Genomic DNA, 230686 nt, shown 5'->3' with positions numbered 1-230686 from the left:
CATTTAAAAACTAAAAATGAATTATACACAACTAATCCACTTAAAAATTTAGCTAAAGTGCCTTTTGAAACCGATATAAATGAACTTTATCTAAAAATTCAAAAACGCAGCCAAGCAATTAAAAATATTTTATTAGACCAAAGATTAATTTTAGGAATAGGAAATATTTATGCCAATGAGGCTTTATGATTAAGTCAAATCCATCCTTCTACTCCCGCAAATAAATTAGATAAACAGGAATTAAAAAATTTAATTATTAACGCAGGTGAAATTATGGAAATTGCAACCAAAATGGGTGGATCATCAATTCAATCATATTCTGCTCTTAACGGTGAAAAAGGAAGATATCAAAACGAATTAAAAGTTCATGGACGTGATAAATTACCTTGTTATCGTTGCCAAAATATTATTAAAAAATATTTTGTTTCGGGACGAGGGTCATATTATTGCTCGTTTTGTCAAGGAGAAAAATAAATGTTTTGTATAGATTTACATGGCTATGATGTCAATCAGGCAATTTCAAAATTAGAAATTGCGCTTTTTGAAGCTCAAGAACAAGGATATGATATGCTAGAAATTATCACAGGTAATGGAATGGGTGTTTTAAAGGTTGTTGTTGAAGAATATTTGCGTGAAGGCAATTACGAATGAGAAATTGAGCGTCAAGGGGTGTATTTAGTTTATCTTCAAAATTAATATATTGACACAATTAAATTTAGATAAAAAAATATAAAACTATAATATATGAATATGTATTTAATTTATGGTAGTGAAAAATATTTCATTGATGAATATTTAGCTTCAATTATCAAATCGAATCCCCAACACGAAATAATTAATTTTTATTTTAATGATAATAATGAAATAAATCACTTAATAGATATTATTTCGGCCAATAATTTATTCGCTAATAAGCGAATTATCGTAATTCATGATTGCGAGTATTTAGAACAAAAAATTAAAAAAGAAACTCTAAATTCAGTTCATAATTTAATTGATGCTCTTAATTCAAATACGCAAGATCTAATTGTTTTTGTAAATAACAATATTGAACAAAAAGATAAAATTGCTGACAATGAATTTAGTGTTTTTTTAAGCCAAAAAAATATCACACTTTTATATGCTAAATCAATTCAAGGTAGTGAATTAAACCAACAAATTTTGCGTCTTGTTAAACAACACGGCGGCAAAATTAATAATTTAGCTGTTGAAGCGTTATTGAAAAAAATACCTAACGATTTATATTTAATAAATTTAGAGCTTATTAAATTAATTAATTTAAATCCAAATATAAGTGTTGAAAATATTAATCAAAATGTTAGCGATATATATATTGAAGATACATTTGGATTTAGCAATAGTTTTCAAAGAGATAACTTTAATATAATTTGACGCAAATATAAAGAAAAAATAAATGAAGGTGTTCAAATTAACATCTTAATTTCGCAATTAAGTCAATTGTTAATTCTAGCCGACCAAATTTATTGTTATATTCAAGCAAATAAAAAACTTTTAGATGTTGCTAACGAATTAAAATTAAATGAGTATCGTGTTAAAAAAGTGTATGCCCTTTTAAACACGATGGGTATTAAAAAAATTCATAAAATGATTAAAGAATTGGCTAAATTAGATCGCGACATTAAAAACGGTAAGGTTGATGATTTTATCGGTTTTGAAAATTTTTTGTTAAAAAATTTTAACTAAAACACACTTTAATTTATTAAAAAAACTCAAATCAAATTGATTTGAGTAATTTTTAAATTTTAGTATTTATTAAGTGTTAGATTTGTCTTTATCAAATAATTCACCGGCTAATGATACAGTATTGGCTAAAGTAGTTAAGTTGTTAGGTAAAAAGATTTTAGTAGCTTGACCATTCGCAACTTCTTTTAGTTGTTCAATTGCTTTTAAAGTTAAAATCTGATTATTTAAATCAGTATTATTAAGTGTATCTATGGCTTGTTTTTTACCTTCTGCTTCTAAAATTTCACTTTCTTTTTTCGCTTGGGCTAATAAAATTTGAGCTTCTTTATTAGCTTGTGCTTGTAAAATTTTAGCTTCTTTTTCACCTTCGGCTACTAAAATAGCTGCTTGTTTTTTACCTTCTGCTTCTAAAATGCTTGCTCTTTTTTCTCTTTCGGCACGCATTTGTTTTTCCATTGATTTTTGAATTTCGCTAGGTGGAATAATATTTTTAATTTCAACACGATGAACTTTAATACCTCACGCGTCTGAAGCTTCATCTAAAATAATTGTTAATTTAGAATTAATTGCATCTCTTGAGGTTAATGTTTGATCTAAATCTAATTCTCCTAATAAATTTCTTAATGTAGTTGCTGAAAGATTTTCAATAGCTAGCATTGAATTTTCAGCCCCATATGTGAATAATTTTGGATCAGTTATTTTTAAATAAATAACTGTGTCTACTTTAATTGTTGCATTATCTTTAGTAATAATATCTTGTTCGGGAAAATCCAACACTTTTTCTTTATAATTTTCATTTTTAGCAATTCGATCTATAAAAGGAATAATAAAATTAATTCCATTATTTAGAGTACGGTGGTATTTGCCAAAACGAGTTACTATAGCAAACTCTGCTTGCTTTACAACTTTAATTGACAATATTAAGGTTATAATAATAAAAATTAAAATAACAAGTGAGATAATTATGCCTAAAATAGTTGCTATCATTATTATTTATCCTTTCTTTTAACATATAAAATATTCGATTCAATTTTGGCAATAATTACTTTTTCTTCGCGAGCAATATCACCTTCACCTTTCAAACTTAAAGTACGATAAAACACATCACCTACTTTTGCTTGACCAAATATTCCGTTTTTTGTTTCTTCGCTTATATCACTAAGTAGAGTTATAGATTTATTCTCTAAAACATATTCGTGATTATTTTTAATTTTAGAAAGTAATTTTTTCTTAATAAATTTATATGAACCAAAATATAAAATAATCCAAAATCCAATAAATATAACTATACTTATAGATATATTAACTACTAATTGTTTAATAAAATAAGAAGTAAATATCGATGGAATAACAGCAACGCTTGTTAAACCAGATCAAATAGATGTAGTGAATAACTCTACCAAAATAAAAGTTATGAATATGGCACAAAATAAACCAAGCATTACATAACGTATAATATTATCACTCATTTTACCTCCTTAAAAATTATACTCTTAAAGAAAATTTAAAAATTATTCATAACAGTAATTTTATTAACTAAATTAAGACAATCTAAAATTTAATATATAATTACAGCGCATTAGCCAACAGCTGCTATTATAGTAGAGGAAAGTCCACGCTGACACTTCCTGCGATGGAAGTAGTGTTCATGCTAAGCCTAATAAGCTTAGGCCTAGACGACTAGTGCCACAGAGACGAGAATTGTGAAACGCGGTAAACTCCATGAGTCAGAAACCCAAATTTTGGTAGGGGAATTTTCTAAAGAGAAATGAATCAATAGAAAAAACCAGTTGTACTGGTTAGATAAATTGTTGGCACCATTTTCGGTACAAAACGTGGCTTACAATGCAACACACATGCTATGTGTGTTTTTTAATTCATTAATTAAGTAAAATCATTTTTTAGGATCTTATGGTTTTTAAGAAGAACATAAAATTTTAACTAAAATTGAGACAAAATAATTGCTTTTTTTTATGTTTAATTTATAATTAAAAAGAATTTTTAATTCAATTTGATATCAAATAAAACAGTACTGTGGATTCATTTGGGTGTGCCTTGAGAAAAGGTGCTAGATGTTAGAAGCAGTATGAAGATTTAACAAACTAAAGGAAATATTTATGACAGAAAAAAAAGAACTTTCAACAAAAAAAGTTGAAGAAAACAAAAATCCGATTGTTTCTAAAGATAAATTATTAGAAGCAGGTGCTTACTTTGGTCACAGAGCAAGTCTATGAAACCCAAAAATGAAGGATTATTTATACCCTCAGTTAAAAAGAGGTGTTCACATTATTAATACTTCACTTACAGTTCAAAGATTAGAATTTGCATATAATACATTACAAAAATTTGTTGCTAAAAACCCACGTGCGCAATTCATTTTTGTAGGTACAAAAAAACAAGCAAAAGATACCATTAAAGAAAACGCATTAAGAACTAATAGTTTTTATGTAACTGATAGATGATTAGGTGGAACGTTAACTAACTCTTCAACAATTTTTAGTAGAGTTAAGACAATGGAAGCACTTGAACAAAAAGCTGAAAATAATTTTGAAGGATACGTTAAAAAAGAAAAATTATTATTACAAAAACAATTAGACAAACTTCACAAAAACCTAAATGGTATTAGAAAAATGCGTGGCTTGCCAACTTTCATGATTGTTGCTGATCCAAACGAAGATGAAATTGCTGTTAAAGAAGCTCGTAAAAAAGGAGTAAAAGTTATTGCTATTTTAGACTCTAATTCAAATCCTGATGCTGTTGATTTTGGAATTCCAGCTAATGATGATTCAGCAAAAAGTATTAATTTAATTATAACCATTTTGGCTGACGCAATCGCTACAGCTCGTGGTGGCCAAGCTAAATATGCTTATAAACCAGATTCTGAAATTGAATTACCAGTATACGAATCTGAAACAAAAGCAAACAAAAGATGAGAACGCAAACCTTTCGTTAAAAACGAAAACGTTGAAACTTCTAAAAAAACAGAAGACAAAGGAGAATAATTATGGCTAGTCAATTAGAACTAATCAAACAATTACGTGAACGTACCGGTGGTGGTATGATGGACGTTAAAAAAGCTCTTGAAGCTTCAGAATGAGATTTAGATAAAGCGATTGTATGACTAAAAAGCAACGGAAAAATTAAAGCTGCTAAAAAAGCTGGTCGTGTTTCAGCTGAAGGTATTGTCGCAGTTGCTCAAAACGCAAAACAAGCAGTCATGTTAGAAGTAAATTCTGAAACTGATTTTGTTGCTCAAAATGATGAATTTAAAAACCTAGTAGCCAAATTTACAACAATTTTATTAAATTCAACAGCAAGCACTCTAGAAGAGTTTTTACAAGTTAAAGATGGTGTTGAAACTGTTCAAACTATTTTAGAAGAAGCAACCGCAACTATTGGCGAAAAATTATCAATACGTCGTTTTGAAAGATTTAGTGTTAATGAAGGTGAATCAATTGGAGCGTTCGCTCACGTAAATGGCCAAATAGCAGCATTAGTAAAAGTTAAAGGTTTAGGCGAAGAAGTTCCTAGAAATGTCGCTATGCATCTAGCGGCTATGAAACCAGAATTTATTTTTGAATCAGAAGTTCCAGCTCAAAGATTACAAACATTTAAAGACGAATTTGTTAAACCAGATAATTTTGAAAAAAAACCTGAAAACATTCAAAAAATGATTATGGAAGGTTCATTAAACAAAAAATTAGCTGAAGTTGTGTTAGTTAAACAAGGTTTTATGATGGAAGAAAGTGTTTCGATCGAAAAATATTTAGCTAACAATAAATTAGAATTATTACAAGCTGTTCGTTATACCGTTGGTGAAGGAATCGAAAAACAAGAAGGCGATTTTGCGGCTGAAGTTGCTGCTCAAATGGCTTGCGCTAAATAAGAAAATATTCCTAATTTTTAGGATTATTTTTTTTCTTACATTTATCAACATTTTATACTTGTCATATTTAACTTAAATAAAGTACTAAAAGAAAATATCAACAATATTTAACAAGTAAATTTCTATTAAAAAAAGCGATTTTAAAATAATAACATTTAAGCATGGAAAAATTGATAGAAATAAAAACCGAAAATAGATCATTGCCGGTGTTAAAACCTATAGCATTTTTACCAGACTTTATTGAAAAATTAAAAGGAGAAAGTTTAAAGTCAAATGTAATTATGTTAGTCGCTGAAGATGAGGATGATATGTTTTTTGTTGCCTGTGAAAAAGAGTGAAAACCTGACTTTGATAATAATGATGATTATATAAAAATCAAAACTAGTGATGGTGTTTGTGAGGATGGCAAAATTAAAGAAATCACATTGGCTAAAGGTATTAATATTAATACTATTTACAAAATGAATTATTATGAATTAATGAAAAATTTAGTCACAGAACCTGATTTTGACCTTGAACCTTATTTAGGTATAAATAATCAACTCGAAATAGTAGATCGCATAAGCAAAAAACTTAACGAAGTTAGCTCATTACCTAAACTTGTTGTTATTAGAAAAACTAAAAAAACAACTCAAAATAGCAAAAATAGCAATAAAATTCAACATCTCGAATAGAAAAATTAGCATATGTGCTAATTTTTTGCTTTTTAAAGAATTAAATTTCAAATTTATCTAAATTAGGCATTAAAGTAAATGCTTGTGCTTCAGGGCCGGTATGAACTGCTATAACAGAGGAATTAAATTTTTTATTTACAAATTCAATTCCTTTTTTTTTGAATAAATCCAATGCAAATAAGTTAAATTCATCATCAATTCCAGTTACGCTAAAAATTTTATATTCTTGAACAAGTGCGTTCGTGCTTAAACCTGTGAATTCTTCAAATTTAGCAATAATTTGTTTAATAACGCCTTTAGGGCCACGACCAATGCCTCCCATCGCTGTTCCTTGCAAGTCAAATTTAACATACGGCGATAATTTAACTATACTCATAGCACCTAGCATAAACTTTTTAAACGAACTGACTCGACCACCTTTTACTAAATAATCAATATTTTTTGGAAAAATGAAAGTAAGTGTTTTTTGTTTGATTTCATTTATTTTTTCAATCAATTTATTGATGTCCTGGTGTTTTTGAAAATGTTTAACACCATATTGAGCAACTTCTAAATATTGATCAGCTACAAAAGCGTTTTCTATAATGTGTAAATTTTTAAATTCATTTACAAAATTAGCGGCCGCACTACTTGTTGAAGATAATTTACTTGAAATTGGTAAATAAATTACTTCATCAAATTTTGAACACATTTGTTTAAACACCTGCTCAAACCAAGCTAAATACGGAAGTGAGGTTTTAATATTCTTGCTTTTGGCTATTTTTTCCAGCAACTCACGACGATTTACTTCAACGCCGTCTAAATAAGAATGATTATCAATTTCGGTAATTAAAGGGATGTAACCATAACCCATTTTTTCCGCTTCATCTTTGGTCATACACACAAATGAATCAAAAATAAATCCAATTTTTTTCATTTTGTTCCTCCCGAGTATTATATTTATTATATATTTAGTTAAATTTATTCGTATATCTATATTTAATGCATAAATGTTGTTTGTAATATTCTTCGATATTGTCAGGCAAATTTTCTCAATAAATTTTTACATCATTTAATTGATTCACGTTTTGCACAAAATCAACTAGTTTTAAAAATATTTCTGTGTCGTGAACTATTTTTTTTGTTAATTTAGCCGAAACTACATAATTTTTAATTTTATTCAATCGCAAATATTCATTCAATTTTATGTTTATATTTTCAATATATAAACCTATTTTGATATCATTATTAATCTTTGTGTGCTCAATTATTTTATCAATTAAATCAAAATTAAACTCATCGCCGTGTTGTTGTAAAATATACAAAGTATTAGGACGAATTAAGGAGCTTAAATTATTGTATAAAACGAATTCATTAGCAAAAATCATTAAAGGTTCGCCGTTAATCGCTGTGTCTAATTGATATTTAAGCAGTGCTGTATCATATTTAATTTTATTAAAATTAATTTGGTTTAAAAAATTAACATCATCTAGGTTTATACCAGCAATTTTAACCAAAGAAATATTGTAATTATCGTTATTTTTGTCATTATTAACATCAATAATAAATGTATATTCTTTAACAAAACTACCAATATCGATTTTTTGTTCATAATCGGCATTTTTTACAATAAATTCATTGATTTTTTCTTCATTTAAACTACTTTTATCGCCAGCAAAATATGTTTTAAATGTTGGGTTTAAGCCAGTTGATGTCAACAATATATATTTTGATTGAACTATTAAATCAATCAATGTTTTTGGATCACTAGGTCATAAATCGCTAAATAAAGTTATATTTTTCACAAGTGTTTTAAATTTTAAATTTGCATTTAATTTAATTATTTTTTTGCTTATTTGCTTTTCTACTTTTTTTAATTTTGCAAGAGTGTTTATTTTATTAAAAAAAATGAAAATTAAACCTTGTCAATAAAAAAAATTAATTTGGTGTTGTTTAAGATTTAAGAATTGAGTTAATTTTTTTCAAATATAATGATTATTAGGATTAATAATTTGTTGAGGGTTAAAAGCTAAAAAACAAATGAATTTTGATTGTCTATATTCGAATAATTCGTTATGCGTTTGGATAAAATTAGTATATTGAATTGAGGGGATATTTATTTTTTCAGTTAAATAAAGTGAAATTATAAACTCATCGCTGTTTTCATATCGTTTAATATGAATATCAAAATTTATATTTTTTTTAGCGAAAAAATTTTGTTTTGAAACTATATTTTTAAACGGTGAATTTAAAACAACATTTACATTTGGCACTTGATTATTGATAATTTGGGTTATTGTGGCAGCGATGTTTTTATCTAAAAAATTAAGTAATGTGTCTATTTTATAAAATTTATTTTTTAATATAAGATTATTAGCATTATCAAAAATAAAATTAGAATTTTTTTGAACTGCAGTTATTCTAATTAAAGCATGCTTTTTTATGTTATATTTAAAAATAGCAAAGCCATAATTATTATGTTTTTTTATTTTTGCTAGCTGAAAATAAAAAAACATAGATATTAGCAATACCACCAGTATAAATAAAGACAAAAAAATAAATAAAATCCTGTTATTTATCATTATTTCCCGTGTGGCGTAATAACCTAATTCCTAAAAAATATCTATCTATAGTTTTCTCTTGACCACTAGGTTTAAATTTAATAGTTAATGTTGAAGCATTAGCATTTAAAACTGTACCTTCTCCAAATGATGGATGAGAAACAATATCGCCAACTATTATATGTGAATTAATTCGCTTAATTTCTTTTTCATCCGTTATTTCCTCTGCTACATAATCTTTTGCTAGAATATGGGCATCAGAATTAATTCCTAGTTCTTTAATAAATTGTGAAGGTTTTTTTTGAATGGTTTTATCTTTAGCAATTTGAAAATTACCCGAAGAATCCGAAATAAATAGACGTTTTTTGGCTCTAGTTAAAGCAACATATGCTAAACGCCTTTCTTCTTCAAGAGCTTCTTTATTTTCACTTTTTAACACGTTAAAATGAGGAAAGACATTTTGTGACATACCGACAATGAAAATGTTTTCGAATTCTAAACCCTTAGCTGAGTGTACAGACATAATTGAGACATAATTATTACCACTATCAAATTCATCGCCATTAGACATTAATGAAACCGATTCTAAATAATCGCCTATTTTTTTATCTGGGTTATTTTGTTCTCATGATTTAATTAAATGAATTAATTCATAAATACTTTCTTTGCCTTCGCCTTTTAAATTAACATCACTAGCTATATATTCAAAATAACCAATTTTTTCTAACATTTTTTGTAAAACAACATGAATTTTATTTGTTTGTAAAGCCTTATGATATAAATTAATAGTATTAACAAAAAGAACAATACGACGTTTAATATCTTTTGAAGTTGGCAAATCCATATAGTATTTATTTAATGTGTCTCAAAGAGACATGTTTTTTTCGCTCGCAAATTTTTGTAAATTAGCAAGGGTGTGAGTATTAATTTTACGACTAGGGGTGTTTATAACTCGCAGTAAGGATAATTCTAAATAGTCATATGCTAATCTTAAATATGCCAGAGCATCTTTAATTTCACGGCGTTGATAAAATTTTTGACCATTTAATATTTTGTGGTTAATATTTTCATCGTTCAAAGCTTGCTCTAAATAAGCAGTATAATTATTTGTTCGTGAAAAAATAGCAATATTTTTTAGTTGAATTTTTTGTTTTTTTAACGAATTAATTTCACGTACCACTCATTGTGCTTCGGCTTCAGAACTATGTGCGTGCATATAAGTGATGTCTATTCCTTCTTGATCACTAGTGCTTATCAAATCCTTGCTGAATCTTTTTTTATTATGTTTAATTAATTTATTCGCGGCATCTAAAATTTTTTGAGTTGAACGATAATTTTGGTTTAAAACAATTGTTTTTGAATTTGGAAAATCATTTTCAAAATCAAAAATAGTTTGTGAGTCGGCACCTTTTCAAGTATAAATTGTTTGGTCAGGATCTCCAACGATAGTTAGCATTGTATTTGGTCCAGTAATTTTTTTAACAATTTCGTATTGAATACGAGAAATATCTTGAAATTCATCTACCATCACATATGAAAATTTATTAGCTCATTTTTGAGCTACTTCTGGAAATTTTTCAAAAAGCAGATTTGTTTTAACAATTAAATCATCATAATCTAAACTCGCATAATCTTGAAGGTATTTGTTGTAATCGGCATAGATTTTTGCTATTTTTTTATTATAAATATCATTAGAATCTCTATCAGAAGATTTTAAATGATAAAACAATTCATCTTCGGTTAAATTATTGAATTTAGCAAAAGAGATATTATCTCAAATCACACTTTCACTTTCGGGTGTAACTTCGTTTAGTTGTTCGCCTAAATTTTCTCTAATCCTTTTTAAAATAGCCTTTTGATCAATTAAATCAAGAATTTGAAAATCATTTTTTATTCCTAAATAATGAGAGTCTTCACGCAATATTTGTGAACAAAGCAAATGAAAAGTTAAGGCTTGAAATTTTTCGCTATTAGGGTTTATGTAATATTTTATTCTTTGTGTCATTTCATTTGCTGCTTTATTTGTGAAAGTAAGAGCAACTATTTTAGATGGTGAAACATCCATTTCTGTAATTAAATAAGCAATTTTACGAGTTAAAACACGAGTTTTACCTGAACCAGCACCAGCAATAATGCGCAAAGGTGATGTAAAATGAAACAGGGCTTGTTCTTGTTCTTTATTTAATTGGGATAAAATCATTTCTCTTCTAGTCATTATCTACCTCTCTAAAAATTATTTCAACTTTTTTTGTTTTAAATGGCACAAGTTTTATTTGATTAAATTTATCGTTTTGATTAAAATGTTTTATATAAACAACACGATAAGAAAAAATTTTTTCAAATAGCCCACTATGTTTTTTTGTGGCTAAAATCAAAGCATAATTTAACAAAATCAACAATGTTCAAACACCGGTTAAAACAGATATGATTCGAGCAATAAATACTAAATTTAAATCTAAATTATTTAATGCCGAAATATTTTGAACATATAAATTTTGAATTTGTGATGTTTGAATACCAACTAACATAATTAAAATTATTAACGAATAAAAACCAAAATTGAAACCATAAATTATCAAGCATTTCACTAATTTGTTTTTTTTAGTTTTTATCAAAATTTGAAGCCTTGTTAAGATTAAACCTAAACTACGATAATTTCAAAAAAACGGGATTACAACGAACAAATTTAAACTAATTAACCAAGAAAATATTAAAAATGTGTACCAAGAAGCAATCTTAATTTCATTATTAGTTGAATTGAAATTCAATATTTTTCACAATCCTATAATTAAAGAAACAAAAATAAAAAAATCAATTAAATTTGAGGCAAAACGCCGCCAAAATGAAACATTTTTATGTAAGAATTTCATTAAAGGTTTTTATAAATTTGCACAGCAGTTTCTAAATTTAATAATTTTTTTAAATATCCTGCTTCTTTATTGATTTTATTAAAATAGCGATTAACTAAAAATACTTGCGAATTTTCATCATGATATTTTTTCAATAATGTATAAAGATCTTTTAAAAATTTTTGTGCTCGTTTTTCATTAAATTTTTTACGTGAATCAAAAATGTAGTGTAAAACTTTAAATACTGAAAATTGTCTTGAATTCAAAAAACCTAATAAAACAATCTGTAAAAAATACAATTTAGCATATGTAATTTCCGAAAGCAAATCTAAATTATTGGTATTAATAAAATTTTCAATTATTTTGAATTGGGCAACAAAATTATTTGGAGCAAGTCAAGTTGAAGATGAAATATGTTCTTTAACAAGGGAAATATTTCAATATAAATATGATTCAGCATTAACTAACAAAATATATAATAATTCGGTCGCGAATTTAGTATCATTCATTTCTTTCACACGATAATTCATAAATTGTTCAATATAACTTTTTTTAAAAACTTTATTAAAAATAAATGGAAATGCGTAAGCAATAAAATCTGGATTATCTTTTTTATTAATTATTGAGTTTGTATTTATTCTTGAATAAGGATGTCATTTAATTGAACCAGTCAAATTTGGTCTAAATTCCAAAATATGAGGTTGATTATCAGTTAATTTGTCAGTTAAAATTCTTACAAAATTTTTCTTGATAACCGAATCGGGACTTAACACATACACATATTGATTTTTTACCAAATGAAATGCAGCTAAAATATCACTTTGAATGCTTTTATGTTTTTGGTTAAAAACAACTTTAACTCTGGAACCAAAAAATTGGATATTGTTTTCAACTATTGAATATATTTTTTTGTTGGGTTTAGAAATAACAAAAATAACTTCAAAATCTTGATTGTTTTGGTTGCGTAAAACGCCAGAAATATATTCAAGTTCTTTTCAGTGCGTGATTGAAGGCGTAATAATTGATAATTTCATCTAACTCCTTATAGTTTACATTTTAATATTGCCCGATGTACGAGGATAAGGGATTACATCGCGGATGTTATCAACGCCGGTTACAAACATCACTAAACGTTCAAACCCAACTCCAAAACCACTTGAACCAGAATCGCCAAAACGTCTTAAATCAAGATATCATTGTAATTCTTCTTGGCTAATTCCAACTTCATTAGCTCGGTGTAATAATTTATCATAATTAACTTCACGCTGGCTACCACCTATTAATTCTCCAATTCCAGGAACTAATAAATCAAATGAGGCGACTGTGTCATTATCTTCATTTTGGTGCATATAAAATGCTTTAAATTCTTTTGGAAAATTAATAATTGCCACTGGACCTTTTGCAACATTAGAAGCTAAGTATTTTTCGTGTTCAGTTGCAAAATCTAAACCAAATTCTATATTTTGATCTTCAAAAATTTCCTTTACTTTTTGCAATTCTTTTAATGCATCACGATAGTCAAGAATGGCAAGTTTAGTGTTAATGAATTTGTTTAAATTATTTAATAATTCACTATCAATATTGTCAACTAAAAATTTAAATTCCTTGGGGTGAATTTCAATAGTGTTTTTAATTACTGTTTTAAGAAAATCGTCAGCTAAATTAATAATGTCATTTAAATCATAAAAAGCAACTTCGGGTTCAATCATTCAAAATTCAGCGGCATGTTTTTTTGTGTTTGAGTGCTCAGCTCTAAAGGTAGGAGCAAACGTATAAACTTTTTTAAATCCGATCGCATAACTTTCTGCGTGTAATTGGCCCGTAACTCCTAATGTAGCTTTTTTATCAGCGCCAAAAAACGGGTTTTTTGAATTTGAATCTCTAACCTCAAATGTTTCACCAGCCCCTTCACCATCGTTTGAGGTAATAATAGGAGCATTGAAATATAAAAAATTGTTTTTAGCGAAATATTGATGAACTTGTAATGCTAATGTTGAGCGAATTAACATTACGCACCTTAATAAATTCGTGCGGTGTCTTACATGAGGAATTTCTCTTAAAGTTTCGAGATTAATGACTTGTTTTTGAATCGGATAATCTAAATCTGTATCTCTTAATAATTCGAATTCATTTGCCACCAATTCTAAAGGTTGTGGGGCATTTGGCGTTAAAGTTATATTTCCTTGAACTCTAATTGCTGCTCCTAAATGAACTTGAGATAAAATTTCAAAATCAAAATTATCGCCTTTTAAGGCTACTTGTAGATTTTGCACACTAGAACCATCATTAATTTCAATAAATCTAATTTTTTTATTACCTCTATTAGCAACTACTCACGCTTTAAATTCTAATTTAGCATTTGCATAATCTAATTTATTTAAAAATAAATGTTTAATTGTAATTTCAGTTTGCGACATATTTCTCCTTAATTTACTAATAATGACATTGTTATTTACACAAATTTACTTTGTTTTTATTCAAACACTAGTTAGTCAAATTTAATTTAGATATAAATAAATATAATAAATTATACTAAATTTATTGATTTAAATTATTTACTTGGTATCTAATAAAAATTAAAAAATCATTTTTGTCAATAAAAATACTGAAAAAATGATTGAAATTAGTCTTTATAAAATAAAATTATTTAGTACCACAAAACTAAGAATAAATACAATAATTATTGAAACAAGTTCAGCTATAGAATTTAATAAAACTAATGATAAATTAGATGGGTCTTTTTTTAGACAAACATAAATAATAGGAATTAGAGCTGAAATTAATTGAACTAAAGTCATTGCAATAATTAAAGCAATTGAAATTGTAATTATAATTGCTCATGATTTAAGCATAAATTTAGTTAAATCACCAGTAGCGGCTAAGAATATACTCATTCTCGCAACATTAACAAAAGCTAAAAATAAGCCAAAACTAAAACCAATAAGTGTTTCTTTAAAAATTACTTTTTTGTAATCGCCTTTTTCGAGTAAATCCATTGTTAGAGCTCTTTTAATTGTTATGTTAGTTTGAGCTCCGCCGTTTCGAATAACAGCATTTATAGTCGGAATAAATACAACAAAACTAATAAATAGACTTAACATTGATATATTTAATTGTTGAATAAATGTTGAAAAAACATTTTTAAATAAAAAATATGCAACTATTTCTAAAAGTGAAGAGAACAATAAAATAATTAAGCCTCACAAAATTCTATGTTTTAAAAGAGCGTATCAAGGTGTTTTTAAATATTCTTCAGCCTGTCATGCTTTTGAATTAATACCAGCCATTTTATATAAATCTTCGGTTGCTGCTTCGTGAATCACATCAATAACATCATCACTAGTTATCATACCGATTAAACGTTTGTCTTGATTTATTACTGGTAGCACAGACATATCATGCTCACTAAAAATTTTAGCTGCTTGTTCTTGTTTATCATTAGCTGAGATTGATGTAACTGGCGAATAAATGTCATCAATTTTAGCATTAGCATTGGCAAAAATTATTTCTTCTAAAGTTAAAACACCTAATAATTTTTGAGTAGCATCGACTACATAATAATAATGAACTAATTCAGCTTTATTTTTTGAATAATCACGCTTGATTTTAAACAATGCTTGTTCACAAGTATATGTATTTTGAATTGAGGAAATGTCAATACTCATGATACTACCCACTTCATCGTCAGCATAACTTAAAATTTTATTAATTTCATTACGTTTTTCTTGTGGAGTATAGGCAATAATTTTACTTGTTACATTAGCCGGTAATTCTTCTAAAACATCAGCTAATTCATCACTTTGTAATTCTTGGAGCATTTTCATGCTTCATTCCTCGCTAAAACCTAGTGCTAATTCTCTTTGGTGTTCGGTTTCTAAATAAGAAAAAACTTCGGCGGCATCTGGCGTTTTAAGCATTCTTAAAAAAGTAATTTGTTGATCATTTTCTAATTCTGCAAGAGCTGCAGCAATATCAGCATTAGGAATTTCATCGATTAAATCTCTTGCTCGCTTTATATCTTTTGTTTCAACAACGAGCTTAATATCATTCTGAATTTGTTTTTCATCGTTTGGTGTCATTTTAATCCTTTAAATATTTGATTAATTGTTCTTGAAATTGTTCAAGTCTAATTTTAAAAAATGTTCCGTTTTTTACAAATCTTACATCGCCGCTCTCTTCACTTACAATGATTGTAAGTGCATCACAAACTTCACTGATGCCAATAGCAGCACGATGTCTAGCCCCATAGTGATTATCTATTGATTTTTTAGATATTTTATAAAAAGTTGCTGCGTAGTGAATTTTATTATCTCTAATTATTACGGCTCCGTCATGAAGTGGAGATTCTTTATTAAAAATAGCAATCAATAACGACGAACTTATATCCGCGTCTAAAATTAATCCATCAGTTCTTAGGCTATCTAAATTATCAGTATTTTCAATTGTAATTAAAGCTCCCGTTTTAGTTTTTGAAAAATGTTCGACTGCTTCACGCAATTGATTAATTAACCTAATTTGCGAACTGCTGCCTAGTTTTTCAAAACGTTTTTTAGCAAATTTAGCTCTTGATAAATCAATAATTTTAGGTAAAATTATTGCTAAAATAACAACAATTAATAAAGCAAAAGTTAAATATAAAATTATGCTATTTGTTTTTAAAACATTGTTCTGTTCTGTGTTAAAATTCTGGTTCATTTAGTTCTCGATTCGACCTATAAATATTGCCACAATTAGCAAAATAATTATAATGGCGATTGAAGAAACTATGCCTATATATTTTTGAATTTTATGTTTTTTTAATTCTTTTGCGTCAAGTTTGTCTTGATTTAATAAACATTCAACATTATCGCATTCTTGTTCTTGCATTGTATCAGGTTGAACTAAAGAAGGATTTTGTAATAACAATTTATTTTCTTCATGAAGTTTAAGCAATTCTTCTCGTCTTTTTTGAATTTTTAATTGCGAAATAATTGGATCTTTTTCTGTGTTTGCCATTTTGCCTCCCGTTAATATTTAATATATATTATATAATAAGTGAATGAAAAATGAATCGTTGTATTGAGATGGCTATTTTATGGCTTTGGCTAAAATATCTGCCATGCGCTCAAAAGACCCAAACACAAAAGTGGGGGCATGTATTATTGATGGAGATAAAAAAGTAATTGGATTAGGCTATAACGGAATGCCCGGAGGTATTGATGATGCATTTCCTTGAACAAGAAACAGCATTGACAACAATATATCTAAAACCAAATATCCTTATGTAGTTCACGCAGAAATTAACGCAATTATCAATGCTTTTGGTAAAACTAAAAACGCAATTTTATACACCTCGCTTTATCCGTGCTCAAATTGTGCTAAAACCATTGTTCAAGCAGGTATTAAAACAATTATTTACGAAAATGACAAATATCACAACACTGAAGACGCTAAAATCGCCAGATATATTTTGCAAAGTTGTGGTATAGAATCTAGACATCTAGCACTACAAACTAGTATTGAAGTAAAAGTAGGTGACAAAAATTTTGTTCTTTAAAAAAACTAATTCAACATATGGTAACCATTCCGTATTTTGAATATTTAAATATTTAAAAATGTTAAAAAAATTAATATTGTGCTATACTAACCCCGTAACGATACTATAATGGTAATGTTACAAAACAAAAAACCGGAAACACAAATTAAAATATTTTCATTTTTTATCCAACAATCGTTATTCCCCTTAAATTAACGATTGAATCAAATTTTTATAATTTTAATAAACGGAGAACCCCAACTCCGTTTTTTCTTTTTGCTAACTACAAATAAGATAATTTTGACAGCAATCTTTAAATTTTAAATTTATATAATCGCTATTTTGACTCTTAATAATATAAATAATATTAAGGTATAATTAAACAATTAATTATGAGGAAAATATGAATTCAAAAGTAAAAAAAAGTATAGTAGTTATAGCAGCTACATTAACTGCAACTATAAGCGTTGGAACAATTTTAAGTTTTATACCAACGCAGGAAAAAAAGTTAAAAAAGAGTAGTGAAATAAAGAATTTACAAACAAAAAACATTGATGATAATATCCCGACACTACCAAACAAAAACGAGCAAAAAAAACAAATTCAAAAACCCAAAAATTTTGTTAAATTAAGCAATCGTAAAAACGCAACTAATTTAATTTTAAAAGAGCAAAAAATTAATTATGTTGCTTTGGGTGATTCAATCACAGCTGGTTTTGTTGCGACATTAGATAAAGATTATCCAGGTAGATTTGAGAATGGAAAAGTAAGTGGAATTAGTTTTCCTGCTTATTTAGCACAATCTTTTAATAAAATCAATCGACTAGGAGAATTTTCAAATTTTGGAGTTTCTAGTTCTGAATTTTCTGAATGAAATTTGATCCTTAAATCTAACGGAGACGTTACAGCTTTAAACCCAGTTGAAATCAAAATAATCGAAGCAAGATTTGGCAAAAATTGACCGCAAATGTATGCTGAATTGAGTAAAAAATTACAAAGAGCAAATTTAGTTACTATCTCATTAGGTGCCAACGATTTCATTCATACAATTGCTAAAAGTATCGGTGAATTTCCTTTAGCAGAAATTGTAAAATTAATTAATTCAAATGATGCCAATTACGAATTAATAGCTAATACTATTTCTAAATTATTCAATGATTTATTCACAAATATCCAACAAAGACAGCTTTATTTTATAAATAAAATAAAAGAAATGGCACCTAAAGCAAATATAAATTTTATTGCTTTTCCAACTCCACTAAACACTATTTTAAATATGGTGGATCGTTATATTAATAATTATAACGACAACGCAAAATTTAGTATTAGCACATTACTTTTAAATTTAATTAATAAAAAAATCAAATTTGTTGCTAATAGTCAAAAAACTTTTTTTATAAATCCTTTCGACCATAGTTATTGAGTTCAAAATCAAAAAATGCTAACTCCTTCTCTTTTTGACATTCACCCAGGAGCAAAAGGTTATAAAAAAATGGCTCAAGATATTTTTATTAAATTAATATCAAACAATAGAGACCAAGAAATATTTGAACAAAACGGCATTTTATGAGATAGCGAATATTTTCAAAGCGATCAAGATTCATATTTAACTCAAATTCAAGTTGATGGCGAGTTTGAAACAATAAAAAAAGTTTTTGGCAATAATCAACATGATTATATTATTGATAATGATGAACAGACCGCACAATTAGCAGCTCATTTTAATAATCAAAATTATTTCAATCGTGTGCTGGATAACATTGGTTTAGAAGAAATTATTTTTGATCGTTTAATTGTCAACTCATTTGAAACAGACATATACAATTATCTAGACCCCCAAAACTTATTAAAAAACTTTTTTTTACGAAATAACAAAGAAAATTTAAATAGTTTAAAAACATGATTTAAAAACACTAAATTAGTACCAAATTTATTAAAAAACGTTGAACAAACATTTTGAACAAAAGATTGAGATGGCGATAATTTACCTGGTGCTAAAATAAACAAAATAACATATTTACTTGAAGCGTTTAAATCTGAATTAAGCGACGAAAGCAAAATTATAAATTTAATTTTTTCGTTAACACAAACAAAAGTTTTTAATCAAAATCTCGAAGAATTTAAAACCATTGTTGCTCAAGTATTAGGTAATATTTCCAAATTAGATATCACTAAAAATAAAATTTCGAGTGTTGTAAATTTATTCTATAATGAGCAAATTGCAAAATTTATTTCAAAAAATGATTTTGAAAGATTAATATCATTAACCTTAAATTCACAAACTTTTAAAGAAAACATTGCTCAAATAATAATAAACATTATTGAAAATAACCAAGATTTTGCTAAAAATAAAACATTTAGCGAATTATGACAAACCTTAATAAGCAATAATAAAAACCAACAGGCTTTAAAAAACATTATTGACAATTTATTTAGCGATTTACTGAAAAGTGATGAATTTAAACAAATTTTGGCTCGCAGCGTAAATAGAATTGTTATTTCATTTCCAAAATATTTTGAAGGCGTTCAACCAGGCAAATTAGGAAATTTAGCTGTTGATATATTAAATATTTGAAATGATTTAAATGATGAACTACAAATAAGTAGCAAAATTTCACAAAATTTAATCAATGAATTGAGTAAAAACACGCCAAATAATTTTTATTTTTTAACTTTTACACAAAACTTAGTCAATGAATTTAGTGAATTATTTAATAACGAAAACATTGAAAAAACCATTGTAAAAATAATCAAAAATGTGTCTAAAATTAACTTTGTAGAGTATCGCGAAACAATACAAATAATTTTAAGCAATATCATCAAAAATATAGATACAGATTCCGATCAGTTTAATGATATTCTTAATAAAATTTATGAAATTTTTAATTTAGAATCGCAAAATTATTTAAGCAAAAATGATTTTAAATCTTTAACCCAAAAATTAATTAAAGATGAATCTTTTCATAATTTATTAAACGCTCTTATCTTTGATTTAACAACACTAGATACAGCTTTATTGGAACGAAGTGAAACCTTTTTGGACTTAATTAAGTTATTGTTTAAAGATTTACGAAATTTACAAAGTCTTTCTCCAGCATTAAATTTAATAAAAAAAACACTAAATTATCCAGAATTTAACGCTTTATTTGAATCTTTAAAACAAACCTATTTAACTAATTCGAATGCAGATATAAACTTAGTTAAAAACTTGATTGTTGAATTTATTGATGATGAAAATTTACGTAATTTAGGAGTTAATTTTGTCCAAAATTCTCTATTAAAAAATAGTAGCAGTGTGAATAAAATTAAAGATTCTAATTATTTAATAAAATTATGATTACAAAACAATGAAAACAAAGAATTTGTTTTCAACAATGCAAAACAATTAATAAAAAAATTATTCAAAAGCGAAAGTTTTATTGAATTAGTATCTGTTTTAAGCCAAAATGAGCTAAATAAAGATGTACAACTAAGTGAAAAATTAACGTTAAATGAAATTAAAACTTTATTAAACGATTTATCAAATTTAACCGAAAATAATGAAGTTTGAAATTTAATATTGCAGCACATTGTTGATGAATTAGCAACTAATGGCACAAACATAAATATTTTAAATTTAAGTAAAAATGTTTTTTCAGTTCTTTTTGAAAATGAAAATATTTTAAATTTAATAAAGTTAGCTGACTCAATTAATTTTTTAACAAAAAATAAAGAAGTTATTAAAAAAATAGTATTTAATTTAACAAAAAAAACTACATTAGTCAATTATCTAAACGAAAAAATTTATAATTCTTTACCACAAGAATTTAAAGATTTAATAAATGAAACAGATTTTAAACAAGTGCTAAATAAAATTTTAACCAACAAAAAAACAGTCCAAATTATTGACACTTTTGTTGAAAGTTTACATAAAATTCCTAGCAAAAACATTCAATCATCAACTAACATATTTGACTTAATTAAGGAATTTATTATTCAAGTCAAACAAACAAATCTATTTGAAAATTCAACACAATTATTGGGCGAAATTATTGAGTATCCTGAATTAAATCGGTTATTAGATTATGTTAAAACATTATTACCAAATTCAATGAATAAAATTGAATTAAACTCGCTAGTTTCACTAATTAAAAATGTTATTTTATATCCAGAATTAAAAAATTTAATTTTCACTTTTTTAACTCAAGGATTACTAACAAATGATTTAAATTCAAATTTTGACATTATTGAGCTTACAAAAAATTGATTGTTAAATTCACAAACAAAAAATGAAACAAGACAAAATTTACAAGCTAGTGTCACCAAATTAATTAAAGATCAAAATTTTATTGATATTATTAGTCATTTAGCTTACGAATACCTTGAAAATAATAATTTAACAAACAATTTATCACTAGAACAAACTAAAATTTTTGTTCAGCATTTATTCAGTGATATAAACACTCTTGAAACTCAAATACCTATTATAGAAACAGCAACGCAAAAATTGATAGAAGAATTCACTGAATATGGTTCATCATTTGATTACCAACGATGAATAAATAACACTTGAAATTCAATTTTTAATAACGAGCAAAAAAACAACTTAATTGTTAAATTAAGCAAAGTAATTTTAGGTTCAAATACATTAAAACAAAGTAAAGATTATTTATCAACTTTAATTACAAATTTACTAATTTCAAGCAACACCAACAAAACAATCGCTCAAGCTATATATCAATCTATACCCAATACAGAATTTATTTCAAACAATAGAGAGCAATTCATTAATTTAACAATTAAAAGCTTGCAAAATGAAGAATTGAATCAATTAATTAAAGTTATTTTAATGAATGTTGATGAAATTGGTTCAAACGAAATTGCCAACTTAAATTCATTTTTAGATGTTGTGAAATTATTAATAAATAAATTTGTTGCTAATAACACAATTTCTAATTGAATTTCATTAATTTCTACAATATCAACTGACCAACAAATAATCGAATTTTTAGAACAAAACAAAAATAATTTTCCACCCATTTTACAAAATTTAAATTTTAACGAACTTGCATATGTGTTAAATAAAACATTAAACAACAACTCATTTAGCGACATAATTAAAAATTTACGAGATAGTATTTTAACTAACGCTGATAATTTAAATAAAATAACCGATATCAACGAATTTGTTAAAACTTGACTGAATAATCAAAATAACGAAAATCTAAAAAATAACATTGAAGTTTTAATTAAAAATTTATTAGATGATGAACAAACTTTAAATGTTATTTCAAGTTTAATTTACGCACAATTACAATTAAATCCACAATTAAGCAATAATATCAATTTTGATGAATTCAAACTATTGGTTCAATCGTTAATTACCAATTTAAATTCATACGATGATGAAAATCATTTATTTTCTCAAATTATTGATGTTTTATTAAACAACTTAGCAAATAACGGAGTTGAAATTAACATTATAGAAATTTTAACAAGCTCATTTACTTCGTTTTTTGAAAATGGTGATAAATTACAAAATTACTTTAATTTTATAAAAAATATTCTAAAAAACAATGTTGCTGGTAAAAACAAAAACATTATTAAACAAATACTAAAAAATCTTCTTTTAACCAACGCTAATAATAACTTTTTTATCGATTTAATATACCAACCAATTTCAGTTGAATATTCAAATTTAATCAATAAACAAGAACTAATAACCATATCTAATTTAATTGCTAATGATTCAAATTTTGAAGAATTTATAAATGAATTTGTAGATAATATCAGCCAGTTAAATGAGAACGAATTAAACAACAGTGTTTCAATATTTGATTTAATGAATAAAATAGTTAATAAATCAAACAACGATTCGTTATTAAATAGTTTAATAAGTTTAATTAAATCAATTATTAAATCTAGTGAAATAGACCCAATTATAAATAATATTAAATCAAATTGAGCCCGAAATTTTAATACTCTTGAAAATACTACTATTAAAAATCTATTAATAAATACACTCGATAATGAAAATTTCAAATTCATTTTCTTTGATTTTATTAAACATTCTCTTTTAAATTCAACTAATTCTCTAGATACGTTTACTCAACCAAAATTATTAATTCAAAATTGATTAGATAGCGAACAAAAAATAACACAAATAAGTTCAAAATTCAATAATTTTATTGAGCAATTACTAAAAAATAATGATTTTAAACAACTTGCTTCTAAATTATTGACAAGTTGACTAAATCATTATCAAAACAATGTTACTTTAGAACAAAGTTTAAATTTTATAGAAACTATTTTGGCAAGTTTTAACCTAATTAATGATAATTCGCATATATCTCAAGCTTTAACTGAACATTTTTTAACACATTTAACTAAAAATAAAATCAAAGTTCAACCTCTAGAATTAATAAAAGAATTAGCATCTATTTTTGAAAATGACAACACTAACACTTTAAATCGTGTTGTAGTTAAGATATTTAAAAATAATCAAATCAGTGCTCATCGCGAAATTGTAAAGGCGATAATAAAATCAAGTTTTAAAACAATTTCAAACAATGACATTGCCAAAAATATTTACACTGCATTTTCACCATTAATTGGCGAATATATCAGTGAAAATAATTTTGCTAACTTGTTAGTTAATATAAGCAACAACGATAAATTAGATGCTTTTGTGAATGCATTAGTTAATGATTTAGCTAATGTGGATGTATCCAATTTAGAAGAAAATGCTACTTTATTTGATATTGCTAAATCTATTTTTAAAAATATAGAAAATTATTCTTCATTTACTCCATTATTAGCGTATATTAGCGAAATAATCGCAAGCAATGAATTAGATAAAACTTATGAAGTATTACTCGCAAAATTACCAACAGAATTTACTGGAATTGCAGTTAGCGATTTTAAATCATTTTTGCAATTTATACTCAAAAACGATGAAATTCAAGATTTAATTAAAAGTTTAATTAAAAACGGATTATTTGCTGATAGTATTGATAAAAATTCAATTAAAAATATAAATGAAGTAATTAAACAATGACTGAGTGAACAAAGCAACAAAACAAATATCCAACAAAATCTTAAATCATTAATTCTTAAAATTACAAAAGAAGATTCATTTATTAATATGATTTCGCGAGTTTTATTTAACACTATGCTAAATAATTCTCCTTTAGCCCAAAACATTGATTTTGAACAAATAAAAAATTTAACTACTGCTTTATTAACTAATCTTGAGTTATGAGATAATAACACAGATTTTATCAATAAAATACTGACAATTTTAATTGAGAATATCGCTCAAAATGGCTTAAAATTAAATTACCAAAATGTTTTAAATCAAATTACTAATTCAATTTTTGATCTTCAAAATATTGAAAATTCATTAATAAATTTAGTTAAAACAACTTCGCAATTAAATATCATAACCGAACATAAAGAAGTTTTAAAAACTTTGATAAGTAACATAATTAAATATTTACCTAATAAATTAAATGTTGCTAAATCAATTTATGATTCATTACCACAAAGAATTCTTGATAGTATTCAAGGTCAAATTTCAGCACAAAATTTTGAAAATGTCATAAATGATACATTGAAAAATTCAGCTAACGAAATCAATGAATTATTGGCAACATTTCTTGATTTAAGTGAAAATAATCAACAAATTGCTAATATTAATTCCTTTGCTCAATTAATAAATATATTGTTAAATAATAAAGATAATAGATTAAAAATAAGCAACTATATAGAAGCAATTTTTACAAATTTATTAGCGCATCAAGATATGTTTGAGTTTTTAAATACACTTTGAAAACAAAATCTTATTAAATATGATGTTGATGTTGAAAACCCGGCTAATATTAAATTTGTGCAAGATTTATTTAAAGAATTGCCAACTTTAATTAAACAATTAAAATTAGTACCAAAAATCATCGATGGAATTTACAATAGTTCGCAAAATGATGTTTCAACTGAACAAATGCTTCAAAAAATGTTGAGTGAGATTTTGAAATCTCTTAATTTAAGTGATTACTCAATTTTAAAAATTATTTTACAATCCAATACATTAATAAACAACAAAGAGATATTAAAAATTGATATTTTAAAAATTGTTGAAAAAATAACTAGTGATGATAATTTAATAGAAAATTTTGTTAATGATTTTAATTTATTACAACCATTAATAAATCTTGGAATCGAGCATCAAGAAGCACTGAGTACTTTTAAAGAAACACTTAAATCAAGTGAATTAAAAAGTGTTTTAGATACATTTTTAAATGAAATTTTTGATAACAATACACAATATGCACAATTAGATAATTGAAGCAGTGCAATAGCAAAATTTTTTAACTCAACAAATGCCCAAAATCTAAAAACACCTTTAAAAAATTGAATTAAAAATTTATTTACAAATCATGAAAAAATTGGTTTAGCACTAGGTAAATTTCTAGCCAAAACTATGCAAGAAAACGGTATTACAATTCCGCAGGATGAAGTTATAAAAGTTGCTAAATTTATTCAAGAATTTACACGTGAATCTGCTAAAACTCAAATTGTCGATGATGTTGTAGAAGAGGTGTTTAATACTCTTAAATCTATTGCTAATAAACAACCAAGCGAAATTCCTCAATTATTACAAAAAGCATTTACAAAAGGTGCTTTGAAATTTATTTCTAGTGATGACGGAACGATAATGCTTGGTAAAATCTTTGAAAAAAAAGATATTTTCAAGCAAATATTAAATGGTATTAATTCTAAATCATATGTTGATTTTATCAATTTAATTTTCAAATATTCGCCTCGTAGTTTTAGCGAAGGAATATACGGAATTATGTTTGCTCCTAAAAACCAAAGTTCAAGTGTTAAATTTAATGCTTCTAGTGGTATAGGCGGTATTATTCGTGGTGAATTAAGTAGTTTTATCAAAATATTTATTCAACCTTTTGTTAAACAATATTATGAGGATTTAAGTAAAACTAATGCTTATACGAGTATAAATGATATGAAGCAAAATTCCCAAGCATTCCAAGCAATGTGAAGATTTTATGCTTTTATTTCAAGAATTTTATACGAAAATACTCCTTCTGGTTTATTCTGAAACGCAACTAATTTAACAACCGAAGCATATATAATGAATGCTTACACCGCGGCAATAAACGAGGAAGCACCAAAATATTGAAATAATAATTTAAAAACAAAATATATCTCACATCCTGATTGAATAGGTTTAGATCGAAACGGCAAAGCAATAAATTATTTTGTTTCAGGTTTACAAGAATTAACATATGGTTTTAGCAAATATCATTCTCGTGACAATGGTTTAAGAGATTATTTTTACGGACGAGACTATACTTTAGCCTACATTTATTGAGGAAATAATAACGATCAAAAATATAATAATGGTAAGAAAAAACGTGAAACATTATTAAATGATATGATTATTGGTTATCAGCCCGTTGATACTAAATAAATTATGGTACAATATAAAAATTAGGAGGTATTATGAGTTTAACTGGATGAGTGTTAACTATAATTTTTGTGTCTTTAATTGTTGGAGTTGTAGGTGGTTTTATCGGTTTTCTAATCGCACGTAAAAAAATCCAAAAACACTTAAAAGAAAACCCACCTATTAACGAAAAAATGATTAGAGCTATGTTTTTACAAATGGGACGTAAAGCTTCCGAACAACAAATAAAAAACGTAATGCGTTCAATTTATAATCAAAAATAATAATTCATCAACTAACACCATATAGACTATGGTGTTTTTATTTAGCTAAATTAATAAAGATAATATTAATCTTCTAATTTAGTCGATTTACTATATAATAATTACGATTAACATATATAAGTATGTTTGAACATTTACACAATAAATAATCAAAATTAATATAAAAGAGGATATAAATATGAACAAAAAACTTTATTTATCTCTTCTTTCTTTAGCAACAACTACTCCACTATTTGTTGCTGTTGCGTGCAACAGAGCTGAAAAAACACGCAAAAACGAAGAGATTAAAGAGATATCGCAACCAAATTTAAAACAAAACAAAAATTCAAGCGAAGATATCACAATAGCAACTGAGTTTAAATTAAACAATTTAGGTAAAATGATGAATTCAATTGAAATTCAAAATCGTTTTAACAAAATGTTACAAAATAAAAATACTAATGCACAAATAATCGAATATATTAATTTGTTTTTAGAAAATAAATTGCCACATACTTTAAACTCAATAAACATTGAAACAGTTAATAATGATTTAATTATTAATTACAGCGAAAATAATACATCTAAATCAATCAAATTGAGTGGTTTTGAAACATATAACGCTAAAAGTTCTGAAGAAGGCAAAAAAGAATTTGGAAAAATTAATATTGGCGATATTTCAATTTCAACAAGAGTTGGAAATGGAGGTGAAAAAATTGGGGCAATTGAATTCCAAGAATTATGAAGCAATCAATTTGATAAAACCAATGGCGATGGTATTAAAATGCTAGATTGAGCCGTTGAGAATAAATATTTAGATGTTGATGGAGATTATAAAAATTCACAATGAATATATACATTACACCGTAATTCTCATCACCATGGTGATTCCAATTTTCACACTTATATTTCAGCTGAAGATAAATTAACTGGTAGAATATATCGTGATTTTGATTTTAATGGACAACCAGGTTTTACACTTTTGGGCTGAAATTCAATCGCAAAATTAGCAAATATTCATATACATAAATTAATTTATGTAAATCAAAGCGGAAATAAAGCAACCACACAACAAATCGCTACTGAATTAAATGCTGCTCAGGATATAAATCAAAAATTAAATGTTATTTCTAAATACACTAATGAAGAATTTATTGAATTTAAAAATGGGAATAATGAAAATGTTGATTATAAAATCGAAATAGTGTCTAATCCCGAAGAAGATTTAAACCAATTAAGATTAAAAATATCTTTTAAAGGTAAAGCAGCAAGCGAATACCAAGATGAAAATTCAGCTTTAATAGTTTTAAATCGTATACATACCAATATAAAAATTGGCGATTATACATTTTACACTTCCGGGTATAACGGAAAATATCACGCAAGTGATTTATTATCTTGGTTAAAACCGGGAAATGAAAATGGCGAACATTTTCAACCATTAAATTCGTTTAAATCTGCTTTTGGATTTGAAAACATTACTAACGAGGAACAATTCAACACAAAACTGGAATTAATGAATAGTGATGAACTTGATAATGAACAATATCCGTACGGCAAAGATGCTTTAATTGTTTTAATTGAAGGTTTTGATAAAGATTACGGCATTATCAATGATAATCACGATGAACAAACAAAAGAATTTGTACAATCACTAACAAATAAATATGTTGGTAATAATGTTGTAGAAGGCAAACTAGATCAAATTTATAACGAAGCAGCAAAAGCTTCTAATGGAAGTTTAGTTCAAAAACAACAAGCGTTAATGACTTTACACAATAAATTGACTGAATACGCTGATAAAATCGGTAAAGTAGTAATCAATGATCGGATTAATTCTTTAGAACAAAGAATTAAAAAATACGATGAGCAACATATTGCTCATACTGTTTTAGATGCTTTATTAAATCAAGCTAAACAAATGTTAAATCAAAATACAGTATTAAGTGATCGTTTAGAATTAGCTGATCGCATTGATAGTGAATTAGAATATTTCCAATTCGGCGATACAACTCAAATGAATTTTGAAAATTTAGTTATGACTTTAAAAAACGTATTAGGTTTTAACATTGAATTTAATCAAAGCCAAAATTCATATAGTTATGAATTAGATCAAAATTTTGTTTTAAAAGATCACTTTTATTTAAGAAATGGGGAAAAAATAGAAGATTATTCAACATTAACATTAACAATTAATGTTACACAAGCTAATAATAAAATTCCTGTTAGTTTTAACTTATTATTTAAACATACAAATAGTTAAAGGCTTTTATGAAAATAAATCAATTAATTTTGTCATTTAGTATTGTTCCGGCCACATCTATAATCGTTGTTTCGTGTCAAAATAATCCTGAACAAAACACTCATTCAAAATTAAATAATTCGCCAACTACACAAATTAAAAAATACTTTGCTGAATTTAAACAAACATATAAAAATTTAGAAGCTTTTTTAATTTTTGACACACAAAAACAAATCAAAATTAACAATGAATTTAATTTGTTTTTTGACGAATTTAGAAATATTAAAAAACTAGCTAAAAAATTAAAATTTGTTTCTAATCCAGTTGAAAATGGACAGTATTTTTTAAACCAAAGTGAATTAAACGCACATTTTGACAATTCTCAACAAAATATTTATAAAAAATGATTAAGCAGCCAAAATGGCGTAAAAATAGTCAATAATGCTTTAGGAATTAGTGATGATGCCCAAATTCAAATTAAATCTAATTCTACATATTTAAGTGCTAAAAATAATTCAAATCAAATTTATGCGTTTGAACAATACTTAAATTCACTTGATAATAAAAATTTTAAAGATGATGAATTAATAAATAATATTGCCAAAATGAAGCAATTTGTATCTGATCATATTTATAATGAACAAAAATGACAAAGCGATTTAGAAGATTCATTGTTAAATGAACAAAATCATAGTCATGATAACCATTCACACACCCATTCGCATGCTACCATAAATATCGCTTTAAATGCCTTAAGACAAAATAATGAATTTGTTGACGAATTAGAAAAACTTTATTCATTAGAGTCAAATTTTAATGCTTTAGATGACAATGGTAAAAAAGAGTTAATTCTTAATAATATTTTTAAACTTAATAAAATTGATATCAATAAATATCGTCAAATAATAAAGAATGCTCAATTATCGCTAACAAAATTACGAGAACAAGCAATCAAACTATTCATAGCAATAAAATCAATTGAAAATCATATTAAATTATAGGAGGTAAAATGAAACCTAAATTCTTAAAATTAACTTTGGTATCTGCGTTATTTTCAACACCGTTTATAGCTGTCGGCTGTATGAATACTAACAATCCCAAAGCAAATGAAGCTCAACAAATAAATTTAGAATTTACAACTTTAAAAGGTGTAGTCAAAACCTTTGCAAACCAAATCAAACAAAGCAAAGAACAATTTTATGAATCTCATCCAAACACAAATGTTGTGATTCATAAATTGTTAAGTTTTAATCATAAAACTAAACAAAATTTAAGTAATGTTCTTAATGAAGTAATAAAACAAGAAAATAGCCAAATGTTTTTAAGCGATAAGGAAATATCATCTTGAAGCGATGAAGAAAAAGAACTGTATAATGAATGATTTAAAACCAATCAAGGTTTAAATCATGTTAATAATGTAGCGAGAGTTGCTCATGATTTTGATACACAATTAGGTGAAAAAATCCAAATTTTAAAAGAAAACAATGCTCAAAATGAAGTTGTTAAGTTTGAAATTTATTTAAATAGTTTGTTTAATAAAAACTTTGTAGATTCAGAAATGAATGAAAACTTTCAAAAATTAGAATTATTTATCAAAACAAATCTATATGATAAAAGCGAGCAAAAAGATAATGATGATCACCAACATAATCATTCGCAAAATTTGCAAGATCACACTCATTCACACGCATTAATTAATATAGCTCAAAGTGCTATTGAAGAAGCAGAGGAATTTAGTGAAGAATTTAATAAAGTTTTAAGTTTAAAAGCTAAATTTGAAACCCTTACGAACGAAACTAAAAAAGATTTCTATTTAAATAAATTTTATAAATTAATTGATGTGAGCAATGATTTTAGAAATATAGTAAAAAAATCTGAAAATGAAATTGATGTTCTAAAAAATACTATAAAAAATGTTTTTACTCCACTTGATAAAATTAAAACAATTTTAAATATCAACAATTAAAATCGGTTTACCGATTTTTTATTTTCACTGATTACCATATCTTGATAAACCACAAATATTAAATCGTGTGTTTCATTTTTAAATGTCTTGACATATTCGCCCTTTCAATTTATTGTTTTTAGATTTTTGTGGAACACCCCCAACACCTATAGTTTGTATACAAAAAATTAACACTTACAATGTTAATTTTTCTTGTCAATCTTCAACCTCAAGTTTAGTTAAACTCTTAACTTTTCAATATTTTACTCAATCATTTGCTATTAAGCCATACATCCGTACCATTGCTGTTCTAGCAAGTTTAAAGTCTTTATCAATGCATTTATTGTCTATGTGCTTAAACGAAAATAAGGTGTTTTCATTTCTCAACACCTTTTTGGTGTTTTTAGATTTGATATCTGTCCTAATAATAAAATTATCAATTTAAAATATTGATTATTTTGTTTATAGGATTTTTTAAATTTAGATAAATCTATCTCGCAGAAACAAAAAGTAATCTATTTGTTTCTTAAAAGAGATTAATTAAATGTTATATAATTTAATAACAATTTAAAAACATAAATAGCGTATTAAACTTTTAAATTATGTTTTCTATAACGGAAATAGTTTCATTACCAGATAATTTATAAATAATTTTTAAGGGATTTATATTATATGAAGTTAGTCAAAACTAAAAAAAGTGAAATATATTTAATAGTAGTTATTTGGCTAATATCAACTGCGTTTTCATTTTATTCCATAAGTGAAAATAAGTTTATTTGAGACCTAGATTTGAATTTGTATACCAAAATTATAGGAATAGTTGTTGCTCTTTCAACAATATCCGGGGTTATTGCAACTTGGTTATTTTACACGAGGTCGCATTGAGCATTTTTATTGGCTATACTGAATTCAGTTTTATTTGCGATATATGCAATTTCAATTAATTTAATTGGCGACTTTATCATTTATATGTTCATTTACACACCAGCATATATATTTTTTTGAATAAAAATTAAATACAAAAATAAAATTAAGAAATTTAATTTAAACAAAAACCTTTGAATATTATTTATTTTATTGTGAATTTTTTGTTTTGTGACTCTATACTTCTTAATACCTTATCTAACTTATCTATACAGCAAAATAATTTAGCAAAATTTAAGTTTTGGCAATTATTTTAAAATATTTCACTTGGCTAAATTTTTAGCGATAAGCATCAATGCATTTTTGATCATTTCTTTTATTATGATGATTTTAGGTTTTGAAGAATCATGACTAATGTGACAATTCAAAAATTTGTGTTCTATTATATTTTTTGCTGGTGTTGGTACCACTAATATTAGTGTTATTGTTATGAATATTTGTTTTTCGATATTATCTTTATACATCTATGTTAAAGTAAGAAAAAATAAAAAAATTCTTATCGCAATTACAGGACCTGGATGTGTAGGCAAAAGCGTTGTGCTAAATTCCCAAGAAGTTCAAGATTTATTGAATAGATATGAGTTTAAATTAATGGATGAAAGAGAATATTTAAACGAAAATGATGAACTAAACAAAAATAACGATTATTTAAATGCATTGAAAAATAAAAATAATTTCTTTAAGTCACAAAAATTATTTTTTACAAATCAAGCTAAATTCATTGAGGAAGCTCAACTGATTGAATCTAATGTATTTTTCGATAGATATATGAGTGATAGTTTTCTATATGGTGATGTTTTATATAGGGAAAATATATTCAATCAAGATGAGAAAAATAAGTGATATAAATTAAGAAAAAGGTATAAATATTTTTTATCAGTTAAACCCAAACTAGATTTATTAATTATATTTACGGCTCCACTTGAAAAAATAAATGAATGAAGGTTGAAAAGTTCTGTAAAAGATATTAGAAGAAAACTTGAACAAGATAATTTTGACCTATATCAAAAATATTACCAAGAATATTTTACAGATAGTGATTGAAAAAATATTGCAAAAAAATCAGCCAAAAAAATTGTCTGAATAAACAATAATTCCGATATAGATACAGTTAAAACAAAATTGATAAAAGAAATCAAGTCAGTTTTAGAGGTTAAAAAATAGCGGTATATATCTCTTAATGCGTATAATTCTTCCGAATATGTCAAATAATTTCAGATTCATATGTTAAAACTAAAACAAAAAAACTCAAATAATTTTTTGTTGTTAAAAATAACTAGTAAAATAATCACAAACAAAAAACATTAGCATTTGTTAGAGGACGCCATAGCAATTTGCTTGCTATTTTCAGTATAAATTTAATTGTATTTTTTCATTTAACTCATCAAAGCTAATTTAATAAATTTACTTTTTTAGATCTTTAGCTTTCTTTTTTTCTTCTTTGGTTTTTCGTTAGTTATTTCATAGTATCTTTTCGCGATTTCAATCAAATCGTTTCTATCAAAAATATCTCAATCAAAATTTGGTTCTTTTCTAGGTCTTCCACTATCTGGTTTTCTGTCTTTGTCTTTTTTGGTTAATAATTTATCTTTCACACCTAAATTATAATATTTATTTTTTAGTAATTCTGAATACAAATGTTTTTTTAACTAATCTTGAAATGTTAAACAAAATTAACATGTTTCAGTTTGATAGTAATATCTTAACAAATTACTTAATATTTATGGTTTAAATTAGAGAAAATTTTAGTTTTAAGCCTCCCAATGTCTGGGGGGTAGGGGGGTTAGAAGCCCCTATGATAGGGGTTTGGGGTTAGATTAGAAACTTTTTCATTAAATTTTATTTTTTGTTTTTTAACAAAAAAACAAAAATACAAATCTATTTTTTAATAGATTTAGATAAATATTTGCAACTTAACCTAAATATTATGTGTATTTTGAATTTAAAATTCTATCGTTTGGCGAATATTCAGGCGAATATATTCCAATTCTTTTAATATTGATTTCAATAATTTTTTGTCTTGTTCATCCCAATTTAGCTTATTTTTGAATAAATTTTCTATTTTTGCGTCCAACATTTGATTGAATGTGTAACCTGCTGCTACTGTTTTCATCAATGTTTTAACTTGATAAACTTCTAATGGAAGTTTTTTATTTATTGAAAATTTTTCGTACAGTTCCATATCATTTGGTTGCAATTTTTTTGCTTCATATCTCGAGTTTTTAATTCTAAAATAAAGTTTGTTATCACTTCCAATTACAAATTTGGCATCAAATTTAGATTCAACACGAATTCTTTGATCATTTTGATAAGGTGCGTAATGAATTCCGTTATAAAAAACAGTTCCGTTATCGATTTTTCTTGCAATTTCTAAATCAAAAAAATGTTCTAATCTTTTTTTATTTAACTCTCTAAAAAGATTGACTTTGGGTTCAATTACTGATTTTCGTATTTGATTTAGATATTTTAGTATCGATTCTTCAGCTTCGTTTGCTTGTTGAATTGTGTTAATTTTATTGTCTAAAAACCACAAAGGTAGGCGCATTTGAATAAAATTTTGAGCATTTTCAATGTGTGGTTTACCGTTAGAATTAGATGTAGTAATCAATTCAATACCTAGATTTTTTATTGCTTTAAATGTTACTGCGTTTGAATCTTCATTATTATAGAAATTCTTTCTTTTATCAGTAATTATTGTTGAAGGAATTCCGTATCTATTCAACATTTTTTCTAAATTACTTTGGTGACCATTCAGTGTTTCAACATTTTTTTCAAAATGAATTGATAAAAGTTTACCAGTTGCGACATCAATAGAACTTATTGCTGTTCAAAGTTCATTTTTAACAAAATAATGAGTACAACCATCAATTTCAACAACATCACCAAAGGAATATTTTAATCTTGTCTTTTGCGCTCAACTTCTTTTTTCTTCGGTATTTTTAATTCTAAATCTAATGAATATTTGATACCAATTCCTCTCTTTTTCAATTTTATTCTTGCCTTACGTGCTTCTTTTCTGCCCGCTTTGTACGCAAAAGCGCTACAAAAACCATTTTGTTTTAATCTTTTTACCATTTGGGAGTATGATATATATGTCTTAAGTTTTTCATGGTATGAAACTAAAGACATATACGAATTACATGAACTATTAGCGTTATTACCACTGGCTAATAGTTTTTTATTTTCGTATTCTTGTGCTAAATTTAAAACCATTTCATCGTTATATCTTTGAGCATTTTTATTATTTGTGTTTTTGTGTTCAATGTTTTCAATATAGCCGTTGCCACGTTTTAACTCATTTTTGTACAGTCTTACTGTAGAAACAGATTTATTTATTCTATTTGCCAATTGTTTATATGTTTCGTGCTTAAAAGTAATGATGGTGTCTAAACATCATTTTTTTTGGATTACATAGTTAGTTAATTTGTTCATCTCTTTTACCTACTTTTTAATTTTAAGGGAAAACAGATGTTAATTTTGTTTGAGTTTTCACGTTTTTTAGTAATTCTGAATACAAGATGTTTTTTTAACTAATTTTGTTTTTGAAGAATTACTTCAAAGTGTTCTTATAGCTTCTGATTTTCAATGTTTTGGTAAACCTCAAATATTTAGTCAAACTCATCGATTTTTAAATATCTTGACATATTTAAAGTCCTTTTTAATTTTTTGTTTTTTTTAATTTTTGGTGGGTTGGTGGGGTACCCCACCACCTATGGTTTGTGTACAAAAAAATTAACACTTTCCAATGTTAATTTTTCTTGACCACATTCATTTTAAAAAATATTGAAACACTTAATGACCACTAAAGTAATTTAGAAAAAATGTTAAATAGATATAAGATTGCTCTAACAAAAATTACTACCTTGAGAAATTTAAACCCTATATTCTCAACAAACGCACAATCCTAACACAAATAGAAGTTGCTCGTCTAGCGATAATATATGCAAACTTATTCAAATTCATATTTATAAATGCTACTTTGAATATATTTTTTAAAAAAAGCTAAAAAAATAAAATATAATTAAAATGTTAAAAAGATATTTTAACAAAAAAAAGATAAGGAAAAAAATGAAAAAAATGCTATTAAATTTAGGGATAGGTTTAACATCCGCGGTAGTTGCAGCTGGCATAATTTCTGCCGTTGTTATTAACCGAAATAATAAAAATTTAGATGCAATATATTATGGAAATTCTAAAACATCAGGTTTTTATTTAACAAATGATAAAAATATTGCTGTTCATGTAGGCCAACCCGTTCGCGAAGAAGGTTTGCCCACATTTACCGAGCAACATTATTTAGAAAATAAAGCAAAAAATAATAACAATGTTATTAATATCGAAAATTTAGAAAATGTTAAAAATGAGGCAACTTTAATCAACAACGAGCAAGATTGAAATAAAATTTTAAATTCTAATTCTGAATTTAATGGAGCAATGAAATATGATAAAAATAATGAGTTTGATTTTAAATTATTTAGAGCAAAATTAGATATTGATTTTAAAGTAGATTTTTCTAAACAAAATGTAATTTTCATTAATCAGCTAATAGATTTTTATCCCAATCTACTCCAAACTGAATCAATAGTAAACGGTGTTGTAATTAAAAGTTATGAAATTGACAAAAATAATTTAATTTTGAATATAACAAACAACTTAAGAGATGAAAAACCCTTAGCTTCCAAAGCGATTTTACGATATAACAAAAACTTTATTTTAAAAGTACCTAAATCAATACAAAATTTATCTGATTTAAACATTAAATTTAAGTATGTTTATTAAAAGATAATACAGAAATTACAACAATAAACCCGAAGTGTAGCAATTCGGGTTTATTTTTATTCTAGTTTAAAAATTTAGTGTAAATATTAATTTTGTTGTTTATATTACGCAATTGTAAGTCAAGATCATTATTTTTTTGGTCATTTATCTTAAGCAATTCAACGATTTTGTCGCGCTCTTGTTTTAATTCATCAACATTAATATTTTCTCTAAAAACTATATCATCAGTAATAATTTTTATAGTATTGTCGATTACATAAACTAGCCCACCACTTATTGCGCATATTTTTGGATTTTGCTCATTAATTTGGTTTATTTTTAATTGACCAAGTGCGATATTGGCGATAAAAGGTGAATGATTTGGCTGAAAAACTATTGAGCCACCTCAAACAGTCGGGAGTGAAACTGAATTGATTTCATTTTCAAAAAAAATACCATCTAAAGTTGAAATTTGTAAATACAATGTATTAGTTTTATTGTTGTGCATTGTTTTGTTTTAAATATTCTTGGTGTCTTTGGATAACTTCGCTAATATCGGCTGCGTATAAAAATAAATCTTCAGGAATTTCATCGTGCTCACCTTCAAGTATAGCTTTAAAACTTTTGATAGTGTCTGCTAGTTTAACATAAGCGCCCTTTTTACCAGAGAATTTTTCAGCAACGCTAAATGGTTGAGATAAAAAGTTTCTAATTCTGCGAGCACGAGCAACTATTAATTTATCTTCTTCACTTAATTCACCTATACCTAAAATAGCAATAATATCTTGTAATTCTTTAAATCTTTGTAATATTGATACAACTCCGTAAGCAACATCATAATGTTGTTGGCCAACAATTAAAGGATCTAATAATTTGGATGAAGATTCTAAAGGATCAACTGCTGGATAAATACCTAGTGCTGCAATATTGCGATCTAAAACAGTTTTAGCATCTAAATGGTTAAAAGTAGTGGCAGGAGCTGGGTCCGTTAAATCATCAGCTGGCACATAAACAGCCTGCACAGAAGTAATTGAACCATTACGTGTTGAAGTAATTCTTTCTTGCAATTGACCCATTTCAGTGGCAAGAGTTGGTTGATAACCAACGGCACTAGGCATTCGACCTAAAAGTGCTGAAACTTCTGAACCAGCTTGTGTAAAACGAAAAATATTATCTATAAACAATAATACGTCTTGATTTTGTTGATCACGGAAATATTCGGCCATAGTTAAACCGGTTAAAGCAACACGCATACGAGCACCCGGAGGTTCATTCATTTGCCCAAAAACCAAAGCGGTTTTATCTAAAACTCCCGATGCTTTCATTTCGTAATAAAGGTCATTACCTTCACGAGTTCTTTCGCCAACACCAGCAAACACAGATAAACCACCGTGTTGAGTTGCGATGTTGTTAATTAATTCTTGAACAAGAACTGTTTTACCAACACCAGCACCGCCAAAAAGACCAATTTTGCCACCTTTAGCGTAAGGAATTAATAAATCAACTACTTTAATACCGGTTTCTAAAATTTCACTTGCTGTTTTTTGTTCTTCGTAAGTAGGCGCTTGAGCATGAATTGGCATTTTAATGGTTTGAATATTTTCTTTATTATCAATTACTTCTCCCAATACATTAAACATTCTTCCTAGCACTTTTTCGCCAACTGGCACTGAAATAGGAGCACCCGTATCAATAACATCTAAACCACGAGCTAAACCATTTGTTGAAACCATCGAAATAGTTCTTACAGTATCATCGCCAATATGTTGAGCAACTTCCAAAGTATATTTATTATTTTCAAATTCAATAATTAAAGCATTTAATAAAGCAGGCAAATTACCTTTTGCAAATTTAACATCTACTACTGGCCCTAATATTTGAACTATTTTTCCCACATTTTTATACATTGTTCTCCTTAAACGGCATCTGTTCCACCAACTATTTCATTTAATTCTTGTGTAATGTTACTTTGACGTTTTTTGTTGTATTCTAAACTTAAATTACTAATTAATTCATTTGCATTATCAGTTGCTGTTTCCATTGCGCTACGGCGAGCGGCATATTCACTAATAAGTGCTGAAGCAATTGCTAAATTAATTTTAGCATTAATAAATAAAGGTAAAGTATTATTTAAAATTTCTTTAACGTTAGGCTCAAATTCAATTAATTGTGTTGAGCTTGGTTGTTTTTTTACCTTATGTTGTGGAAGATAAGGCATAATAGTTAAATCTTTTTCTTGTTGAATTAAATTATTAACAAATTCATTGTAAATAATATGTATTTGACTAATTTCATTTTTGCGATATTTTTCAACAGCTAAGTCACTTAAAACTTTAGCTAAATCACTATATTTAAAATTAGTTCAATTAGAACTAAAAATGATTTGATTTTTATATTTATGTTCAAGCACTCTAATTGCTTTAGTACCTAAAATTATAATTTCGTCATTATTTGTCAATACTGATTTAGCTAATTTAATAACATTTGAATTATATGCACCTGCTAGACCTAAATCTGAGCTTAAAATAATATATAATCTTTTTTGACTTGTTTTTCGAATAAAATATTCCCGTAATTGTGCTGGAGTAATTTGAGTAAAAAAACTATCTACTATTTGACTAACTTGATTTTCATAATTACTTACTGAATTAAAATATTCTCTAGCTTTGCGAATTTTAGAGGTTGAAACTAATTCCATTGCGTGCGTAATTTTACGTATTGATTCTACTGTTTTAATACGAGATTTTACTTTTTGTAAACTAGCCATTAATTAGCCTCGAATTGAGCACGATATTTATGAGGCATAGCAGCATAGTCAGTTGAATTATAATTAGGAATTGATTTAACAATATTTTTAACAATCTCTACTAATTTAATGCTTAATTTCTCTCTAATTTGATCTGTTAAATCATTATTAGCGGCTTTAAATAAAGAAATAATATTTTTTCCTTCGCTTGAATCAATATATTTAATTACTTCATCACGATATTGAATAATATACTGTTTTGGTAAAGGATTAATAATTTTTTCAATATTACCCAGCAATATCATTACTTGAGCGTAAATATTAATTGGCTGATATTGTCCTTGTTTTAAAAATTCAAATACTTTTGCTCCGTGTTCTAAAATCGCTTTAGTGGATTGATCTAAATCTGAACCAAATTGGGCAAATGCTAACATTTCATTGTATTGAGCTAATTCCAATTTTAATGAAGCTGAAACTTTTTTCATTGCTTTAATTTGAGCGGCTGAACCAACACGTGAAACACTAAAACCAACATCAACAGCAGGACGCTGCCCTGAATGAAATAAATTTTCTCGGGTAAAAATTTGGCCATCAGTAATTGAAATTACATTAGTTGGAATATAAGCGGATATATCACCTTGTTGAGTTTCAACAATAGGTAAAGCACTAATTGAGCCACCACCATTTTGTTCATTAACACGAGCTGCACGTTCTAATAGTTGTGAGTGTAAATAGAATACATCGCCAGGGTATGCTTCACGTCCTGGTGGGCGTCTTAATAACAATGAAAGTGTGCGGTATGCAACAGCATGTTTAGTTAAATCATCATAAACAATTAAAACATCTTCGCCTTTTGCCATTCATTCTTCAGCAATCGTTACGCCAGTATATGGGGCTATATACTGTTGGGGTGCTAATTCACTTGCTCCAGAAACAACTACAGTTGTATATTTCATAGCACCAGTTTGCTCTAATTTATGAACTATTTGAGCCACAGACGAGTTTTTTTGACCAATAGCCACATAAACACACTTAACATTTTTTCCTTTTTGATTAATAATTGTGTCAATGGCAATTGCACTTTTACCAGTTTGACGATCTCCAATAATTAATTCTCGCTGCCCTTTGCCAATTGGTATCATTGAATCTATAGCAATAATTCCTGTTTCTAATGTTTCATTAACTTCTTTACGTGTCATCACACCAGGCGCTACTTTAAATATTTCGCGTTTAATATCAGTATTAATTTCGCCTTTGCCATCAATAGCTTGACCTAAAACATTAATTACACGGCCAATTAATTGATCACCTACACCAACTGAAATTACTTCGCCTGTGCGACGACATTCGTCACCTTCACCTAATTCGTTAGCATTACCAAAAATTGCAATTCCGACAACTTCTTCTTCTAAATTTAGAACCATACCGTAAATATCATTTTTAAAAGCGATAATTTCACCATTTTTAGCATTATCTAAACCACTAGCAATCGCAATACCATCACCAATAGTGACAATTTGACCTACTTGTGAAAAATCAACTTTAGAATTAAAGTTTTTGATACGCTCTTTAATTATTTTATAAATATCTTGTGTATGATTATTCATTTATGCTCCTTGTTTTAAGAATAGATTTTGCCAATTTATCAATATCTGTGGCAAGATTATGTTCAATAACATCACTATCTATTTCAATTCTAAATCCTGAAATTAAATCAGGCAAAATGATATGCTTTAAATTTATTTGACAATGATATTTTTTCGCTAAATAATTTTTAAAACTATCTAGACGTTGTTGGTTTAATTCATAGGCAGTATATATAGTTGCATCCTTGATACCTAGCGAATTGTTTGCATATTTTAAAAATGTTTTAATAATTGGCTTAATTAAATAAAATACACGACGAATAACTAAAATTTTTAAAAAATTGATAATTGTTTCTAAAGCGATTAAATCGCTAAAAGTATGCTCAATAAGCAAAAATTTTTGATTTTGACTAATGCTGGGATTTGATAAAAAATTAATAAAATTTTGATTTTGTTCACAGGCATCTAGTATTGATTGTAGTGTTTGAATAGTTATTGCTAAATTATTTTGTTCACTTGCTAATTCAAAAATGGCTTTAGCATAAGCATCTATATTAGATTTAACAAACATTATTGCTCGCTTTGTAGAAATTCATCAATAATTTCATTTTCAACATCAACATTTACTTGTTTATTCAAAATTTTGCGACTTAATAAAGTAGCAGCGTTAGCAATATGTTTTTTATTTTCCTGCAATAATTTCTGTTGTTGTATTAGCATGTTAGTTTTAGCATTTTGCACTATACGTATTTCTTCATTTTTTGCTCGTTTTATGTATGATTCATACACTTGTTCACCGCGTTGTTTTGCTTGAATAATTATTTGTCCAGCCTCATCATTAGCATTTAACATTTTTTCGTTTACTTTAGCCAAAATTTCTTGTGAGCTTAATTTTGCTTGTTCAGCTTGAGCAATGTTGTCTTCTATATATTTTTGTCTTTTAGCGATTGATTTTTTAATTGGTTTATACATTAGAAAATACAAAATTATCATAACTACTATTAGCGAAACTAAAGTAGCGACCATCATCGGTCAAGAAGGGTATAATTTATTAAATTTATCTGTTAAATCTTCGCTGATGGTTTTGGGAGCAAAAGGTTGTGTTTTTTCACTCAAATACGAAAAATTATTCAACATATCTTATTTACCAAACACGAATAAAAGTAGAATAGCGATTAAAAAACAATAAATTGCGGCTGTTTCAGATAGCGACATCCCGATAATCATTATTGTTCTAACTTTTGAAGCAGCTTCGGGATTACGACCAACCGCTTCGGCTGCTCGACCACTAGCTAGACCTTGGCCTAAACCGGTACCAAAGCAACCAATCATACATATTCCAGCACCTATAGCTATTAATCCTTGTTTATCCATAATTACCTCCTAATAAATATTTTTTGAATAATTAATAATATGATTTTTATTTGTGTTTTTAATAGTTTTATTTTTTTGTTTAATCGAGACTTCGTTTGACCAATAAATTGTGGTTAAAACTGTAAAAATTAATGCTTGAATGATGGCCCCAAATATATCAAAAAACATATGTAATCACGGAGTGATAATTGTTGCAAAAAAGTAAAGTTGGGGGCCTGGAAAAATTAATGATCAAATTCAGCCAGCAGCATAATATACTGACGCTAAAATTACCGAACCACCAATTATATTGCCAAACATCCGCGCACTTAATGAAATTAAAGGCGAAAATTGACCAATTAAATCTACTGGGTTAATATAGCGTTTAAAAAATCTAAAACGCTGGTATCAAAAACCAACTAAATATATACCTACAAATGTTATTGCTGCTAAAGTAAAAGTAACAGAATATGAACTAGCTATTGGTTCAAGTCCTATTAAACCTAGCATATTTCCTACTAATAAAAATGTAGCTAACGAAAATATATAAAAACGGGCAATTGGTAATTTATTTGAAGATGTTTCATCATATGTATTATCAATACCAGTGACATATGCTTCGGCAATTATTTGTGTTGCACTCGGTGCTTTATTGATTTTTGTGTGTTTTTTGATTTTAATAAAAACAACCAGGCTAATTATAAAAATAATTAAAACAGTGAAAATTAAAGATAGCAATTGTGCTTGATTTCACACTCCAAGATTAGCAATGATAATTTGCATAGACCTCCTTTCTGCTTTTGGTTTTTACAAAATGAGCAAATATGATTGCTATTTGAACATTAGTGATCCCAAAACAAAATGTAAAAACATTGATCGGATACAACATTATGTTTTTATAACCACTTTTGGAATGATTAATAAATAACATAAGGCCTAGTATCAAACCTATCAAAGTCAGTGTCATAAATAAATATAAAATTGCTACAAAGACATTTTTAATTCGTAACAGCGAATTAATATATACATAACGAAGTTCAAAACTTAAATATGAAACACACGCTCCGATTACGTACCCAAATACTAAAGAAGTATCTATAAAAAATCAAAATAAAGAAAAAAATACCGATAACACTAGCAACATAATAAAATGAATTTTGCGTATAGTGTTAATATATTTTATCTCCATTTAGCCTCGCTCTAATATGTAAATACTAATGCTATTTTAATACTTTAAGCAATTTAATAAATAAAAAAAGTGCTTTTTTTCTTCCAAAAGTTTAATTAAATAAAAATCAATATTTATTTCCGGAATTTTTTAATATAAACATTAATTACATTTAACAATTTTGGTTTAAAAATAAAAAAATTGATAAAGTCAATACAATTTAATTCTTAAATTAATTTTTAATATAAAAAATAAAACACTATATATAAATTTAAATATGTAATTAAACTATAAAATTACAAACCTTAATTTTCCAATGATTATAAAATTGTTTATTCATTAATAAAATAAACAAAAAATTAACACTTTACAATGTTAATTTTTGATATCCATCTTTATGCGTGGTTAATTATTGTTTGAAATTAAAAAATTTTTAAAATTAAGCTTCATCAAAAGGGTCAACAAAATATTCAGGCATTAAATAACTATCAGTTTTAACTTTTCAATAAAAACTTTGTTGATTTTTTTTATCATCTTTTGAGCCAAAAATAGTTCTTACTTGACCATCAAATAAATGAATACCGTTTAAACCGTGACCATCTATGGTATTTTGTCCTTCTGATAAAACACCAACTACATCACCTTTGTAATCATAAACAAAAGTCCCTGAAGAACCTCCCGATAAATCAGCAGCTCGGCGATCAAAAGAAACTTGTGTTGAAGCAAATTGGTTACTGTAATTTTTGGCATTTGTAAAAGCTGATGAATACATCAATAAATACTCACGATATCTTGAACCTAATATAAAATCTTTATTATTTGTTTTATCAGCAGGAAACGAAGCTATATATCAATTAAGAGCTGAATTATCAGCAAAAAATTTTGAATCATTACTTAGTTTGATAAATGGTACTTTAATTCAATTTAAGAAAAATTGAATGACCGCTTTTTTAGTTTCATCTAAATTAAAACTCTCTAATTTGCCATTACCGTATTTTTGAAATAAGTTTTTTAAATCAACAGTCCCAATACTTAAATCAAAATTTTTATTATTAGATGTTATTTTTTCACCCTCGGTAGATAAAATAACATCATTAGGATTGAAGTTTTTATATTCTCTGTATCTCATTTCAAAATCAGCATTAGCTCATTTGTAAAAATCTGATTCTGCACGGTGTGGTGATTTTTGAGCTTGACCTTTTGGACCTTTATTAATTAATTTTGGCACCATTATTTCATGTAAAGGGCCCGTTCTTGTTAAATCTAAATTATTGCTGCCAGTCGCAACGTGATCGTTTGTAGCAATTCAAAATTCAAAATCGTTATCATCGTTTGGTTTAACTTTGCCTAATAAATTTCAGGTTCCAAAACCAGCTCTAAACGATCTTTGACGAGCTGTATTAATACCAATAGAATTATCTTCTTTAAATAATCTTTTGGCCGATTTAGTTTCAATTTGATCTTTGAAAATAAATGGTGTTTCTCTAAAATCATTATATTTTTTAGCATAAATATAGTTGTCAATGTTATAAACAGAGAATTCAGGTACAATTTCACTTAAATTATCTAATTTTTGTTCATTATATTCTAAATTTAATTCTTTTTGTAAATATATAAAGCCAAAAATAGCTGGACTTACAAAAATAGTTTTAGTGCTTGATGTGTTGTGTTCGCTAATTAAATTTGTAAATTTATATTCATTTTTAGCTTTTATTTCTAAACTAACTTTTTGAGTTACAGCATCATAATTTAGTGCAAAATCAAAGTTATTACGAATTTTATTGTAATTATGTTCTTGAACAAATTGATCACTAAATAACTCATAGTAATGAAAATTTAAATTTTCGTGTCGCGAGTTTTGTTTAAGCATTTTTAAACTTACGGGAACTACTATTTCGCTAGCAACGCTCCTAAAATCAAATAAATCAAAATTAACACGATCGTGAATACTTAATTCGAATTTAAAAAATAATATTGAGGAATCTTCATTTAACTGATTAAGATTTTTAAAAGCATTTAATTTTTTTGTTAAAGTAATTTTATCTTTATTTTTATTAAATTCAAATTGTTTGTTTTTAATTAATTCACGAGGTGCATAAATACGTAAGTTTTCATATTCTTCGCTATTTAGTCGCTTAATACGGTGTTCATATAAATTAGCATCATTATCTTTATATTCAATAATATTTTTTTCATAATCTAAAAGATGTTGGCTTATGGCTCATAAATTATTTAGCGAAAAATCAATATTTTTATTGCTTGAATATTGATTTCTATTTATTCATTGTTCACGAATTTTGTATCGATTTGTGTTTTGATCAGTTTGTAAATTATTGTTGTTTAAGCCGTTTGCTAAAAAATTAATTTGATCATATTGATCGTAATTAAAATGATAAGAAATTTTTTTATTAGCGTAATTTGCTAAATTTACTTTTGAAATTGGAATTGAACTTTGTTTGGTTGCCACATCAATTTTAGTTAAAGAATACTCACTAAATTCCGCTAAATTGTTTAAATTAAACTTTCATAAATTTTCGAAAGGGACACTAATTTTACGATTTTGTCTTACTGATTTGACATAGTCTGGGTTTAAATTTTCAACTTTGCGCTCAAAACTAAAATCAAAAACCATATTTTTATAGTATTCAATATCATTTGAATTAAAATCAAATAGTGCTGAACCATAAACATTTTTGTTTTCATTATCTAAATAAAATTGTAAAAAACTCAAGTTTAAAGATTTATTTAAATTTAAAGTTTCAAAAATCCGGCTTTGATCACTTTGTTTGTACGAATAAACATTGTTATCAATAAAAATATTACTAATTAAAAACTTATTATAATTTTTTGGTAAATGTTCAATGTTAAAGTTAGCACCATTAGTTGTTAAATTAGTCGAATTTAAAATAGTAATATAAGGATTTGTAACATCCAAAGACTTAACCATTATTTTAATATTGTTATTAGTGTTTTGAGTATTTTGTCAATTAATGTTTAGAATATTATTTTGGACATTTGTTGAATTAATGTTTATTTCATTTTGAGCACGAGTGTATATGTCTACTTTTTGATTATCTTCATTAAATAGTTCAAAATTTCCTTGAATCGATTCAAAAACATAGTGATTATATTTTTTAGATTTAGCGAAGAATTTTTGTCCGTCTTTAAGTACATAAAAATCTTTATCTTGTGAATTTGCAATAAAAAGTTCTAGATTTTGATTGGTATTTAAAATTGTTGCGTATGTATTTTGTTTCAAAACATCAACATTATTATTTACTAAATTATCAAAATAAATGTTGTTTGGTTGAATTTGTTTAATTTTTTCAATATTAAAATCTGTATTTAAAACCTCATCAACTTGAATTTGACTAACCAAAGGGATCGGATTGTGAACAGAATTTACAGCAGCATATTTAGTTTGAATTTGAGTATTTGATTCTGAATTATTAGCTTGTTTTTTAATATCAAAAATATTTTTTTGATTATAAGTCAAACTCTTAGTATATTTATTTAAACCTTTATCATCGGTATAAATATCAATATTACTTATTACGTAAGATTTAGAAGAATTTAATGAGTTAAAATCTAAAATTTGAGTCTTTAAATTAACAATATTAGACTCAAAAGTTAAATTATTATTCTCGACATCTTTTAATAACACTTTTAAATATAAATCTTCACTTAAAGATGTACTGAATTTAAGTTGAAAAACATCTTGTTCAGATTCAATTAAGGAATTTTGGAAATTCAACTCATATTGAGGTAATGCGTCAAAATCGGTTGAATCTGGCGATGAAGATTGTTTATCAGTTTTATTTTGAACTTGGTTGTCATTTTTGTTTTGATTTGTTTGATTTGGGGTGAATTTTTGTTTATTTTGGGTAGAATTATTCGTATTTGATGATTGTTCGTTTGGTTGTTTTTTAGTGCTATTTTCAGTTGTAATTTCGTTTGTTTTATTCGGAGTTAATTTTTGATCATTTGGAATAGATTTGTCTTGATCTGGATTTATTGGTTTATTTTGTGTATCGCTTTCACTAGGTTCGATTTTAGAAATAGAATTATTATCTTCTTTTTTCTTTTTAATGGTTTCAATTTGTGTTGATTCATGTTTATTTTGTTGGTTTGACTGCTTTGGATCAGAATTTTCAATTTCTTTATCTTGCATTTTTTTATTTTTTGTAGGTGAACAAGCACTCAAAATAATAGAGTTTGCCACTAACAAACTAAAACCTAATAATTTTTTCTTTATTTTTTTCATTTTTATTCCTTTTTACAAAATCTAAATTTATGTTTAAAAATTTATTTTTAAGATATAAATAATTTTAATGAAAAACAAAAAATAAATTATAAATTTAACACAAAAAAACTATATTAAATTTATTAACGATATACAATTTATCTATAAAATATTATTTAGATAATTCAAGGTGGAAAAATGAAAAAAAAATTAAAACTTAAAATATTTTTGCCTTTGGCATTTGAAACGACCACCACATTAGCTATTTCAGTAAGCTGTAACACTAATAAACAAGAACAAAATGAAAAAAATGGTAACCAAAACCCAACCAATAAAACAGCAGAAAAGAATAATAAACAAAACTTAAAACCAAAGAACAATAAACAAACAAATCAATCTCAAAACAATCCAAATATCAAAACCGATAAAAAAGAATCACAAGATCCTTTAACACAACAAAAACAAAACGATAGCTCTAATAGTCAAAATCAAAATAACTCGGCTAAAACTGAACAAGATAACACAGATCAACCTCAAACGCAAAAAAATATCACTGATAAACAGAATAAAAACGAATCCGCTAAAACTGAGAAAAATAATATAACTCAATCTCAAGATAATATCACAGATGACCAAGTTCAAAATAACACCCAAACTAGTCAAGATGATATGTCTCAATCTCAAAGTCAACAATCTCAAAATGATATCAACCAAGACCAAAATGAACAAGATAACAATAATCAAATCAATAATTCACAAAATTTACCTGAAAATAATCATTCTAAACAAAATGGTATAGATATATCTCAATTAGCAAAAGAAAAACCTGAAGAATTAAGCACTAATAAAGCTCATTTAGCCAATGATAACGCTACCAATTCAATAGATTATCAATTTAGTGATTTAAATGTTAATGTATATAACCAAACAGAATTGTTTCCTTCGCGTGTTTCACAAATATATGCTGATTTTTTGACCAAAAAAAATAATTCTAAACTACCAAATGAACAATTTAAAAAATATGTTCAAACTCAAAGCAATGCTCAATTTTTAAATTCCAGAGCTAATGGTAATAATGTAGAAGTATTTTTTAAAATCAATTCAAATGACAATAACTTTGAATTAAGTTATACTGAAGATAATAGTAATGTAGTCAAAAGCATAAATTTAGAAAAACTACAAATTGGATTATATAAAGGGTTAATTAATTTAAGTGACAACGTTAATAAAATAACATTAAAATCTTTAAAAAATATGATTAATAATACTGTGTTAATTTCTAGTTTTGAGACAAATGGGCAAATCGATACTGAAAAAAATGAAGTAAATCAATCAGCACTAAATTATTATTCATATTCAAAATGAACTAAAACTAGCAAAAAAGAAAAAAATGTTGATATGTTAAAATTTGCGTTTGATATCTCGCAGGTCTCAAATTCCACCACAACAAGCGCAACATTTCAAATTAAATATTTTAATAATAGCGGACAAGAAATTACTAAAAAATTTGATAAATTCGATCTAAGAGGTACAGATCGTAGATTTAGAGTTTCCTTGCCAAAAAATGATATTAAGTGAATTAAAGGTATTTATTTACAAAACAATTTAACTGGTTCAAAATATGTTAAATTAAATTTATCAACTAATGAAATTCTTAATCCTAGTTTAGAAATTGAAAATTTAACCAACTTAACGATTACATCTTTAAATAAAGAAAACACAAACAATAAAATAATTTTAAATTATCTAAAACAAAATAATTTCACTTTAACAGCAGCAAAAGCGCTTGTGAAAAGTTCAAATCCTTTTGAACCTTGATCAAAAATTATTGATTTAGAAATAAATCAAAATCAATTGAGTTTTGACAAAAGTGTTTTACCGTCTCATTTAAATTCATTCGTAATTACAGATGTTCAATTAAATAACGAAGAAATTATAAATTTAGGTTTAAAAAACAACAATTATATTTTTGAAATAGCTAAAAACATACCAGATAATAGTGTTTCTTTAAGTGCTTTTGATGTGTTTAAAGACGAACAAAACAAAAGAATCTATGGTAGTTTAAAATTAAATTTTAATCAATCTAATATTGAAAAATTCCGCGATAAATGAATTCTATTAGAATTTAACTTAGATCAAATTAGTGATTCAAGTCCTGCCTCATTTCAATTTGAAACAAAATACAAAACAGTAGTTAAATTTGAAGACTATGCTAAATTTGGACTAAATGGTTTTGATGAAGGTGTTAATTTTAGCTTAATTAAAGCCTCTTTTGTTTCACCTTACAATTTGAATTCTTATTCAAAAATTAATTTAGATCAATTAAGTCAAAAAACATTTAGATATTATTTTAATTATGATGATGTCGGAATTAAACAAAAATTAAATTTAAATAATCAGAGCAATTTAGACAACCAAACTTATTCAAAATTATTATCTACAAGTTTAAATTTAACTAAAAATGATCTATTTGAATTAGTTAATAAAGATACAACTAATGACACTATTTTATATAGTGAGCAAAATTTTTACGCGTGATTAAGATATTCAAGATATGTAACTAGAGAAAAATCAAATAATCTTAAAAAAATTAAAATGATTGACCCTAGCAATGGTCAAGAAATTAAATACCAAGTAGTATTAGGTAAAGAAATTTTAGCCAATACTTTGTGAAATTTTAATGATAATCACACACAAGCTACAATTGAAAAAGATTTAGATGTGTATCAAAATTGAGATAATTTTAGTGATCAAACAATTTTTAGTTTAAAATTTGGTTTTGATTTAAATAAAATTAAATTACAGGATTATTACAATCTTGACTTAAAGAAATTAAACAAAAGTAACTTAACGATTTCATTTAGTTATGCTGATTTTAAAAAATTAAACCAAAATGAGTCTTTAATTCCAGCTGTCGATTTTGATGCTAAAATCGACACACTTTCGACTAATGAGTGACGTTTAAAAGCAATATTATATAATTATGGATTTAGAGTAATTAAATTAGATAATAAAAAAGTTAAATTTATAGTTTTTGCTAAAAAAGAGCAAACACACCTAAGTGATAATCCAAGTGTACAATATTTTGCTAACCATAAAAGTGCTTTATTAAATGATGCACGTTTATTAATTGAATATCCTGAATTTCAAAATCAAACCTACAATGTAAGTTTTAATTCTAAAGCCTTAAAAAACGGGGCTGTTTCAATTAGCACAAATAAAACATTGTTAGATAAAAATAATATCGCACAGGGTTTAAATACCACAAGTTTTCATGATTATAAATTAACTGGTTCTAAAGCGGATGAAATTCCTGCTCGTCGCTTATTCAAAGAAGATGCTACAGCTGGAGGTTTAAAATCAGTAAGAGAAAGAGTATTTTCATTAAACAATGGTTCAAGTTCTTCTAATTCTATTTTAGGACGTGTTAATCCTAAAAACGACAATGATTTTAGATTTTATTTCATTACAAACACTCATGTTTTAAAACAATTTAAAAATTTAGATATAAATCCATCATTAGATCATGATTACACAAGAAAAATCACAGTTAATTTTAGAATTCCAATTGAATTTGCTAAACCAGCTGATTATGAAACAAATGGTAGTAAAAATCCATTTACAAGTGAATTATTTTGATCACAAGGTTTTGATGCTAATTTAGAAGTTGTTTCTGATTATCGTGACCGTAATAGTTTTTGAAACTTTAATAAGTTTAAAGATGGTTATGGCAATGATTTAAGTGAAAATGAAGGTGCTAGACGAATTGATATGAGTATTGCAATTATAGATTTAAGTTCATTTTTCATTAAATACGACAACAATTCAACAGCCTTTAACAATTTAAATGAAAAAGATAAAAAAATAGCAAAATATATTTTAAATTGAAAAAATTTACCAATGATAAAAGCTTCAAAAGAGTCATACCATGTAAATGATTACACTAATTTAAATTGATTTTTTGGTGGTTTTCCTGTGGATGGAAATTTCACAACAAATAAAGATAACGCTAGAGGACAAAGATATCGCGAATATCTTTTTGCCCACACCCAATCTATTCAACGTAAAGTGCACGGAAATACAAGTGTCCGGAATAATGCTATTGCTTTTCCAAAAAGTATAACTGATACAAATGGTGGAGCATCGGGAAGCAGTGTTTATGATAGTCAAGGTAATTTAGCAGCTTTATATTCTGCAGCAGATCCGGGCGCGAATGGTTATGGATACTCATACATTATTAACGGTAATAAATATGATTTTTATAGTGATGGAACCAGACCTTTTAACCAAGCAAGTTTTTATGAAAAAATAAGATTATTAGCTTATTTATATCCAAATAGATACAATCAAAAAGATTTTAATGAAAAAGGATTTTGATTTATTTAACAAAATAAAAAAATAGAAATTAATTATAAATTTCTATTTTTTTTAAAAAATTAATTAATTTATTGTGTGTTGGCTGCGGTGTGCGTTTTTTGGGTTATTCTTTGTAAAACGGTTTGTAATTCACCTCCGAATTCAAATATAGTATTAGTTTTAAAGTCAGTGTCTATCATGTTTTTAGCTTGCGTTTCATCTTTAGGCAGTGTTTTTTCATATAATTGTAAATCACGTGCTATGTAGAAAAGGTTATAAAATTGTGCAACATAGTTAGGGATGTATTGAGCTAAAGATTTTTGTTGATCTGCATCTAGAGTGGCTTGGTTTGCGTAATTTTGATCAAAAATCATTCTATAAACGTTTAATTCATTATATAAAGAATCAAATTTAGCTTGTAAATATTTATTACTAAATATTGCCTTTAGTTGATTAAGATCCAATTCTTGCATTAAATCTTTAAATTCTTCTAAATAAACATCATTTGCTTGTGTTGAATTATCTGTGGTTGATGTTGTCTCACTTGACTTTGGCATTTCACTTGGTGTTTCAGGTTTAGCAGTTTGATCACTTGGACTTGTTGTTTCATTTGATTTTGGCATTTCGCTTGGTGTTTGTGGTTGAGGTGTTGAAGGTTTTTGATCTTTTTCGTTTACGCAAGCAGCTGCTACAAATGAAAATGTTGGCACAAGAGCAAGAGTTGGTAAAAACAATTTTAAATTAAATTTTTTCATAAATACCTTTCATATTTTAAGTTTATGACAAAATTTTACTTTTTTTTTTTTTTTTTGCAAACAAAATGCAAGTTTTTCTTTTTGATTAAACAAAAAAAGATAAATTTTTTAATAAAAAACACAATTACTTTGTGGTTTAAAAAAGCAATTGTGTTTATTTAGAAGTGTATATATCAGCATATAAATCTGGATACAAATATGCTAATTTTTTTGTTTCGGCAACAAAAGAATTAGGATTATTTAAATTTCTAACATCACCAAAAAATGAAATTTTTTGGGTATCAAACATTAAAAAAGTTATAAATCTGTCGTTATTATTAATATCAGGACCTATTCCTGAACCAGAATTGATAACTCCTATTAAATCTCCGCTACCATCAAATACACCTGTACCAGAGGAACCACCCTCTAAATCCACGGCATTTTGTTTAATGTTAAAAACTCGCGCAAAATAATTATCAAAAGCTATAGGTGAGCGATATTGTGTTATTTGAGGAATATTAGTTATTAAATATTCGCGATAACGACGAACCGATTGAGGTGTAGAAGCAGAATTTGCTGATGCATTCACTGGAAATGAACCTAGATATCAATTTAAAGATGAATAATCATTATAATGATAAACTTCATTACTTATTTTTAATGGTTTTAAATTATCTAAATTTAAAACAAAATCTACAACTGCTTTTTCGTTATTTTTTAATGTATAACCTTCAAAAGTGTAAGTGGGATTGCCTTTTTGATTAGCAAAATATTTAAAAAAGAAACTAAAATCAATTTCAGCAATACTAAAATCCATATTTTTATTTTCATCTTTTTCAGCTAAAATATTTCCGCTGTCATCATATTGAATACCATGTAAATAATGTAAATTTGAATTAATATTTTTGCCATTACGATCTTTTTCGTCTTTAATATGAAAATCTTTAATCATTTTAAAACTTATTTGATCATCAATAGGGATTTTAATGCGGCCTAAAACACTGTCAACTTGACGAGCCTGTTCTTTATTTTTTTCAAATTGGTATAAATTTTCTATACCTTGAGCGTTGATGTAATCATCGCTATTAAAGGTTTGGTTGAAAAATCACAAACGATTAATTTTATCTTTTTCGTCTTTACCATAATGGTACACATTATCATCGATATAATATGGATGTTGAGGATTATTTTTAATTTCGTTTTTTGAAAAAACACTTGGAACTAATAATGAATCTACTCTGCGATTACCAAAATAAGAAAATTCAAACAAATTATTAATAAAATTATTTAATTCATCCACAATAATAAAAGCAGTAATATGCGAATTTGTCATTACATAGTAGCGATGATCTTTATTATTACTTCGACCAATAACGCTTCAACTTCCGCCGCCAGCACCTAACGAAAAAGCACGTGAACGAATGTTTTGGCTACCTTTGGTTACATCTTCTTTGCTTAATCTAGTAGCAAATTTTTCAGGGTTAGTTTCTTTAAGATTAAAATCTATATTTGGGTAGTAGCTATTATCCTTATTCGCTTTAGTAATTGAGTTATTAGACAAAGCATCAGGATGTTTAGGGATAAATTTTATATAGTCGGCAACATCTTCATTTTGTGCTTGCAAGTGATGAATGAATAAATAATTATTGCCAATAAACGCAGATTCTCCAGCTTCATCGTTATGTTGAGCAGCAATTTCAAAAAGTTTAGCATTAGCTTTAGGTGTTATTTGTAATTTGACATTTATATTATTAGTAGTGTTAGTTGTGTTAGCTTTTTTTCTTATATCTAAACTAAAAGCAAAATTTTTGTGAATATAATTTAATACATTTTTAGCAACATCAGCATTAGCCCCAATATAGGTTAAATCTAGATGAGGATTGATTATTTTAGTGTGCGACATCAATTTAGATAAAGGGTATGAAATTTTTATAATTGAGCGTGCTTTTTGTACTTCTGAAAAATGTCGTAGATTGGTTTGATAAGGATCAAATTCAAACGCAAAAGTAATTATGGTTTTATCTGGTTCTAAATTTTTGAACTCATATAAAGATAAATCTTTTTCTAAACTAGCTTGTGAATTATTTTTATCAATTTTAAAATAGGTGTTTTGTACATAGTCTTTAGCCAAAAACGGAGCTAATTTATAAGTGTTATTGTTTTTAATAATATTTAAATTAAGCTTTTCGTAGTTTAAATCATACTTTTCAAAACTATTTTCAAAAGTAAAATTAAAATATGTATCAAGTTGAGAATCAACTAATTGGGCTAATTCAGCATCATTTTGATATTGATAATTTGTTTGATTATTAAGTAATTTAGTTCTTTGAATAAAATAATTATCATTATGGTTTTGTAATTTTAAATTATCTGCAAAAACATTATTTTTAACATCATCTATATTAATTTTAACAAAACTTTCAACCTTAGAATCACCTTCTAAAACACTAATTTTGTCTAATTTATATTCCACGTTTTTAAACAATTTATTAATCTGGAATTTAGCTAAATCATAATTTTTAACATAAATAATTCTAGGCGGAAATAAAGTGTTTCTTTTATAAACATCATTTGCATTTTTTAAAACTGGTGAAAACGTTAATGCAAATGTTTTTTGGTTTAAATACTCTTTATTTTCTTGTGTTAAATTTAATTTTAAAGCACCATACAAATTATTTTGATCTCTAAATATTTTAAGATCACCGGCACGTAAATCATTGAGAGTATTATTATTTTTAAATTCGTATTTAGGATAATAATTTAATGAATAAGCATATTTACCAGCTGAATATGAAGTAATAATAAAATTATTTATATGTTTTGGTAATGAAGTTAAATCAAATTCAAAAACTTTTTTAGAATTAGATTGTTTTGATTGAAAAATTTGAGCATATGGCATTAAAAAATTACCAGATTTAACCATTATTCTAATTTGATTTACTGCTAAATCACTTGAAAAATTCAATGTTAAAAGTTTTGAATCGTTATCAAAATTTAGTGAAAATTCACCTATATTTCGGTCTGTTTTTTGGGATTGATAATATTGACCTTTTAATTGATATTCGTGTGAAAGAGTGTTTGAAAATTCACTATCTTGAACTGCTGCATATGTTTTAAAATAATCTAAATAATTATTTGTGATTGAATCATATAAATTGGGGTTTTGTGTTGCAATATTTAAATCATTGCTAGTAGTATTAAATTTAATTAAATCTGAATCTAAATTTTGCAAATTCACATCAGTAATATTAGAGTTAGTGATAGTGTTTTCGTCTAACTCATTTGAAGGTTGTGCAATAAATTCTTCTTTTTCTTGTTCTTGATTTTCTGTTTGTGTATTATCCTTTTGAGTATTTTCATCATCAGATTCAGTGTTTTGTTGAATATTTTCAGTTTTTATTGAATCTTTTTCACTTCGCTTTACTATAGATTGATTTTGTGATTGTTGTTTATTTGTATCTTGGTTTTGTGTATGTAAATTATTGTTTTCAGTTTTTATTGGGTCGTTATTATTTGTATTTGATATATGTTTAGGTTGCGATTCTTGTTTTTGCTCGCTTTGTTGGCTTTTATTATCTGGTTCAATGGGTTTAATAACATTTGGATTATCTTGTCTATCATTATTTATTTTAGTTTTGTCATCAGTGTCATTTTTTTCACTCGGTTTAGAAGGTTTAGCACAAGCTGCTAAACTAGGTAATAAACCAGTAGATAAAGTCAAGCCAGTAAAAATTAATCATTTTTTACTTTTTTTCATTTTGCTACTTCCCTTTATTTAACTATTAATTAATGTCTGTTAATCAACAAAAATATATTGTATATTTAGCTAACAAAAAAATATTTATATTTTAATTATTTTTAAATATAATTTTGGAAAACTTATAGATTTTAATTGTATTTTATAATTGAATTTTCAATATTAATTTGTTGATTTAGTGTTGTTTTGAATAATGTGGGTTATATATTTTAATTATTGAATAATAATATCATAAATTACAAGTAAAATCAAAATATATTGGAGAAAATATGAAAAAAAAATTAAGATATATTTTAACTTTTACTTCGCAAACTTTAACTACATTGCTAGTAGCTACTAGTTGTTCAACAAATAATAAAATCAAAAAAGAGCCTAAAGAAAAAAACGAGTCGAATATAAAACAAAATAATTCTCATGATAAAACTGATAACATTTTAATAAAACCAAACATAAATAAAGAAATTGAAAAAAAAGATGAGCAAAACAAAGCAAATCAATCCCAAAATATTGAAAAACAAACAACAATACCTAAAAATAATCAGTCAATTACCGAACCCAAAAAAAACACTCAACCAATTACCGAACCCAAAAAAAACACTCAAACTAAACCTATTCCTAATGTCTCATTATTACATGGTGATGATGCTAAAAACCAAATAAAATATGATAATAGCGACTTAAATATCAAAACTTTCGATCAAAATCTTTTAACACCTTCAAGTGTATCACAAGTGTATGCGGATTTTTTAACCAACAAAAACAATGATATATCTAATGAACAATTTTTAAATAATGAAATTAATGCTAAACTTTTAAATTCAAGATCATATGACAAAAATATAGAAGTATTTTTCAATATAAATTCAAACAACGATTATTTAGATCTAGTTTATACTGAAAATGACAATAATAAAAATAAAACCACAAAGTTAACTAAACTTCACGATAAAATATATAAAGCAATAATTAATTTCAATGAAAAAAATATTGAAAAAATCTCTTTTAAAAAAATCTTAAGCAATGCTAACGAAACAATCAATATTGTTAATTTTGCTAACAAAAATGAAGTAAGTGTTAAAAAAGTTAATGTAGATGATTCAATTTTTAATCAATATAATTTCAGTAATTGAAATGTTAAAAATTATGAAGAAATAATTCAAATATCTTTTGATATTTCTCAAATTTCTTCACAAACCTCAACTGATGATGCTCAATTTCAACTAAAATATTTAGATATCAGTAATCAACAAAAACAAGTTGATTTTAAAAAATTTGATAATTCTAGACGAGGTCAAAATCCCACAAGTCGCAAATTTCGCCTTGACTTAGCAAAAAATGAATTAAAATGGATTGAAGGTATTTATTTTAAAAATCAATCAAATAATTTAGGGTATGTAAAATTAAATTTAGCTACAAGTACTGTTTTAGATCCAATTTCACAAACATTAACTTCGACTAACATAATTTTTCCTTCTGTTAATTTAATAAATGATATTGTAACTTTAAACTTTGTAAAAGATGCAAATTTTGATTTAGCCTCAGCACGTGCACTAGTTAAAAGTGCCAATCCATTTGAACCGTGATCAAAAATAATAGATTTAAACATTGATTCAAAATTGAACCAATTAAGTTTTAATAAAAATGTTTTGCCAAATCATTTAAAAAATTTTATTATTACGGATATTCAAATCAACAATAATCAAATATTTAATCTTGGTTTAAGAGGTAATATTTTTGCTTTTGAAACACCAAATAATATTGCTGACAATACAATTTCACTGCTATCTTTCGATGTTTTTAAAGATGAAGATAATAAACGAATTTATGGTAGTTTAAAGTTAGATTTTGACAACGAAAATATTGAAAAATTTCGTAATAAATGAATTTTATTAGAGTTTAGCATCAATGATTTAAGTGAAGAAGCTTCGTTTATTTTTGAATCAAAATATAAAACGGTTATTAAGTTTGAAGACTATGCAAAATTTGGGTTAAATGGTTTTGATGAAGGAGTTAGTTTTAATCTTGATAAAGCTTATTTTGTTTCTCCTTATACTTTAAGTCAATATTCACAAATAAATTTAAATCAACTTACTCAAACAACTTTTAGATATAACTTTGATTATTCCAATGTTAAAATCGAACAAAATTTAAGTTCAAATATCATTAATCATCAAAACTTTAAAAATTATGATAATTTAATATCAACGAGATTAAATTTAACTAAAAATGATCTTTTTTATTTAGTTAATACCACAGTTGGCGATACTATATTGTACAGCGAACAAAATTTTTATGCGTGATTAAGATATTCGTATTACGCAACAAGAAATTACAATAACAAAAATATAAGAAGATTAAAAATGATAAACCCCGTTGATGGCAGCGAGATTAAATATCAAGTAGTTTTAGGTAAAGAAATTTTGGCTAATACTTTGTGAAATATAAATCAAGACCACACCATAGCATCTATAGAAAAAGATTTAAATGTTTATCAGAATTGAGAGCATTTAGGTGATCAAACAATTTTTAGTTTAAAATTCGGTTTTGAATTAAACAAGCTAAAACTAGAAGGATTTTATAATTTAGATATAAAATCATTAAGTAAAAGTAATTTATCAGCATCATTTAGTTATAAAGATTTAAAACAATTAAATATTGGGCAAAGTTTTGCGCCAGCATTAGATTTTGATACTAAAATTGATTCATTAGAAAAAAATGAACAAAGACTAAAAGCGATTTTGTATAATTACCAATTTGAAATTGTTAAATTAGCGAACAAAAAAATAAAATTAGTTATAAAAGCAAAAAAAGATGCTTTTTTAAGTGATAATCCAAGTATCCAATATTTTGCTAACCAAAAAAGTGCTTTATTAAATGATGCTAGATTATTAATTCAATACCCACAATTTGCTAACCAACAATATAATGTAACTTTTAATTCTGCTGCTTTAAAAAATGGAGCTGTTTCTTTAAGTACTAAAAAAACATTATTAGACCCAAATAATTTAGATTTAGGAGAAAATACAACTAGTTTTCATAACTATAAATCAAGTGGTTGAAGAGCAGAAGAAATTCCGGCACGTCGTTTATTTAGTGAAGATGCTAGTGCTGGTGGCTTAAAATCTATCAGGCAACGTGTGTTTTCACTTAATGGGGATTCGAGTTCATCTAATTCAATTTTAGGACGTGTTAATGCTAAAAAACCTAATGATTATCGCTTTTATTTTGTAACTAATTCGCATGTTCTTAACCAATTTGAAATTGCTAAAAATCATTCACTTGATCAAGACATTACAAGAAAAATAAAAATAAGTTTTCGAATACCTATTGAGTTTGCTAAACCCCAAAATTATGACACCCAAGGGGATGCTAACCCTTTTACAAGTCAATTATTTTGGTCTCAGCCTTTTGATGCTGATTTAGAAGAAGTTTCAAATTTTAGAGACCAGATTCGTTTTTGAAACTTTAACAAGTTTAAAGATAATTATGCCAACGAATTAAACCAAAATGACCCAAGTAGAATTTTTGATATGTCAATAGGAATTATTGATCTTAGTTGATTTTTCGCTAAATATGACAATAATTCAGCTGAATATAATCAATTAAATCAAAATGATAAAAAAATAGCAAATTATATTTTAAATTGAAAAAACCTATCAATGATTAAGGCTTCAAGAGAAGCATATCATATCAATGATTATACTAATTTGAATTGATTTTTAGCAAGTTTTCCAGTTGAGGGTGATTTTAACGTTAATAAAGATAACCAATATGGTCAAAGATATAGAGAATGAATTTTAGCTCACTCTAAACCAATAGAACTTAGTGGAGTTGGTTTTGAAAATTTAAAAAGTTATACTATCGGCTTTCCAAAAAGTATTATTGATGCAACTGGAGGTGCATCTGGAAGTAGCGTTTATGATAGTGAAGGTAATTTGGCAGCTATTTATTCTGCAGCTGACACATACGAGTATGGTTATGGTTTTTCATATCTATTTAATGGTAATAAATATGATTTTTATAGCGATGGTACTAAACCTTTTAACCAAGCCAGTTTTTATGAAAAAATAAGATTATTGGCTTATTTATATCCACAACGTTATAATGGAGATGATTTTAGCGAAAAAGGTTTTTGGTTTATTTAAATATTTAAAGTTATTTATATTGTAAGATGATTAATATGTATTAATATGGTAAAATTAGTACTAAAAAAGTTAAAGCTTAAATTTAGCAATTTCACTCAATGTGCTAAAAATAATAATATAATTGAAATTTTAAAAATTCCGTGATATCCTAAATTGATATTACGGAATTTTATTATTTTAACTTGCAAACTTAGCAAAATATTTTTTTTAAATTTATTCAATTAAATCAAAAACGAATATAGAAATTAGTTCAATAAATATATTTTGGTAATAATTTATGTACATATTTATGACATCGTTATTTAATTTTTTAAGAAGCAATAATTAAAAAGATTTGATTAATTCATTTTCTAAAACTTTTATTATAACAGTACAAATATGATAAATAAGGCTTTAAGTTAAATTTATAACTGCGATTTTAAAATACGCATAAATGTATCAAAATCATCAAACCACATACAATGTCCTGAATTTTTAATAACAAATGTAAATACATTAGGGTTTAAACTAGTATAATGTCGTTCACAATTTTTAACATGGACTATTCCATCATGATCGCCATTAATTAATATAATAGGAACTTTACACATTTTAATTCCGTAATCCACTTTTGCTTGGTTAGACTCAAGAGGCATTTGTTTGCCAAATTCATAAATAACATCTAATTTTTTTTGCACCTCTTCGTTAGCATAATATTGTGCTATATTTTGTATTTTTTCTTCATCTTGCAAAATTAAATTTGAATTGTAATACAAAATTGGTACTAATTTTTTGTATTGCTCGACATTACGTGGAAAAAACAATGGTCAATGATGATTATACGAAAGCATAGTACGATTTGATGGGCCTAATAAAACAATTTTTATTACTCTATCTTCTAAACGTCATGCGACGTCCATCGCAACTCCACCACCCATAGAGTGGCCGATTACAACTATATTTTTTAACTTTAAATGATTAACAAATTTAATAACTATTTGAGCAAAAATATCATTTTGCATATGTTTTTTGCTAATATCACTTTGACCATGGCTTGGCATATTAATTCCATAAATATTATATTCATCTTGCAATAACGAATAAATTGGTTCATAAAATGCAAATTCAGAAGTGTAACCGTGTAGAATTAAAATATTTTTAGACTTTTGATTATTTATAGTCAAGGTTTCTAATTTTATATCTTCATAGTAAAAAAAATTTTTCATATTTCTCCTAGTGTGGATTATGTTAAACGGTAATGGTTAAAAATAATCTAATTAATAATTATTGATATTATAACATTATTTCAAGAAATAAAAAAACTCCATACGGAGCGTGTTCTCTGAAAACTGAATAGTAAGTTTTAAAACTCATTGAAATGTATAAAATACACATTACTTTTAAACCTATCGATTTATTAGTATTGGTCAGCTCAACATATCGCTATGCTTACACATCCAACCTATCAACCTCATAGTCTATAAGGAATCTCAAGGGAATACTAATCTTTGAGGAGGCTTCCCACTTAGATGCTTTCAGCGGTTATCCTTTCCGTACTTAGCTACCCAGCTATGCTCCTGGCGGAACAACTGGAACACCAGTGGTACGTCCGTTTCGGTCCTCTCGTACTAAAAACGGCTCTCATCAATATTCCAACGCCCACATCAGATAGGGACCGAACTGTCTCACGACGTTCTGAACCCAGCTCGCGTACCGCTTTAATGGGCGAACAGCCCAACCCTTGGAACCGACTCCAGCTCCAGGATGCGATGAGCCGACATCGAGGTGCCAAACCTTGCCGTCGATGTGATCTCTTGGGCAAGATAAGCCTGTTATCCCCAGGGTAACTTTTATCCGTTGAGCGACTGCCGTTCCATGACGTACAGCCGGATCACTAAGTCCTGCTTTCGCACCTGCTCGACTTGTAAGTCTCACAGTCAAGCACACTTCTACCTTTGCGCTCTACATACGGTTTCTGACCGTATTGAGTGTACCTTTGAACGCCTCCGTTACTCTTTAGGAGGCGACCGCCCCAGTCAAACTACCCACCACGCACTGTCCTCCCACCTGATTATGATGGCAAGTTAGAAACTCAATATAACAAGGGTGGTATTTCAAGGTTGACTCCGCTAGAACTAGCGTTCTAGTTTCACTGTCTCCCACCTATCCTACACATGTTAGACCAAATTTCAATACGAAGTTGTAGTAAAGCTCCATGGGGTCTTTTCGTCTTGATGCGGGTACCCAGCGTTTTCACTGGGACCATAATTTCACCGAGTCTAGTGTTGAGACAGTTGAGAGATCATTGCGCCTTTCGTGCAGGTCAGTATTTAGCCGACAAGGAATTTCGCTACCTTAGGACCGTTATAGTTACGGCCGCCGTTCACCCGGGCTTCATTTCAACGCTTCGCGTAAAGCTAACGCATCCACTTAACCTTCGGGCACTGGGCAGGCTTCACCCCCTATACATCACCTTGCGGTTTAGCAGAGAGCTGTGTTTTTGATAAACAGTTGCCCCTCATAATTTTCTGTGGCTCACTTGCGTGAGCACCCCTTCTTGCGAACTTACGGGGTCATTTTGCAGAGTTCCTTAACACTAGTTTTCTCGCTCGCCTTAGAATACTCATCTTGGGGACGTGTGTCCGTTCTCGGTACAGGTTTCCATAATATTAAAGTTTAGAAGCTTTTCTAGGAAGCATGAAATCAACTTGTTGAATTATATTGCTATAATCTATGCGTTGTATCTTCCGGTTAATGAATTGCGGATTTGCCTACAATTCCCAGTAAATACTTGCACCTCAATCCAGTAAGAGGTAAGTTTATCCTTCTTCGTCACTCCATCACTATTATAGAAAGTACAGGAATATTAACCTGTTGTCCATCGACTACGCCTATCGGCCTCGCCTTAGGTCCTGACTTACCCTGGGTGGACGAACCTTGCCCAGGAAACCTTCCCCAATAGGCGTCGCAGATTCTTACTGCGAATCGTTACTCATACCGGCATTCTCACTTCTTAGCACTCCACTAGTCTTCACAGTCTAGCTTCACCGCCCTAAGAACGCTCCTCTAACGTACATAAATGTACCCGTGGCTTCGGTTTCGTGTTTTAGTCCCGTTAAATTATTGGCGCAAGGTCTCTTGACTAGTGAGCTATTACGCACTCTTTAAAAGATGGCTGCTTCTAAGCCAACTTCCTAGTTGTTTATGAAACCTCACAACCTTTCTCACTTAACACGAATTTGGGACCTTAGCCGACGATCTGGGTTGTTTCCCTCGCGAGCCGGGACGTTAGCACCCCGGTTCCGACTGCATGATAATTCATGATGGTATTCAGAGTTTGATTATAGTCAGTACCGCTAGGCGCGGCCATTCCACATTCAGTGCTTTACCACCATCACTTAACACCACACGCTAGCCCTAAAGCTATTTCGAGGAGAACCAGCTATCTCCAAGTTCGATTGGAATTTCTCCGCTATTCACAAGTCATCCGGGCACTTTTCAGCGTACTACGGTTCGGCCCTCCACTTGGTGTTACCCAAGCTTCAGCCTGCTCATGAATAGATCACCTGGTTTCGGGTGTATGCCATCGTACTCAAGCGCCCTATTAAGACTCGATTTCTCTACGGCTCCGCTTTTTTCTGCTTAACCTTGCACGATAACATAACTCGCCGGTCCATACTGCAAGATGTACGCCATCACCCTTAAATGGGCTCTGACTAATTGTAAGTAAGTGGTTTCAGAATCTATTTCACTCCCCTCCCGGGGTTCTTTTCACCTTTCCCTCACGGTACTTGTTCACTATCGGTGTCTGGTTAGTATTTAGCCTTACCGGATGGTCCCGGCAGATTCAGACAGGGTTTCACGTGCCCCGCCCTACTCAGGATACAGTCAAGAGATTAAATAATTTCGCATACAGGGTTATCACCTTCTATGACGCATTTTCCCAAATGCTTCTGCTATCATTTAATTTTGTAACTCTATGTAGACTGTCCTACAACCCCATTATAAAATGGTTTGGGCTTTTTCTCGTTCGCTCGCCGCTACTAAAGAAATCATTTTTTATTTTCTTTTCCTCATGCTACTAAGATGTTTCAGTTCACATGGTATCTCGCTCGACTTCCTATGTATTCAGAAGAAGGCAACTAGGCATTACCCTAGCTAGGTTTCCCCATTCGGAAATCCCCGTTTCGTAGCTTATATCCAGCTCCACGAGGCTTATCGCAGGTAATCACGTCCTTCATCGACTTCCAGACCCAAGGCATCCACCACAAACTCTTACTTATTTAAAAGTATGTTCTTAATTGAATTAATTAAGATTTCCTATTGTTGTTATGATGTGTATTTTAAGACATTTCAATGAGTTATATTAAATAACTACTCGATGAATCAAAACAAATTAACCAAATTAATTTATTATTTGATGTCGTTGTAATATTTTAAAATATTTACTATTCAGTTTTCAAAGAACATATTGAGAGTTGTTCTCTCAAAACTAGATATATTGCTATTGACCTAATAAGCCATGACAATTTATGAAAATAGGTCTATATTAAGGTTAATATCGATATTAATCGATTTTGTACTCCGTAGAAAGGAGGTAATCCATCCCCACGTTCTCGTAGGGATACCTTGTTACGACTTAACCCCAGTCACCAGTCCTGCCTTAGGCAGTTTGTTAATAAACCGACTTCGGGCATTACCAGCTCCCATGGTTTGACGGGCGGTGTGTACAAGACCCGAGAACGTATTCACCGTAGCGTAGCTGATCTACGATTACTAGCGATTCCGACTTCATGGAGTCGAGTTGCAGACTCCAATCCGAACTGAGACCAGTTTTTTGTGGTTTGCTCACTGTCACCAGGTCGCTTCACTTTGTACTGGCCATTGTAGCACGTGTGTTGCCCCACTCGTAAGAGGCATGATGATTTGACGTCATCCCCACCTTCCTCCCGATTACTCGGGCAGTCTTCTTAGAGTGCTCAACTAAATGTTAGTAACTAAGAATAGGGGTTGCGCTCGTTGCAGGACTTAACCGAACATCTCACGACACGAGCTGACGACAACCATGCACCATCTGTCATTCTGTTAACCTCCACTATATCTCTATAGCTTTGCAGAAGATGTCAAGAGTGGGTAAGGTTCTACGCGTATCTTCAAATTAAACCACATGCTCCACCGCTTGTGCGGGTCCCCGTCAATTCCTTTAAGTTTTATTCTTGCGAACGTACTACTCAGGCGGATCATTTAATGCGTTAGCTGTGCCGACGAGTTCCCCATCAGCTAATGATCATCGTTTAGGGCGTGGACTACCAGGGTATCTAATCCTGTTTGCTCCCCACGCTTTCGTCTCTCAGTGTCAGTGTATGTCCAGTTAGCTGCCTTCGCCATCTTGGTGTTCTTCCTTATATCTACGCATTTCACCGCTTCACAAGGAATTCCGCTAACCTCTACATAACTCTAGTTTACCAGTATCCAACGCGGTTTGGGGTTGAGCCCCAAAATTTAACGCCAGACTTAATAAACAACCTACAGACGCTTTACGCCCAATAATTCCGGATAACGCTTGCAACCTATGTATTACCGCGGCTGCTGGCACATAGTTAGCCGTTGCTTTCTAATAAGGTACATTCAATATAGTGGCATTTCCTACACTAATTTTTATTCCCTTACCACAGCAGTTTACAACCCATGGGGCCGTCATCCTGCACGCTGTGTCGCTCCATCAGACTTTCGTCCATTGTGGAATATTCCCTACTGCTGCCTCCCGTAGGAGTCTGGGCCGTATCTCAGTCCCAGTGTGGCGGTTCAGTCTCTCAACCCCGCTAAACATCATGGCCTTGGTGAGCCGTTACCTCACCAACTAGCTAATGTTGCGCACCCCGCTCCTCCAGCGATGCTTTAAGGCACCTTTTATATTTTAATCATGCGATTAAAATAAGTATTTGGTATTATCAGCTGTTTCCAACTGCTATTCCAAACTGAAGGGTACGTTGAGTACGTGTTACTCACCCATTCGCCGCTAAGTACAAGTACTTCGCTCGACTTGCATGTATTAGGCACACAGCCAGCGTTCATCCTGAGCCAGGATCAAACTCTCGAAAAAATTGACTTTGTCATGTTTATATATCTAGTTTTCAAAGAACAATATTGCTATTAAATTTGCTCCAATATTATACTTCAAAAAAATTTTTAGACAAATATTTTTTTTGAAAATAATTTTAACTATTTAAGCAATCAACAATAGCAATAATATTTTACATAAAAAGTAAAAATTAGTAAATAAAAAATAAAAAAATAATTTTTAATTAATATTAATATTGAACTCTTGTATATTATGTAAAAATTAATTTAAAAATTCGCCAAATTGGCGAATTGATTAAAAAAACTTCATTACAGCATCATAATTAGGTTCAGTACTTACTTCTTCTAGATATTCAACATGTAATACTTTGTTATTTTCGTCTAAAACAAAAACTGCTCTAGTTAAAAGTCCAATACCTTCTAAAAGTGTTCCGGTTTTTAAACCAAAATCATGGTATCTAAATTCGCTAACTGGGATAACAGTTTTATTTTCGCTTACAGCACACCAACGACTAAACGCAAATGGTAAATCTTGTGAAACAGCAACGACAGGATAATTGGTTTGGGCAAATTTATGCATAAATTTAGTTGTTTCCATTTCGCAAACGCCTGTATCAATTGATGGAATTGATAAAATCAATTTTTTTGATTTTGGTAAAGTATCAAAATCAAAATCACTTAAATCTAAATTTACACCTTTAAAAGAAGGGAAAATATCGCCCACTTTAACTTGCTTACCTAATAAATTTACTTCTCGTGTTTTAAATGTTACTTTCATCTTTTCTCCTTAACTCTTTATTAATATAATTATACACAATAACTTTTAGGCTTTTATGTAGCATTAAATGTGAAGTTATATTCTTGAAATGTTAAACAAAATTAACATGTTTCAGTTTGATAGTAATATCTTAACAAATTACTTAATATTTATGGTTTAAATTAGAGAGAATTTTAGTTTAAAGCCCCCCAATGTCTGGGGGGTTGAGGGGGTTAGAAGCCCCTATGACAGGGGTTTGGGGTTAGATTAGAAACTTTTTCATTGAATTTTATTTTTTGTTTTTTGACAAAAAAAACAAAAACACAAATCTATTTTTAATAGATTTAGATAAATATTTTGAACTTAACTTAAATATTATGTGTATTTTGAATTTAAAATTCTATCGTTTGGCGAATATTCAGGCGAATATCTTCCAATTCTTTTAATATTGATTTCAATAATTTTTTGTCTTGTTCATCCCAATTTAGCTTATTTTTGAATAAATTTTCTATTTTTGCATCCAACATTTGATTGAATGTGTAGCCTGCGGCTACTGTTTTCATCAATGTTTTGACTTGATAAACTTCTAATGGAAGTTTTTTATTTATTGAAAATTTTTCGTATAGTTCCATATCATTTGGTTGCAATTTTTTCGCTTCATATCTCGAGTTTTTAATTCTAAAATAAAGTTTGTTATCACTTCCAATTATAAATTTGGCATCAAATTTAGATTCAACACGAATTCTTTGATCATTTTGATAAGGTGCGTAATGAATTCCGTTGTAAAATACAGTCCCATTATTGATTTTTCTTGCTATTTCTAAATCAAAAAAATGTTCTAATCTTTCTTTATTTAATTCTCTAAAATGGTTGACTTTTGGTTCAATTACTGATTTTCGTATTTGATTTAAGTATTTTAATATCGATTCTTCAGCATCGTTTGCTTGTTCAATTGTGTTAATTTTATTGTCTAAAAACCACAAAGGTAAGCGCATTTGAATAAAATTTTGTGCATTTTCTATGTGTGGTTTACCGTTAGAATTAGATGTAGTAATCAATTCAATACCCAGATTTTTTATTGCTTTAAATGTTACTACGTTTGAATCTTCATTATTATAGAAATTCTTTCTTTTATCAGTAATTATTGTTGAAGGAATACCATATCTATTCAACATTTTTTCTAAATTACTTTGGTGACCATTCAGTGTTTCAACATTTTTTTCAAAATGAATTGATAAAAGTTTGACGGTTGCGACATCAATAGAACTTATTGCTGTTCAAAGTTCATTTTTAACAAAATAATGAGTACAACCATCAATTTCAACAACATCACCAAAGGAATATTTTAATCTTGTTCTTTTGCGCTCAACTTCTTTTTTCTTCGGTATTTTTAATTCTAAATCTAATGAATATTTAATACCAAAACCTTTCTTTTTCAATTTTATTCTTGCCTTACGTGCCTCTTTTCTGCCCACTTTATACGCAAAAGCGCTACAAAAACCATTTTGTTTTAATCTTTTTACCATTTGGGAGTATGATATATATGTTTTGAGTTTTTCATGGTACGAAATTAAAGACATATACGAATTACATGAACTATTAGCATTGTTGCCACTAGCTAATAGTTTTTTATTTTCGTATTCTTGTCCTAAATTTAAAACCATTTCGTCGTTATATCTTTGAGCATTTTTATTGTTTGTGTTTTTGTGTTCAATGTTTTCAATATAACCATTTCCACGTTTTAACTCGTTTTTGTACAGTCTGACTGTAGAAACAGATTTATTTATTCTATTTGCTAATTGTTTATATGTTTCGTGCTTAAAAGTAATGATGGTATCTAAACATCATTTTTTTTGGATTACATAGTTAGTTAATTTGTCCATCTCTTTTACCTACTTTTTAATTTTAAGGGAAAACAGATGTTAATTTTGTTTGAGTTTTCACGGCTTTCCAAATTGCAAATTAAAAAATTCCATAAATGCCTCATTTTAAAGCACTTTCGGAATTTTTTATAATTTAATTACATTGTAATTTTTAATTGATTATTCAATTAATCCATATAATAATGTTTATTTTTGATTATTAAAGTTGTTAATATTGTATTCGTTAATGATTTTGCTATTAGATTAAAATTTGAATTTTTTCAGCGTTTTTAATAACATCAACATAATTGCTAATTGATATTTTTTCTATTTCTGTTTGATTTTTAACGCATTTATTCAAAATATTTAAACTTTATCATAATAAAATATAAAGAAATATAGCCTTAATGCAATTTTGATTTCAAACATATATTATCTAAATTTTAAACATTAAAACCATTTATTACGCGAAGCAATACTAGGAGATTCATTAATAACATATCATGTTTTAATTGCTTTTTGTATAATAAAGTTAAATAACTAAAATTAAGGAGAAAAATGAATTTAACAAATAAACAAAAGTTATCAATTGCGTGATTGATTTTGTCAGGTTTAGCAAGTTTATTGTTTTTATTTGCAATTATATTTATAGGATTAAGTGCTGCTACAACATTAAATAACTCAGATACAACAACATTCTTATTTACTTCCATAGTTATCTCAGTTTTATTATGATTGCTAATAGTTGGAATTGGTATTGCAATGTTTGTAATTCAAATTATTTTAACAATTAAAGTTGAAGATCTAACAGAACGCATTCTATTAATTGTCGGTTTCTTTTTTGCAATTACTGCTTTCATAGCGTGTTGTATAATTATTCACAGAGAAAGGTTCGCAAACACCGAAAAATAATACAAGTCATTGTAAAATGTTTTGAAAAAATGAATCGTTCGCCTAGAGAATTTAACACATTTTATAGGTTAAATTCTCTAGATTTTGTTCAATATCTATACAAAATAGCAAGGTTTTACAAAAATATTGCTTTTTTTTTTTTTTTGTAAAATAAAGTTAAATTACATAAATTAAGGAGTAAAAAATGAAAAAAGATTTAGCACAATTTAGAACAGAAGTATTAGCTCAAAAAGAGCGAAGCTATAATAAATTATTTAAAAAATTAAGTGAAGAAGAAAAAAAGAAAAAAATTGAACAGCGTTTAAACGAAATTAAACAAACATTAGATCAGCTAGAAGATTTTGACTTAAAAATGCAAGATCCAAAATTTAAAGATGAAGTGATGTTAGACGTTAAACAAAACGAGTTTGAAAGTCAATATCTCGATTTAATTGCTTTATGGTCGTTATGGAATAAATAATATGGCACAAAATAAAAACGCGAGCAAAATGGTTTTTGAAGCTGAAGATATGGTCTATCAAACCTCGAATGCTATTTTGTTAATGTTAGAAGATAATTATAAGTTTTTCTACCCGTTAAAAATGGCTAAAAAGAAGCGAAACGGTCAATGAGAAATAAGTTATTATTCTAACTTTAAAATTAATGTTTTTAAGCAAGAATTTAACGCTGAAAGTAAAAAATACGAAACCATAGAATCTATTGATATTGATATGGCTCAAATTGAAAAATTAGATAGCACTTATCGAAAAAAAGTGTAATTGTATAGTTTGTGTTTTGAATAAAACAAGGCGTAAAAATTAAAACACAAAATAAAATTAAATAAAAATTGCTAGGGAAGTTAAAATGAAAAAAAAATTTAAAATTAATATTAGCAGCTGGTACATTACAATTAATACCAGTCGCAGCGAGTGGATGCTTTTTTGCTGATTATAATCCAATCCCAAAACCTAAACCTCAACCTCAAAAACCAAATAAACCAGATCAAAATAAAATTAATGGTGGTGGTTTAGATAATGAAAATAAGCCACAATTAGAACAAGTGCGAGAATATAACTATCAAGGAATGATATTTAAAATTGCGAGTGAAGATAGTTTTGAAGATAAACAATTTTATGCTGATATGGTGTTAGCTAATGATGCGCAAGAATTTAAAAATTTAATACCTAAATATCAAGATTATTGAATTAGAAACTTATTAGAAGAAGATTTTAAAACATTAGTCGATATTAGTCGTTATGTGCGTAATGTCGAATATGATAAAACTTTTGCTTATGCTCAAAATGATAAGCGTAATATCAGTGCGCAAGAATTTAACGCTTTAATTACTAAATTATTAGAAATTTTAGATCAGCAACAATATTATGATTTTAATAGCAAGCAAAACGCAGATGTTAAAATTACGCATTTATTTAACTATGATAATGCTCATAGTGTATTACAAAACTGATATCAAAGCACACCTTATAAAGCACACTACGATGATTTTTTAAGTCTTTATGAAGGCAGTGAAACTTTTGGACGCAAACTTATAACCAAAAATATAATTGCTGGTTTAGAGTTCGATGATACGATCACATATGAAGAAATAAAAGTTAAAGATGCTGACGCACCAAGGTCTAATGTAGGTGGTAAAATTGTTAAATATAACTCGGCACTATGAAAATTAAACCGTGATATTAATTTAAACAATATGTTTGATAATGAAATGTTTTTATCAAGAGCGTTTTATGAAAAAAGTTTAGCTCAAGATGAAATAATTGGTAATGATTGAATCGATTGAACTTTTTTAAATGATTCTAGTGTATTAGCAATGCAATTACCGCAATATAAAATGCTAGTGGCTTATTTAAGATTAATGAAAAAACTAACAGATAGTATTAATTTTAATGTCGAAGAAAATGATAGTGAAGAAGCAAAGGCAGCAAAAATAAAGCAAAATGGCTCAATTGTCGATGACAATAAAACTTTAATCCAAAATTTATTAGATAGTGGTATAGCTACTTTAATTGATAAATACGAAAAAGCATTATTAGATTATTTAGCACTCGAACACCTAATGGGCTTTATGAGTGAAGAAAAAAATGATCCTAATTTTCAATTATTCCCAGGTGGGAGCAATTATACTTATAAAGTCGATTATCGTGATAGTTATAAATGAGCAAAACAGCAATACGAAGATTTTGTCTTAGCATTTAGGTTTGGTTTTGGTCAAGCGATCTGAGCATCATCATCATCATCATCATATAATGAACGTTTTAATAATCCTAAAACTTTGGCTAAATACGAGCTGATCTGAGATAATATTAAGCGAGTAGATAATATTGATAAACCACGTTTAATTAGCCCACAGCAAGCACAAAATAATTTAGATCGTATTATAAAAACAATGCGAACTAAATTTAAGTGAAAATTTAAAAATTAGACTTTTTACGCCACTTTAAATTTTTTAGTGGCGTTTTTATATAAGGAAAAATATGCAAACAAGTTTTATTATCGCAGGGATTGAATTTTTAATATTAGTAGCAATTTTAATGGGTTTACTTATGGCATTAAATATCTTCATACCATTCTTATTCATTGTCACCTCACTTTTCTTAGCGAGGATTGTATTCGTTGTTTGTAATTCAAATAATTTTAGCAATTAAAGTAAATAACACAGCAGAACGCATCTTGCTAATTGTCGGTTTCTTTTTTGGAATTATTGATTTTATTGCATACTGTATAACTATCCACAGAGAAAGACACGCAAATAACTAGAAATAACATTAAATCATTTATCTAGAGAATTTAATATATAGTTAAAATTTAAATTCTCTAAAATTTATTCAAATTTTAAAATAGCAAGGTTACATGAACATTGCTATTTTTTATTCAGCTTTATTTTGGAAATTATTGATTTAATTTTGTCAGTAGGTCTTCAATTTTTCTTTGGTAAAAATTTAATTTTTGTATTGAATTTTGGTAATTATGTCCGTAAGCAAATATATAAAATTTTACTTTTGGCTCTGTCCCTGATGGCCGCAATGCTATTCAATCATTATTATTGTCAAAACCTATTTTTATCATGTTTGAATTCATATAATCTTTTTTTAGATTAAAATCTTCAACAATTTTATTTTCTAAGTTTAGATTTTTAAATAAATCTTGCAAAGATTCAAAATTAAAATCTTGTGTTAAATCAACATTAATGCTTTGAGATGACATATAACCATATTCTTGATATATTTCATGTAAAATATCAACTAAGGTTTTAGACTGTTGTTTATAAAAATCAATCATTTTCAATAAAATAACAATTGATTGAATTGCGTCTTTATCTCTTGAAATAGTTGGGTCAATTAAAGAACCATAACTTTCTTCAAAACCATATAAATAATTCGCTTGATTTTGGGTTATAAATTTAGAAATTCATTTAAAACCAGTAGGAACTACATAAGAATTTATTCCATGTTTTTGGGCAATTAAAGCCGGTAAATTAGAAGATACATAAGAATAGATTAAATAAGAATTAGGTTTAATATTGTGAGTATTTTTCAATATAAAATCAAAAATTAGTGTTGCGGTTTCATTACCGTTTAGTAATATATATTCATTTTGGTGTTTTATTTTAACGCCTATTCTATCAGCATCCGGATCGGTAACTATAATTGCGTCTGCTTTATATTTTAAAGCAAGTTTTTCACTCTCATTATACACTTCTATTAGTTCAGGATTTGGAAATGGACAGGTTGGAAAATTTTTATCAAGTTTAATTTGTTCTTGAGGCAAGAAATAATCTATATTTTGCCTAAATTTCAATTTTTTAAATATTGCCAAAGCAAAATCAAGGCCAGCACCGTGTAAATTTGAATACACAAATTTGATTTGGTTTATGTGAGCGAATTTATATTGACCTCCAACATTCAAAACTTGATTTATGTATTCATTTTTTTCTTGATTAATATTAGTTTGTATTTTATTTTTAATATTCAAAGGAAATTTTGCACGGTAGTTTTCAGAATAATTGTCATAAGGTTTAAAAAATGATTTAATCTCTTTTATTTCATCAGGTAAGCATTGAGCTCCATAATTATTATAAAGTTTTATACCGTTATATAAATAAGGATTATGGCTAGCAGTAATATTAATTCCGCCTTGAGCATCGTGTTTAATAATTAAATACGATACAAAAGGGGTGGGGATGATGTTTTTACTTATAATTATTTTAAATTTATCATATTGCGAAAATATATCAGCCATCACTGATGCATATTTATATGAATAACGACGCGAATCACGCCCAATAACGATTTTTATTTCATTTTTATCAATATATTTATTTAATAAATATTTGGCGTAGCCATGAGCAATTCGTTGAACATGGGCGCGCGATAAGCGATTAATACCCTTGCCAACAATTCCTCTTATACCGGCTGTTCCAAAATCTAATGGAGTTAAATTATTTTTCATAATTAAATTATAAAATAAAATTTGGCGTCTTTAAGAAAAACAAATTTTAAATCAATATTTAAAAAAGATAAATTTTTTTTAAATATTTCCACATTTTATTTTCATGTGATTATAATTATTCCAAAAAAGGAGGTTTATGGAAAATTCTACAGTTAAAAATAATAAAGAATTTAGTTGAGAAAATGAATTGTTTAAAGTAAGTATTTTTGAAATAGTTTTAGCAGCCATTTTTCTTTCAATACATATTGTCATAGTCTATTTTGCTAATTTTACGATATTGCGTATTATTCCTATTCGTTTAGAATTTATCATGTACATTTTTTATGGTCTAATTTTTGCTGCGTTTAAAGGTTCTATATTATCTATATTATCGGACACTCTCGTGTTATTATTAACAGGTAGAATAGGTACATGGTTTTGACTTTATGCAATTGTTCCACCATTAATTTCAATAGTTTCCTATCTATATTATTTAATGTTTAAAAGAACTAAAATAACTCGTTTTGTTTTAGCTTATACATTAACATTATTATCATTTTTATTAGCAGCAATAGTTTATTTAAAACATTCAGATCCAAATGGAAGTTTTAAATTATCAAAAAAAGTTTCAATTGGTCATAGTTTAATTTTGGCTCTTATTGCTTTATATGGTTTTTTATCACTTATTTTAACATCTGTTTTTACAATTTTATATTTAGTACATAAAAATGAAAAATGAAATTATTATATTTTAGTTACTTCACTTATTTTATTTATTTCAGTAGTCTTTAGATGAGTGTTAGACCCAATTAATTTTATTGAATATTACAACCATTTTAGAGGTTCTAAAACCGGTAAATTAAAACAATATGGTGTTGATTATATTATTTTATTTACAAAAATAGTTATCAAAGATTTATTCGTGATTCCAATTTATATTATTGTTTTAAGTCCAGTTTTTACAGTTATTAGCATATTAAAACAAAACTATGTTGATAATACACGAAAAATCAAATATTAATTTCAATTTAGTATACAATTACAAACATGAACAAAAAAACTAAACCCCGTAGGTTGAACCGAATAGAAATTATTAATGTCATTTATGCATGCGAATTGCTTGAAGATTATAATTTGGCAAGAATCAAGGAAGTTCACGATGAATTAAATGAGGAACAATTTTTACAAATTGAAAAAATTGTTCAAAATAAACATAATTTAACTAAAATTATTGATAAATTTTTAACAGACAAAAACTGAAAACAAGAAAGTCCTTTAATTAGAGCAATTTTATTAAATTCAGTATTAGAAATGTTTAGTATAAATCCTAAAATTGTCATTAACGAGGCTATTGAAGTGACAAAAGATTTTTTTGGTGAAGAATCCAATTTATATAAACATGTGAATAAAGTAATAGATAATGTTTATCGTTTCTTTGTTGTTAATGAAGCATTCATGCGTAAATTTTTAAAATAATAAAAATGGCAACGCCATTTTTTTATAATTCCAATTTCTGTACAATTTTATCTAATTCAGATTTAACTTCAGCAATAATTTGTTCATGACTTTGTTTAGATCTTGGTTCAACTTTATTACCATCTACAAGCAATGTTTCAATTTGTTTAACGCCAAAAAATTCAAAAATTCCTTTTAAAGTATCAACAAAACCAGCAAAGGGATATCAACCAAGTGGAGCACCTTGTGTTGCTAAAATAACAACTTTTAAATTTTTCAATAAGCCAACTGAACCACCTTTTGTGCTATATTTATATGAAAATGTTTTGTTAGCAACTGCTATTGCATCTATAAAATTTTTAATTCCGGCTGAATAAGAAAAATTAGTCATCGGTGTTGATAAAACCAAAACATCGCTATTGTGTAATTGTTCAATTCATTTATCTGACTCAACATCCTTAAAAAATTGGTCAAAATTAGCGGCAGTAAGTGAATTGTTAGCAAATTGAGAATTAGATGTATCTAAACGTGTTAAAGTTGAATTCGGATGTTCGTGCATTAATTGTTTTACTATTTCATTATTTAATTTTTCTGATAAAGATTCTTGATTTACGGTACCTAAAACCGACAATATTTTTAAAGACTTCATTCATACCTCCATTTTATATTGTTATTATAACACCCTAAAATTCACTGGGTCAAAAATTTAACTAATACAACCTTAATTTTATTGAGCCAAACATAAAAATTTCAACTAAAAAATAATGTAAATTTATGAATTAACACAGCTAAATAAAAATTATTTATAATTTAAACATTATGGATAAAAATCAACTTACATTTTTTTTACAAAATCAAACAACAAAAAACTCAAATATTCCAGACGAAATGCGCAATGGTATTATTATTGGAACTATTGTAATGGGTTTAATCATTATTTTGTTAGTTTCATTGTATATTTGACATTTTGTTAGTTCGCAAAAAAAAGAAACTATAGGCTTAAAATTTGAAAGTGAAATTTCTAATGAATTGAAATATAATGTGAAAGTTAAAAAAATAAATTTTAAATATATTCCCGGAGCGTTATTTGAATATGCTAATGGTAGTGAAAAATTTGAAATTGATGGCATTTTATATAACGAAAAAGTTTTTATTATTATTGAAACAAAATATTATCTAGGCGAATTGCTAGGAAACTCAACTGATGAAAAATTAACTTTAATTTCTAAAAAACGTAAAAAATTATTTCACAACCCAATTACACAAAATCTTAAACATATAAATCATCTTTATAAGATGTGTCGTATTAAATTTCCAGTTTTATCAATGATTATTTTTCCTGACGAACTTAAATTTAAAGTTGAAAATATTAATAGTAGCACAATTATTGCAAACGAAAAAAATTATCTAGAATTACTAAAAAAAGTTGAACAAGATTTAGAAGATTTTACACCAATGAGTAAAGATATAATTTCACAAATAAGAAAGTGTATCAAAGACAATAAAGTTAGATCGCACAAAGATATCCAAAAGTGACAAAAACATCTAAACGAAAACAATGAATAAATTGCCACATCATTTAGTAATAAATAATGTGGGTTATGATTTATATTATGCCAAAGGCAATAAATTAGGTTATCAGGCTAGTTTAATCACTAAAAATATCATTATTTTTTATACTAAAAAAACGAATTTGCAAAATTACATGAATAAATTTATTCAAAATGTAAATCATCATTTTAAAGCTGAACATAAACCAATTTATGTTTTCAGTCCAATTGAGAATAAATTTATTTGATTTGGTGGTAAAAAATATAAAGTTAAATTTATTTATAAAAATACTAAAATGAAAATGTATTTTGAGCAAAATATTGTCTATTTCGTATTAAAACCAACTTATCAAAATTTAGATTCAAATAAATTACACATCAAGATATTAAATTTATTTAAACAAGCTATATTTCAAACAATTCAACAACAACACAATAATATTAAAAAGAGACTGAATATAAATGATGAATTGCCAATAAAATTGTATAAAAGATTGAGTTTTTGAGGCTCATATAAATATAATCTTGCTCTAAATAAAAAAGAAATCCATTATTCAATTTTAATGTGCTTAACACCCAAAGTATTTTGAGATTCAGTCATAATTCATGAATTAACCCACCATTTATTCCCTAATCAAGGACACAGTGCTGAATTTAAACAATTCTGTAAAAAACATGATGAAAATTATGATATTTATCAATCTAATAATCAAGTTCCATTTTGAGTATATATAGATTTGGATTTAGAAATAAAAAAATAGAATCTTGCGAAACTATTTAATTTAAAGTAATTCTTTATATCTTTTTAGATATATTTTTTTTACAACCAAGGTTAAAGATATATATAAAATGATTGAACCAATTAAAAGTGCAAAGAATCAAGGATTTAATGCTTGAACTTTAAGAGCATTGTTTAATCATGGTATATAAGGACTTATTGTGATTAATACAGAACCTAAAATTGAAAAAATTAATAAAGGTGCAGCAGGTCTAGATTGTATAAATGGTATTTTTTTAGTTCGAATAAAATGAATAATTAAACTTTGAGTTCACATCGAGATTATAAATCAACCTGTTTGGAATAGTGTTTTAAATTGTTCGCTTTCTACACCTAAGTTAGGATACAGATTTGGTATAAATACATATCGTAATAAAATGAATGCTAAAATATCAACTATAGAAGAAACTGGGCCAAATCAAAGCATAAATTTAACTATTGATTTTGGATTTCATTTACGTGGTTTATCAAGTAACTCTTTATCAACTTTATCTCAAGGAATAGCACCACAAGAAATATCATAAATTAAATTTAAAAATAAAATTTGAACAGCCATCATTGGTGAAAATGGCAAAATCAAAGCTGCAAATAAAATACTAATAATATTGCCAAAATTACTTGCCACCGTCATCTTAATATATTTATTCATATTCGAATAAGTTTTGCGACCTTCAATAATACCGGTTGCCAGCACATTTAAATCTTTCTCTAAAAGCACGATATTAGCACTTTCTTTAGCAATATCTACAGCTGTATCAACAGAAATAGAAACATCAGCAACCTTCATTGCAGGAGCATCATTAATTCCATCTCCCATATAACCAACTACATGGCCTTTGTTGCGCAAAGCGTTGATAATTATCGCTTTTTGGTCAGGCGAAAGTTTAGCAAAAATGTTATATTCTTCAACAACTTCTTCAAGTTGATCTTGGTTTAAAGTTTCAATATCTTTACCTAAAATTATTTTTTCGCTAGGAATACCAACTTGGGCACAAATCGCTTTTGTTACACGAGCATTATCACCGGTTAAAATTTTTACTTCTACACCATGTTTGTGTAAATTTTGTATTGCACTTTTAGTTGATTCTTTAGGAGGATCTAAAAATGCTAAATAACCAATTAGAATCATCTCCATTTCATCTTTAACGCTAAATGTACCTACTGATGATAATTTAACATCTTTACGAGCAACCGCAATTACACGCATTCCATTGTCATTTAAATTATCAACATTTTTCAATACTTTTTCAATTAAATGTGCGTTTAACTCTTTAATTTCGCCCCCAATTTCTATATGTGAACAAATTGAAAGCATCTCTTCAACGGCACCTTTAGTGATTACTTGAGTTTTTAGGTTTTTATCTTTTACAACCACTGACATTCTTTTTCTTTCAAAATCAAATGGTATTTCATCAACTTTAGTGTATAAAGCTTCTAGATTACGCAATTGATCATCAATTACACTCAATTCTTCAGTTTTGCCAATAATAGATAAATCTAATAAATTTTTTAAACCAGTTTGGAAATGTGAATTTAAAAAACCATAACGCAAAACCCGATTATTATCTTTACCTAATACATCTAAATGACGCTCTAAAACAATTTGGTCTAAAGTTAAAGTACCAGTTTTATCAGTACAAAAAACATCCATTGCTCCAAAATTTTGAATTGAATTTAAACTTTTAATTATTGTCTTTTTCTTTGACATTGTAACAGCGCCTTTGGCAAGAGTTGAAGTTATTATCATTGGTAACATTTCAGGAGTTAAACCAACTACAACTGAAATTGCAAACAATAATGCTTCCAATCATTTGCTGCTATCGCCTTTAATTTGGCCTTTAAAACCAATAATTAAAAATACAATTGGCACTACTACTACCATTATTCTAATTAGTAATTTTGAAATGGCAGAGATACCTTTTTCAAAGTCTGTTTTAACAGGTTTTTCATTGATTTTTTGCACAACTTGACCAATATATGTTTCATTACCTGTTGCTACTACAATTGCACGAGCTGAACCTGAAATAACATTAGAGCCCATAAATGCTAAATTATGGTAATCAACCATGTTATCATAATCAAAATTTTTAACTAAATTAGCAAATTTTTCAATAGAATGACTTTCGCCAGTCAATGAAGACTGTGAAACAAAGAGGTCTTTGGCATTCAATATTCTTACATCAGCTGGAATTATATCCCCGGCAGCTAAAACAACAATATCTCCAACAACAATTTGTTCTAACGGTAATTCATAATAAATACCATTTCGTTGCACTCTGGCTGTTGTAGATATCATTTTAATCAATTTATCTGATGAAGTACTAGAACGAATTTCTTCAACTAAATGTAAAATGCCACTTAATAATACCATTGAAAGAATAATAATCATAGTTGCGGGTTCAGCACTTTGTTTATTAACTAATTTTATTATCACATCTGTTATTAAAGAAACAAATGCCAAAATAAGTAAAATAATTGAAAAAGGGTTAAAAAAGGAAGCAACAATTTTATTTCAAAGTGTATTACTAGATTTTTTATCTAATTTATTCGAACCATAAATGTGTAAATTTTTATTTATATCTTCTTCGTTAATTATTCCTTTTGGCGAGGAATTAAATTTAGCATATAAATGTTTATCATTCATATTAGCGCATTCATGAATACGTTTTTTAACTAAATCAGTTGAAACTGTATCTTTTTTGTTTTTTATTTTCATTAGCCCTCCTTTTCTATATGATATGTATTAATTTTATATTAAAGTATATATATACATTAATTATTAATAAAATATTTAAATGTTAATATAAAATTTATTGGGGAGAATACAAATGAATAAAAAATACGAAAAATTGAAAACAAGATTAAAAGAATATATGGCAATTGAAGCAATGAGTGGTTATGAACAACCGGTTGTAAATGCCCTTAAAAATAACATTCAAAGTGATAATTTTGAATACACAAGAGATGGTTTTGGTTCATTAATAATCTCAAATAAACAAAGTGACCCAAATGCCCCTATAATTATGATCGCGGCACATATGGATGAGGTTGGTTATTTAATTAGAAATATTGAACAAAATGGTAATTTATTAGTAGAACCACTTGGTGGTATTTGACCTGTAACTGTCGTTGGTTCAAGAGCAAAAATTGTTACAAATCGTGACAATAAAACTATAGACGCAGTTTTTGGCCACACATCAATTCATATTTTAGAAAGAGAAAAAATTACAAAAGCACCAACAAATAAAGAATTATATGTTGATGCTGGTTTTAATAGCAAACAACAAGCAATAGATTTTGGTATTGAGCCAGGCGATAGAGTTTATATGAGCGGTGAATCTTTCGATATGCCTAATGATTTAGTAGCTGGTAAAGCAATGGATAATCGTGCAGGTGTTACCGTACTTGATTTTTTAGCAAACAACATTAAAAATTTAAATTTACCAAATAAAACTTATCTAGTAGGGACTGTACAAGAAGAAGTAGGTTTAAGAGGTGCTAAAACTGCAACTAGTTTAGTTAATGCTGATGTGGCAATAGCAATTGACACATGTGCTAGCCACGATACAACCGGAGCAATTAAAGGTGGAACTAAACTTGGCGATGGCGTGGCATTATTAGTTAAAGATGGTTCGTTATTAACGAATTCAAAATTTAGTGAAATGCTAATGTCACTTGCTCGCAAGCACAATATTCCGGCTTATAAATATATTTCAGAAGGTGGTGGTAATGATGCTAGTGAATTACAATATGCTAAAGGTGGAATCCCTTCAATTACATTTTCACTACCACAAAGATATTTGCACTCGCCTATTGGGGTATGTTCGTTAGTAGACATTCAAGCTGCAATAGATTTAGCAACTGAATTTGTTAAATTTTTCAATGCTGAAAAGGCAAAAGAATTAAAATTTCAATAATTAAATTTAATGAACATCCTGTGTATAGAATGTTCATTTTTATATTAATCAATATATTTAATTTTAAGCAACACTGACTTATTTTTGCTTATTCTTTTTGTTTTTTTATTAACAATAACAAATGTTAACAATAAGTTTTCTTCATCAATTTTTTGTATTTTTTTAATTGCTATTTTGTTATTTATTGACAAACCATCTATATTTAAATATTTATCACTTGCAAAATCTTCAAGTAAAACATCCGATTTAACACTTGCAACTACTGGGCTGATTGATATATTGTTTAATTCTTGATCTAATTGAGCATCAGTGTAATTACACGCACTTAAAGCTATTGGAGTTAGAAGAATTGGTAATAATTTAAAGAAATTTTTATTCATTATTATTCCTGTATTTTGAATATATTATAGATAATTTTGTTTAAAAATTCAATAAAAGACACACGTCTGTGTGTCTAAATTAATTTCTGGTTTTTTTGTTTCAATATGTTGTTAAATTTGTATCTGTTTTTTGATCAGTAGGTACTATTGCAGTATGATTAACTTTATAACTCAATAATGTTTCACCAGTTAAAGGATCAACTATATCATAAGCATCCTTAATTTCCAAAAGTTGCTTTGAATATTGAGCCTCGTATTGATCTTGTTCTAATTTTTCTTTAGATTTTAGTATTTTTGTATTTTCATCATCGTCTAAAGTTTCGTATTCTTCAACATTAAAATCATTTTCAATAACATAGTCATATAGAACTTTAAAAACAGGTGTATAGGCAACTTCAGTAAAGTTTTCGTATGCTGTATATGATTCAATAGTTTCATCGTTTACATTTTCCCAGGTTCTAACTTCGTTTTCATCAAATTGCAAACCACTCATAAATGAGCGCTTAACATTGTCTAGCATTTCATCGTAAAATTTATCATTAACTTTATCACTATTTGTGATTACCAAACCATCAATTAACAATAAATTTTGTTTTGGTCTTATAAATCTAATTGTGCCAGGTTGCACATTTTGAAAATTATCTAACGAATCGTAAGCATCATAGGCGTCACCATTATAAATAATACCAGCTTGAACATTCGAATTTAAATCTATTAAATTTGATAATAATAATAAACCATTTCCAGAAAGTTGTAAATTGGAACTTGTTAAGTTGTAGCCTATACCATCTTTAATTAAGGCAGCAAATTGATCAATTAATCTTTCATATAATTTAGGTTCTTGTTTGGTACTTGCTTCACCTGTTTGGATGGCGTTTTGGTATCCAGAACCATAAATCATATTATCACGAACTGAATCAGTTAATTCCCAACGAGTGTAATTATTTTGTTTTAACGATTGCAACACATCAACAAACATAACATCTTTTTGATCTTTTGTTTTGTTAGCATTAAATCCGTGATTAGCCAATTGATTAAGCACTTTTGAATCTAATTCATAAAGTTTTTTTCTTTTTTCAACTGTATCAATAGAAGCGTTTTTAAGTTCAGTGTCTAATTTTGTTGGATTATAAGCTATAACCATGTCTTGACTAAAATAAGGAATAAAATAATCATACAAATGTTTTGGTTCATCATCTTCTCAAGGTTGATCATTTAAATCAGTTTTTAATACTTCATCATAATATGACAGATGATCTCAAACTAATTTAGTATAAATTTCTCTTTGCATTTTTTTGTATTCGTCAAGCTTGCGATATTGTTCAAAGGTTTTTCCTTGAGCTCATTGAGGAGTATTTTTATAAAAAAGCTTGACATAATCTATTCTTTTTAGTTTATTACGCTTGATTAATTGTACACTTTGGGCATCTGAACCAATGCCACCAATAGCTTTTTCAGTTAAAAGTGCTTTTGTAAATTCGCCAATAGTTTCAAATTCTTTAAAATCAAATTTTTCACTAATAATACTTCTTGAGTTTGGTGAAATGTAAGATTTATAATTATAAAAAGTTGGCTTAAATGGTTTTTTAAATTTATAAATTAAAGCACTCGTTAGTGCAGTTGCTGTGATTGTTAAACCTACACCTAGAGCAACTCTTTTTAAAACAAATTTAGTTTTCGTTTTCATTTTGCTCCTTAACTTTTAATTTTTTTACTCTAACTTTTTTAACTTTGTAAGTTATATAAATAGCATTGCCAACTAATGTCATCAATAATATAGCAGCACCTACTACTAAACCTCAACCTCTAAAATCACCTTCATATAATTTAGTTCCTAGCGTTGATGTGTTAGTGGTAGTTTTTAAAATAATAAAGTCATCAAAAGATAAAAATATAGCAACTAAAGCAGCAAAAATTATTGAAGGAATCATATAAATAAAATATGTTTTAAATCAAGTTTTAAATTTTGAATAACCTAAATCTTGACTCGCTTCAAATAAAGAACGCTCAAATTTTTCACTTCGTGGATACATCAAACTAATTCCGTATGGCAACGCCATTACAGTATGACCTACTATTCCTCTTAATAATCCTTCTCTTGTAACAGCTAGTGTTCCAAAAAAGAACGAAAACACTAACACCAAGCCTATGGCAGTGATATTATCAGGATTTATTAGAGGAATATTATTAACTGATTTAATCACGCTTTCGTATTTTTTATTTTTTTGCCTTCACAAAGCAAATACGGTAACTAAAGAAATAGTAACAACCAAAATCGCGGTAAATAACGCAATAATTATTGAATTAATTAAAGCAATATCTCTTCCATCATCAAAAAAAGTTTTTCAAGAATTTAGTGTAAAAGCATTTCAAGTTGTAGTTAAAAACTCTTTATCACTTGGTTTATTAAAACTAAATATAGTAGCAAAAACTAATGGAATGTAGGTTAGTGCTAAAATAAAGTAAATATATGTTTTTTTAAAAAATTCAGTAATTTTACTCATTGTTACCTCTTTTTTTACGATTTACTAACTTAACTATTAATCGTGGTACAAAATTTATTGCGGCATAGCAACCAATAAATAAAGCACTTACTACAATAACTAACACTGAACCCGAAGATAATTCAAATACGTTTGAAGGATTTGAATATTGATTAATTATTGAACCAACAGTTTGTAATTGAGCAGGATTAGCCAATAATTTATCACTAATTACAAATGTAGTAGCAGAGGCTAGAAAAATTAAACTTACTCCACTTAAAATCGCTTTTGTACTATAGGGGATAACTACTTTAAATAAAGTTTGAATCCGGCTAAAACCTAAATCAGTGCTTGCTTCAATAATGTTTTTTGGCATATCTTTAAAAACAGAATATAAAGGCATTATCATATAAGGTAAATTTAAATAAGTTAGGGCTAAAACCATAAACCATTCAGCTTCTAAACTATCTTCATTAAAAACGCTCAAGAAAAACCCTCTAATCGCGTAAATTTTAGCAATGGTAAAAATAATCATCGGTGAAAGAATTAAACTCATTGCATAAATAGGTAAAATTTTGCTTTTAGCTGTTGCTGTGAAATAAGCATATGGAAAACCGATTAAAAGACAAAGAATTGCTGAAATAACTCCAATTTTTAAGCTCCGACCAATAATTTTTCAAGTACCAAACTCTTTAATTAATTGAGCACTATCAAAATTATGACGTGGCGTGAATGCTTGGATGATTATTAAAATAATGGGTAAAACAACTAAAAATAAAGCTATTAAAATATAAGGCAAAAGTAATAATAATCTATTATTTCAAGCTAATTTAGCTTTAAATTTTGAATTCATCTGATTCGTAATCTCATTTTTTATCTTTTGCCATTAAATGAATTGAGTCTATAGTTCAACTGATAGATACAGTTTCGTTTAAATTAAATTTTTTAGCTGTTTCCACATAAATATGATAGCCGTTCATAAATTTTACTTTTAAATAGAAATAACTACCACGATAAGTTAATTCAATAATTCGACCTAAAATTTGATTTGGAGTTGTCGCTTCTTCTAAAGAAGCAATATCGACATCTTCTGGACGAATTAAAACATCAACTTCTTGGTTTAATTGAAATTCATTTTCGTTATGAATAGTAGCGAAATTATGACCCATAAATTCTACAGTTCCATCTTTTTTAAAAACACCATTATAAATATTTGAACTTCCCACAAAATTAGCAACCCATTTATTAACTGGGTAATCATAAATTTGTTTTGGTGTATCATATTGCTCAATAACACCGTCTCTCATAATCGCTATCCTATCTGATAATTCTAATGCTTCGTCTTGATCGTGAGTTACAAAAATAAACGTAATTCCTAGTTTTTGTTGAATACTTCTCAATAATTTTTGCATTTTTTCGCGAATTTTAGCGTCTAAAGCACTTAATGGTTCATCTAGCAAAAGGATGCTAGGTTCAATAACCAAAGAACGAGCTAAGGCAACACGTTGTTTCATCCCGCCAGATAATTCGCTAATTGCTTTATTTTCAGAACCTTTTAGCCCAACCAGTTCAACAATTTTAGCAATGTCAGCCTTCATCTCATCTTTTGAAATTTTTCTTGTTAAATATTGTTTTTCAAATGATTCAATTTTCATTTCAACATAATTTTCTCAGTATGAATAGTTAAAATCAGAATCGTCTAATCATTTTTGTCTTTTCTTAAATTGTAATGAGTTGGGTTTAAATTTATCCATTTCAGATTCATATTGCTCTTGCAATTTATCTAATTTGGCCATTTCATGAGCTGCTTTTTTTTCTCATTCACGTTTTTTAGTTTCAAGTAATTCTAAATGTTTTGGATTAATTGATTCTTTTGGCACACGTTTTAAAGTTAGACCATACTTAATATTTCCTTCGACATTTAAATGTGGAAACAATGCATAGTCTTGAAAAATTGTTGAAAGGTCTCTCTTGTGGGCAGGTAAATCTTTTATGTCTCTACCGTTAAATTTTATTTCACCACGAGTAGCTCATTCAAATCCAGCTATAAGACGCAAAATTGTCGTTTTGCCCGAACCTGATGGACCAAGAAGGGTAACAAATTCACCCTTTTTAATGTCTAAATTAATTTTTTCTAAAACTACTTTGTCATCAAATTCTTTAACAACTTCTTTTAATTCGATAACATTTCGTATATTTTGATTTTTTTCCATAAATATACTCCTTGATTTAAAAGATGCTTAAAGTACTAGTTGGTCAGGTAGTCAACTAGTAAATAACGGATGCTAAATCAAAGATATCTTCAAAATATTCAGTGTATGAAAAACATAGCGAAGTGCAAAACTTGCTAGAGTGATTCGCTAATACAAATTTAGTACCTGTTCTATTTGAGTCCTTCATAATGGAGTTAATTATATAAAACTATTTTATTTGATAAAGATAAATTTATGCTTTTTTATTCAACTTTAAAAAAAAGAGTAATTTGTGTATAAGATTTGTAGTTTAATACAAAAAAATAATTGTATATAATTATAAAATTAAATTTTAATTAGGAGATATTATGAAACAATACAAAAAATTAAGAGATGTAGATAAAAAATATCAATTCGATTTAGAATGTTTATTGAACGAACAAACAATTGAAGATTTATTCAAAGAATACGAAAATAAAATGCAATATTTTATAGACGCTAAACAAACAAAGTATAACGATATTGAAGCATATTTGCAGTATTTAAATAAATCAGGTCAAATAGGTGTTTTAACTAATCGAATTTCAAATTATCTTTCTAATAATCTAAATCGTGAATTAACCAATTCTAGATATGCTGAATTGAATAATCAATGAAATTTATTGACTCAAAAAATTAATGAACAAATCGGTTCAGAATCTGTACGTTTTTACCAAAATATTGACAAAATTAAAGCATGAATTAATGACCCACGATTGCTAACTTACAAAAAAAATTTAACTGAAGCAATCAATGATTTTCAATATAAATTAGATGATAATGTTGAAGAATATATTCTAAAGCAAGCAAACGCTTCTCCTTCATTTGAAGATGTATTTGATTTAATAACAGACACAGAACTAGATTATGGTTATCCGTTAGATTCGCAAGGAAAAAAACATAAATTATCACCGGCTTTGCGTATAAAATTAATGAAATCTAACGATTCCACTTTAAGAAAAAACACTTACATAAATTATCATAAGGCAAGCTTAAAGCATAAAAATTCATTAGCAAATCTTTTATTTCAACAATTTAATACAATCGCAACAGAAGCAAAAACTAGAGGTTATAAAAATTCAGTGCATATGCTGACGTTTAATGACAAAATTGATGATGAATTATTGCAATCATTATTCACAAAAGTAAGTAGTCTAAAAACAGTAATTGCAAAAAGAAATAAATATTTTAAAAAATTTTATGAAGCTAAATTTAAACAAAAATTCCGACCAAAATACGATTCAATGCGTGACTTGGTCAATGTTAAATCAAGCTATACCATTGAACAAATGAAAGACATAGTATTTCAAGCCTTAAAACCATTTGGAAAAGAATATATTCAAACTATTCAAAAAGCGTATGATGAAAATTGAATAGATTATATGACAATTGACAACAAAATTTCAGGTGCGTATTCAATTGGTTCTACATATGGATTAGAAAAAAAATATATTTTGATGAATTTTGATGGAGATTTGAGTTCGGTTGAAACTTTAGCTCATGAATTAGGTCATTCAATGCACTCATATTTTAGTGATAAAAATAATGAAATTCATAATGCGTCTTATCCAATATTTTTAGCTGAAATAGCTTCTATTTTCAATGAGTTAATGCTATATGATTATTTATTAAGACAATCTAAAAATGCTAAATTTAAATTTAAAATCATTGAGTCAATGATAGATGGTTTTATTGGAACAGTTTTTAGACAAACATTATGAGCAAATTACGAATATGATTTATATAAACATATTGAGGAAGGTAAACTTGGACCAAGTTATGATTCAATAGCCAAACTGTATTATGAGAATAATTTAAAATATAGTGTTAAAAAGCATAAATTCAATAAAAATGAACAAATAACTGCAGTTACTGTGCCTCATTTTTACTATGGTTTTTATGTGTATAAATATGCTATAGGACAATTAGTAGCCAATTATTTTTACAAAAAATATAAAACTGAAGGCGAGACATTTTTAAGTACTTATATTGAAGAATTTTTATCAGCTGGTGATAGAAATTATCCACTTAAAACTTTAGCTAACGTAGGTGTAAATTTAAAAGATGATAATTTTTATCAAATTGGCTTTAGTTATTTTGAAGAATTAGTTGATGAGTATATAAAACTTGGTAAAAAAATATTTAAAGTAAAATAAGGAGGTAGAATGTTAAATTTAATGAAATTGCTTCCAAGACGAATTAAGTGATTTTTTGTTCTTGGCGCAATATTAGTTTTTTTAGGTGTTTTAATTAGTCTAACAATTCCTAATTTTATATCACAATTCATTAAATTATTGTTTTCTAATAATCCAATAGTTGATCGTGTTGAAGTATTGCGAAATTGATATATTTTTCAAAATACTGATAAAATAGAAGTTCAAAATAAATTGATAATAATTATTGCAATTCAAACAATTTTATTGTCTATATTTACTTTTACTTCAACATATGTTTTTGTTTATGCTGCTGAACAATCTTCGCTATTTTATCGAAAAGAATTATTTAAAAAATTAAACTCGTTAAGTTTAAAAAATATTTCCGATTTAAAACCCGAATCAATAATGACTAGAATTTCTAATGATGTGGCAATTTTTTGAGACTTTTTAGTTGGTGGCTTGCGAATGATGGTCAAGGGTTTTATTATGATAGTAGGTGGAGTAGGAATTGCTTTTTCAGTTAATTGAAAAATGGCATTAATTATTTTACCTGTAATTCCGCTAATGGTTTTAATTATGTTTATCATTGCTAAATTTACCTCACCATTAATCAAAAAAACACAACATCAAGTTGAAAATGTGACAAAAGAAATTGACGAAAACATTAAAGGAATTAGAACGGTTAAAACATATAATCTTGAACAAGAAAGATTGAATAAATTCAAAAATTCCAATAATATATGATTTAAATTAAACACCAAAGTTGCAACTATAATATCTTCTCTACACCCAATATTTTTCACTCTAAATAATTTTATTGTGATTGGAATATATATGTTTGTTAGAAATCAATATATTAACAACGTAGCTACTGATAATACTGTTGTACAAATGAATATTTTTATTGAATATTTATGAATTATTGCCTTTGGTATATTGCTAATTACTATGTTTTTACGTTTTGCGTTTAGAGCAAAAATTTCAGCTGTAAGAATCAGGGAAGTTTTAATCGCAAAAGAAGATAAATTAATCATTGAAAACGGAATAAGAATAGATAAAAATAAAGAACAAAATCTTGATATTAGTATTAAAAATTTAAATTTTAAATACTATAAAAATAACCCAAATTATTCATTAAGTAATATTAATTTAGACATTCCTTATAAATCTAGTTTAGGAATTATCGGTTTATTTGCTTCTGGTAAATCAACCTTAGTAACTTTATTGTTAAACAACTACTTATATGATGAAGGTTCAATCAAAATTGGTCAACACGAAGTTAATCAAATTAACACCAATGACTTATTAAATACAGTAGGTATTGTATATCAAGACTCGATGTTATTTTCGGGAACAATTCGTTCTAATATGTTGTGAGCTAAACCAAACGCTAGCGATGAAGAAATAAATAATGCTCTTAAAAATGCTTGCGCGTATGATTTTGTTTATAAATTTAATGATAATTTAGATCACGAAATTACACAAGGAGCAACTAATCTTTCAGGCGGACAAAAACAAAGAATTTCAATTGCGAGATCGTTATTACGCAAACCTAAAATATTAATTTTAGACGATTCAACAAGTGCTTTAGATAATATTACAACAAGAAAAGTCATTGAAAATATCACAAAAAATTATGAGTGTAGCACTATTTTAATTTCGCAAAAAATTGGAGCTTTAAAAAATTGTGACAATATTATTGTAATGGAATCGGGAAAAATTATCGCACAAGGTAAGCACGAAGAATTAATTAATCATTCACCTTTTTATGCTCAAATTCATAAAAGTCAACTCGAAATATAAGGAGCAAAATGAATATAAATAAATCTAAACGTAAATTTGGTTCTACTTTCGGTATCATTAAATTAGTTTCCAAATATTCAGGTCGCTCGCCTTGATTATTTGTGTTTGGAATTTTTACCACAATAATTAATTCACTCGCCTATGTTGGCGGAATAATGTTAGGCGGTATTTTAGCTTCTAAAGCATTTACGCCGCAGGCTTTATTGCCTGGTGCTGCATTTGATGATACCTTTTTTATTTCAATGATAATAGCAATGAGTGTGGTATTTTTAATTTTTGGAATATTTCGTTTTTTGGAGTTTAAAATTTATCTAATATTAGGGTTTTCAACAGCAATGAATATGCGTAGAATCGCAATGCAAAAACTATTGAAAATGCCTGTTTCATATTTTGACAAACATAAATCAGGTGATTTAATTTCTACTTTAATTAATGATGTAAATAATATTTCATTGGCATTAAGCCAAATCTTAACCCAAGCTTTTTCAAATGTGGCTCATTTAATAATTACAATCACATCAATGATAATTTATAGTGCTAACATCACAATTATCGTGATCTTAATAACATTACTTTTATTTTCAGTTGGTTTTGTAATGATTAAAAAAGCAAGGCCAAATGTTGAGCGTGTTTGGGATGGTTTTGGTAAATTAAACGCATTTGTTGAAGAAGGCGTCAAAAATATGAAAATCACCAAAACTTTTGGTCGCCGTGAAGAATCAACCAAAAGCTTTAACGTCATAGCTAAGGATATTTATCAAAACGCTTTTAGAGCGGACTTATGAACCCAAATGTTTATTCCTTGATTTATAATGTCAACTAATATAATAATTTTAGTTGCTGCAGCAATTATTGTTGTGTTTAAAAACAATAATACGCCTTTGTGGAGTTTATTGCAAACTCTAGGTTTAAACAGCAATGGGCCGGATTTAGGTTTTTTTCTGGCCTACATTGGTTATATTCATAATGTTACAGGAGCATTACAATCAATAATAGGAACAATTTTTGGTTCTCAAAACGGTGTAGTATCGACTGCTCGTATTAATGAAATAGCACAATTAATTGAGCCAAACATTTCAAACGAAGTTAATGAACTAAACGATGTAAAAGGTCATATCAAATTTGAAAATGTATGATTCAGATACAACAATAATAAACAAGAGTGACATTTAAAAAATGCTTCTTTTGAAGCATTACCTGGTCAAAGTATTGCTCTAGTAGGACCTACAGGTGCTGGTAAAACTACTGTTATTAATTTATTAAGTAAATTTCATGATTACCAAAAAGGTTCGATAACTATTGATGGTGTAGAGTTAAAAACTATTAAAAAACAAAGTCTTAATCAGTGTATGGCTGTTGTTTTGCAAGATTCATTTATGTTTAAAGACACTGTTTATAATAACATTTTAATCGGCAATAAAAACGCCAGTGAACATACAATTTATGATTCAACAAAATTAGTTTCAGCTCATCAAACTATTTTAAGATTACAAAATGGTTATAACACTATGCTCGAAGACAATGATTTAGTTTTATCAAAAGGTGAAAAACAATTATTAGCCATTTCTCGAGCTGTTTTAGGCGATAAAAAAATTCTAATTTTAGATGAAGCTACTTCAAATATTGATACAAATACTGAAAAAATAATTCAAGATGCTCTAGCAAATTCAATTATGAAAAATAAAACGAGTATTGTGATTGCTCATCGTTTAAGCACCATCAAAAATGCCGATTTAATTTTATTTGTTGAGGATGGTGAAATTATTGAACGTGGCACTCATCAACAATTAATTGCTCAAGACGGCAAATATGCTGCTTTATATAAATCTCAATTTGCCTAAAAAACAATAAAGTCAACAACTTTATTGTTTTTTAACTTTATTTTGCACAAAATATTTATATAAGCCACCGTGTTTATGATTAGGGGCTACTTCATCGGCAATTGTTTTAAGTTGCGCGGTTGAATTACCCATTGCTACTAGTTTGCCAACATAGCCTTTTAAACACGCATCTGACATTGAATCACCTATATGAACTGTATTAATCAAATCAATATTGTTAATACGACAATATTCAACTGTTGCGGTTGCTTTGTTTGTGCTAATGTCGGTTATTTCAATGACATAATTACGACTAGCTGTATATGAATTAATCAGGTTTGGAAAATTTTGTTGTATTTCTTTAATTATTTTTTTAGAAAATAAGTTAGTAGGAAAAACAAAAGCAATTTTAAATATTTGAGAATGTTTGTTAATATCAAAATTATTAAATATATTTATTGATTTAATTCAGCGTTTAACTGTTAAATTAGCCAAAAATTTATCAAATTTATTTTTTACATATAAATGTTCTTGTTGATCATCATAAATCACAAACACTATTTTTTTAGATATTGCATAATCCACAATTTTTTGTACAATCTGATTAGGCATTGCGTTAGCTAAAACCAGTTTATGATTAACATAAACTTCAGCGCCTGATGAACTTATAATATCACTAATACTTAATTGTTTCATTGCTTGTTGAACTCTTAAATCCGAATAACTTCGCCCAGTTGAAAAAACAACGTTAGCGAAGTTTTTGATAATTAAAATTGCGCTTAAATTTTTGTGTGAAATTCTACTAAAACCTTTTTGATCGAAAAGAGTTCCGTCTAAATCAATAAAGTAAGTAAGTTTGTTTTTTATTTGCATGTTTATCAATTATAAGTTATAAGCAAAATTTAATGCTAAAAAAATAAAAAACAGCGTTGCTGTTTTTGAAACTTAATTTTTGTGTGAAACTTTACTTGCTAGCGCTAATCTATTTCAGGCGTTAATTGCAATCGCGTTCATAATTAAATCTGAAATTTCTTTTTCGCTGAAAAATTTTGATAATTCTTCAAATGTTTCATCAGTTAGTGCTTTATCTGAAATTAAAGTTATTTCTTCAGTCATTTTAAGAACTGCTTTTTCTTTTTCGCTGAATAATGGTGATTCAGTTCACGCTGGTAGTGCAAAAATTCTACGTTGTGTTTCTCCAACTTCTAAAGCTACTTTAGTGTGAATTTCTAAACAATAAGCACATTTATTAATTTGCGATGCTCTCACTTTAATTAATTCCAATAAAATAGGGTCTAAACTTGTTGATAAGTGGTCAGATAGTTGTGATAAAATTTTTGCTGATTCTGGGTCTTGTTGTGCAATAATTACTCTTTTGGCCATTTTTTTCTCCTTTTTTGCATTTTTTACATTTTCTATGCACTATTATTTTAAATTAAAAAAGCAAAAAATCAAAACTATTTTAAACATTAAATTAAAATATTAAAAATTGAAAATAAAAAAAGCAGCTCCCTATTTTCCCATCTCTGGTATCGTCGGCACTACAAGGCTTAACTACTGAGTTCGGAATGGTATCAGGTGGTCCCTTGCGCTATAACTACTATATAAATAGTACTATATTTAAAATTAAATCAAAACATTTTTAAAACTTTTTTTATTATCAAGTTAAACAAAAAAATCTAACAAAATTTCAATGCTTAAATAAATTTTGTTAGATTTTAGTTTAATAATTTTTTATTTTTATTTTGAACTATGTAAGATGAAAATTCTGTCGTGACAAAATCTTGTCCTCGTTTTAAATATAGTACTAACAATGTTGTTAAATCAAAACGGTATAAATTAACATACGTGTAGGGTTTTTCTAAATAAAAATCTTTATCATTTCGCACATGAGTATCAATTAATTCGAATTTATTTTCAGGTAAAAAAGCAGGTAAAATATAAATATTATATACTTGATTATTCACATTTTGAGTTATATAGTTATTGATCACATCGGCATAATTAAATTGTTTAAAATAATCACTAGTACCCGGACTATTGGTTTGATAATATTTTGCATCTATAACTAAATAGTCAAAATTATTTTTATATATAACATCAGGACGCAATTGTTGTCTAATTTTTTGTCTTGATTTATTAATTACTAAAAATCAAAATCTCCTACATCAACATTACCAAAAATTGATTTAATCATTTTTTCTCAAAGTGGTGCAAAACGATCTGTGCCTATTTTTATTTTGTTGTTTTTTAAATTAAAACCTTCATCTTTTAATAAAACTAACAAATGACGAATTAAAATTTTTAATTCTGATTTAAATGTATCTTATGTTCTCATCGTAAGAGATTAATCTATTTTTTTCTTTGTGTTTGTGAAATTTGTTCTGGTGCGTTTTTTATTTTGTGCGTTGGAAAAAATAAAAAACCAATTGCACTATTAGCACGATTATAACAATAATTAAATATTCTAATTAATTCTTTGTGTTTAACACTTCAAGTAACATCGCGTATAGTTTTTAAATAAAAAAATTGTTCTGTTGAATAAAAAGGAATAAATGCTTTTATTGTCTTTTCCAATTTATTTTGCCGGATTGATTCACATTTGATTTAGTGTAATCTTGTTGTAATAATGAATAAATAGATTGAATATTTTGTTTTAAAATTCAAAAAGATGCAGATATTGCATCTAAAGAGTTTAAATTAACACCTATATTAGTGCCAGACATTTTAATAGATTTTGAATTAATGTTTATCAATAAATCGAGCATCAATTTAGTTTTATTTATTATTTGAGGACTTAATTTATTGTCTAGTTGAATATGCTCAATATCACCAGTTAGAGTTCAAGGAAGAATAATTTTAATAGAATTATCTGAATATTCAATGCCAACAAAGCTATCTTTTTTGTTTAAAATTACTGAATATTTTATAGACATTTGTGCCATTTTATTTTTCTAACTCACTTAAAACATTGTCATTAAAAATATTTTGAAATTGTGTTGAAGCGAATAATTCAAATAATTTGTCTATCGAATTAACTTTTGAATTAAATAATAATCCCCGGTCATATTTAAAAACATCATTTCATAAATATTCTAAAACCTTTTGGGCAAACAATTCAGTTGAATTAATAACCTTATGTCACGCAAAATATTTACCAATTTTTTTATCAACATCATTTTGCAATGTTTCGGAATTAATTTCTATAATGTTATTGATTACTTCAATAAATTTAGACCAAATAATATTTGTTTTTGGTATTTTTAATTCTTTTAAATTTAATCATCTTGATCATTTCAATTATTCGAAATGTAAATTTTGTTTCATCTCCTTTGAAATGCTGTATCTAAAACGTTTACATATTGATCAGATGTGTTTAAAGTAGCTGCAATCGAAAGATTTGCTGGAATATAGATTTCAAAATCACTTTTCATCCCTAACGATTTTGCTATTTCAAAATTAGTAATTGTGTATGTGCTTTCACCATTTTGGTTGCGGTCCAAAAGTTGAAAAATATCACCAAATACACCCGCAGCATTTGCTCTATTAAGTTCTTCAATAATCAAAACGTAATTATTGTCAGGATTTTGATAAGCTTGTTTTAAAATTTTTGTAAAAGGTCCGGGTTCAAATTTATATTCAACTTTATTATCGTTTGTTTTTGGTAATATTTGTCCTACAAAATCACTATAGGAATAGGACGGGTGAAAAATAATACGAACTTTGGTAAAATTATTATATTTTTTATTCAAAATATAAGATTTACCACTCCCAAGAATACCGTAATAGATTTCATTAACACCAACAATTGCTGTGTTTTTATTGTTGTTGCTATATTGATCTTTTTCACTTTTATTTCAATAACTAATAAATTCTTTGTAAAATGTATCATTGTCAGTTGTTAATCACGACAAAAAATTTTTAAACGCCTTCAAAACATGACTGGTTAATTCATGAGATATACCTTTAAAATTTTTGTTTTTTTTAGTTCTATTATTATGAATTTTATAGAAAGATAAAGGAATAAAAGTGTTATTTCATCTTGTTAATAATTCTATAAGTCCATCTTTGTTCAATTCATTAATTACTTTTATGTCAAAAAATTTACTTCTGTTTTTAATATAAGTAAAAAATCAGTGTGATCGTAATTTTTAATTTCATCATGAATTAGAGATAATAAATGAGCAAAATCTTGGTCATTTCCAAATTCTTTAAAATGTTTTTCTTTATTTTCAATTAAAAATTTATACCATTTGTTAGACTTACTGAATAAATCATTAATCTTCTTGCACCTACCAATTTTTTCTCTAATTTTTTTTGATATTTCAGGAGTAAATTGATGCGATGCAGTGTTATATAAATTTTCTAATTCAGCAAGGTATTCTTTAAAATATTTATTCACTTTTTTCTCCTAAATTCAGATTAAACATATTTTATTCTAAAAAAAACGAAACGTTTAAAACGGTCGTTTTCGTTTATTAATTTAGCTAAATAATGTTTTAACATTAATATAAAAATAAAAAAGCAGCTCCCTATTTTCCCATCTCTGGTATCGTCGGCACTACAAGGCTTAACTACTGAGTTCGGAATGGTATCAGGTGGTCCCTTGCGCTATAACTACTAAAATAATTGTAATGTATTTTTAAAATAATCCAAATATTTTTTAACTTTTTTTAAATGAAGAAATTGTTGAAAAATCAACTTCTCTTATTTGACCTTTTGCTAAATCATCTGGTAACGTTACAGAGCCAAAACTAATTCTTTTTAAATATGTTACAGTATAGCCAAAATAATTTAACATTTGTTTAACTTGGTGGTATTTACCTTCGTATATTGTTAATTCACAAGTGTTTTTAGTAATGAACTTAAATTTATATTTGTTTACAATATATCCTTGTATTTTTATATCACCTGAATGTCTTTTTATCGTATCATTAAATTCTTTATCAACTTCAACATAATACGTTTTTGGAATGTGATTTTTTGGTTTTAAAACTCAATTAGCTCAGCCACCATCATCAGTAATAATCATCAAACCTTCGCTATCTTTATCTAATCTTCCAACACAAAAATATTGTGTTGGTTTTAGATTTATTAAGTCAAAAATAGTCAAATCGTTTTTGTCCGAATTAGCTGATAAATAACCTGCTGGTTTATTAAATAAATAATAATGATACTTGCTAATTTTCAATGGTTGATCGTTTATTAAAACGAAATCTTTTTGAGATTCTATCAAAATACTTTTGTGAATTTTGATACCGTTTACTTGAATATTACCTTTGCGAATCATTTTTAATATTTGGCTACGGGTATAGGAAGTGTTATGAGCAATTATTTTTTCTATTCTTTGTTTTGACATATTAATTATTTTGATTAGATTGTGGAGAAGGAGTATTGGTTTGTGGTTGGTTTTGTTCTTTTAGTCTTTCGCTTCTTTTTTGATCTTCATCAGTAATTTTTTCAATTATTTTAATAACTTCATCATAATATTTTTTATCAAAAGCAACAAATAACGTCATTAACGAATTGCGAAAATAAGAACTATATTCACCAGGTAATTGCACTGCAGGAGCATAATCACTTACAGAAGTTAAAACTGATAATTCGTTAATAACTTGACCTTGTGCGTTATATGCAAATGGAATAAGTGATTGAGAAATTAAATAATCTTTATCGCGGTAATTAATTGGGTTAATTGATGTTTGATTAATCGCCACATATACAATAAATTTATTTTTAAAAAAATCTTGATTAAAAATATTTGATATTTTAAAATTACTTATTTCATCAGGAAATTCATTTTCTATATCTTCAGTTTGTTCAAAATTATCATAAACTAAAAAAGACGGAAAAACTTTACTTGCTAGAAGATCATTTTCAAGAATTAAAATTTTATTATCTCTTGGTTGTATTTTTAATATATCCAAATAACCATATTTTTCAATATTTTGTACATTTAATGTGTCCTTATTGTCAGTTTTTAAACCTATTTCAACATTTGAACTAGCTAAATTATCATTTTTTTTTGTAATTGTTCATTGGTTTTTATTTTCATCATTTTTTGTTGAACATGAAACCACAATCATTGGTGCTGAAATTAATAGTGGGGATAAGATTATTTTTTTCATTATTACTCCTATTCATAAAATTTTATTATGTAAATAATATATCAAAACAAATTAAAAATAAAAAAAGCAGCTCCCTATTTTCCCATCTCTGGTATCGTCGGCACTACAAGGCTTAACTACTGAGTTCGGAATGGTATCAGGTGGTCCCTTGCGCTATAACTACTATAATAATTGTATTGTATTTTTACAATATTCCAAATATTTTTTTGAAAAAATAAAAATAAAAAAATAAGCATACGCTTATTGGTCAATTTCTTGAAATGGTACGTCCTAGAGGATTTGAACCTCTGACCCAATGGTTAAAAGCCATTTGCTCTACCTGCTGAGCTAAGGACGCATTTAGTGATCTTGCGATCATATGGTACCCAGAACTGGACTTGAACCAGCACAGTGTTACCACCGAGGGATTTTAAGTCCCTTGCGTCTACCTATTCCGCCACCTGGGCAACTTCTTAAAATTGCTATTTAATTATAGCGTAATTTTAAAAAAAGAAAAAATATTTTCATTTTTTATTTTTTAACATCTTTACTACTTGAATATTAAATTTATTTAATTTTTTTTAATGGTTTAGCAACTTCGTAATAACCACAATAAATAGATTTAGCTGTTTTAATCGGAGTTTTTCAGGTTGCACCGTATCATTGTTTTAAATATTTTTGGGCGTTATTTAAGCAAAAAAATTTTCTACCACATAATTCAATTTGTTTTAAATTAGTTAAATCATCTTTATCTATCAAACAATAATTATCCATTGTCGGTCAAACTGTAAGTGCATATTTATTTGTGTTTGGTACGTATAAAGTTTGATAAACTTTGTCAAAAGTTAAACTTTTAACCCACCACAAAGTTGATTTTACCAAAAAACGGCATATTGTTTTAATTATTTTGTGATTAAAATAATATTTAACTTTTGTTCAGCCACATAAACCTTTGATTTTGTTTGTAAATTTTGTTAAATATTTTTTAAATGTGTTTTCGTTGCTTGAAACTGTAACAAATAAATCAATATATTGTGAGTTAGGATTAGTGACATTTATATCTTTAAGTGAACTCACAAAACGCGGAAAAGTCAAAAAATGATGATTAACATTTTTGTTTGTCATTATTTTATCTGGGTAATTATTAATTAAAAAATCATAGGTTTGCTTGGTAATAATTAAATCAATATCAGCATCTCAGTCAATTAATTTATTTGATCTAATGGCTCCTAATAAAGTTCCATAAGCTAACGAATATGTTAAATTATTTTGCTCAAGAATGTCTACAAGTTCATGTAGTAATTTTAAATTTCCTTGTTGTCTTTTTTTTATATTTTTATCCAGCATAGGACTATCATCTAATTTCATAGATACTATTATAATAAAATTGTTGGTTATTAATTGTTTAAACTTCAGCTAAGTTTATTTTTTTTGAGTATCTTTAAATTAAAAAATAAAAATGTTTTTTAAATTATGTTTTTTTGGTAAAATTGAGCAGTAACTATTGTTACATTAAAAGTGTTATCCCTTTTAAATTTAATTTATTTTTTATACAGCTACAACCATCTAGGTTGTTTTTTTTATTAAAAAATTCAAGCATTACAACAAAACTTATTGTGTGCTTGAATTTTTAGTTTAACAAAATTAAATTATTAATTATTCATCGTCATCATTTTTGATGTTTCTTGTTTTAATAACTTGATCAGCAATATTTTTAGGAGCTTTTTCATAGTGATCAAATTGCATTTGGTAATTTCCACGACCAGCTGTCATGCTACGTAAATCAGTGGCATAGCCAAACATCTCTTTCAATGGTACATGAGCACGAATTACATGCGCACCATCATTACGGGTTTCGTTGTCAACAATTTGGCCTCTACGACGAGTTAAATCACCCATAACATCACCAAAATAGTCTTCAGGAATTACAACAGCAACACTCATAATTGGTTCTAATAAAACAGTTCCAATTTGATCTTTTGCTTTTGTTAAAGCTTTAGAAGCAGCTATTTTATAAGCCATTTCCGAAGAGTCAACATCGTGGTAAGAACCATCAAATAAGGTAGCTTTAACATCTATCATTGGATAGCCAGCTAAAATACCACTAGCCATTTTATCTTCAAGCCCTTTTTGAATTGATTTAATGTATTCTTTTGGAATTTTACCACCAACAATTTTATCTACAAATTCAAAACCTTTGTCTTTATTTGGTTCAAATTTAATTCAAACATGACCGTATTGACCTTTACCACCTGATTGTTTAATGTGTTTACCTTCAACATCGGCTTCTTTAGTAATTGTTTCACGGTATGAAACTTGCGGAGCTCCAACTTTAGCTTTAACACCATGTTCACGTTTTAGACGATCTACGATAATATCAAGGTGTAATTCACCCATACCAGCAATAATTGTTTGACCCGTTTCTTCATCTGTGTATGTTCTAAATGTTGGGTCTTCAGCAGCTAGTTTTTGCAATCCTAGAGCTAATTTTTCTACTGCATCTTTAGTTTCTGGTTCTAGTGCTTGTGAAATAACTGGTTCAGGGAATATCATTCTTTCTAACACAACTTTAGGTGATTTATCTGCTACTAAAGTATCACCAGTTGTAGTAGCTTTTAAACCTACTAATGCGTTAATATCACCTGCATAACATTCATCAATTTCTTCACGTGAATTGGCATGCATTTTAATAATACGCCCAATCCGTTCTTTAACATCTTTAGTTGTGTTATATACATATGAACCTTTTTGTAATACACCTGCGTATGTACGGAAAAATGTTAGCGAGCCCACAAAAGGATCAGTCATAACTTTGAACGCTAGAGCCACAAAAGGGTGATCATCTGTTGCTGGAACAGCAACTTCTTCGTCACCTAAATAACCCTTAATAGCTGGAATATCAAGTGGAGAAGGTAAATAGTCCACAGCAGCTTGAATCATCTTTTTAACACCTTTATTTTTAAAACTAGTTCCACATACACATGGGAAAAATGTTGATGTTAAAGTAGCCTTTCTAATAATTGCTTTTAGTTCTTCTTCGCTAGGTTGTACACCTTCTAAAAGTTTCATCATAAATTCATCATCATATGTTGAAACCGCATCAATTAGCATTGCTCTTCTTTCTTTAGCAACTTCTAAATACTCAGCTGGAATTTCGGTTATTTCTGGATTTTCTTCGGGTTTACCGTCGTAAATGTACGCTTTCATTTCCACTAAATCAATAATTCCAGAAAAATTAGCTTCTGCTCCAATAGGAACTTGGATAGCAACAGCATTTCCGTTTAATCTTGATTTAACTGAATTCACTGACATAAAAAAGTCAGCACCTAATTTATCCATTTTATTAACATACACAATTCTTGGAACTTTGTAGTTTGTAGCTTGTCTTCAAACTGTTTCAGTTTGGGGTTCAACTCCACTTTGCGCATCTAATACTGTAACAGCACCGTCTAGCACACGAAGCGAACGTTCTACTTCAACTGTAAAATCAACGTGTCCTGGTGTATCAATAATATTAATTCTGGTTCCTTGTCAAAAAGCTGTTGTTGCAGCTGAAGTAATAGTTATACCACGCTCTTGTTCTTGAGCCATTCAGTCCATTTGTGAAGCACCATCGTGTGTTTCACCTAGTTTATGAATTCTTCCTGTGTGAAGTAAAATTCTTTCTGTTGTTGTTGTTTTTCCTGCATCAATGTGGGCCATAATACCGATATTACGGTAATTTTTTAAATCATATTGTCTTGCCATAATATCTTATCATCTAAAGTGAGCAAAAGCACGGTTTGCTTCAGCCATTTTGTGTGTATCTTCACGCTTTTTAATTGCGCCACCGGTTTTATTTGATGCATCAATGATTTCGTTAGCTAAACGAACATCCATTGTTTTTTCGTTTCTTAAACGTGAGTATTGAACTAATCATCTTAATGATAAAGTTTGTTTTCTACGAGATGAAACTTCAGTTGGAACTTGGTAATTGGTTCCACCAATTCTTCTTGTTCTAATTTCTAATTGTGGAGTAATATTTTCAATTGCGGCTTGAAATACTTCCATTGGATCTTTATTTGTTTTTTCTTTAACAATGTTAAAGGCTGAGTATAGAATGTCTTGCGCTACGGATTTTTTACCATCTAGCATAATTGAATTAATCAACTTGGTAACTAGAACTGAATTAAAAATTGGGTCAGCAAGTACTTCTCTAACTGGAGCTTTGTGTTTTCTTGACATAATTTCACTATTTCCTTTCTAATTATTTACTTGATTTTTCTTTTTTAGTTCCGTATAAACTTCTACCTTGTTTACGGTTATTAACTCCCGCTAAATCTTGTGTTCCTCTAACGATATGATATCTAACACCTGGTAAGTCTTTAACTCTACCACCTCTAATTAAAACTACTGAGTGTTCTTGTAGGTTGTGACCTTCACCGCCAATATATGCAGTTACTTCCATACCATTTGATAATTTAACACGAGCATACTTACGCATAGCTGAGTTAGGTTTTTTAGGTGTCATAGTTGCAACACGAGTACACACACCACGTTTAAAAGGAGCTGATTCTTTACGGCTCGATTTTGTTAATGTGTTGTAGCTCAAATTCAATGCTGGGGCATTTTGCTTACGAATTTTTTGCACTCTACCACTACTAACTAATTGATTTGTTGTAGGCATTTATATTTCCTTTCTGTATTTTGATTTAATATATTAAAAATATTGCTATATAAAATAACTTGCTAATTATACAACAACTCTGCCGTGTGTTTCATTTTTTTTAAAATTTGTTTTTGCTGTTAAAAAAAATTAGAAAAAATTACTTTTTTTAAGCCCAAAATTTAAAAAAGGATAAGCAATTTTTAAACATCTATAAACATTAATTAATATAAAGCAACAATCTAAAATTAAAACAATATAAAGATTCTAAATAAATTTAATAAAATTTTTATTAATAAAAACTTTTTTGTCATAAAAATGGAGGAGGTTTTCATGAAGACTAAATTAGTCCCTTCAATCAGATTTAAAGGATTCACAAACGCTTGAGAACTAAAAAATTCCAATGAAATTATTGAAATATATTCAATTAAAAATAATCAAAACGAGCAATTAAGAAGTTATTCGGTCACAAATACACAAGGCTTTGTGCTGCAGAATGAATTTTTTTCAAATGGAGGAACCGCTGTTTATGGTTCTAAAAAAAATTCAAAAATAATCAGCAAAAATTCATTTGCATTTAATCCTTCAAGAATTAATGTTGGTTCCATTGCTTTATTTAATTTTGACGATGATGGTTTAATTAGTAATATTTATGAAACTTTTAAGTTAAAAAAGGATGTATTAGAGAATTATTTAGATGTATTTTTTAAAACAAATTATTTCAAACATATTATTCAACTTAATAGTAGCACTGGAGTAAGGAGCAAATTTAGTTTTAACGATAATAAAAACATTTTTATGAAAATTCCGACATTACCAGAACAAGAAAAAATTTATTTGTTGATTAACCAAGTAAAAAATGTCGTATTACTTCTTCAGCGTAAGTTAAAAATGCTTGAAAACATCAAAAATACACTACTTGAAAAAATGTTCGCTTCCTCAAAATCATTATATCCTTCAGTCAGATTTAAAGGATTTACAAACGCTTGAGAACTAAAAAGGTTGGGAGAATTGGTAACTATCACTTCAAATAAAAATAACGGAAAATACAATATAACCGATTTTTTATCTGTAACAAAAGTAATCAAATCTAAAGAAATCTCAAGAGATGTTAAACCTGAAACGATTAGAAATTATAATGTTTTAAATTATGGCGAAATAGTTTATGAAGGTCACGAAACAAAAACTAATACCTTTGGCTACCTTGCGATAAATTTACATAAAAACGGAATTATAAGCAATATTTTTAGTACTTTTAGATTCAAAAGAGAGCAAGATTTGCTTTTTTGGTTTTACTTTTTACAAAACGATAATATATTTAAACATATTTTAAAGCGATCTGTGAAAACTGGTATTATGATGCATTCTATAGACCTTAATATGTTTTACAAAGAATCGCTCAAACTTCCTATAGCAAAAACTGAAATGAATAAAATAGGTAACTTATTCAAATATATTGATGATGTCGTATCGCTTCTTCAGCGTAAGTTAAAAATGCTTGAAAACATCAAAAATACGTTGCTTGAAAAGATGTTTGTTTAAAATAAACAAAAATATTGTAATAAATATAGAAAAACTAAACTCAAATTAAAATATTTTGAGTTTTTTTATTGCTTAATTCGTATCAAATAAGTGTTTTCAGTCATTTTTTAAAAAAATTAACTTACGCTGAAGAAGTAATACATTAGTTTTCAAATTTTCAAATAGTTTGTGTATAAAACATTGTTCTTTATAATTTGAGGTGATATTTAATGATAATTTTTCAACTTCTGACCAATTTATATATATTTGGGATGTTCTTTGTTTTATAGAGAGAATTTTATATCTTGTATGTTTAGAATACATTAAATAATAGATGTATTTTGAGTTATATTTTGTTTCATCTATAATCAGTCTTTGTGTTCTTTGATTATAAATAAATTTATCTGATTTGTCTATATATAAAACTTTCCCGAGTATATTTCCTTCCATAGTTTTATCATTTAAAACCATTACCAAATCATCTTTATTAAGTAAATAATTTTGCGAAATATTATTTTTATTAATTCTTAATAATTGATCGTTATATTCTCCATCGACACCATAACTGCCTATATTTATCACATTATATTTACCGTTTGGATTAAAATATTTTTCTAACGAAACTCCACCTATGCCTTTACACAATTCACCCAGCCTTTTTAGTTCTCAAGCGTTTGTAAATAAATCTGCAAATCACATTTATCAATCAAATAATTCTTTAAAAATAAGAACAAAAATAAACAATTACTGTAATTACTATTCTTGAATAAGATAATCACACTATGTATAAAAGCTTCAAATTAAGTTATATTTTTATAAATGATTAACTATATAATTTAATTGTTCTCTAAACCAAGGAGTAAAAATGATTAAATACAAAAAAGAAACTTATGAAATTAATGTGCCGGCAAGTGAATGAAAAAAAATAAAAAACGATATTTTAAAACAAGCCATTACCAAAGGTTTAAAAGTTGCGCCTGAAGAAATTAAAAACCACGCAAGTGCAATGATTTTAAAAGAAAAAACAAGACACTATATTAAACAAATTTTAGATCCTGACAAAAAAAATGTGCCGGTAGGTGGTCCTTACATTGATTATATAGAACAAAACAATGAATTTAAGGCTGTAGTAGATTTTATCTATTATCCTAATGAGCAAATCAAAAAATTAGATTACAAAAATTTAAAAATAGACTATAAAACGCCTACAATTACACAAAAAGATTTTGATGCTATTTTTGAAGAATTTAAGTCTAATTATCCAATTACTAAAGAAGTTAAAAACCGGCCTATAGCACCAAAAGATGTTGTAAGTTTAAATTTAAAAGGAACAAAAGATAATCAAATTGTAGATGAGCAAAAAAATGTCAAATTACAAGCTTTACCATCAAATAATTTCTCAATAAATTCAGAATTAATAGGTAAAAACATTGGAGAAATTTTTACCTTAAATGACCCTTCTAATGTTTTTTGAACAATTGAAATTATTTCAGCAACTTATGATGAAACAATTCAAGTTACTGATGAGACATTTGTCAAATTAGAAGAACAAAATATTAATTCACTTGCTGAATTAAAAGATGAATTTGAGTTTAATTTCAAAAAAGAATTATATTCGAGAGAATTATTAAAATATTATGAATTATGTGCTGATAAAATCGTTGAGCAAAATATAATAGAATTTAGTCCAGAATTTATCACCGAAACAATGCAAAAAATTATCCAAAGTGAAATGCGCCCAGGAGGTTTAGCTCAAGATATTAAATCAGCTTTTGAGTTTGATACACAAAAACCAAATCATCTTGAAATCAAAAATCTAGCTCAAGCTAGTGCAAAGAAAAAAACAGCCTCAATGTTATTAATTCAAGCTATTCAAAATGATTTTGAATTTAATGTCAGTGATGAATTAGTCCAAAAACAAATAGATTTTATTCAAAAAATCCATAATCGCTCACCACAAAGTCTTTCATTTGAATCGCTACGCAACATAATAAAACAACAATTAACAATTTTAAAATTAATGGCATTAATTGACCCTGAAAATGCAAAAATTTTCACAAAAGCATTGAAAATCACTGAATAAAATAAACTTTTAACACATTTTTGTCAAAAAATATTTAAATTTAAAAATCTAATAATATAATTATAAATGACAAGGGTGCTGTAAAAGGCTGAGATTATACCTATGTGCGGATCATGGTAATTCATGCGTAGTACGAAATTTTTAAAAATATCCCCTTGTCAATATAGAGGATATTTTTGTTTATTATTTTGAAAATAAAATAAAAATTTTCTCCATTAGGAAGGAAATATGAAGTTAAAGATCTTATCATTATTATCTCTTACAACAATTTTTCCCGCAGTTGTTGCTTGTAATACCAACAACGAAAAAAAAGAATTTTTAAGTGCTCAAAAAGCTCTAAAAATGTTTGATAAAAATGCAACTGAAATACAAATACCTGATTATATAACCGAAATTGGGCCAAAAGCATTTAGCAAATTTTATAATCTAGTAAATGTTAAACTACCAAAAAATTTAATAAAAATAGCTGAAGGTGCTTTTGATTACACACCAATCAAAAAAATAAATTTGCCAGATACATTACAATCATTAGATGGTTTTAATTACACCCTAATTGAAGAATTAAATTTACCACAATCATTGAAAAAAATTGGTGGTTTTAAAGAGGTATTACTTCACAAAATTCACTTTAATGAAGGTTTAGAAGAAATCAAAGCAAATTCGTTTGATGAATCAGATTTAACTGAGGTATTATTACCAAAATCACTAAAAATTTTAGGTGGGTTTGCTCAAACAAATATAACTAATCTTAAATTAAATGATAACCTTGAAAAAATACACAAAAATAGTTTTGATGATACAAAAATATCTAATTTAGAGTTAACACAAAATATTAAAGAGTTAGGTGGATTTGCTCGTACATCAATACGCAAATTAAATTTACCAAATTCACTAAAAATAATTGAGCCAAATTCATTTGATTCAACTCTTGTTCAAGATTTAAAGCTTAATACTAATTTACAAAAAATAGGTGGTTTTTCACACACAACTTTAAAACATATTAAATTTAACGAAAATTTAGAAGAAATTTATGAAAACAGTTTTAATGAAGTTGAGCAATTACAATCTATTGAATTGCCAAATGGACTGAAAAAATTAGGTGGATTTGCAAAATCTAATTTGAGTGAAATTAATATTCCTGATACAGTGATTGAAATACATCCTAATACATTAGCCTATTCTAAAAATATTAAATATTTAAAATTACCTAATGGCTTAAAAAAATTGGGTGGTTTTCAAGGGACATTAGTTAACTCTCTTGATTTACCATTAAATTTAGAACAAATTTATGAAGGTTCTTTTGATTCTACACCTATTTCAACATTAAATTTACCACCAAAATTGATCTATTTAGGTGGTTTTGCTAATACAAATATCAAAAATTTACAAATTCCCCAAAGTGTTCAATTTATTGCACCACATTCTTTTGACTTAAGAAGTAATATTCAACTTGATCCAATTAATCTTAATCTACCGAATAATTTAATTTCATTGGGTGGATTCAAGAATTGAAATATAGAAAAAATCAATTTACCTAATTCACTACAAACAATAGAAATTGGCACACTTGATAATACAAAAATTCAAGATTTGGTTTTACCTCCTAACTTACAAAATTTAGGTGGATTTGCTGGCACTGGTATTAAAAAAATAAATTTACCAAATTCACTGATTAACATATATCCTAACGCTTTTGATGAAACATTGATTTCAGAGTTGAATTTACCAAAAAAAATACAAACATTAGGTGGTTTTGCTAAAACAAAAATACAAAAACTTAACACTCCAAAATCTCTTAAAATAATTCATAAATCTTCTTTTGATCGAACACCAATTTCTAATCTAAATTTAAATAATGGTTTAGAAGTATTAGGAGGGTTTGGTTTTAACGAAAATTTAACTAAACTAAATATACCAAATACAGTCAAACAGATATTACCAGTTTCATTTAATGATACTGGAATCCAAAATGTCATTTTGCCAGATAATTTAGAAATTTTAGGTGGATTTGGGGGAAGAAAATCGTTAATATCTTCAATAAATTTACCAAAAAATCTAAAAAAAATCACTAATGATGCTTTTACCTATAACCCAAATATTAGAACAATCAATTTGCCTGACGGCTTAGAAGAATTATATGGATTTGGTTTTACCAAAATTTATGAATTAAATTTACCACCAAGTATTAGAAAAATTGGAGGTTTTAACCAAACGCTTGTAAGTAAATTAAATTTACCACCAAGATTAAAAAGTTTTTCAGGTTTTAGCGAAACAGGTGTGCAAGAACTCACTCTACCAAAATATGTAAAAGAAGCAGAAATTTCAAAAACATATTGACCACATCTATATTTAATCAATATATATAGTAAATATTTAATAAATAATAGAGAATGAGTAGAAGACATTAAAAATCAACAAATTCCTTTTAATGATTTCACAGGAGAAAAAAATGAAAAAAAATAAATTAATATTGTTAAGTTCAACATTATCTTTAATCCCTTTTGTTGCCGTCGCGTGTAATAAAAAAGAGAATGTCAATGATGAAAAAATAACCTCACAACCGGATCAAAGTATTCAAAGCAACCAAAAAAGTGATTTTGAAATCCAAAAAGAAAAATTACAAAAAATTATTGAAAATGCTCAAGAAAAACACAAATCATATAGTTCTGAAGAAGGTAATGAAGCATTTACAACTTCTGCACAAGGTATTGATGAAGCAACAAAAGTTTTTCACGAAGCCAAAACAGTTGAAGAATTAATTCAAGCCGGTCAAAAATTAAATCAAGTTATTGAACAAAGCGAAAAATATAATAATTTAACAATTGATGAAAAAAGACAACTGGTTAAAGATAGATTTAATCAACAATTAAATGAAGCTAAAAAAGTTTTAGCTACGCTTTCAAAACCTGACGCTATTGATTTATTACAAAATACTATTACCGAAAGTGAAAATATAGCTGAAACTGATTTAAGATATTACAATAAATTAATTAAAGCTACAGCAAATATCAAATTAATTATCAATAATTCTTTAGATTTAAATAATAAAACTAATAAGGAATTATATGAATTGTATTTAAATCAAGAATCAAAAATTATCAATAATTTTGAAAGAGAATTCGGTAATAATGAAATTTATTTAAATATTCAAAATAAAATTAGAAAACTATTTAGCGATGAAAAAAATGCTGATAAAGCCGATTATACCGAGCAAACTTATCAACAAAAACAAATGGATTTAAAGCAACAATTAAACAAATTATTAACCGAAGTTAAAACAACAACATTAACCAAAGAAGTTGCAAGTTCTTTATACAATAGCGAAATTACTAGCCTTGAATTATTACCTGAAATCAGATATATACAACAAGATGCGTTTAAAAATTATTCAGATTTACAAAATGTTACTTTTAACGATAAATTAGAAACTATTGAACAAGGGGCATTTGCTAATACTAAAATTAACTCACTTAATTTACCACAAAGTTTGCGCAAAATTGGAGGTTTTGATAGAACTCCTATTGAAGAATTAACTTTACCGCAAAACACCGAAGTAGTTGAATTTGCGTTTAATAACGCTAATAAATTATCACAATTAACACTAAACCAAAACCTACAAGAAATTAGCGGTTTTGATGGAACAGCAATAAAAACATTGAACTTACCTAATACTTTAACAAAATTCTATGGTTTTAGACACTCTTTAATTACTGAATTATCTTTGCCAGCGACTCTAACAACTTTTGTTACCAATTTGCCGCACTTAACTACTTTAACAATACCACAAAATTTCAATCTTGATTTAGTTAGCACTAATATAAGTTCAACTAGTGGAATTGTAATTTCGAGTGAATTATTTCCTAAATTAGAAAATATCTATGTTGCAAATGAAGAGCAAAAAACAAAATTAAAATCAATTTTATCGACAAACATTGTCATAGAAAATGAAGATGAAATACGTGCTCAAATTAGCACATTAGAAACTTCAAAAAATACCAGAGTAAGAGACTTACAACAATATATTTCTTATTTACAAGATATTGCAAAAATCGCAATCGACAATTATCCTAATATTGATATGGCTGCAAAACAGCAATTAATTGAATTGTCGCAACCTGAAAAGAATGATAATGCTTCTGTTATTCAGGAAGTAAAAAATTATTTAATAGATTCTAAATACGCTTGAACAGCTAATAAAAAATTAACTAATATTGATGAAAATATCGCTGGTTTAAAACAAATAATTACTTTATTAAATTACAATTTTGATGTTGAATTTATCAAAAATGATACTAAATTAAATTCAGAAACTAGAGCCAATTTTGCAGCCGAAAATCAAAAATATAATGATAATAAAACAAATTTTGATGGTATTGAAACTAAAATTCAAAAATTAAATGATTTAATAAAAAAATACCGTGAAGTTGTTAAAAATTCAGAATATTACATCCAATATCTAAATTTAATTGCTAAACATAAAATACAATTAAAATTAACTTCTTTAACACAAGAACAAAAAAATAATATCAAAAAATTAATCAATTTTGATGATACTAACGAAGATGAATTTTTAAACACACTTTCAAAATATATTTTTACACGTAAATATAATTTACATGACTCCTTATTAGTGACTCAATCTAAAATAGACGAATTAATTGCCCTAATAAACGTAATTGAATTCGAATTGAGCGACAAAAACATTAGAGCTCAAAGTGAAGAAGATTTACCAGATGAAGATCAAATCAAAACTGATTTTGAATTAGAAAAAAATAAATACGAAAATTCGAAAGTAAATAAATGAGACGAAATTATAAAACTAAAATAAAATTAAAATTTTTGTTTGCTTCACTTGTTCCGGTTTTAACATTACCATTAAGTGTGTTGGCTTGCACAAATAATTTCAAAAATGATAATACGCCACCAAAAAATTTAGAATTTAATAAACAATATGAATTTGTAAATAATTCAAATCAATACAAAATTAATAATGTTAAAATCAACACATACATTAACCCTCAAAATCAAGATTTATATATCAATGTCAATGAATTTATCAAAAAAATTGAAGGAGTTACAAACCCTCAGTTTTTTAAATTTAAATCCAAAAAACAAGATAAAATTCATTACTCTAATAGAGAAAATGAAATTATTTTTGATTTGAAGCAAAATAAAATTTTAATGAGTAATTTAGATGTGTTCCAAATTCTAAAAAATTCTTCAACTGTTGATTATGGTAAGAGAATTGAATATAAATCAACCACAACTACGCAACTTTCTGATTCAAAAATAAATGAGTTTGATTTAAATAAATACCAAATGAGTATTCAATCAAAAAATAATGATATTTATTTACCGTTTTCGCTTTTCAATTTCCTTTTCTTTAGCCAAAACTACTATAATATTTATTTCAACAACGAAAAATTTATTGGGGTTAGCACAGTAATTAATAAAGATATAGATGCCAATGAATACAATTTGATAATGAATAACCCAAATAATGAAAAACCACAATCAAAGCAATTTAGAAAAAATAACTATAATTTTTTATTGTTTGTTTTCGATAATTTTTATGGTTTAAGAAAGACTTTTCTTCAACAAAATAATGTTAATAGTTTTGATGAATACTTTGCTAAAACTGGGTTAAAAGAAAAAATGTTATCAGTAGATATCAATCAAAATACCAGCGCATACGAAAATTTATTCTACGAACAATTAAATGAATTACATTCATCAATACAATCAGGTTCATATTATCATCCACAAGATTATCGCGCAAATCCATACGGTTCAGCACGCAGCCAAAAAGTTAATGAATATATTGCCTGATTAAATATTTTAAGAAAAATTCGCAACGCAGCACTTACTCAACAAGAAAATAAATTTGTTAGTTTTCATAATGACACAGCAATAATTTATTTAGATCAATTTATAGTGGGTTCAAATGAAGATTTAAGTAAAGAAACAAAACACGAATATGATAGTTTTGAAAAAATGTATAAAGCAATGGAATTAATCAAACAAAATCCAACGCCAATCAAAAAAATAATTCTAGATTTATCACTTAACGGCGGTGGTTCAATTGCAGCGATGGAAAAAGTTGTTGGCTTTTTAACTAATCAGGATCAACAAATTTATTTTTATGAAACAATTAATAAACAATTATCATATTCTAAATATCGTGTAGATGTTAATAAAGATGATAAATATGATTTAAAAGATGGTTATCCAAATTATCAATGATATATATTAACAGGTATCAATACTTTCAGTGCTGCCAATTTGTTAACTCATATCGCTAAAACTAACAAATTAGCTACAATTATAGGCAATAAATCTGGTGGTGGAATGTTTTCAATTTTGCCTTTAGTTTTGCCTGATGGAACCAGTTTAGAAATATCGTCTAATAATGCTTGATTTTCTGGGTCGCAAAATGAAATAAACAAGGAAAATGAGTTACCATACACCCAAGATGGCATTGAAGTTGATGTTTCAATACCATATTTAGCCTATATGAATTATGATGTAATAAATGCATACTTAAAAGACCCAAAAGAAGGCGAAAAAGCATATAACAATTACCTAAAAAGTATCAAAATATCAGCGTGAAATAAAGAAAAAGAGAATATTGACAAATATTTAAAATTTATTAGTAAAAATAAACGTCAACAATTCCAGAACGAAATCAATAATAATATGATTTTAGATAGTGATTCCTTAGATCAAATGGAAGAAAAAATTGAAAAAATGAAATCTATTTTCCGTTTTGTTGAACACCAATATCAAAAAGAATATAGAAATAATTAAAAAATAATATCTTTTTTTATTGTACTTACACGCATATAAAGTAAAATTAATATTTTGTTATAATTGAAAATATTATGGAGGTTTTATGTTAGAAGTACAAAATTTAAGTAAAATATTTAGTGATAAAAAACTTTTTGAAAATGTAAATTTAAAATTTACAGAGGGTAACACTTACGGAATCATTGGTGCCAATGGAGCCGGCAAGTCAACTTTTTTAAAAATCATTTCAGGTGAAATTGAGTCTTCTAGTGGCCAAATAATTGTTGAAAAAAATCGCAGAATTAGTGTTTTAAGTCAAGATCATAATGCTTATGACGATTTAATTGTTACTGATGTTGTGGTTATGGGCAACACTGACTTATACAAAATTAAAGCTGAAAAAGACGCTATTTACGCTAACCCTGATGCTAGTATGGAAGATTATACTCGTGCCAGCGAATTAGAAGAAAAATTCGGAGAATTAGGAGGTTGAACAGCTGAAAACGATGCCCAAGAATTGCTTTCAGGTTTACAAATACCTAAACAAAAATGAGATTTACCAATGAATCAATTGAGTGCTAACCAAAAAATTAAAGTTTTATTGGCCAAAGCACTTTTTGGTAATCCAGACATTTTAATAATGGATGAGCCAACAAACCATCTAGATTTGCGCTCAATTAAATGACTTGAAAATTTTTTAGCTGAATATAATAACGTTGTAATTGTTGTAAGCCATGATAGTGATTTTTTAGACAACATTTGTACTCATATAGTTGATATCGATTTCAATGAGGCACGAATATACACAGGTAATTATACTTTTTGAAAAGAAAGTAGTCAATTAGCACTTGAATTAACAAAACAACAAAATGCCAAAAAAGAAGTACAAATTGAAAAATTAAAACAATTCATTGCTCGCTTTAGTGCTAATGCTTCTAAATCACGCCAAGCTACTTCGCGAAAAAAATCTCTAGAAAAAATAACTTTAGATGAAATTAAACCTTCTAATCGTAAATATCCATATATAAATTGAGATATTAACCGCGAACCTGGAAAAGATATTTTAGCAGTTGAATCTATTTCATATGAAGAAAACGGCAAAGTAATGTTTCAAAATGTTTCTTTTACTTTATCCAAAGGTGAAAAAATGGTTTTAATTGGTGATGATGATATTGCTAAAACTCGTTTATTAGAAGTTCTTTTAGGTTTAAAACAACCTACAAGTGGTAGTGTTAAATGAGGACAAACAATCAAACACACCTATTATCCAAATGATAATAAAAAATATTTTACTCAACAAATGAGTATTTTAGATTGAATTTCACAATGACCTCTTGAAAATACCACCGAAGAAACAAGAGATGTTTCAGATCAAAGAATGCGTGGTTTTTTAGGCCGTATGCTTTTTTCTAACGATACAGTTTTTAAAGATGTAAGCGTAACTTCAGGAGGCGAAAAAGCGCGACTTATGTTTTCGAGAATGATGTTATTGGAGGCAAATTTTTTGGTTTTAGATCAACCTTTAGATCATCTAGACGCCGAAAGCATAGATTCATTAATTAGTGGCTTAAAAAACTACAAGGGTGGAGCAATTTTTACCACTTATAATCGTGCTTTAGTAAATCAAGTAGCTAATGTTATTTTAGAAATAGCACCGGATAAAAGTTTTATTTACCACGGCACACTTGATGAATACGAAGAATTAATGAATTATTAAAAGTTAACATCGTTTGATGTTAACTTTTTTAAAACATTAAATCATACAAGATTCACACTCAAGATTTTCACTACCTTCTAAAACATCCTGACGCACTCTAACATAATAAATAGAACTACATTTTTTGCTAAATGCTCTTATATAAGCTTTATTTAAATCTCTTGTAGTAGTTTTATCTGTCATAAATAAAGTCAATGAAATTGCCTGATCAATATGTTGTTGAGCTGTAGCTACTAAATCTATAATTGGGTTAGGACCTAATTCATATGCTCCATCTTGATAAAATTTAAGATTTTCATTTGTTATATTATATGCGGGAACATAAACTCTACCAACTTTAGCTTCCTTGCGCACTTCCACAGGTGCAACAACAGGTTGAAGTGAAGGAGTACATGAAGATAAATATGAAATACTACCAGTTGGAGCAATTGCCATTAAATGAGAATTGGCTAAACCATATTTTTGAATTTGTTGGTCCAGTTCAATTCAATCAGTTTTCGTTGGAATTTTAACTTGATATTTATCAAAAATATCAATAATTTGTTGAGTTTTAGGTTTAAATTTATGATCTTCGCATTGAGTATATTTTGCTAAATATTTACCATTAGCATAATTAGATGTATCAAAATCTTTAAATTTGCCTTTTTCACGAGCTAATTTATTTGACGCTGAATAAGCATAATATGCCACTGTATAAAAGAAAATATTTGTAAAATCTAACGCTTCAACAGAAGCATAATAAATATTATGTGTGGCTAAAAACCCATGCATATTCATTGCTCCTAATCCTAGTGCGTGATTGCTATTGTTGCCAAATTCAATGCTTGGGGCACAAGATAAATTAGCAACTCGCGAAACAGTATCTAAAGCCCTAATTGAGCGTTCAACAATATGAGCAAATTGCTTACCTGATTTCATTAATTTATCAATATTCAAACTGCCTAAATTACATGAAATATCTTGGCCTAATTGCTGAATTGTTAAATCACTTGAATATGTGCTTTGAGTTGAAACTTGAGCAATTTCAGAACATAAATTTGACATCACAATCCTACCTTGTTGTGGGTGTGCGTTATTAGCGTTAACTGTATCATCGAAAAGAATATAAGGATAACCAGATTCAAAATGTAATTCTGAAATTGTTTGGAAAAGTTTACGAGCATTAATGTAGGTTTTTTTAATTTTAGGATTATTCACTAATTCATCATATTTTTGGGTGATTGAAATATCGCTCATTGGTATGCCATAAAAATCTTTAATATCCTTTGGCGAAAATAAAGCCATTTGCTTATTTTCTTTTGCTAATTGAAATGTAATATCGGGAATAATTAAGCCTAAAGATAATGATTTTATTCTTATTTTTTCGTCAGCATTTTCACGTTTTGTATCTAAAAACGACAACACATCTGGGTGATGAACATTTAAGTACACTGCTCCAGCACCAGGTCTTTGGCCAAGTTGATTGGCATAACTAAATGAATCTTCAAGTATTTTCATAACTGGAATAATGCCAGAAGATTGGTTTTGTATTTTTTTAATTGCTGCACCAAATTCTCGCAAATTAGTTAAACATAAACTTACTCCACCTGCTCTTTTTGATAATTGCAATGAAGTTGAAATTGCTCTTGCTATAGATTCCATATTGTCCTCTACACGTAATAAATAGCAAGAAACATATTCACCACGTTGTTTTTTACCTGCATTTAAAAATGTTGGTGTGGCTGGCTGAAAACAACCATCTATAATATCTTTAATAATATCTTTTGCAAGATTAAAATCACCATTTGCCAACAATAACGCATTCATTACTACTCTATGTGAATAAGTTTCTAAATATAAATTTTCATCAAATGTTTTCATACAATAAGTAGAATAAAATTTTAATGCTCCCATAAAACTTGGAAACTCGTGCTTTAAATTCAAAGCATATTTGGTTAAGAAAATAACATTTTCAAAACCATATTTATCAACTAAATTTTGTTCATAATAATCATTTTTCAGTAAAAAACTCAATCTTTGTTCTTCGTTTTCAAAATATTTGGTTTTTGTTTGCACGTGTGAACTTAAATATCTTTTTACAGCTTCTTTATCAGCATTAAAATCATATTTATCGTTAAATTTAAGCCCCGAAATAGCATTAAAGGCTATATACTTATCATCTTCTTCGTTCAGTTTATTCTTTATTTCATTATTCATATTTTCCTCAAAATTTATTTAGTATTTTTTGTACATTTTCAACATCGCTTTTAGTTCCACGTAATTCGTATTGATAAAGTAAAGGAACTTTTAATTTACTTGAAATTATAGGTCCAGCAATCGCGTATGTATCATTAAAATTAGTATTGCCCGAACTAATGACACCACGGCAATATTTTCTATTTTGTTCATTATTTAAAAATTGAATAACCTGTTTAGGCACTGCACCTTCGCGAAATTCTCCTCCACCCGAATATGTCGGACAAAATAAAACATAATCAAAATTAACTTCAATTTTGTTATTTATTTCATATGGAATAGCTGTTGAATTAAAACCTAATTTATTGACAAATGTTTCAGTATTTTTAGTATTAGTACTGAAATATACACAATGAATTTCGCCTTGTGGTTTATTTATATGTTCAAGTTCCACATAATTTTTATTCATAATTAAAACTCCCAATCTTCATCTTCTGTTTCTTCGCTAACACCCATTACATAACTACTTCCGTTGCCGGAGAAAAAATCATGATTTTCATCAGCTCTTGCTGACAGTTGAGCGAACACTTCAGGTTTTATTTTAGTTTGTTCTTCAGTAAAAGGAGATTCATAACCTAAATTTTGCAAAAACTTACCAGCATTATATAAACTAAATTTAATAACATCTTCGGCTAAATTTTCCCCGTCACTTAAATGAAAACCTTCATAAAGTTCATATAAAAACTTTTTCTCTAATTCAATTAATTCAAAAGTTAAATCAAAAACAAACTTTTTCATTTCTTCTTGTTTTTGTTTTGAATATTTTTCAATTTTGCGTTGGTATTTATAACCACTGTAATAATTATGAATTACTTTATCTCTTAAAATTAATCTAATAATATCACTTGTATTAGGTAATTTAGATCTAGCTGCTAAATAAAACGGTAAATAAAAACCTCCGTATAATAAAAAACCAGGCATTAATGCTGATGCAACTTTTGATTTTAGGGGATCATCACCAACATAATATGGTATTAGCGCCTTTGCTCTAGCTTGTAAGGCATCATTGTTAACAACTCATTCATGCGCTTCTTCAATTTGTTCGCTTGAACATAATGTACTAAAAATTGTGCCATAACTGCGAGCATGCACACCCACCATAAAAGCAAAATTTGCATAAATTACTTGTTCGTGGTCTGTAGTTGAATGTGGAATTTGAGCCACGTCGGATACAGTTGCTTGAACTGTGTCTAATAATGTTAAACCCGTAAAAGTTCTTGTTATTAATTGTTGTCATTTTTTATCTAATGTATTTCATGATTTTAAGTCATTAGAAACCGGTATTTTTTCTGGTAATCAAAAATTTTGTGTCACTCTATTTCAAACTTCTAAATCTTTGTCATCATTTATTCAATTTCAATTTACACTTCTTAATCGACCTTGAAAACCATTTTGATAATATTCAATTGGCGAAACTGAATTATAATAATATTCATTTTTTCTTTTAATTTTTCTTTCACTCATTTTTTCTCCTTTTAAAAAATGTTTATTTATCATTATAGACAATTAGCACCAATATTAAAAAATAATTAATATTTTTTTAAATTAATACAGAAGCATTACCTTAAATGTAAGGTAATTTGTTTTTGTAAAAAACAATCGTTGCCGATTGTTTAAATTATTTTTTCTTTGATTTTAAAATTGGAATAACAATAGCAGGAATTCCTATCAAAAATGGAATTATCAATAAAAATAAATAATTTTTATTGAAATTTGAATTTTTTTCACTTTGTTCGCTAGCGACATTATTTATTAAATTATTATGCGAAGAATTTTTAGTATTGTCAGGTTTAGTGATCTCATTATCTATTTCATCTGTATTATTTTTAGTATCGTTATTAGAATTAGTGTTAATTTCGGATTTTAGACTATTTACTTCATTTTGTGATGGAATACTAATTTCAAATTCACCTGATCTGGTTAAATTTTTGTAATTGGCAATATAATTAAGCACTATTTTAGATTCAACTATATTTCTAGCAATATTTACAATAGATATTTTGACTTCGTTATCATCAACATTTGACATAATATCTTCCACACCTATTAAATTAATACTTTTTTCATTTAAAACCGAGAAAGTGATTTTATTAAATATTTCATTGAAATATGTGCTGATAAAATTGTTAATAAAATTTTTTGTTTCAATAAAATATGTTGAAGCATTTTGGGAAATTATATTTATTTGTTCTTCATTTAAACCAAGTTTGTCTAAATTTTGTTTATATGTGTTTAATCTCAATTTAAACTCATCTATTTTGTTTGCTAATTGTGTTAAATTTCAATTTTGATCAGCAAAATCTAATGATTCGTCTATTTTATTTTTCGCTATATTAATTAACTTTTGTTTTTGATTTAGTTTATTTTTAACTTCATTTTCCTTGATTTTTAAAACATCATCAATTTCTTGTTTTTTAATTTTTGTTTGTTCTATCAGTTCAGTTAACGATGAAACATAATTATTAAATATTTCTACTTTTTGTTCAGGAGTTGAATAGCGATTAATATCATTTACAAAATTATTTTTTAATTCTGAATAAATTTCACTCACTAAATTATTTGAATATTCATTCGCTTCAACAAATTTTAACTCATATTGTTTTTTTGCTCTTTGCAGTTCTTGTTCATCCTCAATATTTTGATTTGTTAATAAACCAGTGATATTTTGTCTTTTATTAATTGAAAATTCATTGTTGATATCACTTATTGTGTAAATAATTTCTAAACTACCGTTTGAGTTGTTTGTTAATAAATTAATATTTAAAATCGCATAATTTTGGTCATTTACTGATTTTTGTAATTGTTGGGGGAAAATTTGAGTTGGCAAATTGGTATCTTTAATCTCTTGGCTTAAGATAAAGTTAAACGAATTACTAAAATGCTCAAATGCAATTTTTCGTTGTTTTTTATCATATTGATTTTTTGATTGAATTTTTTTGTCATCAATTTGAGCTAAATATAAATTTAAAGCATTTGTGTTAGCAACTATTGACGTAGTTGTTATATCATTGGTTGAATTTTCAAAATCTGTATCTATGATTAATTTATCAATTTCGTCAATAATATTATTGTAGATTTCGCTTTGATTTTGAACGAGACTTTTTTGTTCTAACAGACGAGTTTTTACCTCATTATAATTATTTAAAGCAATATTTTTTACTTGTTCTTTATTAAATTCAAGCGATTGAAATTCTAATTGTTGTAATTTTTCCCTAATTAAAATTATTTGATCTACAATTGTTTTTGAATTCAGGTTTTGCAAATAATTTTGTTTTAAATTATTTATGTTTAATAAAAGGTCATCTTTATTTGACTGATAATTATTGATAAAGTTTTCATTATTTTCAATATTCGAAACTTGCTCCAATAACAAATTAGCACTTTCAACCGCATTATTAAGATTTAAATAGTTTTGTTTGTTTAATAAATAATCATTTTTATTAGTTGAATTTTGCAAAGAATTAAGTGCGTTTTGTTTTTGAATATTTGAAAGAAATTCAAAATTATTTATATCACTATTAACGTAATCTAAATTAATCTCATTATTTATTTTTTGTTTTAGTGCTTCAATTTTTGCATTTGTGTTTACATTATTCAATTCATTTGTTAATTCAAGTTTTTGGAATTTATATAAATTATTCGAATTATTTATTCGTGAATTTAAATTAGAAATAATTTCTTCACCACTAAAAATAATATGAAAATTATTCAAAGCTGAAATATTGTTATTAATTTGCTCAATAGATAAATTTGAATTTATTGAATTTCTAACTTCATTTATTTTTGTTGATATTTGTGTTTTTTTATCTTGTGTTAATATTTTAAAACCAATTAAATTCTCAAAATTTACAAACGAATTTAATTCAGTTATTAAAGTATTCATTTGAGCATTTAAAGGTCTAAATTCACTAATTTTTTGTTTAATAGCATTAATATCAACACTCGTTTTAATTGTATTCAGTAAAAAGTTTTTTTGAGCTTGATTTAAACTACTTAAATTATTAAATTTACTAATAAAAGCTTCTTCATTAAAATTGGTAATTCTTTGTTTTATTGGAAGAGCTGTAGTTTGACTTAAATCATTAATAACATCTAAATCGGCTTTTAAAATCATTTTTCATTCGGGATATAATTCATTACTATTTTCAATGCTATTAATAATTTCTTGATAAAGATTATTAGATTCAGTTGCTTTTAATTTGGCGTCTTCTAAACTCAATATTGTTGTTTGTATATTATCAATATTAAATTCAACAGAATCTTCATTATTTAAGATATTTTTTGTTTTATTTAGTAATTGTGTTAATTCTTTAGAATTACGATTAGTAAAGTTCGAATTTTGTGTTTGATATGTATCAATTTGATTTACAAGATTTTTTAATTCGTCTACTTTTTGCTTATATAATCCAACATTTAAACGTATTAAGTGTGGGGGATTTAAATTTTTGATATTTTCAGTTATATTATCAATAAATTTGTTTCTTAAACCATTATTTTCTGGCATATCAAAAAATTCTTTAATATTATTTATATTATGAATAACACTTTGTGTTTTATTTTTTATGTTAGATAAGTCGGTTGAAAAATTATCACTTAAATTTCGGGCCACGCTTATAATTTGCGATCTATTTGAAAGTGATTCGATATTTTTAATAATGTTATCTGGTTTTTCAACTACTTTTTGAATTTCATCCACTCAATATTTTTTGGCAAAATCGTAATCATGATCTATTTGATTTAGTTCGTTTTGGTATTTTTCAATATTTATATTTTTAAAATCATTAAAAATTATGGGTACAACTTTTGCTATTTGCTCGTTTTTGGATAAAGAAATAACAAGAGAGTTTATTTGTGCTGGATCAATATAACTATTGGAATTTTGGAAAATATTATTCAATTTAGCTAAAGTATCATCTTTTAAATTATTTATTTTTTGGGTATTTACACTCGAAAAAACTTCACTTAAATTATAATGATTATCTTTTATTGTTGATATGCTATCTTCAATATGTTCTAAAATATTTATTTGAGTACCTAATTGTGTTTTAACTGCATTATATTTATCATTCAAATCTTTAAGTTTAGAATTTTCTCCATTGTGCACATTGTTTAAATTATTAATAAAATTTATGTTTAAATATTCAACCACATTGTTATATTGAGGATTATATTTATAATTATTTATCATTAAATTAACTTCCGAAATTAACGCGTTTCGATTCTGTGTAAATTCATTTGAAACTATTTCTAACGATTTGGAATTCTCATTGTACTTCTTTTGCACATATCAATTATTTTTTGGAGTTAATTTATACGAATTTACAATTAAATTTTGCCCGGCTCTTAAAATTTTATTATCTAAAATAATCTCATATTTATCAGCACTAAAATCTGCTGGTATTGTTTTTTTAATAATTTCGCCATCGATATTAATTTCTAAATTTAAATTGCGATAAGCATTAGTATCGTTAGGAATATGAAGAATTATTTTATTATCACCATCATAAATTTGAGAAAAAGTCAATTCACTTACCGTTTGTTCTAACCCATCATTTCTTAAGATTTCATCTGTGTAATTAAAATTAGTTTTATAAATTGCTTGAATTAACGAAGGTCCAGGAAAATCTGAATACACAATGCCTAATGTAGATAATTCTTGGTGTTGATTTAAATAATCAACCACTCTTTGATTTAATCTTGCCGAAGAATTATCAGGTCTTCAACCACTAGCCATAGAAGTAAAATTAATATAAGCATTATCTTCTATATAATTTTTATTAGTTGAATCACGAAAATGTTTAGTTATGTAGTTAAATTTTTGATCGATATCAACACCGTCATATTTATCCTGAATTGCGTGATCTGAAGTTATTTCACGAAAACTAAAACCACCCTTTAAATCCGTATTTACCAAATGATGTCAATGATTTAAAACAATTATTTTTCCTCTATATTGGCCAATATTAAAGCCTTTTTCACGTGAAATTTCATAATAACCTTTACCTTCGGGATTGTATAAATATTCATTATATTTATTTAGCACATCGCGATATATTTTACTAGCTTGTGAGGCATAAGCATTGTTTTGAACATTGAAATTTTCATCTTTAACTCTTACAATAATAAATTCTCTTGGATGTTGTTGTAAAAATTTAGCATATGAGGCAAAAGCTTTTTCAAGAGTTTGGTGAGAAGTGGCTGGACCATGAACTAATTGTCCATCATTTTGACTGCGCAAATCAAAAGCTCTTATACCTAGTTTTAGTTGTTCTTCAAAACTAAATGTTTGTGTTTGAGCTAATAATGAACCAAAAAATCAAGCCGCACCTCATCCATTATACATTGTTGAATCATGTGTGCCTGGAATAGAAAGCGAAAATAAACTTCTGTTATCTGAAATATCACTCATTCAATCAGTTGCTAAAAAGTCATCAACTGAAATTCGTTTAGTTGAAATATGAGCCAAATTTGGCTGATTAAGCAAGTTATTTGTTGGTTCTGAATTACGAAGTGTAACCGAAATTGGAATTACTGGCAAAATAGCTAGCGGCAAAATTAACATTTTTTTCTTCATATAACTCCATTCATCAATAAATAAGTATTTGTATTAATTTTAATACATAATTATAATTTATAAGGTACAAAAAACAGGTAAATATTACCTGTTCTGTCTATAAATATTGTTTAATTTTTAAGATCTTTAAAATTAAACTCAATCACACCTGTGTTATATAAAACTGATAAATCTAATGTACTGCTGCTCGACAATGTTGAAGTGTTTTTAATACTATCGCCTTGAACATTGGTTGTATAAATATAAATGTTTGCTGACCGGTGGTTTTTAATAATATATTTTTCATAACCAGGTTCAGTGTGGTTCGGGGTATAACCTTGATATGTATTGCTTGGGTTAGTGCCATTAGCCGGTTGTGCTAATATTGATGTATTATTAGCGTTTTTATTATCTCATATATCAGTATGAATAGCCATATATTTAGCAAAATCAGTATTTGATCAAACATATGCAGTTGAGTTATTTGTGTCTGTATATGTGAATGTTGGTGTTATTAATGGATCGTGTAGTGATCTTTGTTTTGTGACGTTAAAACTTTCATGGTGGGTTAAAAATAATGAAATATTTTTTGTAGCACTATCAAAATCAACGCCGATTCTAATTCTATTTAAAATAACATCGGGCATTGTTTTTTGGTCTTCAATTACACCATTAGATACAACAATTGTATTTGAGTTAGCGCTGAAATTCTCCGAACCAACCAATAAATTAGATGGAATGGCAGCATTGATCACTATTTCGTTACCTTGAACAGATATATTTAAAGCTTGTAAATCTGAATCAGATTTAATTTGGGTTGACTGTTGGTAAATATAAAACTGTGGAAATAAAAATTTAATATTGAAATTATCACTATTTTGAGTTATTTCGCTAAATTTATTATTTTCTACAATACCAAAATGTTTTTGAATTTGGTTTTGAGCATTACGCGTATGATATAGAACTAATTGTTTATTACCTTCATTAATACCAAGGGCTTTTTTAAAAGTATCTAATACTTTTTGACTAGCTAATTCACGAGTTGTTACATCATCTCAACCCAATTCTTCAGCATTACCTATAATTTGTTTGGAATTATAACCAAGTGAATTTATATTATAGTCTTTAAAGAAAATTGAACTAGTTCCAGATTCAAGAGATAGATTGTCCTTAGTTTTAAAGGTTAAGTCCCTGTTTACATCAAAACTAAAACCGGTGTAATTACTAAATGAATTTAAATTGTCAGGTTTATATTCATATCTTATCTTTGCTTGATAAACTTTTTGAGCTGTATTTGATGATTTTTTACTTAATCATTGATTTTGACTAGCTTCTTTTACTAAATAAACTTTGAAATAAATTGGATTAAAATTAGATACTGTATCAATTTTTGTATCGCCAAAATTGTCAAACATACTTAAAAATGAATCATTATTTGTAATGTCTAGTTTATCATCTTGTGATTGCAATGTAGAAGTCAATTTTTCAAGATTTTTATTAAATTCCTCATAAATAATTGAATTTTTAACTATTGGATTTATGTTGTGTAGTAAATTCATATATTTATTATTCAATGCTGTATTATTAACATAATCAACAAATGTTTTTGTTTGAGTTATCACGCTATCAATTGCACTCGAATTCTCAAACACATAAGATTGCTTGATAAAATCATCTTTAGTATGTAAAATGATTGAATTATTTTTTCCGTTCAATGGATTTCACTGATTTTGATAATCAGTTGAAATAGAACTTGCAGCACTTTCTTTACCAGATTTAAATAAATATTGTCATATTTCGTTTAAATTTTGGCGTTGAGAAAGTAATAAATTCGCTTCATTTTTTAAAGTACTAATTAACGTACCAAATGAATTTAATAATTCGTTCGCTTCTTGAATATCACTTTGAAGTTGAGTAGTGTTTTGATTAGATTTTATTGTATTTAACCTATTAGTGAAATCATTTAAATTAGTTTTTAGAGTCAAATATTGTGAATTTGTATCATTAAAACCCAATTGAATAAATAATGTCATTGAAGCTGAATTAGTTTGCGATGTTACCAAACCTTTATCAAATAATACACTTAATTGATTTAATTCACCAGTATTCGCAGCGAATAATTGATCAAAATCATTATTAATTGCTGTTTTGAATTCACTAATAGCCGATTTAGCGCGATTAATTAAATCAATATTTTCGTTTAAATATGCCTGTGTAAATGGTACCGTAACATCTATTAGCGAAAATTGTTTTAGTTGATTTGTTAAGCTGGTTTTTGAATTAATAAATGTTTTTAATTCGCTTGTTGTATTGGTTAAGGTATTAAATTTACCAAGAGTTGATTGTTTTCAAATCGAGTTTAATAAAATATTATCTATATATGATTGAAGATTTGCTAATTGATCATTAAGTTTAGCACTTTGTGTTTCAAATGCTTTTTCAACTTGAGCTCTAAACGTATCTAAACCTTTTTGCAATAATTCATTCATTTTGACAATAGTTTGCTCTTGTGTTGATTGGACATCTATTTGATAATTATTTAAATCGTCAATTGAGTTTTGCTTAAATGTGTTTTCTATCGCATCAGTTGCATTATTATTCGCTTGATTTAATACAACATATAAATTATTCGCATTTGATGCTAATTTAGTTAGAGATAATTTTTTAGCATTAACAACTGCAATTGACAGTTTATTTAATTCGGTTATTTTTTCATTTCTAGCATTATTAGTTGTGCTTGGTTCTTTATTGATTTCAATAGCTTGATCAATACTATTATTTAAATTATTGAAAGCTTGAACAACCTCTTGTGAATCTAATTGCGAACTCAAACCACTTTGTTTTAAAATATTTACTTTTTGAGCATCACGATAAGCAATACTTAATTCTTTTACTTTTTCAAATACATACGGAATTGAATTTTCACTTTGACCTTTTAAATATTTGTTTTCCAAATTCGTAAATACATTCGGATCAGTGTTTGCATCAAATTCAATAGCCTCTAATTCAGCACTTAATTGTCTTAATTTATTTTCAAGATAAGTCTTTTCATTAGTATTAATATTTGAATCATTTTTTATGTTTGATTGAACTTTACCTAGTTCAACATACACACGTAGTCGTGCTTCATGTAATGTTAACTGGCGAATTTGATTAACGATTGCGGTTTTTCTTTGAGAAATGTTTTGAACACTAGGAATATCTTCAGTATACATTTGTTCAGCTTTTTTAATTTCATCAGTTAATAAAGTTTTTTTGGCAGCTATATCGTTTGTTGATGGAGAAACACTATCAGCATAAGTACTAAATTCTTCAATTTTTTGAGCTAATAGAGTTTGTTTAACAATAAAATCTTTTAACTGTGTTAATTCATCTTGAACTAATTGCATTTCACCGACATTATTAGCATTTGCATTATCAGTGTATAATTTTTTAACTTTTGTTCTTAAACTAGCCAATAATTTAGGATATTGAGCAGTGTTTGTATATAGTTGAGAATCTTCAAATTCCTTAATTTTATCTATTGTTTCAATTCGTTTTGCACGATTATTGCTTTGTGTCATCAAGGCTAATTCAATATTATTTAAACGCGTGTGAATTGCTGTCGGGTCTAAATTTTCACTTGCCTGAGGCAAGTTATCTCACATAGCTTTAATTAAATTTTGCTCATCTTTAATAGTCGCTTCGTATTTTGAATTAGTATCTAATTCTCTTTGTTGTTTTCATTGTTCAATAGTATCTGAAATTAGTTTTTGTTCTACAATAAATTTATTTGCGTTATTTGCTTTTTGCAATCCTTGGGTTAATTTGTCATTTTTTTGCTGATTGTTCAACCCATTTTCAATCGCAGTTGAGTCTGTAATACTTTGCAATCAATTTCTTGCTTTTTGTAAATTATCTTCTCCGTTTACTCCGTTTAATTCAAAGTAATTAACTTCGTCACTTAAAGAAATTGTTTTTTTGATTAACGCGTCAATTTCAAGAGCTTGTTTTAATCTATCTTTGGCTGCTTCAATTTCTTTAATTTTTTCAATATACGCTTCACGGATTCGTGCTACCGAGGCATCGTTTTTATCTTCATCTAAAGATATAGAATTAGCATATAAATTTTGTGCTTCTGTTATTAATGGATTTAAATCTCTATCAATTACTGAAACAACAATACTTGAAGTATTTGTTAAATTTTCTTCTTTAAGAGTTTGTGCCGAGCCAACTATTAATGATAACGCATCTGAATATTGTTTTGTTTCATCAATAACATCTAACTTATTTTTAATTTTTGCTAATTGATTTTTATCGAGTGTTTTTGTGTTTAGCGTTTTAATTTCATTTAATATATTTTCAGTTAATTTTCTAAATTCGGGATCAACAGAATTACCTAAATCTTTTGATCCATTAAAAATTTGTTCAATAACTTCATCAGCTTTAACTCGATCAGGATTAATTTTAGTCGATAATTTAGAAAAATTCTCCGCATGGTCAATTAATTCGTTAGCTAATTTTTTATTTAAACTTCTTTTACCTATTTCTTCTTTAATTTGTGTAATTTGAGCAATTAATTCATCATTTTTAGTTGAAATATCACTTACACTGAATGGTGATGTTGGAAAAATATTTTTATTTAATAATGCTTTTAATTGTTGAATACCTTTAGTAATATCATTATCATTTGGATTTTCTTTTGCTAATTCTTTATATTGTTCAATTGCATCAACTATATCTTTTTGAGTATCATTATAATTCTTCATTGCCTGTGTTTGCTTAGAAATTTGCAAGGCTTGCTCTTCGGTGTCAATTCCGTTAGCACTACTTAAAAGCCCATCTACATAGTCACTGAATTCAGTGCTTAATTCTTTAACTGAACCGATGTTTTCATCGTTGACACTATCAATTTGTTCTCTAACAAATTTTTTGTATTTATCTATCGCGTTTTCAACAACATCTTTATTGTATGCTTTCTTCATTGCAATTTCAGCTGCTGCTAATGTAGCAATTGTAGATTTATCTACATTTTGCAAACCTGCTAAATATTCATCGCGGGCGTTAATATAATTATTGAAATTTTCTCCATCTGGAGCTTTTGAACCAATAAAGGCTTTTTTATCATATTCTTTTCTAATAGCTTCAGCTGATGCTTTGGCTTCATCATATGTTTTTAGCAGTTCTTGTTTTTTAGAATTTAATTCTTGTATTTTTTGTTGTAATTCTTCATTTTTTTGCTCAATAAATTCTGCTTCATAAGCATTATTTGGGGCATCGAGTATATTCTGATATTGTTTTTTGGCCTCGTTAACACCATCTTTAATTTCTTTTAATAAATCTCTGTTTTGTTCAGCATCGTTTAAAACATCTGGCAGTTGATTTATTATAGTTTTGCGTAATTTATTTTTTGCCTGTGCTATTTTTATTGCTTTTTCTATTGCTTGTTTTTTGTTTTCAATTACTTCAACCGTATCCAATGGATCTTGAGTTAAATTTGGTAAGTTTTGTAAAATTACTTCTTGTAATTGATTAGCGTCAATTATTGAATCATTATCATCTAAATTTGGATCGTTTTTAATATCATCGTATGTTGATATAGCGTTTTTAACCACAGAAATTAAATCATTTTCTCTATTTAATTTTTCAAGAGCATCAACAGTATCTGGTAAAGCATCAGAAGCAATTTTTTGTTTAGAATATTTATCAATTTGCTCAATAATTGTATTTAATTCATTTTTTAAACGATGAGGAGTTGAAGCATCAACTTTATATTTTTTATCGTTAATTTTATCATTAACAAACTCAATTTTATCGTGATTATAGGCTAAATCTAGTTTTGTTTTTTCTTGATCAATTTGTTTTAGTGCGTCATCTAATTTGTCAACATCAGGTAAATTATCGCTTGTGCCTAATGCCACAAATAATGTGTTAATCGAATCTTTTACTGTGTTTGCTTCTAAAATTGCTTCTGGAACTCTTGATTTTCTTTCAGGGTCCAAGTTGTATTTTTCTGCATCCGCATCATATTCGTTTAACTTGTTTTCAATTTGTTTAACAAAATTAATTGATTGTGAAAGTTTATCGGCTTTTGCTAAAAGCTGTTCTTTTTGTTCTCTACTCAATGTTGGATGTTGTGCTTGTTTATATAAATCATTTAAACGAGTACGTAAAGCATCTTCACCAGGCGAATGAGTTTGATTATTATCTCCAAATGCTTCATCTATAGCTTCTTTAATTTTATCTAGTCGTTGATTCAAAAAACCATCTTTACGTTTTTCATTAATATTGTTAAGTAAATCTTTAGCTTGTTTGGATAATTGAGAGATTTTATCTATATCAACAGGGTTTTGAGCCAATTCATGAGCAATTTTAGATTTAATTTGTTCAATTTGCTCAAAATCTTCTCTAAAATTATCTTTTATTTCACTATCCTGCTCTATTTCTTGTTTTGATTTGTCTAAATCGGCAATAATTTTACGTACATCATCAATTTGTTTAACAATATCTTGCGTGTGTTGAGCAGTGTTATTAGTTTCGTTTATAGATTTTAAAAATTTTTGATTATATAAATTACTTTCCTCATTATCTACTTTGTCTAATGACAATAATTCATTAGTTTTTTTGTTTTGCGTGTTTAAAGATTTATTAGCAGTAATTAATTTATTTATTTGATTAATTTCATACTGTGAAGGTTGATAATTTTCGTCATTAGTTGGATTGAATGAATCGTATGTATATTCAATCGCTTTATACAAATTTAGTGTTGCTTCATCTTGAACTATCGCTGTTTCTAGAGCATTTATTAAAAATTTATATTCTTTAATTAATTTCAAAATTTTATCTGAAATAATTGGGTTAAATTGCAATGAAATTTCTCGTTTAACTTTTTTATTTAAATCATTTAACTTTTGTTCAAGTAATTCATAATTTAAATTTAAAGGTCTTAAATCTTGATTGTTTAAAATGGTAGCTACATAGTTTATTTTTTTAACTAATTGTTCAAAATTAGTGACTTTATTTTTATTTAATTTTGCAAGTTGTTCAATTGATTTTGAATGTAAAAAGTTTAGTTCAATTTTTTGCAAACTACGTAATTGTTCACGAGCATTATATTTATATAAAACAATTTTATTTTTATCTAGATTCGCAAAAATATTTAAACTTAAAATTCTATTTTGTAAATCAGTTGCTAATTGTATAACTTTTTTATTCAAATAAATTTCTTTAAGTGGCTGTGAAAAATCGTTTAAATTTAATATTGTTGAATTAATTTGATTAGATAAATTTCTAAATTCTGATCTAGTTTCAATTAATGTCGACACTGAATCAATTTTATTATTAACATTAAGAACTAAATTATCAAGATCCACGCTTGATTTACCACTTAATATAATAAACTCGTTAAACTCATTCAATTCACTTTGTAATAATAACGGATTAGGAAACTCAATCGAAGTGGTGTTTGCTATTCGTCTAAAGTGTTCATTAGCCACTTTAAATTTTAAATCTAAATTGCGTAGTGTATTTAGTGAATTTCTTAATCGTGATACAAGTTCTATAAGTTGTTGTTTATTAATTTGATCAACATCTTTTGTGTTAATTAAATCAAAAAACGTTTTGTCTTGCTTAAATTTCTGCTCAAGATTAACAAAAACAGTTGATGGAAATGCTTTAACAAATGATAAATGATCATCAATTATTTGTTTGTTAGTTAAATTAGATGAATCTAACATATTTTTAAAAGTTTTTAAATTATCCAAAGCATCTTCTAAATCATTTGTGGTTGTTGCTGCTTGAATTTTTAGTGTCGAGGTATTCAAAAAGTAATCACTTAAAGATAAATAATTTGATATTGATTTTAATGCTAGATGTTTATTTAAATTTTTAGATGAAATTAATTTATATTTTAACAACAAACTCGTTAATTTATCAAAAAGTTCGCGATTAACTAGTGCTGAATTTGTATCGCTAATTTTTGATTTTAATATATCAATTTCATTGTTAACTTCTGAATTTAATTTTAATTTATCTGGTAATAATGAAAATGTGTTATCAAATACATTTTTAAAATTACCATTTACAACATTATTCATTTCAATCAAAATAGCATTATATTTTTGAACAAATTGTGTATTTTGTGAACCAGAATCTAAAAGTTTATTTTCAATATAGGTTTTATTGACTGCAATATTGTTGATTCTAAATCTTTTATCTAAAATGTCATTTTCAATTTGAAATACATTTTGCATTACTTCATTACGCAATGCCAAAGTCGGATATTTTTGGATTAATGAAACAACATTATCATCTAGTGTGTTATTTTGTTCTAATAGATGAGTAGCGATTAAATTATATTGTTCATTAATTTTATTCACCAAGAGTGTATTAAAGTTGTTTATTCGAGCTTTTTTTTGTTCTTTAGTTAGAGTTGAAAATCGATCAAATAAATTTTTAAAATTTACAGATTCAATGCTATCAAATTGACTGCGTAAGTCTATTTCTCTTAATCTACTGATTTGACCCTCTAAAAGTTCTTTATATTCTTTTAGTTTTTTATCCAAAAAACCGTTTTCAAGTTGTGCATTTGCTCAATTATTAATAATACCTAGTTGATAATTACCAATTTTATTTAGAGCTAAAAATTTTTGAAGAGCAGTTGAATCAGGATTAGTTAAAACAAATTTAGCTAAATCTGTTTGTTTTTGTAATTCGGTGCTTTGTTGTTGATCTAAATTAAAGTTCTCTTTATATTTTGAAAACGTATTATTGAATTCTTCATATCTTTTAATAGCATGATTAAAATTTGATGTTCTGCTTTGTCTCGCAATAACTGCTAAAATCGCTAATGCTGTGGAAGCAGTTGCAGTTAATAATACCAATGATGTTGTTAATGTGTTGCTCTTCTTCATTAATTGCCTCTTTCTTTTTTATCGTGTAAAGTTAAATATATTTCAAATCTTTCCAACGCATTATCTAATTCAGGTCCGTAAAATTTAACACCGCCATATCTTTGCACATAAGTATTGTGTGGATATTGTTTTTTATCGTTATAGCGGATTAAGAAATTTTGAGCAAAAATATTTGCTTTAAGTGCTCTTAAAGTTTCTGGATCGGTTATCCCGTTCAATTGAGAATCATTTTCGATTGAAGTTTTAAGCAACTTTTGCAATGACTTATCAGTTGAAGATTCTAAAGGTAAATAAACTTTTCAATCTTGAACAATGTTGGGTGGTTGAATATATTTATAACCAAAATCAACAGTTGAATTAAAATCAACTTCCGCTTTTGATTCTCAAACACGATAAAGAACTCCATAATAATCACCAGTAGTTGAAATTATTGGTATAGCAACAAAAAATGGAATAAATGAATTAAAGTTTGGATTAGTTTGAGTTAAATCAGAACCGTTTTGAACCCAGTACATAAATTGTTTATTACCAATTTTTGGCATTTTTCAATGTAGGTTAGTTGTGTTATTTAAATCCACAAGCAACCCATCAATGTCTTCTTTAAATTTGATCTTCAATTTCAAATCTGGGCTAGATGTTGAAAGATCACTATTTGAATCAAAATTACCGTCCAATATTTGTTTTAGAGATAGTGTATTTACATTATCAGGCTTAGGAATTTCATTTTTGATTGCTTTATCTCATTGATCACTAGAAAACGAAACATCTTCTCTAAAATATGGAAGACTGTTGTCGTTTTGGTAATTTTGACCGCCTTTTAATATTCTTGATAATAAACTTGTGCTAAAAGTTTTATTATTTCATCCTGGTTTTGATGCCTCAAAAAGAACCTTATTTTCTGAATAAGCTTTATTTTCTTCTGCCGTACCACTTGGATCTTTATAAAAATCTTTTTTAGTTATTCTTAACTCTTTTAGAGTGTTAAAAGTAACCCAAACATCATTAAATTTAATTTCAAAATCCGTTACGTCATTAAAGAAATTATCATTAGTTGTAGGTTTAATATATTTAACTTTAATATTGAATTTAGTCTTTTTAATACTTGTATCACTTTGAAGAATGGTAGGAACTCATTCATCAGTGGTATTTGCTCTTGTTATATAAATGTGAACATTATCACTGTTATAAATTTTATAGTTATTATTTTGTGAATTAACATCTTTTAAGAATAAAAATTTATCAAATTGGTCTAAAAATTGTGGAATATTTGTCACTTCTAATTCTAATTTACTATTATTTGAATCTTCTGCTTTTACTTTTTCAATTACTGTTTCTAATAAAACGTCGGTATTAGGAACAATATTATTGCGTACGTTAGCAGCGTCATTATTAAATAAATAATTAAAGAAAAATTGTTTATTTGATTCAACATTTATTCATTCTAATAAAGATACTGTCGGTCTATAAACACTCAGCAGTGTTGAAACTTTATTACTTATACTTAAATCATCTTTTTTAGCTAATTCAGCATTTGCAGGATTTTGGTTCGAATTTTTTAATGATTCATATATTGAAGCGTAAGTTGAAATTATGTCAGCAAAAGGTATGTTACTATTATCATTTAAACGATAATTATCGCCCGCAATTAATTTCAACATTTGTTCCATAGTTCTTTTCGCAATAAATTGATTGTAATTACCTTGTAAAGCGCTTGCGTCTTCATTACCAGTACCATATATTAAATCATCGCTTTTTTCAATAGCTTCTAATATACCTTTAGTTGCGCTTATATAGTTATTAAATTCACTTTGAATTTCACTTTGAGATGTGTTATTTGGTTGATTGTGATCAATTGAATCATATTTTTTAACATCTAGAGTACTTAAATCAGTAACTATGGCAGCATTAGCAGTATTTAAAGCTGAAATTTTAGTTTCAATCATTGAAAATGAAGAGTTTTTATCTGCTATTTTTTTAACCAAATCATATAAATTTGCTTGACTTGTAGAGCCAGTTTTTAATTGTTCGTTAAAGTTATTAATTTGAGTTTTTAATAATTCAATCGAAGTTTTTGAAATTACTTTAATTGTTGAATAATCATCTTCTAATTTGTTATATAAATTTCTTAATTCCTTAGTTCTTAAAATGAAATTTGACTCATTTGAAGTTGAATCGTGAACAATATTAAATTGATCTAAATCATTTTTAAAACCGCCTAATAATGACATTAGTCCTAAATATTTAACCAATTTATTTGCTTTTTGTGAGTCTAAAGTTTCAGTTGTTGAACCATTTGAATAGCTTTGAGCACTTAAAAATTGAACATATGGTTGCAATCTTTCTTTCATGACTTTTAAACGATTTTTTTCATAATTTATTATCGCTTCTTTTTGAGCTCGCATTTTTTCTTTAGCACTAATAATGTTTTCATTAGATGTCATTAAATTAGCCAATGTTTGGTCTTGATTATTAGCTTGTGATCTAATTGCCAAGTTTTTAAAGTCTTGCTGTTCAGGAGTATTTGAAGTTGTATATGTTTGTTTTAAATATTCATCTATAACATTGATTTCACTTAAAACTTGTCTTATTTCTCTATTTTTTTGTGCTTTTAATCTAGCAATAATTCCATCAATACTGTTTTCAATATCATAAATTGATTGCAATTTGTTGGCTTCGTCGTGAGGTGTCGGGTAGTTAAAAGATTCTTTTATATTGACATTGGCAACATTTGTAATAGTTTGCAATCTATCATATAAATCCTTCATTAATTGAGTTTCTTTATCATAATATGTAGTATTAGCTTTTCCGTTAAATGATTCTGCTTTTTTGATTGCTTCATTTAATTTTTTAGTATTAGCCAAAGCGACATCAAAACTATTAGAACCGCCTGATAAATATTTAGAAGTTAAAGTATCAATCGTGTCAGTATTAATAACAACATAATTAGCTAAATCACTAATTAAACTCGCTAAAATTGCCTTTAATGGTTGTTTTAACTCATTGTTTCTATTTTGATCAGAATCTATTGTTTCTGCTTCAATTTGATTAACTTTTTCATTATGTTTAATTAGCAATTGGGCTTTAGCAGTTAGCGAAATTAAGTTTTGAGTTTTTTGGATAATGTCTAATTTATTTAATTGATTGAAATAGTAATTATCACTAACATTCACAGCTGAAGTTTTATTAATTGATTCGTAATCGGTGGTTATTAAATTAGCAATTTCAGTTAAATTTTGTGTTTTTGTTGCTGTGATTGCTTGAATTTGATCAACTTTTGTTTTTGCTTCATTTACAGCATTTGCTAAATCAATATATAAAGCTAACAGTTCATGGGCTTTAGTTGTATTATCTTCTATAATCTCAATTTGAGAAATATTATTTGGTAATATTACATCTTTAACTTTTGTCAATTGATCTTTAAAGAAAATTAATTGATCTTTTTTCAACTCATCGTATTTGGTGCCAGCGTTGTTGAATGAATTTAATTGAGTGGTTTCATTATCCAATAACTGCTTAATTTTATCTAAAGATAGTTTTCTAGTGCTATATAAGTTTTGGGCTTCATCAAATTCATTATTTAAATTTTGTTTAGAAGCGTTTATTAAATTAGTTAATTCTGATGAATTAAAATCGCCGTTGGGAACACTAGGTACTGAATTTAATACTGCTTGGCCAATGTTTTTTTGGTCTGCTTCAAAACCATATTGAACATTATCGTATGTTCATTGTGTTTTATCATAATTTTGTAATTTTTCAATTTGCAGACTTAAAAGTGAATCAGCATTTAAAATAATACTGTTCAATAAAGATATTTGAATAGAATCGTTTTTAATATTTTCGCTCATTCCATAATCAATTAATTTCGCTACAAAACTTTTAAATTGTTCTTTCTTAGTGGTTGGTTCGTTTGAATTGCCAATACCTAATTTATAATTTTGAGCTTCAACTTTAGATTTTAAAGATGTTAAATCTGTGTTTAACTTTTGATATTCTTGTCTACGTTTAACAAGCGATTGAATCTCTTGTTTTAGTGTTGGAAATTGAGCAAAATCAGTATATTTTGTTTTAGCGTCATTAATTTTCTCGCGCAATTTAGTCGCAAATTCTCTGACACCATCCGCCAATACTCCTTCAACGTTTGGTAAAGCATTTGTATTATCTTCGGAATTTTTGATAAATTTAGCAAAATCAACAACATTGTCAATATTTGCTTTTACAACTTTAACTTTATTACCTATCTCAACAATTGCTTTTTTATCATCACCTTTATGTTGTTCATCACTTCTTTGAATTGCGTCAACATCTGCAAGATATTTATCTAATAATGTATCAACAGCACTTTTTGCATTTTGATCTGCATTGGCTGAAGTTAAAGCTCTACCTAATTGTTGTTTTACATCAGTAATTTCACTTTTTTGTTCGTCTTTTAAATCATCAAATGAACTTGCTTCTGCATATTTAGAAACTAAAGCAGCTCGCTTGGCATCGATTGAATCACTATTTGGATTTGAAGCACTAGGTTCTTGATTTTGTGTTAAAGGACTTGAATCTTGATAAGCTTCAATTAAAAATGATTTATTACTATCATCATCGGGTAATTTTTTAATTTTAGCAACAACTTTTTGTTGTTCATTTAATAAATCTTCTAGTGAATCCAATTTAGCGCTTTGTCTAATTACATCATTAACACTGTCTGTGTTAGCATCGTTAACGTTTTCATCTAATTTAGTCAATAATTGCTCTAATTTTTCAACTGGATTTACATCTGTTAAATTTAAAGTCGGTTCTTGGTTTAATTTTGCTTTAAACTCATCTATTTTTGCTTGAAGTTTTGCTTTTTTATTGTTGAATTTATCTTTACTAAAAGCCAATTCAATTTTATTTTTGATGTTTTTGAAATCAACTAAAGTAGTCTTATCAAAAGGGCTCTGTTCTCCAGTATTTGGGGCTGTTTTATTAATTAGATTTTCATAATCTAATTTTAATTTTTGTATGTAGGAACCGTTTTGAGCATCATTAGCTTTATAAGTAGCGAATTGATCATTTGCTTCCTGATTAATGTACTCTTGTAGTGAGCTGTTTAGTTCATTTTTAGCAGTATCAAATTGATTATTTAGATCTGATTTTTTATTGTAAAAACTGGTTAAAGCATTTTTTAGTATATTTTTTGCCTGAAGTAATTGAGCATTTGTGGAATTAGAATCATCTAAAACAGCTTGCTGCTCTCTAATTAGCATTGCAATTTGAGTATCTAAATCAGCAAAAATAACTCTTGGAGTTTTATCATCGCCTTTAAACTGATCGTTTTGAACATTTTGCAATTTTACAATTTCATCTTTTGCTTCTTTAGAAGCATCTATTTTAGATAACATAGTATCTATTCTGGCAATTTTAGTGTTAACAACTCCGTTGCTATCATTGATACCTGCCCTATTTTGATTAATTACATCTAATAAATTTTTTGCTAATTCAGGGTATTTTGCTTTATCCAATTTGTCATAAATTAGAGCAGCTTGTTTTAATTTTTCCAATAATGGTTGTTTTTGTGCTAATTTAACCGCAGCTGAATTAGCACTTATTTCAGCAGCAACATAGGCATCGCGAACTTCAGATTGTATTGCATTAACTTCAGCTTCTAATTGTTCAATTTTCATTTGGTTTTGATTAATTTGATGTTCATCAGTTAAATTAACACTGTCTTTTCATAATTGTTCCAATTGTGCTTGTTTAGCACTAAGTTGAGTATTTAAGTCAGCAATTTGTGTGTTTTTAGTGTCGACAGTATTCATTGCTTCGTTTTTTAAACGTTCGAATAATTCGGTATCTTTAACCAATGAAGCGAATGGCTCACTTGCGATGTCAGCACTATTATTCAATTCAACAGCGATGATTTTATTTTGCGAAAGTAACAATTGCTCTTTTTTTAATTTAGCAATTGAAACATTGATTTCAATTTGTTTTCTTGCATTTGCAATTTCACGATTTTTTTGGTTCAGTCAAGCCTTATTATGAATTAATGGATCATAAAGTTGATGGTCAATAATATTTTTTAAATCATTAATTTTGGTTTGAATTTTATTATTTTCGCTCTCTAATTCACTTACTGCTTGTTTAAATTGATCGTTTGAAGCAACATCCTTAAATAAATTAGAATCAGCTTGTTTTCTCAATTCAGCGGTTGCGATTACTGCCCTTTTGTAATCTGATTCAAGATTTCTTGTATTAACTTCTAAGCTTGATGTTGCTTGAATAGCGTCACGCAAAATCACCATTTTATTAACAACTTTTTGACGCTCATTATTTTTTTCTACTTCGCTTTTATTTTGATCGTCGCTAATTTGATTCGTTTCTTGTTGCAATTTATTAAGCGCTTGGGATAATTTGGCTTCAGCAGGAGTTTGTTCTTCACCGGGTTGTCTTTGTGTACTAAACACATCATTTAAAAGCCGATTGATTGCTGCGGCAGCACTTTGGCCTTCTAATTCGTTTTTTTTGTCACCAAAATCTTTCAACGCTGCATTCAATTGACGTTGAATCTCACTTAAATTTACACTAGGGTCGATTGGATTATTTAACGCATCTTCTGCTTGTTGTCTTAAATCTTTAATTAGTTTTAATTCTTTAGCTAGATATATTTTAACTTGTTCGTTATTTTTTACACTATCTATAATGTTTTTAGCTTCATCCGATTCAATACCTAAAGTTTTAATTTCGCTAATTTTATTGCGATAAATTTGATGTTCTGCTTCCAATTTAGCTAATAGCATGTTTTTAGTTTGTGTATCGAGCGAATTATCTTGTTGAATTAATTGTGCTTTTGTAGCTATTTCTTTAATTTTTTTAATTAGTTCTTCTTTAACTGGATTATCCCCGTTACCAAATTCAGTTTCTACTAATGTTAAAGTATTTTTTGTTTCATTTTTTATAGCATTAACACGATTAGATAATTTTGCTTCTTGCAACATTGAAAAAGCTTTTTGAGCAGCACCGATATTTTCTAATGAACCGTTATTTAATTCATAAGAAGCTAATTCTTGTCTAGTAGAAGTCGAAAAATCTTGGGTATAGCTAATTAAATTTTGTTTAATAGAATTTCATCTATTAACTAAATCTGAACCAATTGTAGTTTTGGCAAATTCACTATTTAATTTTGGTAATAAATTAGCTAATTCTTTTTTGTTGTGAACTCTTTCAGCATTTAATAAAGTCTCAAAATTTAAAGCTAATTGTGAATTAGAAAGATTGTTGCTATCTAATGATTGCAAAGTTTTCAATGCATCTTGAATTGATTTTAATTCTTGATTAGTTGAAAATAAATCAGCATTTTTGATTGAAAAATCTATTTGTGATTTTAAAATTTCAGTGTTTAGTTTCAAAAAGTCCTTAATCAACTTTATCGTATCAATATCAGCTGATAATTTATTCAACTGTGGGATGAAATCAAAAAAATCAGTGTATTTTAATTCGTTTAATTCTTTTTCAATTGATTCTTTATCTTCTTGAATTTTTAAATCATCTAAGCGTAATTTTATTGATTTATACAATTCGTTTGCTATTTGAATGGAATTAATATTTTTGTTAAAATTTGAATAAACTTGTTGAATATCTTCAAATTTTTGTTCATTTAAATATTTATTAGCATCGTTTAAGAGGTTTTTAAATTTATCTCTAAATACTGCCGCAAAATTTTGTGATTTCTTGGTGTATTGTTCAATTTGTAATTTAAATGTATTTACTAATTCAACATTTGATTTAAAATAATCAGCTGATTTAGAAGTAATTGAAGATATATAGTCTGAAATTAAATCATATGCGGTTTTGTTGTCATCAATAATTGTAGTGTTTAAATCAATTGTATTTGAATTTACAAATAACTCCAAAGCATCTAATTCATTATTAATTTGATCTTTTATTTCTTGATCTAAACTAGTTAAAGAAATTTGTCTTTTAGCTTCTCTTATTTGAGAAAGTAATTTGTTAATACTTTGTGTATTGTTTCCGGTTTCATTAGAATATAAATTATTAGCTTCATTTTTAAAAAATTCATGATAAACATTGATTGCGTCGCGTGTAATAGTGTTTTGTTTCAATCTTGTAAAAATAAAATTATTTATATTTTTCAACTGATTTATTTTAGAACCTAAATGCAATCTGTTTAATTTAGTTGTGTTACCCAATTGAAAAACATTGGCATCAAGTTCAAATGCAAATGTAATTGAGTTTTGTTTAGAAATAATTGCCTCAACATCTTTTAAAAATTCTTCAACCGGTTTATTTTGTTTCAATATAAATTCAAATTCATCTTGCAAATCCATAACAGTGATTAATTTTTTAAATTGTTCAATAGCTAAATCCTTATCTGATTTAGTTTTAGCATTTTTATAAAGTAGTTTAGGAATTAAAAAATTAATTTTATTTCTATGATTTAAAGAATTTGTGATTAATGCGTTTAAATCCGTGTTATTCGAATTTAATCTGCTTTGTGCAAGTTGTCTTGAATAATTTATTGCTTTTTGTAATTCTTCAACACTGTTTTTATCTAAATTTTTATTAGATTTCAATGTTTGCAAAGCAAATTTTGTAACATCTTCCAGTTGTTCGTATGACAGTATTTCATAATCTGTTATTACATCAGTAGAAGTGTGAAGTAAAGGTACTGTTAATGCAAGAACACCTGCTGGTATTGCTGTGCTAAGCAACGCAGCTAATACTACTTTTTTCTTTTTATTTTTAGTTTTTTGTGGCATATGAACTCCTCTTTAATTATTGAATCAACGGAAAATTCCGTGTGCTCTTTGTTGTGTCGTTAGCAACAATCCATTTTCTTGTGTGCCTTTGTAAATTAAAAAATCAGCAATATAAGCAATACAAACAGCAATTATTGTTAAAAATATAACAATAAAAATTACAGCTAAAATCTTTATTAACTTATCTTTAGAATAATTTTTAAAAATTGTTGATTGATTTGGTTTATTTTTATTACGCATCTAACCTCCTTTTTTGTGCTAATATATATTAATATTACACATTTTTTTTTTTTTTTTACAACAATAGCGTATTTCAACAAAAAAACACTGAATTTTATAAAAATATGTTTGTTTATTAATAAGATTTTAAAACATAGATATAGGTGTATTGTTGAATTTAAAACAGCAAAATTAAAAAGTGTATAATTTTAATCATTATTGTAGTAGCAATTTAAAGGAGCTAAAATGTTAAGTATAAAATTTATTCAAGAAAACAAAGAAAAAGTTCGAATTAATTTGCAAAATCGTAATTTTGATTTAAATATTTATGACAAATTAATCAATCTTTTAGAACAGCGTGGCTCGTTTATGTATGAAGCTCAATCAAAACGAGCTCAACTAGCTAAATTCAGTAAAGAGTTTGCATTAGCTAAAAACAATAAAGAAATAATAGATGAATTAAAAATTCAAGCCTCTAAATTAAAACAAGAACAACTCGAGTTAGAAAAAAAAGCTAATGAAATAGAAACTTCTTGCAATGAATTATTACAAATTATCCCCAATATAACATTAAATGAAGTTCCTCTTGGTAAAAGCGAAAAAAATAATGTTGTTTTAGCCACTCATGATAAATTAGGTCGTGGTTTAGTAAGTAATGTAAAACCTCACTATGAGATAGCAAAAAAATTCAATTTAATAGATTTTGAACGAGGTGTTAAATTATCTGGTTCAAGATTTATTGTTTATACTGATTTAGGAGCCAAATTAACTAGAGCTTTACAAAATTTTTTACTAGATTTACACACCAGTGATGGTTATATTGAATTCTCAACGCCACTTATAACAAAACCAAATATATTGTTTGGAACAGGTCAGTTACCAAAATTTAAAGAAGATCTTTTTAGCGTTGATTCTAGTGAAATGTATTTAATCCCCACAGCAGAAGTTACACTAACAAATTTATTAAATAACGAAATAGTAGATTTAACAAGACCACACAAATATACAGCTTTTAGTGAGTGTTTTAGATCGGAAGCTGGAAGTGGTGGTAAAGACACAAAAGGAATAATTAGATTACACCAATTTAAAAAAGTTGAGTTGGTTAAAATTACAAATGAAAAAGATGCTCTTAATGAATTCAACCAAATGGTTTTTCAAGCAAAAAAAGTTTTAGAATTATTACAACTGCCATATAGAGAAATTTTGCTATGTACTGGTGATACTGGTTTTTCTTCAAGAAAAACTATAGATTTAGAAATTTGATTGCCTTCTGAAATCCAATATCGTGAAATTTCTTCAATTTCTTATATGGGTGATTTTCAAGCTCGCCGGGCAATGATTAGATATAAAGACGAAAATGGTGTTAATCAATACGCACACACCATGAATGGTTCAGGTTTAGCAATCGATAGATTAGTGGCAGCCATTTTAGAAAACTACCAAAATAAAGATGGCACAATAACTATTCCCCAAGTACTTATTCCATATATGGGAGTCGACATCATTAAATAGCAAAACAGCCTTAATAAGGCTGTTTTATAAACATTATTTTTCCTGACTTTCAATAACATCATAATCAAAATCAGTGGGTACATGTCTACCGAAATGTTCAACTTCCACTGAAACGGTTTTTGTTTTATCATTTGCTGAAATAACTTTGCCCGTTTGACCTTTAAAAGGACCATTTATTATTTCAACAATTTCGCCTATAGCAAATTTATTTTCAGTTTTACCTTCATTAAAATCTTTAAAAAATTTAGCTTCAGATTTAAAACTTCTTTTAATTTCTTTTAATGAAACAGGAGTAGGTTTAGCTCCTTTTCCTGAAGAACCAATTAAACCAGTCACATATTGAGTGTTACGCACTACAAATCAAGCCTCATCGCTCATAAACATACGAATAAAAATATAACCACTATACATATTTATCATTTTAACTTTATATTCTTCTCCGTTAAGTTTTTTTTCAGCTTCTTTAGCACTCAAACTAGGTTTTTTAAAAATTTTAAAAGCTCCGTCAGGGGTTGCTTCATTATCAAAATCAGCTTCAACTTGTTCACTAATTATTCTATTTTTCAATGATTCAATTACAATATCTTCTTTACCTGATACAGTTGAAATCATATATCATTGAAATTTTTTATCCATATTCACTCCTCTAGTTTATTCCGATTCTAGTTCATAGTAAGGAAATTAAAGTTGCAAAAAGCACTACTATAATTGTAAAAAGTAAAGTAAAACCAACAACTTTAGAAAACGAAATTCAATTAGTTTTTTGCGATGGTCATCTTACTCTTTTTAATTCGCGAAAAAATTTTTTTATTTTATATTTTTTCTTTTTTTGAATTTTTTGTTTTGCTTTAGTCATTATTTTTCCTCTTTATGCAATGTATGAGTTTTACATTTTGGGCAGTATTTTTTTACTGTTATTCTTGCTAAATTACCCCCCCTTTTTGTGGTGGAATAATTTAGACATAGACAAAGTGAACAACTCAATGAAATTTTTTGCTTTTTCATATAAATTATAATTAATCTCCTCAATTTATGTTAAATAAAAAAAGTGCATAGCACTTGTTTTAGTATACACTATTTACAATAAGCACTAAACATTTTTTCAATGTTGTTTTGATATGAGTTTAATTTAGTAGTTGTTAGTAAATGTAAATATTTAGATTTTTGTAAATTTTGAATGAGTTTAACACTTTTATCATTTTTTAAAATTGTGTTATTGAAAATTTTTAAATCTAATTCATTTATAGTTTTTTCTAACGATTCTAAAGCGTTTGAATCATGAATATAAAATAGTTCATCGGATGGTATAGAAATTAAGTTAAGACTACGTTTTTTACAATTTCAGTACTTGAATTTATTCAAGCTAAAAAATTCAATTGATTTCAGTAAAAAAGTTTTTAATGAAGCATTTGCACTAATTTGATAATTGGATAATATTGTGGGAAATGTAGATAGAAAGTCATAATAAATATCATCACACTCTAATAGATTTTGAGGATAGTAATGTAACATTATTTTAATTTTTGTTTTTAAATCATAACTATACAAATAATCAATAACTTTAATTTGTTTCTTGTTATTTAAAGTTCTCAACAACTTAACTAAATCTTGATTAGATAAACTGCGAAGTTTTGCAAAAATCATTTTACCTCTTTGTTATTTGATGAATCAACAAACCGGCAGCTACAGAAACATTTAATGATTGTACACTACCATATTGAGGAATATAAACGATCACATCTGATTGATTTAACACAGGTTGACTTACACCTTTAGCTTCATTTCCAATAATTAAAACACTGGGTTTGTTATACTCTAATTTATCAAAGTTCAAAGCAGTTTTATCCAATGCTGATGAATATATTCAATAGCCAATATTTTTCAATCTTTTAAGAGCAGCTACAATGTTGTTAACTTTGATAAATTTTATTCCTATAAAGCCTCCAGAGCTTATTTTTAAAACAGTTGAAGTGATGTCGGCACTTCTATCTTTTGAAATAATAATATGAGATATACCGAATGCGTTGGCAGTTCTTATAATTGCCCCTAAATTGTGAGGATCTTGAATATGATCTAAAACTAACACATTTTGTGGTTTATCACGCTGAATTGTGTTTAATTCGTGGATAGGAAAATATTTCAAAATTGCAATAATTCCTTGATGATTTTCATTTGTTATTTCGTTAAAAAAATCATTATTTTTAATATGCACTGGAACTGTGGTTTGTTGTTGTAATTTTTGTGAGAGTTTAGTTGAATTTACATAAATAGTTTCCAGTGGAAACTTATTTATAATTGCATCATTAATTGAATTTTTCCCTCACAATATTAATTTTTCTATTTTCTTAACATTTTTTTTCATATTATATTCCTGTTCAATAATTGTTAATATAAACCACTTTTAATCAATTGTTCTCTTAATCTATCAGCATTTTTGTAGTCTTTTTTTTCAATAAAAACTCGTCATTTTTTGTAAACTTCTAATATTTCGTGATATAGATTCAATTCACATAAAGAAGGATGAATAGTGTTAATAATTGTGTGAATATTCAAAGCGTTTTCTTCTAATTGATCCTTATTAAATAATTTAATTTCCTCATTTAACATTAAATTGTATTTAGCAAAATCATAATTTGCTAATGCACTAAAAATTGTTCTTAATTTGAAATTATCATTTTGCTTTAAATTGGTTCCAAATTTAGCATAAATTTTAAAAATTATTTTTTTGTATTTTGTTTCTATTGTTTTTAAATTTAACATTAATTCATTGGTAAGATTAATAGAAGCTGTAAATTTGGTTGTTAATAACATAAGTTTATAAATTTCAACTCCGTATTTGTCAAAAAAATCATTCACGCTTACTACATTACCTAAAGATTTAGACATTTTAACACCGTCAAGATTAATTTGACCATTTCGGTATCATTTTGTTGTTATGCTCATCCCAAAACTTGCGTAATGTTGAATATTTTCGTTTTCATGGTGCGGAAATGCTAAATCCATTCCTCCTCCGTGAATATCTACACCATTAGAACCAAAATGTTTGGCAATTAAAGCACAACATTCACTATGTCAACCAGGTCTCCCCATTCCAAATTTAGACCAAAATTTAACTCCCTTTGTTGTTTTTTTTCATAAAGCAAAGTCACCTTTAAATTTTTTTGAATCAAAATCATCTTCAAAAATCATTTTTTCAATATTTTGACCAGAAACTTCACCGTAATTATCTATATTTTTTAAAATATCAAATCAAACATTGCCTTGTTCATCAACGTAGGCGTGCTTATTTTTAACTAAATTTTCAATATATTCAGCAATTAAATCAATATTATCAGTTACTTTTTCAATATGAGTAATTGTGTTAATGTTTAACATATCTAGTAATGCTAAATATTCTTTAGTATAAGTTTCACTAATATGTCTTTCGGTAGTATTAAGTTCAATTGCTCTATCAATTATTTTGTCATCAATATCAGTAATATTGTGAATAAATGTAAAATCATTTCCTAAGAATTTGTGAGCCTTTAAAACTAAATCCATTGTCGTAATTGGTCTTAAATTACCAATGTGTGGGGTATTATAAACTGTAGGACCACATAAATAAATTTTTAACATATTTAACATTATATAGAATAAGTAAGAATAATATTTAAAACTACGAATAAATCATTTTTAGATACCAAAATTATCTCATAAGCAATAAATAGAAAAAATAGTATTATTAAAATATGCGAAAATATGACGAAAATAGTATTCAACAGTTAAAAGGTTTAGAAGCAGTTCGCAAACGTCCAGGTATGTATATTGGAAGCACTGATATCAATGGACTTCATCATTTAATTTGAGAAATTGTAGATAATTCTATTGACGAAGCATTAGCAGGTTTTGCTAATGTTATTTCAGTGATTTTAACAAAAAATGGTTCTGTAATTGTAAAAGATAATGGTCGTGGAATACCGGTTGGTAAAACTAAAACAGGTAAAACTGCTGTTGAGCGAGTTTTTACAGAATTGCATACTGGTGGTAAATTTGATGATAGTGCTTACAAAACTTCTGGTGGCTTACATGGAGTTGGAGCTTCTGTAGTAAATGCTTTAAGTAATAAATTAATAGCAACTGTTTATAAAGATGGTTCAATGTATGAAACTATATTTGAAAACGGTGGTGAAATTACACAAAAAACCAAATCAATTGGCAAAACCAAAGAACGAGGCACTAAAGTAGAGTTTTGACCAAACTATGAAATGTTTAAAAAATCAAAATTTAACTATGAAAAAATTTCAGAGCGCTTAAGGGAAAGTAGTTTTTTAATAGCTGGTTTAAAAATAATTTTAATTGATGAAATTAAAGAGCAACACACTGAATTCAAATACGAAAACGGAATTAGTGCTTTTGTTGAATATATGAATGATTCTAAAAAGACAATTGGTGAAATTTTTACTTTTAAAGAAACAAAAAGAGATATTGAGGTTGAATGTGGTTTTCAATACACAGAAAGTTACAATGAAACAATATTATCATTTGTAAATAATGTTAAAACAAGAGATGGTGGAACACACGAAACAGGACTTAAGTCAGCTTTAACAAAAACATTCAACGAAATAGCAATGGATGAAAAAATAATTAAAGGTAAAAATACCTTTGACGGCGATGATATCAGAGAAGGATTAACCATAATTTTGAGTGTTAAAATTCCTGAAAAATATCTTGAATTTGTCAGTCAAACAAAAGAAAAACTGGGTAGTCCTGAAGCTAAAAGTGCTGTTGAAGAAATTGCCTTAAAACATCTTAAAATATGAAGTGTTGAAAATAAACCTCTGGTTAAAAAAATACTAGATAAAATTAAAAAAGCAGCAGAAGCACGTGCCTCTGCTCGACGTGCACGGGCTGAAGCAAGATCAAATAAAAATGCTTTAAAAGAAAAACAAATTTTAAGTGGAAAATTAACTCCAGCTCAATCAAAAATAGCAGTTGAAAAAGAGTTATTTTTGGTTGAAGGTGATTCAGCTGGGGGTACTGCCAAAAAAGGAAGAGATAGAAAATTTCAGGCAATATTACCTTTACGTGGGAAAGTTTTAAACACTGAAAAAGCAAGATTATATGAAATATTAAAAAATGAAGAAATTGCAACAATAATAAATACAATTGGGGCAGGTGTTGGTGAAGATTTTGATATTAAAAAAAGTCAGTATGGAAAAGTAGTTATCATGACTGATGCCGATACTGATGGAGCACACATTCAAATATTATTACTTACTTTTTTCTTTAGACATATGCGTCATCTTGTAGACGCTGGTATGGTTTATATCGCTCTACCTCCATTATTTAAAATAACAAGTACAAAAAACAGAAAAAACATAATTTATGCTTGAGATGAAATTGAACTAAAAGAAATTATGCAAAAAAGTACATTTAAAAACGCCGAAATTCAACGTTATAAAGGTTTAGGTGAAATGAATGCAGATCAAATTTGAGAAACCACAATGAATCCACAAACAAGAACTTTAATTCAAGTAAAAATTAATGATGTAACTTTAGCCGAAAGACGAGTATCTACTTTAATGGGAGATAATGCTGAACCACGAAAAGATTGAATAAACGCAAATGTTGAATTCAGTTTAGAAGACGATTATCAAATATAGAAAGGTGTTTATGAACGAAAAAAATAAAATAAAAATAGATAAAATAGTTGATAACATTATTTCTGAAAATATTGATTCAATAATTGCCGATCGCTTCAGTAAATACTCAAAATACATTATTCAGCAGCGAGCTTTACCGGATGTGCGTGATGGTTTAAAACCAGTTCAACGTAGAATTCTTTATTCGATGAGTGAATTAGGTTTATTTGCTAATAAACCTTTCAAAAAATCTGCCAGAGTTGTTGGTGATGTAATTGGTAAATATCATCCCCACGGTGATAGTTCTATCTATGAGGCGATGGTTAGAATGGCTCAAGATTGAAAAATAGGTCATACTCTAATCGAAATGCATGGTAATGTTGGTAGTATTGATGATGACCCAGCAGCCGCCATGCGTTATACAGAAGTTAGATTAGCTAAAATTAGTGAGTATATTCTGGGGGATTTGAAAAAAAATACTGTTAAATACGCTCCTAATTTTGACGATAGTGAAAAAGAACCGATTGTTTTTCCTTCAATAATACCAAATTTATTATTAAACGGAGCAAAAGGTATTGCATCTGGTTATGCTACTGATATGCCACCTCATAATTTAAAAGAAATAATTGATGCAGCAATAGAATTAATTAAAAATCCAACAATTTCAATTCCTGAACTAATGCAATTTATTAAAGGTCCTGATTTTCCTACTGGTGGTGTAATTTATGGTACTCAAGGAATTAAAGATGCATTTAATACCGGTAAAGGTCGAATAGTTTTAGTGTCAAAATATACAATTCAAGAGAATAAAAACAATAAAATTATTGAAATAAATGAAATTCCATATGGTGTAATTAAAGCTAAATTAGTTAGAGATATAGATATCTTAATATCAAATGGCAATGTTAATGGCTTAATTGATGTTAAAGACATGTCAGATCGAGATGGAATTAGTATTATTATTAATCTAGAAAAAGACGCAGATATAGACACAATTATCAATTTTTTGCTGCAAAAAACCGAACTTCAAATTTATTACAACGTAAATAGTGTAGCTATTGTCAATAATTCACCAACATTGTGCAATTTACGTCAATTATTAGGCGAATATATTTGTCATGTTAAAGATATTAAAACTAAAACTTTAAAATTTAATCTAGCTAAATATAAAGCACGTTTAGAAATTGTTGAAGGTTTTATTAAAGTTTCTGAAATTAGCGATGAAATAATTCAAGTTATTAAGAATAGCGAAAATGGCAAACAAGGTGTTGTTGAAAATTTAATTAAACATTTTAATTTTACGCTAAATCAAGCCACAGCCATAGCAGAATTAAGGTTATATAGACTTTCAAAAACTGATAAAGCAGCTTTTATTGCAGAAAAAAATGAATTAGAAAAACTAATCAAACAATGTGAGATGTTATTAAAACATCCAAGTAAATTCGACTTATGAATAATTGAATTATTAAAAGCAATTAAACAAGAATTTGGAATTGATCGTCGCACACAAATAAACGAAGAACAAATAAAAATCAAATATGATGAATTAAATCTAGTGACTAACGAAGATGTAATAATATTGATTACTAAACACGGATACATCAAAAGATTTAACTTAAAAATTGGTCAAAATAGTGATTGAACAACGTTTGGTATTAAAGAAGAGGATCGTATTGTTTTTTACAATAATGTTAATACTACTCACCATTTATTGGTTTTTAGTAATTTAGGAAATTATGCATTAATACCAGTTTATAAAACTAATGAAAGCAAATGAAAAGAATATGGTTTTCATTTATCTGATTTTGTTGAATTATTGCCTGGTGAAGAAGTTGTATCGGTAATTGCTGTTTCGAATTTTGAGGCAAAAAATTACATTTGTCTATTTAGTCGGCAAGGTCAAGGAAAGCGAGTTATATTAAAAGATTTTTATGTCTCTCGTAATAACAAAACTTTTATAGCTTTACAACTCAAAGATGATGACCAGTTAGTAAATGCTAAACTTTCAGATGGTAATAAACAAATTTTAATTGCCACAAAAAAAGGTTTGGCTTCAATGTATGATGAAGATGAATTACAAATTTATGGACTTAAAGCATCCGGTGTTAAAGCGTGTTTTTTATCAGGAAAAGATGAAATTGCTGATTTTGCTTTAGTACAAAAAAATGAAATAATTAACATCATAGCTAATGAAAAATACATTAAACGCATTAATCAAAAAGATATAGCCAAAGTCTCTAAAAAACATTTGGGAAAACCTTTATTTAATCAACTTAAAACTAAACAATTAATAATCCAACAAATGTTAACTCAAAGTCAAAGTGATAAAATATTTGTTAAAAACAACAATAATGAAACAATAATTGAAAATATTTCGTCATATCCAATCTCAACTACTCTAGAAAATTTTAATAAAATTGCTGTTCCAAATATATTAAATACCTCTTTTTATTTTGGTTGCATAGCTAATGAAACTAAATCTAACAACACCATTGAAATGTCTAAAAAAAATATAAAGAGTAATATAGAAACCGAAAATGAATTAGATAATGTATTAGATATGGATGTAGATGCTATTTTAAAAAAATACGAAATTGAATAATTTATACAAAAAATGCTTTTTAAATGTAAATAATCTACATAAAAGCATTTTTTGTTTTTTTCTAAATTTTTGTATATAATTTTTGCGTAAAAAAAACGAAAGGAAAAATATGAAAAAATTTCTAAAATATTCAGCAGTATTTGCAGGTACCATTTTACCAGTTGCAGCAGTAGTGTCATGTGCACCTACAAGAAAACAACCATTATTCCCAAATGAAAAATTGCAACAAAAAAATCTAACAACAACTAACCAAAAAATCGACCCAACAAAATATGGAGTTGCTACCCTAGCTAGTGATATTATAACTCGAACATTATTATTTCCTGCTGCAAGAGGCGAAAACGGCTTTAACAGTGAAGGAGTATTTAGAATTGGTTTACACCACCGTCCAACTCGTGGTATTACAGGTGATTGAATCGCAATTGCAACTGAAGTAGTTGGTGAACACGATAACACTTTATCAAATATTGAAAATCCAGTTGTTAAAACTGCAAAAGCAACTGCTAGAACTGATGTTTCCGAAGAACACCCAACAATTCGTAAATTACAATGAGAATTCACTGGTGAAAATGCTCTAACTAAAGGTAAATGATACACATTTATTTTCTACAAAACAGATGGGACAGAAAAAATAGTATTCAGTAACCACAACATTAACAATAGTTTAGATACATTTAATTAAAATAAATAAAATCTCAGGCATTCCTGAGTTTTTATTTTTTTACAAAAAACGAATTATTAAAGTAAAAAAATGCTAAAAAATCATTTTTTGCTTTTAATTTTTTTTTCGTATAATATTTTCATAAAGTTAATAGAAAGGAAAAATATGAAAAAAATTCTAAAATACGCATCAATTTTTGCAGGTAGTATTTTGCCTGTTGCAGCAGTAGTTTCATGCTCACCGAAAAAAGATGAAAATAAACCTGCTGAAGAAGCAAAAACCGACACTTCAGCAAGCACTAGCACAGATGTGAAAGTAAAAACTGACCAAAAAACAACAACCCAAACTCCAAAATTAACAAGTACATTATCAGAACACAAAAAACAAACAACTAATTATAAAATTGACCCTACAAAATACGGAGTTGCTCCTTTATCTGAAAATATAGAAGTGCGCACATTATTATTCCCAGCAGCAAGAAGCGAAAATCAATTTGATAGTGAAGGAGTATTTAGAATTGGTTTGCACCATTCACCTGTTAGAGGTTTAACAGGCGAATGAGTAGCAATCGCAACTGAAGTAGTAGGCCCAAATGATAATACTTTATCAAATGTTAACCAACCAGTAGTTAAATTTGCAACAACTACTGCCGATGATAATGTTTCAGAAAACGATCCAGTTAAACGTAAATTACAATGGGAATTCAGAGATAACAATAAACTTGAAAAAGGGAAATATTACACTTTTATTTTCTATAAAAAAGACGGAACTCAAAAAATAGTATTTAGTGATGCTAACATTGAGAATAGTCGTGATGTATTCTTTTAATAACTTAAAACTAAAAGCCTCTAGATAAGGCTTTTAGTTTTTGATATCTTTAAGTATTTTTTCTATTCTCATTGCATCATCAATTACACGATCAAGCTCAAAATGAATTTGGGGTATTTTGCGTCAATTAAGTGAACTTGACAACACTTTTCTAATATAACCAGTAGCATTTTTAATTGCTTGAATGCCATTTTGCGATTTTTCACTAAAACTTACATAAATTTTAGCATGTGAAGAATCTGGAGATAATTCACAATCAATGACAGTAGGATTAATAATATTAACATTTGTTAATTCATTTGTAACAATTTGAGCTATCATAGATTTTAATTGTGATTCTTTTCTTAATGTATTAATACTTTTGCTCATAAATACCTTTCTAATTTTAAGAATTTTATTGAAAAAGCATAGAACTCTATGCTTCGTATTTTTCGGGATGTAATTGTTTCATTTTATTTACAAATTCATCTTTTGCTAAAATTCCATATTCATTCATTAATTCACGACACTCTTGTAATTCTTGTAAAGCTCAATCTACATTTTCAAAACCTAATACTTTAGAAGCACCTGGTTTTTTTCAGTTTTTATAATTATTGAAAAACATTTCAATATTTTTTAAAAATGGATCTGGTAAATGCGATAATTCAGTAATAGCATCTAATCTATAATCATCTGCGTGTACTGCAATTAGTTTAGTGTCTGTTTCGCCTGAATCGATCATTTTCATCGCTCCAATAATACGGGCATTCAATACCGAACCTGGAATAAAATTTTCAGCCGAATACACTAAAACATCTAATTCATCACCGTCTCAATCTAGTGCATTAGGAATAAAGCCATAATTAGCAGGATAAACAAAATCTCCTCTCAATATTCTATCAACGTGAATTTGACCATCTGCTCGGTCAAATTCATATTTTATATTAGACCCTTTTTGGATCTCAATTTTAACTTCAACTATATTTGACATATATTAATTATAAGTGTTTTATGTTAATTTATAAATTAATGTGCAAATTGAACTCAACTTTGGACATTTTTTTATTAAAAACTAATTTTTTTTTATAATTATATTGAAATATTTGCAATTGTGCAACGTTTAAAAGAAAGGATATATATGAAAAAAGCTTTTAGCGAAAAAGGTGTAATGTACACTGGAAATGTTGATGCAGAATATGATGTTATCGTAGTTGGAGCAGGTCCTGGGGGTTATTTAGCTGCTGAAGAACTAGGTAAATCAGGCAAAAAAGTTCTTATTGTCGAAAAAGAATTTTGAGGCGGTGTTTGTTTAAATGTTGGTTGCATTCCAACAAAAGCAATGTTAGCTTCAGTGCATGTTTTGGATGTATTAAAAAATGCTGCTAGTTATGGAGTAGTTGCTAATTTAGAAGATTTAAAAGTCAATAAACAAGAAACCTGAAAGAAAATGCACGAAAGAAAAGCGGCTGTGGTTAAACAAATTTCAGGTGGTGTGAAGATGTTAATGAAAGGATCAAAAGTTGCAATTGAAGAAGGTTGCGCCGAATGATTGTCTTCACATGTAATAAAAGTTAATGATAAAGTTTATAGAGGCCAAAACATTATTATGGCTATGGGGAGCCGTGCTCGTAAACTAGATCAATTAAGCGGATTTGAACAAGGTTATAAAGATTTCACTGTGCTATCATCTCGTGAAGCAATAAATTTTGACCAAAAATTACCTGAAAGCGTAACTATTGTTGGTGGTGGTGTAATTGGTGTTGAATTTGCTCAAGTTTTTGCGACAGCTGGTTCAAAAGTAACTATTATTCAAAATACAGATTCACTTTTAACTGGAATGGATAAAGATTTAATTAAAGAAATTACAAAACACTTTAAATCAAGTGGAATTGAAATTATTTATAATGCTTCAACAACCGGTTTAAATGAAAATAAAGAATTGACCTACGAAGTTAACGGCGAACAAAAAACTATTCTATCAGATGTGTATTTAATAGCTGTTGGACGCGTTCCAAATTCACATGGTCTAGAAAAAACAGGAGTTGAATTAGGCCAAAGACAAGAAGTATTAGTAGATGAATACATGCGTACTAACGTTGAAAATGTCTATGCAATTGGTGATTTAACTGCTCAAAACATGTTAGCTCACGTTGCTTACCAACACGCTTTATCAGCAGTAGCACACATTTTAGGTCACGATGTTAAATATGAACTAAATAAACCAGTTCCAGGTTGCATCTACACACATCCTGAAATTTCAGTGATTGGTTTAACCGAAGAAAGAGCTAAAGAATTAGGAATGGATGTTTTCTCATCTAAATATTCATTTGGTTATTTAGGTAAAGCAATCGCAACTAAAGACACATCAGGTTTTGCAAAATTAGTTGTAGATCGTAGCAATGGTTTAATTGTGGGGGCTGCAATTATTGGAGCTAATTCAACTGATTATATAGCTGAAATTGGTATGGCAATGCAACATAAATTAAGTGTATCAGATATTACTTACACAACTCACCCACACCCAACATTTAACGAAATTGTTTGAGAAGCTGCGCGTGCTGCTCATCTAAAATTAGAATTAGAAAAAGCAAAACATTAATAATTAGTTAAAAGACACATTCATGTGTCTTTTTTCAATAAATTTACACAAATTTCATTAAATATGCTTATTAATATAAATTTGAAATTTAATATATAATTAAAACATTATGGCAATGTTATTTAACTACAATAAAGAATTTAAAAATACTTTTGAATTAATTTTTAATTCTTCAATTCAAAGTGATGTATATTTAGTTCTTGATACAAAAGATTATAAATTCACAATAAATTATGCAAACGATAAGGATTTAAGAGTATCTTCTGTTATTTTATTCTCAAAAAACAACAATTTAACACAAAAACAATTTTCTATTCCAGACTATCAATTTGTTGATGAAATTCTAAATATAATCAAACAAAACACTAATGTTTTATTTATTTTTGAAGACAACGCAAATATTAAAATTGGCCAAATAATCAAAAGAAGTGTACATCCTAAAAGTGAAAAATTATACATTTTAGATGTTGATTTTGGCTGCTACAAAAAAACAATAATTACCAACACTTTATACACGACCGAAAACAAATATTTTGCTTGGTATATGGATGGTTCAATAACTCCTAGCGGAAATATAATTAAACAAAACGAAGTAATGGGAGTATTAAGTGAAGGAATGCTGTGTAGTATTGATTCTTTACCATTAAATGTAGAAGATGAACAATGTAATAATAATAATTTATTAAATATGCCAAATATTAATCAATATCTTGGGAAAAACATTGAAACAATTTATACAGAATTAATCACTTAAATTATGGAGAAGTAATGAATATTATTGAAGAATTAAAGCAAAGAGGTATTTTAAAACAAATAAGCAATTTAGAAAAATTTAACAAGCTAAATCCTACACAAACAGCTGTATATGGCGGTTTTGATCCAACCGCTAAAAGTTTACATTTAGGTAATTATTTACTAATGACTACTTTAAAAAGATTTCAACTAGCCGGTTTTGACGCAATAGCTTTAGTTGGCGGAGCAACCGGAATGATTGGTGACCCTTCATTTAAAGACAGTGAGCGAGTATTATTGAACAATGAAGAAGTAGTTGAAAACAAAAACAGAATTAAACAACAACTTCAAAACATTGGTTTGAGTGTTTTAGATAATTACGACTTCTATAAAAATATGAATGTTTTAGAATTTTTAAGAGATGGTGGAAAATTAATCAACATATCATATATGTTGGCTAAAGACTCGGTTTCATCTCGTATTCAAAGAGGACTATCGTTTACAGAATTTAGTTACCAATTACTTCAAGGTTATGATTTTTTAGAATTATATAAACAAAAAAATGTAATGATTCAAATCGGCGGCAGCGATCAGTGAGGAAATATTACAACTGGTTTAGACATGATTTCTAAAGTAATAGGTGAAAATAATTCTAAAGCTGTTGGTGTTACATTTGATTTATTAACCGATGAAAATGGTAAAAAAATTGGTAAAAGCACCGGTGGAGGTGCTTTGTGACTAGACAAAACATTAACTTCACCATTTAATATGTATCAATATTTATACAACCAAAGTGAACAAATGGTTCAAAAACTTCTTTTATGATTAACATTCATCAGTGTTGAAGATATTAAAAATATAATGATAAAACACCAGCAAAATACTTCTTTACGTTTTGCTCAACAAACGCTTGCTTTTAATGTAGTTAAGGATATTTTTGGCGAAGATGAGGCTAAAATTGCTGTTAATATAACAAAAATTTTATTTAATAAAAAATTTGATGCTTCAGCTCTAACTGTTCAAGATTTAGAGCAAATGGAATTATATTTACCAGTCTCAAAGATTGCTATTAATGAAAATATTGTACAAAATCTAATTAAAAATAAATTTATTGCTTCAAAAAGGGAAGCAAGAGAATTTATTCAAAATAACGCCCTAAAAATTGATGAAGAATTTGTGACTGAATTAACTTTATTCAATCCACACAAGTATAATTCAAAATTTGCTATTTTTAAAAAAGGCAAAAAACAAACGATTATTTTAAAAACAATTTAAATAATTGTTTTACTGCCAGTTTCGCTTAGTGGTAAAGCAGTTGACTCGTAATCAATAGCCACGGGTTCGATTCCCGTAATTGGCACCATATAATTAATTACCAAATAAATAATTTAAATTTTTAACCAGTATGTATATTAAAACATAAGCAAAAGAGTAAATTTATACTAAATAAAATCTAATTTATTAAAAATTTTAATCAATTCATAAACTTAGTACTAAATTATTTAGATTGTTATTTATAATAAAAATATGAAAGCAGCAACAAAAAAAATATTTTATGAAAAATTACCTAATGTCGGTTATGATTCTAAAAGTTTATTGAATTCACTAATCAAAGAAGACGAGCAATTTGAAAATGATTTAAAAATGTTTTTTAATTTAATTCCAGATAATGATTTAATTGAAAAAACAAATGATTTTATGATTAAAGAGGAAAAATTAAATTTAACTAATACTGAACCTTTAATTAGTTTAAAAGAACTTAGCAATATTAAAATCAACTTACATATCTTTGAGCAAAAATTAAAGCAAAATCCGACTAATTATTTCAATAAAATTTCTTTGCAAGATAAAACTATTGCTCAAATGATTAAACAAAATTATATAGAAACTCAATTACACGAAGGTTTAGATACAGGTTTAAAATCCAGATTTGATGATGCTGATACAATGACTTTAGACGATTCGGCAGAAATTGTTATAACAAAAGTAGAACTTTAAATGTAAAGTTTTTATTTTTTTAGTAAGATTTATTTATTGTAAATTTTATGCAGTAATATTAAGGAGATTTATGAAAAAAATTAATGTTGCAATAGATGGGCCTTCAGGGGCGGGTAAATCCACAGTTTCACTAGAGGTTGCTAAAAAAATCAATTACACTTTTATAAGTTCAGGCAGTATTTATCGAGCTATAGCTTATGTAATAAACAAACTCAATATTGACTATAAAAACGAAAAGCAAGTCAATGCGAATTTGGATGATAAAATCCTCCTAATAACTTTAGATGAAAACCAAAAAATTTATCATGATAGTTTTGATATTACCTTATTAATTAGATCAGATAAAATTTCACAAATATCTTCAAATATTGCTGTTTATAAAAAAGTAAGAGAATATGTCGTTAACTATATACAAAAAATCACAAAAGCCAATAAAGGCTATATAATGGATGGCCGTGACACTACTTATCGTATAATGCCACATGCCGAAGTAAAAATATTTTTAACAGCTACAGCCAATGAACGAGCAAGACGGCGTATTTTACAAAACCAACAATTAGGTTACAATACTAATTTCAACGAAGTGTTAGCAGAAGTTGAAGCAAGAGATAAACAAGATTCGAATCGAAAAAATGACCCACTAAAAATAGTGCCAGATGCTAATGTTATTGATTGTACTTCAATAAATTTTGAAACAGTTGTTGAAAACATCATTAAACTAATCAAGGAAAAAGAAAATGAGAAATAACGTAATCGCAATCATCGGTAAACCAAATGTTGGAAAAAGCACCCTATTTAATCGTTTGGTGGGTAAAAAAAGTTCTATTACTTATAACGAACCGGGTGTTACTAGAGATAGACTCTATGAAATTTTTGAGTGAAGTGGCAAAGAAATTAAAATTATTGACACTGGTGGGATTGAGGTCGAAAATCGACCATTTCAAGAACAAATTAGAACACAAGCTAAAATTGCAATTGATGAAGCTAATGTGATTATTTTTATGGTAGATGGAACTAGCGAAATTACTAATGATGATCAAATGATTTTAAGCATTTTACGTAAAAGTAGCAAACCAATTATAGTGGTGGCAAATAAATTAGATAATAATGATTTATTTAATTGATCATGATATTCATTAGGAGCAGATAAAATATTTCAAATTAGTGCTCAACACGGGCACGGAGTAGGTGATGTTTTAGATGAATGTTTACTTCATTTAAATTTAGATGAACAAAAAACAGAAAAAAATTTTAAACTTTCAATCATAGGAAGACCAAATTCTGGTAAATCTTCTTTATTAAATTTACTTTCAGGAGAGCAAAGATCTATAGTTAGCGAAATTGCCGGAACAACGCGCGATAGTGTTAAAACATACATCAATATTAATGAGCAAAAATTTGAACTAGTTGACACTGCCGGAATTACAAAAAAAAGTAAAATAGTGAATATGATTGATAAATACGCTTTAATGCGTGCTATTTCAGCGTTAGATGAATCTGATTTATCAATAATAATGATTGATGCTTCTAAAGAATTAAGTCATTTTGACTCACGAATTATAGGTTATGCTTTAGAAAATCTAAAACCAATTATAGTTGTAATTAATAAATGAGACTTAATAACCAAAGAAACGAACACTATGGCGAATTTTGAAAAAAATATGCGAAATAAATTTCACTTTGTTCCATGAGTTCCTTTTTGTTTTGTTTCTGTATTGCAAAATAAAAGAATCAATAAATTGTTAGAAACTGTTTTACGTGTAAAACAAAATTTAGAACGTGATGTAAAGCCTTCAATCCTCTCAAATTTAATAAGAGAAACTCAACTTATTCAACCAGCTGCACCATATAATGGTGGAAGATTGAATATTTATTTTGCTAGAAAACTTTTAAACACTCAAATACCAATCTTTATGTTTTACGTAAATAATAAAAAATTTTTACATTGAAGTTATGAGAGATTTTTAGAAAAACAAATCAGATCGATGATTGATTTTGAAGGTTGCCCTCTAAAATTAATTTTTAAAAATAAATCTGGCCTAGAATAATTAAAATAATATAATTAAATGTTTATTTAACGAAAGGAAAATATGACTAAAAAAGAATTTGTTGCTGAAGTAGCAAGTTTAATGGGTGTACCCGTTAGAATTGCGAATGATTTTTTTGAAAAATTCATCGATGTGCTTAAAGACACTTTAGCACGAGACGAAAAGGTTCAATTAAGTTCACTAGGTACATTTGAAACTGTGGTTAGAGATGAACGAGACACAATCAATCATTTCACAAAAGAAAAAATAACTATTAAGAAAAAGCGTGTGGTTAAATTTAAACCCTCTAAATACCTAAAAGATAATTTAGCTGAATAAATTATCTATATAAGGTAAAAAATCAATAATGCCAGGATAACTTAATTCAATAGAATATCCTGCATTTTTAATTTCTTCGTATGTTCATGATTTTTTTCAATGCTCAAGCAGATATTTAGCACTTATTAAATAAAACTCATCTCATTGTGAAAAAAATATTATAAAAAACGAAATTCCGCCAAGAGAACTAATTTTACTTAAATATTGAATTTGATGTGGGGAAATATTGCTCGAAGGTAATCTATTTTCGTTAGTGGTTTTTGCTTCAAAAGCAATAAAACTGCCGTTATAGCAACCAATATAATCCACTGTGCTTTTTTTAAATACAAATGCTCCACTTACTTGTTTATTTGAATTCATTTTTTGAAATTTTATCGGCAAAGTTTTTTTCTCAATTACAGCTAAACCATTTTTTTCATAATATAAAATTGTTTGATTGATAATTTTTTCCAGTAGCATTCCTCGATTTTTATTCATATATATTGAAAAGTTATGTTTTCAAAGAACACTAAAAAAGGAAAAAAGTATTCTTTTTCAATAAAAAAAATAAAATAATGTAATACATAAATTATAATAATCATATGAAGATAGGAGTAGATATAACATCAGTCCGTAGGTTTAACAATTTGAGTAATGGGTTTATTGAACGATATTGTCACCCAAATGAATTAAAAATAATTGAAAAAAGTAAAAATAAGGCAAAAGATTTAGCCAGTATTTGAGCAATAAAAGAAGCTTTATATAAAGCTAATAACAATTTAATTGAATTCAGCAAAATTGAATTAATTCATAGCGAAAACGGTTGGTATTACAAAAATAACTATTCTATTTCAACAAGTAATGAAGGCGATTTAATTGTCGCTTTTGTTCTATATCAAAATTAAGGAGTAATATGAGTTTTAATATTAAAATGATTTTTTTGTTTTGGCATTTTTTGTGGTGTTGATGAAGATTAAAAGTAAAAGCAAGAAAATATCGAAGACAACCTAATGATTTAACTCCTCAACAGCGAAACGACTATTTATTGAAGAGGGCTAGACAAATTCTTTGATATTTCAACATAAAACTTGAAATTAGCGGCTACAACGATTTACCAAAATCGCCAGCGATTTTAATGCCTAATCACAAATCAAATATAGACCCAATTATATTATTAGCGGCCTTGAGAAAAACTGATCACGCAAGGGAAGGTGGAAATAAAATACCAACATTTTTAGCTAAAATCGAACTAAAGAAAAAAGGAATTGTCAAAGATGCTCTTGAATTATTGGATACTTTTTTCATCGATCGTAGCGATATAAGAAATTCACTTAATACTTTAAAATCATATGGTGATTTTGTTAAAGCCAATAAACGATATGGAGTAATATTTCCCGAAGGAACTAGAATTAAAGAACAAGGTTTAGGAGAATTTAAAGCCGGAGCAGTTAAAGTGGCCCAAAGTCAATATTTATCAATAATTCCAGTTGCTATAAGTGATACGCGTGATGCTTTAAACAAAAACCGTTCAAAAAAACTTGTTATTAAAGTTCAATTTTTAAAACCTTTAAAACCTGGAGAATTTTTATCTATGGATAACCAGGCGATTGTTACAAGAGTTAAAACATTAATTGAAAAGGCATTAAACAATGAGTAGTATTTTTGTAAACGACACAACAAAATTTTCAATAAATATTAAAAATTTTGACGGTCCGCTTGATTTACTTTTAGCCTTAGTCCAAGATAAGAAAAAAGATATTATGGATATAGATGTTGCTGAATTAGCAACAGCATATTTAAATATAATTCAAAATTTACAAGACAATGAAATAGATATTGCTGGTGAATATTTAGTTATGGCCGCAACTTTATTAGCACTTAAAACAAAAATGATTTTATATACACCTGAAGAAAAACCAGAGATTGAAGAAGATAAACGCGAAATTTTACGTCGTTTATATGAATATCAACAATTTAAAGAAATTTCAAAGGCGTTGCGTGAAAGAGAAGAATTAAGAAAATTAATTTTTATCAAAAAACCTAGTGATATTGAAGAATTTTTAGTTGATGATGATAAAACTCAACTTGATGGAACTTCTAATCCGCTAAAACTAGTAACAATTTTAAGAAAAATGTTTGAGCGCACTTATGCACAAAAATTGCGCAGAACCAAACTTGACCATTTTCAATTAACACCGCAAGATCAAATTCCTTTCATTTTAAATTTATTTAACACTCACCAAAATGTAACATTTGAAATGATTTTTACCCAGCCAAGCATGAATCATTTCGTGATTACTTTTTTAGCTATTTTAGTTTTAGTTAAAGCTCAAAGAATAAAATTAACTCAAGATGAACAATTCGGCAAAATAATTTTTGAAAGAGGTCCAGAATATGAAAAATAATATTTTAGAAGCATTATTATACATTCAAGGGGATGAAGGTTTAACATTAGAACAAGTCAAAGAAATTTTTAATCTTAATACTATTCAAGAAGCTAAAAAAGTAATGAATGACTTTATCAAAGACTATAATAAACGTGAAACAGCGCTAAAAGTAGTTAATTTTAATGATATCTACAAATTAGCAACCCGTGAGACTTACCGTGAATATATTACTAAAATGGTACAAGTTGTTAAAAAACATAGATTATCAAACGCAGCGATCGAAGTTGCTGGAATTGTCGCATATAAAGCTCCAGTTACTCGTTCTATGGTTAATAATATCCGTGGAGTTGCTAGTGAACAAGTTATGAACACTTTGTTAGCAAAAGGAGTAATTGAAGAGGTTGGCATTAGTCCAACTCCAGGTAATCCAGTCCTATATGGAATTACAAATAAATTTTACGATTATTTTCGTATAAAAACAATGGCAGATTTACCTAGATTGAATGAATTTAATTTTATAGATGGTTTAGATAATGAATCACAAGAAGATTTTAGTTTTTTTGATTCACAGCGACCAGACCAATACGAATAGTGGTTTTTCCACTATTTTATATTACGATGTCAAAAAAAATATTTATTGCTACAGCAAACGATAGTCAAAGAAAATTGTTGAAATTTTTAACAGCCATCTACAAAAAAGTTCCCTTATCAAAATTACACAAAACCATAAGAAATGGCGATATAAAAATAAATTCAAAACGCATCAAAGATCATAATTATTTAATTCAGCAAAATGATTCAATTGAAATTTTTGGTTTAAACAAAAATGACACAACATTAACTGAATTTAATAAAAAAATAAGTCTTAAAAGCGAAATAATTTACGAAGACCAAAACATTATTTTAATTAATAAAAATGAAGGAATAAATGTTCATGGATCTCTAAATTCTTTAGACGAACAAGTTTATTCATATTTACAATTCAAGCAACTTACAGCTTTTAAGCCAAGCCACGTAGGAAGATTAGATAAAATAACCAGTGGTTTAATTGTGTACGCTAAAAATTATGAAACATTGGTTGAATTAAATCAAGCAAATAAGTTTTTTGATAAAGAATATATTTTTGTACCTCAAAAACCAATAAAAACAGGTAAATATTCATTCTATATTACAAAAAACGATGAACAAAAACGAATGTATATCAGTGCAAATCAAACAAAAAATTCTCAACTAGCACTCACAAACATTGAGTTTAAACAAGGTCGATACTACGCTAAAATTTTAACTGGCAAAAAACACCAAATTAGAGCCACTTGTGCTTACTTAAATTCGCCAATCGTTGGTGATACTAAATATGGTGCTAAACCTTTTAAACGAGTATTATTGCATTCATATTCATTGACATTTAAAAATTTGAACAACAATCTTTCTTATTTAAACAACAAAACATTCACTTGCAAACCAAAAAATTGAGTACAGGAGAAAAATGAAAACGATTGATAAAGAAAAATTAGTAAATATTGTTAAAAATTTATTGTTAGAGCCCAGCGAAGATGTAATAAATCAAATTCTTGCTGAATGAAATTTACTTGAACACCAACTCAAAAATATGCAAAAAATAAACACTCAAAACGTGAAACCTTTAACGCATATTAATGAAACACCTCTAATAGATTTTTTTAGAGAAGATGTTGAAAATACTGATGGCTTTGTTTCAAAACAACATATTTTACATAACGCAGCCGATTCGGATGACGACTACATCATTACTTCAAGGGTGGTAAAATAATGAAATTATTAAATTATGGAAAATTTGAACAAGCTGTATTGGAATTAAAATCCAACAAAAACAATGCTGTTGCTCATATTTTTGAACAAAAAAACGAAATTAACAATAATTCGTTATTGGAAAATGCTGTTTTTACGATAAAAGATGTTTTTGCTACAGCAGATGCTAAAACAACTGCTTCAAGCAATATATTACAAAATTTTACACCCGGCTACAATGCTAGTGCTGTTCAAAAATTAATTGATGCTGGTGCTATACCTGTTGCTAAAGTACATAATGATGAGTTAGCTTTAGGAGGAACTGGAACTTATAGTGCATTTGGTTTAATTACAAATCCAAAAGACAGTGCAAGATTAGTCGGTGGTTCTTCATCGGGTTCAGCTGCTACTTTAAGTGAAAATATCGCTTTTGCCCTAGCTTCTGACACTGGAGATAGTGTGCGTCTTCCCGCTTCTTATAATAACATTGTTGGTTTTAAACCTAGTTATGGGGCTATTAGTCGTTATGGAATGTTTGCCTACGCTTCTTCTTTAGACACAGTTAGTTATTTTGCTCACAATACTAATGATATTGCTGTAATTTCACAAGTTTTATATGGCGTTGATAAAAACGACCACACAAGTGTTGATGTTAAAATAAATAATATAATAAAACTTAAACCTAAATCAATTGCAATTTTAGATTTAGACTCTAAATATCTCGCACAATTCACAAACAATGCTTATAATGATTTAATTAAAAAACTACAAAGTACTGACATAAAAGTTGAAAAAGTCAAAATTAATGAAGATTTATTGCGAGCAGTAAAGCCGGTTTATGACATTATTTCATATTCTGAAGCCTCTTCTAATTTAGCAAATTTAAATGGAATTGCCTTTGGTCAAAGAAGATCAGGACACAATTGGGAGCAAATCATTACTAACACACGTTCACAAGGTTTTGGCAAAATGGTTCAAAGAAGATTAACATTAGGAAGTATTTTTTTGTTTTCACAAAACCAAAAAGAATTATTTATTAAAGCACAACAAGTAAGAAGATTAATCAAAGAATATTGAGATAATTTACTCTCTAATTACGATATTGTAATTTACTCGGCTAGTGCCGATATTGCACCTTTTATCGATTCAACAAAAAACAAATCATATGATTTTATGGAATATATTTTAACAACTTCAAATTTAACCGGAAATCCATCAATAACTATACCTTGAATTAAAAATGATAATAATTTGGGTGTTAATTTAGCAATTGATTCAGCTATTTATACAGATGAAAAACTACTTTCACATACGCTTTGAATTGAAGAATTTTTAGGAGGCAAAAATGAATAGTTTTGATGTAGTCATAGGGATAGAAATTCATTTAGAATTAAACACTAAAACCAAAATGTTTTCGCCTGCTAGAATTGATTTTAGCGCCCAGCCAAATACTACAGTTAGCCAAATAGATTTAGGTTATCCTGGAACTTTACCTTTATTAAATAAAGAAGCTGTTATTAGTGCAATTAAATTAGCCAAAGCTTTACAAATGGATATTGACACTGAATTGCATTTTGATCGTAAAAATTATTTTTATCCAGATTTACCAAAAGGTTACCAAATTACTCAATTTTATCGACCAATAGGTTGTAATGGACAAATAATAACTAATCAACAAACAGGTTCAAAGGTATTGATTGAAAGAATTCATTTAGAAGAAGACACAGCAAGACAACATCACGGTGAAGTGACAAAATTAGATTATAATCGCGCAGGTGTGCCCTTAATTGAAATTGTAACTACTCCCTCAATTAAAAGTGCTCAACAAGCAGTAGAATATGTTAGTTACATTCGTCAAATTGCCCTTGCACTTGGTATTTCAGATGCTAAAATGGAAGAAGGTTCATTGCGCGCAGATATAAATATTTCATTGCGACCTAGAGGTTTTGACGTTTTAGGAACTAAAGTTGAAATTAAAAATATTAACACTTTTCGCGGAATTGCTAAAGCAATAGAAAATGAAATTGAAATACAAAGCAAAAAATTAAGACTTGGCGAAAAAATATTACAAGAAACTAAACGTTTTGACCCCGAAACTCAATCAAATATTTCAATGCGTGATAAAACAGGCGAAATAGATTATAAATATTTTCCAGAACCAAATATTCCAATCATTAAATTAAGCGATGAATTTATTAACTCAATTAAATTAAATGAATTACCTTGACAAAGAGAACAAAGATATAAACAAAACAATATTGCCCAAATTTATATCAATTCACTTGTTAATGATTTAGAATTGGCAAATTATTTTGATTCAATTAATGTTTTAGATAAAGATAAATTAGCAAAATTATTTTTTGCCGAAGTTGTTTCACTTGCCAATTCAAACAACAAACATGTAGTTGAATTAGGTATAAAAACTTTATATCTTGAGCAAGCAATTTCGTTATTAGATAATGAAACCATAAGTGGTAGAGCATTTAAAAAATTAATTCCATTACTTCAAAATTTCAATGGAAATATTGAAGAATTAGTAAAAAAACATAATTTATCACAAATTTCTGATCCTATAAAAATTACTCAATGAGTTAATGAAGTTATAGTTCAAAACACAAAAGTTGTAGATGAATATCCTACAAGACCTGAAAGAGTTTTAAAAATGATTCAGGGTTCTTTAATGAAAATTTCTGGTGGTCAAATAAACCCGACAAAAGCAATCGATATCATTAAGTCTATATTGGACACAAAACATAAAAATTAAAAACAGATATTGAATTTCCAATATCTATTTTTAAAAAAATTCAACAAAAATATTAAATAATTCCGTTTAGTTAAAAAATGAATCAAATTGTATATATTTAGTATGAAATTAAAATTTATTATGCCGGTCGTTTTTATACCAATTATAGGTTTAACAAGTTGTAATCTTTCTTTTTCAACTGAAGGTAAAATTGAATTTTTTTCGCAATATTATATTGCTGATGGTGACACAATTTATCTCGATTATAATAATCAAAAAACTGGATTAAGATTTCTAGGCATTGACACGCCAGAAACTAAAAAAGCAAAAAACGATGTAGCTTTATTAGAAAATATTTTTGCCCAAAAAGCAAGGCAAGAATTAAAAAAATTACTTAATAACAAACCAATTAAAGTACAAATAATTTCAACGGACAAATATAAACGCATAGTGGCAAGAATATGAAATTATCAAAATATTGATGTTAATGTTTTTTTACTAAAAAATGGTTTGGCCAGAGTTAAATATTTAGATAAAAACCGCAATAACATTAATTATTGAAATAATAATTGAAAAATTCAGCAATATTATGACACATTAATATCAATTGAAGCAAAAGCTAGACTAAATAAAATCGGAATTTGAAAATATAAACAAGATGATATTTTTTATAAAAAATAACAATAAATTTATTATTAATTTTTAGAGAAAAAAATATAATTAAAAAGCAATTTACATTTTAATTGCCTCTAAACTAGTGGGAGATAAAAATCGCTAGAACCACACTATCGAAAGGATATAATTATGGCAAAATCAAAAGCTGATATTGTCCGTGTGCGTAAATTACAATTTAAAGCTGGTCAAGCTAAACCAGGTCCTGCTTTAGCAGGTGTTGGTATTAATATGCCAGATTTTACACGTGCTTTTAATGACGCAACACGTGACAGAGGAGACGAACCAGTCCCTGTTCAAATTACAGTTTATAAAGACAAATCATTTGACTTTAAGGTTTTTACAGCACCTGCGAGTTACAAATTAATTAAGGCTGCAAAACTTTCAAAAGGTAGCTCAAACGCTAAAACAACAAAAATTGCAACAATAACTGTTGAACAATTGAGAGAAATTGCTGAATACAAATTACCAGATTTAAACACAAATAATATTGAGGCAGCAATGAGAACTATTGCCGGAACTGCTAAAAATATGGGTATTCTAATCGAAGGTTTCGATTCAGAAGGAGATAAATAATGGCTAAAGTTGGTAAAAAAATAAAGGCTGCATGAGAATCATTCGATAAAAATGTAGCATACGAATTAGCTGAAGCAATTGAATTAGCTAAAAGAACATCATATTCAAAATTTGATGGTTCAGTAGAATTAGTGTTTAAATTAAATCTTGATGTGCGTAAAGCTGACCAACAATTACGTGGTGCTGTTTTATTACCACACGGTACTGGTAAAACAATAAGTGTTTTGGTAGTTACGAATAACCCTGAAAAACAAAAATTAGCACAGGCAGCAGGAGCTGACCAGGTTGTTGATGGTGCTGCTTTAGAACAAAAAATTAAAGAAGATGACTTTGATTTTGATGTTATGGTTGCTGACCCAACAATGATGCCTATTTTAGGTAAATATGGTAAAAAACTTGGTCCTAAAGGTTTAATGCCTAACCCAAAAACTGGAACAGTTACTCCAACTCCTGAAAAAGCTGTTGAAGAACTTAAAAAAGGTAAAGCAAATTATAGAACTGATAAAGCAGGTGTTGTACATACTCAAATTGGTAAAGTTTCTATGGACACAACTAAACTAGTTGAAAACGCTCAAACTGTTATCAATTTAATTAAAAAATTAAAACCAACAACTGTTAAAGGTACATACATGCAAAATCTTGTAGTTTCACCAACAATGGGTCCTGGAATCAAAGTTAAAATAGAAAAATAATTTAATCAAGCATACGCTTGATTTTTTAATTTTTTCAAAAATAAAGTAGAATTTTAATTTAAGGAGAATATATGAGTAATATTTTAATACCAAACAATATCCCAAGTAGACAAATGAATTTAACTTTGGTTATATTAGATATTATATTTTTGCTTTTTCTTTACTCACTTTTAATTTATAAAAAAAAATATATGACAACATTATTCGCTCTTGCGGGTGGGTTATTATATTTTGTTGTAGATTGGGGAATTTTTTATAAAGCATTAAATCAAAGAGTAGTTATTGGTGCTAATCCATTTTGATTTTTGTTGTGATTATCAATGAGTTATGGTACAACAAATTTTTTACTTATATGACTAGCAATTAAAAAAGATAAACATTTACTTCATTTTGCTTTAATCATTGTGATTTGATGAATATGTTCACCTATCATATCTAAATTACAATCAAATGCACAGCAAATCATAATTTGAAGACATACTGGAAAATATCATTGAGTTATGGCTATGATATTGGTAATCGGCTATTTTGCATTAATAACATATAATTTAATCACTAAACAATCTCAATTACCTATTGTTAGAATGTTAATTATAGGTATTAGTGTTCAATTTGCTTGAGAATTTGCCTTAATGATTAATGGTATCAGAAAATTACAATGAGGACCAATCATCATTGATTCGTTAATTGAAACTAATTTAGGAATACCATATATTTACTTAATTCAAAAATCTATATCTAAAAAATGAAATGAGAATTTATCTAAAAATACCAAATAAATTAAATTTTATTTTTGACACATAAAAATATAAAAATCAACTTACATTTCATTTTGTAAGTTGATTTTATGATTATCAATTTTTAATTTTTTCACCTTCAGAATCTCTTTGTTCTCCTGAAAGAGCTAAAATAAAATCTACAAAGGCTCAAACACCTAGTCCACCAAAAGTTAACATTTTAGCAACTCCTAGTCCAACTCTACCGGCATAGAATCTATCTATACCAAGTGGCCCAAAAAAGAATGATAATAAAGATAAGACTGTTCTATTTTTCATGTTTACCTCCTTTCATATATAAAAATACCAAAAAAAAAAAAAAAAAAGACTTTTGCAAAATTTATCAACATTATATTGAAAAATTTAAAATTAATTTTCGCTAAAAAACTAATTTACTAAAATAAAACATATAAAAACAATCAAAAAGGAGGATCATGTATCAATCAAAATTATCAATAAGACAAACACAAAGTGCTATTCAAGATTTAAAATCTTTTTTCCAAGAAAAATTGAAAAATGAACTTAATCTTACAAGAGCGACAGCTCCATTGTTTGTGTCTCGAAAATCTGGTTTAAACGACACTTTAAATGGCGAACAGCCAGTTAATTTTTCACCTAAAAATAACCCCGAACAATTACAAATTGTTCATTCGTTAGCAAAATGAAAAAGACAAGCACTACATGAGTACAATTTTAATGTTGGTGAAGGTTTATACACAGATATGAATGCAATTAGACGCGAAGAAGATTTAGACGATACACATTCATATTATGTTGATCAATGAGATTGAGAAAAGATAATTTTAGAAGAAAATAGAAATATTGATTATCTAAAATCAACTGTTAATTCAATCAATAAATGTGTTTTTGAAACAAAAGAATACATTAATCAAAAATACAATTTAACTCAAAAATTCAATCAAGAAGTTTATTTTATAAGTGCTCAAGAACTAGAAGATTTATATCCTAATTTAACACCTGAACAAAGAGAAAACCAATTAGCAAAAGAAAAAGGAACTATTTTTATTTATCAAATTGGATGAAATTTAAATTCAGGTATTCCTCATTCAAAACGTGCTTTTGATTATGATGATTGGAGTTTAAATGGTGATTTAATTATCTATGCTCCATGAAAAAATAAAGCCATTGAAATTTCATCAATGGGTATAAGAGTAGATAAAAATTCATTACTAAAACAATCAAAAATGAATTTAGAACAAGTCAAGCAAATTTCAAAATTTCATTCAGATATTTTAAACAATATTTTACCTTTAACTATTGGGGGTGGAATAGGTCAAAGTAGAATAAGTATGTTGTTATTAGAAAAAGAACATATTGGTGAAGTTCAATCTTCTTATTGACCAGATGAAATGAAAAATGAGTTAGCTCAACAAAATATTATTTTATTATAGCAGTTAAACTGCTATTTTAATTTGCACCATGATGATATATGGTGTAATATTCAACCTTTCGTTTATAATATAAAACTATGGAACAAACTATGTATAAATCCTTACTTGGGATTAAAACCAAATATGAAGAATTAAACAATAAATTAAGTGATGAATCGATTATAAATAATATTAAAGAATATACAAAAATAAACCGTGAAGCAGGCAAAATCAAAGATATTGCTCAAACATTTATTACATATTTAAATCTAGAAAGTGATATTAAAGTTGCTAAAGAAATGCTTTCGTCTAAAAATGATGATGAAATTTTATTTGCCAAATCAATAATTGAAGAAAATGAGCCAAAACTAAATCAATTAGAAGACCAATTAAAAATTTTGATTTTGCCAAAAGATGATAACGATGATAAAAATGTAATTATTGAAATTCGTGGAGCAGCCGGTGGCGATGAAGCAAATATTTTTGCTGGTGATTTATATCGAATGTATTCTAAATATGCCGAAGAAATTGGCTTTAAACATTCTATATTATCTTCTTCACCTGCTAATGCAGGAGGATTTAGTCAAATTGTTTTTATGGTTAAAGGTGAAAACGCATATTCAAAACTAAAATTTGAAACTGGTGTGCACCGTGTACAAAGAGTACCTACAACAGAAAGTAGTGGTCGAATTCATACTTCAACTGTCACAGTTACTGTCATGCCTGAAATCGATGAAAGCATCGATATCGAGATTAAATCTAGCGATCTAAATATTGACACATACCGTTCATCTGGTGCTGGTGGTCAAAGTGTTAATACTACTGATTCGGCAGTAAGAATTACACATATACCAACCGGAATTGTTGTAAGTTCACAAGATCAAAGAAGTCAAATAGCAAATCGTGAAGCAGCAATCGCAGTGTTAAAATCAAAACTTTATGATTTAGAAATGCAAAAAAAACAAGACGAAGAATCGTCTTATCGTAAATTGGCTGGCCATGGAGATCGAAGTGAAAAAATTCGCACTTATAATTACCCACAAGATCGAGTTACAGATCATAGAATTGCCTTTTCAACATCCTTAAAGCAAATAATAGAAGGCAAATTAGAACCAATTATTCAAAGTTTATTGACTGAAGAACAAAATCAAAAAATAGCAGCAAGTGGTCTAAAATAATGCCAACAATTGATGATTTAATACTAGAAAAAAAACGTTATGGTTTAGAACCCACAGTAAGTATAGAAGAAAAAAACAAACTGGAACAAGGAATACCAATTCAATACATAATGGGTTATGTTGAATTTTTAAACACTAGAATTAATCTCAATCATAAAGTGTTAATTCCGCGCTATGAAACCGAGGAAATGGTGTATATGATTATTGAAAAATATTCACAAATTAGCAAAAATATAGATGTTTTAGATTTATGTTGTGGTTCAGGTTTTATTGGTTTAGCCATTAAAAAAAATCTTAAAAATGTTAATGTAACTTTAAGCGATATTGACCAACGAGCAATTGAACAAACAAAAGAAAATGCACAATTAAATTTTAATAATCACTCGAATATTAAAATTGTTCAAAGTGATTTATTTGAAAAAATTAACACTAAATTTGACTTAATTGTGTCAAACCCACCGTATCTAGACGAAGATATAGTTTTGCAAAACCAAAAAAATCTAAATTTTGAACCACAACATGCGTTGTTTGCTAAAAATCAGGGTTGATATTTTTACGACAAAATTTTAAATCAATATAAAAACTACTTAAAACCTAATGGCAAACTAATTTTAGAAATAAATCCTCTACATATCGAAAAATGAAAAACAATACAAAATGCTCAAATCATTAATGATATAAACAACAAACCACGTTTTGTAATTATTGTATAATTAGACAATGAATATTAAAGATAAAGTCATACAAAGAATTCAAAAATACACTAAATCAAAAGTTTCTTTAGATTCCGAATTAAAAGAATTAAGAATCGACTCATTGACATTAGCTGAGCTAATTTTTGAATTAGAAGAAGAATTAAATATTCGTGTTAGCGATTCACAATTAAGAGAAATAAAAACTATTCAGGATGTTGTAACACTAATCGAAACAACTAAAAAGTAAAGTTATAATCAAATAACTTTACTTTTTTTATCGTCAAACTCAAAATCAATATTCATTTTTCTAAAATAAGAATTTAATTTTTTCTGGCTTTTTAAATTTAATTTAGGTATTAAATTTGTTTGCAAAGTAATTAAACTTACAATCAAAATAATAATCACAAAGGCGCTTTCATACATAACATTAACCGAGTTACTTGAGTCTAAATTTAATTGAGCAACAATTCTTGTCGTCAGTGTTTGTTGTGGATATAGCAGAGAAAATACTGATGAATTGTGATGATCACTTGTTAAAAGAAATGGCGAAGCCTCCGCAATAAATAAAGCAAAATTTATTAGTACAACCTTAATAAATGTGGGTATTAACAAAATAGATTTAATCTTAAATGTGTGAAAAGTTTTTGTTGTATGTTTTGTTTTTAGTATCGATATAACATTCTTATCTATTTGTTTAAAACTATTATTGAATTCTCTAACTATTGTTGGTATTAACAAGACAACTACGGCAAAAACACCCGCTAATAATGAAGTGTTATGCTGATGATCTAAACTTAAATGAAAAAATTGAATAAAAATTGTGTAAGCAAATAAACCATGTATTAATGAAGGAAAGCCATCACTTATTAAAAGAAAAATATTTAATATTTTTTTAAATCAAGATTTAGGATTTGAATTTTGAAAATAAAGAGAAATCAAAAATGAAATAGGTACACTTAAAAGAGTACATCATAAAGCCGCATAAAGTGTAATTCCGCTTGTTCAAATAACTGAATTATTTTCAAATTTAAGTGTATTTTGAACAGAAAATATTGCTTTTAATCCTTTAAACATGATAAATAAAAACATTAAAGCAAAAATTAAAGAAATTAAAATAAATGCAAAAAATTCACTAATTATTTTGTAATGATTATATATACTTCAATACTTTTTATTTTTGGTGTTGCTTAATTTTGAACTGTATTTTAAAATTAATTGTTTTTGACTTATTTGTTTAAAATTCAATGAACTAAACCTGTAAATTATAAAATTAATTATTGATATAAAGACTATTAAGGTTAAACTTAAAGCAAATAAATAGTCGCGAACTTGATTAGAACTATTTAAAAAATTAGTTGTTATTAAGGTTGCGGCCGGTTTAGAACTTGATGTTAAAAAACCAAAAACACCTTTATTTCAAACATTTTCTAACGAATTAGATAATAAAATAAATGACGCTGCTGAAGCTTCACCAACAACTTTCATAAATGCCATAAAAAAAGTCTTAAAAATTTGTTTTTTCTTCTCAATTAAAATTATTTTGTAAATAATAATTGAATCACTTAAACCTTTATCTTTTGCCAGTCTTTTGTGTAACAATTGGAATTCATTTAAAACATTATTTAAAAGATTAATTAAGACTGCACAATTAAAGATATAAAACATTTGCAATGCACTAAAAAAATTTTGGCCTTGGACTATATTAAAAATTAATTTTGTTCCATTTGACAAAAATTTTAAAGCAAACAACGCAAAAACAACTGAAGGCAAAGCACCCATAATTTTAAAAATAAATTTTAAACTTTTCTGAAGTTTGTTTTGTGTTCTAAAATTAATAAAGATAGCAACTTTTAACGCAAATGGTATTGATACAACTAAAGTCAAAAACGCAAGAACAAATGTGTAAGCAATACTGTTTAAAATACTAACATTTAAGTTAGTGAAATTGTCATTAAACACAAAATAACCAAACCCATTTTTAGATATTAGTTTTATAGTTTTTCATGAAGCGATACAAATAAATAAAAAAACAAAAAGCAAAAACAAAAACGTGGCAATTATTGTTAAATTATTAGTAATTTTCGCTTTATTTTTTGATTTTGTTCAATTTCGCATATATTAAGTATAAAAAAATATTAAAATAAAGTAATTAAAATGGAGGTGTTATGGAATATCTTGATATTTATGACGACGAGCGCAATAAAACCGGACAAACAACAACACGTGGTCACATAACAAATAAAAACAACAATTTGTTGGCAGTATTTATTGTAGTTTTTAACCACGAAGGTAAAATGTTAATTCAAAAACGCTCACCAGATAAATTTATATCTCCGGGTGTATGAGATTTAAGTGCTGGAGGAGCAGTTTTGAGCGGTGAAAGTTCATTCCAAGGAGCTTATCGTGAAGCAATGGAAGAAATTGGCTACAGATTAGATTCTACACGCAAAAAACCTGTTTTTTCTGAATATTACTCAACTTTTATTGTCGATTATTATTTAGCACAAACAGATTGAGATTTAAGCAAATTTAAAATTCAAAAAGAAGAAGTTGACGAAATTAAATATTGTGATTTAAGCGAAATAGAAACGCTAATGCAAAAAAAATTATTTAGAGAACATAGTTTAAATATTATCAGATTACTTTTTGAAATTAACCAAAACATAAAATTCTAAAAATGGACATAATATAATGCAAACAAAGATAGAAATATTAAAAAAAAAATTAAACACAGATGTGTTATCTAAATTAAAAAATATAAATTTCGTCTATGAAGGCTTTCATAATTTAACATTTAGCGCCTATTATAATAATTTAAAAGTCCAAATTAGATTACCTAAAACAAATTTGGTTGACCATTCAACAGAACAAAAAATTTTACAGCAATTTACAGACACAATATTTTATCAAGATGGGATACTGATTAAAAAATGATTTGAAGGTAAAAATATTGAAAATGTTGAGTTAAACATTGAAGACCAAATAAATATAATAAACGAAGTTAAAAAATTTCATCAGCTACCAATAGATATTGAAGCCATTAATTTTTTTTATTATGGCAAAAGCAACCAAAAATATCAAAAATTAGTCAAAAAATACACCAACGACAAAGATTTAGTAACCGGACACAATGATTTAAATGGTAAAAATATTCTAATTAATTCACAAGGAAAAATTAAATTAATAGATTTTGAATGAGTAAGAAAATCCCATCCATTTTTTGATGCTATTTCCTTGTACCGAAATTTAAATTTGGATAAAAATCTTATTTTAAAAAATTTTGATATAAGTGAAGAACAATTCAAGGAAATAGCTTATATTTACGACAAATTTAAAGAATTAGCTTATAAAAAAACCTATTCAAAATTAATTTTAGACAAAGATACTAAAAAGCTCCACGGTGGTTACACAAATACATCGTATGTTAAAAACGATATTTTTATTCAAATTAAACACAAAAATGGCTTTAATCATCTGCATAAACTTAATATATTCAATAATTTAAAACCAAATGAAAAAATAATTTATGAAGACAGCTATAAAATTGTGCGAAAATTTATTCAAACAATAAATATAGATTTTAGTGATTGAAAAACTAGAGAAAAAATTGCAATTTCAATCGCTGATATTCACAATTACCCAGTTAAAATAACACAAAATAATATTTATGAGCGAATTATTTATTATGTATCAAAATTAAAAAATCATCAAAAGTTTAACGATGTTTTTAGCGATGAAATAAAAAATAGAATCATTAACAATTCAAAAGAATTAAGGAATGAAGTATTAAGCCATAATGATTTAAATAGAGAGAATATTTTAATGAATAAAACTAGAGAAATAAAAATCATTGATTTTGAGTATGCCTCGATGAACTCAAAATATTTTGACATTGCTTATCATTGCTCTGATCTAGACTACAACAGTGAAGATGAACACAAATTTATTGAAATTTATAAAAAAAACACTGATTCAACATTTGATTTGAATGAATACTATCGTGTAAAAGCAATTGCTAATTTCTATGGTATTTCATGATCTTTAATGTTAAATCCCGATTTTGACTTTACTTGGTTGACTAAACATGTAATAAACAATTTAAAGTATTTAAAATAAGTATTAATCATTTCTAACAATTTGAATCAATATAATAATTAATATATAATAATCATATGATAAAACTAGAAGTAAATTATAAAGAAAGAATTGATAAGTATATCTCCGATAATTCTCAACTTTCAAGAAATGATGTAAAACAATTAATTTTACAAGGAGCAGTTTTATTGAATAATAATACAATACCAGTCAATAAACCTAAATATATAGTCCAACCAGGCTGAAATATTACCATCACTAAATTAATTGAAAAAATAACTAATGTAGTTCCTACAGCAATGAATTTAAATATTGTCTATGAAGACCAGGATTTAGTAATATTGAATAAACCAACTTCATTGGTTGTTCATCCAGCTCCGGGACACTACGATGATACATTAGTAAATGGGTTATTACACCATTTTAAAACATTGTCTAATGAAAATGGTCTCTTGCGACCTGGTATTGTCCACCGCATTGATAAGGACACAAGTGGGTTGTTAATTATTGCTAAAAATAATCAAACACATATTAAGTTAGTAGAAATGCTAAAAAATCACGATATACATCGTTCATACATAGCAATAGCTGATGGTTTAATTCAAAATCAAACAACTAAAATAAATTTGCCAATTAATAGACATGCTAACGATCGAAAAAAAATGACTGTTCATAAAGAAGGAAAAAGTTCAATAACTACGGTATATTTATTAAAACATTTTTATCTTGATAAAACACCAAAATCTCTAGTTCGTTGTGAGTTACAAACCGGAAGAACTCACCAAATTCGCGTTCATTTAAAATATATTGGGCATCCAGTTTATGGAGATGCAGTTTATAATAAAAAAATAGATAACTTCAATCAACGCTTACACGCATATAAACTTGAATTTAACCATCCTATAACAAATAAACACATTAAAGTTTATGCCCCTGTACCTGAAGAATTTAATGTTGCTGACTTTGATTTTGAACAATTAAAAAAAGACTAAAAGGAGAAAAATGAAAAGAGAATATTTAAAAATTACAGATACCAATCAGTTATGGTCTCTAGAAAAACCAAAATTTAGATTGTTTATTATTGGAGCCTGTGTCTCAATAGCGCTAATATTACTTGCTATGATTACACAAGTAATAATTAATTCTTCCATTGTAATTGCTAATCGCCAAATTTTACAAGACAATCAAAATAATGCCTCAACGTCAGCTTCAGCATCTATATTTTTGAGTGTTTTATTAGTTGCGATTAATATATATATAGATGTTACTTATTATCTTGGAGTATACAGAAGTTATAAACAAAAATCTTTTGAACACATTAGCCAAAGAGTAATAACATTTTATGGAATAATGTCTTTTATTTCAGTAGTACAACTGTTGTTTGGAATTTTTAGCAAATCATTTACACGAAACACAGCACTTTCGCCATTGGAAATAGCTTCAGTTACAATTGATGTTTTGATAAATGTTATGATAGTAAGTTTTTATTATGGGTTCATCAAAGAAACAAGATTTATAGCTTTTGCTTTTACAAACGCAAAAGCCCTACAAAATTTAAAAGAACAAATGGGGCAAAACGAAGAACTTTCATCTATGTTTTCTCAAATATTTGGAACAAATTTTGACAACAACAATACTCAAAACACACAAAACACAAATAAAACTGAAAATGACGAGCAAATATTGCAAAAAAAACAAGAAAAAGAAGTTATTCGTAAAGAAAAAATTGACCAATTAATCGCTTTACCAACCGAAAAATTATTTGAAATAGCCAAAAAACTATACATTAGCGGCTATGAAAATATGAATAAAGAAGAATTAGCAAACTTAATTTATGATATTTTAGAAAAAAACAAGTAATGTGGTTAATACCACATTTTTTAATGGAGAAGAATGTACAATTTAGATATCGAAAAAAAATACTTACATAAAAATAAAATCCTAGGCATAGATGAAGCGGGTAGAGGTGCTTGTGCTGGACCTATAGTAGTTGCTGGCGTGATTTTGCCTAAAAAATATAAAAATAATCTAATTGATGATTCAAAAAAAATTAGTCCTAAACAACGCCAAAAAGCATTTGACATAATTAAACGAGATGCATTAGCATATTCAATTAAAATAAGCAATTCAGATGAAGTAGATAAATTAAACCCTAAACAAGCAACAAGAAAATTAATGCGTGAAATTGTAGAAGAATTAAATTTTACTAACTTAATAATTACTGATTACGAAACAATTAACGATATAAATATTGAACAATTAAACTTGGTAAAAGGCGATTCGCAGTCTTTAACTGTAGCAGCAGCCTCGATACTAGCCAAAGTATTTCGTGATAATTATATGCAAAATCTAGACATTAAATATCCGCAATTTTGCTTTGGAAAGCACAAAGGCTATTGCACAAAGTTGCATAATGAATTGATAAAAAGATATGGAGTTTGCCCGGAACATCGTAAATCATATAAAAATGTAATCAATAGTTTATTATTTTTCACCAATAACAAAATATAATTATTTTGTAATTAAGTAAATAATTACTAAATAAACAAAAAACGAGGTATTTATGGATTTTTATCAAAAAATAATGAATAGATATAGTGTTCGAGAATTCGATGTTAATAAAACTGTAACTGAAGAAGAATATAAAAAAATAATAAATGTGATTAATTCTGCTCCAACTTCTTCTAATTGACACTCATCAAGTGTCATTGTTGTTAAAGATCGTCAAATTTTGAATGAATTAAGCAAAGTGAATAAATTCACGGGGGCTTTAAAAACAGCAAACTTATTATTAGTTTTTTTAGCTGATTTTAATAGAATGATTGAAGCAAAAAATGAATTTCCTGATTATGAATATAATCACAATTCTAGCGAATCATATACAGTAGCTGTTGGAGATGCTTTTATTCAAGCAACTATGGCACAGGATATAGCAGTAAATTTAGGTTTAGACACTTTGTTTTTAGGTTTAACGAGAATGATGGTTGAACCGCTAATCAAACATTTAAATATTCAAGGACAAGCATTTCCAGTAGTTTCACTCGCAATTGGACATAAAGTAAATCAAACCAAAATCAAACCAAAATTAAATCGAGTTTTTGAAAATAAATATGATATTGATAAATTGAAAAATGAAATTATCAAATATAACAACGAAATTTTAAAATATTTTCAATCAATTACACCTGATAAAACTGGTTTTAGTTACACTCACGCAACTATAAAATCTGCTTCAAGTTACAAAATGGATACTGATCTTATTGAAAAAATTTGAAATCTTAAATTAACACAAAAATAACTAATTATTTTTTAAATAAAAAAACGCCGGTTAAGGCGGTAGGTAAAAAAGTTTTCAATGCGACTCATCGCAATATCATTATATCAAAGATTCAAAATAATTATATAAATTTTAAAATGGAGAAAAATGAAACAAATTATTTATGATTATCCTTATGTTTTTAAAGATAATCACAACCCAAACGAAAATATAATTTTTGTACATGGTTTTAATTCAAATCCAAATGCTTTTAAAATATTTGAAAAATATTGAACTAAATCTAATTATTATGCTATTCAATTTCCGGGAAATAGCAAAGTAAAAGCCAAAAAAAATCATAAATTAAATGTGTATCAATATGCACAATTATTAGTAGAATTTGTAGAACAAAATGATTTAAAAAATGTTACTTTAATCGGTCATTCAATGGGTGGTGGCACAATATCATTAGCCTATAAATTAAAGCCACATTTATTCAAAAAAATGGTTTATATCGCACCAATGAATAAAACTTCATTAGCCACTGCCGAAACATACAAACAAACTTATTTCCCAAAAACATTTGATGAATTTTTAAATTTTTTACAAGGTTTATATTTTGATATTTCAAAATTCACAAACGATGAAAAATGAATGCGTCTAACTAAAGCAACGTTTAATGCTGATGATTTTAATAATAGCGATGTTGTTGAATTAGGCAATTCGCTTCCGGTTTTAAAACTACACGAAGATATTGAATTGGGTTTAAAAAGTATAACAGTTCCTACATTATTAATTTTAGGAGAAAAAGATGCCGTTATAGATAGAGATAATTGTCTAAATTATTTTAACGAACACGTTAAATACGTTCAAACAACATTTATTCCAAAAACAGGTCATATGATGTTTGAAGAAAATTGGGAGAATTTTATTTCAATTTTAGAACCATTTTTGCTAAATTAATTTAAAAACGTGTTCATAACAATGGACACGTTTTTAAATTATAGTTCAATATTGTGAAACACTTCTTGAACATCATCGTCATCTTCAAGTTTGGCTATAAATTCTTTAATTTTTTCAGTCTTTTCAACATCAAATTCAACAGTTGAATTAGGAATGTATGTGACTTCACATTGTAAAAATTCACTAATGCCTAATTGATTTTCAATTGCGTTTTTAACATCACTAAATGAGTCGGGAGAAGTAGAAATTAAATAACTTTTTTCATTAGAAATAATATCGTTTGCTCCGTGTTCTAAAGAAGTTAAAGTCAATGTATCTTCATCAATTAAATCTTTAGAAACTTCAATAATTCCTAATAAGTCAAATTGAAATGGAACTTGACCGGTTTTGCCTAATGTTGCATTTTGGCGATTAAAATATGCTGTCATTGATGATTTAGTGCGGTTTAGATTATCGCTTAATGTTTTAATTAAAAATGTTGCTCCACCAGTAATTGTTGCATTAAATAATGTTTCAATAAAATTAGCACCATCTTTTGCTTCGCCTTTTGCTTTAGCTAAAGCTCTTTCAATATTAGCTTTAGGCATATTTTTGGCTTTTGCCTTTGAAATCGCTAATTTTAAAGCTGGATTTGTGTCGGGATCTGGTCCACCCGCTCCTGTTGCTACAACATAAATTTCTTTAAATAATTTTTGAAAAATTTTACCTCTTGCAGCATCTTGTGCTCCTTTACGATGTGCGATATTAGCTGAATGTGAGTGTCCTGCCATATTAATTCTCCTTTTTAAAATATTGTTCTATTGTTTTTGGTTGATAAGGTTTTTGACGTTTGTGGTGAGTTAAATTATGTAATTTTTTAATTTTTATTAGCGCATCATTGCTAACAAGATCTAAATTATTATTTAGATAGTTATCTAATTCATTATATGAAAATCCAAGTTCATCTTCGTCATTTTGACCAACTCATAAACCTGCGGATGGTTTTTTATTGATAATTGAATCTGGAACATTTAAAAAACTAGCCATTAATTGCACTTCATTTTTTAATAATCTAGAAATAGGTAAAATATCTACACCTCCATCTCCATATTTTGTGAAATAACCAATATAAATTTCATCTTCATTATCTGTGCCAACAACTAAATAATTTTTTTGTTGGGCCAAAGCATATAAAGTTGTCATCCTTAATCTAGGTTTAATATTACTAATCGACATTGAATTTGTAATATTTGTAGCAAATTTAATTGCTTCAAATGTGGATTTTAAATCAATTGTTAAAATTTCTAAATCAATATTATTTACAAGCTCTTGAATGTCTTTTAAATCTAATTCCATTGAATCAATTGGCATTACAACGCCAAGAGTGTTTTTAGGAAACGCTTTTTTTGCCAATGCCGAAACTAAAGCCGAATCTATTCCACCACTAACTCCAACAATTAAGCCATTTGCCATTGCTTTTTTTACACGTGATTGTAATCACTTAATTAAATAATTACAATAAGCCTCAATTTTTTGATTATTTGGTTTAGAATTTAAATAATTATTTTCTCTTAAACCTTTTCTTAACATCTCTAACTCCAATGTACATTTAAATATTACTATATATATTTTAAAATAGAAATTAAGTTAGGAAATATTATCATTCAAAACTTCTAATCTTAAACGAGCTGCTTTTTTAAAATTACTATTTTCATTTTCGTCATCAAAAATAATTTTTCTTAATTGGACCATATCTAAATTATTCGAATTTAATTTTTCTCAAGTATTATTACTCATATTTACCATAAATTCAAGAGTAATTTTGTCAGTCGATAAGTTAGGCATTTTTAAGAAATAATCCTCATTTTTTTTCTTAAAAATATCTATGTTTTGTTGAACCTCTTCTCATTTTTTCTCTAGTTTATAATCAACAAACAAATCAACACCATATTTAAATAAAATTTCAATATTTTCGCTGTTATGTTGTTTTACAAAATTATCAAAAAATTCCTGTGAATTTGTGTAAAGAGGGTCAATAAATCAAACAATATACTTGATTTTTCATTCAGGAAAAGCTTGGTGTAGTGCTCGAACTCTTAATAAAATTTGTTCAGTGAATTCGTCGGTTTTTTTGACTGAAAAAATATCTCGTTTTTTCGCAAACAATAACGTTATTTCTTGTTTTTGTTTATCTTGAAAAGCAATTGAAGATCTAAATTTTACTATTTCGCTTTTGTCATAATTGGTTTGATTATCGATTTCATCATCATTTAAAACATAATCAAGTTTAAAACTATTATTTATGTGTTCGATATCGTTTAATGATGAATAAAAAATTTCTTCAGCACAATTTAAAATAAATTTATAATAACTGTTTTCTTGAGTTTTTAGAAATGATTGTTCAATTTTAGTTAATACATTAAATGGGTGCAAATTTGAATTAAATCTATAAGGTGAATTAATTAATTTTAATAACAATTTTGGCCCACTATGTGTGCTAAATATACTTTTTAATTTAAGTTCGAAACTTGTATAATCCATTTTTCCTCTTTTCTATATATATATAATTATTCAGCTTTAAAAATATCTTCAAAACTATGCTCTTCATATTCAATTAAAACATCCATTACATTTTTGCTAAAATCAATAAATTTTGTGTATGGCATTCTCTTTTTAGGTTTAAAAAGAATATTTAAAAAATGATTAATACCTTGTGGGTCAGTGTACAATGGCGAATGATTTAGGCCAATAATAAAATGTGGTGCATCTATGCTTTTAGCATACTCTATAAATCATTTTGAGTCAACAATTGTGTCGTTTTCGCCAATAATAAAAATAAGTTTGTCTTTAGCAGATGAGTATAAATTGTGTAATTTTTCTAAAAATGATGTGTCTAATAAGTTTTCTTTAATTATAGGTACTCATTTTTCGTTAATATTTAAAATATTACGACCAAAAGAACTGAATTTTAAACCCATACTCAATATTTTTGTTCATAGATCTCCAGATTTAACATTATTATTTAATAAATTTTTTAACATCGAATATGATTGAGATTTAATCATTAAAGGATTTATAGCAGAAAGCAAAATAACTTTTTTAACTCGAGGGTGATTAGCTAATTTAGCACCAATAAAACCAGACATAGAGTGAGCCAAAATGTAAATATGTTTTGTTTTTATTTGTTGAATAACTTCATTAGCGTATTCATACCATTTATTTAACTTAATTTTATTTTCTATGTTTTCGCTTTGAATATATTTGCTTCCTGGAAAATTAATCGCCACTGTATTATATTTATGCGGTAAATCAATTAATTTAGTACAAAAATCGCTACTTGAATTAATTCCATGTAAAAAAAATAATGTGGTATCACTTTTGCGATCATCGGTATAGATTGGAATATGTTCGTTATCAAAATCTATATAATTAAATTTCATTACTCAATTATAATTTAAAGTGTTTATTTGATATTGTAATTAAACGACAAAATCAAATTATTTTAATTAGTATAAAAAAATAAAGTTGAATTCAACTTTATTAAAATTTACTATCTGGAATATATAATTTTCCATCAACTGAAGCAACATTTGAAACTGTAATTAAGGCGTTTTCATCAACTGCACGGATTTTTTTGATTAAACGAGGCACTTGTTTATATAACGTTATTGATGAAAGAACTTTTGTTTTTGAACCAGAATAGCCGCCTTCTCCAACTGTAACTGTAAAACTGTTAATTGTTTTTTTGTCACCAATAATTGCTGATTTAATAGCACTCATATGTGGTGAATAAACTTTACATTGCACAATTTTAAATCTTGGAAATAACTTGTTAAGAGCAAAAACAAAGACAAAATTTGAAATTAATGTTGAAACAAAATTTGGCGATAAATACATTGAAGGCGATCAAGCCAATTCTTTAAAAGATTGTAATGTTGTAATAATTTGACCTTGTTGATATGAATTTAAATTGTTTCAATTTTCTATATTTTGAACAAAAGCATTTCAATCATTGACAGTATTAGAAGGTGCTATTTGTTTAGCAAACGAATTAATTAGCAAACTTCCAGGTAAATAAGAACCAATAGCCACCGCTACAACTAAAATACCAAAATTAATATACCCATTTATTGTTCCAAAATTTTTCTGTTTAACTACAGACATATATTCACCTATGATGCCTGTTACGCCAGCTGAACCTCCAATAATTGCTATTACCGCAAAAAAGAAGGCAAGCAAAAATCCATAAACTACACCAAAAATCATTTGAGCAATTACATTGCCAGCATCATTTCAATGCAACGGAATTAATGACCACATTTGGTTTTTACCAGCCCAATAAAATTTAACAATATGGTTTTTTAATTCTAATGGTATGTCGCTGTGTGAAAAATTACCAATTAAATATAATTTGTCTGAACCAGGAATTTGACCCACAACAAAAGAAACTAAACTTGAAACAACTAAAAATAATATTGTCAATAAAGTAAATATTTTTCCTGTTTTTTTTCAGCCAAAAATAAATATTGGTATTGAAAGAATGATATACAAAATTCAAAATAAAGCGTGATCTATTACATTATAAATTGCAGGTGTTATATTTTTATTGTCCTTTAGTAAAACATTAGTTATTCTGGCGGTTGCTTGCCCGAATGCTGCAGCACCAAAATTATATACACCTGGGTTTTTAACCAAAAAAACTCCAATTATCCCGAATAATACCGCTAAACCAGACGTGATTAAAGCTAGTTTTCACATCGGCATTGGCGCATAAAATCTCGATAATTTCAGAACAAAATTTGATAATTTTGTGTATTTATATTTAGTATTTTTGCGCATCACAGTTTTTTTAACACCATGGCCTGGTTCCTGAGTAAAAATATCTAAACTGGCAGGATCAAATTGAATCTCTTTTGAAACAAAATCGTTTTTATTGTTTTTATCTAAACGGTTTTGAGATTGAGAATTTTTTCTATTCATGTATCCCCTTTCTGTTTATTTGTATAAAAAAAGAACTAAAAAAATTTAGTTACTTTTGTTATATTATAAATTATTTTTGATAAATTAAAAACTTATTATAATGTATATATTAATATTAATATTAAATTTAAATGGAGGTTTTGTGTCAAGTAAAAATGAATATGGTGCATCAAATATTAAAGTTTTAAAAGGTTTAGAAGCAGTAAGAGTGCGGCCTGGAATGTATATTGGTTCTACAGGCCCACGTGGTTTACACCATTTAATTTGAGAAATAGTAGATAATTCTGTAGATGAAGCAATGGCTGGTTTTGCAGATAAGGTTTCTATAACTATTACTCAAGATGGTAGTGCAATTATTGAAGATAATGGACGAGGTATACCTGTTGATATCCACCCCGAAACTGGTCTATCAACAGTTGAAACAGTTTTAACAGTTTTACATGCCGGCGGTAAATTTGATTCTGAAACATATAAAGTTTCGGGTGGACTACACGGTGTAGGTGCTTCAGTTGTTAATGCTTTAAGTATAAGTTTAGAAGTATGGGTAAATCGTGATTCAAAACAATATTATGCTCGCTTCGCTGATGGTGGCCAAATTGTTGAACATCTTAAAGAAATTGCAAGTCTAAATTCAAAAACATCTGGCACAAAAATAAAATTCAAACCTGATTTTTCAATAATGGATGAACATCCTTTTGATAAAAATGTAATTTTGGACCATGCTAAACAAATTGCATACTTAAATAAAGGTTTAAAAATATACGTAAACGACGAACGTGATAGCACTGAAAAAGAATTTTGCTTTGAGGGTGGTATAGTTGATTATGTTAAAGAATTAAATAAAGGTCAAAAACTTATTCACCAAAATGTAATTTACGCCGAAGGAGAATATTCTTACAACAACGAAGCACCTGTAGTTGTTGAAGTTGCTGTTCAATATAACGAGAAAATAACTAGTAATGTTGTGAGTTATGCTAACAACATTATAACAGTGGAAGGCGGAACACACGAAAGTGGTTTTTATGACGCTCTTGTACGACTTATAAATAACTATGCAACTTTAAATTCCTTTATTAAAAACGATGATGATAAATTTACTCGCGATGATGTAAAAGAAGGAATAGTAGCTATTATTTCAATTAAACATACCGATCCTATTTTTGAAGGCCAAACTAAAAGTAAATTAGGAAATAAAGATGCCCGTATAGCGGTTAATAAGGTATTTAGTGATTCATTGGAAAGATTTTTAAACGAAAATCCTTTTGAAGCCAAAGTTTTAATTCAAAAAATTATTGATGCTCGCAAATCAAGACTAGCAGGTCAAGCAGCCCGTGATGCAGCTCGTCGCAAAACAGTTTTTGATTCAGGATCTCTACCGGGCAAGTTAGCTGATTGTTCATCAAAAAATGCTGAAATAAGCGAATTGTATATAGTTGAGGGTAATTCGGCTGGAGGTTCAGCCAAAAATGGTCGCGATCGTGAAACACAAGCTATTTTACCTCTTCGTGGAAAAGTGATCAATGTTGAAAAAAACGCACCAAGCAAAGTTTTCGCAAATGCTGAGATTTTGTCATTAATTTCCGCGTTAGGTACTGGTGTTGGTGAAGATTTTAATATTAATAAATTAAGATATCACAAAATTGTCATTATGACTGATGCTGATGTTGATGGATCTCATATTAGAACTTTGCTCTTAACGTTTTTTTACCGTTATTTTAGACCTTTAATTGAGTATGGTTTTATATATATCGCTCAACCACCGTTATATAGGCTGCAACAAGGAAAAACAATAAAATATGTCTATAGCGATACAGAAAAGGAAACTTTAATGGCTCAAATGAACCAATCTCAAAAAATAACAGTTCAACGTTATAAAGGTTTAGGTGAAATGGATGCTGAACAACTTTGAGACACTACTATGGACCCAAACAATCGAAAAATGTTACAAGTACAAATTTCAGATGCTGCCCAAGCAGATTGAACTTTTACCACTTTAATGGGTGATGAAGTGTTTCCGCGTCGTGAATTTATTGAAGCTAACGCTAAATACGTTAAAAATATCGATTTATAGGTTTAAATAACTTCATTTAACAAAAAATGCAAAAAAAAGTGTTTTTTTAAAGTAAAAAACCATTTTTTATAATAAAATAATATAACCAATATGAAAGGAATTAACATGCTAAAAGAAATTGATCAAACTACTTACAAAAATGAAGTTCATGGCAAAGAACAAAAACCATACTTATTAGTATTTCACGCTTTATGATGCCCTCCATGTAGAAACTTTAAAAATTCTTTAGAAGAATTAGTAGAAAAAAACGGAGTTAAAGTATATCGGGTAAATATAGATGAAAATCAAGATTTGCCGGCTGAATACGGTGTAAAAAATCTGCCAACATGATTCGTGATGAACCCAGATGGGAGCGTTGCTCAAAAATTAACAGGTTATAAACCTTACGAAGATTTATTACAAGATGTTTCAAAATATCTATAATTAAGCGAGAAATCGCTTTTTTTCTTTGTTTAAAAGCTTGCTTGTTTATAATCTTTGTATGAAAATAATAAGCGATAATCGCAAAGGATTACACGGGTATAAAATTATAGACACTTATGAGGTAGGAATAGCACTCGAAGGTTGAGAAGTTAAATCTGCACGAGCTGGTACAGTTCAATTAACAACTTCTTATTGCTTTTTTAAAAATAATGAAATTTTTCTCTCAAACGCAACTTTTAAACAATTTATGTTAATTCAAACTAACGAAACCCAAGAACGTAAATTATTAATGCACAAAAACCAAATTATTCGTCTGCAAAACAAAAAAGAACGCCTTGCTTCTTCGACAATTTTGCCAACTAAAATATATTTTAATTCCGCTTCAAGAATAAAAGTTGAAATCGCATTAGTGACCGGAATGAATAAATCCGATAAACGCGAAGCACTTAAAAAACGCGATAATGAACGTTATTTACAAAAAGTTTTAAGAAATTATAAATAAGGCTTTTAAGCCTTATTTTTGTGTAATTATTACTGGTTTAAAAATGTGTGTGAGTTGCTTTTGTTCAGTGTCTATTTCATTATATTTATTGTTCTCAATACTTTGAATAATTTTTTCAATTTGTTCACCTATTTTTCTATAGTCTATAAATATTTTGGTTTTGTATTTTTTTTGAGTATCGTATATTGATTGAAAACCTATATCCGTTAGTCTTAATTGTTTATCGTTTGAAGAAACTAAATTAACAAATGTTTCGTGAGTAGAACATACAACATTGACATGGTTATTATCAATTAAATATTTTTGAAATTTTTGTACTTCGACAATTTTTTTATTGTTAACTAAATATCTTTCATACTCAATATTCAATTTTTCACAAGCTTTTTTAAAACCTGAAAAACGTAATTGGCATTGCCTTACCGACAATTTAGCATCATCAGCATAAATTAATTTTTGCGATGGTTCAATATAATCGGCAAATATTTTTGTTACTGAAAAAAAAGCATTTTCGGTATCAATGTCTACTCAATTTAAACCTTCAACTTGTTCTCCATAAATAACTGTGGTTGTGTCAAAATGGTGATATTTTAAGAAATGAATAATTTGCTCATTTTCTATTTTAGGTAGAAAAAAAACAATCGCACTTGGTTTCCAAGCTAAACAATATTTAATCGTTTCAATATATTCTTGTTGATTTGAAGCTGAATGAGTAATAAAAACTTTTTTACCGTTGTTTTTAGCGGCTTGTTCAATACCATTCATTATATGAGTATAAGCGTTATCATATCATTCAGGAACTATAATAAATATTGAACTACTACGGCCTTTAATAAGTCGAGCACCGTTGTTTGGATAATAACCATGTTCTTTCACAACTTTCTCAATTTTAGCTTTTGTTTTTTTGCTCACATAGCCACCGTTATAATATCTGCTAACTGTACTTATTGAAACTTTAGCTAATTTTGATATATCTTTATATGAAAAACTTCTCATAATTTAATTATATATAATTAATTTAAATAATTTATTTTTGGTTTATAATAAAAACGCTTATAGAACAATAACATCGTAATTGGTCAGGACGGGAACGTAGCAGCCACGTCGAAAAGTGTTGTGTCTATAAGTACTTTTTTTTTATTCATTTTTGTTTTTATTTTGTAAAAAAATAACAAAACTTTTGCCATACTTTTTAGTTTTAAAGTGTGCAAAATACAATAAGAATTGAATGTTATGAGTACTATCAGTTTCAATAATAATTTGACCATTTTCGTTTAAGAGTTTTCTTTGATAAATAATTAATAGCGATTCATTAATAATTTCATAATTAGCATAGGGCGGATCAATAAAAATAAAATCAAATTTAGCCTGTGTAGTTTGTAAAAATTTTAACGAATCCGTCTTAAAAACATTTTGAACATTTAGTTTTAATGATTTGAGATTACTTTGAATTGTTTCTATTGCAGTTGAGTTGGAATCGATAAAAATAACATTTTGAGCATTATTGCTCAATGCTTCTAAACCCATTGCACCACTTCCGGCAAATAAATCAAGCACGTTTTTATTTTCTATATCAAAACGAATTGAGTTAAATATTGCTTCACGAACGCTATCTTTTGTTGGCCTTGTAAAGGAGGTTTTAGGCTCTTTGATTTGCATTCTTCTATATTTACCTGAAATTATTCTTAACATTTCTCCTCACTTCAAATTCTTTTATTTATGGTATTATAATTTAACTATGAAATACAAAGTAAAATTAGTAAAACTTCCTAATCAAGTTTTGCGTCAAAAATCACAAAACGTGAAACTTCCTCTTACTGATGAAGATATTCATTTAGCTGAAACGATGATTTATCACATCGACAATAGTCAAACATCTAACACTAAATTTCAACCCGGTGTGGGTGTAGCAGCAGTCCAATACGGTATTTTAAAAAATATGTTCTATATAAACACTGAAGAAATCGATCCTTTATTAATTTCTAATGGCGTTAGAAAAATAAAGGATGTGTTTATTAATCCCAAAATAATAGCAAAATCAGAATATAAAATCTCACTCAATGATGGAGAGGGTTGTTTAAGTGTTGGAAAAAATATCAAAGGCCAAGATGGTTATGTTTATCGTGCAAATAGAATTGTTTTTGAAGCTTATTCATATGCTGAAAAAAAAGTAGTCAAAATGGATTTAGAAGGTTATTTAGCAATAGTTGCCCAACATGAATTAGACCATTTAAATGGGAAATTATTTATTGACCATATCAACAAAAAAAATCCTTGAAAAAAAGAACCTAATTCACATCTCATAGGCTAAATAGTAATAATACCAATTTTAAATAAGGTATTATTTTTATTTAGTAAAATTTTATAGACATGAATAATAATTTTTTAAATTATCGTTTTTTTTCATTTTTAACACAAAACAATATAACACTTGCCACAACAATAACAATATCAATTATTTTCGTTATTTTTGTCAAGTCAATTTTGTTAGGTTTTTGACGTGGGTTTTGGTTTTCGCTGATTATGACAATATTATCTATCACAACATCAATCATAACATTTACAATATTAGTTAATATTTTTTCAACATATATCAGTACTAAATTACTTGAAATTAACTTATTTAAAAATAATAAATTTTTAATTGAAGATACAACCAAAGTCAGTTTAGGTTTAATAGTTTTGGCAATTATTTTTGTGTTCTATTTAATTTCGCTACTTATAACAATTTTAATAGTCTCATTTTCGCGTTTAAATTTAAAAAAAATAAAAAAACGAGGCAAAAAAACTTTGCTCAATAGGCTATTTGGCTCCTTATTAGCTCCTGTTTCAATCATTCCGCTTTCAATTGGTTTAATTAATGTAGCCGGTGTTTCAAACCATGAAAATATATTGATAAAAAATAATGACAAAATCTTAAATAAATTCTCAAATAGCAAAATAATAGGTATTTCTAAATACTCACCGATTTTAACTTCTATATTTGAACTCAAACAAAATAATATAAAATCGGTCAATTTCAACGCCTTTTTCGCAACATTAGAAGATGGCTTTAGACCAGACAAAATTAAATTTAATAAATTTGAAAATGAGTTAACTATTTCTTTATTTGATGAATTTTCAACTCAAGAACAAATAGATTCTTGAAACAACTTATCCGATGCAAGTAAAATAATTTTAAATAATTGGAGTCAAACCGATGAATCTTGAAATTTATTTATCAAAATGTTAAATTCACAAATAAATTTTAGTCCTCAAACACAACAAAAAATTTTGATATATATTAAACAAATAGAAAATATCATAAGACTTATGCTTGAAAATCCAAATTCAACTAAAATTAAATTAGATTATTTTGACCCAAATAAGATAAAAATATTTGAACATAATATTTCTATAGATAAACAAGAACAAATAGTAAATATTTTTTCTAAAAAAATACTAAGCACAACAGATAAAACAGCACAAAATTTAACAAAAAAAGTATTAAAAGTAGTATTTAATTTTAATTAGGAGAAAAATGAATATTTCAATTAAAAATGTATCTAAAAAACTAAATGTTAGCGAAAACCAAGTTAAAACTGTATTAGACTTAATCGCAGATAACGCCACTGTGCCTTTTATTGCTAGATATCGCCAAGAACAAACTAATGGCTTGGATGAAGAAATTATTCGCCAAATTAATGACTTATATATTTATGACGTCGAGTTAAATAAAAGAAAAGAAGCAATTATTGAAATCTTAAAAGAAAAGCAACTTTTAACAAACGAAATAGAAAATAAATTACGCAACGCACAAACAAAAGCAGAAGTAGAGAATATTTATGAACCATTTAAAGTTGGTAAAAAAACAAAAGCAAGCGAAGCAATAGCACTAGGTTTAGAACCATTAGCAAAAGAAATAATGACCAATACCGACCCATTTTATAGTCCATATAAAGATGCTGAAAAATATTTAAATGAAAAAGTTGAAAGTGTAGAATTTGCTCTAGAACAAGCAAAATATATAATAAGCCAAATAATTTCGCAAGAACCCACAACACGAGACTTTGTAAAAAACCAACTGTTTAATTTTGGCATAATAGTTACAAAATTAAAAAAGAATGCTGAAGATGAAAATCGGAATTTTGAAAATTATTATGACTATAAAGAAAAAGTTAAACACGCTCCAAACCATAGAATAATGGCCATTTCTCGCGGTGAAAACAAAAAAATAATTTCATACGATATCGAATTCAATAAAAAACAAATTTTATATCACTTAAATAATGTTTATTTTAAAAACAAAAAAACTGGTAAATTAATCAATGAATCTATTCAAGATTCTTTAGATAGATTAATAATTCCTTCAATTATTCGTGAAATTAAGGCAGACTTATTTGCTAGAGCAGAAAAAGAAGCAGTAGATTTATTTGCTAATAGTTTAGAGGATATGCTATTATGACCAGCTGTAAAAAATAAAACTATTTTAGCAATTGACCCTGCATATGCTCATGGTTGTAAAGTAGCTGTTTTAGACCCGCAAGGAAACTTTTTAGAAAAACGTCTTATCTTCCCAACTCCACCAAAAAAAGATATTGAAAAAGCCAGCAAAACTATAAATTTTTTAATAGATAAACATAAAGTTAATATTATTGTTATTGGTAATGGAACCGCTTCACGAGAAACTGAAGAATTTATTGCTCAATTATTGAGTCAAAGATCAAAAAACGATGAAAGCGATATTCAGTATGCTATTGTTTCAGAAGTTGGAGCATCTGTATATTCAGCATCAAAAATTGCTCAAGAAGAATTTCCTGATTTTAGCGTAGAAGAACGCTCAGCAATCAACATAGGTCGTAGATTCCAAGATCCTTTAAACGAATTGATAAAAATTGACCCAAGATCAATTGGTGTTGGCCAATATCAACACGATGTGAACCAAAAAGATCTTTCAACAGCATTAAAATTTAAAATTGATAAAGTAGTGAATAAAGTTGGAGTAGATTTAAACACAGCCTCAAAAACAATTCTTACACATATTTCTGGACTTAGTGAAAAAACAGCACAAAACATTATTGATCACCGAAACAAAATTCAAAAATTTGAAAATAGAAATGAATTAAAAAATATAAAAGGAATTGGACCAAAAGCTTTTGAACAAAGTATAGGTTTTTTAAGAATACACGATTCAAAAAACTTTTTTGATAGAACTTCAATTCACCCTGAATCGTATGATTTAGCAACCCGTTTAGTTGAGCATATTGGTGTGGATTTGAGTAATATAAGCATTGAATTATTAAATAATCAAAATATTGAACAACTAGCACAAGAATTAAATTCAAATGTTTATGACATCAATCTGATTCTTGATTCATTAAAAAACCCAACAAAAGATATTCGCGATGATAAAGAAGGTTATAAACTTAAAAAAGATGTTTTAAATGTTGAAGATGTCGTTAAAGGGATGATTTTGGATGGGAGTGTTCAAAGTATCACTGATTTTGGTGCGTTTGTTTATATTGGAATCAAGCAAAATGTTCTAATACATGTAAGTAAAATGCAAAAAAATGATAACCAATAGGTTAAACATCCAAATGAAATTTTAAAAGTTGGTCAAAACATTAAAGTTGAAATATTAGAAAACGATATTGAAAGATCGCGTATAAGCGGAAAATTAGTAAACTAGTCTAAATTCAAAATACCAATAACATTTTCTATATTGGTATTTTATTTTAGTCAAATTTAATAATTTTTTCCATATTAATATTAAATAATAATATTTTAGTATTATTAATATATGAATAAATTTATAAATTTATACAACACAACTGAATATACTTTTTTAGATTCACTAATTAGAGTAAAAACACTGGTAGAACAAAGCAAAAATGCAGGTTTAAAAGCGGTTGTTTTAAGTGACCATAATAATATGTTTGGCCTTGGCTTATTTTTAGATATATGCAAAAAAAACAATATCAAACCTGTTGTTGGATTGGATTTAGACGTTGATAAATACAGATTTATATTGCTTGCCAGAAACTATCAAGGTTTTCAGAAATTAAATGATTTAGTTTTACAAAAATCAAAAAATCACACAATATCTATGTTTGATATCGACAATAGTGATTTAATAATAATCGATCATCCTCTTTACGGTTACTATGCTCAAAATCTCCAAATTTATAAATTTAAAAATGCTCAATATTATGTGAATTCATTAGATATAAATATTAAAAATGCTATCTACATCAAACAAAATCAACTCTTTAACAAAAACGATGTAGATACATTGAATTTACTACAAGAATTAGGTAATAATTTAGTAACAAAACCAGACTTAGACTATTTTGAAACTCCACACTTAAGCGAACAAATATTACAAAGAATCAATAATATTATTGATGATTGTAATTTTGAATTGCCAAAAAAACAATTAAACCTCGCAAAATTCGATAACAACAACTCGTTTGATAATGAAAAAAAATTGATTGAATTATTAAACGCAGGCATTGAACGAGTTCGAAGTGAATTGCCAAAAAACATTAATGATTGAAAACCTCGTCTATCTTATGAGTTTGAAATAATTAAATCATTAGGTTTTATAGATTATTTTTTAATTATCCAAGATTTAGTTAATTGAGCTAAATCACAAGGAATAAGTATTGGGCCAGGTCGGGGTAGTGCGGCAGGTTCTTTGATTTCTTATCTTTTAAATATCACCTCAATAAATCCACTCAAATATGATTTATTATTTGAGAGATTTTTAAACCCACAAAGAGTTTCATGGCCTGACATAGATATAGATATTCAGGATGACCGACGAATGGAGGTCTTTGAATATTTAAAAAATAAATATGGTTTTGATAGAGTTTCATTTATTTCTACATTTCAGACATTAGGGGCCAAAATGGCTATAAGAGATGTTGGGCGAATGTTAAAAATTCCATTAAATGATATTAACATTATCTCTAAAACACTTTCGGCCAATGAAACATTAACTGAAGCAATTGTGAAAAATGTGGCTTTTAGAAACCAAATAGAACAATACCCACTGCTATTAAAACACGCGATGAAAATCGAAGGATTACCACGCCAACAAAGTTATCATCCGGCCGGTTTAATAATTGCCCAAGAAAATTTAACCAACTATGCTCCAGTATCTTTAAGCAATGATGGCATATATCAGCAAGTGCAACTACCTATGGATTATGTTGAAGATTTTGGACTTTTAAAAATTGATTTATTAGGTCTAAAAACTTTAACAGAAATTCAAAATATGGAACAACTTATTGATAAAAATCATTGATTTGAAAATTTATTAAAAAAACCTGAACATAAGGAAATTATTAATGATCAAAATGTTTTTAAAAATTTAAATGATGGTTTAACTGAAGGGTTATTTCAATTAGAATCACCAGGGATGAAAAAAACAATTTCAAAAGTTAAATTAAATTTATTTGAAGATTTATACGCGATTATATCTCTATTTCGTCCTGGTCCAATGGCATATATTACTACTTATGCTAATAATAAACAAAACCCATCATTAATCCAAAGTATTCATCCTGTGTATGATCAAATATTAAGTTCTACATATGGTATTATGGTTTATCAAGAACAAATAATGTTAATAGCTCAAAAAGTAGCAAATATGAGTTTTGTTGAGGCAGACTTTTTAAGACGTGCAATCAGTAAAAAAGATGAACAAAAAATTAAGCAATATAAACAAAAATTTATTGATGGAGCTTTACAAAACGGTTTAAATCAAAGCCAAGTCTATAAGATTTATTCAAATATTGAACGTTTCGCAGAATATGGTTTTAATAAATCACACGCGGTTTCATATGCATTTTTAACAATGAAAATGGCTTTTTATAAAACTTATTATCCTCTAATTTTTTATTCAGCTTTAATTTCTAATTCAAGAGGTTCACAAACTAAAATCAATCAATATGCTTTGGAAATTAGAAAACAAAATAAAATTGTAAATTCACCTTGTATATTAAATTCATCAGTTAATACGGTTATTAAAAATGAACAGATTTGGTTACCTTTTGACATTATTAAAGGTTTTGGTGGCGAAAGTGTAAATAAAATTATTAACAACATCAATGAATTAGGTCCATTTAGCAAAAATTTAAATGAAACTATTTTGCGCTTGCGTTTTGGTGGCTTAACTGAAAATGCAATTGATATTTTAGTTCGCGCTAATGTTTTTAGAGAATACGGCCATATGAATTTTGTTTTAAAACAATCACGGATAATGTTAGATAGTTTCAAAAGTGCTTCTAAAATTACAGATTGAAATACATTAAAAGCTAAATTTGAAAAAATGGGCAATTTTGATTATTTAGTTGAAAATATTGAACGTGATATTGCTTTTGAAGTTAAAAACGAAGAAGAATTGCTGGGAATGTCATACAATGCTTTTGATACTTCACGTTTTGAAAAAGAAGGTGATGTTAAATTAAATTCTATACCACTTAATTATTCAGAGTGAGTAATAGTAAAAGTGGAGCAAATCAAAAAAATCAATTTAAAGCCATATTTTATCGTTGAATTAAGTGACAGCACTCTAAAACAAAGTTTTTTTATTAATATCGCAAAATGAGATGAGTGATCTAATGTTAAAAAAAATGATTTATTAAATGTGAAAATATCAAATAATAATTCAAAACTAAAAATAATAACTTTTAAAGGAATCTAAATGATTAAACCAAAATTTTTACTTATTGATGGTAATTTTTTACTATTTCAATCTTTTTATGCCTCATATGCAAAATATGGTGCTTCAATGCAAGACAATCAAGGACGTAGCACAAATGGTGTACATGTCTTTTTTTTAACTTTGCATAAAATTCTAAATTACATTCAACCACAATATTTGTTTATAGCCTTTGACGCACACGGCAAAACCAAAAGACATCTTTTATATAAAGATTATAAAGCTGGCCGAACAAAAGCACCAGAAATAATTCACGAACAATTTAGTTATGTAAAACAAATTTTAACTGCTTTTAACATTAAATGATTTGAACAAATTGGTGATGAAGCTGATGATTTAATTGCCACTTTGGCTCAAATTGATGATGTTGAAAAATATATTTTTTCTAAAGATCAAGATTTGTTACAACTGGTTGACAAAGACACTAGTGTTATTTATAAAAACAATGTCAATGAATTTGATCTATACACAATGTCAAATTTTGAATACTTTCATAAAATTAAACCACACCAAATACCTGATTTAAAGGGATTAGCAGGAGATAATTCAGATAACATTAAAGGTGTTAATGGTATAGGAAAAATCGGAGCGATTAAACTTATACAACAATATGGCTCACTTGAAAATATTTACCAAAATATTAACAATATCAAAGGAGCCACTAAAACTAAACTTGAATTAGGTTATGAAGATGCTAAATTCGCAAAATCTTTAACCATTTTAAACAAAAATGTAGAAATGAATTTAGATATCGCATTTTATTCAGTAGCTAATGTAAATATCGAAAACGGAATAAAAGAATTACAAAACTTTAACTTGAATTCGGTAATCCAAAAATGAAATGAATTTAAACAATAGCGCTTCTAAACGCTATTTTTAGCAATCTTTTTCACAAAATTCCATAAATTTAATACTTATACAGCGTATCTCGCTTCAAAATGATAATTTAATATAAAATAAAAGAATGTAAAACATAGGAGGAAAATGAACAAGAAAAAACTTAGCTTTATAACATTAGCTACAACTTCATTGGCGGCATTCCCAGCAATTGCTGCATCATGTGCAAAACAAACAGATTATTCTGACAAAATAACTGTGGGAGTAAAAAGCGGTTTAATGTCAAAACCGGCTTCTTCAATTAATATCAGTGATATAAATGCACTTGTAACAACCGAAGATAAAATTACTGTTACAGTAAAAGAAGTAAAGGTTTCAAGCGAATCAGATACAACTTTATTAGTTACTTTAGATGTTCGTGATGATAAAACCGGAAAAATTCAAAAAGTAATCAAAACTATAACCGGGTTTTCTCAACCTAATCAAGCAACAGCAAATGTAAATACAGATGCACCAAGTGTAAATTATTCAGAATTATTAGTTTTAAGTGTAAACGATGAAGCGAAAAAACATTACGCTAAAAATATGACTGTTCACGATGTAAGTGTGAAATTAACTAATTCAGACGCAAATGTTGTTGTTAGTAATGTAGCAACTAACCAAAACAATAAAACAATTTTGGATGTTACAATTACAATAACCGAAAAAAACGGCAAAACTTTATCAATTGTTAAACAAATTGAAGGTTTTAAACCTGAATATCCACAACAAATTCAGGACGCATACGAAAATTTACCTAAAAACATCAATATAGTAAAAAATATTGCCAGCTCAAACTTTTTTGCTACCGCTCAAGACGGCACTAAAATTTATTGAGATTTTCGTCAAAACGCTTTTTATGATAAACCTTACAACAAAAATAGCGATAATAATTCAAGAATAAAATTATTTGAAATTAATCCTGATTTTAGATTAGGATTTGGTGTTAATACCGCTTCACCAAAACAAGAAGGTATGCAAGATAGTGAATTAAATAATAGTGCAATTTTAGTAAAAACAAATAATGGTTATGCACTAAAATTTAGACTTTCGCAATACAAAAATAAAAAAACACCAAGCGAATTTTATGAAGACGTAGTAATTTCACAAAATCAAGAATTTAACTTTTTGACACAAGAACAATTAAATGAAAAAACAGCCAACGTAACTTTGATTTATCCGGACGCTGGTCGTCGTAAAGAAATTGATGCAAACCAAGAAGTTTTAACCCATAATTTGGATGATCAAGAATTAATGATTTTAGTTAAATCATTTACACCAAAACCTGGTGAAGGCAAAGTAGTTGTAACATACACTATCGGTAGTTCTGTGGGCGAAGAAATTCTTGAAACCGAGGTTAAAACTCAAGAATTAACAGGCTTTAAGGTCGATAGTTTTGATGCTCAATTTGCTAATTTAACTGTTGAATATCCTTCGATGACACAAACATTACCATCAGCTGCACAAACTGAATCATTCGTGTTTAAAAATGGTGATCAAACATATACATTTGCCAATGATGTTACAAAAACTTTAACTATTAAACAAGATTCAGTTAATGATTATAAAGGAAATTTGACTTTAGTTTTAAACGTAACTAAGGATAATAATTCATTTAACAAAGAATATAGTTTGAGTGGTTTCAAACAAAAAGAATTTAATTTTGAACAATATATTAACAACGAAATGTATAAACCATCATTAAATTCGAACATTGATAAAACCCAAACTAACGCAGCTACATTGCTAGCTTCAAATTTCACTCTTCCACAATATGATACTCAAGCAGTATATGCTGAAATATCGGGAGTTAGTGTTGATCAAGACAATAACACTGTTGCCAAAGTTAGTGTAAATTGAACAAATTTACTTGTTGAAAATTCACAACCTGTGCTAAAAACTTATGATTTTAGTGGTTTTAAAGCTGTTGAAAATAAAACATATCGGGTTGCTGAATTATATCCTTTAGCATCAAATGGTACATTATTCACCTATGTAGCAAACCAAGATAATAACGAAAAAATAAAAACTGCTTATAATCAAAGCAAAACAAAAGATGCAAACGATAGAAAAGTAGCATTTATTCGTTTAGATAATAAAGGTACTACAATTACAAGTAAAAAAATCAACTTCTCATCAGCTCTTTCTACACCAGATAATGTTAAGGTATTAACCCACGGTAATAACCACAATGTCTCATGGCCAGCCAAAAAAGGTTCAAACAAAGGTATAGCAATTGTTAAAGACGGAACTAAATATTATTTAGAATATGTTTTAGTTTTAGAAAATGGCGAAGATGACACTGAAGTATTTAAACTAGAATTATTTAATGAAAGTACCTCAAATACCCAAAATTAATATTTCAAAATAGCAAGACTATAGTTTTGCTATTTTTGTTTTAAAATTAAAATGAAACTTAATCAACAAAAATGTATAATAATTTTATGAACAAAAATAAATTAAAATTAATTTTGTCTGTTCCGATTTTATTGACCCCAATTAGTGTTTTAGCATGTAATAATAATCAAAATTTAAACCAAGTTTCAATTCAATTAAAATCAAATATAAACCAAATAACTCTTGATGAATTAAGTTCATATTCTTTTGAATTAAAACAAAACAATTTAAAAAATACTAAAATCATAATATTAAATAAAGAGTTAAAAGCAAACGGTGAAATTGAAATTCTTTATCAATTAAAAAATGCAAATTTTACTTCAAGCATTAAAGAATATATTGTTGCTAGTAATAAAATCATAAACAATAACTCAACCCAAAACCAAATGGATAACGATAGTGTTATTCAACAAAAAGATATTGAAAATATTGCTATCAATACTCAAGAATCTGACAAAATTCAAACAATTGATGATGAGCGAACAAATACCAAAAATTCTGCCAATAACACAAATATAATCAATTCAAACGAAAATGAAGTTGCAAACCAAAACAAAAGTGCTAGTCAGCAAAGACAAATTGATTCAAGAAACTTTTTAAGATTAGCTTCGTGAAATGTTTTAAATTTTGGACAAAGTACAGTTCAAAATTTTAAACCTAAAGCAGAAGCTATATCTTCAATAATCTATACACAAGGTTATGATGTTATAGGCATAACGGAATTAGATAGTGAATTAGCAATTCAAAAAGTAGTTGAGCTCTTAAAACAAATAGATACCAAACACTCAGCCAATAATGATTGAAAATATATTATTTCTGATGAATATCCAATTGCAAAAGGACATAAATCTCAAGCAGATAAATATGCTGCATTTATTTACAAAAATTCAATAGTTTCCCCAGTTTTATTACAAAATAATCAATATTATGCTTTATATGATAACTCTAATTTTGAACCAAAGTTTGGTGGCAGTTTATTGGGTTATTCTAGACCACCGTTTAGTGTTAAATTTCAAGTTAATTTATTAGATTATAAAAATAATAATTTTACTTATCTGCTTTCTCATTTTGATGGCCCAGGAGTTCAAAACGGCGAAATAAAAGTTAAAGGTAAAAACGGTTCAGGCGAATTCAATGAAGCTTGAAACATAAAAAATGTTTTTGAATGAGCTAAAACTATAAATAACGGTGATGATGATTTAATTTTCCAAGGTGATACAAATATTGAATTATCAAATCAAAATAAAGCATTTGAGTGGGTTAATAATTATGACGCAAAACTTGTTTTTAGTGATAGCGAACATTTTGCAACCTCATTAAAAAAATCATACGCCCAATATAGTCAGCCATATGACAAAATAATTCATAGTTCAAATCTACAATATACAAACGAAAAAATTTATCATTTATACGATTTTGTTAATGACCCAACTGTGTTTCAGTTTGCTAATATTTCATCTTTAGAACAATGAATTGAATATTGCAACCACCATTCTAATAAAAAATACGCAAATGAAACCGGGTATATTTATTATGGGGTTTCAGATCACTCACCAATCAGTTATGACTTAATTTTAGACGCTAACGATGTGTATTAAAAAATTGACTTGCCAGTCAATTTTTGTCTATTATTTAATTTTAATTAATGAACTTACTTCAATTTTTTTATCTTTAAATTTGTCTCTGCCTTTAAGCGATTCTAATTCTAATAATAAAATTATTCGCTTTACTACAGCCCCTTGTTCCTCCAACAATGTAACAATTGCTTTTGTAGTCCCTCCGGTTGCTAAAACATCATCTATTATCGCTACACTTTGGCCAGGCTTCACAAAACCTTTTTGAATTTGTAAAACGTTATTACCATATTCTAAATCGTAATTTTTACTAATAACTTCTCCAGGTAATTTGCCTGGTTTTCTTACCATAATGAATGGTTTTTTTAACATTGCAGCAGTTGGGGTGCCAAATAAAAAACCTCTAGCATCTGGACCAACAATAATATCACAATCCTTTGCAAGATTAGCCATTTGAACGATTGTGTAATTTAAAGCATCACCATTAGCTAATAATGGGCTAATGTCTTTAAATAAAATTCCTTGTTTAGGAAAATTTCAAATATCTCTAATGTATTTTTCTAGTTCCATTAAATCTCCAAATTATTATCAAAATTTAAATAGTTACTGGAACATCTTCAAAAAATTCAACAATGTCGTCTTCTTTAAGATCATTAAATTTATGAATTTTCATTCCAAAATCTTTACCTTTTTCCACTTCTTTAACATCATTAATATCGCGACGTAGAGTGTCAATTATACCTTCATGAATCAATTTTTTATTCCGAAATACTTTTACTTTAGAGTGTGCTTTTACAACTCCCTCATCAAGTAATACACCACCAATCGTTCCAACTTTTGAATAGAAAAATGTCTTAATAATATGTCCTGAACCAATTTTTTTCTCTTCATAAACAACAGCTTTTTCACCATCTAATCAAGCTTGCATATCTTCAATAACTTTAAACACCACGTCGTAATGAGCAATTTTTACACCTGCTTGTTTAGCGCTTTGTTTAATGTTTGAACTAGCCTTAATTCTAAAAGTAATAATTAAAGCATTTGAGGCCTGGGCTAATAATAAATCTGAATTTGAAACCTCACCGGTTTGAGCTCCTATAACTTTAATTATTGCTTCGTTATTATTCATTCCGTCTAATTTAGATTTAAGTGCCTCCGAAGTACCTTGTACATCTGAGCGAATAATAACATTAAGAATTTTTTTGCCGTCTTCATCCGAAGTTGTTTGAGTGCGATTAAATAAATGGGTTCTTTTATCCATTTGTTGTTTTTCAATCGCTATTTTTTTAGCAAATTTTTCGTCTTCAAAAGAAATAAATCTTTCGCCTGCTTGTGGAGAAGTATTCAAACCTGATACAACCACGGGCATCCCTGGAGTAGCAAATTCAATGGTTTTACCGTTAGTGTTTTTTAAAGATTTTATACGACCATAAGTTGAACCAGCCACCATATAATCACCTTTATATAAGGTACCATTATCAATTATCAATGTTGCTACAACACCAACACCTTTATCAGCTTTAGATTCTAAAACAAAACCCGATGGATAACGATTTTTATTGGCTTTTAAATTCATTAAATCCGAAAAAGCAATAATATTATCTAATAATTCATCAACACCTTGGCCAGTTTTTGCAGAACCATAAACAATAGGTGTTTCTCCGCCATATTCTTCAATAATAACATCATTTTCGGCTAGTTCGCGTTTAACTTTTTCTATATCTTTAGTACTTTTATCCATTTTATTAACAAAAACAATCATAGGTGCATTTGCTGCTTTAGTATGTTGGATCGCTTCTTTTGTTTGCGGCATAACCCCATCATCAGCAGCCACTACCAAAATAACTATGTCAGTTACTTGCGCACCTCTTGAACGCATTTTAGTAAAAACTTCATGTCCAGGTGTGTCAATAAAAGTAATAGTTCCTTTTTCGTTGATGAATTGATATGCACCCACGTGCTGGGTAATACCGCTAGTTTCACTTTCAACAACTTTTGATTTACGAATAAAATCTAATAAAGATGTTTTACCGTGGTCAACATGACCCATAATCGTAATGACCGGTGGACGTTTACTAAGAGATTTTTCATCATCAATTAATTCAACTGTGTTTAAAAAATTTGAAGCATCAACGCTTTGTTCTTTTTTAAAATCAAGATTTAATTCAAGGCATAATTCAGCAATTTCTTCTTCTTCTAAAATATGATTTATTTGGTAAAGTTTGCCTTTCATCATAAATTTTTTAATTAAATCGTTGGGATTTAATTTCACTTTATTGGCAAATTCACCTAAAGGCATTGAGCCAGTAAAAATAAAAACACCATCCTTTACTTCTGTTTTAATACTATTTAATTGCGATTGAACATCGTGTTGATTTGTTATTCTATTTTTTTTAGACATTTCGCCTCCTCTAATTGATGTTGTATATTAATGTAAGTTTCACGATTAACATTTGTTCTAAAAGTACGATTTAGTGCTTTTGTTTTTAAAACTTGTTGTCAGGTTTGTTCATTTAATAAAAGATAAGCACCGCGTCCCTTGAGTTTTTTATCTAAATCCAAACAAATTTGATTATTTTTTTTATCGTAGTCAAATCTTATCAAATTACTAATTTCCAAAATTTGATTAGTAATAATACATTTACGTTTAACCAAACTACTCCTCTCAATCTTCGTCATCAAATTCACTTAAATCAAAATCATCAAGCCCGTATTTTGATAAATCTTCGTCAGTTTTAAAGTTTTCCATAACTTCTTTAACTCTTTTATAATCTTCAAAGTCATCTTTAATTTGATTTACTTTGTCATTTTCGGCAGCAAAACTATTTATAGCATCATCTAAAGTAAATTTATCTTCAACAATTTGCTCATTATTTTGTTGATGTTGTTTAAATAATTCCTCAAATTCTAAACCAAAATCTGATGTATCAATATCCTTAAATTCTTGTTCAGTAAAACTCATAACATCATCGTCAAATGAGTCGGCTGTGATATTGATTTTTGACACATCAAAAGCATTTGGACGTCTTGTTGCTCTGGTGTTTCGTCTTACAAATGTTTTTACATCATTTGATTTAATATTATTGAAAATAATGCCTTGAGCACTTGCTTCCACATCACTAATAATATCTAAATTACAATTGGTTAAACTAGAAGCTAAAGATACATTGACTCCTCTACGCCCAATTGCTGGTGTAAGCGATTCTTTGGCAACAATAACTCAAAATGAGTTTTTAACAGCATTTTGTTCGTTATTTGTTTTTTCAACAACGTCAATAACTCTTGCCGGCGACATTGCGTTTGCAATATATTTTCTAAGATTATCATCATATAAAATAACATCAATTTTTTCGCCTATAACTTCATTAACACCAGTTATTCTTTGACCATTTGGACCTATAATTGCCCCAAAAACATCAAAATCTGTTGGTGCATTTGCCCCTGCTTTAAACGCAACTTTAGTTCTTTCTCCTGGTTGTCTTACAGCATTAACGATATCAATCAAACCTTCATTAAGTTCGGGAATACTAACTCTTAAAGCTTGTTCAACATTTTCTTTAGAATCCACTGAAACTTGGACTTGGCTTAATCTCGCTTCTTCTTCAACATTAATAATAGTTGCGTGTCCATATTGACCAACTTTTATGTTTGCTTTTGAACTAACAAGATTTGAAGGTAAATACGCTGGTGTTGACATTGCGTCTTCTTCCGTAATTTGAACATTTCAAGAACCATCTGAGTTTTTCGCATTATATTGAATGCGTACTCTTTCTCCTATTCGGTTTTTAAAAATTTCATATACTCTCTGTTTTCTTAAAACAGACATTCCTTGTTGAATTGATGAGTGAATTGTCCTTAATAAATTAGGAAATTTAGTGTTTTTCAACACTTTTGAAAACTCTTCTAAATTCAGCTCTTTTGCTACAACATCATCTACTTGACAATCACTTTGTATTAAACGAGCATCTGATAAAGAAATATGAGTTGTGAACATTAATAAACGTGCATCATGGTCTATGTTGTTTGTTAGTTCCAATGCTTCTTCATCCGAAATAACAGACAAAGTTGTAACTAAAGGTGTAAGAGTTTTATCATCTTCATTCAATATATATTCAACTTGAATATCTTCATCAATTTTTGAAAGTATTTTAGTGGTTTCGGCACTGAAAACATTGATGATGTCGTTCAAATTTAATCTTTGTTTAAACTCAAATGATTTAACAATTTCGTAAAAATCTTTAGCTATGTTTGAATTTTTAATAGTTTTTGACATTTTTCTCCTTAAAATTTAACGTATTTTTGAACCGAAGCAATGTTCGATTTTGCAAGTTTAATTTTTCTTATATTACCTTTTTGGTTTCATCTTAATAAAATCGCATCTTCAAAAACTTCTAATAAAGTTGCTTTATATTCATTCACTTTATTTTCATTTTTATGTAGTTTAATCAAAATTTCCTCACCGACATGATTATGCAATTCAGTAAGCGAATAATCTAAACTTATTCCGGGGGAATGAACACAAATAGAATCGAAGCGTTCAATATTTTGTGTATTTAATCAATCGTTTATAAAACTAGAAACCGCATTAACTTTACTTAAATCAGTATGTTTTACTGTTATATCTAACACAAACAATGAATCTATAGTTGTTTCTTTCGCATCTATTATAGTATCACCAAATTGTTCTTGTAGTCTAAGTTTTCAATTCAACATTTCTCCTTAAAAATAATAAAAAGTTGCTTTAGCAACTCAATTAATATTTGACTTGTAATATTATTATACATAAATGCTAAAATAAATCAAAATTTTTTCTCGTTTTGAAATTTATCAATTCTTAACAATTAAACAAAATACTTTTTTTAAAATTATTTCTATTTGTTATAATGTTAATGATTTTTTCATATTTAAATACAAACGAAAAAAGAGGAGGCTTATATGGCAAATATTAAATCAAAAATTAAACACATTGCTAAATCTGAACAAAACAGATTAAGAAACAACGCAATGAAAACAAGAGTGCGTAAAGCAATTAGAGCAGCAAGGGAAGCTGTTTTATCTAAAGATGAAAAAGCAACTGAATTAGTACAAAAAGCACATTCAATTATTGCTACTGCTGTACAAAAAGGTGTTTTTCACCCTAATAAAGGTGCTAGAAAATCTTCACGTTTAGATAAATTTGTTAACACTCAAAATGCTGTTGTTCAAACACAATAAGCCTTTGTAATGTATTTAAGCAACATTTAAATGTTGCTTTTTCTTAAAAAATTATCAAAAAAACAGGAAAATTTCCTGTTTTATTATTTAATTTTATCCTAAAATTTCTTTAATTACTGTAGCAATTTTATCTTTATTAACACCAAATTCATTTTCTAGTGCTGGTAAAGGAACTGTAACGTCAGGCGCGTTTAAACGAACTGGAGCAGCAACTAAGTTGTCAAATGCTTCTTCGTTAACACGAGTAATAATTTCAGCTGTAATTGAACCTGATTGAACTGATTCTGAAACAACTAATAAACGACCTGTTTTCTTAACTGATTCAACAACTGTTTTTGTGTCAAGAGGTTTTAAACTTCTTAAGTCAATAACTTCAACTGAGTATTCTTTTCCTTCTTCTCTTAATAATTTTAGTGCAGCAGTTGTTTCGTGTAACATGTGTCCATAAGTTACAAGTGTTAAATCATCACCTTCAACTTTAACATCTGCTTTACCAATTTCAAGTGTATAGTAACCAGCAGGAATTTCTTCTTTGAAAGCACGGTAGTCATGTTTGTGTTCCAAGAATACAACTGGGTCATTATCTTCAATAGCTGAAATTAATAAACCTTTTGTATCATAAGGTGTAGCAGGCATAACTACTTTTAAACCTGGAATGTGTGTGAATAATGCTTCAAGAGCTTCTGAGTGGTGTTCTAGAGCTTTAACCCCTCCACCAACTGGCATTCTTAATACCAATGGTGCGCAAAGTTTACCACGTGATCTGTTTCTCATACGAGCAGCATTTGGGAATAATTGTCCTAAACCGTAGAATACAAAACCTGAGAATTGAATTTCGGCAACTGGTCTTAAACCTGCCATAGCTGAACCTAATGCAGAACCAACAATAGCTGATTCAGAAATTGGAGCATCGAATACTCTATCTACACCGAATTTTTTTTGTAACCCTTGTGTTGCACGGAATACACCACCTTCAAAACCTGCGTCTTCACCATAAACAATAATAGATTTATCTCTCTCCATCATAACTTCTAAAGCGTTAGTGATGGCACCAATGTTATTTAATTTAACTGTTTCCATAATATATCTCCTTATTAAATGTGAATCCTATTTTACAAATCTTCTGTTTGCTTCTCTTTGTTCGATTAGTTCATCAGGTAATGTTTCATAGGTGTATTTGTAGATATCGTCATATCCTTCTGTTGCAAGAGTTTCTGTCGATTTGTCATATGATGCTTTTGCATCTTCGGTAGCAGCGTTAAAGAATGCTTCTTTTTCAGCTTCGGTAACAATTCCATTGTCCATCAAGTATTTTTCAATACGGTGGAATGGTTCTCATTTTTCGTGTTCAATTTCTTCTTCTCTTGTACGGTATACACGTGGGTCATCTGAAGTGGTGTGTTGGCCTTGACGTCATGTAACCATTTCTACTAAAACAGGTCCGTTTCCTTCACGTGCTCATTCAGCAGCTTCGTGTAAAGCTTCGTAAGCAGCTAATAAGTCATTACCATCTACACGTAAACCTGGAATATCGTATGATAGAGCTCTTTGTGAGATAGTTTTTACTTTGTAGCTATTGTGTTCTGGAACTGAAATTGCTCATCTGTTGTTTGAAACAACTACAACTAATGGTAAGTTAAATAATGATGCTCAGTTTAGACCTTCGTGGAATTCACCTTCGTTTGTTCCACCGTTACCAACAATAGTAAATGCTACTTGGTTTTCACCTTTAAGTTTTAAAGCTTTAGCAACTCCGGCAGCTTGTGAAATTTGTGAAGCAATAACAACTTGCAATGGAACTGTATTAGATTTGAATCTGTTTCCTAATTCAGAACCTCTTCAGTATAGGTATACTGATTCCATTGATTCACCACGAGCTAATAATGTACCTAAAACACGGTAGTGAGGTACAAATCAGTCGTGTTCTTTCATCGCAAAACCTAAAGCTGTTAAGTGAGCTTCTTCACCTAAAGCTGGAGCAAATGTTCCTAAACGCCCTGTTCTTTGTAGTGTCAATGCGTATGTATCTCATGCACGAGATTTTAACATGTTTGCGTACATGTCTTTCAATAATTCATTAGATGCAGTTGGTTTAAATGATTTATCAATTAAATTACCATCCACGTCTAAAAAACGAATCATTGTTTCTGGGTCGTTCATCACTTTGCGACCATCGATAAATTTGAATTTCATATGCGTTTCCTTTCATAGAATAAAATTGTATATTTTTTATACATAATAATTATATAAGAAGAAACAGCAAACTGTAAAATTATTTTTTAATTAAAATTATATAAAATCTAAAAAAGAACACAAAAAAACATATAAAATTATTTTTTTATTGTATATAAAGCAAAATTTAATTTTAAAAATGACTTTGAATTTGTCTTAATCCAAAGTACAAAGATATTCAAATATAGTTATATTTATATTTGTTATAATAAATCTATGAAATATGCAATTATTGTCGACTCTTCAAGCACTTTAACTAAACAACAAGCAAGTAAATTAAATTGAAATTTTTTACCTTTACACATAAATATCAACGGCACCGAATATAAAGATGGTATTGATATAAATGCCGATAATTTATTTGAATTTTACGGCATAAACGAAGAGGCTACAACATCTGCTGTTAATTTAGGTGAAGCTGAGCAACTTTTAAACCAATTAACCAAGGAATATGACAAAATCCTTATTTATCCTATCTCAAAAAATCTTTCAGGAACATGTTCATCTTTAACTATTTTGTCGCGCAATTACAAAAATGTCAGAGTTGTTCAATCAATTCAAGTCTTGCAAATGATATTGTTAGATTTAGTTTGATTTGAACACCAAATGAGTATAGATTCAACTAAATTTGATGAATATGTTGAAACGATGGAAAAAGGTTGAGGACGTTATTCAATTACATTAATACCTAAATATAACAACTATTTAGTCAAAGGTGGTCGATTACATCCAACAGCTGCTGCTGTGGCTAAACTTTTCAAAATAATTCCAATGATTTGCTGGGATCAAGGTTATTTAAAAAAAGAAGGAATTGGTAGAACTTTCAACAAAACTCTTATTAAAGCAATTGAAAAAAAACGTGAAATTTTTCCTATTGCTGAACAAAAAGAATTATTTACTTTAGCTCTTCATTCTTTTTCACCACAACAAGATTTAAACGAATTTGTTAATAACATAGAAAATATTCTTGGAGTTAGACCAGTCATAGATTTAATAGCTCCGGTCGTTGCTATGCATACAGGACCTGAAGCGATGGCAGTTCTTGCTTTTGAATTAGATAAAAAAATTATTGAACTTTACAAACAAAAAATTATGAAATTAAAAAACCGTTAAATCGGTTTTTTAATTTGGCAAAAATAGTTTGTTTAATTAAATTTCTATAATAAAGCTATTAATGATTTGGTAAATAAAAAGAATAAAAAAATGGCAGGAGTGACAGGACTCGAACCCATAACACACGGGGTTGAAGCCCGTTGTTCTACCATTGAACTACACTCCTACTGTAAATGCTAAAATATTATAACAAAATTTAATAATTTTAGTTGATTTTTAGAATAAAAAAAAGTATGAAATTTTTATATATAATTTTAATATGTCAACTAAATTATATAATAAAATAAAAACGATAAGCAAATCAAATTTAACTTATCATTTAGTTATTTTATCAATATATTTAGCTTATTTTATTGCTTCAGGTTTTAGCGTATTTTTAGCTTATTTCCCGTTTGGACCAACATGATTAACTTATTTACCATTAATTGTTGCCATCGCAACAATTCATCTAGGTTTTAGTGGAGCATTAATCGCTGGATTTGGTTTTGGTTTGTCTTCGTTTATCGCTTCTTTATTATTAGGTTTATTTTGGTTTCAAAATATAGATATTTCAATAGTTTCTAGAATATTTGTGGGCGTAGTTGTGTATATTTTCTATTTGATACTAAAATTACAAAAACGACCAAGATTATGAAAATTTATAATTTTAGTTTTTGCGGCAACCGAAGCAAATAGCGTGTTTGTTTTTTCATCTCTATATTTACATTCAACATTTATTGCCAAATTAATCGGTTTACCTGATTTCAAAACAATATTATTGTTAAATATTGTAAATTTAATTGCCGAACCAATTTTCAATGTTTTTATGGCTTTTTTAATTTATTTTCCTATTTTAGCAATCCGAAAAAAATATGAACAAAGAAAAAATACTAGTTGATAAGCAACATAGATAAATTTAATGTTTAGTTTTATGATTAATTAATTATTTTGTCAGCAAATTAATGCGAGAATGGTGTTTTTGTACATATTTAATAAATCTTGCTTTTGTCTTGTTTTGATTTAAGAATATTAATTTTTTTCAATGAGTCTTTTTCTTAAATTATCATTATTCACATCATTCGCTTTTATCATTAATTTTAATGATATGTTAAACATTTCTTAATTTTATAACGAATTATAGTTTGAAGATTAAAACCATTAAAAAAAATTATGTTTTAGAAAGGTTCTTATCATATTAATTTTAATAAATTTATAAAACACCTTTATTTTGTATAAAATATAAAACACCAAGGAATAAAATGTCAAAAGTTTATATTGATTTGCATATTCATTCACAAGATTCTAACAATACAGGTAGCACAATATCTAATCATTCAGATTTACAAATGTTACAAAAATTAGTAAGCAATCACGTCCGTGTTGCTTGTTTTGCTGATCATGATAATTTATTTATTGATAGTTACAATAGACGTAATAAAATTATTGAACAAAATGGTTATAATCTAACGCTTTTGCCTGGTTGTGAAATCAATTTGTTTAATGGTTCTAAATCAGCGCAAGCAATTTTAGTTTTCAAACCAGATCAAGATTTAATTAAAATAAAAAAAATGGTTAATAAAAATAAATTGACATATCGTGATGTTTTTACTAAATTTAGTGAATTTGATTTTATGATTTTCCCACACACTGGCAAAGGTAAAGATATCATCAACCCAAATGAATTAAATCAGTGTTATATAACCGGTTTTGATAGTTCAAACCCCAAAAGTAGAAACCTTAAAAAAGCAATGCAATTATATCCGTGGGTTTCTGATGTTTATTTTAGCGATGTGCATAATTGAAATAAATATCCTTTTGATAATAATAATTATCGCACGGCGATTGAATGAGATGAAAACCTAAACAATGCTAATTCAATATACGAATATTTAAAAAAAACATTTAGTGATAAAACAAAAATCTATAAATACTAGAAAGGGAAAAATGAGTAGATTATATTCAATAACTTTTACAAATAAAAATAACGATCAAAAGACTATTAAATTTTCAAATGTCAATGTGATTTTAGGTGAAAAAGGTTCAGGTAAAAGCACATTTTTAAGAATAATAGCTGAAGTTTTATCTAAAACTAAAATTTTTACAAAAGATGATTTCGTACAAAAAGAATTCAATCTATCAGTAAAACACGCAAATATAGATAACGAAATAAAAAGTTGAAATTCATTTTCTACATTAACGTCTTCGGCTACAGATTACGAAAAAAAATTACAACAGCTTAAAGAAATTTTTGAAGTCTATATTGTTCAAAACGATAATCGAAAAAAAAGCTTATCTGACATTTATTCTAAAGAGATTAAATGAAACAAAAAAAGTATCTATTTTAGTGAACTACTAAACCAAATAAAAAAGAATAATATTCAATTTGAATTCATTGAAAATATCAAATTATTAAATAATTCTTTAGAAGAATGATCGTCGTTTTTTAAAAAATCAAATGATTTAAATTTGAATGTTATCTATGAAAATATTACACAAAATTCAAATAATTATCCGCTATGGAAAAACGACGTTAGACTAGATATTAAAAAATTAAATTTAGAGCAAACTAGAGAAAATTTAGAGCAAACTATTAATAAATTAAACGACCCTCAACTTTTACAGACTTTTATTGGCAACCAAAATGATTTTTTAAACTCTATTTTTCAAAAACAAAATCAAAAATTGGCTTTACTAGACGAAAAAATATCTGTTTTAATTCAAAATAAAATTGAAATTTACAAAAAAGCAATTATTTTAATCCAAAAATTAGAACAATTATTCATAAAATTCAATAACGCTTATACAAAAGCATCAAACAACATAAGCGAAACTATGCAAAAAGCAGAAAAAAATCAATCGAGTTTCAATAAACTTAAAGAATTTTTTGCTCATATTCCTAAATATTTAAAAAATCTAAAAACAAATTTTGATTTAGTCAATAATTTTGACATAGAAACCAACATTAATTTCGCTATAGAACCACTTGCTCACAAAAAATTTTCTTCTATAAATTATTCCTTGCCGCCTTTTAAATTAAGCGAAAAACAAATCAGTAAAATTATTAAAATAATTTCAAAAGGTAAAGCTTCAGGTAGAGTTCCAAAAGACTTATTAACTTTAATAAAAAAACCTGAAGAATTTTCAACCAACACAAACAATACTGCTATGGAAGAAATTTACGAAGATTTAATAAGCACACATCATAAAATCTATGTTGAGGGTAAAATTTATGAAGAACTTTCAAATGGACAAAAATCTTTATTTGGTATAAAAAACACAATAAATAATGCAAATGAATATAAAGATACAAGTAATTTTTTATTATTAGATCAAATCGAAGATGATTTAGATGCTTGAACAGTTGTTGAAGAAATTATTCCTTTATTAAACAAATTAATCAAACAAGGCAAACAAATTTTTATAGTAACTCACGATCCAAATGTTGGTACTTTACTTGAAAATTCTATATCAATAACTATTGATTTAAGACAAAACAATCTAGAAGATAAATTTAAAATCAATGCAATTTTTGATAAAACCAATACCGCTGAAACTCGTTATTTAGAAGGTGGAATGAATTCACTAGAAAAAAGAGTACAAATAAATAATGAAAAATTACAAGGAGTTAACAATGGATAATACTGGATTTATAAATATTTCTTATCAAGACCACAATATTGAAGGTGAATTTATAATTGTATCTTACTCGCGAACTAAAAGAAGAAATGAACATTTAAAAATTCCATTAACCAATAACAATTCGGGCAATTGAAATATTGACAATATTCGTGATTTTTTAACTGAGATTGTTCAAGAGGAAAATATAGTTGAAAATGAAAAAAGTTTACTAGCAATAAATCTAGATCAAAAAATTGAGCAAATGGTAAATCAAAACGAAAATCGTGTAGTTATATTTGTTATTGACTTATTTCAAACATTTGTGAATTCATACAACAACAATTAATATGATAAATAAAATTAAACACGTGTGTAAAACATGTGTTTAATTTTATTTATTTATCATGTAATTCAAATAATTGTTCTAAATCAAACGAAAATGATTTTTCACCTCTAATTTTGAATAAAACATTAGGATCTACCAATCCATTTCTTTCAACTTGATCACTAATTGGATTAGAAATTCAAATTAAGTGTTCGTTTTCAGTGTTTTCTTGATCACTGATTTTTTCGCCTGTTATTGGATCTACAGGAACAACTTTTGAACCGCCGGGAGTCACTTTGGTTGTTACACCATCTACACGAATACTTCTAAATGGATCTGGTTTTTGTTTAGTTGAGTCTTTTTGAACATCTTCATAATATTTAACAAAATTTCAATCATTAATTCTTTTTTCGCGTGTGCGAGTAATATTAGTATAGAAACCATTTTCGTTGAAATGTTTATCAGTGTTATTATATACAGTAATATGAGCGTGTGGCATTCAGCCTCCATTTGTGTCTGGAGTTCCTAAAAATCCAATCACTTGTCCTTTTTTAACTTTTATTGGATTTATTACATCTACTTCTTTGTTAGTGCTACTATTAACCGCAATACTAAAACTATTTTTGCCTGTTGTATATTGAGATTGAGCTATATTTAAATTAGAATTATTCATTGTTAAATTAGCATCTAGATGAATAAAACCTATATACATCCACTCATCTAATTGTCCTGTTGAAGTAATATTAAACTCTTTTTCTAATTGAGCTGGAGTTAAATTTAACTCTGATTTTTTAACTCTCATCATTAACGATGTTCCTACTGCTGAAGCATCATCTTTTTGAGCAGAGTTTTGTTCTCTAGCAAATATTCCTATTATTTCGCCATCATATGGAGCAACAACAGGTGTGTGTGCGGGTGCTAAATAGTCCTCACCAAGATGTAAAAATGAAGGTGTTGAAACTCTTGCGCCATATACTGCTCTAGTTGAATCATAACCACCAGACAATAAATTAGTTCCATAAATATTAAAAATTGAGTCATTAACTTTTGAAATATCTTCACGAGTAAGTGTATCAATTATAAAATTATATGCATTAACATTTTTGGCAACAAAATCATCTTGGAATGGATTTGAATAGTTTCCAGTTCCAACTTTTTTATTAAAAGTATATTTTTTGTTGTTTAAGCTTACTTCTAATTCTAAAATTCCATTACGTAAATTCAACGCTCTATATGAATTAATTTTATATTCAGCCCTTTTGATTAAAGATTTTAAAGCAAAATCATCTTTAGTGAGTTTTGTAAAATCCGCATTAAAAATATTATTGTTATTTATTGAAAATAAAACATTAGCACTTAGTTTCTGATTTAAAAAAACTTCTTCTCACGCGTCATTTAATTCAATTTCTTTATAAATATTAAAACCAATATTTTCTTTACTTTCTTTTGTAGTTTTATTTGTTTTTTTATCAGTTTTTACTTTTCCGTTAGCGACCCTAATTGAAACTGTTATTTTATCAAGTTCTTGATTTTTAACCAAATCTATTCCATTAACAAAAATATTAACCTCTTGATCATCATAACCGTTTTTTAGTTCACTTAAATCAAAACCACTTAATGTAAATAATTTATTTAAGTTTTGATTTGATAATTGCTTAACATCGTATTTATCCAATAACTCTACAAACTCTGTTTTGGCATCTTCGTTAAAATTAACATTGACACTTTGAGAAGTAATATTTTGTTTTAAAACCATATTCAATGCGTCAATATCTTTATATTTTTTCTCATCACTAGCACTTAATTTTATCCCCTGTAATTTAAATTCTAGTTTATGTTCTACAAATAGATTTTTGTCATTATTTTTTATATTTGCCGGTGAAATAATTTTAATTGGTAATATTACATCATGAATATTAGCAGGGTCTAAATCTATGTTATGATAATCAAATTTTCATTTTAGTTGGTTTATTTGTTCGGCATTAATATTTAAGTCATTTATTAAAATATTTTTAAAGGCAGTAAAATCAAAATCAAAATGTTTGTTTATATAATTATTTTGACTCAATTTTCTAAACTCAATTTTTGATATATTTGCATCCGGGTTTTTAAATTTAAATAAATCTGCTACTCTATCATTGTATTTAAAATATGTTTGAATTGGTTCAATATGAAACGTTGTGTCAACTTGGGTTACATTATTTTTTTCTGTTTTTGGTGTTGAATCGGTTTTTATTTCACTCTTATCTGGTTTTTGCTCTTGTTTTTTATTAACACAAGCAACAACTGAAATTGGTAATGTTAATGTCGGAATTAACAAAAGACTAGAATATTTTTTTATTTTCATTTTTTTCTCCTTAAAAATTTAAACCTGCACCTGAATGTTTCGTTATTCCCACAATAATCAAACCAAATAAAATCGGAATTATAAAAGTAAGTGTACTTGCAATCGTGGCGCTTCATAAGTTTTGATAAACTAAAACTTTATTGGTTTTAATATTTGATTTTTTAATATAACTAATTGCTAAATTTATTAGCGAAAGAAGTAAATTCATTATTCAAAAATATATGTGAAATGAATAATAACCAAAATACGATGATAAATAAATACTAAAACCAACTACCGCTAGAGTAATTAGTGTTTTATCTCAATGTGTTGCACCATAACTTGTTTGGTTTATATAGTTCAAAAGTGGGACGCACGCAGTAAATAACGAAATAAATATTGTTTCTTTAACAGCAAAATAGCCAGGGTGATTATTTGCTTTATTTTCAATTTTAAAAATATTTATTAAATTAATATGTTTAGTATTTTCGTTATCTTTAAAAAAGAATTTTAATAAGTAAAAAATCGGAATAAATGCTATATATCCTACTAAACCACCTAATATTTCCCCAAACATTAAGTAACCACTTCCCTTAAAAATTGGTGTAAAAGTTTTTTTGGTAACATCTATACCCTGTAATATCGCTTGTAATAAAACAACTATTGGATTTGCTAATGCAAAACTTCGACGACTTGATAAAAAGAAACTTCAAGATCAAGGAATAACAAACATTAAAAATGTCGCGAATGTAAAACCAAACGTCATATATATTTTATTATTCTGTTTATTGTTTAATTTAGCAATAAAAATTCACAAACTAACAAAAAATATTAATGTGAAAACAGCAATAAATTCATACATAAAACCGATTTTATTTCAACTTGTAGATAATAATTGTTTTGGCGTCATTTTATCCCCTTATTCGTGCTAATGTATTATATTGATATAACTTGCTTAATTAAATCTACAAAACCAAAAAAGCAAACACTTTTGGTTTTTAGCAATAAAAATTAAGTGAAAATAGAAGTGTTTTTTTACTAAAACACCTTATTTTAAACTTAAAAAGTAAAATTATTTTTAATATGGAAACATTTCCCAAAATGTAGTTAAAAATGAGTGTTATATTGAAAAAAACGCATAATTAAAATTTGCGTTTTTTTATAAATATTTCATTATATAACTTATTCAAAAAAGTTTAAAAATATATTTTTATTAATTTAATTTACTAAAAACCATCTGGAAATAAAGCGGTTTTTTTAGAATTATCATCAAAGCCATTCGGGTAAATTATTTGTAGGTTTTGCCTGTATGAATTTGTTTGCGCTTCAAATTGGCTACCATCTATTAAATTGTATGCTTTTATAGTTTTGTTATTAAAATCATAATCTTTAGATAATAATAGAGGTGTAAATGAAGCGTTTTTACTTAAATCAAATGGCTCAACATTTGAACTAACACCACTATATATTCCAATTATTTGTCCAAAATCGTTGTAAGCAACCGAACCAGATGCTCCATAATATAAAGAAGAAAAATTAATGTTGTGTATAAAACCATAAAATTCGTTTAAAGTTTTACCAAACACTTTTGTATAAGGAGTAAAATTGTCATTTGTTAATTTTTCTTCGTAATTTCCAGCCGATAAAGCAAATAAATCTTTATTTTCTATACCGAATCTATATCATTGTTCGCTGCTATTTCTTTCTATAGGATTATTTCTAGATCAACTTGAATTATAACCTTTACTTGCTGGGTAACCACCTATATAAACGTTTTGTGCGTTAGTTAAATTATTTGTAGTATTTTTTTCAGCACTAATAAAATCAGTTGTTAATGTATATTTTGAAATTGTTTTATCATGATTTGGTGTATTGTTTGTTTGTTGTCGTTGTAAATATTTGTCAACTGCTTGAATTGAATTTTTAAATCAATTTACGTATCGAGAATCTAAATTTGCAAAATTAACCTCAACTTCAAAAACAGCAAAATCGGTATAAAACGGTATAAATGCATTTGTTTTTAGCGAATTATTTAAAATTCATAATTCGCTTTCTTTATCGTTTTCGTCATTTGTATCTTTTATTTGTTCAATTCGTTGTTTAATTTTTTCAATAGAATCATGTTGATATTGTTCAATATATTCATGTTTAATAAAATCAAAACCAGCAAATATTAATTTTGGCTTGGAAAAAACATTTTCTTTATACACTGTGTTAATAGCTGCATTATCCGATTTCGCCGAATCTTCGAAAAAGATATCGGAACTTAATCAACTAACTTGATTGTCGCGATCTTGATTATATTCATATCTGTTAGTTTGAGGTTTAAAACCAGTTAAATTTGCTGAACTTTTACCAATTGAAATAGATTCAGCTTTAAAATTTCTTTCATCCTTATAATTTAATTGTGTAGCTAAATTATCATCCAAAGTATTTGAAAGCAATGAAATTACATGTAAATTAGTTGCAAAAAACAATTTGTATTGATTTTCGTTCTTTTTGTAATAATCTAATAATCATGTTGTTCCAGGTGAAGTAGCAAGTTTGTTATTATTGCCTAAATTTACACCAAATTTAATAGCAAATGTTCTATCATAAATTTCTTGATAAATTTCATTTTCGCTTACAGTGTTAAACTTTGTAACATCTTGATTGTATTTGTTTTTTGATTTATGAATTTGGTTAAAGTCAGGAAAAAAATTATTTTCAAATGGATTATTAATTGGATTAGGTTGATTTTTATTGTCATCTTTTTTTTCGGTGTTTGTTTTTGTTGTATTATCGTTTTGAGAATTTTCAGTAATTTTTTCAAAATTAGCACTATCTTTTTTATCATTTTGTTGTTTGCTAGTTTCGTTATTTATTTCTTGTTTTTTAACAATGTTATCTTGATTAAGTTTTTTTTGTTCTTTATCATTTGACACACAAGCAGAACTAACCAAACCAAAAGATGTTGGAACTGTTATAAATAAATTTTTAAATATTTTTTTCATTAAATCTCCTTGTGAAAAATTATAGCATCTGGCGTTTTTTGTTCGGGATAATATTGTTGGTCAAAATCGTCATTTTATTTAACTAAATATATTTTTAACAAAAACGACAACTTTGTATATAATAAAAAAGCGTTTTAGTATTAATATTTAACTAAAACTTAATATATAGGAGGTTATCATGAGTTTAAGAACATATCAACCAAACAAAAGAAAACATGCTAAAACACATGGTTTTCGTGCGAGAATGGCTACTGCTGGTGGGCGTAAAGTTTTAGCAGCAAGAAGAGCTAAAGGTAGATCAAGATTAACTGTATCAGATGTTAATTAATTTAATCTAATTAAGGTTTAAAATGAAAAAACAGTATAGGTTACAAAAAAGTTGAGAATTTGATAGTGTGATAAAAAACAAACAGCAGGCAATAAATAAATTTTTAATTATTTATTATCAACAAAACCAAAGTTTTAAAATAGGAATAACAGTACCTAAAAAATTCTGTAATGCTGTTTATCGTAATTATTACAAAAGACAACTAAAGTCAATCATACATTCATTAAAAATCTATCATTTAAATTTTCACTTTGTAATTATCTTAAGAAAAGACTTTTTAAATCTAGATTATGAAACAAAACTAAAAACAACTGAAAGATTATTTTCAAAAATTAAATATGCAAAATAGATCAAAAAACTTTGATTATTTTAAATCAAACCAAAATGATAATAAATCAAAAAAAAATAAAGATATTCGTAAAAAAGCTTGATTAATAATTAAAATTATTCTTTATGTTTTATTATTTGCTTTAACACTTACCGGGTGTGTACAAACTATTGTTGTTAAAAGTTCAAATCTAACTGGTTCAGGTACTGAATTTTACACTTCTAGAAATCAAATTGCACCTAAAGTTGCAACATTCGAGAGAGCAAATAAACCAAAAAACGATAACATTTTACAAAAAGGTGAATTTTACGAATTAAACAATTTACCTGAAGCAAACTACCATTTAGCTTACAAAAATTATAAAGATGTTTTAGTAGACTTACAAAAACAAGTAGGTGAACAGAACTACGGTTTATCAGGAGTTAAAACATCTTCAATTCAATATGTTTTACCAAACGGTGATTTTATTGAAACTCAATATAAACAAGATAGCATTAAAAATCCACCAATCATAAGAGGTGAAAACGGTAATTACTTGTTTACAACTTCACATTTAATTAATGCTAGCGATTATAATTCTATTTATGACAATTGAACTGCTTTTTCGGTTCTTGACCCTGATTTCCAATTTGCTAATTTATTCACTAAAAATGAAGAAGGTTATGTTGTAAATAAAGATGCTTTAATAATGAAGCACCCAGAAAACAAAGAATTATCATTAAAAAACGCAACTTTATTTAGTGTTTTTAATAATAGAGATGGGTATAAAACCGCAAGTGGTAAATATGCACGTGATGTTTTAGAATTTTTATATCGTGAAACATTCTTGGTTCAAAACAATGTATACCAAAGAACATTTGCTAACGAGAGTTATGAATCGATAATGACAAAAATTTTGAACGGTGATATTCAAAAAATATCAACACAACAGTATGAGGTTTTAAGCAATTACGACCGTGTTGTTAAAAAATATTTAAACCAAACCAACTTGGATAAAACAATCTCTAAACTTCCTTTATTAGACAAAAACGGAGTAAATAAATACGATAAAAAAGGTGATTTAGCGTTTTCTCAATTAAGCAGCGAAAAATCTGTTTTAGGTTCGCCTTTTTCTGTAGATTTAAACAATAATTTACCTTTTGCTGCGAGTGAAGTTCAAATTCCTTTTTATTCATTCAACTCAACATTATCTTATGGTCCATTTTTTTCATTTGTAATATACCCAATAGCGGCTTTAACAATAGCAATTAGAAACCCTCTACCTGTTGCTGCGGGTTGAAGTACAATTCTTGTAATTTTAATTGCTGTTGTTGTCACACGTTTAATTAGTTTGGCAATTACATGAAAAGCAACAATGTCACAAACTATGCAAGAAGAATTACGCGTTAAAAAAGCTAAAATAGACGCTAAATACGCCGAATATAAAGGTAATAAAGAAATGCGTATGAGACAGCAACAAGAAGTATCGGAATTGTATAAAAAGAACGGAATAAGTCCTATGGACTCAATACTTTCGCTGATAATTTCAATACCTATTTTTATTGCTATGTGACGGGTTATACAATCAGTGCCCGAGCTAAAATCCACTACTTGATTAGGTTTGGATTTTGCTGCTACATCTTATAAAAGACTCTTTGCTGGCGAATGATGATATTTATTTTTATTGCTATTTACAGCGGGTTCACAATTGTTATCAATGTTGGTACCACGTTTTCTTAATAAACGCAACACAAAACATATGACAATTGAGCAAAAACAAGCAATGAAAAAAAATGACAAAACTCAATGAATTATGATGATTGTGTTCTTGTTTATAACATTAATTTTTTCAGCCGGCGTTCAAATATACTGAGTAGCAACAAACTTATGGTCAATAGCTCAATCAATAGCTATTCACCATTTACGCAAAACAAAATTTTTCCAAAAAAAATATAATAAAAAAATCAGAACATAAATCAAATAACGAGAAAATTTTCTCGTTATTTTTTGTCTTTTTACGCACTAATATATTAGTGGTAAAATTGTATTATACAGAAAGTGAGTATTATGAAAATTTACAGAATAAAACAAACAAGTCCATATATTACTTTACCATTAGAAAATATAATTTTAAATGACCCAGACGTAACGGGTGATGTGCTAATTTTATACCAACACGATAACGCGATAATTATAGGTAACAATCAAAACGCACACGAAGAAATCAACAGACAATATGTTATAGATAAAGATATTAAACTTGCCCGCCGAAAATCAGGTGGTGGTGCTGTCTACCACGACATGGGTAATATTAATTTTAGTTTTATCACCGACTACAACAAACAAAGTAGCTATGAAAGATTTTTGGCGCCTATTATCGGTTTTTTACGTTCGTTAGGTTTAAACGCTGAATTTCACGGGCGCAATGATGTTCATGTCAATGGTGCAAAAATCAGTGGTAATGCTCAATATTTAAGCAAAAACAGAATTGTAAGCCATGGCACAATTTTATATAACGTTGATTTAACCAAACTTTCAAACGCATTAAATCCTGCTCGTATTAAATATGAATCAAAAGGTATTCAATCAGTAAGAGCTCGTGTCACAAACGTTTATGATGAATTAAAAAACAAAATGGATGTTGAAGAGTTTATTACTAAATTAATTCAGTATTTTGTTGAGCACAACAACGGTGAAGTTGTTGAAATACCTTATGATAAATACAAAAAACAATTAGATGATATGTATAAAAAAGTAAGTTCAGAAGATTGGATTTTTAATAAAGCTGCTACTTTTACATTTAGAAACGGAAATAAATTTAAAGGCGGAATCGTAAATGTTAAAGGCAATATTGAAAAAGGAGTAATTAAAGAATTAAGATTTGAAGGTGATTTTTTAAGCAAGAAAGATGTAAGCGAAATTGAGCCTAAATTCACAAATTTAGCTTTAAAAGAAGATGAATTAAGACGTGTTTTTAACAGTATTGAACTAGATGAATATTTTGGCACAGTAACGCAAGACGAACTAATAGAATTAATTTTAGGTTAAAATGATTAGAAAATTAATACAAATTGGCAGTGAAACTATAAGTTATTTAAGTGATGAAAATTTAGGCAAAGTTGTTGTTTTATTTTTACACGGTTTTGGCGACGAAGCAACCAGAGCTAAAACATTATTTAAAAACGAAAACAGAATTTATTCAATAATTGCTCCAGATATGCCGGGCTGTGGAAATTCTACTCACAATAAACCAATAACAATGGAATATTATTCGCTGATAGTTAAACAATTTATTGAAAAATTGCTTCAAAATAAACATCTATATATAGTAACACATTCGTTAGGTTCAATTGCAGCTTTATCAAACGCAACAACAAACCCAAACATAATCCAAATTTTTTCAGTTGCTCCTTTAATGCCACGTGACCAAGACGACGCTACAAAAAAACAAACACTTAAGTGACTTCTACCTAATAATCCGCAAGAATTATATGATTCTCAATTCAATTTATTTTGTGATGAGGATAATTCATATATTTTGCAAGAAAGCGTAAAAAATAAAATTCTCAACACTGACGAATCTTTTTTTAAACACAGACACAGTGTTTTTAAAACTTTAACCAACGAAATACTCCAAGGAACATACGTAAAAAACGTTTACGAAAATTATTTTAAAACTAAAAGAGATTTTATGGCTTTTATTAGCCAAAAAGACAAATATTTTGATTATAAGGCTTCAAAAAAATATGTAGATTTGTATAATATTAGCACAGCCGAAATTAATGATTCAGGACATGCGATGTTATACAAAAACACGCAGAAAATACACAAATATATAAATAATTTTATTTTTAAAAAAGAAGGTTTTTATTAAAAACTCGTTTAATACGAGTTTTTTAATGTTGAATTAAAAAAACTATATAATAAAAAACGCTTGCAAATTAAACACATAATTATTTTTAACAATTTGAAAGGAAAAATGACTTTATTAAAATTATTTAGACTTGATCATCAGCACCCTATATCTGCTTGGTTTGCTTTTTTATTTGGTGTTTTATCAGTTATTTTAACATTATCTGTTGGTATTCCACAATTAGTTCATTTAATTAAAACCAAAAAAACTCAAAAAGAAACAAAATTTTACTCATTTTGAATGTTTTTTACTGGTGTTATAGGTTGAATGATACTTGGCGCACTCGACACAAATCAAACTAAAATGAGCGCAACTATGTTCGCTAATTTAATATCTGCTTTTATATTATCTACAACCATTTATTTTTCTTATAAATATAGCGAAATTAAAAAAAGAAAAAAATTTGCTTTAAAAGCGTTAATTATTTCATTAATTGTTTCGGCTATAGCAGCCTCTATTTCAATTTGAGGATATGTAAAAAATATACATATGCCAGTAAAATTAATGGCAGTTTTAATTCTAATTTTTCCAATGCTCACGTCATTTAGTTTTCTTCCAGGAGCTATTAAATCATTAGAAGAAAAAAAATTCGGTGGAATGTCAAAAGTGATGCTTTATACTTTATTATTATTAAATTTAATGTGATTAGGTTATTGAATATTTTTAGGCATAAACAGAGGCGATTTTGATTCAAACATTTTAACAAGCATTGTTTGACAATCGATATCTATATCTATTTATATTTCACAAGTTTATTTAATGATACTCAACAGACGCAAATATAATAAATTGTAAATTAATTAAATACAAAAAAACTTTTACACTTATTAAAAAAACACCAGAGAAATTAACTATGGCGTTTTTTTATTAAATAAATTGTTGAAATAATACTTACAGCCATTTCTGGATAAATTTTGCTTCCTCGTCCTTGTGGAGTTTTTCCATTTATCCTGATATTTATTTTGTTTAATTCTATAAAATCTTTAGCCTCTCCTCCGTTGTTTATTAAACCTGTTAATTTAAGTAATTGACCTAACGTAATAAATTCAGTGTTTATGTATATCTTTTTAATCATATTATCTTCTAAGTGGTGTTATAAGTTGTTTTGAAAATGTGTTTGAATTTGAAATTATTAAAATTTTTTTCATACTTTCATCTATAAGAATTGAAATTTCACCATCAAAAACCGAAATCGCATCTTTTAAAAATACATAGTTTAAATCTAAATCAAAATTTGTTCCTTTAAACTTAAATTTTTCAGTTTTAGCGGTTGATAAACCAATTTCGCTAATGTTATTTGTAATTTGCAATAAAGAGTTATTTACTTTTAGTTCAATTCTGTTTTGTTTATCTCCATTAGCAATTCATATTTTATTTAATAAATCATTTAATTCGTTTTTTTCAATTTGAATAGCGTGCTTTATTTTCATTTCATTAAACAATGGTTCTGTATCTTTAAAATTTAAAGATACTATCCTTGAAATTATTGTGGTGTTGTTATATTTAACACCAACTTTTATATCATTATAAAAAAATGTAATTTTTTTAGGAGCGTCAATTCCAACAATATCTTTTAAATCTTTTGCGACTATAGAAATATCCATTTTATCATCTAAAATTAAATCATTTTTCATTTGGTATAACGCAAGCCTATATGAATCAGTTGCTGTAAAATTAATAAAACCGTTTTTATTTTTTATATTAACACATTTATAAATTAAATTGTTATCTTGACTTGAAGCGTGATTAACTGATTTAATTGCTTTTTTAAATTCATTTGTATCTATTTCAATTTGCTTTGTATTTAATAAATTATCAGTAATAGGAAAAGTAGAAGAATTAAGAGTTGTTATTTGATATCTGGAATTACCTTCTTGTATATCTAATAAATTATTACCAGATTTCGAAATTGTAATAAAACCAGAAAGTTTTTTAATAATGTTTTTAAAAACATTTGCTTGTATTAAAAATTCGCCTGTTTGCTCAACTTTAATATTAGTGTCATCAACAACTAATTTTTTTACTATACTTGTTGAATCGTTAGCAGCTTTTAATGTAATAAAATTTTCGCTTAAATTAATATATATCGCGCGAAAGCTATAAAAAGTACTTATAGGATCTACATATTTTGAAACTACTTCTAAAGCCTCATCAAAAACTTTTTTATTTATGTGAAATTTCATTTTTCTCCTTTAAAAAATAATATAAATATTATGCTTTGTTTATTTGTGGATAATTTGTTCCAAATTTACAAATAACTATTATTTTAAGCAATTTTAGTAAATCGCTAATTTGTTGTTTTGTTGTGGATAAATTAAATTAGTTTATGGATTTCGTCAGTAATTGCAGATAGTGCTCTGCTGTACGACATATCATTGCTTTCTTTTTGAAATTCTACTTTTCTAATAGCATTAACCACTGTTGAATGATCCCTATTTCCAAAAATTTCGCCTATTTTTATTAGAGGCAATTTCAATTCATCTCGAATAATAAACATTGCGATGTGTCTTGCTATAACAAATTCTTTTTTTCTCGATTTTCCTAAAATATCTTTTTTGTGAATTTTATAATATTTTGCAACATATTCAACCACATAATCTGGTGTTATAGAATCCTTATTGCTGCTTATTTCTGAAAGTATTTTTTGAACAACGGCAAATGTGTATTTTGAGTTAAATTTTGTTTCTATATCTTTTTTGTAATACATAAGCATTGTAATAGCACCTAAAAGAGTTCGTACTGAACCGTGAAAATTACGAGCTATAAATTTTTTTGCTTCCTCTTCTCAATTTTCAGGAGAAATTTTGTTTCTTTTAAGAAATTCATTTAATAAAACTAATATATCTTCTTGTTTTGGAGTGTTTATTTTAATTTGTAAACCCGCCACAAGCCTTGTTATTAATCGCTGGTCAAACATCGCATTTAATAGTTGAGGGCTTTTATCAGAAGTAAAAATGGTTAATTTACCTTTATTTACTCGGTAATCAAGGATTTGATTTATCGCAGTTAACGTGCTTTTTTTATTACCTTGGCCATAATGTTGAAAATCGTCAAACATTAATACATCAGCCGAATAATATTTTTGATATCATTCTTTAATTTTTTCTTGTTTGTTATCTTGTAATATTATTGTTGCGTCGGTTACAAAATCTATCGCATTTAAATAAATAACCTCAACATTCTTTTTTTCTAATTCTAAACCTATCGCATTTAATAAATGTGTTTTTCCTAAACCAGATTTTGAAAATATAAAAACAGGATTATATAAAAAACCACCTTCAGCAATGTTTTTACCTATCGCAATTACTTGTCTATTAAAATCTGATTCAACATAATTGTCAAAAGAAAAATCTTTTTTAAACTGTGAATTTATGTTTTCATTTAAATTTATTTTAGCTTTAGCCTGATAAAATTCATTTGAATATATATTTTCTTTTTTTTCTATATTTATTTTATTTGGTTCTGATTCAAAAAACTCAAATCTAAATGTCATTTTTTTGTCAAATGTTTCATTTAAAGCTTTTGTTATTTTTTCTTTATAGTCTCGTCTTAAGAAATTTAAACTATCGCCTTTTAAATCGGTTTTAATTAAAACTTCATTGTTTTCGACACCGTAAATTTTAATTCTGCTAAAAAAACTTTTCAGAATCATCTTGTCTTCGACAATATTGCTTAAATTTTCAAAAAATGTTTTATTAAAATAGATTATTTCATTATTTTCTAATGTCTTTTTGTTCATATTTCCTCGTATGGTTTAAATGATAAAACAATTTTTATTTATTTACTTAAAATAAGGTGCATAAATTATATTATCAACATATAATATTTTATT

The 230686-nt window shown here is 27.3% G+C and carries 180 protein-coding genes, 4 tRNA genes, 5 rRNA genes, 2 other RNA genes and 2 pseudogenes (1 of these 193 cut by a window edge); 93 read left to right on the top strand and 100 right to left on the bottom strand.

Annotated elements, in window-relative coordinates:
* The 3 genes in view from mutM to holA are tightly spaced (at most 48 nt apart) and all read left to right on the top strand, a layout consistent with a single transcriptional unit that may run on beyond the window.
* Positions 1–474, top strand: the 3' portion of a protein-coding gene (mutM, locus tag EG856_RS00960; protein WP_130429276.1) for a bifunctional DNA-formamidopyrimidine glycosylase/DNA-(apurinic or apyrimidinic site) lyase. It extends 348 nt beyond the left edge of the window; only the last 474 of its 822 coding nucleotides appear in the window; its start codon lies beyond the left edge, outside the window; it ends in the stop codon at positions 472–474.
* Complete coding sequence (locus EG856_RS00955; protein WP_130429275.1) at positions 475–696, top strand: Smr/MutS family protein; 222 nt, start codon at positions 475–477, stop codon at positions 694–696.
* 48 nt (positions 697–744) lie between these two features.
* Positions 745–1704: a DNA polymerase III subunit delta gene (gene holA / locus EG856_RS00950; RefSeq protein WP_232954234.1), complete on the top strand. Its 960-nt coding sequence runs from the start codon at positions 745–747 to the stop codon at positions 1702–1704.
* 69 nt (positions 1705–1773) lie between these two features.
* On the opposite strand, the gene EG856_RS00945 is transcribed toward holA, so the two are convergent.
* Positions 1774–2691, bottom strand: a complete 918-nt coding sequence (locus EG856_RS00945; protein ID WP_198868310.1) for an SPFH domain-containing protein — start codon at positions 2689–2691, stop codon at positions 1774–1776.
* Between the two features lie 2 nt (positions 2692–2693).
* Positions 2694–3173 carry an NfeD family protein gene (locus tag EG856_RS00940; protein WP_130429273.1) on the bottom strand — a complete coding sequence of 160 codons (480 nt, stop codon included), beginning with the start codon at positions 3171–3173 and terminating at the stop codon, positions 2694–2696.
* A gap of 106 nt (positions 3174–3279) precedes the next feature.
* Here EG856_RS00940 and rnpB point away from each other — a divergent pair.
* From rnpB to EG856_RS00920, 4 genes are all read left to right on the top strand, one after another.
* Positions 3280–3551, top strand: an RNA gene (gene rnpB / locus EG856_RS00935) — RNase P RNA component class B.
* Positions 3552–3821: 270 nt separating this feature from the next.
* Positions 3822–4706 carry a 30S ribosomal protein S2 gene (gene rpsB / locus EG856_RS00930; protein WP_130429272.1) on the top strand — a complete coding sequence of 295 codons (885 nt, stop codon included), beginning with the start codon at positions 3822–3824 and terminating at the stop codon, positions 4704–4706.
* On the top strand, positions 4706–5590 hold the full coding sequence (gene tsf / locus EG856_RS00925) for a translation elongation factor Ts (RefSeq protein ID WP_198868314.1): 885 nt from the start codon (positions 4706–4708) through the stop codon (positions 5588–5590). Before rpsB ends, tsf begins: the two co-directional genes overlap by 1 nt.
* Positions 5591–5751: 161 nt before the next feature.
* Complete coding sequence (locus tag EG856_RS00920; protein ID WP_130429270.1) at positions 5752–6264, top strand: hypothetical protein; 513 nt, start codon at positions 5752–5754, stop codon at positions 6262–6264.
* A gap of 40 nt (positions 6265–6304) precedes the next feature.
* Here the strand turns inward: EG856_RS00920 and EG856_RS00915 are convergent, their stop codons facing one another.
* From EG856_RS00915 to EG856_RS00875, 9 genes are all read right to left on the bottom strand, one after another.
* A complete protein-coding gene (locus EG856_RS00915; RefSeq protein ID WP_130429269.1) occupies positions 6305–7180 on the bottom strand; it encodes a DegV family protein in 876 nt (291 codons plus the stop codon).
* Positions 7181–7214: 34 nt separating this feature from the next.
* Positions 7215–8825, bottom strand: a complete 1611-nt coding sequence (locus EG856_RS00910) for an MHO_4530 family protein (protein WP_408634170.1) — start codon at positions 8823–8825, stop codon at positions 7215–7217.
* Entirely contained in the window at positions 8815–11019 is a 2205-nt protein-coding gene (locus EG856_RS00905) for an ATP-dependent helicase (RefSeq protein ID WP_130429267.1), read from the bottom strand. Before EG856_RS00905 ends, EG856_RS00910 begins: the two co-directional genes overlap by 11 nt.
* Entirely contained in the window at positions 11012–11674 is a 663-nt protein-coding gene (locus EG856_RS00900; RefSeq protein WP_130429266.1) for an RDD family protein, read from the bottom strand. The genes EG856_RS00905 and EG856_RS00900 overlap by 8 nt, the downstream gene beginning before the upstream one ends.
* Positions 11674–12687 carry a glycosyltransferase gene (locus tag EG856_RS00895; protein WP_130429265.1) on the bottom strand — a complete coding sequence of 338 codons (1014 nt, stop codon included), beginning with the start codon at positions 12685–12687 and terminating at the stop codon, positions 11674–11676. The genes EG856_RS00900 and EG856_RS00895 overlap by 1 nt, the downstream gene beginning before the upstream one ends.
* 15 nt (positions 12688–12702) lie before the next feature.
* Complete coding sequence (asnS, locus tag EG856_RS00890; RefSeq protein WP_130429264.1) at positions 12703–14070, bottom strand: asparagine--tRNA ligase; 1368 nt, start codon at positions 14068–14070, stop codon at positions 12703–12705.
* 213 nt (positions 14071–14283) lie between these two features.
* The gene (gene mgtE, locus EG856_RS00885; RefSeq protein WP_130429263.1) at positions 14284–15732 is read right to left on the bottom strand and encodes a magnesium transporter; all 1449 of its coding nucleotides are present in this window, start codon (positions 15730–15732) and stop codon (positions 14284–14286) included.
* Position 15733: 1 nt separating this feature from the next.
* Positions 15734–16312, bottom strand: coding sequence for a diadenylate cyclase (locus tag EG856_RS00880; RefSeq protein WP_165381426.1), 579 nt, complete (start codon positions 16310–16312; stop codon positions 15734–15736).
* Between the two features lie 36 nt (positions 16313–16348).
* Positions 16349–16648, bottom strand: coding sequence for a hypothetical protein (locus EG856_RS00875; protein ID WP_130429261.1), 300 nt, complete (start codon positions 16646–16648; stop codon positions 16349–16351).
* 43 nt (positions 16649–16691) lie between these two features.
* Between EG856_RS00875 and EG856_RS00870 the strand changes: the two genes are divergently transcribed.
* The 6 genes from EG856_RS00870 (at position 16692) to EG856_RS00845 (ending at position 31084) form a co-directional block, all read left to right on the top strand.
* Positions 16692–17189, top strand: coding sequence for a deoxycytidylate deaminase (locus EG856_RS00870; RefSeq protein ID WP_130429260.1), 498 nt, complete (start codon positions 16692–16694; stop codon positions 17187–17189).
* A gap of 382 nt (positions 17190–17571) precedes the next feature.
* Complete coding sequence (locus EG856_RS00865) at positions 17572–26637, top strand: SGNH/GDSL hydrolase family protein (protein WP_130429259.1); 9066 nt, start codon at positions 17572–17574, stop codon at positions 26635–26637.
* Between the two features lie 32 nt (positions 26638–26669).
* A complete protein-coding gene (locus EG856_RS00860; RefSeq protein WP_130429258.1) occupies positions 26670–26897 on the top strand; it encodes a YneF family protein in 228 nt (75 codons plus the stop codon).
* Between the two features lie 178 nt (positions 26898–27075).
* Entirely contained in the window at positions 27076–29139 is a 2064-nt protein-coding gene (locus EG856_RS00855; RefSeq protein WP_130429257.1) for a hypothetical protein, read from the top strand.
* Positions 29140–29147: 8 nt separating this feature from the next.
* Entirely contained in the window at positions 29148–30119 is a 972-nt protein-coding gene (locus EG856_RS00850; protein WP_130429256.1) for an MAG5150 family histidine triad lipoprotein, read from the top strand.
* 8 nt (positions 30120–30127) lie between these two features.
* Positions 30128–31084, top strand: coding sequence for an MAG5150 family histidine triad lipoprotein (locus EG856_RS00845; RefSeq protein WP_130429255.1), 957 nt, complete (start codon positions 30128–30130; stop codon positions 31082–31084).
* 174 nt (positions 31085–31258) lie between these two features.
* Here EG856_RS00845 and EG856_RS00840 read toward each other — a convergent pair whose 3' ends face one another.
* On the bottom strand, positions 31259–31450 hold the full coding sequence (locus EG856_RS00840) for a hypothetical protein (protein ID WP_130429254.1): 192 nt from the start codon (positions 31448–31450) through the stop codon (positions 31259–31261).
* Between the two features lie 804 nt (positions 31451–32254).
* On the opposite strand from EG856_RS00840, the gene EG856_RS00835 reads away from it, so the two are divergent.
* A complete protein-coding gene (locus tag EG856_RS00835; protein ID WP_130429253.1) occupies positions 32255–33151 on the top strand; it encodes a hypothetical protein in 897 nt (298 codons plus the stop codon).
* A 248-nt stretch (positions 33152–33399) separates the two neighbouring features.
* On the opposite strand, the gene EG856_RS00830 is transcribed toward EG856_RS00835, so the two are convergent.
* The 3 genes from EG856_RS00830 to EG856_RS00820 form a co-directional block, all read right to left on the bottom strand.
* Positions 33400–33582: a hypothetical protein gene (locus EG856_RS00830; protein ID WP_130429252.1), complete on the bottom strand. Its 183-nt coding sequence runs from the start codon at positions 33580–33582 to the stop codon at positions 33400–33402.
* Between the two features lie 347 nt (positions 33583–33929).
* Positions 33930–34712 carry a hypothetical protein gene (locus EG856_RS00825; RefSeq protein WP_130429251.1) on the bottom strand — a complete coding sequence of 261 codons (783 nt, stop codon included), beginning with the start codon at positions 34710–34712 and terminating at the stop codon, positions 33930–33932.
* Positions 34713–34882: 170 nt separating this feature from the next.
* Positions 34883–35419, bottom strand: a complete 537-nt coding sequence (locus EG856_RS00820) for a hypothetical protein (protein ID WP_130429250.1) — start codon at positions 35417–35419, stop codon at positions 34883–34885.
* Between the two features lie 636 nt (positions 35420–36055).
* Here EG856_RS00820 and EG856_RS00815 point away from each other — a divergent pair.
* Positions 36056–36766, top strand: coding sequence for a hypothetical protein (locus EG856_RS00815; RefSeq protein ID WP_130429249.1), 711 nt, complete (start codon positions 36056–36058; stop codon positions 36764–36766).
* A 61-nt stretch (positions 36767–36827) separates the two neighbouring features.
* On the opposite strand, the gene EG856_RS00810 is transcribed toward EG856_RS00815, so the two are convergent.
* The 9 genes from EG856_RS00810 to EG856_RS00770 form a co-directional block, all read right to left on the bottom strand.
* On the bottom strand, positions 36828–37253 hold the full coding sequence (locus EG856_RS00810) for a FoF1 ATP synthase subunit delta/epsilon (RefSeq protein WP_130429248.1): 426 nt from the start codon (positions 37251–37253) through the stop codon (positions 36828–36830).
* The gene (gene atpD, locus EG856_RS00805) at positions 37240–38652 is read right to left on the bottom strand and encodes a F0F1 ATP synthase subunit beta (RefSeq protein WP_130429247.1); all 1413 of its coding nucleotides are present in this window, start codon (positions 38650–38652) and stop codon (positions 37240–37242) included. Before atpD ends, EG856_RS00810 begins: the two co-directional genes overlap by 14 nt.
* 8 nt (positions 38653–38660) lie before the next feature.
* A complete protein-coding gene (atpG, locus tag EG856_RS00800) occupies positions 38661–39512 on the bottom strand; it encodes an ATP synthase F1 subunit gamma (protein WP_130429246.1) in 852 nt (283 codons plus the stop codon).
* On the bottom strand, positions 39512–41098 hold the full coding sequence (gene atpA, locus EG856_RS00795) for a F0F1 ATP synthase subunit alpha (protein WP_130429245.1): 1587 nt from the start codon (positions 41096–41098) through the stop codon (positions 39512–39514). Before atpA ends, atpG begins: the two co-directional genes overlap by 1 nt.
* Positions 41091–41648, bottom strand: a complete 558-nt coding sequence (gene atpH, locus EG856_RS00790) for an ATP synthase F1 subunit delta (protein ID WP_130429244.1) — start codon at positions 41646–41648, stop codon at positions 41091–41093. The genes atpA and atpH overlap by 8 nt, the downstream gene beginning before the upstream one ends.
* Positions 41648–42214, bottom strand: coding sequence for a F0F1 ATP synthase subunit B (gene atpF / locus EG856_RS00785; RefSeq protein WP_130429243.1), 567 nt, complete (start codon positions 42212–42214; stop codon positions 41648–41650). Before atpF ends, atpH begins: the two co-directional genes overlap by 1 nt.
* A gap of 3 nt (positions 42215–42217) precedes the next feature.
* Positions 42218–42451 (bottom strand): ATP synthase F0 subunit C, encoded by a 234-nt coding sequence (gene atpE, locus EG856_RS00780; protein ID WP_130429242.1) that lies wholly within the window; start codon positions 42449–42451, stop codon positions 42218–42220.
* A gap of 9 nt (positions 42452–42460) precedes the next feature.
* Positions 42461–43213: a F0F1 ATP synthase subunit A gene (locus tag EG856_RS00775; protein ID WP_130429241.1), complete on the bottom strand. Its 753-nt coding sequence runs from the start codon at positions 43211–43213 to the stop codon at positions 42461–42463.
* Positions 43214–44037: 824 nt separating this feature from the next.
* On the bottom strand, positions 44038–47862 hold the full coding sequence (locus tag EG856_RS00770) for a hypothetical protein (protein ID WP_130429240.1): 3825 nt from the start codon (positions 47860–47862) through the stop codon (positions 44038–44040).
* Between the two features lie 177 nt (positions 47863–48039).
* Between EG856_RS00770 and EG856_RS00765 the strand changes: the two genes are divergently transcribed.
* Positions 48040–52227, top strand: a complete 4188-nt coding sequence (locus tag EG856_RS00765) for a hypothetical protein (protein WP_130429239.1) — start codon at positions 48040–48042, stop codon at positions 52225–52227.
* A 59-nt stretch (positions 52228–52286) separates the two neighbouring features.
* On the opposite strand, the gene EG856_RS00760 is transcribed toward EG856_RS00765, so the two are convergent.
* Positions 52287–52952 (bottom strand): hypothetical protein, encoded by a 666-nt coding sequence (locus tag EG856_RS00760; RefSeq protein WP_130429238.1) that lies wholly within the window; start codon positions 52950–52952, stop codon positions 52287–52289.
* Between the two features lie 154 nt (positions 52953–53106).
* On the bottom strand, positions 53107–56691 hold the full coding sequence (locus EG856_RS00755; RefSeq protein ID WP_130429237.1) for a hypothetical protein: 3585 nt from the start codon (positions 56689–56691) through the stop codon (positions 53107–53109).
* 269 nt (positions 56692–56960) lie between these two features.
* Between EG856_RS00755 and EG856_RS00750 the strand changes: the two genes are divergently transcribed.
* Entirely contained in the window at positions 56961–60836 is a 3876-nt protein-coding gene (locus tag EG856_RS00750; protein ID WP_130429236.1) for an RNA polymerase beta'' subunit family protein, read from the top strand.
* Positions 60837–61240: 404 nt separating this feature from the next.
* Here EG856_RS00750 and EG856_RS00745 read toward each other — a convergent pair whose 3' ends face one another.
* The 6 genes from EG856_RS00745 to EG856_RS00720 form a co-directional block, all read right to left on the bottom strand.
* The gene (locus EG856_RS00745) at positions 61241–62041 is read right to left on the bottom strand and encodes an alpha/beta fold hydrolase (protein WP_130429235.1); all 801 of its coding nucleotides are present in this window, start codon (positions 62039–62041) and stop codon (positions 61241–61243) included.
* 170 nt (positions 62042–62211) lie between these two features.
* Positions 62212–65104 (bottom strand): 23S ribosomal RNA (locus EG856_RS00740).
* A gap of 301 nt (positions 65105–65405) precedes the next feature.
* Positions 65406–66918, bottom strand: a 16S ribosomal RNA gene (locus EG856_RS00735).
* Together the 16S and 23S rRNA genes form the textbook arrangement of a ribosomal RNA operon.
* A 273-nt stretch (positions 66919–67191) precedes the next feature.
* Positions 67192–67674: a thiol peroxidase gene (tpx, locus tag EG856_RS00730; RefSeq protein ID WP_130429234.1), complete on the bottom strand. Its 483-nt coding sequence runs from the start codon at positions 67672–67674 to the stop codon at positions 67192–67194.
* Positions 67675–68045: 371 nt separating this feature from the next.
* Positions 68046–69536 carry a hypothetical protein gene (locus EG856_RS00725; RefSeq protein ID WP_130429233.1) on the bottom strand — a complete coding sequence of 497 codons (1491 nt, stop codon included), beginning with the start codon at positions 69534–69536 and terminating at the stop codon, positions 68046–68048.
* 422 nt (positions 69537–69958) lie between these two features.
* Positions 69959–70375 carry a hypothetical protein gene (locus tag EG856_RS00720; RefSeq protein ID WP_130429232.1) on the bottom strand — a complete coding sequence of 139 codons (417 nt, stop codon included), beginning with the start codon at positions 70373–70375 and terminating at the stop codon, positions 69959–69961.
* A 236-nt stretch (positions 70376–70611) separates the two neighbouring features.
* Here EG856_RS00720 and EG856_RS00715 point away from each other — a divergent pair, with 236 nt between their 5' ends.
* The 3 genes from EG856_RS00715 to EG856_RS00705 all read left to right on the top strand — a co-directional run bounded on the left by EG856_RS00715 (position 70612) and on the right by EG856_RS00705 (position 72849).
* Positions 70612–70887: a hypothetical protein gene (locus EG856_RS00715; RefSeq protein ID WP_130429231.1), complete on the top strand. Its 276-nt coding sequence runs from the start codon at positions 70612–70614 to the stop codon at positions 70885–70887.
* Position 70888: 1 nt separating this feature from the next.
* Positions 70889–71185, top strand: a complete 297-nt coding sequence (locus EG856_RS00710) for a hypothetical protein (protein ID WP_130429230.1) — start codon at positions 70889–70891, stop codon at positions 71183–71185.
* Positions 71186–71253: 68 nt separating this feature from the next.
* Positions 71254–72849 (top strand): MAG3960 family lipoprotein, encoded by a 1596-nt coding sequence (locus tag EG856_RS00705; RefSeq protein WP_130429229.1) that lies wholly within the window; start codon positions 71254–71256, stop codon positions 72847–72849.
* Between the two features lie 467 nt (positions 72850–73316).
* Here EG856_RS00705 and EG856_RS00700 read toward each other — a convergent pair whose 3' ends face one another.
* Complete coding sequence (locus tag EG856_RS00700) at positions 73317–74876, bottom strand: phospho-sugar mutase (protein ID WP_232954231.1); 1560 nt, start codon at positions 74874–74876, stop codon at positions 73317–73319.
* A 136-nt stretch (positions 74877–75012) separates the two neighbouring features.
* Between EG856_RS00700 and EG856_RS00695 the strand changes: the two genes are divergently transcribed.
* Both EG856_RS00695 and EG856_RS00690 read left to right on the top strand, forming a co-directional pair.
* A complete protein-coding gene (locus EG856_RS00695) occupies positions 75013–75876 on the top strand; it encodes a hypothetical protein (RefSeq protein ID WP_130429228.1) in 864 nt (287 codons plus the stop codon).
* A 26-nt stretch (positions 75877–75902) separates the two neighbouring features.
* Complete coding sequence (locus EG856_RS00690; protein WP_130429227.1) at positions 75903–76331, top strand: transcription antitermination factor NusB; 429 nt, start codon at positions 75903–75905, stop codon at positions 76329–76331.
* Between the two features lie 22 nt (positions 76332–76353).
* On the opposite strand, the gene EG856_RS00685 is transcribed toward EG856_RS00690, so the two are convergent.
* Positions 76354–76959 (bottom strand): FMN-dependent NADH-azoreductase, encoded by a 606-nt coding sequence (locus tag EG856_RS00685; RefSeq protein WP_130429226.1) that lies wholly within the window; start codon positions 76957–76959, stop codon positions 76354–76356.
* Positions 76960–77129: 170 nt separating this feature from the next.
* On the opposite strand from EG856_RS00685, the gene EG856_RS00680 reads away from it, so the two are divergent.
* Both EG856_RS00680 and EG856_RS00675 read left to right on the top strand, forming a co-directional pair.
* A complete protein-coding gene (locus EG856_RS00680; protein WP_130429225.1) occupies positions 77130–77876 on the top strand; it encodes a nuclease-related domain-containing protein in 747 nt (248 codons plus the stop codon).
* Positions 77869–78621, top strand: a complete 753-nt coding sequence (locus tag EG856_RS00675) for a YgjP-like metallopeptidase domain-containing protein (RefSeq protein ID WP_130429224.1) — start codon at positions 77869–77871, stop codon at positions 78619–78621. The genes EG856_RS00680 and EG856_RS00675 overlap by 8 nt, the downstream gene beginning before the upstream one ends.
* Positions 78622–78642: 21 nt before the next feature.
* On the opposite strand, the gene mgtA is transcribed toward EG856_RS00675, so the two are convergent.
* Positions 78643–81354 carry a magnesium-translocating P-type ATPase gene (mgtA, locus tag EG856_RS00670; protein ID WP_130429223.1) on the bottom strand — a complete coding sequence of 904 codons (2712 nt, stop codon included), beginning with the start codon at positions 81352–81354 and terminating at the stop codon, positions 78643–78645.
* A 112-nt stretch (positions 81355–81466) separates the two neighbouring features.
* On the opposite strand from mgtA, the gene EG856_RS00665 reads away from it, so the two are divergent.
* Complete coding sequence (locus EG856_RS00665; protein WP_130429222.1) at positions 81467–82555, top strand: M42 family metallopeptidase; 1089 nt, start codon at positions 81467–81469, stop codon at positions 82553–82555.
* Between the two features lie 44 nt (positions 82556–82599).
* Here the strand turns inward: EG856_RS00665 and EG856_RS00660 are convergent, their stop codons facing one another.
* The 5 genes from EG856_RS00660 to EG856_RS00640 all read right to left on the bottom strand — a co-directional run bounded on the left by EG856_RS00660 (position 82600) and on the right by EG856_RS00640 (position 87631).
* A complete protein-coding gene (locus EG856_RS00660) occupies positions 82600–82935 on the bottom strand; it encodes a hypothetical protein (protein WP_130429221.1) in 336 nt (111 codons plus the stop codon).
* Positions 82936–83014: 79 nt separating this feature from the next.
* The gene (locus EG856_RS00655; RefSeq protein WP_130429220.1) at positions 83015–84622 is read right to left on the bottom strand and encodes a type 2 periplasmic-binding domain-containing protein; all 1608 of its coding nucleotides are present in this window, start codon (positions 84620–84622) and stop codon (positions 83015–83017) included.
* A complete protein-coding gene (locus tag EG856_RS00650) occupies positions 84606–85439 on the bottom strand; it encodes an ABC transporter permease (RefSeq protein WP_130429219.1) in 834 nt (277 codons plus the stop codon). The genes EG856_RS00655 and EG856_RS00650 overlap by 17 nt, the downstream gene beginning before the upstream one ends.
* A complete protein-coding gene (locus tag EG856_RS00645) occupies positions 85432–86271 on the bottom strand; it encodes an ABC transporter permease (protein WP_130429218.1) in 840 nt (279 codons plus the stop codon). The genes EG856_RS00650 and EG856_RS00645 overlap by 8 nt, the downstream gene beginning before the upstream one ends.
* Complete coding sequence (locus EG856_RS00640) at positions 86255–87631, bottom strand: ABC transporter ATP-binding protein (protein ID WP_130429217.1); 1377 nt, start codon at positions 87629–87631, stop codon at positions 86255–86257. The genes EG856_RS00645 and EG856_RS00640 overlap by 17 nt, the downstream gene beginning before the upstream one ends.
* 347 nt (positions 87632–87978) lie before the next feature.
* Between EG856_RS00640 and pepF the strand changes: the two genes are divergently transcribed.
* From pepF to EG856_RS00625, 3 genes are read left to right on the top strand one after another with little or no spacing between them, the layout of a single operon-like run.
* Positions 87979–89805: an oligoendopeptidase F gene (gene pepF / locus EG856_RS00635; RefSeq protein ID WP_130429216.1), complete on the top strand. Its 1827-nt coding sequence runs from the start codon at positions 87979–87981 to the stop codon at positions 89803–89805.
* 9 nt (positions 89806–89814) lie between these two features.
* A complete protein-coding gene (locus EG856_RS00630; protein WP_130429215.1) occupies positions 89815–91608 on the top strand; it encodes an ABC transporter ATP-binding protein in 1794 nt (597 codons plus the stop codon).
* An 8-nt stretch (positions 91609–91616) separates the two neighbouring features.
* A complete protein-coding gene (locus EG856_RS00625; protein ID WP_130429214.1) occupies positions 91617–93449 on the top strand; it encodes an ABC transporter ATP-binding protein in 1833 nt (610 codons plus the stop codon).
* A gap of 21 nt (positions 93450–93470) precedes the next feature.
* On the opposite strand, the gene EG856_RS00620 is transcribed toward EG856_RS00625, so the two are convergent.
* The 20 genes from EG856_RS00620 to rpsL form a co-directional block, all read right to left on the bottom strand.
* Positions 93471–94301: an HAD hydrolase family protein gene (locus EG856_RS00620; RefSeq protein ID WP_130429213.1), complete on the bottom strand. Its 831-nt coding sequence runs from the start codon at positions 94299–94301 to the stop codon at positions 93471–93473.
* Between the two features lie 72 nt (positions 94302–94373).
* Complete coding sequence (locus EG856_RS00615) at positions 94374–94811, bottom strand: carboxymuconolactone decarboxylase family protein (protein ID WP_130429212.1); 438 nt, start codon at positions 94809–94811, stop codon at positions 94374–94376.
* 116 nt (positions 94812–94927) lie between these two features.
* Positions 94928–95033, bottom strand: a 5S ribosomal RNA gene (gene rrf / locus EG856_RS00610).
* Positions 95034–95146: 113 nt separating this feature from the next.
* Positions 95147–95539 carry a hypothetical protein gene (locus EG856_RS00605; protein WP_165381412.1) on the bottom strand — a complete coding sequence of 131 codons (393 nt, stop codon included), beginning with the start codon at positions 95537–95539 and terminating at the stop codon, positions 95147–95149.
* A gap of 35 nt (positions 95540–95574) precedes the next feature.
* Complete coding sequence (locus EG856_RS03625) at positions 95575–95715, bottom strand: hypothetical protein (RefSeq protein WP_165381411.1); 141 nt, start codon at positions 95713–95715, stop codon at positions 95575–95577.
* A gap of 65 nt (positions 95716–95780) precedes the next feature.
* A complete protein-coding gene (locus tag EG856_RS00600) occupies positions 95781–96005 on the bottom strand; it encodes a hypothetical protein (RefSeq protein ID WP_130429210.1) in 225 nt (74 codons plus the stop codon).
* Positions 95990–96364: a hypothetical protein gene (locus EG856_RS00595; RefSeq protein ID WP_130429209.1), complete on the bottom strand. Its 375-nt coding sequence runs from the start codon at positions 96362–96364 to the stop codon at positions 95990–95992. Before EG856_RS00595 ends, EG856_RS00600 begins: the two co-directional genes overlap by 16 nt.
* 10 nt (positions 96365–96374) lie before the next feature.
* Positions 96375–96728 carry a hypothetical protein gene (locus EG856_RS00590; protein ID WP_130429208.1) on the bottom strand — a complete coding sequence of 118 codons (354 nt, stop codon included), beginning with the start codon at positions 96726–96728 and terminating at the stop codon, positions 96375–96377.
* Entirely contained in the window at positions 96707–97504 is a 798-nt protein-coding gene (locus EG856_RS00585; RefSeq protein ID WP_165381410.1) for an AAA family ATPase, read from the bottom strand. Before EG856_RS00585 ends, EG856_RS00590 begins: the two co-directional genes overlap by 22 nt.
* A 14-nt stretch (positions 97505–97518) precedes the next feature.
* Complete coding sequence (locus tag EG856_RS00580) at positions 97519–97830, bottom strand: hypothetical protein (RefSeq protein WP_130429206.1); 312 nt, start codon at positions 97828–97830, stop codon at positions 97519–97521.
* 117 nt (positions 97831–97947) lie between these two features.
* A 5S ribosomal RNA gene (rrf, locus tag EG856_RS00575) occupies positions 97948–98053 on the bottom strand.
* 38 nt (positions 98054–98091) lie between these two features.
* A complete protein-coding gene (locus EG856_RS00570) occupies positions 98092–98787 on the bottom strand; it encodes a pseudouridine synthase (RefSeq protein WP_130429205.1) in 696 nt (231 codons plus the stop codon).
* A 1-nt stretch (position 98788) separates the two neighbouring features.
* Positions 98789–99556: a hypothetical protein gene (locus tag EG856_RS00565; protein WP_130429204.1), complete on the bottom strand. Its 768-nt coding sequence runs from the start codon at positions 99554–99556 to the stop codon at positions 98789–98791.
* Positions 99557–99617: 61 nt separating this feature from the next.
* Positions 99618–99723, bottom strand: a 5S ribosomal RNA gene (gene rrf / locus EG856_RS00560).
* 94 nt (positions 99724–99817) lie between these two features.
* A tRNA-Lys gene (locus tag EG856_RS00555) sits at positions 99818–99893 on the bottom strand.
* A 22-nt stretch (positions 99894–99915) separates the two neighbouring features.
* A tRNA-Leu gene (locus EG856_RS00550) sits at positions 99916–100002 on the bottom strand.
* Between the two features lie 100 nt (positions 100003–100102).
* Positions 100103–100903, bottom strand: coding sequence for a diacylglycerol cholinephosphotransferase Mf1 (gene mf1, locus EG856_RS00545; protein ID WP_130429203.1), 801 nt, complete (start codon positions 100901–100903; stop codon positions 100103–100105).
* Between the two features lie 288 nt (positions 100904–101191).
* Positions 101192–103282 carry an elongation factor G gene (gene fusA / locus EG856_RS00540; RefSeq protein WP_130429202.1) on the bottom strand — a complete coding sequence of 697 codons (2091 nt, stop codon included), beginning with the start codon at positions 103280–103282 and terminating at the stop codon, positions 101192–101194.
* Positions 103283–103288: 6 nt separating this feature from the next.
* Entirely contained in the window at positions 103289–103759 is a 471-nt protein-coding gene (gene rpsG / locus EG856_RS00535; protein WP_130429201.1) for a 30S ribosomal protein S7, read from the bottom strand.
* A gap of 22 nt (positions 103760–103781) precedes the next feature.
* The gene (gene rpsL, locus EG856_RS00530) at positions 103782–104201 is read right to left on the bottom strand and encodes a 30S ribosomal protein S12 (protein WP_130429200.1); all 420 of its coding nucleotides are present in this window, start codon (positions 104199–104201) and stop codon (positions 103782–103784) included.
* A 312-nt stretch (positions 104202–104513) separates the two neighbouring features.
* Here rpsL and EG856_RS00525 point away from each other — a divergent pair, with 312 nt between their 5' ends.
* Complete coding sequence (locus EG856_RS00525; RefSeq protein ID WP_130429199.1) at positions 104514–105722, top strand: restriction endonuclease subunit S; 1209 nt, start codon at positions 104514–104516, stop codon at positions 105720–105722.
* A 72-nt stretch (positions 105723–105794) separates the two neighbouring features.
* Here EG856_RS00525 and EG856_RS00520 read toward each other — a convergent pair whose 3' ends face one another.
* Complete coding sequence (locus EG856_RS00520; RefSeq protein ID WP_130429198.1) at positions 105795–106400, bottom strand: restriction endonuclease subunit S; 606 nt, start codon at positions 106398–106400, stop codon at positions 105795–105797.
* A 166-nt stretch (positions 106401–106566) separates the two neighbouring features.
* On the opposite strand from EG856_RS00520, the gene EG856_RS00515 reads away from it, so the two are divergent.
* The 5 genes from EG856_RS00515 (at position 106567) to EG856_RS00495 (ending at position 116287) form a co-directional block, all read left to right on the top strand.
* The gene (locus EG856_RS00515) at positions 106567–107784 is read left to right on the top strand and encodes a trigger factor-related chaperone (RefSeq protein WP_130429197.1); all 1218 of its coding nucleotides are present in this window, start codon (positions 106567–106569) and stop codon (positions 107782–107784) included.
* Positions 107785–108012: 228 nt separating this feature from the next.
* On the top strand, positions 108013–110247 hold the full coding sequence (locus EG856_RS00510; RefSeq protein WP_130429196.1) for a leucine-rich repeat domain-containing protein: 2235 nt from the start codon (positions 108013–108015) through the stop codon (positions 110245–110247).
* Positions 110234–112612 (top strand): leucine-rich repeat domain-containing protein, encoded by a 2379-nt coding sequence (locus tag EG856_RS00505; RefSeq protein ID WP_165381409.1) that lies wholly within the window; start codon positions 110234–110236, stop codon positions 112610–112612. Before EG856_RS00510 ends, EG856_RS00505 begins: the two co-directional genes overlap by 14 nt.
* Positions 112585–114591 (top strand): S41 family peptidase, encoded by a 2007-nt coding sequence (locus EG856_RS00500; RefSeq protein ID WP_130429194.1) that lies wholly within the window; start codon positions 112585–112587, stop codon positions 114589–114591. The genes EG856_RS00505 and EG856_RS00500 overlap by 28 nt, the downstream gene beginning before the upstream one ends.
* 85 nt (positions 114592–114676) lie before the next feature.
* Complete coding sequence (locus EG856_RS00495; protein ID WP_130429193.1) at positions 114677–116287, top strand: ABC-F family ATP-binding cassette domain-containing protein; 1611 nt, start codon at positions 114677–114679, stop codon at positions 116285–116287.
* Between the two features lie 36 nt (positions 116288–116323).
* Here EG856_RS00495 and nrdE read toward each other — a convergent pair whose 3' ends face one another.
* The 7 genes from nrdE to EG856_RS00460 all read right to left on the bottom strand — a co-directional run bounded on the left by nrdE (position 116324) and on the right by EG856_RS00460 (position 142953).
* The gene (nrdE, locus tag EG856_RS00490; protein WP_130429192.1) at positions 116324–118483 is read right to left on the bottom strand and encodes a class 1b ribonucleoside-diphosphate reductase subunit alpha; all 2160 of its coding nucleotides are present in this window, start codon (positions 118481–118483) and stop codon (positions 116324–116326) included.
* Positions 118476–118931: a class Ib ribonucleoside-diphosphate reductase assembly flavoprotein NrdI gene (nrdI, locus tag EG856_RS00485; RefSeq protein ID WP_130429191.1), complete on the bottom strand. Its 456-nt coding sequence runs from the start codon at positions 118929–118931 to the stop codon at positions 118476–118478. The genes nrdE and nrdI overlap by 8 nt, the downstream gene beginning before the upstream one ends.
* A gap of 2 nt (positions 118932–118933) precedes the next feature.
* The gene (gene nrdF, locus EG856_RS00480; RefSeq protein ID WP_130429190.1) at positions 118934–119986 is read right to left on the bottom strand and encodes a class 1b ribonucleoside-diphosphate reductase subunit beta; all 1053 of its coding nucleotides are present in this window, start codon (positions 119984–119986) and stop codon (positions 118934–118936) included.
* 154 nt (positions 119987–120140) lie between these two features.
* A complete protein-coding gene (locus EG856_RS00475; RefSeq protein ID WP_130429189.1) occupies positions 120141–125096 on the bottom strand; it encodes a hypothetical protein in 4956 nt (1651 codons plus the stop codon).
* 110 nt (positions 125097–125206) lie between these two features.
* Positions 125207–133966: a hypothetical protein gene (locus tag EG856_RS00470; protein WP_130429188.1), complete on the bottom strand. Its 8760-nt coding sequence runs from the start codon at positions 133964–133966 to the stop codon at positions 125207–125209.
* On the bottom strand, positions 133966–142713 hold the full coding sequence (locus tag EG856_RS00465) for a hypothetical protein (RefSeq protein WP_130429187.1): 8748 nt from the start codon (positions 142711–142713) through the stop codon (positions 133966–133968). The genes EG856_RS00470 and EG856_RS00465 overlap by 1 nt, the downstream gene beginning before the upstream one ends.
* Positions 142714–142725: 12 nt before the next feature.
* Positions 142726–142953 (bottom strand): hypothetical protein, encoded by a 228-nt coding sequence (locus EG856_RS00460; RefSeq protein ID WP_130429186.1) that lies wholly within the window; start codon positions 142951–142953, stop codon positions 142726–142728.
* A 225-nt stretch (positions 142954–143178) separates the two neighbouring features.
* On the opposite strand from EG856_RS00460, the gene serS reads away from it, so the two are divergent.
* Positions 143179–144444, top strand: coding sequence for a serine--tRNA ligase (serS, locus tag EG856_RS00455; protein WP_130429185.1), 1266 nt, complete (start codon positions 143179–143181; stop codon positions 144442–144444).
* 33 nt (positions 144445–144477) lie between these two features.
* Here the strand turns inward: serS and nusG are convergent, their stop codons facing one another.
* From nusG to EG856_RS00425, 6 genes are all read right to left on the bottom strand, one after another.
* Positions 144478–145080, bottom strand: a complete 603-nt coding sequence (gene nusG / locus EG856_RS00450; RefSeq protein WP_232954229.1) for a transcription termination/antitermination protein NusG — start codon at positions 145078–145080, stop codon at positions 144478–144480.
* Positions 145081–145090: 10 nt separating this feature from the next.
* A complete protein-coding gene (gene secE / locus EG856_RS00445; protein ID WP_130429184.1) occupies positions 145091–145300 on the bottom strand; it encodes a preprotein translocase subunit SecE in 210 nt (69 codons plus the stop codon).
* Entirely contained in the window at positions 145300–145449 is a 150-nt protein-coding gene (rpmG, locus tag EG856_RS00440; RefSeq protein ID WP_130429183.1) for a 50S ribosomal protein L33, read from the bottom strand. Before rpmG ends, secE begins: the two co-directional genes overlap by 1 nt.
* 69 nt (positions 145450–145518) lie before the next feature.
* A complete protein-coding gene (locus tag EG856_RS00435; RefSeq protein ID WP_130429182.1) occupies positions 145519–146088 on the bottom strand; it encodes a hypothetical protein in 570 nt (189 codons plus the stop codon).
* A 1-nt stretch (position 146089) separates the two neighbouring features.
* Positions 146090–146806 (bottom strand): 23S rRNA (guanosine(2251)-2'-O)-methyltransferase RlmB, encoded by a 717-nt coding sequence (gene rlmB, locus EG856_RS00430; RefSeq protein ID WP_318025462.1) that lies wholly within the window; start codon positions 146804–146806, stop codon positions 146090–146092.
* A gap of 23 nt (positions 146807–146829) precedes the next feature.
* Positions 146830–148059, bottom strand: coding sequence for a class I tRNA ligase family protein (locus EG856_RS00425; protein WP_130429181.1), 1230 nt, complete (start codon positions 148057–148059; stop codon positions 146830–146832).
* Between the two features lie 113 nt (positions 148060–148172).
* On the opposite strand from EG856_RS00425, the gene parE reads away from it, so the two are divergent.
* From parE to EG856_RS00405, 4 genes are all read left to right on the top strand, one after another.
* Positions 148173–150086 carry a DNA topoisomerase IV subunit B gene (parE, locus tag EG856_RS00420; protein ID WP_130429180.1) on the top strand — a complete coding sequence of 638 codons (1914 nt, stop codon included), beginning with the start codon at positions 148173–148175 and terminating at the stop codon, positions 150084–150086.
* 10 nt (positions 150087–150096) lie between these two features.
* Positions 150097–152667: a DNA topoisomerase IV subunit A gene (parC, locus tag EG856_RS00415; protein WP_130429179.1), complete on the top strand. Its 2571-nt coding sequence runs from the start codon at positions 150097–150099 to the stop codon at positions 152665–152667.
* A gap of 109 nt (positions 152668–152776) precedes the next feature.
* Complete coding sequence (locus EG856_RS00410) at positions 152777–153349, top strand: hypothetical protein (protein WP_130429178.1); 573 nt, start codon at positions 152777–152779, stop codon at positions 153347–153349.
* A 144-nt stretch (positions 153350–153493) separates the two neighbouring features.
* On the top strand, positions 153494–154156 hold the full coding sequence (locus EG856_RS00405) for a hypothetical protein (RefSeq protein ID WP_130429177.1): 663 nt from the start codon (positions 153494–153496) through the stop codon (positions 154154–154156).
* A 33-nt stretch (positions 154157–154189) separates the two neighbouring features.
* Here EG856_RS00405 and rbfA read toward each other — a convergent pair whose 3' ends face one another.
* Both rbfA and EG856_RS00395 read right to left on the bottom strand, forming a co-directional pair.
* The gene (rbfA, locus tag EG856_RS00400) at positions 154190–154525 is read right to left on the bottom strand and encodes a 30S ribosome-binding factor RbfA (protein ID WP_130429176.1); all 336 of its coding nucleotides are present in this window, start codon (positions 154523–154525) and stop codon (positions 154190–154192) included.
* A gap of 46 nt (positions 154526–154571) precedes the next feature.
* Positions 154572–155126 carry an inorganic diphosphatase gene (locus EG856_RS00395; RefSeq protein WP_130429175.1) on the bottom strand — a complete coding sequence of 185 codons (555 nt, stop codon included), beginning with the start codon at positions 155124–155126 and terminating at the stop codon, positions 154572–154574.
* Positions 155127–155273: 147 nt separating this feature from the next.
* Here EG856_RS00395 and lpdA point away from each other — a divergent pair, with 147 nt between their 5' ends.
* From lpdA to EG856_RS00355, 8 genes are all read left to right on the top strand, one after another.
* The gene (lpdA, locus tag EG856_RS00390) at positions 155274–156734 is read left to right on the top strand and encodes a dihydrolipoyl dehydrogenase (protein WP_130429174.1); all 1461 of its coding nucleotides are present in this window, start codon (positions 155274–155276) and stop codon (positions 156732–156734) included.
* A 109-nt stretch (positions 156735–156843) separates the two neighbouring features.
* On the top strand, positions 156844–157488 hold the full coding sequence (gene tapR / locus EG856_RS00385; protein ID WP_130429173.1) for a TyrS-associated PheT N-terminal domain-related protein TapR: 645 nt from the start codon (positions 156844–156846) through the stop codon (positions 157486–157488).
* A 14-nt stretch (positions 157489–157502) separates the two neighbouring features.
* Positions 157503–158741, top strand: coding sequence for a tyrosine--tRNA ligase (gene tyrS, locus EG856_RS00380; protein WP_130429172.1), 1239 nt, complete (start codon positions 157503–157505; stop codon positions 158739–158741).
* Between the two features lie 14 nt (positions 158742–158755).
* Positions 158756–158829, top strand: a tRNA-Thr gene (locus EG856_RS00375).
* A 164-nt stretch (positions 158830–158993) separates the two neighbouring features.
* Positions 158994–159464 carry a hypothetical protein gene (locus EG856_RS00370; protein ID WP_130429171.1) on the top strand — a complete coding sequence of 157 codons (471 nt, stop codon included), beginning with the start codon at positions 158994–158996 and terminating at the stop codon, positions 159462–159464.
* 70 nt (positions 159465–159534) lie between these two features.
* A complete protein-coding gene (cmk, locus tag EG856_RS00365; RefSeq protein ID WP_130429170.1) occupies positions 159535–160212 on the top strand; it encodes a (d)CMP kinase in 678 nt (225 codons plus the stop codon).
* Complete coding sequence (der, locus tag EG856_RS00360) at positions 160202–161512, top strand: ribosome biogenesis GTPase Der (RefSeq protein ID WP_130429169.1); 1311 nt, start codon at positions 160202–160204, stop codon at positions 161510–161512. The genes cmk and der overlap by 11 nt, the downstream gene beginning before the upstream one ends.
* Before the next feature lie 42 nt (positions 161513–161554).
* A complete protein-coding gene (locus EG856_RS00355; RefSeq protein WP_130429168.1) occupies positions 161555–161830 on the top strand; it encodes an HU family DNA-binding protein in 276 nt (91 codons plus the stop codon).
* Here EG856_RS00355 and recU read toward each other — a convergent pair.
* Positions 161819–162307, bottom strand: a complete 489-nt coding sequence (gene recU / locus EG856_RS00350; protein ID WP_130429167.1) for a Holliday junction resolvase RecU — start codon at positions 162305–162307, stop codon at positions 161819–161821. The two genes, EG856_RS00355 and recU, sit on opposite strands and share 12 nt — an antisense overlap.
* A 104-nt stretch (positions 162308–162411) precedes the next feature.
* Here recU and EG856_RS00345 point away from each other — a divergent pair, with 104 nt between their 5' ends.
* From EG856_RS00345 to EG856_RS00290, 12 genes and pseudogenes are all read left to right on the top strand, one after another.
* Positions 162412–162714: a holo-ACP synthase gene (locus tag EG856_RS00345; RefSeq protein WP_130429166.1), complete on the top strand. Its 303-nt coding sequence runs from the start codon at positions 162412–162414 to the stop codon at positions 162712–162714.
* Positions 162715–162722: 8 nt separating this feature from the next.
* Positions 162723–163466: a lysophospholipid acyltransferase family protein gene (locus EG856_RS00340; RefSeq protein ID WP_130429165.1), complete on the top strand. Its 744-nt coding sequence runs from the start codon at positions 162723–162725 to the stop codon at positions 163464–163466.
* On the top strand, positions 163459–164214 hold the full coding sequence (locus EG856_RS00335) for a segregation/condensation protein A (protein WP_130429164.1): 756 nt from the start codon (positions 163459–163461) through the stop codon (positions 164212–164214). Before EG856_RS00340 ends, EG856_RS00335 begins: the two co-directional genes overlap by 8 nt.
* The gene (gene scpB, locus EG856_RS00330; RefSeq protein ID WP_130429163.1) at positions 164204–164788 is read left to right on the top strand and encodes an SMC-Scp complex subunit ScpB; all 585 of its coding nucleotides are present in this window, start codon (positions 164204–164206) and stop codon (positions 164786–164788) included. The genes EG856_RS00335 and scpB overlap by 11 nt, the downstream gene beginning before the upstream one ends.
* 26 nt (positions 164789–164814) lie before the next feature.
* Positions 164815–165699 (top strand): RluA family pseudouridine synthase, encoded by an 885-nt coding sequence (locus EG856_RS00325; protein ID WP_130429162.1) that lies wholly within the window; start codon positions 164815–164817, stop codon positions 165697–165699.
* Complete coding sequence (locus EG856_RS00320) at positions 165683–165985, top strand: Asp-tRNA(Asn)/Glu-tRNA(Gln) amidotransferase subunit GatC (RefSeq protein ID WP_130429161.1); 303 nt, start codon at positions 165683–165685, stop codon at positions 165983–165985. The genes EG856_RS00325 and EG856_RS00320 overlap by 17 nt, the downstream gene beginning before the upstream one ends.
* Positions 165985–167316 (top strand): amidase family protein, encoded by a 1332-nt coding sequence (locus EG856_RS00315; protein WP_130429160.1) that lies wholly within the window; start codon positions 165985–165987, stop codon positions 167314–167316. Before EG856_RS00320 ends, EG856_RS00315 begins: the two co-directional genes overlap by 1 nt.
* Entirely contained in the window at positions 167309–168727 is a 1419-nt protein-coding gene (gene gatB, locus EG856_RS00310; protein ID WP_130429159.1) for an Asp-tRNA(Asn)/Glu-tRNA(Gln) amidotransferase subunit GatB, read from the top strand. Before EG856_RS00315 ends, gatB begins: the two co-directional genes overlap by 8 nt.
* Before the next feature lie 102 nt (positions 168728–168829).
* On the top strand, positions 168830–169387 hold the full coding sequence (locus EG856_RS00305) for a thermonuclease family protein (protein ID WP_130429158.1): 558 nt from the start codon (positions 168830–168832) through the stop codon (positions 169385–169387).
* Positions 169388–169510: 123 nt separating this feature from the next.
* A pseudogene (gene rplK / locus EG856_RS00300) lies at positions 169511–169936 on the top strand (50S ribosomal protein L11); the annotation flags it as partial.
* A gap of 17 nt (positions 169937–169953) precedes the next feature.
* Positions 169954–170646, top strand: coding sequence for a 50S ribosomal protein L1 (gene rplA / locus EG856_RS00295; protein ID WP_130429156.1), 693 nt, complete (start codon positions 169954–169956; stop codon positions 170644–170646).
* A 71-nt stretch (positions 170647–170717) separates the two neighbouring features.
* Positions 170718–171425, top strand: a complete 708-nt coding sequence (locus EG856_RS00290; RefSeq protein ID WP_130429155.1) for a hypothetical protein — start codon at positions 170718–170720, stop codon at positions 171423–171425.
* 72 nt (positions 171426–171497) lie between these two features.
* Here EG856_RS00290 and EG856_RS00285 read toward each other — a convergent pair whose 3' ends face one another.
* Complete coding sequence (locus EG856_RS00285) at positions 171498–171701, bottom strand: TM2 domain-containing protein (RefSeq protein ID WP_130429154.1); 204 nt, start codon at positions 171699–171701, stop codon at positions 171498–171500.
* Between the two features lie 155 nt (positions 171702–171856).
* Between EG856_RS00285 and asnA the strand changes: the two genes are divergently transcribed.
* The 4 genes from asnA (at position 171857) to EG856_RS00265 (ending at position 174933) form a co-directional block, all read left to right on the top strand.
* Positions 171857–172834, top strand: coding sequence for an aspartate--ammonia ligase (gene asnA / locus EG856_RS00280; RefSeq protein ID WP_130429153.1), 978 nt, complete (start codon positions 171857–171859; stop codon positions 172832–172834).
* A gap of 77 nt (positions 172835–172911) precedes the next feature.
* Positions 172912–173991 (top strand): peptide chain release factor 1, encoded by a 1080-nt coding sequence (gene prfA / locus EG856_RS00275; RefSeq protein WP_130429152.1) that lies wholly within the window; start codon positions 172912–172914, stop codon positions 173989–173991.
* On the top strand, positions 173991–174704 hold the full coding sequence (gene prmC / locus EG856_RS00270) for a peptide chain release factor N(5)-glutamine methyltransferase (protein ID WP_130429151.1): 714 nt from the start codon (positions 173991–173993) through the stop codon (positions 174702–174704). Before prfA ends, prmC begins: the two co-directional genes overlap by 1 nt.
* 7 nt (positions 174705–174711) lie before the next feature.
* Positions 174712–174933, top strand: a complete 222-nt coding sequence (locus EG856_RS00265; protein ID WP_130429150.1) for a phosphopantetheine-binding protein — start codon at positions 174712–174714, stop codon at positions 174931–174933.
* A 2-nt stretch (positions 174934–174935) separates the two neighbouring features.
* On the opposite strand, the gene EG856_RS00260 is transcribed toward EG856_RS00265, so the two are convergent.
* On the bottom strand, positions 174936–176801 hold the full coding sequence (locus EG856_RS00260; protein ID WP_130429149.1) for an ABC transporter permease subunit: 1866 nt from the start codon (positions 176799–176801) through the stop codon (positions 174936–174938).
* Between the two features lie 50 nt (positions 176802–176851).
* On the opposite strand from EG856_RS00260, the gene EG856_RS00255 reads away from it, so the two are divergent.
* The 7 genes from EG856_RS00255 to EG856_RS00225 all read left to right on the top strand — a co-directional run bounded on the left by EG856_RS00255 (position 176852) and on the right by EG856_RS00225 (position 183000).
* Positions 176852–177361 (top strand): NUDIX hydrolase, encoded by a 510-nt coding sequence (locus EG856_RS00255; RefSeq protein WP_130429148.1) that lies wholly within the window; start codon positions 176852–176854, stop codon positions 177359–177361.
* Between the two features lie 16 nt (positions 177362–177377).
* Positions 177378–178802: a phosphotransferase gene (locus EG856_RS00250; protein WP_130429147.1), complete on the top strand. Its 1425-nt coding sequence runs from the start codon at positions 177378–177380 to the stop codon at positions 178800–178802.
* A 56-nt stretch (positions 178803–178858) separates the two neighbouring features.
* Positions 178859–179773, top strand: coding sequence for an RluA family pseudouridine synthase (locus EG856_RS00245; protein WP_130429146.1), 915 nt, complete (start codon positions 178859–178861; stop codon positions 179771–179773).
* Positions 179774–179783: 10 nt separating this feature from the next.
* The gene (locus EG856_RS00240) at positions 179784–180641 is read left to right on the top strand and encodes a hypothetical protein (RefSeq protein WP_130429145.1); all 858 of its coding nucleotides are present in this window, start codon (positions 179784–179786) and stop codon (positions 180639–180641) included.
* Between the two features lie 33 nt (positions 180642–180674).
* A complete protein-coding gene (locus EG856_RS00235) occupies positions 180675–181292 on the top strand; it encodes a ribonuclease HII (RefSeq protein ID WP_130429144.1) in 618 nt (205 codons plus the stop codon).
* A gap of 52 nt (positions 181293–181344) precedes the next feature.
* Positions 181345–182079: a nitroreductase family protein gene (locus EG856_RS00230; RefSeq protein WP_130429143.1), complete on the top strand. Its 735-nt coding sequence runs from the start codon at positions 181345–181347 to the stop codon at positions 182077–182079.
* A 126-nt stretch (positions 182080–182205) separates the two neighbouring features.
* Complete coding sequence (locus tag EG856_RS00225) at positions 182206–183000, top strand: alpha/beta fold hydrolase (RefSeq protein ID WP_130429142.1); 795 nt, start codon at positions 182206–182208, stop codon at positions 182998–183000.
* 38 nt (positions 183001–183038) lie between these two features.
* On the opposite strand, the gene EG856_RS00220 is transcribed toward EG856_RS00225, so the two are convergent.
* The 5 genes from EG856_RS00220 to EG856_RS00200 all read right to left on the bottom strand — a co-directional run bounded on the left by EG856_RS00220 (position 183039) and on the right by EG856_RS00200 (position 187959).
* Positions 183039–183770: a YebC/PmpR family DNA-binding transcriptional regulator gene (locus EG856_RS00220; protein WP_130429141.1), complete on the bottom strand. Its 732-nt coding sequence runs from the start codon at positions 183768–183770 to the stop codon at positions 183039–183041.
* A gap of 1 nt (position 183771) precedes the next feature.
* Entirely contained in the window at positions 183772–184569 is a 798-nt protein-coding gene (gene nadE / locus EG856_RS00215) for an NAD(+) synthase (protein WP_130429140.1), read from the bottom strand.
* Positions 184570–184626: 57 nt separating this feature from the next.
* Positions 184627–185520: an HpyAIV family type II restriction enzyme gene (locus tag EG856_RS00210; protein WP_130429139.1), complete on the bottom strand. Its 894-nt coding sequence runs from the start codon at positions 185518–185520 to the stop codon at positions 184627–184629.
* 26 nt (positions 185521–185546) lie between these two features.
* Positions 185547–186419 carry an alpha/beta fold hydrolase gene (locus EG856_RS00205; protein WP_130429138.1) on the bottom strand — a complete coding sequence of 291 codons (873 nt, stop codon included), beginning with the start codon at positions 186417–186419 and terminating at the stop codon, positions 185547–185549.
* Positions 186420–186519: 100 nt separating this feature from the next.
* Entirely contained in the window at positions 186520–187959 is a 1440-nt protein-coding gene (locus EG856_RS00200) for a DUF2179 domain-containing protein (RefSeq protein ID WP_130429137.1), read from the bottom strand.
* 100 nt (positions 187960–188059) lie between these two features.
* Between EG856_RS00200 and gyrB the strand changes: the two genes are divergently transcribed.
* The 3 genes from gyrB (at position 188060) to smpB (ending at position 190955) form a co-directional block, all read left to right on the top strand.
* Positions 188060–190030 carry a DNA topoisomerase (ATP-hydrolyzing) subunit B gene (gene gyrB / locus EG856_RS00195; protein WP_130429136.1) on the top strand — a complete coding sequence of 657 codons (1971 nt, stop codon included), beginning with the start codon at positions 188060–188062 and terminating at the stop codon, positions 190028–190030.
* 90 nt (positions 190031–190120) lie between these two features.
* Positions 190121–190453 (top strand): thioredoxin family protein, encoded by a 333-nt coding sequence (locus tag EG856_RS00190; RefSeq protein WP_318025458.1) that lies wholly within the window; start codon positions 190121–190123, stop codon positions 190451–190453.
* A 58-nt stretch (positions 190454–190511) separates the two neighbouring features.
* Positions 190512–190955 carry an SsrA-binding protein gene (smpB, locus tag EG856_RS00185; RefSeq protein WP_130429135.1) on the top strand — a complete coding sequence of 148 codons (444 nt, stop codon included), beginning with the start codon at positions 190512–190514 and terminating at the stop codon, positions 190953–190955.
* Positions 190956–190967: 12 nt separating this feature from the next.
* On the opposite strand, the gene EG856_RS00180 is transcribed toward smpB, so the two are convergent.
* Complete coding sequence (locus EG856_RS00180) at positions 190968–191948, bottom strand: LacI family DNA-binding transcriptional regulator (protein ID WP_130429134.1); 981 nt, start codon at positions 191946–191948, stop codon at positions 190968–190970.
* Positions 191949–191996: 48 nt separating this feature from the next.
* Between EG856_RS00180 and ffs the strand changes: the two genes are divergently transcribed.
* Positions 191997–192092: signal recognition particle sRNA small type (gene ffs, locus EG856_RS00175), an RNA gene on the top strand.
* Here ffs and rsmD read toward each other — a convergent pair.
* Entirely contained in the window at positions 192090–192644 is a 555-nt protein-coding gene (gene rsmD / locus EG856_RS00170) for a 16S rRNA (guanine(966)-N(2))-methyltransferase RsmD (RefSeq protein ID WP_130429133.1), read from the bottom strand. The two genes, ffs and rsmD, sit on opposite strands and share 3 nt — an antisense overlap.
* A 46-nt stretch (positions 192645–192690) precedes the next feature.
* Between rsmD and def the strand changes: the two genes are divergently transcribed.
* From def to EG856_RS00135, 7 genes and pseudogenes are all read left to right on the top strand, one after another.
* On the top strand, positions 192691–193263 hold the full coding sequence (gene def / locus EG856_RS00165) for a peptide deformylase (protein ID WP_130429132.1): 573 nt from the start codon (positions 192691–192693) through the stop codon (positions 193261–193263).
* 59 nt (positions 193264–193322) lie between these two features.
* The gene (locus EG856_RS00160) at positions 193323–194465 is read left to right on the top strand and encodes a hypothetical protein (RefSeq protein ID WP_130429131.1); all 1143 of its coding nucleotides are present in this window, start codon (positions 193323–193325) and stop codon (positions 194463–194465) included.
* Between the two features lie 7 nt (positions 194466–194472).
* A pseudogene (locus EG856_RS00155) lies at positions 194473–196620 on the top strand (helix-hairpin-helix domain-containing protein).
* Positions 196621–196731: 111 nt separating this feature from the next.
* Positions 196732–199641: a DNA polymerase III subunit alpha gene (dnaE, locus tag EG856_RS00150; RefSeq protein WP_130429130.1), complete on the top strand. Its 2910-nt coding sequence runs from the start codon at positions 196732–196734 to the stop codon at positions 199639–199641.
* Positions 199642–200517: a 5'-3' exonuclease gene (locus EG856_RS00145; RefSeq protein WP_130429129.1), complete on the top strand. Its 876-nt coding sequence runs from the start codon at positions 199642–199644 to the stop codon at positions 200515–200517. It abuts the gene before it with no gap.
* 126 nt (positions 200518–200643) lie between these two features.
* The gene (locus tag EG856_RS00140) at positions 200644–202893 is read left to right on the top strand and encodes a lipoprotein 17-related variable surface protein (protein WP_130429128.1); all 2250 of its coding nucleotides are present in this window, start codon (positions 200644–200646) and stop codon (positions 202891–202893) included.
* A gap of 86 nt (positions 202894–202979) precedes the next feature.
* Positions 202980–204530, top strand: a complete 1551-nt coding sequence (locus tag EG856_RS00135) for an MnuA family membrane nuclease (protein WP_130429127.1) — start codon at positions 202980–202982, stop codon at positions 204528–204530.
* A 30-nt stretch (positions 204531–204560) separates the two neighbouring features.
* Here the strand turns inward: EG856_RS00135 and EG856_RS00130 are convergent, their stop codons facing one another.
* The 5 genes from EG856_RS00130 to EG856_RS00110 are packed head-to-tail and all read right to left on the bottom strand — an operon-like array spanning position 204561 to position 209219.
* Positions 204561–205076, bottom strand: a complete 516-nt coding sequence (locus EG856_RS00130; protein ID WP_130429126.1) for an adenine phosphoribosyltransferase — start codon at positions 205074–205076, stop codon at positions 204561–204563.
* A 25-nt stretch (positions 205077–205101) separates the two neighbouring features.
* Positions 205102–206907, bottom strand: a complete 1806-nt coding sequence (infB, locus tag EG856_RS00125) for a translation initiation factor IF-2 (protein ID WP_130429125.1) — start codon at positions 206905–206907, stop codon at positions 205102–205104.
* Complete coding sequence (locus EG856_RS00120) at positions 206886–207161, bottom strand: YlxR family protein (protein ID WP_232954227.1); 276 nt, start codon at positions 207159–207161, stop codon at positions 206886–206888. The genes infB and EG856_RS00120 overlap by 22 nt, the downstream gene beginning before the upstream one ends.
* Before the next feature lies 1 nt (position 207162).
* Complete coding sequence (locus EG856_RS00115; RefSeq protein ID WP_130429123.1) at positions 207163–208779, bottom strand: NusA N-terminal domain-containing protein; 1617 nt, start codon at positions 208777–208779, stop codon at positions 207163–207165.
* Positions 208780–208787: 8 nt separating this feature from the next.
* A complete protein-coding gene (locus tag EG856_RS00110) occupies positions 208788–209219 on the bottom strand; it encodes an LSm family protein (RefSeq protein ID WP_130429122.1) in 432 nt (143 codons plus the stop codon).
* A gap of 222 nt (positions 209220–209441) precedes the next feature.
* Here EG856_RS00110 and rpsT point away from each other — a divergent pair, with 222 nt between their 5' ends.
* On the top strand, positions 209442–209720 hold the full coding sequence (gene rpsT, locus EG856_RS00105; protein WP_130429121.1) for a 30S ribosomal protein S20: 279 nt from the start codon (positions 209442–209444) through the stop codon (positions 209718–209720).
* Positions 209721–209813: 93 nt separating this feature from the next.
* Here rpsT and EG856_RS00100 read toward each other — a convergent pair whose 3' ends face one another.
* Both EG856_RS00100 and EG856_RS00095 read right to left on the bottom strand, forming a co-directional pair.
* Positions 209814–210800 (bottom strand): alpha-ketoacid dehydrogenase subunit beta, encoded by a 987-nt coding sequence (locus tag EG856_RS00100; protein ID WP_130429120.1) that lies wholly within the window; start codon positions 210798–210800, stop codon positions 209814–209816.
* Between the two features lie 27 nt (positions 210801–210827).
* Positions 210828–211913: a thiamine pyrophosphate-dependent enzyme gene (locus EG856_RS00095; RefSeq protein WP_130429119.1), complete on the bottom strand. Its 1086-nt coding sequence runs from the start codon at positions 211911–211913 to the stop codon at positions 210828–210830.
* Positions 211914–212168: 255 nt separating this feature from the next.
* Between EG856_RS00095 and EG856_RS00090 the strand changes: the two genes are divergently transcribed.
* The gene (locus EG856_RS00090) at positions 212169–213065 is read left to right on the top strand and encodes a DegV family protein (protein WP_130429118.1); all 897 of its coding nucleotides are present in this window, start codon (positions 212169–212171) and stop codon (positions 213063–213065) included.
* Positions 213066–213156: 91 nt separating this feature from the next.
* Here the strand turns inward: EG856_RS00090 and EG856_RS00085 are convergent.
* A tRNA-Trp gene (locus EG856_RS00085) sits at positions 213157–213231 on the bottom strand.
* Positions 213232–213324: 93 nt separating this feature from the next.
* Between EG856_RS00085 and EG856_RS00080 the strand changes: the two genes are divergently transcribed.
* The 4 genes from EG856_RS00080 (at position 213325) to EG856_RS00065 (ending at position 217008) form a co-directional block, all read left to right on the top strand.
* Positions 213325–213945: a hypothetical protein gene (locus tag EG856_RS00080; RefSeq protein WP_130429117.1), complete on the top strand. Its 621-nt coding sequence runs from the start codon at positions 213325–213327 to the stop codon at positions 213943–213945.
* A 358-nt stretch (positions 213946–214303) separates the two neighbouring features.
* Positions 214304–214978 (top strand): PHP domain-containing protein, encoded by a 675-nt coding sequence (locus tag EG856_RS00075; protein ID WP_130429116.1) that lies wholly within the window; start codon positions 214304–214306, stop codon positions 214976–214978.
* A gap of 10 nt (positions 214979–214988) precedes the next feature.
* Positions 214989–216683, top strand: a complete 1695-nt coding sequence (locus EG856_RS00070; RefSeq protein WP_130429115.1) for an ATP-binding cassette domain-containing protein — start codon at positions 214989–214991, stop codon at positions 216681–216683.
* Complete coding sequence (locus EG856_RS00065) at positions 216676–217008, top strand: hypothetical protein (RefSeq protein ID WP_130429114.1); 333 nt, start codon at positions 216676–216678, stop codon at positions 217006–217008. The genes EG856_RS00070 and EG856_RS00065 overlap by 8 nt, the downstream gene beginning before the upstream one ends.
* 49 nt (positions 217009–217057) lie before the next feature.
* Here EG856_RS00065 and EG856_RS00060 read toward each other — a convergent pair whose 3' ends face one another.
* The 3 genes from EG856_RS00060 to EG856_RS00050 all read right to left on the bottom strand — a co-directional run bounded on the left by EG856_RS00060 (position 217058) and on the right by EG856_RS00050 (position 222306).
* A complete protein-coding gene (locus EG856_RS00060; RefSeq protein ID WP_130429113.1) occupies positions 217058–219334 on the bottom strand; it encodes an MSC_0775 family lipoprotein in 2277 nt (758 codons plus the stop codon).
* A gap of 10 nt (positions 219335–219344) precedes the next feature.
* A complete protein-coding gene (locus tag EG856_RS00055; protein WP_130429112.1) occupies positions 219345–220223 on the bottom strand; it encodes an MAG4940 family membrane protein in 879 nt (292 codons plus the stop codon).
* A 316-nt stretch (positions 220224–220539) separates the two neighbouring features.
* Complete coding sequence (locus EG856_RS00050; RefSeq protein ID WP_130429111.1) at positions 220540–222306, bottom strand: MIP family Ig-specific serine endopeptidase; 1767 nt, start codon at positions 222304–222306, stop codon at positions 220540–220542.
* 178 nt (positions 222307–222484) lie between these two features.
* On the opposite strand from EG856_RS00050, the gene rpmH reads away from it, so the two are divergent.
* The 6 genes from rpmH (at position 222485) to EG856_RS00020 (ending at position 227649) form a co-directional block, all read left to right on the top strand.
* The gene (gene rpmH, locus EG856_RS00045; RefSeq protein WP_130429110.1) at positions 222485–222634 is read left to right on the top strand and encodes a 50S ribosomal protein L34; all 150 of its coding nucleotides are present in this window, start codon (positions 222485–222487) and stop codon (positions 222632–222634) included.
* A 22-nt stretch (positions 222635–222656) separates the two neighbouring features.
* A complete protein-coding gene (gene rnpA, locus EG856_RS00040) occupies positions 222657–222983 on the top strand; it encodes a ribonuclease P protein component (RefSeq protein ID WP_130429109.1) in 327 nt (108 codons plus the stop codon).
* On the top strand, positions 222973–224916 hold the full coding sequence (yidC, locus tag EG856_RS00035) for a membrane protein insertase YidC (protein WP_130429108.1): 1944 nt from the start codon (positions 222973–222975) through the stop codon (positions 224914–224916). The genes rnpA and yidC overlap by 11 nt, the downstream gene beginning before the upstream one ends.
* Before the next feature lie 92 nt (positions 224917–225008).
* Complete coding sequence (locus tag EG856_RS00030; RefSeq protein ID WP_130429107.1) at positions 225009–225989, top strand: lipoate--protein ligase; 981 nt, start codon at positions 225009–225011, stop codon at positions 225987–225989.
* A gap of 1 nt (position 225990) precedes the next feature.
* Positions 225991–226815 (top strand): alpha/beta fold hydrolase, encoded by an 825-nt coding sequence (locus tag EG856_RS00025; protein WP_130429106.1) that lies wholly within the window; start codon positions 225991–225993, stop codon positions 226813–226815.
* A 93-nt stretch (positions 226816–226908) separates the two neighbouring features.
* Positions 226909–227649 carry a PQ-loop domain-containing transporter gene (locus tag EG856_RS00020; protein ID WP_130429105.1) on the top strand — a complete coding sequence of 247 codons (741 nt, stop codon included), beginning with the start codon at positions 226909–226911 and terminating at the stop codon, positions 227647–227649.
* Between the two features lie 52 nt (positions 227650–227701).
* On the opposite strand, the gene EG856_RS00015 is transcribed toward EG856_RS00020, so the two are convergent.
* The 3 genes from EG856_RS00015 to dnaA form a co-directional block, all read right to left on the bottom strand.
* The gene (locus EG856_RS00015) at positions 227702–227929 is read right to left on the bottom strand and encodes an RNA-binding S4 domain-containing protein (protein ID WP_198868309.1); all 228 of its coding nucleotides are present in this window, start codon (positions 227927–227929) and stop codon (positions 227702–227704) included.
* Between the two features lies 1 nt (position 227930).
* Complete coding sequence (gene dnaN / locus EG856_RS00010) at positions 227931–229037, bottom strand: DNA polymerase III subunit beta (protein ID WP_130429104.1); 1107 nt, start codon at positions 229035–229037, stop codon at positions 227931–227933.
* A gap of 131 nt (positions 229038–229168) precedes the next feature.
* Positions 229169–230593 carry a chromosomal replication initiator protein DnaA gene (gene dnaA, locus EG856_RS00005; RefSeq protein WP_130429103.1) on the bottom strand — a complete coding sequence of 475 codons (1425 nt, stop codon included), beginning with the start codon at positions 230591–230593 and terminating at the stop codon, positions 229169–229171.
* Between the last annotated feature and the right edge of the window lie 93 nt (positions 230594–230686).

Source organism: Mycoplasmopsis phocirhinis, from assembly GCF_004216495.1.
Lineage (GTDB): Bacteria > Bacillota_I > Bacilli_A > Mycoplasmatales > Metamycoplasmataceae > Mycoplasmopsis > Mycoplasmopsis phocirhinis.
Note: the sequence above shows the minus strand (reverse complement) of the source record. Positions and strands in the feature narration are given on the sequence as shown.